Source organism: Escherichia sp. E4702 (assembly GCF_963883545.1).
Taxonomy (GTDB): Bacteria; Pseudomonadota; Gammaproteobacteria; order Enterobacterales; family Enterobacteriaceae; genus Escherichia.
Genome location: NZ_CAWORF010000014.1, coordinates 230,687 through 461,372, shown reverse-complemented (window position 1 = coordinate 461,372; position 230,686 = coordinate 230,687). Strand labels below are relative to the sequence as shown.

Annotated in this window: 224 protein-coding genes, 2 tRNA genes, 1 other RNA gene, 6 pseudogenes and 1 other annotated feature (1 of these 234 only partly in view); of the genes and pseudogenes, 106 read left to right on the top strand and 127 right to left on the bottom strand. The window is 49.9% G+C overall.

The genetic code is table 11. The features are described from left to right. Positions 1–85 precede the first annotated feature (85 nt). Both dtpA and gstA read left to right on the top strand, forming a co-directional pair. The gene (gene dtpA / locus AACU94_RS08325; RefSeq protein WP_064530078.1) at positions 86–1,588 is read left to right on the top strand and encodes a dipeptide/tripeptide permease DtpA; all 1,503 of its coding nucleotides are present in this window, start codon (positions 86–88) and stop codon (positions 1,586–1,588) included. A 105-nt stretch (positions 1,589–1,693) separates the two neighbouring features. Then, complete coding sequence (gene gstA / locus AACU94_RS08320) at positions 1,694–2,299, top strand: glutathione transferase GstA (RefSeq protein ID WP_130224742.1); 606 nt, start codon at positions 1,694–1,696, stop codon at positions 2,297–2,299. A gap of 44 nt (positions 2,300–2,343) precedes the next feature. Here gstA and pdxY read toward each other — a convergent pair whose 3' ends face one another. The 5 genes from pdxY to anmK form a co-directional block, all read right to left on the bottom strand. Then, positions 2,344–3,204, bottom strand: a complete 861-nt coding sequence (gene pdxY / locus AACU94_RS08315; protein WP_130219000.1) for a pyridoxal kinase PdxY — start codon at positions 3,202–3,204, stop codon at positions 2,344–2,346. A gap of 61 nt (positions 3,205–3,265) precedes the next feature. After that, the gene (gene tyrS / locus AACU94_RS08310; protein ID WP_053264059.1) at positions 3,266–4,540 is read right to left on the bottom strand and encodes a tyrosine--tRNA ligase; all 1,275 of its coding nucleotides are present in this window, start codon (positions 4,538–4,540) and stop codon (positions 3,266–3,268) included. A gap of 128 nt (positions 4,541–4,668) precedes the next feature. After that, positions 4,669–5,325, bottom strand: coding sequence for a pyridoxamine 5'-phosphate oxidase (gene pdxH, locus AACU94_RS08305; RefSeq protein WP_064530026.1), 657 nt, complete (start codon positions 5,323–5,325; stop codon positions 4,669–4,671). A gap of 58 nt (positions 5,326–5,383) precedes the next feature. Next, positions 5,384–5,713, bottom strand: coding sequence for a C-type lysozyme inhibitor (gene mliC, locus AACU94_RS08300; protein ID WP_130208174.1), 330 nt, complete (start codon positions 5,711–5,713; stop codon positions 5,384–5,386). 85 nt (positions 5,714–5,798) lie between these two features. Beyond that, positions 5,799–6,920, bottom strand: coding sequence for an anhydro-N-acetylmuramic acid kinase (gene anmK, locus AACU94_RS08295; protein WP_135385929.1), 1,122 nt, complete (start codon positions 6,918–6,920; stop codon positions 5,799–5,801). Positions 6,921–7,194: 274 nt separating this feature from the next. On the opposite strand from anmK, the gene slyB reads away from it, so the two are divergent. After that, on the top strand, positions 7,195–7,662 hold the full coding sequence (slyB, locus tag AACU94_RS08290) for an outer membrane lipoprotein SlyB (protein ID WP_064530029.1): 468 nt from the start codon (positions 7,195–7,197) through the stop codon (positions 7,660–7,662). Positions 7,663–7,708: 46 nt separating this feature from the next. Here slyB and slyA read toward each other — a convergent pair whose 3' ends face one another. Further along, on the bottom strand, positions 7,709–8,143 hold the full coding sequence (gene slyA / locus AACU94_RS08285; protein ID WP_135489244.1) for a transcriptional regulator SlyA: 435 nt from the start codon (positions 8,141–8,143) through the stop codon (positions 7,709–7,711). Between the two features lie 200 nt (positions 8,144–8,343). Here slyA and AACU94_RS08280 point away from each other — a divergent pair, with 200 nt between their 5' ends. From AACU94_RS08280 to AACU94_RS08270, 3 genes are read left to right on the top strand one after another with little or no spacing between them, the layout of a single operon-like run. Continuing rightward, complete coding sequence (locus AACU94_RS08280; protein ID WP_130208178.1) at positions 8,344–8,580, top strand: DUF1656 domain-containing protein; 237 nt, start codon at positions 8,344–8,346, stop codon at positions 8,578–8,580. A 2-nt stretch (positions 8,581–8,582) separates the two neighbouring features. Next, positions 8,583–9,440 carry an efflux RND transporter periplasmic adaptor subunit gene (locus tag AACU94_RS08275; RefSeq protein WP_135489243.1) on the top strand — a complete coding sequence of 286 codons (858 nt, stop codon included), beginning with the start codon at positions 8,583–8,585 and terminating at the stop codon, positions 9,438–9,440. Then, positions 9,440–11,452: an FUSC family protein gene (locus tag AACU94_RS08270; protein ID WP_135489242.1), complete on the top strand. Its 2,013-nt coding sequence runs from the start codon at positions 9,440–9,442 to the stop codon at positions 11,450–11,452. Before AACU94_RS08275 ends, AACU94_RS08270 begins: the two co-directional genes overlap by 1 nt. On the opposite strand, the gene sodC is transcribed toward AACU94_RS08270, so the two are convergent. The 3 genes from sodC to AACU94_RS08255 form a co-directional block, all read right to left on the bottom strand. Then, positions 11,453–11,974 carry a superoxide dismutase [Cu-Zn] SodC gene (gene sodC, locus AACU94_RS08265; RefSeq protein ID WP_135405856.1) on the bottom strand — a complete coding sequence of 174 codons (522 nt, stop codon included), beginning with the start codon at positions 11,972–11,974 and terminating at the stop codon, positions 11,453–11,455. Positions 11,975–12,053: 79 nt separating this feature from the next. Further along, positions 12,054–12,950 carry an aldo/keto reductase gene (locus AACU94_RS08260; RefSeq protein ID WP_130218984.1) on the bottom strand — a complete coding sequence of 299 codons (897 nt, stop codon included), beginning with the start codon at positions 12,948–12,950 and terminating at the stop codon, positions 12,054–12,056. A 48-nt stretch (positions 12,951–12,998) separates the two neighbouring features. Continuing rightward, positions 12,999–13,238, bottom strand: coding sequence for a DUF1289 domain-containing protein (locus AACU94_RS08255; protein ID WP_000840482.1), 240 nt, complete (start codon positions 13,236–13,238; stop codon positions 12,999–13,001). Positions 13,239–13,340: 102 nt separating this feature from the next. Here AACU94_RS08255 and nemR point away from each other — a divergent pair, with 102 nt between their 5' ends. From nemR to AACU94_RS08230, 5 genes are all read left to right on the top strand, one after another. Beyond that, positions 13,341–13,940 carry a DNA-binding transcriptional regulator NemR gene (gene nemR / locus AACU94_RS08250; protein ID WP_135489241.1) on the top strand — a complete coding sequence of 200 codons (600 nt, stop codon included), beginning with the start codon at positions 13,341–13,343 and terminating at the stop codon, positions 13,938–13,940. Positions 13,941–13,975: 35 nt separating this feature from the next. Continuing rightward, positions 13,976–15,073, top strand: coding sequence for an N-ethylmaleimide reductase (gene nemA, locus AACU94_RS08245; RefSeq protein ID WP_135489240.1), 1,098 nt, complete (start codon positions 13,976–13,978; stop codon positions 15,071–15,073). Positions 15,074–15,153: 80 nt separating this feature from the next. Next, the gene (gloA, locus tag AACU94_RS08240) at positions 15,154–15,561 is read left to right on the top strand and encodes a lactoylglutathione lyase (RefSeq protein ID WP_001237796.1); all 408 of its coding nucleotides are present in this window, start codon (positions 15,154–15,156) and stop codon (positions 15,559–15,561) included. 102 nt (positions 15,562–15,663) lie between these two features. Further along, positions 15,664–16,311, top strand: a complete 648-nt coding sequence (rnt, locus tag AACU94_RS08235; protein ID WP_001282281.1) for a ribonuclease T — start codon at positions 15,664–15,666, stop codon at positions 16,309–16,311. 92 nt (positions 16,312–16,403) lie between these two features. Then, positions 16,404–21,020 (top strand): ATP-dependent helicase, encoded by a 4,617-nt coding sequence (locus AACU94_RS08230; protein ID WP_135489239.1) that lies wholly within the window; start codon positions 16,404–16,406, stop codon positions 21,018–21,020. Positions 21,021–21,068: 48 nt separating this feature from the next. On the opposite strand, the gene grxD is transcribed toward AACU94_RS08230, so the two are convergent. Next, positions 21,069–21,416: a monothiol glutaredoxin 4 gene (gene grxD, locus AACU94_RS08225; protein ID WP_000108172.1), complete on the bottom strand. Its 348-nt coding sequence runs from the start codon at positions 21,414–21,416 to the stop codon at positions 21,069–21,071. A gap of 334 nt (positions 21,417–21,750) precedes the next feature. Here grxD and mepH point away from each other — a divergent pair, with 334 nt between their 5' ends. Both mepH and sodB read left to right on the top strand, forming a co-directional pair. Beyond that, complete coding sequence (gene mepH / locus AACU94_RS08220) at positions 21,751–22,581, top strand: peptidoglycan DD-endopeptidase MepH (protein ID WP_130208194.1); 831 nt, start codon at positions 21,751–21,753, stop codon at positions 22,579–22,581. 127 nt (positions 22,582–22,708) lie between these two features. Next, positions 22,709–23,290 carry a superoxide dismutase [Fe] gene (sodB, locus tag AACU94_RS08215; protein WP_130237140.1) on the top strand — a complete coding sequence of 194 codons (582 nt, stop codon included), beginning with the start codon at positions 22,709–22,711 and terminating at the stop codon, positions 23,288–23,290. A 163-nt stretch (positions 23,291–23,453) separates the two neighbouring features. On the opposite strand, the gene AACU94_RS08210 is transcribed toward sodB, so the two are convergent. Then, a complete protein-coding gene (locus tag AACU94_RS08210) occupies positions 23,454–24,623 on the bottom strand; it encodes an MFS transporter (RefSeq protein WP_130224720.1) in 1,170 nt (389 codons plus the stop codon). Between the two features lie 165 nt (positions 24,624–24,788). Next, a complete protein-coding gene (gene cydH, locus AACU94_RS08205; RefSeq protein ID WP_000102278.1) occupies positions 24,789–24,878 on the bottom strand; it encodes a cytochrome bd-I accessory subunit CydH in 90 nt (29 codons plus the stop codon). Between the two features lie 298 nt (positions 24,879–25,176). Between cydH and purR the strand changes: the two genes are divergently transcribed. After that, positions 25,177–26,202 (top strand): HTH-type transcriptional repressor PurR, encoded by a 1,026-nt coding sequence (gene purR / locus AACU94_RS08200; protein WP_000190978.1) that lies wholly within the window; start codon positions 25,177–25,179, stop codon positions 26,200–26,202. On the opposite strand, the gene punR is transcribed toward purR, so the two are convergent. Further along, complete coding sequence (gene punR / locus AACU94_RS08195; protein WP_135489238.1) at positions 26,199–27,131, bottom strand: DNA-binding transcriptional activator PunR; 933 nt, start codon at positions 27,129–27,131, stop codon at positions 26,199–26,201. The two genes, purR and punR, sit on opposite strands and share 4 nt — an antisense overlap. A gap of 112 nt (positions 27,132–27,243) precedes the next feature. Between punR and punC the strand changes: the two are divergent. Further along, positions 27,244–28,454: pseudogene (gene punC / locus AACU94_RS08190) on the top strand (purine nucleoside transporter PunC). Between the two features lie 288 nt (positions 28,455–28,742). Further along, entirely contained in the window at positions 28,743–29,891 is a 1,149-nt protein-coding gene (gene cfa / locus AACU94_RS08185) for a cyclopropane fatty acyl phospholipid synthase (RefSeq protein WP_130208204.1), read from the top strand. A 51-nt stretch (positions 29,892–29,942) separates the two neighbouring features. Here the strand turns inward: cfa and AACU94_RS08180 are convergent, their stop codons facing one another. Next, complete coding sequence (locus tag AACU94_RS08180; RefSeq protein WP_064530047.1) at positions 29,943–30,560, bottom strand: riboflavin synthase; 618 nt, start codon at positions 30,558–30,560, stop codon at positions 29,943–29,945. A gap of 215 nt (positions 30,561–30,775) precedes the next feature. Here AACU94_RS08180 and mdtK point away from each other — a divergent pair, with 215 nt between their 5' ends. Then, positions 30,776–32,149, top strand: coding sequence for a multidrug efflux MATE transporter MdtK (gene mdtK / locus AACU94_RS08175; protein ID WP_130218963.1), 1,374 nt, complete (start codon positions 30,776–30,778; stop codon positions 32,147–32,149). A gap of 39 nt (positions 32,150–32,188) precedes the next feature. On the opposite strand, the pseudogene AACU94_RS08170 reads toward mdtK, so the two are convergent. Next, positions 32,189–33,442: pseudogene (locus AACU94_RS08170) on the bottom strand (AIDA repeat-containing protein); the annotation flags it as partial. Between the two features lie 308 nt (positions 33,443–33,750). On the opposite strand from AACU94_RS08170, the gene AACU94_RS08165 reads away from it, so the two are divergent. From AACU94_RS08165 to AACU94_RS08150, 4 genes are all read left to right on the top strand, one after another. Beyond that, positions 33,751–33,827, top strand: a tRNA-Val gene (locus tag AACU94_RS08165). A 4-nt stretch (positions 33,828–33,831) separates the two neighbouring features. Continuing rightward, positions 33,832–33,908, top strand: a tRNA-Val gene (locus AACU94_RS08160). Positions 33,909–34,021: 113 nt separating this feature from the next. Continuing rightward, complete coding sequence (locus tag AACU94_RS08155) at positions 34,022–34,327, top strand: monooxygenase (RefSeq protein WP_130218959.1); 306 nt, start codon at positions 34,022–34,024, stop codon at positions 34,325–34,327. Positions 34,328–34,452: 125 nt separating this feature from the next. Next, entirely contained in the window at positions 34,453–36,057 is a 1,605-nt protein-coding gene (locus AACU94_RS08150) for an FAD-NAD(P)-binding protein (RefSeq protein WP_135489236.1), read from the top strand. Positions 36,058–36,067: 10 nt separating this feature from the next. Here AACU94_RS08150 and ydhT read toward each other — a convergent pair whose 3' ends face one another. From ydhT to fumD, 7 genes are all read right to left on the bottom strand, one after another. Further along, positions 36,068–36,880 (bottom strand): protein YdhT, encoded by an 813-nt coding sequence (gene ydhT / locus AACU94_RS08145; RefSeq protein ID WP_135489235.1) that lies wholly within the window; start codon positions 36,878–36,880, stop codon positions 36,068–36,070. Between the two features lie 3 nt (positions 36,881–36,883). Then, positions 36,884–37,669, bottom strand: coding sequence for a thiosulfate reductase cytochrome B subunit (gene phsC / locus AACU94_RS08140; protein ID WP_135489234.1), 786 nt, complete (start codon positions 37,667–37,669; stop codon positions 36,884–36,886). Beyond that, positions 37,666–38,334 (bottom strand): 4Fe-4S dicluster domain-containing protein, encoded by a 669-nt coding sequence (locus tag AACU94_RS08135; RefSeq protein ID WP_130208218.1) that lies wholly within the window; start codon positions 38,332–38,334, stop codon positions 37,666–37,668. The genes phsC and AACU94_RS08135 overlap by 4 nt, the downstream gene beginning before the upstream one ends. 63 nt (positions 38,335–38,397) lie before the next feature. Next, on the bottom strand, positions 38,398–39,048 hold the full coding sequence (locus tag AACU94_RS08130; protein ID WP_135489233.1) for a YdhW family putative oxidoreductase system protein: 651 nt from the start codon (positions 39,046–39,048) through the stop codon (positions 38,398–38,400). A gap of 12 nt (positions 39,049–39,060) precedes the next feature. Further along, a complete protein-coding gene (locus AACU94_RS08125; RefSeq protein ID WP_130224705.1) occupies positions 39,061–41,163 on the bottom strand; it encodes an aldehyde ferredoxin oxidoreductase in 2,103 nt (700 codons plus the stop codon). 20 nt (positions 41,164–41,183) lie between these two features. Continuing rightward, on the bottom strand, positions 41,184–41,810 hold the full coding sequence (locus AACU94_RS08120; RefSeq protein ID WP_130208224.1) for a ferredoxin-like protein: 627 nt from the start codon (positions 41,808–41,810) through the stop codon (positions 41,184–41,186). Between the two features lie 459 nt (positions 41,811–42,269). Then, positions 42,270–42,479 (bottom strand): fumarate hydratase FumD, encoded by a 210-nt coding sequence (fumD, locus tag AACU94_RS08115; RefSeq protein WP_000528337.1) that lies wholly within the window; start codon positions 42,477–42,479, stop codon positions 42,270–42,272. A gap of 350 nt (positions 42,480–42,829) precedes the next feature. Here fumD and ynhH point away from each other — a divergent pair, with 350 nt between their 5' ends. The 3 genes from ynhH (at position 42,830) to lpp (ending at position 44,990) form a co-directional block, all read left to right on the top strand. Then, entirely contained in the window at positions 42,830–43,024 is a 195-nt protein-coding gene (gene ynhH / locus AACU94_RS08110) for a protein YnhH (protein WP_242664678.1), read from the top strand. Positions 43,025–43,031: 7 nt separating this feature from the next. Further along, positions 43,032–44,444, top strand: coding sequence for a pyruvate kinase PykF (gene pykF, locus AACU94_RS08105; protein WP_064530058.1), 1,413 nt, complete (start codon positions 43,032–43,034; stop codon positions 44,442–44,444). Positions 44,445–44,753: 309 nt separating this feature from the next. Further along, positions 44,754–44,990, top strand: a complete 237-nt coding sequence (gene lpp, locus AACU94_RS08100) for a murein lipoprotein Lpp (RefSeq protein ID WP_000648420.1) — start codon at positions 44,754–44,756, stop codon at positions 44,988–44,990. Between the two features lie 63 nt (positions 44,991–45,053). Here lpp and ldtE read toward each other — a convergent pair whose 3' ends face one another. The 10 genes from ldtE to ydiJ form a co-directional block, all read right to left on the bottom strand. After that, on the bottom strand, positions 45,054–46,058 hold the full coding sequence (gene ldtE, locus AACU94_RS08095; protein ID WP_135489232.1) for a L,D-transpeptidase LdtE: 1,005 nt from the start codon (positions 46,056–46,058) through the stop codon (positions 45,054–45,056). Positions 46,059–46,206: 148 nt separating this feature from the next. After that, complete coding sequence (gene sufE, locus AACU94_RS08090) at positions 46,207–46,623, bottom strand: cysteine desulfuration protein SufE (protein ID WP_135489231.1); 417 nt, start codon at positions 46,621–46,623, stop codon at positions 46,207–46,209. A 12-nt stretch (positions 46,624–46,635) separates the two neighbouring features. Continuing rightward, positions 46,636–47,856 carry a cysteine desulfurase SufS gene (sufS, locus tag AACU94_RS08085; protein WP_135489230.1) on the bottom strand — a complete coding sequence of 407 codons (1,221 nt, stop codon included), beginning with the start codon at positions 47,854–47,856 and terminating at the stop codon, positions 46,636–46,638. Further along, entirely contained in the window at positions 47,853–49,124 is a 1,272-nt protein-coding gene (gene sufD, locus AACU94_RS08080) for a Fe-S cluster assembly protein SufD (protein ID WP_135489229.1), read from the bottom strand. The genes sufS and sufD overlap by 4 nt, the downstream gene beginning before the upstream one ends. Next, positions 49,099–49,845, bottom strand: a complete 747-nt coding sequence (sufC, locus tag AACU94_RS08075; protein ID WP_135489228.1) for a Fe-S cluster assembly ATPase SufC — start codon at positions 49,843–49,845, stop codon at positions 49,099–49,101. The genes sufD and sufC overlap by 26 nt, the downstream gene beginning before the upstream one ends. A 9-nt stretch (positions 49,846–49,854) precedes the next feature. Then, positions 49,855–51,342 carry a Fe-S cluster assembly protein SufB gene (gene sufB, locus AACU94_RS08070; RefSeq protein ID WP_135489227.1) on the bottom strand — a complete coding sequence of 496 codons (1,488 nt, stop codon included), beginning with the start codon at positions 51,340–51,342 and terminating at the stop codon, positions 49,855–49,857. 8 nt (positions 51,343–51,350) lie between these two features. Next, positions 51,351–51,719, bottom strand: coding sequence for a Fe-S cluster assembly scaffold SufA (gene sufA, locus AACU94_RS08065; protein WP_135489226.1), 369 nt, complete (start codon positions 51,717–51,719; stop codon positions 51,351–51,353). Positions 51,720–52,272: 553 nt separating this feature from the next. Next, positions 52,273–52,461 (bottom strand): YdiH family protein, encoded by a 189-nt coding sequence (locus AACU94_RS08060; protein ID WP_088376204.1) that lies wholly within the window; start codon positions 52,459–52,461, stop codon positions 52,273–52,275. A gap of 98 nt (positions 52,462–52,559) precedes the next feature. Then, on the bottom strand, positions 52,560–52,970 hold the full coding sequence (menI, locus tag AACU94_RS08055) for a 1,4-dihydroxy-2-naphthoyl-CoA hydrolase (RefSeq protein WP_130224689.1): 411 nt from the start codon (positions 52,968–52,970) through the stop codon (positions 52,560–52,562). Then, positions 52,967–56,023: a D-2-hydroxyglutarate dehydrogenase YdiJ gene (ydiJ, locus tag AACU94_RS08050; RefSeq protein WP_135489225.1), complete on the bottom strand. Its 3,057-nt coding sequence runs from the start codon at positions 56,021–56,023 to the stop codon at positions 52,967–52,969. The genes menI and ydiJ overlap by 4 nt, the downstream gene beginning before the upstream one ends. 388 nt (positions 56,024–56,411) lie before the next feature. Here ydiJ and ydiK point away from each other — a divergent pair, with 388 nt between their 5' ends. The 9 genes and pseudogenes from ydiK to AACU94_RS08005 all read left to right on the top strand — a co-directional run bounded on the left by ydiK (position 56,412) and on the right by AACU94_RS08005 (position 65,686). Continuing rightward, on the top strand, positions 56,412–57,524 hold the full coding sequence (gene ydiK / locus AACU94_RS08045) for an AI-2E family transporter YdiK (protein ID WP_135489224.1): 1,113 nt from the start codon (positions 56,412–56,414) through the stop codon (positions 57,522–57,524). A gap of 185 nt (positions 57,525–57,709) precedes the next feature. Beyond that, positions 57,710–57,817, top strand: an RNA gene (rprA, locus tag AACU94_RS08040) — antisense sRNA RprA. 134 nt (positions 57,818–57,951) lie between these two features. Further along, positions 57,952–58,308 carry a YdiL family protein gene (locus AACU94_RS08035; protein ID WP_130218933.1) on the top strand — a complete coding sequence of 119 codons (357 nt, stop codon included), beginning with the start codon at positions 57,952–57,954 and terminating at the stop codon, positions 58,306–58,308. Positions 58,309–58,405: 97 nt separating this feature from the next. Next, positions 58,406–59,620 (top strand): MFS transporter, encoded by a 1,215-nt coding sequence (locus AACU94_RS08030; RefSeq protein WP_130224685.1) that lies wholly within the window; start codon positions 58,406–58,408, stop codon positions 59,618–59,620. 226 nt (positions 59,621–59,846) lie between these two features. Next, a pseudogene (locus AACU94_RS08025) lies at positions 59,847–61,113 on the top strand (MFS transporter). Between the two features lie 11 nt (positions 61,114–61,124). After that, positions 61,125–61,991 (top strand): quinate/shikimate dehydrogenase, encoded by an 867-nt coding sequence (ydiB, locus tag AACU94_RS08020; RefSeq protein WP_135489223.1) that lies wholly within the window; start codon positions 61,125–61,127, stop codon positions 61,989–61,991. Positions 61,992–62,021: 30 nt separating this feature from the next. Continuing rightward, positions 62,022–62,780, top strand: coding sequence for a type I 3-dehydroquinate dehydratase (aroD, locus tag AACU94_RS08015; protein ID WP_135489222.1), 759 nt, complete (start codon positions 62,022–62,024; stop codon positions 62,778–62,780). A 145-nt stretch (positions 62,781–62,925) separates the two neighbouring features. Then, positions 62,926–64,521, top strand: coding sequence for an acyl CoA:acetate/3-ketoacid CoA transferase (locus tag AACU94_RS08010; protein ID WP_135489221.1), 1,596 nt, complete (start codon positions 62,926–62,928; stop codon positions 64,519–64,521). A gap of 13 nt (positions 64,522–64,534) precedes the next feature. Further along, positions 64,535–65,686 (top strand): acyl-CoA dehydrogenase, encoded by a 1,152-nt coding sequence (locus AACU94_RS08005; RefSeq protein WP_000347861.1) that lies wholly within the window; start codon positions 64,535–64,537, stop codon positions 65,684–65,686. A gap of 43 nt (positions 65,687–65,729) precedes the next feature. Here the strand turns inward: AACU94_RS08005 and AACU94_RS08000 are convergent, their stop codons facing one another. Further along, positions 65,730–66,641, bottom strand: a complete 912-nt coding sequence (locus AACU94_RS08000; protein ID WP_130218923.1) for an AraC family transcriptional regulator — start codon at positions 66,639–66,641, stop codon at positions 65,730–65,732. Between the two features lie 315 nt (positions 66,642–66,956). Between AACU94_RS08000 and AACU94_RS07995 the strand changes: the two genes are divergently transcribed. The 5 genes from AACU94_RS07995 to fadK are packed head-to-tail and all read left to right on the top strand — an operon-like array spanning position 66,957 to position 72,010. Further along, positions 66,957–67,721 carry an electron transfer flavoprotein gene (locus AACU94_RS07995; RefSeq protein ID WP_135385926.1) on the top strand — a complete coding sequence of 255 codons (765 nt, stop codon included), beginning with the start codon at positions 66,957–66,959 and terminating at the stop codon, positions 67,719–67,721. Positions 67,722–67,740: 19 nt separating this feature from the next. Then, positions 67,741–68,679, top strand: a complete 939-nt coding sequence (locus tag AACU94_RS07990) for an electron transfer flavoprotein subunit alpha (RefSeq protein WP_130218919.1) — start codon at positions 67,741–67,743, stop codon at positions 68,677–68,679. A 54-nt stretch (positions 68,680–68,733) separates the two neighbouring features. Then, the gene (locus tag AACU94_RS07985) at positions 68,734–70,023 is read left to right on the top strand and encodes an FAD-dependent oxidoreductase (RefSeq protein ID WP_135489220.1); all 1,290 of its coding nucleotides are present in this window, start codon (positions 68,734–68,736) and stop codon (positions 70,021–70,023) included. After that, a complete protein-coding gene (locus AACU94_RS07980; protein WP_135489219.1) occupies positions 70,020–70,313 on the top strand; it encodes a ferredoxin family protein in 294 nt (97 codons plus the stop codon). The genes AACU94_RS07985 and AACU94_RS07980 overlap by 4 nt, the downstream gene beginning before the upstream one ends. Positions 70,314–70,369: 56 nt before the next feature. Next, a complete protein-coding gene (fadK, locus tag AACU94_RS07975) occupies positions 70,370–72,010 on the top strand; it encodes a medium-chain fatty-acid--CoA ligase (protein WP_135489218.1) in 1,641 nt (546 codons plus the stop codon). Between the two features lie 50 nt (positions 72,011–72,060). Here the strand turns inward: fadK and AACU94_RS07970 are convergent, their stop codons facing one another. From AACU94_RS07970 to ppsA, 5 genes are all read right to left on the bottom strand, one after another. Next, a complete protein-coding gene (locus AACU94_RS07970; RefSeq protein ID WP_130218913.1) occupies positions 72,061–72,804 on the bottom strand; it encodes an SDR family oxidoreductase in 744 nt (247 codons plus the stop codon). A 12-nt stretch (positions 72,805–72,816) separates the two neighbouring features. Beyond that, a complete protein-coding gene (locus AACU94_RS07965) occupies positions 72,817–73,296 on the bottom strand; it encodes a YhcH/YjgK/YiaL family protein (protein ID WP_130218911.1) in 480 nt (159 codons plus the stop codon). Positions 73,297–73,306: 10 nt separating this feature from the next. Beyond that, on the bottom strand, positions 73,307–74,266 hold the full coding sequence (locus AACU94_RS07960; protein WP_130218909.1) for a 2-hydroxyacid dehydrogenase: 960 nt from the start codon (positions 74,264–74,266) through the stop codon (positions 73,307–73,309). Between the two features lie 35 nt (positions 74,267–74,301). Continuing rightward, positions 74,302–75,702 (bottom strand): anion permease, encoded by a 1,401-nt coding sequence (locus tag AACU94_RS07955; protein WP_130218907.1) that lies wholly within the window; start codon positions 75,700–75,702, stop codon positions 74,302–74,304. Between the two features lie 489 nt (positions 75,703–76,191). Next, positions 76,192–78,570, bottom strand: coding sequence for a phosphoenolpyruvate synthase (gene ppsA, locus AACU94_RS07950; protein WP_130208268.1), 2,379 nt, complete (start codon positions 78,568–78,570; stop codon positions 76,192–76,194). 332 nt (positions 78,571–78,902) lie between these two features. On the opposite strand from ppsA, the gene ppsR reads away from it, so the two are divergent. From ppsR to hemP, 3 genes and pseudogenes are all read left to right on the top strand, one after another. After that, positions 78,903–79,736, top strand: coding sequence for a posphoenolpyruvate synthetase regulatory kinase/phosphorylase PpsR (gene ppsR, locus AACU94_RS07945; protein WP_000368046.1), 834 nt, complete (start codon positions 78,903–78,905; stop codon positions 79,734–79,736). 155 nt (positions 79,737–79,891) lie between these two features. Next, a pseudogene (aroH, locus tag AACU94_RS07940) lies at positions 79,892–80,937 on the top strand (3-deoxy-7-phosphoheptulonate synthase AroH). A gap of 130 nt (positions 80,938–81,067) precedes the next feature. Then, positions 81,068–81,259 (top strand): hemin uptake protein HemP, encoded by a 192-nt coding sequence (gene hemP / locus AACU94_RS07935; RefSeq protein ID WP_001270810.1) that lies wholly within the window; start codon positions 81,068–81,070, stop codon positions 81,257–81,259. A gap of 3 nt (positions 81,260–81,262) precedes the next feature. On the opposite strand, the gene selO is transcribed toward hemP, so the two are convergent. From selO to thrS, 14 genes are all read right to left on the bottom strand, one after another. Continuing rightward, positions 81,263–82,699 (bottom strand): protein adenylyltransferase SelO, encoded by a 1,437-nt coding sequence (gene selO, locus AACU94_RS07930; protein ID WP_135489217.1) that lies wholly within the window; start codon positions 82,697–82,699, stop codon positions 81,263–81,265. Between the two features lie 62 nt (positions 82,700–82,761). Continuing rightward, positions 82,762–83,475, bottom strand: a complete 714-nt coding sequence (locus AACU94_RS07925; protein ID WP_135489216.1) for an EAL domain-containing protein — start codon at positions 83,473–83,475, stop codon at positions 82,762–82,764. A gap of 246 nt (positions 83,476–83,721) precedes the next feature. Then, positions 83,722–84,186 carry a C40 family peptidase gene (locus tag AACU94_RS07920; protein WP_130208276.1) on the bottom strand — a complete coding sequence of 155 codons (465 nt, stop codon included), beginning with the start codon at positions 84,184–84,186 and terminating at the stop codon, positions 83,722–83,724. Positions 84,187–84,263: 77 nt separating this feature from the next. Next, positions 84,264–85,013 carry a vitamin B12 ABC transporter ATP-binding protein BtuD gene (btuD, locus tag AACU94_RS07915; protein ID WP_135489215.1) on the bottom strand — a complete coding sequence of 250 codons (750 nt, stop codon included), beginning with the start codon at positions 85,011–85,013 and terminating at the stop codon, positions 84,264–84,266. Further along, on the bottom strand, positions 85,013–85,564 hold the full coding sequence (gene btuE, locus AACU94_RS07910) for a bifunctional thioredoxin/glutathione peroxidase (RefSeq protein ID WP_130208280.1): 552 nt from the start codon (positions 85,562–85,564) through the stop codon (positions 85,013–85,015). The genes btuD and btuE overlap by 1 nt, the downstream gene beginning before the upstream one ends. Before the next feature lie 62 nt (positions 85,565–85,626). Next, on the bottom strand, positions 85,627–86,607 hold the full coding sequence (btuC, locus tag AACU94_RS07905) for a vitamin B12 ABC transporter permease BtuC (RefSeq protein WP_130224659.1): 981 nt from the start codon (positions 86,605–86,607) through the stop codon (positions 85,627–85,629). 100 nt (positions 86,608–86,707) lie between these two features. Beyond that, positions 86,708–87,007 carry an integration host factor subunit alpha gene (ihfA, locus tag AACU94_RS07900; RefSeq protein WP_002440155.1) on the bottom strand — a complete coding sequence of 100 codons (300 nt, stop codon included), beginning with the start codon at positions 87,005–87,007 and terminating at the stop codon, positions 86,708–86,710. A gap of 4 nt (positions 87,008–87,011) precedes the next feature. Next, on the bottom strand, positions 87,012–89,399 hold the full coding sequence (gene pheT, locus AACU94_RS07895; protein ID WP_001524772.1) for a phenylalanine--tRNA ligase subunit beta: 2,388 nt from the start codon (positions 89,397–89,399) through the stop codon (positions 87,012–87,014). A gap of 14 nt (positions 89,400–89,413) precedes the next feature. Further along, the gene (gene pheS / locus AACU94_RS07890) at positions 89,414–90,397 is read right to left on the bottom strand and encodes a phenylalanine--tRNA ligase subunit alpha (protein WP_000018588.1); all 984 of its coding nucleotides are present in this window, start codon (positions 90,395–90,397) and stop codon (positions 89,414–89,416) included. A gap of 208 nt (positions 90,398–90,605) precedes the next feature. Further along, positions 90,606–90,730 (bottom strand) — a sequence feature (Phe leader region). Then, entirely contained in the window at positions 90,680–90,724 is a 45-nt protein-coding gene (gene pheM, locus AACU94_RS07885) for a pheST operon leader peptide PheM (RefSeq protein WP_001386830.1), read from the bottom strand. It overlaps the preceding feature by 45 nt. Positions 90,731–90,846: 116 nt before the next feature. After that, entirely contained in the window at positions 90,847–91,203 is a 357-nt protein-coding gene (gene rplT / locus AACU94_RS07880; protein ID WP_000124850.1) for a 50S ribosomal protein L20, read from the bottom strand. Positions 91,204–91,256: 53 nt separating this feature from the next. Then, positions 91,257–91,454 (bottom strand): 50S ribosomal protein L35, encoded by a 198-nt coding sequence (gene rpmI / locus AACU94_RS07875; RefSeq protein WP_001124225.1) that lies wholly within the window; start codon positions 91,452–91,454, stop codon positions 91,257–91,259. Positions 91,455–91,546: 92 nt separating this feature from the next. After that, the gene (gene infC / locus AACU94_RS07870) at positions 91,547–92,089 is read right to left on the bottom strand and encodes a translation initiation factor IF-3 (RefSeq protein WP_001700733.1); all 543 of its coding nucleotides are present in this window, start codon (positions 92,087–92,089) and stop codon (positions 91,547–91,549) included. Positions 92,090–92,092: 3 nt separating this feature from the next. Continuing rightward, on the bottom strand, positions 92,093–94,021 hold the full coding sequence (gene thrS, locus AACU94_RS07865) for a threonine--tRNA ligase (protein WP_135489214.1): 1,929 nt from the start codon (positions 94,019–94,021) through the stop codon (positions 92,093–92,095). Between the two features lie 301 nt (positions 94,022–94,322). Between thrS and yniD the strand changes: the two genes are divergently transcribed. Continuing rightward, positions 94,323–94,430, top strand: coding sequence for a small membrane protein YniD (gene yniD / locus AACU94_RS07860; protein ID WP_064529152.1), 108 nt, complete (start codon positions 94,323–94,325; stop codon positions 94,428–94,430). Positions 94,431–94,490: 60 nt separating this feature from the next. On the opposite strand, the gene AACU94_RS07855 is transcribed toward yniD, so the two are convergent. Beyond that, the gene (locus AACU94_RS07855) at positions 94,491–95,249 is read right to left on the bottom strand and encodes a DUF481 domain-containing protein (protein ID WP_135489213.1); all 759 of its coding nucleotides are present in this window, start codon (positions 95,247–95,249) and stop codon (positions 94,491–94,493) included. A 286-nt stretch (positions 95,250–95,535) separates the two neighbouring features. Between AACU94_RS07855 and pfkB the strand changes: the two genes are divergently transcribed. The 3 genes from pfkB to AACU94_RS07840 all read left to right on the top strand — a co-directional run bounded on the left by pfkB (position 95,536) and on the right by AACU94_RS07840 (position 97,819). Further along, complete coding sequence (gene pfkB, locus AACU94_RS07850; RefSeq protein WP_130219020.1) at positions 95,536–96,465, top strand: 6-phosphofructokinase II; 930 nt, start codon at positions 95,536–95,538, stop codon at positions 96,463–96,465. Between the two features lie 101 nt (positions 96,466–96,566). After that, the gene (gene ghoS / locus AACU94_RS07845) at positions 96,567–96,854 is read left to right on the top strand and encodes a type V toxin-antitoxin system endoribonuclease antitoxin GhoS (protein WP_130218889.1); all 288 of its coding nucleotides are present in this window, start codon (positions 96,567–96,569) and stop codon (positions 96,852–96,854) included. Positions 96,855–96,958: 104 nt separating this feature from the next. Beyond that, positions 96,959–97,819 (top strand): fructosamine kinase family protein, encoded by an 861-nt coding sequence (locus tag AACU94_RS07840; RefSeq protein ID WP_130218887.1) that lies wholly within the window; start codon positions 96,959–96,961, stop codon positions 97,817–97,819. Positions 97,820–97,859: 40 nt separating this feature from the next. On the opposite strand, the gene AACU94_RS07835 is transcribed toward AACU94_RS07840, so the two are convergent. Beyond that, positions 97,860–98,396, bottom strand: a complete 537-nt coding sequence (locus AACU94_RS07835) for a YniB family protein (RefSeq protein WP_135489212.1) — start codon at positions 98,394–98,396, stop codon at positions 97,860–97,862. A 146-nt stretch (positions 98,397–98,542) separates the two neighbouring features. On the opposite strand from AACU94_RS07835, the gene hxpB reads away from it, so the two are divergent. From hxpB to tcyP, 3 genes are all read left to right on the top strand, one after another. Beyond that, positions 98,543–99,211 carry a hexitol phosphatase HxpB gene (hxpB, locus tag AACU94_RS07830; RefSeq protein WP_130218883.1) on the top strand — a complete coding sequence of 223 codons (669 nt, stop codon included), beginning with the start codon at positions 98,543–98,545 and terminating at the stop codon, positions 99,209–99,211. A 161-nt stretch (positions 99,212–99,372) separates the two neighbouring features. Continuing rightward, positions 99,373–99,963, top strand: a complete 591-nt coding sequence (locus AACU94_RS07825; protein WP_064529159.1) for a metal-dependent hydrolase — start codon at positions 99,373–99,375, stop codon at positions 99,961–99,963. A gap of 132 nt (positions 99,964–100,095) precedes the next feature. Next, positions 100,096–101,487 carry a cystine/sulfocysteine:cation symporter gene (gene tcyP, locus AACU94_RS07820; RefSeq protein WP_064529160.1) on the top strand — a complete coding sequence of 464 codons (1,392 nt, stop codon included), beginning with the start codon at positions 100,096–100,098 and terminating at the stop codon, positions 101,485–101,487. Positions 101,488–101,533: 46 nt separating this feature from the next. Here tcyP and cedA read toward each other — a convergent pair whose 3' ends face one another. After that, entirely contained in the window at positions 101,534–101,797 is a 264-nt protein-coding gene (gene cedA, locus AACU94_RS07815; RefSeq protein WP_130236587.1) for a cell division activator CedA, read from the bottom strand. 182 nt (positions 101,798–101,979) lie between these two features. Here cedA and katE point away from each other — a divergent pair, with 182 nt between their 5' ends. After that, a complete protein-coding gene (katE, locus tag AACU94_RS07810) occupies positions 101,980–104,241 on the top strand; it encodes a catalase HPII (RefSeq protein WP_135489211.1) in 2,262 nt (753 codons plus the stop codon). Positions 104,242–104,380: 139 nt separating this feature from the next. Here katE and chbG read toward each other — a convergent pair whose 3' ends face one another. From chbG to osmE, 7 genes are all read right to left on the bottom strand, one after another. Beyond that, positions 104,381–105,139 (bottom strand): chitin disaccharide deacetylase, encoded by a 759-nt coding sequence (gene chbG / locus AACU94_RS07805; RefSeq protein ID WP_130218875.1) that lies wholly within the window; start codon positions 105,137–105,139, stop codon positions 104,381–104,383. Between the two features lie 12 nt (positions 105,140–105,151). Beyond that, a complete protein-coding gene (gene celF, locus AACU94_RS07800; RefSeq protein ID WP_135405825.1) occupies positions 105,152–106,504 on the bottom strand; it encodes a 6-phospho-beta-glucosidase in 1,353 nt (450 codons plus the stop codon). Between the two features lie 119 nt (positions 106,505–106,623). After that, positions 106,624–107,466, bottom strand: coding sequence for a transcriptional regulator ChbR (gene chbR / locus AACU94_RS07795; protein ID WP_205713093.1), 843 nt, complete (start codon positions 107,464–107,466; stop codon positions 106,624–106,626). Positions 107,467–107,473: 7 nt separating this feature from the next. Then, the gene (chbA, locus tag AACU94_RS07790) at positions 107,474–107,824 is read right to left on the bottom strand and encodes a PTS N,N'-diacetylchitobiose transporter subunit IIA (RefSeq protein WP_064529165.1); all 351 of its coding nucleotides are present in this window, start codon (positions 107,822–107,824) and stop codon (positions 107,474–107,476) included. Between the two features lie 53 nt (positions 107,825–107,877). Next, positions 107,878–109,236, bottom strand: coding sequence for a PTS N,N'-diacetylchitobiose transporter subunit IIC (chbC, locus tag AACU94_RS07785; protein WP_130208308.1), 1,359 nt, complete (start codon positions 109,234–109,236; stop codon positions 107,878–107,880). An 81-nt stretch (positions 109,237–109,317) separates the two neighbouring features. Beyond that, positions 109,318–109,638 carry a PTS N,N'-diacetylchitobiose transporter subunit IIB gene (chbB, locus tag AACU94_RS07780; RefSeq protein ID WP_000412160.1) on the bottom strand — a complete coding sequence of 107 codons (321 nt, stop codon included), beginning with the start codon at positions 109,636–109,638 and terminating at the stop codon, positions 109,318–109,320. Between the two features lie 299 nt (positions 109,639–109,937). After that, a complete protein-coding gene (gene osmE, locus AACU94_RS07775; RefSeq protein WP_064529167.1) occupies positions 109,938–110,276 on the bottom strand; it encodes an osmotically-inducible lipoprotein OsmE in 339 nt (112 codons plus the stop codon). 200 nt (positions 110,277–110,476) lie between these two features. On the opposite strand from osmE, the gene nadE reads away from it, so the two are divergent. Beyond that, positions 110,477–111,304, top strand: coding sequence for an ammonia-dependent NAD(+) synthetase (gene nadE, locus AACU94_RS07770; protein WP_064529168.1), 828 nt, complete (start codon positions 110,477–110,479; stop codon positions 111,302–111,304). Positions 111,305–111,539: 235 nt separating this feature from the next. Next, positions 111,540–112,427, top strand: coding sequence for an excinuclease Cho (gene cho, locus AACU94_RS07765; RefSeq protein WP_130208310.1), 888 nt, complete (start codon positions 111,540–111,542; stop codon positions 112,425–112,427). Here the strand turns inward: cho and ves are convergent. The 7 genes from ves to astC form a co-directional block, all read right to left on the bottom strand. Further along, positions 112,387–112,962: an environmental stress-induced protein Ves gene (gene ves, locus AACU94_RS07760; RefSeq protein ID WP_130218867.1), complete on the bottom strand. Its 576-nt coding sequence runs from the start codon at positions 112,960–112,962 to the stop codon at positions 112,387–112,389. The two genes, cho and ves, sit on opposite strands and share 41 nt — an antisense overlap. Before the next feature lie 197 nt (positions 112,963–113,159). Beyond that, positions 113,160–113,645 carry an ATP-independent periplasmic protein-refolding chaperone Spy gene (spy, locus tag AACU94_RS07755; protein WP_130208314.1) on the bottom strand — a complete coding sequence of 162 codons (486 nt, stop codon included), beginning with the start codon at positions 113,643–113,645 and terminating at the stop codon, positions 113,160–113,162. A gap of 328 nt (positions 113,646–113,973) precedes the next feature. Further along, entirely contained in the window at positions 113,974–114,942 is a 969-nt protein-coding gene (astE, locus tag AACU94_RS07750) for a succinylglutamate desuccinylase (RefSeq protein ID WP_135489210.1), read from the bottom strand. Then, the gene (gene astB / locus AACU94_RS07745) at positions 114,935–116,278 is read right to left on the bottom strand and encodes an N-succinylarginine dihydrolase (protein WP_135489209.1); all 1,344 of its coding nucleotides are present in this window, start codon (positions 116,276–116,278) and stop codon (positions 114,935–114,937) included. The genes astE and astB overlap by 8 nt, the downstream gene beginning before the upstream one ends. Next, a complete protein-coding gene (gene astD / locus AACU94_RS07740) occupies positions 116,275–117,753 on the bottom strand; it encodes a succinylglutamate-semialdehyde dehydrogenase (RefSeq protein WP_135489208.1) in 1,479 nt (492 codons plus the stop codon). The genes astB and astD overlap by 4 nt, the downstream gene beginning before the upstream one ends. Further along, positions 117,750–118,784: an arginine N-succinyltransferase gene (gene astA, locus AACU94_RS07735; RefSeq protein WP_130208322.1), complete on the bottom strand. Its 1,035-nt coding sequence runs from the start codon at positions 118,782–118,784 to the stop codon at positions 117,750–117,752. Before astA ends, astD begins: the two co-directional genes overlap by 4 nt. Next, complete coding sequence (gene astC / locus AACU94_RS07730) at positions 118,781–120,001, bottom strand: succinylornithine/acetylornithine transaminase (RefSeq protein ID WP_135405819.1); 1,221 nt, start codon at positions 119,999–120,001, stop codon at positions 118,781–118,783. Before astC ends, astA begins: the two co-directional genes overlap by 4 nt. Positions 120,002–120,446: 445 nt before the next feature. On the opposite strand from astC, the gene xthA reads away from it, so the two are divergent. From xthA to ynjE, 9 genes are all read left to right on the top strand, one after another. Next, on the top strand, positions 120,447–121,253 hold the full coding sequence (gene xthA, locus AACU94_RS07725; protein WP_130257710.1) for an exodeoxyribonuclease III: 807 nt from the start codon (positions 120,447–120,449) through the stop codon (positions 121,251–121,253). A 167-nt stretch (positions 121,254–121,420) separates the two neighbouring features. Further along, on the top strand, positions 121,421–122,131 hold the full coding sequence (locus tag AACU94_RS07720) for a TVP38/TMEM64 family protein (RefSeq protein ID WP_130224641.1): 711 nt from the start codon (positions 121,421–121,423) through the stop codon (positions 122,129–122,131). A gap of 4 nt (positions 122,132–122,135) precedes the next feature. Beyond that, the gene (ydjY, locus tag AACU94_RS07715; protein ID WP_135489206.1) at positions 122,136–122,813 is read left to right on the top strand and encodes a lipoprotein YdjY; all 678 of its coding nucleotides are present in this window, start codon (positions 122,136–122,138) and stop codon (positions 122,811–122,813) included. Positions 122,814–122,827: 14 nt separating this feature from the next. Then, the gene (locus AACU94_RS07710; protein WP_135405816.1) at positions 122,828–123,535 is read left to right on the top strand and encodes a TVP38/TMEM64 family protein; all 708 of its coding nucleotides are present in this window, start codon (positions 122,828–122,830) and stop codon (positions 123,533–123,535) included. After that, positions 123,535–124,083, top strand: coding sequence for a carboxymuconolactone decarboxylase family protein (locus AACU94_RS07705; protein ID WP_135489205.1), 549 nt, complete (start codon positions 123,535–123,537; stop codon positions 124,081–124,083). The genes AACU94_RS07710 and AACU94_RS07705 overlap by 1 nt, the downstream gene beginning before the upstream one ends. Before the next feature lie 9 nt (positions 124,084–124,092). Then, the gene (locus tag AACU94_RS07700; protein ID WP_135489259.1) at positions 124,093–125,259 is read left to right on the top strand and encodes an ABC transporter substrate-binding protein; all 1,167 of its coding nucleotides are present in this window, start codon (positions 124,093–124,095) and stop codon (positions 125,257–125,259) included. Continuing rightward, on the top strand, positions 125,232–126,767 hold the full coding sequence (locus AACU94_RS07695) for a thiamine ABC transporter permease (RefSeq protein ID WP_135489204.1): 1,536 nt from the start codon (positions 125,232–125,234) through the stop codon (positions 126,765–126,767). Before AACU94_RS07700 ends, AACU94_RS07695 begins: the two co-directional genes overlap by 28 nt. Then, positions 126,767–127,420: an ATP-binding cassette domain-containing protein gene (locus AACU94_RS07690; protein WP_135489203.1), complete on the top strand. Its 654-nt coding sequence runs from the start codon at positions 126,767–126,769 to the stop codon at positions 127,418–127,420. Before AACU94_RS07695 ends, AACU94_RS07690 begins: the two co-directional genes overlap by 1 nt. A 66-nt stretch (positions 127,421–127,486) precedes the next feature. Next, a complete protein-coding gene (gene ynjE, locus AACU94_RS07685) occupies positions 127,487–128,794 on the top strand; it encodes a thiosulfate sulfurtransferase YnjE (protein ID WP_135489202.1) in 1,308 nt (435 codons plus the stop codon). Positions 128,795–128,802: 8 nt separating this feature from the next. On the opposite strand, the gene AACU94_RS07680 is transcribed toward ynjE, so the two are convergent. Then, on the bottom strand, positions 128,803–129,423 hold the full coding sequence (locus tag AACU94_RS07680; protein ID WP_135489201.1) for a CDP-alcohol phosphatidyltransferase family protein: 621 nt from the start codon (positions 129,421–129,423) through the stop codon (positions 128,803–128,805). Between the two features lie 87 nt (positions 129,424–129,510). On the opposite strand from AACU94_RS07680, the gene AACU94_RS07675 reads away from it, so the two are divergent. Then, a complete protein-coding gene (locus AACU94_RS07675) occupies positions 129,511–129,918 on the top strand; it encodes a pyrimidine (deoxy)nucleoside triphosphate diphosphatase (RefSeq protein ID WP_135489200.1) in 408 nt (135 codons plus the stop codon). On the opposite strand, the gene AACU94_RS07670 is transcribed toward AACU94_RS07675, so the two are convergent. Beyond that, on the bottom strand, positions 129,884–130,156 hold the full coding sequence (locus AACU94_RS07670) for a YnjH family protein (RefSeq protein WP_130218835.1): 273 nt from the start codon (positions 130,154–130,156) through the stop codon (positions 129,884–129,886). The two genes, AACU94_RS07675 and AACU94_RS07670, sit on opposite strands and share 35 nt — an antisense overlap. A 296-nt stretch (positions 130,157–130,452) precedes the next feature. On the opposite strand from AACU94_RS07670, the gene gdhA reads away from it, so the two are divergent. Beyond that, the gene (gene gdhA / locus AACU94_RS07665) at positions 130,453–131,796 is read left to right on the top strand and encodes an NADP-specific glutamate dehydrogenase (RefSeq protein ID WP_135489199.1); all 1,344 of its coding nucleotides are present in this window, start codon (positions 130,453–130,455) and stop codon (positions 131,794–131,796) included. 55 nt (positions 131,797–131,851) lie between these two features. On the opposite strand, the gene AACU94_RS07660 is transcribed toward gdhA, so the two are convergent. The 5 genes and pseudogenes from AACU94_RS07660 to AACU94_RS07640 all read right to left on the bottom strand — a co-directional run bounded on the left by AACU94_RS07660 (position 131,852) and on the right by AACU94_RS07640 (position 139,410). Then, entirely contained in the window at positions 131,852–133,810 is a 1,959-nt protein-coding gene (locus AACU94_RS07660; protein ID WP_135489198.1) for a J domain-containing protein, read from the bottom strand. Continuing rightward, positions 133,807–135,507, bottom strand: coding sequence for an Hsp70 family protein (locus AACU94_RS07655; protein ID WP_135489197.1), 1,701 nt, complete (start codon positions 135,505–135,507; stop codon positions 133,807–133,809). Before AACU94_RS07655 ends, AACU94_RS07660 begins: the two co-directional genes overlap by 4 nt. Positions 135,508–135,748: 241 nt before the next feature. Continuing rightward, positions 135,749–137,694: pseudogene (gene topB / locus AACU94_RS07650) on the bottom strand (DNA topoisomerase III). Positions 137,695–137,698: 4 nt separating this feature from the next. Next, entirely contained in the window at positions 137,699–138,742 is a 1,044-nt protein-coding gene (selD, locus tag AACU94_RS07645; RefSeq protein WP_001295485.1) for a selenide, water dikinase SelD, read from the bottom strand. Positions 138,743–138,858: 116 nt separating this feature from the next. Beyond that, a complete protein-coding gene (locus AACU94_RS07640) occupies positions 138,859–139,410 on the bottom strand; it encodes an NAD(P)H nitroreductase (protein ID WP_130218825.1) in 552 nt (183 codons plus the stop codon). Between the two features lie 161 nt (positions 139,411–139,571). Here AACU94_RS07640 and sppA point away from each other — a divergent pair, with 161 nt between their 5' ends. The 4 genes from sppA (at position 139,572) to pncA (ending at position 144,054) form a co-directional block, all read left to right on the top strand. Then, positions 139,572–141,428 carry a signal peptide peptidase SppA gene (gene sppA, locus AACU94_RS07635; protein ID WP_135489196.1) on the top strand — a complete coding sequence of 619 codons (1,857 nt, stop codon included), beginning with the start codon at positions 139,572–139,574 and terminating at the stop codon, positions 141,426–141,428. A 115-nt stretch (positions 141,429–141,543) separates the two neighbouring features. Beyond that, entirely contained in the window at positions 141,544–142,254 is a 711-nt protein-coding gene (locus AACU94_RS07630) for an SIMPL domain-containing protein (RefSeq protein ID WP_130218821.1), read from the top strand. A 131-nt stretch (positions 142,255–142,385) separates the two neighbouring features. Then, positions 142,386–143,402: an asparaginase gene (gene ansA / locus AACU94_RS07625; protein WP_130208360.1), complete on the top strand. Its 1,017-nt coding sequence runs from the start codon at positions 142,386–142,388 to the stop codon at positions 143,400–143,402. A gap of 10 nt (positions 143,403–143,412) precedes the next feature. After that, positions 143,413–144,054, top strand: coding sequence for a bifunctional nicotinamidase/pyrazinamidase (pncA, locus tag AACU94_RS07620; RefSeq protein WP_130218817.1), 642 nt, complete (start codon positions 143,413–143,415; stop codon positions 144,052–144,054). A 101-nt stretch (positions 144,055–144,155) separates the two neighbouring features. Here the strand turns inward: pncA and AACU94_RS07615 are convergent, their stop codons facing one another. The 10 genes from AACU94_RS07615 to msrB all read right to left on the bottom strand — a co-directional run bounded on the left by AACU94_RS07615 (position 144,156) and on the right by msrB (position 153,956). Next, on the bottom strand, positions 144,156–145,514 hold the full coding sequence (locus tag AACU94_RS07615) for an MFS transporter (protein WP_135489195.1): 1,359 nt from the start codon (positions 145,512–145,514) through the stop codon (positions 144,156–144,158). Positions 145,515–145,633: 119 nt separating this feature from the next. After that, positions 145,634–146,392, bottom strand: coding sequence for a DeoR/GlpR family DNA-binding transcription regulator (locus AACU94_RS07610; RefSeq protein WP_130218813.1), 759 nt, complete (start codon positions 146,390–146,392; stop codon positions 145,634–145,636). 135 nt (positions 146,393–146,527) lie between these two features. Beyond that, the gene (gene ydjG, locus AACU94_RS07605) at positions 146,528–147,508 is read right to left on the bottom strand and encodes an NADH-dependent methylglyoxal reductase (RefSeq protein ID WP_135489194.1); all 981 of its coding nucleotides are present in this window, start codon (positions 147,506–147,508) and stop codon (positions 146,528–146,530) included. 9 nt (positions 147,509–147,517) lie between these two features. Then, on the bottom strand, positions 147,518–148,465 hold the full coding sequence (locus AACU94_RS07600) for a sugar kinase (protein ID WP_135489193.1): 948 nt from the start codon (positions 148,463–148,465) through the stop codon (positions 147,518–147,520). A 4-nt stretch (positions 148,466–148,469) separates the two neighbouring features. Next, a complete protein-coding gene (locus tag AACU94_RS07595) occupies positions 148,470–149,306 on the bottom strand; it encodes a ketose-bisphosphate aldolase (RefSeq protein ID WP_130223455.1) in 837 nt (278 codons plus the stop codon). A gap of 20 nt (positions 149,307–149,326) precedes the next feature. Further along, positions 149,327–150,370, bottom strand: a complete 1,044-nt coding sequence (locus tag AACU94_RS07590) for an NAD(P)-dependent alcohol dehydrogenase (protein ID WP_130223457.1) — start codon at positions 150,368–150,370, stop codon at positions 149,327–149,329. 15 nt (positions 150,371–150,385) lie between these two features. Beyond that, positions 150,386–151,765 carry an MFS transporter gene (locus AACU94_RS07585; protein ID WP_135489192.1) on the bottom strand — a complete coding sequence of 460 codons (1,380 nt, stop codon included), beginning with the start codon at positions 151,763–151,765 and terminating at the stop codon, positions 150,386–150,388. A gap of 26 nt (positions 151,766–151,791) precedes the next feature. Beyond that, positions 151,792–152,868 carry a zinc-binding dehydrogenase gene (locus AACU94_RS07580; protein WP_135489191.1) on the bottom strand — a complete coding sequence of 359 codons (1,077 nt, stop codon included), beginning with the start codon at positions 152,866–152,868 and terminating at the stop codon, positions 151,792–151,794. 359 nt (positions 152,869–153,227) lie between these two features. Then, a complete protein-coding gene (locus AACU94_RS07575) occupies positions 153,228–153,500 on the bottom strand; it encodes a YeaC family protein (protein ID WP_130208380.1) in 273 nt (90 codons plus the stop codon). Positions 153,501–153,542: 42 nt separating this feature from the next. Continuing rightward, positions 153,543–153,956, bottom strand: coding sequence for a peptide-methionine (R)-S-oxide reductase MsrB (gene msrB, locus AACU94_RS07570; RefSeq protein ID WP_130218799.1), 414 nt, complete (start codon positions 153,954–153,956; stop codon positions 153,543–153,545). A 341-nt stretch (positions 153,957–154,297) separates the two neighbouring features. Between msrB and gapA the strand changes: the two genes are divergently transcribed. After that, positions 154,298–155,293: a glyceraldehyde-3-phosphate dehydrogenase gene (gene gapA / locus AACU94_RS07565; RefSeq protein ID WP_000153502.1), complete on the top strand. Its 996-nt coding sequence runs from the start codon at positions 154,298–154,300 to the stop codon at positions 155,291–155,293. A gap of 83 nt (positions 155,294–155,376) precedes the next feature. Next, the gene (locus AACU94_RS07560; protein WP_135489190.1) at positions 155,377–156,261 is read left to right on the top strand and encodes a D-hexose-6-phosphate mutarotase; all 885 of its coding nucleotides are present in this window, start codon (positions 155,377–155,379) and stop codon (positions 156,259–156,261) included. A 48-nt stretch (positions 156,262–156,309) separates the two neighbouring features. Here the strand turns inward: AACU94_RS07560 and AACU94_RS07555 are convergent, their stop codons facing one another. Continuing rightward, complete coding sequence (locus AACU94_RS07555; RefSeq protein WP_130218795.1) at positions 156,310–157,164, bottom strand: aldo/keto reductase; 855 nt, start codon at positions 157,162–157,164, stop codon at positions 156,310–156,312. Between the two features lie 89 nt (positions 157,165–157,253). Next, positions 157,254–158,000, bottom strand: coding sequence for a scaffolding protein MipA (mipA, locus tag AACU94_RS07550; protein WP_130223469.1), 747 nt, complete (start codon positions 157,998–158,000; stop codon positions 157,254–157,256). Positions 158,001–158,435: 435 nt separating this feature from the next. On the opposite strand from mipA, the gene yeaG reads away from it, so the two are divergent. The 5 genes from yeaG to yeaK all read left to right on the top strand — a co-directional run bounded on the left by yeaG (position 158,436) and on the right by yeaK (position 165,603). After that, entirely contained in the window at positions 158,436–160,370 is a 1,935-nt protein-coding gene (yeaG, locus tag AACU94_RS07545) for a protein kinase YeaG (protein ID WP_064529211.1), read from the top strand. A 111-nt stretch (positions 160,371–160,481) separates the two neighbouring features. Next, positions 160,482–161,765, top strand: a complete 1,284-nt coding sequence (locus tag AACU94_RS07540; protein WP_064529212.1) for a YeaH/YhbH family protein — start codon at positions 160,482–160,484, stop codon at positions 161,763–161,765. Positions 161,766–162,042: 277 nt separating this feature from the next. After that, positions 162,043–163,386 (top strand): sensor domain-containing diguanylate cyclase, encoded by a 1,344-nt coding sequence (locus AACU94_RS07535; protein WP_135489189.1) that lies wholly within the window; start codon positions 162,043–162,045, stop codon positions 163,384–163,386. Positions 163,387–163,566: 180 nt separating this feature from the next. Further along, positions 163,567–165,057: a diguanylate cyclase DgcJ gene (gene dgcJ, locus AACU94_RS07530; RefSeq protein WP_130219014.1), complete on the top strand. Its 1,491-nt coding sequence runs from the start codon at positions 163,567–163,569 to the stop codon at positions 165,055–165,057. A 42-nt stretch (positions 165,058–165,099) separates the two neighbouring features. Continuing rightward, the gene (gene yeaK, locus AACU94_RS07525) at positions 165,100–165,603 is read left to right on the top strand and encodes a mischarged aminoacyl-tRNA deacylase (protein WP_130218791.1); all 504 of its coding nucleotides are present in this window, start codon (positions 165,100–165,102) and stop codon (positions 165,601–165,603) included. Here the strand turns inward: yeaK and yoaI are convergent, their stop codons facing one another. Continuing rightward, the gene (yoaI, locus tag AACU94_RS07520; RefSeq protein WP_130218789.1) at positions 165,604–165,708 is read right to left on the bottom strand and encodes a small membrane protein YoaI; all 105 of its coding nucleotides are present in this window, start codon (positions 165,706–165,708) and stop codon (positions 165,604–165,606) included. Positions 165,709–165,877: 169 nt separating this feature from the next. Between yoaI and AACU94_RS07515 the strand changes: the two genes are divergently transcribed. Both AACU94_RS07515 and AACU94_RS07510 read left to right on the top strand, forming a co-directional pair. Next, positions 165,878–166,324, top strand: a complete 447-nt coding sequence (locus AACU94_RS07515; RefSeq protein WP_130208396.1) for a DUF441 domain-containing protein — start codon at positions 165,878–165,880, stop codon at positions 166,322–166,324. A gap of 81 nt (positions 166,325–166,405) precedes the next feature. Continuing rightward, complete coding sequence (locus AACU94_RS07510) at positions 166,406–166,753, top strand: DUF488 domain-containing protein (protein WP_130257685.1); 348 nt, start codon at positions 166,406–166,408, stop codon at positions 166,751–166,753. A gap of 21 nt (positions 166,754–166,774) precedes the next feature. Here the strand turns inward: AACU94_RS07510 and AACU94_RS07505 are convergent, their stop codons facing one another. After that, the gene (locus AACU94_RS07505) at positions 166,775–167,029 is read right to left on the bottom strand and encodes a putative hemolysin (protein WP_130218784.1); all 255 of its coding nucleotides are present in this window, start codon (positions 167,027–167,029) and stop codon (positions 166,775–166,777) included. A 183-nt stretch (positions 167,030–167,212) separates the two neighbouring features. Between AACU94_RS07505 and AACU94_RS07500 the strand changes: the two genes are divergently transcribed. The 3 genes from AACU94_RS07500 to yoaJ are packed head-to-tail and all read left to right on the top strand — an operon-like array spanning position 167,213 to position 168,446. Beyond that, a complete protein-coding gene (locus tag AACU94_RS07500) occupies positions 167,213–168,238 on the top strand; it encodes a sensor domain-containing diguanylate cyclase (RefSeq protein ID WP_130208400.1) in 1,026 nt (341 codons plus the stop codon). 32 nt (positions 168,239–168,270) lie between these two features. Beyond that, on the top strand, positions 168,271–168,369 hold the full coding sequence (locus AACU94_RS07495; protein ID WP_001219350.1) for a YoaK family small membrane protein: 99 nt from the start codon (positions 168,271–168,273) through the stop codon (positions 168,367–168,369). A 2-nt stretch (positions 168,370–168,371) separates the two neighbouring features. Next, positions 168,372–168,446 (top strand): protein YoaJ, encoded by a 75-nt coding sequence (yoaJ, locus tag AACU94_RS07490; protein ID WP_001386836.1) that lies wholly within the window; start codon positions 168,372–168,374, stop codon positions 168,444–168,446. 59 nt (positions 168,447–168,505) lie between these two features. Here the strand turns inward: yoaJ and AACU94_RS07485 are convergent, their stop codons facing one another. The 5 genes from AACU94_RS07485 to dmlR form a co-directional block, all read right to left on the bottom strand. Continuing rightward, entirely contained in the window at positions 168,506–168,754 is a 249-nt protein-coding gene (locus AACU94_RS07485) for a GlsB/YeaQ/YmgE family stress response membrane protein (RefSeq protein WP_064529219.1), read from the bottom strand. A 149-nt stretch (positions 168,755–168,903) separates the two neighbouring features. Further along, on the bottom strand, positions 168,904–169,086 hold the full coding sequence (locus AACU94_RS07480) for a DUF1869 domain-containing protein (protein ID WP_064529220.1): 183 nt from the start codon (positions 169,084–169,086) through the stop codon (positions 168,904–168,906). 3 nt (positions 169,087–169,089) lie between these two features. Further along, entirely contained in the window at positions 169,090–169,440 is a 351-nt protein-coding gene (yeaR, locus tag AACU94_RS07475; protein WP_240725503.1) for a DUF1971 domain-containing protein YeaR, read from the bottom strand. 181 nt (positions 169,441–169,621) lie between these two features. Continuing rightward, positions 169,622–170,260, bottom strand: a complete 639-nt coding sequence (gene leuE / locus AACU94_RS07470; protein WP_130208404.1) for a leucine efflux protein LeuE — start codon at positions 170,258–170,260, stop codon at positions 169,622–169,624. A gap of 125 nt (positions 170,261–170,385) precedes the next feature. Continuing rightward, positions 170,386–171,309 carry a DNA-binding transcriptional regulator DmlR gene (gene dmlR, locus AACU94_RS07465; RefSeq protein WP_130257682.1) on the bottom strand — a complete coding sequence of 308 codons (924 nt, stop codon included), beginning with the start codon at positions 171,307–171,309 and terminating at the stop codon, positions 170,386–170,388. A 102-nt stretch (positions 171,310–171,411) separates the two neighbouring features. Between dmlR and dmlA the strand changes: the two genes are divergently transcribed. The 4 genes from dmlA to yeaX all read left to right on the top strand — a co-directional run bounded on the left by dmlA (position 171,412) and on the right by yeaX (position 176,535). Further along, a complete protein-coding gene (gene dmlA / locus AACU94_RS07460) occupies positions 171,412–172,497 on the top strand; it encodes a multifunctional D-malate/3-isopropylmalate/tartarate dehydrogenase (protein ID WP_135489188.1) in 1,086 nt (361 codons plus the stop codon). 250 nt (positions 172,498–172,747) lie between these two features. Continuing rightward, entirely contained in the window at positions 172,748–174,358 is a 1,611-nt protein-coding gene (yeaV, locus tag AACU94_RS07455) for a BCCT family transporter YeaV (protein WP_130218778.1), read from the top strand. Positions 174,359–174,389: 31 nt separating this feature from the next. After that, complete coding sequence (yeaW, locus tag AACU94_RS07450) at positions 174,390–175,514, top strand: carnitine monooxygenase, oxygenase subunit YeaW (RefSeq protein WP_000067822.1); 1,125 nt, start codon at positions 174,390–174,392, stop codon at positions 175,512–175,514. A gap of 55 nt (positions 175,515–175,569) precedes the next feature. Then, positions 175,570–176,535: a carnitine monooxygenase reductase subunit YeaX gene (yeaX, locus tag AACU94_RS07445; protein WP_135489187.1), complete on the top strand. Its 966-nt coding sequence runs from the start codon at positions 175,570–175,572 to the stop codon at positions 176,533–176,535. 41 nt (positions 176,536–176,576) lie between these two features. Here yeaX and rnd read toward each other — a convergent pair whose 3' ends face one another. The 5 genes from rnd to AACU94_RS07420 form a co-directional block, all read right to left on the bottom strand. Further along, positions 176,577–177,692, bottom strand: coding sequence for a ribonuclease D (gene rnd / locus AACU94_RS07440; protein WP_135489186.1), 1,116 nt, complete (start codon positions 177,690–177,692; stop codon positions 176,577–176,579). An 81-nt stretch (positions 177,693–177,773) separates the two neighbouring features. Further along, the gene (fadD, locus tag AACU94_RS07435; protein ID WP_135489185.1) at positions 177,774–179,459 is read right to left on the bottom strand and encodes a long-chain-fatty-acid--CoA ligase FadD; all 1,686 of its coding nucleotides are present in this window, start codon (positions 179,457–179,459) and stop codon (positions 177,774–177,776) included. A gap of 204 nt (positions 179,460–179,663) precedes the next feature. Next, positions 179,664–180,245, bottom strand: coding sequence for a Slp family lipoprotein YeaY (gene yeaY / locus AACU94_RS07430; protein WP_130218769.1), 582 nt, complete (start codon positions 180,243–180,245; stop codon positions 179,664–179,666). Positions 180,246–180,283: 38 nt separating this feature from the next. Further along, complete coding sequence (gene tsaB, locus AACU94_RS07425) at positions 180,284–180,979, bottom strand: tRNA (adenosine(37)-N6)-threonylcarbamoyltransferase complex dimerization subunit type 1 TsaB (protein ID WP_130218767.1); 696 nt, start codon at positions 180,977–180,979, stop codon at positions 180,284–180,286. Between the two features lie 57 nt (positions 180,980–181,036). Then, positions 181,037–182,947 (bottom strand): ATP-dependent DNA helicase, encoded by a 1,911-nt coding sequence (locus AACU94_RS07420; protein ID WP_130223495.1) that lies wholly within the window; start codon positions 182,945–182,947, stop codon positions 181,037–181,039. A 131-nt stretch (positions 182,948–183,078) separates the two neighbouring features. Here AACU94_RS07420 and AACU94_RS07415 point away from each other — a divergent pair, with 131 nt between their 5' ends. Both AACU94_RS07415 and AACU94_RS07410 read left to right on the top strand, forming a co-directional pair. Then, positions 183,079–183,423, top strand: coding sequence for a RidA family protein (locus tag AACU94_RS07415; protein WP_135489258.1), 345 nt, complete (start codon positions 183,079–183,081; stop codon positions 183,421–183,423). Between the two features lie 433 nt (positions 183,424–183,856). Then, positions 183,857–184,156 (top strand): DUF1889 family protein, encoded by a 300-nt coding sequence (locus tag AACU94_RS07410; protein ID WP_130208426.1) that lies wholly within the window; start codon positions 183,857–183,859, stop codon positions 184,154–184,156. A gap of 124 nt (positions 184,157–184,280) precedes the next feature. Here AACU94_RS07410 and AACU94_RS07405 read toward each other — a convergent pair whose 3' ends face one another. Together AACU94_RS07405 and AACU94_RS07400 are read right to left on the bottom strand one after the other, a co-directional pair. After that, a complete protein-coding gene (locus AACU94_RS07405) occupies positions 184,281–184,433 on the bottom strand; it encodes a hypothetical protein (RefSeq protein WP_240726443.1) in 153 nt (50 codons plus the stop codon). Positions 184,434–184,439: 6 nt separating this feature from the next. Next, positions 184,440–184,619 carry a YoaH family protein gene (locus AACU94_RS07400; RefSeq protein ID WP_130218763.1) on the bottom strand — a complete coding sequence of 60 codons (180 nt, stop codon included), beginning with the start codon at positions 184,617–184,619 and terminating at the stop codon, positions 184,440–184,442. Positions 184,620–184,692: 73 nt separating this feature from the next. On the opposite strand from AACU94_RS07400, the gene pabB reads away from it, so the two are divergent. The 4 genes from pabB to AACU94_RS07380 all read left to right on the top strand — a co-directional run bounded on the left by pabB (position 184,693) and on the right by AACU94_RS07380 (position 189,913). Next, the gene (gene pabB, locus AACU94_RS07395; RefSeq protein WP_135489184.1) at positions 184,693–186,054 is read left to right on the top strand and encodes an aminodeoxychorismate synthase component 1; all 1,362 of its coding nucleotides are present in this window, start codon (positions 184,693–184,695) and stop codon (positions 186,052–186,054) included. A gap of 3 nt (positions 186,055–186,057) precedes the next feature. After that, a complete protein-coding gene (locus AACU94_RS07390) occupies positions 186,058–186,636 on the top strand; it encodes a CoA pyrophosphatase (RefSeq protein ID WP_000456725.1) in 579 nt (192 codons plus the stop codon). Between the two features lie 183 nt (positions 186,637–186,819). After that, a complete protein-coding gene (gene sdaA, locus AACU94_RS07385; protein ID WP_135489183.1) occupies positions 186,820–188,184 on the top strand; it encodes an L-serine ammonia-lyase in 1,365 nt (454 codons plus the stop codon). A 130-nt stretch (positions 188,185–188,314) separates the two neighbouring features. Next, positions 188,315–189,913 (top strand): EAL domain-containing protein, encoded by a 1,599-nt coding sequence (locus tag AACU94_RS07380; RefSeq protein ID WP_130257674.1) that lies wholly within the window; start codon positions 188,315–188,317, stop codon positions 189,911–189,913. Between the two features lie 2 nt (positions 189,914–189,915). On the opposite strand, the gene yoaE is transcribed toward AACU94_RS07380, so the two are convergent. Beyond that, entirely contained in the window at positions 189,916–191,472 is a 1,557-nt protein-coding gene (gene yoaE, locus AACU94_RS07375) for a CNNM family cation transport protein YoaE (protein ID WP_130223507.1), read from the bottom strand. Then, positions 191,460–191,618 carry a protein YoaL gene (locus AACU94_RS07370; RefSeq protein WP_276319693.1) on the bottom strand — a complete coding sequence of 53 codons (159 nt, stop codon included), beginning with the start codon at positions 191,616–191,618 and terminating at the stop codon, positions 191,460–191,462. Before AACU94_RS07370 ends, yoaE begins: the two co-directional genes overlap by 13 nt. A gap of 315 nt (positions 191,619–191,933) precedes the next feature. On the opposite strand from AACU94_RS07370, the gene manX reads away from it, so the two are divergent. The 5 genes from manX to mntP all read left to right on the top strand — a co-directional run bounded on the left by manX (position 191,934) and on the right by mntP (position 196,128). Beyond that, positions 191,934–192,905 carry a PTS mannose transporter subunit IIAB gene (manX, locus tag AACU94_RS07365; protein ID WP_130223509.1) on the top strand — a complete coding sequence of 324 codons (972 nt, stop codon included), beginning with the start codon at positions 191,934–191,936 and terminating at the stop codon, positions 192,903–192,905. Positions 192,906–192,967: 62 nt separating this feature from the next. Beyond that, positions 192,968–193,768 (top strand): PTS mannose transporter subunit IIC, encoded by an 801-nt coding sequence (gene manY, locus AACU94_RS07360; protein WP_064529241.1) that lies wholly within the window; start codon positions 192,968–192,970, stop codon positions 193,766–193,768. A gap of 12 nt (positions 193,769–193,780) precedes the next feature. Beyond that, positions 193,781–194,632: a PTS mannose transporter subunit IID gene (manZ, locus tag AACU94_RS07355; protein WP_130208438.1), complete on the top strand. Its 852-nt coding sequence runs from the start codon at positions 193,781–193,783 to the stop codon at positions 194,630–194,632. A 54-nt stretch (positions 194,633–194,686) separates the two neighbouring features. Beyond that, positions 194,687–195,145, top strand: a complete 459-nt coding sequence (locus tag AACU94_RS07350; RefSeq protein WP_130208443.1) for a DUF986 family protein — start codon at positions 194,687–194,689, stop codon at positions 195,143–195,145. Between the two features lie 416 nt (positions 195,146–195,561). After that, positions 195,562–196,128, top strand: a complete 567-nt coding sequence (mntP, locus tag AACU94_RS07345) for a manganese efflux pump MntP (RefSeq protein WP_001353153.1) — start codon at positions 195,562–195,564, stop codon at positions 196,126–196,128. On the opposite strand, the gene rlmA is transcribed toward mntP, so the two are convergent. From rlmA to mgrB, 5 genes are all read right to left on the bottom strand, one after another. After that, on the bottom strand, positions 196,125–196,934 hold the full coding sequence (gene rlmA, locus AACU94_RS07340) for a 23S rRNA (guanine(745)-N(1))-methyltransferase (RefSeq protein WP_131161136.1): 810 nt from the start codon (positions 196,932–196,934) through the stop codon (positions 196,125–196,127). The genes mntP and rlmA overlap by 4 nt on opposite strands. Before the next feature lie 166 nt (positions 196,935–197,100). Continuing rightward, positions 197,101–197,310, bottom strand: coding sequence for a transcription antiterminator/RNA stability regulator CspE (cspE, locus tag AACU94_RS07335; protein ID WP_001062678.1), 210 nt, complete (start codon positions 197,308–197,310; stop codon positions 197,101–197,103). A 39-nt stretch (positions 197,311–197,349) separates the two neighbouring features. Continuing rightward, positions 197,350–197,466 (bottom strand): DUF2627 domain-containing protein, encoded by a 117-nt coding sequence (locus AACU94_RS07330; RefSeq protein WP_064529246.1) that lies wholly within the window; start codon positions 197,464–197,466, stop codon positions 197,350–197,352. A gap of 664 nt (positions 197,467–198,130) precedes the next feature. Then, positions 198,131–198,418 (bottom strand): YebO family protein, encoded by a 288-nt coding sequence (locus AACU94_RS07325; protein ID WP_130218745.1) that lies wholly within the window; start codon positions 198,416–198,418, stop codon positions 198,131–198,133. 74 nt (positions 198,419–198,492) lie between these two features. Further along, on the bottom strand, positions 198,493–198,636 hold the full coding sequence (mgrB, locus tag AACU94_RS07320; RefSeq protein WP_130208449.1) for a PhoP/PhoQ regulator MgrB: 144 nt from the start codon (positions 198,634–198,636) through the stop codon (positions 198,493–198,495). A gap of 156 nt (positions 198,637–198,792) precedes the next feature. Here mgrB and AACU94_RS07315 point away from each other — a divergent pair, with 156 nt between their 5' ends. Continuing rightward, positions 198,793–199,032 (top strand): YobH family protein, encoded by a 240-nt coding sequence (locus AACU94_RS07315; RefSeq protein WP_130208729.1) that lies wholly within the window; start codon positions 198,793–198,795, stop codon positions 199,030–199,032. A gap of 146 nt (positions 199,033–199,178) precedes the next feature. Here the strand turns inward: AACU94_RS07315 and kdgR are convergent, their stop codons facing one another. Continuing rightward, positions 199,179–199,970 (bottom strand): DNA-binding transcriptional regulator KdgR, encoded by a 792-nt coding sequence (gene kdgR / locus AACU94_RS07310; protein ID WP_135489182.1) that lies wholly within the window; start codon positions 199,968–199,970, stop codon positions 199,179–199,181. 176 nt (positions 199,971–200,146) lie between these two features. On the opposite strand from kdgR, the gene AACU94_RS07305 reads away from it, so the two are divergent. Beyond that, complete coding sequence (locus AACU94_RS07305; protein WP_130208451.1) at positions 200,147–201,520, top strand: MFS transporter; 1,374 nt, start codon at positions 200,147–200,149, stop codon at positions 201,518–201,520. Between the two features lie 47 nt (positions 201,521–201,567). Here AACU94_RS07305 and htpX read toward each other — a convergent pair whose 3' ends face one another. The 4 genes from htpX to msrC form a co-directional block, all read right to left on the bottom strand. Further along, positions 201,568–202,449 carry a protease HtpX gene (htpX, locus tag AACU94_RS07300; protein WP_000984517.1) on the bottom strand — a complete coding sequence of 294 codons (882 nt, stop codon included), beginning with the start codon at positions 202,447–202,449 and terminating at the stop codon, positions 201,568–201,570. 219 nt (positions 202,450–202,668) lie between these two features. Next, positions 202,669–204,717, bottom strand: a complete 2,049-nt coding sequence (prc, locus tag AACU94_RS07295) for a carboxy terminal-processing peptidase (protein ID WP_130208453.1) — start codon at positions 204,715–204,717, stop codon at positions 202,669–202,671. 19 nt (positions 204,718–204,736) lie between these two features. Beyond that, positions 204,737–205,435 carry an RNA chaperone ProQ gene (gene proQ / locus AACU94_RS07290; RefSeq protein ID WP_000431365.1) on the bottom strand — a complete coding sequence of 233 codons (699 nt, stop codon included), beginning with the start codon at positions 205,433–205,435 and terminating at the stop codon, positions 204,737–204,739. A 96-nt stretch (positions 205,436–205,531) separates the two neighbouring features. Further along, positions 205,532–206,029: an L-methionine (R)-S-oxide reductase gene (msrC, locus tag AACU94_RS07285; RefSeq protein ID WP_130208455.1), complete on the bottom strand. Its 498-nt coding sequence runs from the start codon at positions 206,027–206,029 to the stop codon at positions 205,532–205,534. A gap of 129 nt (positions 206,030–206,158) precedes the next feature. On the opposite strand from msrC, the gene yebS reads away from it, so the two are divergent. From yebS to AACU94_RS07260, 5 genes are all read left to right on the top strand, one after another. Beyond that, the gene (yebS, locus tag AACU94_RS07280; RefSeq protein ID WP_135489181.1) at positions 206,159–207,442 is read left to right on the top strand and encodes a membrane integrity lipid transport subunit YebS; all 1,284 of its coding nucleotides are present in this window, start codon (positions 206,159–206,161) and stop codon (positions 207,440–207,442) included. Next, positions 207,411–210,044, top strand: a complete 2,634-nt coding sequence (yebT, locus tag AACU94_RS07275; RefSeq protein WP_135489180.1) for a lipid-binding membrane homeostasis protein YebT — start codon at positions 207,411–207,413, stop codon at positions 210,042–210,044. The genes yebS and yebT overlap by 32 nt, the downstream gene beginning before the upstream one ends. Positions 210,045–210,124: 80 nt before the next feature. Further along, positions 210,125–211,564, top strand: coding sequence for a 16S rRNA (cytosine(1407)-C(5))-methyltransferase RsmF (gene rsmF, locus AACU94_RS07270; protein ID WP_135489257.1), 1,440 nt, complete (start codon positions 210,125–210,127; stop codon positions 211,562–211,564). Between the two features lie 117 nt (positions 211,565–211,681). Continuing rightward, a complete protein-coding gene (locus AACU94_RS07265; protein WP_002431586.1) occupies positions 211,682–211,918 on the top strand; it encodes a YebV family protein in 237 nt (78 codons plus the stop codon). Positions 211,919–212,023: 105 nt separating this feature from the next. Continuing rightward, positions 212,024–212,215 (top strand): YdfD/YebW family protein, encoded by a 192-nt coding sequence (locus AACU94_RS07260; protein ID WP_130208463.1) that lies wholly within the window; start codon positions 212,024–212,026, stop codon positions 212,213–212,215. Here AACU94_RS07260 and pphA read toward each other — a convergent pair whose 3' ends face one another. From pphA to yobA, 4 genes are all read right to left on the bottom strand, one after another. Beyond that, positions 212,216–212,872 carry a protein-serine/threonine phosphatase gene (gene pphA, locus AACU94_RS07255; RefSeq protein WP_135489179.1) on the bottom strand — a complete coding sequence of 219 codons (657 nt, stop codon included), beginning with the start codon at positions 212,870–212,872 and terminating at the stop codon, positions 212,216–212,218. A gap of 407 nt (positions 212,873–213,279) precedes the next feature. After that, positions 213,280–213,621, bottom strand: coding sequence for a YebY family protein (locus tag AACU94_RS07250; RefSeq protein ID WP_130208467.1), 342 nt, complete (start codon positions 213,619–213,621; stop codon positions 213,280–213,282). 13 nt (positions 213,622–213,634) lie between these two features. Beyond that, a complete protein-coding gene (gene copD, locus AACU94_RS07245) occupies positions 213,635–214,507 on the bottom strand; it encodes a copper homeostasis membrane protein CopD (RefSeq protein WP_135489178.1) in 873 nt (290 codons plus the stop codon). A 3-nt stretch (positions 214,508–214,510) separates the two neighbouring features. After that, complete coding sequence (gene yobA / locus AACU94_RS07240; RefSeq protein ID WP_130218726.1) at positions 214,511–214,885, bottom strand: CopC domain-containing protein YobA; 375 nt, start codon at positions 214,883–214,885, stop codon at positions 214,511–214,513. A gap of 138 nt (positions 214,886–215,023) precedes the next feature. On the opposite strand from yobA, the gene holE reads away from it, so the two are divergent. The 3 genes from holE to exoX all read left to right on the top strand — a co-directional run bounded on the left by holE (position 215,024) and on the right by exoX (position 216,698). After that, positions 215,024–215,254 carry a DNA polymerase III subunit theta gene (gene holE / locus AACU94_RS07235; RefSeq protein WP_000916758.1) on the top strand — a complete coding sequence of 77 codons (231 nt, stop codon included), beginning with the start codon at positions 215,024–215,026 and terminating at the stop codon, positions 215,252–215,254. Positions 215,255–215,354: 100 nt separating this feature from the next. After that, complete coding sequence (yobB, locus tag AACU94_RS07230; protein WP_130218724.1) at positions 215,355–216,011, top strand: carbon-nitrogen hydrolase family protein YobB; 657 nt, start codon at positions 215,355–215,357, stop codon at positions 216,009–216,011. 24 nt (positions 216,012–216,035) lie between these two features. After that, positions 216,036–216,698: an exodeoxyribonuclease X gene (gene exoX, locus AACU94_RS07225; RefSeq protein WP_130208475.1), complete on the top strand. Its 663-nt coding sequence runs from the start codon at positions 216,036–216,038 to the stop codon at positions 216,696–216,698. On the opposite strand, the gene ptrB is transcribed toward exoX, so the two are convergent. The 4 genes from ptrB to yebG form a co-directional block, all read right to left on the bottom strand. Further along, positions 216,695–218,755, bottom strand: coding sequence for an oligopeptidase B (ptrB, locus tag AACU94_RS07220; RefSeq protein WP_135489177.1), 2,061 nt, complete (start codon positions 218,753–218,755; stop codon positions 216,695–216,697). The genes exoX and ptrB overlap by 4 nt on opposite strands. Before the next feature lie 208 nt (positions 218,756–218,963). Continuing rightward, entirely contained in the window at positions 218,964–219,620 is a 657-nt protein-coding gene (locus AACU94_RS07215; RefSeq protein ID WP_130218718.1) for a tellurite resistance TerB family protein, read from the bottom strand. A 295-nt stretch (positions 219,621–219,915) separates the two neighbouring features. After that, a complete protein-coding gene (yebF, locus tag AACU94_RS07210) occupies positions 219,916–220,272 on the bottom strand; it encodes a protein YebF (RefSeq protein WP_135487656.1) in 357 nt (118 codons plus the stop codon). Between the two features lie 66 nt (positions 220,273–220,338). Beyond that, a complete protein-coding gene (gene yebG / locus AACU94_RS07205; RefSeq protein WP_130208483.1) occupies positions 220,339–220,629 on the bottom strand; it encodes a DNA damage-inducible protein YebG in 291 nt (96 codons plus the stop codon). Between the two features lie 141 nt (positions 220,630–220,770). On the opposite strand from yebG, the gene purT reads away from it, so the two are divergent. Then, entirely contained in the window at positions 220,771–221,949 is a 1,179-nt protein-coding gene (gene purT, locus AACU94_RS07200; protein WP_135489175.1) for a formate-dependent phosphoribosylglycinamide formyltransferase, read from the top strand. A 53-nt stretch (positions 221,950–222,002) separates the two neighbouring features. On the opposite strand, the gene kdgA is transcribed toward purT, so the two are convergent. The 3 genes and pseudogenes from kdgA to zwf all read right to left on the bottom strand — a co-directional run bounded on the left by kdgA (position 222,003) and on the right by zwf (position 226,204). Continuing rightward, positions 222,003–222,644 carry a bifunctional 4-hydroxy-2-oxoglutarate aldolase/2-dehydro-3-deoxy-phosphogluconate aldolase gene (kdgA, locus tag AACU94_RS07195; protein WP_130257657.1) on the bottom strand — a complete coding sequence of 214 codons (642 nt, stop codon included), beginning with the start codon at positions 222,642–222,644 and terminating at the stop codon, positions 222,003–222,005. A gap of 37 nt (positions 222,645–222,681) precedes the next feature. Continuing rightward, positions 222,682–224,493 carry a phosphogluconate dehydratase gene (gene edd, locus AACU94_RS07190; protein ID WP_130208487.1) on the bottom strand — a complete coding sequence of 604 codons (1,812 nt, stop codon included), beginning with the start codon at positions 224,491–224,493 and terminating at the stop codon, positions 222,682–222,684. A gap of 234 nt (positions 224,494–224,727) precedes the next feature. Continuing rightward, a pseudogene (gene zwf, locus AACU94_RS07185) lies at positions 224,728–226,204 on the bottom strand (glucose-6-phosphate dehydrogenase). A gap of 336 nt (positions 226,205–226,540) precedes the next feature. Here zwf and hexR point away from each other — a divergent pair. Together hexR and pyk are read left to right on the top strand one after the other, a co-directional pair. Continuing rightward, positions 226,541–227,410: a DNA-binding transcriptional regulator HexR gene (gene hexR / locus AACU94_RS07180; RefSeq protein ID WP_130218708.1), complete on the top strand. Its 870-nt coding sequence runs from the start codon at positions 226,541–226,543 to the stop codon at positions 227,408–227,410. Positions 227,411–227,535: 125 nt separating this feature from the next. Beyond that, positions 227,536–228,978, top strand: a complete 1,443-nt coding sequence (gene pyk, locus AACU94_RS07175) for a pyruvate kinase (RefSeq protein WP_130218706.1) — start codon at positions 227,536–227,538, stop codon at positions 228,976–228,978. A gap of 131 nt (positions 228,979–229,109) precedes the next feature. Here pyk and lpxM read toward each other — a convergent pair whose 3' ends face one another. Together lpxM and mepM are read right to left on the bottom strand one after the other, a co-directional pair. Continuing rightward, entirely contained in the window at positions 229,110–230,081 is a 972-nt protein-coding gene (lpxM, locus tag AACU94_RS07170) for a lauroyl-Kdo(2)-lipid IV(A) myristoyltransferase (RefSeq protein WP_130208491.1), read from the bottom strand. A 118-nt stretch (positions 230,082–230,199) separates the two neighbouring features. After that, positions 230,200–230,686: the final stretch of a murein DD-endopeptidase MepM gene (gene mepM, locus AACU94_RS07165; protein ID WP_130223543.1), read on the bottom strand. The gene runs 836 nt beyond the window's last position; only the last 487 of its 1,323 coding nucleotides appear in the window; its start codon lies off the right edge, out of view; it ends in the stop codon at positions 230,200–230,202.

Here is a 230,686-nt window from a genome sequence, read left to right as displayed (position 1 = left end):
CCACTATAACAATTGCGCGTATGTTTATTAGACATCACGCGAGAAAGCACCCCCGTTAATATGGGATGTAAAAAAAGAGGTAAAAGTGTCCACTGCAAACCAAAAACCAACAGAAAGCGTTAGTTTGAACGCTTTCAAACAACCGAAGGCGTTCTATCTCATCTTCTCGATCGAGTTATGGGAACGCTTTGGTTATTACGGCCTACAAGGAATTATGGCTGTTTACCTGGTTAAACAACTGGGTATGTCCGAAGCGGATTCAATCACACTTTTCTCTTCCTTTAGCGCCCTGGTTTATGGTCTTGTCGCTATTGGTGGTTGGTTAGGCGATAAAGTACTGGGTACAAAACGCGTCATTATGCTTGGTGCTATTGTGCTGGCTATTGGCTATGCGCTGGTTGCCTGGTCTGGTCACGATGCCGGTATCGTCTATATGGGTATGGCGGCAATTGCGGTCGGTAACGGCCTGTTTAAAGCCAACCCGTCTTCACTGCTGTCAACTTGCTACGAGAAAAACGATCCACGCCTGGACGGTGCATTCACCATGTACTACATGTCCGTCAACATCGGTTCATTCTTCTCTATGATTGCAACGCCGTGGTTAGCAGCCAAGTATGGCTGGAGCGTCGCATTCGCCCTTAGCGTAGTTGGTCTGTTGATCACCATCGTTAACTTCGCCTTTTGCCAACGCTGGGTTAAGCAGTACGGTTCAAAACCTGACTTCGAGCCGATCAACTACCGCAATCTGCTGTTAACCATTATTGGTGTTGTCGCGCTGATTGCTATTGCCACCTGGCTGCTGCACAACCAGGACGTTGCGCGTATGGCGCTGGGCGTTGTTGCCTTCGGTATCGTGGTTATCTTCGGTAAAGAAGCCTTTGCAATGAAAGGTGCTGCACGTCGTAAAATGATCGTTGCTTTCATCCTGATGCTTGAAGCAATCATCTTCTTCGTGCTGTACAGCCAGATGCCGACGTCTCTGAACTTCTTTGCAATCCGTAACGTTGAGCACACCATTCTGGGCCTGGCAGTAGAACCTGAACAGTATCAGGCACTGAACCCGTTCTGGATCATCATTGGTAGCCCGATTCTCGCCGCTATCTATAACAAGATGGGCGATACCCTGCCGATGCCGACTAAGTTTGCTATCGGTATGGTGATGTGTTCTGGCGCGTTCCTGATCCTGCCACTGGGCGCGAAATTCGCCTCTGACGCCGGTATCGTGTCTGTAAGCTGGCTGGTCGCAAGCTATGGCCTGCAGAGTATCGGTGAACTGATGATCTCCGGTCTGGGTCTGGCAATGGTTGCGCAGCTCGTTCCACAGCGTCTGATGGGCTTTATTATGGGTAGCTGGTTCCTGACCACTGCCGGTGCAAACCTGATTGGTGGTTATGTTGCGGGTATGATGGCTGTACCGGATAACGTAACCGATCCGCTGATGTCGCTGGAAGTATATGGCCGCGTATTCTTACAGATTGGTGTTGCTACTGCTGTTATTGCAGTGCTGATGCTGCTGACCGCGCCGAAACTGCATCGTATGACTCAGGACGATGCTGCTGATAAAGCGGCGAAAGCTGCCGTAGCGTAAATTTCAGGGAAACTCTTTTACAAGCCGCTAACTTTTCGTTAGCGGCTTTTTTTTTGTTCAGCAACGCACTACCATACTTTAAACCACAGCCAAAAGGAGTTACCGATGAAACTGTTCTACAAACCGGGCGCCTGCTCTCTTGCTTCCCATATCATCCTGCGTGAGAGCGGAAAGGACTTTACGCTCACCAGTGTGGATTTAATGAAAAAACGTCTGGAAAACGGCGATGATTACTTTGCGATTAATCCTAAAGGGCAGGTTCCTGCTCTGCTGCTGGACGATGGCACTCTGCTCACGGAAGGCGTGGCCATTATGCAGTATCTTGCCGACAGCGTCCCCGACCGCCAGTTACTGGCTCCGGTAAACAGTATTTCTCGCTATAAAACCATCGAATGGCTGAACTATATCGCCACTGAGTTGCATAAAGGCTTTACTCCGCTGTTTCACCCGGCTACACCGGAAGAGTTCAAGCCGACTGCACGCGCACAGCTGGAGAAAAAACTGCAGTACGTTAACGATGCGCTGAAAGAGGATCACTGGATTTGCGGGCAACGTTTTACTATTGCTGACGCCTATCTGTTTACTGTACTGCGCTGGGCATATGGGGTGAAATTGAATCTGGAAGGTTTAGCGCATATTGCCGCCTATATGCAGCGTATGGCTGAACGTCCGACGGTAAAAGCCGCGCTAACAGCAGAAGGCTTGCAGTAATGGTTTATCGGCCCGCAGGATACTGTGGGCCGACAAGACACTTTTCAGAGCTTCGTCGCACTGAAGTAGTGTTCTGGTTTAGCAATACGATCCTGTGCAGCTACAACTTGCAGCTCATATTCCTGCATCGCTTTGGTGGTTACCATAATTTCGTATACCGCCGCGGTCACATGCTCCAGCGCCTGCTGCAACGTTGCGCCCTGTAGTAGTTTCACCAGCAGTAACCCGCTCGTCACATCACCAACACCTACTGGCTGACGCGTGCCAAAATCTACCAGAGGACGGTCGATATGCCATGCTTCATCGGCAGTGACCAGCAGCATTTCAAAACGTTCTGTGCTGTAACCGGCACGCGCCAGATGTTTCACCAGTACGATTTCAGGCCCCTGAGCAATAAGTTCGCGCGCAGCTTTAACCGCATCTTCGACGTTATGTACCGGATGCTCGCAGAGGATTTCCAGCTCAACCAGATTTGGCGCGATGATATCGCTGGCAGGAAGACCGTGACGCACGTGGAACTCCGCCACACCTGGCGCAACGATACAGCCTTTTTCGGGGTGTCCCATTACCGGATCGCAAAAATATTTCGCCTGCGGGTTCGCCGCTTTAACCTGACGGACAATACCGAGGATATGCTCGCCCTGCTCCGCCGACCCCAGATAGCCGCTTAATACAGCATCACAAGTGTGCAACTTATCGATGGCAGCAATGCCTTGCACAATTTCGGTTAAATGGCTGGGCGGCATAACACAGCCGGTCCATTTGCCGTATTGAGTGTGATTAGAAAATTGAACGGTGTTGAGCGGCCAGACATTCGCGCCCAGGCGGCGCATTGGAAACTCTGCCGCGCTGTTACCCGCATGACCATAGACAACGTGAGACTGGATAGCGAGAATATTTTTCATCGTGTTCCCTGTATAAAAATCAGGGGGAGTGATTTCTCACCCCCCCTTTCCACTTAATGCATTATTTCCAGCAAATCAGACAGTAATTCTTTTTGCCGCGACGAAGTAAGGTATAACGACCAAACAGACGATCTTCTTCTTTAAAGAAGTATTCTGGATCGGACTGTTTTTCACCATTAATGGTGATGGCATTAGAGGCGATAGTTTTACGCGCCTGACCACGGGAAGGTTGCAGTTCAGAATCAACCAACGCCTGCATCAGATCAGCGCCTTTTTCCATTTCTACCATCGGTACGCCGTCCTGCGCCAGTTGTTCGAAGTCCGCTTCACTCAGCGCACTCAGAGAACCGCTGAACAGGCACTCGGTAATACGTTTCGCAGCTTGCAAACCTTCTTCACCGTGAACCAGACGCGTCACCTGCTCCGCAAGCACATACTGAGCGCGTGGCGCTTTACCGCTGTTTTTGTCTTCTTCTTCGAGGGCATTGATCTCTTCAATGCTCATAAAGGTAAAGAACTTCAGGAAGCGGTAAACGTCAGCATCAGCAGTATTGATCCAGAACTGGTAGAACTTGTACGGACTGGTTTTCTTCGGATCCAGCCATACTGCACCACCTTCAGTTTTACCGAACTTAGTGCCGTCTGCTTTGGTGATCAGCGGAACGGTCAGGCCAAACACCTGGTTCTGATGCAGACGACGGGTCAGATCGATACCAGAGGTGATGTTACCCCACTGGTCAGAACCGCCGATTTGCAGCACCACACCGTACTGTTTGTTCAGGCAGGCAAAGTCATAGCCCTGCAACAGGTTGTAGGAAAACTCGGTAAACGAAATCCCCTGATCTTCACGGTTGAGACGCTGTTTAACCGCTTCTTTGTTGATCATCTGGTTAACGGAGAAGTGCTTGCCGATATCGCGCAGGAAGGTCAGCACATTCATATTGCCGAACCAGTCATAGTTGTTCGCTGCGATAGCAGAGTTTTCTCCGCAGTCGAAATCGAGGAACGGGGCAACCTGCTTGCGGATTTTGTCCACCCACTCCTGAACAGTTTCTTCAGTGTTCAGCTTACGCTCGGCAGCTTTGAAGCTCGGGTCGCCAATCAGACCCGTGGCGCCGCCTACCAGCGCAACCGGCTTGTGGCCCGCCTGCTGGAAGCGTTTCAGGCATAACAATGGAACAAGATGCCCCAAATGCAAGCTGTCAGCGGTAGGATCGAAGCCGCAATAGAGCGCGATCGGGCCTTGCGCCAGTCGCTCTGCTAACGCTTCTTCGTCCGTCACCTGGGCCACCAGCCCCCGCTCTTGCAATTGTTTAATCAAGTTACTGCTTGCCATCAAAATCTCCATGTATATAACGACTGCACCTTTGCCGGTACACGACTTTTCGCCAGATGCGAAAGAGACATAGAATAAAGTGCCGGAATCAGGAGTACCAGCGATTAAAGCAAGATTTTTGCATCTTTTCAGGGTGCGAGGCGATCGATTTTCCACGCCTCGTTTTCACGCTGGTACAAAAAGCGGTCATGCAGCCGATGCTCACCGCCCTGCCAGAACTCAATCTGTTCAAGGCTGACGCGAAAACCGCCCCAAAAACTCGGCAACGGCACTTCGCCCTGCTGAAACTTCTGCTTCAATTCCAGGAATTTGCTTTCAAGGATCCCACGCGCAGAAATACGGCTGGATTGCTTCGATACCCACGCGCCAATCTGGCTATCACGCGGGCGGCTATGAAAATATTTCATCACTTCGAGAGTCGAAAGACGTTCCGCTTTACCGATAACCATCACCTGCCGTTCCAGGGTATGCCATGGGAAAAGCAGGCTAACGCGCGGATTATTTTCGATTTGGTGTGCTTTACGGCTGCCGAGGTTGGTGTAAAACACCATCCCTTTTTCATCGTAATGTTTTAGTAAAACAATGCGCTGATAGGGTTGGCCATGTTCATCAACGGTGGCGACGACCATCGCAGTAGGATCGGCCAGTTTGGCTTCACAGGCCTGAGAAAGCCAGCGTTCAAAAAGGGTTAAAGGATCGGCGGGAAGATCGCGGCGGCGTAAACCGCCTTTAGTGTATTCACGGCGCAGATGCGCGATTTGCTGCAATTCGTCGTTATCAGCCATGGTTTTCTTTACAAATTGTCAGTGGGTGACGCTATTGTGCGCCGCCCCTGGAAAAATCTCAACGCTGTGGATTTTGTAACTGACAGTTATTCAAGACGATGCGGTCACGTTTATAGACCGTCGCCTCATCACCTTTTGACCAGAAAACGTAGATACCGTCGGTATAACGTGCGCCAGAAGCTGAAATACCCTGTTTAAGGTGCAGCAGTTGATTATCGTAAACAAAACTAACTTCCTGACGCGGATTATTCAGTTTGACCGTCAACGGTTTTTCATCACACTGGTATTCCAGCGTATCAGTTTGCATGCGCTCAACCAGTTGATTAAACGCGCCACAGCCGGTAAGAAATAGCGGCAGACAAAGTAGTAACAGTTTTTTCATAAACATATCCCGAAGACTTTCCTGGTCCGGAGGGCAAAAACGCCCTCCTCAACTTCCAAGTGTAACGGCAGACGCAGTAAGAAAAATTCAGTTAACTCTGATATCGCGGGTTGGCAGGGAAAATAGCGCCCAGCACCGTCTCCTCGCTTGCGCCGGTAACGGAAGGTAGATTGCCGGGCAGCCCAGCCAGCGTTCGCCAGGCAAGCCATGCGAAGGCTAACGCTTCCATATCATCGCCACTAATGCCAACGGCATCGGTGGAGGTCACTTCAGTACCTGGCAGTAATGCAGCCAGACGCGCCATAAGCAGCGGATTGCGACTTCCGCCACCACATACCATCAATCGATCGCAGCCACCGCTCAACAAGACTTGTTCAGAAATGGTCACGGCGGTGAGTTCCGCCAGTGTTGCCTGGACATCTCGCGCATCCAGGCCAGGGAAATCGCGTAGATGACGCTCCAGCCAGGCATAGTTAAAGTATTCGCGCCCGGTGCTTTTGGGTGCTGGCTGGGAAAAATAGGGATCGCTAAGCATTTTTTGCAGCAGCGGCAGAATAACCTTGCCCGCCCGCGCCCACTCAGCGTCTTTATCGTAAGGTTTACCGACCTGACGGCAGATCCATGCGTCCATTAGCATGTTGCCCGGTCCGGTATCGTAGCCACCTACCGGCATTCCTGGAATGAGTAGTGACAGATTGGCAATACCACCAATATTAAGCACCATTCGCCGCTCAGTTGGATGGGCCAGCAATGCGTGATGAAAAGCAGGTACCAGCGGTGCGCCCTGGCCACCTAAGGCGATATCGCGACGGCGAAAATCCCCGACGACGGTAATTCCAGTCCGCGCAACAATTTGATTGTTATCACCAATCTGTAGCGTATGTGGCGCGACGCCCGTGGGTTCGTGCCAGACGGTCTGGCCATGACAACCGATAGCTACGATATCTTTCGGCTGTAAATTTTCTGCTTTTAATAGTGCATTAACGGCATCCGCAAACAAGCAGCCAAGTCGGGTATCCAGTTGACCAAACTGGGAGAGCGTAAGCTGTTGCCCCTGGCAAATATCCAGCACCGCCTGTTTGATTGATGGGGGAATCGGCCAGCTCAAACTCGCCAGCTGCGCCACCCGGTGTTCATCGATCGTCGCTAACACAACATCGACACCATCCAGGCTAGTACCTGACATAACACCAATAAAGCGGCCTGATTTCATAGTTCATCCTTTTTCAACCTGATGTTTGCGTTCCACTCAAACACAAACCTTTCGCGAATTCCATGCATAAGAGCCGATTTTTATCGTTGGTAGTAAAAGATTATATTCACATCAATAACTAATATGAATGTTTTGTTTATACTTGGTTAACCCTACTCTAATTATGATTTAATCATGTCTTAGTGGAACATGTAATCATGGTTATACTAATGCGAATAACTTTGACCATTAGGGATGCTTGTGAGGCGTTTCATGGTAATCAGGAGATTTTTCAATGATTAAACGCGTACTGGTTGTATCAATGGTAGGTCTTTCTCTTGTTGGTTGTGTTAACAACGATACCCTATCTGGTGATGTTTATACTGCCTCTGAAGCGAAGCAAGTGCAGAATGTCAGCTACGGCACAATCGTTAACGTACGGCAGGTACAAATTCAGGGCGGTGATGATTCCAACGTCATCGGCGCAATTGGCGGTGCAGTTCTCGGTGGTTTTCTTGGTAATACCGTTGGTGGTGGTACGGGACGCTCTTTGGCTACCGCAGCAGGTGCCGTCGCGGGTGGCGTAGCCGGTCAGGGCGTACAGAGCGCAATGAACAAAACACAGGGTGTGGAGCTGGAAATTCGTAAAGATGATGGCAACACCATCATGGTGGTACAGAAACAGGGCAATACCCATTTCTCTCCGGGACAACGTGTCGTTCTGGCCAGCAACGGCAGCCAGGTGACGGTTTCCCCGCGCTAAACAAGTTGACGTGTGGTCAGCTACCTGGCCACACGCCCCCTTTATTTCACCCTTTGGCCTGTAACTCAGTAATATTATGCTCAAGTTTTGCAATGAGCCTAATCAGTTGTTCCAGTTCCTCTGTTGAAATCCCATCCAAAATTTCCGCCCGGGTCTTGTTAATAACAGCTTCCATTTCGCTAATCAGCGGCTCCGCCTTTTCCGTCAGTTTAATACGTTTGGCCCGCCGATCGCTGGGACAAGTTTGACGCGAAATTAACCCTTTTTCTTCCAGTTGGTCCAACGTACGAACCAGTGATGGCTGCTCAATGCCGATCGCTTTTGCCAGTTGAATTTGCGACTGGTCTGGAGGTAACTGATGTATATTGTGCAACGTCACCCAATGGGTTTGCGTTAACTCCAGGGGTTTCAGGCGATGGTCTATCAGAGCACGCCATATGCGCACCAACCGTGCCAGATCAGAACCTAGTGGCGATTCCAATTTCATCTCCTTATAATTAGCTTGCTAAGATATTATACGGCTTTTAGAATAGTGTGCAGCAATTGTATTGCTAAAACAAATGGATTGCTGCATTTGCTTACCGTCAGACATGCTTTTCAGAAATAGCGAGTAATTTTCTCTCACATAAACAATATTTATTAATCTAAAGCAATAAACTCAGCCTCAAAGGAATCTATTTTGTGAAGTTTATGCATAGTGCAACAGGATTACCCCTACAAGATCTGGTGTTCGGTGCATCCGTCTACTTTCCTCCGTTTTTCAAAGCCTTCGCGCTTGGATTCGTCGTCTGGCTTGTCCTGCACCGCCTGCTTCGCGACTGGATCTACGCAGGCGACATCTGGCATCCCTTGTTAATGGATTTGTCGCTGTTTGCGATCTGCGTATGCTCCGCCCTGGCAATATTGATTGCGTGGTAACTATGTCAATTAAAACCATTAAATATTTCTCAACAATAATTGTAGCAGTAGTTGCCGTTCTCGCCGGGTGGTGGCTCTGGAACTATTACATGCAGTCACCGTGGACGCGGGATGGCAAAATACGCGCGGAACAGGTCGCTATCACCCCACAAGTGTCCGGACGTATTGTTGAGATGAATATAAAAGACAACCAGTTGGTTAACGCTGGCGATATTCTGTTCACTATCGATAAAACACCCTTCCAGATTGCCGAACTGAATGCCCAGGCCCAACTGGCGAAAGCGCAATCGGATCTTGCCAGAGCCAATAATGAGGCCAATCGCCGCCGTCATCTCTCGCAAAATTTTATCTCTGCCGAAGAACTGGATACGGCAAACCTCAATGTTAAAGCGATGCAGGCCAGTGTCGATGCTGCACAAGCAACGCTGAAACAGGCACAATGGCAACTGGCACAAACGGAAATTCGCGCCCCGGTCAGCGGATGGGTCACCAACCTCACTACCCGCATCGGCGACTACGCCGACACAGGAAAACCGCTGTTTGCCCTGGTGGACAGTCACTCGTTTTACGTCATTGGTTATTTTGAAGAAACCAAATTGCGGCATATCCGCGACGGTGCGCCAGCACAAATTACGCTCTATAGCGACAACAAAACGTTACAGGGTCACGTCTCCAGTATCGGTCGGGCAATTTATGATCAGAGTGTGGAAAACGATTCCAGCCTGATTCCAGACGTTAAACCTAACGTTCCCTGGGTTCGTCTCGCCCAGCGCGTCCCGGTTCGCTTTGCCCTTGATAATGTTCCCGGCGATGTCACGCTAGTATCCGGCACAACTTGTAGTATCGCAGTAGGTCAGTAATGAACGCCTGGTCATGGTCTCTGCGCAATCTGCCCTGGTTTAAGGCCACGCTGGCACAATGGCGCTATGCGTTGCGCAATACCCTTGCCATGTGTCTGGCGCTGACTGTTGCTTATTATTTAAATCTGGACGAACCCTATTGGGCGATGACATCAGCTGCGGTAGTGAGCTTTCCGACAGTTGGCGGTGTCATCAGCAAAAGCCTGGGGCGCATCGCTGGCAGTTTGCTGGGGGCTATCGCGGCGCTAATCCTTGCCGGGCATACTCTCAACGAGCCGTGGTTCTTCCTGTTGAGCATGTCGGCATGGCTTGGTTTTTGTACCTGGGCCTGCGCGCATTTCACGAATAACGTGGCCTATGCGTTTCAACTGGCGGGTTACACAGCCGCGATTATCGCCTTCCCGATGGTCAATATCACTGAAGCAAGCCAGTTGTGGGACATCGCCCAGGCGCGCGTTTGCGAAGTGATCGTCGGTATTCTCTGCGGTGGGATGATGATGATGATTCTGCCGAGCACTTCCGATGCCACTGCCCTTTTAACCGCATTGAAAAACATGCACGCCCGTTTACTGGAACATGCCAGTTTACTCTGGCAGCCTGAAACAACCGATGCCATTCGTACCGCACATGAAGGGGTGATTGGGCAGATACTGACCATGAATTTGCTGCGTATCCAGGCTTTCTGGAGCCACTATCGCTTCCGCCAGCAAAACGCGCGCCTCAATGCGTTACTCCACCAGCAATTACGCATGACCAGCGTAATTTCGAGCTTGCGGCGTATGTTGCTCAACTGGCCATCACCCCCTGGTGCTATACGGGAAATTCTTGAACAGTTGCTAACGACCCTCGCCAGCGGGCAAACGGATTTTTACACCGTCGCACGCATTATTGCCCCGCTACGCCCGACGAACTCAGCTGACTACCGGCACGTCGCCTTCTGGTATCGACTACGTTATTTTTGCCGCCTTTATCTGCAAAGTAGTCAGGAATTACATCGTCTGCAAAGCGGCGTAGATGATCAAACCAGACTCCCTCGCGCGTCCGGGCTGGCACGTCATACCGATAATGCAGAAGCCATGTGGAGCGGGCTGCGGACATTTTCTACGTTGATGATGATTGGTGCGTGGAGTATTGCCTCGCAATGGGATGCCGGAGCCAATGCATTAACCCTGGCTGCAATTAGCTGCGTCCTTTACTCCGCCGTCGCAGCACCGTTTAAGTCATTGTCGCTGCTGATGCGCACGCTGGTATTGCTTTCGTTCTTTAGCTTTGTGGTTAAATTTGGCCTGATGGTCCAAATTAGCGAGCTGTGGCAATTTTTGCTGTTTCTTTTCCCCCTGCTGGCAACGATGCAGCTACTCAAAATACAATTGCCAAAACAAGCTGCATTATGGGGGCAACTGATTGTTTTTATGGGATCATTTATCGCTGTCACTAATCCCCCGGTGTATGATTTTGCTGATTTTCTTAACGATAATCTGGCAAAAATCGTTGGCGTGGCGTTGGCGTGGTTAGCGTTCGCCATTCTGCGTCCAGGATCAGATGCTCGTAAAAGCCGTCGTCATATTCGCGCGCTGCGCCGGGATTTTGTCGATCAACTAAGCCGCCATCCAACACTGAGTGAAAGCGAATTTGAATCGCTCACTTATCATCACGTCAGTCAGTTGAGCAACAGCCAGGATGCGCTGGCGCGCCGCTGGTTATTACGTTGGGGGGTGGTGCTACTGAACTGTTCGCATGTTGTCTGGCAATTACGCGAGTGGGAGTCACGTTCTGATCCGTTATCACAAGTGCGGGATAACTGTATTTCGCTGTTGCGGGGAGTGATGAGTGAGCGTGGCGTTCAGCAAAAATCGCTGGCAGCCACACTTGAAGAATTACAGCGGATTTGCGACAGCCTTGCCCGGCATCATCAGCCTGCTGCCCGTGAGCTGGCGGCAATTGTCTGGCGGCTGTACTGCTCGCTTTCGCAACTTGAGCAAGCACCGCCGCAAGGTACGCTGGCCTCTTAACTACTTAATAACACCACAGGCATAGCGTTCACCGCCACCGCCCAGCGGTTTAGGCTGATCGGACATATTATCGCCGCCAACGTGGATCATCAGCGCCTTGTCTTTGATTTCATCGAGTGATTTCAGACGAGGCGCAATAACGGCATCGGTCGCCTTGCCGTCATTATTGACCACCAGCGCAGGCAGATCGCCTAAATGTCCCGCACCTTCCGGCCCTTCATGCTTGTTGGTTTTTTGTGGATCAAGATGCCCGCCTGCAGATTCCGCGGCGCTGGCTTTGCCATCTTTGGTGGCTGGCTGGCAGCTTCCTTTAGCATGAATATGGAAGCCATGTTCACCGGGGGGTAATGCTTTCAGATCGGGTGAAAACTCCAGACCTTTATCGGTTTCAGTAATAGTTACGCTACCTATTGACTGCCCAACCCCTTGCGACGTAACGAGGTTCATCTCGACTTTTTCACTGGCCGCTTGTGCGCCGGTCGCAACAACCAGCGCCAGAATAGCCAGACTAAAACGCTTCATAGGACCTCCGTTCATTGTGCATACCCGTTAAGTGTAAACCAGTGACACATATTTGAACGGCGGCTATTCCTAAAAGTGTTTATGGTACGTCGTAACCCAGTGCCGCTTTACGGATACGGAACCATTGTTGGCGGGTCATTTTCAATGCTTCCGCTTCGACAGCTGCCCGCACGCGCTCAATTTTACCGGAGCCGATAATCGGCAGCGGCTGCGATGGCAGACGTAATATCCAGGCGTAAACAACCTGCTCAATAGTGGCCGCGTTTAATTCCTGGGCTATCACAGCGAGTTCATCACGCAGCGGCTGGAAAAAATCATCATTGAACAGACGTCCACCACCAAGGCACGACCACGCCATCGGACGAACACGCAGTTGTTGCAGTTGGTCGAGCGTGCCATCCAGCAGCAACGGCTGATGCACCGGGGATATTTCCACCTGATTAGTGGCAAGGGTAAATGGCAGGCGTGATTGCAACAGGGCAAATTGCGCAGGCGTGAAGTTGGAGACGCCAAAATGGCGCACTTTGCCGCTCTGATGCAGATGTTTAAACGCATCCGCCACTTCATCGGCATCCATTAACGGGTCGGGACGGTGGATTAACAGCAGATCCAGATGATCGGTCGCGAGATTAATCAGCGACTGTTCGGCGCTTTTAATAATATGGTCGCGGTCAGTGATGTAATGACCAATGACGTTTTCTTCACGCGCGGTCGTTGCGATGCCACATTTGCTGACGATTTCCATCCGTTCACGCAGATGAGGCGCCAGCTTCAGCGCCTCGCCAAACGCCGCTTCACACTGATAGCCGCCATATATATCAGCATGGTCCACGGTGGTAATGCCGAGATCCAGATGCTCCTCAATAAAGCTAACCAACTGACGGGCAGACATATTCCAGTCCATCAGTCGCCAGTAGCCCATCACAAAACGGGAAAACTCCGGGCCTTGCGGCGCAATAGTAATACGCTGAACCATAATCGCTTCCTCTTATCAGATATGAGAGGAGTATACGCAAGATTATGCTCAAAAGAGTGATGGTTGCTCCGGTTCATCTGATGACGTTGGCTTATTCGCGCGTAATTTACGCATCAGCCGCTGGCGACAAAGGCGCAGCACCTCTTGTTTTTCGCCATCGCTCATTTTATTCCAGTTAAAACGCTCATCCCGGCTACGAAAACAGCCGCGACAAAATCCGCGCTCATCAGACTGGCAAATTCCCCGGCACGGGCTCTGGACGGGAAAGAACTCTAGTTGCTCCGCCACTTCGCCCTCCTGAAATGAGATTATTACCACTATTGAAGCTCTTAATGCCCAAAGTAGCAACTTTGCTTGCACTAGACCGACTGGTCTACTACACTCGAACGCATGAACAAACACACCGAACATGATACTCGCGAACACCTCCTGGCGACGGGTGAGCAACTTTGCCTGCAACGTGGATTCACCGGGATGGGATTAAGCGAATTACTGAAGACCGCTGAAGTGCCGAAAGGATCCTTCTATCACTACTTTCGCTCTAAAGAAGCGTTTGGCGTTGCCATGCTTGAACGTCATTACGCAGCATACCACCAGCGACTAACAGAGTTACTGCAATCCGGCGAAGGTAATTACCGCGACCGCATACTGGCTTATTACCAGCAGACGCTGAACCAGTTTTGCCAACACGGAACCATCAGTGGTTGCCTGACAGTAAAACTCTCTGCCGAAGTATGCGATCTGTCAGAAGATATGCGCAGCGCGATGGATAAAGGCGCTAGCGGCGTGATCGCCCTGCTCTCGCAGGCGCTGGAAAATGGCCGTGATAGCCATTGTTTAACCTTTTGTGGCGAACCGCTGCAACAGGCGCAAGTGCTTTACGCACTATGGCTGGGTGCGAATCTGCAGGCCAAAATTTCGCGCAATTCCGAACCACTGGAAAACGCGCTAGCACATGTAAACACCATTATTGCGACGCCTGCCGTTTAGTAGGCTTTTTTATCACCAGACGACCGGGAGCCTTTATGTCATCTGAAAAACTGTATTCCCCACTGAAAGTGGGCGCGATCACGGCGGCAAACCGTATTTTTATGGCACCACTAACGCGTCTGCGCAGTATTGAACCGGGTGACATCCCTACCCCGTTGATGGCGGAATACTATCGCCAACGTGCCAGTGCTGGTTTAATTATTAGCGAAGCCACGCAAATTTCCGCTCAGGCAAAAGGATATGCAGGCGCGCCAGGCATCCATAGCCCGGAGCAAATTGCCGCATGGAAAAAAATCACCGCTGGCGTTCATGCTGAAAATGGTCATATGGCCGTACAGCTGTGGCACACCGGACGCATTTCTCACGCCAGCCTGCAACCTGGCGGTCAGGCACCGGTAGCGCCTTCAGCACTTAGCGCGGGAACACGTACTTCCCTGCGCGATGAAAATGGTCAGGCGATCCGTGTTGAAACATCCATGCCGCGGGCACTGGAACTGGAAGAAATTCCGGGTATCGTCAATGATTTCCGTCAGGCCATTGCTAACGCGCGTGAAGCCGGGTTTGATCTGGTGGAGCTCCACTCCGCTCACGGTTATTTGCTGCATCAGTTCCTTTCCCCTTCTTCAAACCATCGTACCGATCAGTACGGCGGCAGCGTGGAAAATCGCGCACGTCTGGTGCTGGAAGTCGTTGATGCCGGGATTGAAGAATGGGGAGCCGATCGCATTGGCATTCGCGTTTCGCCAATCGGTACGTTCCAGAATACGGATAACGGCCCGAATGAAGAAGCCGATGCGCTGTATCTGATTGAACAACTGGGCAAACGCGGCATTGCTTACCTGCATATGTCAGAACCAGACTGGGCAGGCGGCAAACCGTATACCGAGGCGTTTCGCGAAAAAGTACGCGCCCGTTTCCACGGTCCGATTATCGGCGCAGGTGCATACACGGTAGAAAAAGCCGAAACGCTGATTGGCAAAGGGTTAATTGATGCGGTGGCATTTGGTCGTGACTGGATTGCGAACCCGGATCTGGTCGCCCGCTTGCAGCGCAGAGCTGAGCTTAACCCACAACGTGCCGAAAGTTTCTACGGTGGCGGCGCGGAAGGCTATACCGATTACCCGACGTTGTAATCCAACATTGCGAGCGGCGTAAAGCCGCCGCTATACTAAAACAACATTTTGAATCTGTTAGCCATTTTGAGGATATAAAGATGCGTCTTCTTCATACCATGCTGCGCGTTGGTGATCTGCAACGCTCCATCGATTTTTATACCAAAGTGCTGGGCATGAAACTGCTGCGTACCAGCGAAAACCCGGAATACAAATACTCACTGGCGTTTGTTGGCTACGGCCCGGAAACCGAAGAAGCGGTGATTGAACTGACCTACAACTGGGGCGTGGATAAATACGAACTCGGCACTGCTTATGGTCACATCGCGCTTAGCGTAGATAACGCCGCTGAAGCGTGCGAAAAAATCCGTCAGAACGGGGGTAACGTCACCCGTGAAGCGGGTCCGGTAAAAGGCGGTACTACGGTTATCGCGTTTGTGGAAGATCCGGATGGTTACAAAATTGAATTAATCGAAGAGAAAGACGCCGGTCGCGGTCTGGGCAACTAATCTCCTGCCGGGCGCGAACTCATCGCGCCCGCATCTTTACTGCATCGACAAGTAATATTTGTCATAATGCGCGCTGCAATTTATCCGTATTAAGAGAATCAGATGTCCGATAACGCTCAACTTACCGGTCTGTGCGACCGTTTTCGTGGTTTTTATCCTGTTGTGATCGATGTTGAAACAGCCGGATTTAACGCCAAAACCGATGCGCTGCTTGAGATTGCCGCCATCACCCTGAAAATGGATGAACAAGGCTGGCTGATGCCGGACACCACATTACATTTCCACGTCGAACCATTTGTCGGCGCAAATTTGCAGCCAGAGGCCCTCGCCTTCAACGGCATTGACCCGAACGATCCCGATCGCGGCGCGGTCAGCGAATACGAGGCGCTGCACGAAATTTTTAAAGTTGTACGTAAAGGCATTAAAGCGAGCGGCTGTAACCGGGCCATTATGGTGGCGCACAACGCCAATTTTGATCACAGCTTTATGATGGCCGCCGCAGAACGCGCCTCACTGAAACGTAACCCATTCCACCCTTTCGCCACTTTTGACACCGCGGCACTGGCCGGGCTGGCACTCGGACAAACCGTATTATCAAAAGCCTGCCAGACCGCGGGTATGGACTTCGACAGCACCCAGGCGCACTCCGCGCTGTACGACACCGAACGCACTGCTGTGCTGTTTTGTGAAATCGTCAATCGCTGGAAACGTCTGGGAGGCTGGCCGCTGCCTGCCGCCGAAGAGGTGTAATCGAGTCGATGCCTGATGACATGCAATGATTCAGGCATCTATAGTGAGGCTATTCCACGCATCATGCATGATATTCACGGGGAATAGCGTTAATGGCAGATAATCCAACCCCTTCATCGCCCCTGCCGGACGTGTTTTCACTGGCGACCCGCGACTGGTTTCTTCGCGCCTTTAAACAGCCGACCGCTGTCCAGTCGCAAACCTGGCATGTGGCGGCACGAGGTGAACATGCGCTGGTGATTGCACCGACTGGCTCAGGGAAAACGCTGGCCGCTTTTCTCTATGCCCTCGATCAGCTCTTCCGCGAAGGCGGAGACAACGCCAGCGAGGCGCATAAGCGTAAAACCTCGCGCATCCTCTATATTTCACCGATTAAAGCCTTAGGCACCGACGTTCAGCGCAATTTGCAGATCCCGTTACAAAGCATTGCAGTGGAACGGCGGCGGCGCGGCGAAATGGAAGTCAACCTCCGCGTGGGCATCCGGACTGGCGATACGCCCGCGCAGGAACGCAGCAAACTGACCCGCAATCCGCCGGATATTCTGATAACCACGCCCGAATCACTCTATCTGATGCTGACCTCCCGCGCACGCGAGACGCTGCGCGGCGTCGAAACGGTGATTATTGATGAAGTCCACGCGGTCGCGGGAAGCAAACGCGGTGCGCATCTGGCGTTAAGCCTGGAACGGCTCGATGCGCTGCTACACACCTCAGCACAGCGAATTGGCCTTTCCGCGACTGTACGCTCAGCCAGCGATGTGGCAGCATTTCTTGGTGGCGATCGTCCGGTTACTGTTGTCAACCCGCCCGCAATGCGCCATCCGCAGATACGGATTGTCGTCCCAGTCGCCAATATGGATGATGTCTCATCGGTCGCCAGCGGCACTGGCGAAGACAGCCATGCGGGCAGAGAAGGCTCAATCTGGCCGTATATTGAAACCGGCATTCTTGATGAAGTGTTGCGCCATCGCTCGACCATCGTCTTTACAAATTCACGCGGCCTGGCGGAAAAACTGACGGCACGGCTGAATGAGCTTTACGCCGCACGATTGCAGCGCTCCCCGGCCATCGCCATAGACGCCACTCATTTCGAGTCGACCTCCGGCGCAACCTCAAACCGCGTACAACGTAGCGACGTTTTCATTGCCCGCTCGCACCACGGTTCCGTCTCTAAAGAACAACGGGCGATAACCGAACAAGCCCTGAAATCAGGCGAATTGCGCTGTGTGGTCGCGACTTCCAGTCTCGAACTGGGGATTGATATGGGCGCGGTGGATCTGGTGATTCAGGTGGCGACGCCGCTTTCTGTCGCCAGCGGGCTACAGCGCATTGGTCGCGCCGGACATCAGGTTGGCGGTGTATCTAAAGGGCTATTTTTCCCCCGTACCCGGCGTGATTTAGTCGATTCCGCCGTCATTGTCGAGTGTATGTTTGCAGGCAGGCTGGAAAACCTGACGCCACCGCATAATCCACTCGACGTCCTTGCGCAGCAAACCGTTGCCGCCGCGGCGATGGATGAATTACAGGTAGACGAATGGTACTCCCGCGTACGCCGTGCTGCACCGTGGAAAGATCTGCCAAGACGCGTTTTTGACGCCACGCTGGATATGCTTTCCGGGCGCTATCCCTCAGGCGATTTTTCTGCTTTTCGACCAAAACTGGTCTGGAACAGGGAGACGGGGATATTGACCGCCCGACCTGGCGCTCAGCTGTTGGCTGTTACCAGCGGTGGCACCATTCCGGATCGTGGCATGTACAGTGTGTTATTACCCGAAGGTGAAGAGCAGACAGGCTCGCGGCGGGTGGGCGAACTGGATGAAGAGATGGTGTATGAATCGCGAGTGAATGACATCATCACTCTCGGCGCTACCTCATGGCGGATCCAACAAATCACCCGCGATCAGGTCATTGTGACACCTGCACCAGGTCGCTCTGCCCGACTTCCCTTCTGGCGTGGCGAAGGTAATGGACGCCCCGCTGAATTGGGGGAAATGATCGGCGATTTTCTCCATCTGCTGGCGGATGGCGCGTTCTTTTCCGGAAATATCCCGCCGTGGCTGGCAGAAGAAAATACACTCGCCAATATTCAGGGACTGATTGACGAACAACGTAGCGCTACGGGCGTTGTTCCTGGAAGCCGCCACCTGGTTCTCGAACGCTGCCGTGATGAGATTGGCGACTGGCGCATTATTTTACACTCTCCCTATGGAAGACGAGTGCATGAACCGTGGGCGCTGGCGATTGCCGGGCGACTGCATGCGCTATGGGGCGCTGATGCCTCGGTAGTCGCCAGCGATGACGGTATTGTCGCCCGTATTCCTGACGCCGATGGTAAATTGCCTGACGCCGCGGTTTTTTTGTTTGAACCAGAAAAGTTGCTGCAAATTGTCCGCGAGGCGGTGGGCAACTCGGCACTTTTCGCCGCCCGTTTTCGCGAATGCGCCGCGCGGGCATTATTAATGCCTGGCCGAACACCGGGGCATCGCACCCCGCTCTGGCAACAACGGCTGCGTGCCAGCCAGTTACTGGAAATCGCCCAGGGATATCCGGATTTTCCTGTCATTCTCGAAACCCTACGCGAATGTCTGCAAGATGTTTATGATCTTCCCGCGCTGGAACGTTTGATGCGTCGCCTTAACAGTGGCGAAATTCAAATTTCCGATGTCACCACCGCGACGCCCTCACCTTTTGCCGCCAGTTTATTGTTCGGTTATGTGGCGGAATTTATGTATCAGAGCGACGCCCCGCTGGCAGAACGCCGGGCATCCGTACTGTCGCTGGACAGCGAGTTACTGCGCAATCTACTCGGTCAGGTTGATCCGGGGGAATTACTCGACCCGCAGATCATTCGTCAGGTGGAAGAAGAGTTACAGCGGCTGGCCCCCGGCAGAAGAGCGAAAGGTGAAGAAGGTCTTTTCGACCTACTGCGCGAACTGGGGCCAATGACCGTTGAAGACCTGGCGCAACGGCATACAGGCAGCAGTGAAGAGGTTGCGTCGTATCTGGAAAATCTTCTTGCAGTAAAACGAATCTTCCCGGCGATGATTAGCGGACAGGAGCGTCTGGCCTGTATGGACGACGCTGCTAAATTACGCGATGCTCTCGGAGTGCAACTGCCGGACTCGCTGCCTGATATTTACTTGCACCGTGTCAATTACCCGCTTCGCGATCTCTTTCTGCGCTATCTCCGGGCTCATGCTCTGGTCACGGCTGAACAACTGGCTCATGAGTTTAGCCTCGGTATTGCCATTGTCGAAGAGCAACTTCATCATTTGCGCGAACAGGGGCTGGTGATGAATTTGCAACAAGACATCTGGGTGAGCGATGAAGTTTTTCGTCGCTTGCGTTTACGTTCCCTGCAGGCTGCCAGAGAAGCTACGCGTCCGGTACCAGCCATTGCCTATGCACGATTGCTGCTGGAACGTCAGGGCGTGCTCCCCGCCACCGATGGTAGCCCGGCGCTCTTTGCCTCAACATCGCCAGGCGTTTATGAAGGCGTGGATGGCGTCATGCGGGTTATTGAACAGCTTGCTGGTTTCGGTTTACCCGCCTCGCTGTGGGAAAGCCAGATCCTGCCCGCCCGCGTACGCGATTACTCGCCAGAAATGCTCGATGAACTGCTGGCAACAGGTACGGTTATCTGGTCGGGGCAAAAAAAGCTCGGCGAGGATGACGGTCTGGTGGCACTGCATTTACAGGAATATGCCGCCGAATCGTATATTCCTGCAGAAAATGATCACGCGAAACGTTCAGCGCTTCAGCAAGCAATTATCGCGGTTCTGACTGACGGGGGCGCCTGGTTTGCGCAACAAATCAGCCAACGAACAGGCGAGAAAATCGGCGAGCCAGTAGATCCTTCAGCCCTGCAAGAGGCGCTTTGGGAACTGGTCTGGCAAGGCGTCATCACCTGTGACATTTGGGCACCGTTGCGCGCCCTTACCCGCAGTAGTACCAGCGCACGCCCTTCAACTCGCCGTAGTAGCCGGACTCGTCGTGGACGTCCGGTTTATGCACCGCCAGCTATGCCGTTGGTATCTTACAACACACCAAAGCTGGCTGGACGCTGGTCGTTATTGCAGGTGGAGTCACTAAACGATACCGAAAGGATGCTGGCGCTGGCGGAAAATATGCTCGACCGCTACGGAATCATCAGCCGTCAGGCGGTGATTGCTGAAAATATTCCTGGCGGATTTCCGTCGATGCAAACGCTTTGTCGAAGTATGGAAGACTCCGGGCGAATTATGCGGGGTCGATTTGTTGAAGGTTTGGGTGGTGCACAATTTGCTGATCGCCAGACCATTGACCGTCTGCGCGACCTGGCGCCCCATGCCACGCAGACGCGACAATATATGCCCGTGGCCCTTAGTGCCAACGATCCGGCCAATTTGTGGGGGAATCTGCTACCCTGGCCTGCACATCCGGCGACGCTGGTTCCGACTCGTCGGGCAGGTGCGCTGGTGGTCATTTCTGGCGGCAAATTATTGATTTATCTGGCGCAAGGTGGCAAAAAAATGCTGGTCTGGCAGGAAAAAGATGAATTATTACCACCGGAGGTTTTCCTGGCGCTAACCACCGCGTTGCGGCGAGAACCACGGCTACGGTTTACGTTGACAGAAGTGAATGACCAACCGGTCCGGCAAACGCCGATGTTTACGCTGCTGCGTGAGGCGGGATTTTCAAGTTCGCCACAAGGGCTGGATTGGGGATAAAAAGCACTGACGGATGCCGGTTAGCATCCGTCAGTATTGCGAAACGGATTATTCAGCATCCGGCTCTTCAGACTTGTATTTAGCAGCAGTTTCTTTGATCAGCTGCTGCAGTTCGCCACGCTGATACATTTCAATCACGATATCACAACCGCCTACCAGCTCGCCGTCAACCCACAGTTGCGGGAAAGTCGGCCAGTTCGCATATTTCGGCAGTTCCGCACGAATGTCCGGGTTCTGCAGGATATCAACGTAGGCAAAACGTTCGCCACAAGCGGCAAGCGCCTGGACTGCCTGGGCAGAGAAACCGCAGCTCGGCAGTTTCGGTGAACCTTTCATGTACAGCAGGATCGGGTTTTCAGCAATCTGGCGTTGGATTTTTTCGATAGTGGTGCTCATTGTCTTGCTTCCTCAAACTTCTTTACGGCAGTAATCTGACATTGTAGCGGGTCAGTGCGGCATCGGAAAATAACATTTTCATCACGCTTTTGCTATTTTATCCCTTTGCTCTATTTGTTGCATTTCAAATATTCGTTTCTTCTCTGCCACGCTGCAAGCTGGCGTATTTGTGACCATTTTTAGCTTTCACTGCTGCTTTTTTTTGCGCTCGCCAACGAAACGTATTTTTTAACAATAAAAGCTATTAACTTTCCCTTCTTCTATGCATTAGAATCATCAAGTTTTGTAAATCAGACGCAGGCATGATAGACCTGCCTTAACAGAGGGACGCTCAGTGGCGCGGATAAACCGTATTTCGATCACGCTCTGTGCTTTACTTTTTACCACCCTGCCTTTAATGCCTATGGCCTATGCTTCCAAGCAAGCCAGGGAGAGTTCTGCTACCACTCATATCACCAAAAAAGCAGATAAAAAGAAAAGCACGGCAACCACCAAAAAGACCAATAATAAAGCCAGTCAGAAAACCGCCAAAAAAGTCGCCAGTAAAAGTACGACCAAAAGCAAAACCGCTTCTTCCGTTAAAAAATCCTCCATTACCGCTTCTAAAAACGCGAAAACTCGCAGCAAAAATGTTGTCACTAAAACGGCGTCTGCCAGCTTTACGGAAAAGTGCACCAAACGTAAGGGCAATAAGTCACATTGCGTGAAAGTCAAAAATGCCGCCCCTGGCACTATTGCCGACGCGCACAAAGCCAAAGTTCAGAAAGCCACTAAAGTGGCGATGAATAAACTGATGCAGCAAATTGGCAAGCCATATCGTTGGGGCGGGAGTTCACCGCGTACCGGTTTTGATTGCAGTGGACTGGTTTATTACGCTTATAAAGACTTGGTTAAGATCCGTATTCCGCGCACGGCAAACGAAATGTATCACCTGCGCGATGCGGCACCTATCGATCGCAGTGAACTGAAAAACGGCGACCTGGTCTTTTTCCGCACGCAAGGGCGTGGGACTGCCGATCACGTAGGCGTGTACGTTGGCAATGGTAAATTTATTCAGTCACCGCGCAGTGGCCAGGAAATTCAAATCACGTCGTTAAGTGAAGATTACTGGCAACGTCACTATGTTGGCGCTCGTCGGGTAATGACCCCAAAAACACTTCGCTAAAACTTTACCCTGTTGTTACAACAACAGGGTAAGTTCATCTTTTGTATCACCTTTTAATTTGCTACCCTATCCGTACTCACAATAAGGCTATTGTGCGTATACCAATGAATAATAAAGGAGAGTAGCAATGTCATTTGAATTACCTGCACTACCATATGCTAAAGACGCTCTGGTCCCGCACATTTCTGCGGAAACTATCGAGTATCACTACGGCAAACATCATCAGACTTATGTCACTAACCTGAACAACCTGATTAAAGGCACCGAGTTTGAAGGTAAATCACTGGAAGAGATTATTCGCAGCTCTGAAGGTGGCGTATTCAACAACGCAGCTCAGGTCTGGAACCACACTTTCTACTGGAACTGCCTGGCACCGAACGCTGGTGGCGAACCGACTGGCGAAGTCGCTGAAGCTATCGCCGCATCTTTCGGTAGCTTTGCCGATTTCAAAGCACAGTTTACTGACGCTGCGATCAAAAACTTTGGTTCTGGCTGGACCTGGCTGGTGAAAAACAGCGATGGCAAACTGGCTATCGTTTCTACCTCTAATGCTGGTACTCCGCTGACCACCGATGCGACCCCGCTGCTGACCGTTGATGTCTGGGAACACGCTTATTACATCGACTATCGCAATGCGCGTCCTGGCTATCTGGAGCACTTCTGGGCGCTGGTGAACTGGGAATTCGTAGCGAAAAATCTCGCCGCATAATAACTGATGACAAATGCAACATTGCCTGACGCGCTACGCTTATCTTGCCTACGCGGATCATCAATGTAGGTCGGTTAAGGCGCTTGCGGCGCATCCGGCAAGATAAACGCAATTTGCCTGCAAACTGTAACGCAGAAGGTATCCCCTTCTGCGTTTTGTTTTATTAGCTGTTGGCAACGCAAACTGCTTCAGGTTGTTTTCTGGCTGACATAAACACCAGCAACAATGCCAGGCCTGCGACAATTGCCCCCATCACCGGCACAAAACTGTACCCCAGACCACCCGAAATCACTGCGCCACCTGCCGCGGCACCCAGAGCATTACCCAGGTTAAAGGCACCGATATTCACTGAGGAAGACAGCCCTGGCGCTTCGCTGGCAACTCGCATCACACGCATCTGTAACGGCGGTACCACCGCAAAGGTTGCTGCGCCCCACACCACCATGCTGATAGCCGCACCAAACTCATTACGCGCCAGGAACGGGATCGCCAGCATAATCACCATCAGCAGCAGCAAAAAGCCTTTCAGCGTGCCGTTGACCGAACGATCTGCCAGTTTACCGCCTAAATAGTTACCGATGGAAAACCCGACGCCAATCAGCACCAGCATGGCTGTTACGAACACCGGCGTTGCATGGGTGATACTTTGCAGTACTGGTGAAATATAGGTGTAGAGGGTAAACATTGCGCCAGCCCCCAGTACCGTCGTCAGCAAGGCTGATAACACCTGCGGACGCATCAATACCGCCAGCTCTTTTTTCACATCCGGTCGCGCTCCTGCGCCGCCTTTCGGTAACGAGAAGAACAGGCTAACCATTGAAATCACGCCCAGCCCCGCCGTTGCCAGAAACGACATCCGCCAGCCAATAGTTTCGCCAAGCCAGGTCGCCGCAGGAACACCGCCAATATTTGCCAGAGTTAAGCCCATAAACATAGTGGCGACGGCGCTGGCCTGTTTGTGTTTAGGCACAACGCTTGCGGCCACGACTGAACCCAAACCAAAGAATGCCCCGTGATTCAGACTGGTCAGAATGCGTGAAAGCATCAACGTCATATAATCCGGCGCGATGGCGGAAAGCACGTTGCCAAGAGTGAAAATGGCCATCAGGAAAATAAGCGCACTGCGCCGGGCGCGATGAGACAGCAGTAATGTCATCAGCGGCGCGCCAACCATCACGCCAACCGCATAGGCGCTGATTAACATGCCCGCAGCAGGAATCGAGACATCCACACCGCGCGCAATGACGGGTAACAGGCCCATTGGCGAGAACTCCGTTGTCCCGATACCAAACGCGCCAACGGCCAGCGCCAACAACGGATAGTTAATTTTCATGCCTAATCTCCACCTCTTCGCGTCATTACACGATATTCATCAAAGTGGCCAAAGCATGACAGCAATCACAAAAAATTGAAAATAACAAAAAGAGAAAACACTTTTGCCATTTTGCTAACAAAAGGGAAGAGAGTGCGAGGGAGGATGCGCTCCCTCGAAGGGAAATCAGTGCAGCGCGGCAGTCAAACCTACGGCCACGATCAAACCGAGGACAATAATGGTTGTTACCAGTGAAAATTTAAGGTCGGTACTCATCAAGTTTTCTCCTTTTTTATTACCCTACAAAAAGTGATATTACGCATTTTTACACACTGTGAAGAAAAAATCTCCCGCCATTTATAATGATAAGTGTTTTTACCACTTCCCCTTTTCATCAAGATCGGCCAAAATTCCACGCTTACACTATTTGCGTACTGGCCATTGACCCCTTCCTGACGCTCTGTGTCGTTTTTCCGGCGTACCGCAACACTTTTGTTGCGCGTAAGGTGTGTAAAGGCAAACGTTTACCTTGCGATTTTGCAGGAGCTGAAGTTAGGGTCTGGAGTGAAATGGAATGGCAACAATAAAAGATGTAGCGAAGCGAGCAAACGTTTCCACTACAACTGTGTCACACGTTATAAACAAAACGCGTTTCGTCGCTGAAGAAACGCGCAACGCCGTGTGGGCAGCGATTAAAGAATTACACTACTCCCCTAGCGCGGTAGCGCGTAGCCTGAAGGTTAACCATACCAAGTCTATCGGCTTGCTGGCGACCAGCAGCGAAGCAGCCTATTTCGCGGAGATCATCGAAGCGGTTGAAAAAAATTGCTTCCAGAAAGGTTACACGCTGATCCTCGGCAACGCGTGGAACAATCTGGAGAAACAGAGAGCCTATCTGTCGATGATGGCGCAAAAACGCGTCGATGGCCTGCTGGTCATGTGTTCTGAGTATCCGGAACCGTTGCTGGCGATGCTTGAAGAGTATCGCCATATCCCGATGGTGGTAATGGACTGGGGCGAAGCAAAAGCCGACTTTACCGATGCAGTCATCGATAACGCGTTTGAAGGCGGCTACATGGCCGGACGCTATCTGATTGAACGCGGTCATCGCGAAATTGGTGTCATCCCTGGGCCTCTGGAACGTAATACCGGCGCGGGTCGTCTGGCAGGGTTTATGAAGGCGATGGAAGAAGCGATGATCAAGGTGCCGGAAAACTGGATTGTGCAGGGTGACTTTGAACCTGAATCGGGCTATCGCGCCATGCAACAAATCCTGTCGCAGCCACACCGCCCTACTGCGGTCTTCTGTGGTGGCGATATCATGGCAATGGGCGCACTTTGCGCTGCCGATGAAATGGGTCTGCGCGTACCGCAGGATGTTTCGCTGATCGGTTATGATAACGTGCGCAACGCCCGCTACTTTACCCCGGCGCTGACCACTATCCATCAGCCAAAAGATTCGCTGGGCGAAACGGCGTTCAACATGCTGTTGGACCGTATCGTCAACAAACGCGAAGAACCGCAGTCTATCGAAGTTCATCCGCGGCTTATTGAACGCCGCTCCGTGGCTGACGGTCCGTTCCGCGACTATCGTCGTTAATCATCCGTTGCGGGAGTGTCTTCCGGCTCCCGCAGCCACTCCTTATTCAGCGTCTCACTATCGCCGAGATACTCCAGCAGCCAGGTTAACGCTGGCGACATATCATTCTGCTGCCATGTCAGGCAACATGCCGAATCAGGGAATGGATTTTCCAGTTCTAACGCCACCCATTTTCCCTCATTAAGCCACGGTTTGGCGAAATGCGTCGGCACCATGCCAATGCATAAACCGGCCGAGATACAGGTTGCCGATGATTCCCAGTCAGGTACGACAAGCCTTTTTTGGTTATCCAGCAGCCAGGTAATTCGTTTGGGTAACGTCCGCGACGTGTCTTCGCGCACCAGCGACGGCCAGTTGCGCAACGTGTCATCGCTGAGCGGCCCATTCATCGACGCAAGCGGATGGTGGCGGGCAACAACACAACTCCAGCTCAACATCCCCATATCACGGAAGGCGTAACGGCCACCGACCGGAATCGCTCGTGTCGCGCCAATCGCCAGTTCCACGCGCCCATCGGAAAGCGCATCCCAGACGCCGTTGAACACTTCCTGAAAAACCAGAAGTTCGACGTCATCAAAATGGCGATAGAAATCAACGATCATCTGCCGCGTGCGTTCTGGCCTGACAATATTATCTACCGCGATGGCTAACTGACCGCGCCAGCCGTTCGCTATCTGCTGACATTGTTGGCGAGTGATCTGCATTTTTTTGACAACAGATCGCCCTTCTTTGAGAAACCACGCCCCGGCAGCGGTCAGTTCCACGTCACGATGACGCCGTTCAAAAAGCGGCACCGCCAGCCACTCTTCCAGCTGACGCACGGTATAGCTGACCGCAGAAGGAACACGATGCAACTCCTGGGCTGCAGCGCTGAAGCTGCCATTTCGCGCCACTGCATCAACCACTTCGAGAGAATACTCTGACCACATAGTTTGCCTGCAAAATTTTTGAAACCAGTCATCAAATATTACCGTTTCACAACAGGAATTTCACTCCCTACACTTTGCGACGGTGTTTAATTGAGGAATTTAGAGAATATACATGCAACCTGGGAAAAGATTTTTAGTCTGGCTGGCGGGTTTGAGCGTACTCGGTTTTCTGGCAACCGATATGTATCTGCCCGCTTTCGCCGCCATTCAGGCCGACCTGCAAACGCCTGCGTCTGCTGTCAGTGCCAGCCTTAGTCTGTTCCTTGCCGGTTTTGCCGCTGCCCAGCTCCTGTGGGGGCCGCTCTCCGATCGTTATGGTCGTAAACCTGTGTTATTGATCGGCCTGACAATTTTTGCGCTGGGTAGTCTGGGGATGTTATGGGTGGAAAACGCTGCCACGCTGCTGGTATTGCGTTTTGTGCAAGCTGTTGGTGTCTGTGCCGCGGCCGTTATCTGGCAGGCATTGGTGACGGATTACTATCCTTCACAAAAGTTAACCGTATTTTCGCGACCATTATGCCTTTAGTGGGGCTTTCTCCGGCGCTTGCTCCGCTGTTAGGTAGCTGGCTGCTGGTCCATTTTTCCTGGCAGGCGATTTTCGCCACTCTGTTTGCCATTGCCGTAGTGCTGATTCTGCCCATTTTCTGGCTTAAACCCACCACGAAAGCACGCAATAATAGTCAGGATGGACTGACCTTTACCGATCTGCTGCGTTCAAAAACCTATCGCGGAAATGTGCTGATTTATGCGGCCTGTTCAGCCAGTTTCTTTGCCTGGCTAACCGGTTCACCGTTTATCCTCAGCGAAATGGGCTACAGTCCGGCAGTAATCGGATTAAGTTATGTTCCGCAAACCATCGCGTTTCTTATTGGTGGTTACGGCTGTCGAGCCGCATTGCAGAAATGGCAGGGTAAGCAGTTGTTACCGTGGCTGCTGGCGCTGTTTGCCGTCAGCGTGGTAGCAACCTGGGCTGCGGGCTTCATTAGCCATGTGTCGCTGGCCGAAATTCTGATCCCATTCTGTGTGATGGCCATTGCCAACGGGGCAATCTACCCGATTGTGGTCGCCCAGGCGCTACGCCCCTTCCCGCATGCGACTGGCCGCGCTGCTGCATTGCAGAATACCCTGCAATTGGGTCTGTGCTTCCTCGCAAGCCTGGGGGTTTCCTGGCTCATCAGCGTCAGCACGCCGCTGTTCACCACCACCAGCGTGATGTTATCGACCGTGGTGCTGGTTGCCATCGGCTATAAGATGCAACATCAACCTGAATCTCACTGCCAGAATCATGGCGAGACGGAAGTCGCACATAGTGAATCACATTGATCTATAGCGATATCGCTATACTTAGGCTGCTAACAAAATTTTGTTGTATGATTGAGATTAGCAGCCTATACTGAGTTCCAGTTGTTAATATTACGATAAATATTATGTTTTTACGGGGACAGGAGCGTTCCCGGGTCACTATGGATGGTCATTTCGGCAAGGGTTCCTCCTTTCCTCTGTTCTACGTCGGATTATAGACTCGCGGTTTTCCTGCGAGATTTCTCACAAAGCCCAAAAAGCGTCTACGCTGTTTTAAGGTTCTGATCACCGACCAGTGATGGAGAAACTATGAGTTCATCGTGTATAGAAGAAGTCAGCGTACCGGATGACAACTGGTACCGTATCGCCAACGAATTACTTAGCCGTGCAGGCATCGCCATTAATGGCTCTGCCCCGGCAGATATTCGAGTTAAAAACCCCGATTTTTTTAAACGCGTTCTACAGGAAGGATCATTGGGGTTAGGCGAAAGTTATATGGATGGCTGGTGGGAATGTGACCGACTGGATATGTTTTTTAGCAAAGTCTTACGCGCTGGGCTTGAAAACCAACTCCCCCATCATTTCAAAGACACACTACGCATTGCTGGAGCACGGCTCTTCAATCTGCAAAGTAAAAAGCGTGCCTGGATAGTAGGTAAAGAGCATTACGACCTTGGTAATGACCTGTTCAGCCGTATGCTGGATCCCTTCATGCAGTATTCCTGCGCTTACTGGAAAGATGCCTATAATCTGGAATCTGCCCAACAAGCGAAGCTCAAAATGATTTGTGAAAAATTGCAGTTAAAACCGGGAATGCGGGTTCTGGATATCGGCTGCGGTTGGGGCGGACTGGCGCATTACATGGCGTCTAATTATGACGTAAGTGTGGTTGGTGTCACGATTTCTGCCGAACAACAGAAAATGGCCCAGGAACGCTGCGCAGGTTTGGATGTCACCATTTTGCTACAGGATTACCGTGACCTGAACGACCAGTTTGACCGTATTGTTTCGGTTGGTATGTTCGAGCACGTCGGACCGAAAAATTACGATACCTATTTTGAGGTGGTGGATCGTAATCTGAAGCCAGAAGGGATTTTCCTGCTACATACTATCGGCTCGAAAAAAACCGATCTGAATGTTGACCCGTGGATTAACAAATATATTTTCCCGAATGGTTGCCTGCCTTCTGTACGCCAGATTGCGCAGTCCAGCGAACCACACTTTGTGATGGAAGACTGGCATAACTTTGGCGCTGACTATGACACGACGTTGATGGCCTGGTATGAACGATTCCTCGCCGCCTGGCCGGAAATTGCCGATAACTACAGTGAACGCTTTAAACGGATGTTTACGTATTATCTGAATGCTTGCGCTGGTGCCTTCCGCGCCCGTGATATCCAGCTCTGGCAAGTGGTGTTCTCACGTGGGGTCGAAAGCGGCCTTCGCGTGGCGCGTTAAGTGTTATTTCATCGCCCCCATTTTGGGGGCGATGTCATTTCAAACGCAGCTTTATTTCTTTTCCCGTGCCGCCAACACACGTTCAACAGTATCTACCACGGCCTGAGTTTGCGGATCGATTTCGATATTGACGCGTGCGCCGAGTTTTTTCTTCCCGAGAGTGGTACGTTCCAGCGTTTCCGGAATTAAATGCACACAAAAGCGGGTCGCTGTCACTTCACCAACCGTCAGGCTGATACCATCAATACCAATAAACCCTTTATACAGGATATATTTCATTAACTGCTCATCCTGTACTTTGAACCAGATCTGGTGGTTATTTTCTGATGTTATTATTTTCGATACTTCTGCGGTGGTCATAATATGACCTGACATTAAATGTCCGCCGATTTCATCGCTGAATTTAGCAGCTCGTTCTACGTTTACCCAATCCCCAACGTTTAAATCGCCAAGGTTTGTTATTCGTAACGTTTCTTTCATCAGATCAAAACTGATACGGTTGCCGTTAATTTCCGTTACAGTCAGGCAGCAACCGTTATGCGCGACAGAAGCGCCTGTCTCCAGACCATCCAACATGTAATCAGGTAATTCCACTACATGGGTTCGAAAATTTGCTTTCTCGTCAATCGACACCAACTTCGCGGTGCCCTGCACTATCCCCGTAAACATACTTACAACTCCTGAAATCAGTTAGGACATTCTGTTCAGCACAATAGCAGGTGGGAAACGTCCTTACCAGTAAAGGGGGTTGAGTGGTTATTTTTTCACTGGAGAATTAATAAATCCTCGCTACAATAGACTGAATTTCCCCTGCTTCTTCTTTTTGCTGCCCATTCAGGCGGTTTTTTAGTCTCTCATATAACAACAATATAAAAGGTGTTCACGTGCAGAAATACATTAGTGAAGCGCGTCTGTTATTAGCATTAGCAATCCCGGTGATTCTCGCGCAAATCGCCCAAACAGCGATGGGTTTTGTCGATACCGTCATGGCGGGCGGCTATAGCGCCACCGACATGGCGGCAGTCGCCATTGGTACTTCTATCTGGCTCCCGGCGATTCTTTTCGGTCACGGACTGCTGCTGGCAATGACGCCAGTCATCGCGCAATTGAATGGTTCCGGTCGCCGTGAACGTATTGCGCATCAGGTGCGACAAGGTTTCTGGCTGGCCGGTTTCGTCTCCGTGCTTATTATGCTGGTGCTGTGGAATGCGGGTTATATCATCCGCTCCATGCAAAATATCGATCCGGCCCTCGCCGATAAAGCAGTAGGTTATCTGCGTGCACTATTGTGGGGGGCTCCGGGCTATCTGTTCTTCCAGGTCGCTCGTAACCAGTGTGAAGGTTTGGCAAAAACCAAGCCGGGCATGGTAATGGGCTTTATTGGCCTGCTGGTGAACATTCCGGTTAACTATATCTTTATTTATGGTCACTTCGGTATGCCTGAACTCGGTGGCGTCGGCTGTGGTGTGGCGACTGCGGCGGTGTACTGGGTAATGTTCTTTGCTATGGTTTCTTATATTAAACATGCTCGTTCTATGCGCGATATCCGCAACGAAAAAGGCACCGCGAAACCAGACCCGGCAGTAATGAAAAGACTTGTGCAACTGGGTTTACCTATCGCGCTGGCACTGTTCTTTGAAGTAACACTGTTTGCGGTGGTTGCGCTGTTGGTATCTCCGCTCGGTATTGTCGATGTGGCAGGCCACCAGATTGCCCTGAACTTTAGTTCGCTAATGTTCGTTCTTCCGATGTCACTGGCAGCGGCTGTGACTATCCGTGTGGGTTATCGTCTGGGTCAGGGGTCCACGCTGGATGCGCAAACTGCCGCACGAACCGGGCTTATGGTTGGCGTCTGTATGGCCACGATGACGGCAATTTTTACAATCTCACTGCGGGAACAGATCGCTCTTCTGTATAACGATAATCCAGAAGTTGTGACACTGGCTGCACACCTGATGTTGCTGGCGGCGGTGTATCAGATTTCTGACTCGATACAGGTAATCGGTAGCGGAATTTTGCGTGGTTATAAAGATACGCGATCTATTTTTTATATTACCTTTATCGCGTATTGGGTGTTGGGTTTACCAAGTGGTTATATCCTGGCATTGACCAATCTGGTAGTTGAGCCGATGGGGCCGGCAGGTTTCTGGATAGGCTTTATTATCGGTCTGACTTCTGCTGCCATTATGATGATGCTACGTATGCGTTTCTTGCAACGTCTACCATCGGCTATCATTTTGCAACGAGCATCTCGATAAAAAATGAGGCGCAATCCGCAAAGATTGCGCCTTAATTTTAGCTGACTGGAGCGTTGCGCCAATGCCATCTTCGTCCGGCTGCAATTTAAGTGTGCTGCAAATAGGCTGCCGACTGGCATCCGTTATCTCAACGTGAATATCACCGCTGACTTCCCCTTTCACACTGATGAATTCTGGAGAAATTTCTTTCGCACTGGTTTGCAGGCAAATCGTTCCTTCTCCTCGCAGACGTTTCACCTTCAACTGCACAGACGTTGCTGTTGACGTTATCAGCCACACTTTTCCGCCATCGAGATTCAGGTTGCCAACATAGAAAGTGACGTTGTCACCTTTAACCGTGCTGCCATCGAGGATCAACACGCCTTCCTGCTGGACTGTAATCGTTGATTGTTTCAGATCAGCGCCATAGCCAACAATCATAGAAGCGCCGTCCTGTAAGGCAACGCTCCCCGTAAGTTCAACCGGTGCGCAGTCTTCTTCTACGACAAATTTTTCGTCCGCACTGGTGGGAGACATCACAATCACTGTCCCACTTTGTACCACTGCGTTTTCCAGCGTACCGGCATGCACTTCAGCCCGCCCACCGGTTTTAACTGTCAGGTTTTTAGTCTTACCAGAACTGTAGAGTTGCAGACCGTCTGTCCCCAGGCGATAAACGGCGCCATTCTCAACGATGGTATGAATGTCTTCACCGCCGAGATTATTCATGGTGCCACCCGCAATCAGCGTATCACTGGCTTTACCTGCCAGCATAAAAACGCCGCCGTGGTTTATCTCACCATTGATGGCTTCTCCACCAGGGTAAACCAACAGTTCACCACCTTCATCTACAACAACTGCTGATGCTGTTCCGTTGACCAACAAACCACCATCCTGATCCAGAATGATTTTTTCCGCGCGATGGCCCTCCAGTACCCGCAGATTACCGCCATTCTCCAGCAATAAACCGCAGGCATAGCCCTGATCAACGCTAAATTCACCTTCGGGATGGCGGCCATTAACAGTCGCGAGCGTTGAGAGGCTAATCGCTCCACCGTCTGACTGAACAATGTCAGTGGCTATTGCGCCGTCACCGACTGATAACGTGCCATTGTTGCTGTACTGTGTACATTTGGCGATTCCACCAGTTTCAACTTTCAGCCAGCCAGTGTCTGTGACCACGGTATTTTCTGCTCTTCCGCCTGCCTCAACAATCAACTCGCCATCAGTAAGTTGAGTCGCACCGATAACGTCTCCAGCATGAACAATTTGCACTTTCCCGTCGCTAATCAAGTTTTTTGCATCAGATCCCATGACTTATTCCTTTGCTGCATCTGTGTGCCTTTATCGCTACCTAAGTGTAAAGGCTACGAAGGATTTATCCACGATAGAATTGATATGGTGGCAAAGTCTCTGTTTTACATTGTGAGTCGAAGGATAATCGGCTGTATCAGATCTGAATATGATCTCTGGCCAAAAATCGCCCTTGCAAATCAACAAAATATCGCCAATTTGCTTAAAAGCTCTGCAAACGATAGAAATACCGCAGAAAATTACGATTTGCCTCTTGCCACCTTCACGCTCTGCCGCTAATATTCGTCCCCGTTGTCACCTACAACGTTGCGTTCATAGCTCAGTTGGTTAGAGCACCACCTTGACATGGTGGGGGTCGTTGGTTCGAGTCCAATTGAACGCACCATCCTGCGTCCGTAGCTCAGTTGGTTAGAGCACCACCTTGACATGGTGGGGGTCGGTGGTTCGAGTCCACTCGGACGCACCAGATTTTCTTAATCTGGTCTTCTCTTCCCTTTTGTTTCTCCTGTTTCTTCTCTGTATCCAATACGTTAAAAGATTTACACTATCCTCTTATGCGTTATCAGAAGGAGAATAGCTATGGCAACTTTATTACAACTTCATTTTGCTTTTAATGGCCCGTTTGGCGACGAAATGGCTGAGCAACTTAAACCGCTTGCCGAGTCGATTAATCAGGAACCCGGTTTTCTGTGGAAGGTGTGGACAGAAAGTGAAAAGAACCATGAAGCCGGTGGGATCTACCTTTTTACCGATGAAAAAAGCGCCCTGGCTTATCTGGACAAACATACTGCCCGCCTGAAAAATCTTGGTGTCGCAGAAGTTATTGCCAAAGTTTTCGATGTCAATGAGCCACTGAGTCAAATCAATCAGGCAAAACTCGCCTGACAGAGATTAATGAAGGGCGATACGCGCCCTTTTCGTCCCCGTCTGAAATTTCTCCTTTTCCTAATATTTCCACCACACTTATCTGATAACACCAAATTCAAAAAAATGCATACAGGTAAGTAACAATGAAAAAAATTGCCATTGTGGGTGCCGGACCAACAGGGATCTACACTTTCCTCTCTCTTTTGCAGCAACATACGCCACTCTCCATTTCTCTCTTCGAGCAAGCCGACGAGGCTGGTGTCGGTATGCCGTACAATGATGAAGAAAACTCTAAAATGATGCTGGCAAATATTGCCAGCATTGAAATACCGCCGATTTATTGTACTTATCTGGAATGGTTGCAAGAGCAAGAGGCCAGCCATCTGCAACGTTATGGCGTTAAAAAGGAAAGCTTGCACGAACGCCAGTTTTTGCCGAGGATTTTGTTAGGAGAATATTTCCGTGATCGCTTTTTACGGTTGGTAGAGCAAGCACGGCTGCAGCAATTTGAAATCAACGTTTATGAATCTTGTCAGGTGACCGATCTGCAAGTCACAGACTCTGGCGTGCTTATCTTCACAGATCGGGATTTGCCAGTTGAGACGTTTGATTTAGCCGTAATAGCCACCGGTCACGTCTGGCCTGACGAAGAACAGGCAAGCCGAACATATTTCCCCAGCCCGTGGTCAGGGTTAATGGAAGCGAAAATTGAAGCCTGTCGCGTGGGCATTATGGGAACATCCTTGAGCGGACTGGATGCCGCAATGGCGGTTGCTATCCAGCATGGTTCCTTTATTGAAAAAGATAATCAACGCATTCTGTTTCAGCGCGATAGCGACAGTGAAAAACTCAGTATTACATTGATGTCACGCACAGGTATTTTGCCAGAAGCCGATTTCTATTGCCCAATTCCCTACGAACCTCTATGCATTGTCACTGAACAGGCCCTGAACGCGGAAATTGAAAAAGGTGCACAGGGCCTTCTGGAACGGGTATTTAAACTTATAGTGCGAGAGATTACTTCGGCTGATCCTGACTGGAGCCGACATATTGCGATAGAGATTCTGAATGTCGATACCTTCGCGCAAGCCTGGTTTGCCGACCGTAAACAGCATGATCCATTTGCCTGGGCAGAAAAAAACTTAGCAGAAGTCGAGCGAAATAAACGTGAAAAACATGCCGTTCCCTGGCGTTATGTCATTCTTCGCCTGCATGAAGCCGTACAGGAAATTGTTCCGCATCTGAATGAGCACGACCATAAACGGTTCAGTAAAGGCCTTGCCAGAGTATTTATCGACAATTATGCGGCTATTCCTTCTGAATCTATAAAGCGCTTACTGGCTTTGCGCGAGGCGGGAATTATCCATATTCTCGCTCTCGGTGAGGACTACGATATGGAAATCGACAAAACGCACACAATGCTGAAAACAGCGGACAACAGCTACTCGTTTGACGTTTTTATTGATGCTCGTGGGCAACGCCCGCTCAAAGTGCAAGACATTCCTTTCCCTGGACTACGTGCACAGCTACAGAAGACAGGCGATGAAATCCCTGATGTCGGTGAAGATTATACGCTACAGCAACCGGAAGAAGTTCGTGGTCGCGTGGCGTTCGGCGCGTTGCCCTGGCTAATGCACGATCGGCCTTTCGTTCAGGGGCTTACGGCTTGTGCTGAAATTGGTGAGGCTATGGCGCGAGCCGTCGTGAAGCCAGCATCCCGCGCACGCCGACGTCTGTCGTTTGATTAAGGTAAAAGAGTCAGCATTCCACAAATTGATGTTGCTCATTCAGACGATAGCGAACTCCGGCGCGAATATTATTTTCACCTTCAACGGCTACGGCAAAGCGCACTCTTTCGCCGTCATGATAAGCCAGCGCGGCGCTGCCTCCTGGCCCGAGAATAATTGAATCCACCACGCCCGTACTCACTACCGTTGAATTTTCACCGCTGGCGATGATATGAACGTTATCGCCACTGTTGGCAATTCTGGCGTTTGCGCCAAAGCTGGCGATTTGCACCAGATCGCCATTACTGGCGACATGACACCGTTCACCCAATGTACAAACGCGTACTCGCATTCCGGTATTCGCAATACGACTGCTGTCTCCGGCGCTGCTTATCCGCGAGGAATTACCGGTTACAGCAACACGAGCACGTTCACCAGAGCTACCGATATGGCTGTTAAAGCCGACACTGCCAATCCGCACGCTATAACCCATGCTGGCAATTTGCGCAGCATACCCCACGGTAGCGATTCTGGCGTTATCCTCACAACAGCCGACGCGTGCGTGATCGTCGGCCCGGGCGAACTGACTGCAAAAGGGTATCTCTACGGGGTCCCTGGCCAGTTTTTGCATTGAGGAAACTTCCTGACGGGCGAAATTTTCGTCTGCCAGCCATTTTTTCCAGGCGTACTCAACCAGACTTTCCGCCCAGTCAGTAAATCCCTCGCTCATCAGGGCGTGATGAATATCGGCATAAATTCCACCTTGCGGAAAACGGCGCAGAAACCAGCGGTACATAACCGCTCCTACACGCCACTCTCGCAGGTCAGCTCGTGTAATGATCATTCGTTAATGCCGGTGATAGCCATCGACCATACATTTAAAGGTTTCGTGCGGAGTACGCCCCGTGGTGCAAAGATAGAGATGGCCGAAGATAAAAAAGAGGCTTATAGCTGCCAGAGCAAAATGCGCCTGCAATAACCAGTATCTTACGCCAGGGAACACGTCCCCCACGGTTTGCGGGTAAAGGCATAGCAGCCCCGTCAACAATAACAGCGGCAGCAATCCATACATCACAGCAACATAAGCTGCCTGCTGCAATGGATTGAATTTAGACTGTGTTGTTGCAGAAAATGGATGATCTTCCCCTTGCATAATTCCAAGCAGATAAAACCGCGTTTGTTTAGCCGCTCGCCCCAGCCAGCCCTGACGACGGATAATGTAGTGATGACCATTACCCCCAACGGCATTAATGAGAATAAAGCCAAGCCAGCATGCCAGTAGCAGGAATCCACAAACTTCATGTACGGCAACCAGACTTTTGACTGCAGCAACGCCCACCAGCGCAAAGTGATTGATTAGCCCACTTGCCAGCAACAAGACAAAGAGTAACGCATTCGACCAGTGCCATAATCTCACCGCCCTGCTGTAGAGATAAACCTTCTCGCCATGACCAGTGGAGGATTTCTTTTTACCACGAGCGCGAAGTAAGGCGTGAAGCCCCAACACTAACCACATCCCGACCAGCAGCAGCCCGGCAATGACCAACCACACAGGCCAAAATTCGGGAGAAAACTGCGGTACATAGTTTGCCAACTGGTTATGAAATTGTTCAGCATTTTGCGACGGGTTCATACATTTTCCTTTTTAATCAAATGTTGACCGAACCGGCGATACAGATGCGGTTTCCCGGCACCAGGCAGCTGATATTGATAGTATTTATTTTCCTGTAACCACGCCTGAATTTCTGGGCTATCTTCGCGACCAAAGATCAACGCATGTTCCGGACAGGCGCTAACGCAGATGGGCGGAAAACCTTTTGCCAGCCGAGACTCGGCACAGAAATCACATTTATCCGCCACTTTGGTCAGTGGATTAAGGTAACGAACCTGATACGGGCATGCGCCGATGCAGTAGCTACAGCCAATGCATTGTGATTTTTCTACCCGCACGATCCCCTGTTCATCACGCCACGATGCCCCTGTGGGGCAAACGTCGATGCAAGGAGCATCTTCACAGTGCTGGCATGACTGGCGAAAAAAGTGATACAGCGTTTCGTTATTGTTATCGGTGACCGGGATATGCGCGATAGACAAACGACTTCCCTGTGCCGGTACATGGTTAGTTTTACGGCATGCTCTGGCGCAAATATTACAGCCATTGCACCGTGATTCATCGTGAATCATGGCATATCGAACTTCCTTTCCTTGTCTGGTGTTCGCTAACAAAGAAGGTGCTGAACCGGTAAAAAAGATTACCGTTCCCATCCCCAGAACAAATTTGCGTCGAGTGAAGGACATCTTATTATCCTCTAATGCTGTGGCTGCGACTGTCCACCCTATCCATGATATCTCCCTGAAACTTCAGGGATTCTGAAACTGCTCAACTTCGAACCATTCACATAAGCCATAAGCTTTGCCATAGCTCATAAAACGCTCGCTAAACAGGTACAACACAGCCGTCGATGACGTCACCTGGCGTATATCGGCATACTCAGGAGCGATATCCATCGCGGCGAGCGCGGCTTCAATCTGCGCTTCCTGGTAGTAATATGGCGCTTGCGTCAGCATGGCGAACTTATAAGGCCGGGGATACGTCTGGCATTCGAAGCGAACGGCGTGTGCAATGGCCCGACAGATGTCCTGCTCAACAACCTGCAAAGACATAGCGGCATAGTTTTCGCTCATGGTTTGCGTTGAGTAGTAATAATCATCTTTACTGCCCGTCATACAGGCGATATCTGCGAAGTCTGAACTCTGCCGTATGCTTTCCAGCAATGCAGAAAGATCCTCTTCAGCAACCGTATATGGCGGCAACAGGAACACGGCGCGTGCAACCAGTTGACCCGCCGTCGAATGCTGGCGGATAAACTCCGCCAGAATTTCAGCCGGTTCAGGCCCTGTAACCGCATCGTTCGCAGTGTCATCGGGCTGACGCATACTGTGCAACCAGTGACGCTTAGTCACGTCAATATCAGGCGCTTCCAGTTGTGTCATTTCCTCCTGCTGGCTCATTACGCCGGTTCCTTATGCTGGTAGCAGGTTATGTGTCGCCAGATCGGCGGCAATATCTTCCAGCCCGAGTCGATGAAGCGTTTCTCGCGTTGGACAACCAAGCTGTGGGTCCCAGCCCATTTCCTTGTAGAAAAGCGTGAGTGACTGGTGCATATCATCGCGGTCCATTTTGTCAGTACCTTCACTGAAGACCGGAATCTGCGGATCTTTATCAAATACCCAGGAGCAGATCAGGTCATGCTCATTACGCATATCTTTGGTTTGCATCAGTTTTACCGTGTAGGCACGATGTAACGTAAAGATACGCTCAGCAGCTAAATCTAATTTTTCCTGCGTCATATCTTCGCCAGTTATTGCTTTAAAGAATTTGGCTTCTAGCGCAAGGTCGCCACGATAATTGCGGCTTTTCAGTGGCGAAACGGTCATTGGCCAGACCCAGTTGCACAGGGTGACGGCGTTATGCAAACAAACCCGCAACAGCGACCATTTGGCATATTTAATTTTTGCGTCATTGATCGGCGTGTAGTTTTTGGTTTCATCGTAAGCATCTTCAGAGCCAAAAAGCTCTTTTGCCACTTCCCGCTGCAGTTTCAACGGCAAACCGGAGCCGATAAAGTTGATGTGCGTATGCGTCATACAGTCACGGTTGAACATGCAGTTAACAATAGAACCGACCTGCGCCGACGCTTCATTGGCATGGTGAACCGGATAACCAAACGGCGACCAGAGTTTATTTTTTGCGTAGCCCCAGTACTCTTCACCCAAATTCCAGCGTTCAGCAATGGCATACGAGCCATCAGCCAGATGACTCAACTCACCCACGCGGTGCGCCAGACGGTAGTAAAAATCTTTAATGAAATTAACGTCGCCAGCTTCCAGTTGATCCCAACGAATTTCCGCATACTCTTCAGCAGGCAGAACGCGCTTAAACACACCTTTGCTGTAACAATAGGTAAAGTCGCGATGCAACTGCCCGTAGTTACACCACAGCCCGTAGTCATCGAACAGATTCAGACCGACCAGATTACCAATTACCCGGCCATCATCTTTATCTTCAAAATCTTTCGGCCCGTTCGGGAAGATGGTGGTATGGACAAAGTTAGCGACACAGGTGTTACCACCTGTACTGGGTACACCAAACTCTTTAACCCGAGGAATGTTCATCTGGGTCATACAACGAATTGGGCATGAGTGGCAGCCACTCATTTTGACGGTGTATTTTTCTGCTGCCGGACCTAAGTCAAAGACGGATTTATAGGTGCGGAAACCGACCGTGTTCTGATTGCCTGGCGGGATTTCTCCTGTTTCAATCGGGCCGCCTTCCGCTGCCCCCCAAAACAGCCCTTTACGTGCCGTCCAGCGTGATTTGGGATCAGAGTACTCTGCCCACGATTGCGGCGTACTTGGCACGACATGATTGTTATTAGCGCCAATAAGTTCGGTCATCATATAGTCATTGAGCCGTTTCATCTCCTGGCGATCGGCAATGTTGACTCCTTTTGTCCCTTCAACCGCAATCGCTTTCAGGTTTTTGGAGCCCATTATTGCGCCAGTTCCCGCGCCGCCACTGTGGTTACGACTATTCAGCATGCCAGAGAGAGGCACAAGATTTTCACCCGCCTGACCAATAGCCGCTACACAGGTTTCAGGGCTGGTTAAACGGCAAATTTCTTCCGTGGTTGCACGCGTCCCTTTTCCCCACAAGAAATCGGCTTTCTCCAGGCTAACTTTGTCATCTTTTATATTTAGCCAGACCGGTGATTTCGCTTTACCCTCGATAATAATGACGTCGTATCCGGCGAATTTCATTTGTGCAGCAAAAAAGCCGCCCATATGGGCGTCGACGACTAAATTTCCTTTGGTAAATGTGGAAAGTGATGTGATATTTACGCGAGAACTACAGGGTGCACCAGACCCTGTCAATGGCCCCGTAGCAAAAACTAATTTATTTGCTTCATCGAAAGGTTTGGTGCCTGGAGGTACTTCGTCATACATAATTTTGTAGCCAAAGCCCATACCACCGACAAAATCTTTAAACTTACTGGAATCTTCGAGGGTAATATTTCCTGTCGTAAGATTGACTCTTAATATATTACCAGTCCAACCGTTAGCCATGATTTTTTCCTTTGCAAGATTCACACAGTAATATCTTTCCACTCGATAATTTTTAACGCCCCTGTCGGGCAGGCGTTTGCGCATTCACCGCACAACACACATTTCGAGGATTTTTTCGTTTCAGTATTTACGGTGGCCATCATCCACGGACACGCAGTGGTACAGGCGCTACAACCAATGCAACGTTTATGATCGACGGTTATACATCCCTCTTCCTGCTGCCAGGTAATCGCGCCAATCGGGCAGACCTTCAGGCATTGAGGATCTTTACACTGGCGGCAGGTGTCGGCGGTATAATTCAGATCGCCGTATAAGCCGCCACCGGAACCTACGCCCTTGTCGCCAAAGAAATAATTACGATGGATTTTGATGCGGGAAAAAAAAGTACCAACGGCGCCATCGTTATAGTTGGTACAGGAGATTTCACAGCGGTGGCAGCCGGTGCAACGCGCACGCTGGGTAACTAACACGCCTTTGGGGGTGTTTATCAGCCCCACCGTGCCGCTATCGACATCTTCCTGTTTACAGCCCAAAAGTGACAATAACGCAGGGGCTATTGTTAAACCAGCAAGACCTTTTCCTGATATACGCAAGAACTCTAATCGCGTTAAGCCAATATCTAATAGTGGACGTTCAACCGGGTTCATTTATTTCGCATCCTCTTCGCAAACACAGTGCTGACAATTCAGCAGCCTGATATTAAGCATTCAACTAATACGCTGCTGACTATGCCTCCAACACCAGATATTTTTGTCCTAACCCGATAGCGTATGAGACATGATTTAACGCAAGCAAACTAATCCTTTATGGTTAGGAGAAAAAATAATGTGATTATTCTTAGCCCTTAACATTGATCGTTATCAATTAAAAATGGAAAGCAGAAGATTAAAAGTGGAGTGATATTTGTTATCATTTGAAATGAATTTCATTTACTCCACAATAATTTGTGATATACATTCCAGAATATAGAAATAGTTAATTCGCTATAAAGTTAAATACATATCGCAATTAATATAGTTGCCTTACATCCATTTATAAAAATAAACTTACATGTGACGATATAATAAAACAGAGGGGATAAGGCGTTACGCGCTATCCCCGAACAATTATTTCACCAGTGCATTAATGACTGTTTCCATCGCCTGCTTTTCTAATTCGCTTCGTTGGATGCGTTTATTTGCTAATGCTGTACGCAGCACACCAGCGATGACGATGTGTTTTGGCTCCTGGCCCAGGTCACGCATCTCCAACACCACTTTCCCTACCACTCTGCACATTTCGCGGTACAGCTCATCATCTTTTGTCCGGTTGCCCATTATTCACACCCATTTATCATGCCAGTTATCAGCATATATCAATCTCATTACTTAAACAAAAAACAAACAAAATCAAACAAATAACTCGATAAATTATTATAATTGCATCTGTTGTGTCACGAGGGTATGCACTCTGTCTTTACTCCAGTCATCCTCTATCTTCCAACCATCGCCTTCCCTTTGCGCAAACAGCGATGATTTTGCGTAATCTGCTATCGAGGACGTTAAATCTTTGATAACAGTTTATTGTGTATATGCATGAATGTTTTTGAAACGCTGTTTTTGTTTTCCTTTTTGATTAAATTCAGCGTATAATCCGCGCCAATTGACTCTTGAATGGTTTCAGCACTTTGGACTGTAGAACTCAACGACTCAAAAACAGGCACTCACGTTGGGCTGAGACACAAGCACACATTCCTCTGCACGCTTTTTCGATGTCACCTATCCTTAGAGCGAGGCACCATCACTTTCGTAATACCGGATTCGCTTTCCGGCAGTGCGCCCAGAAAGCAAGTTTCTCCTATCCTTCTCAACTTAAAGACTAAGACTGTCATGAAAAAGACCAAAATTGTTTGCACCATCGGCCCAAAAACCGAATCTGAAGAGATGTTAGCTAAAATGCTGGACGCGGGCATGAACGTCATGCGTCTGAACTTCTCTCATGGTGACTATGCAGAACACGGTCAGCGCATTCAGAACCTGCGCAACGTGATGAGCAAAACCGGTAAAACTGCCGCTATCCTGCTCGATACCAAAGGTCCGGAAATCCGCACCATGAAACTGGAAGGCGGTAACGACGTTTCTCTGAAAGCAGGCCAGACCTTTACTTTCACCACTGACAAATCTGTTATCGGCAACAGCGAAATGGTTGCGGTAACTTATGAAGGTTTCACCACCGACCTGTCCGTAGGCAACACCGTACTGGTTGACGATGGTCTGATCGGTATGGAAGTTACCGCTATCGAAGGTAACAAAGTTATCTGTAAAGTACTGAACAACGGTGACCTGGGCGAGAACAAAGGTGTGAACCTGCCAGGTGTTTCCATCGCCCTGCCGGCACTGGCAGAAAAAGACAAACAGGACCTGATCTTCGGTTGCGAACAAGGCGTAGACTTTGTTGCTGCTTCCTTTATCCGTAAACGTTCTGACGTTGTCGAAATCCGTGAGCACCTGAAAGCGCACGGCGGCGAAAACATCCAAATCATCTCCAAAATCGAAAACCAGGAAGGCCTCAATAACTTCGACGAAATCCTCGAAGCATCTGACGGCATCATGGTTGCACGTGGCGACCTGGGTGTAGAAATTCCGGTTGAAGAAGTTATCTTCGCCCAGAAGATGATGATCGAAAAATGTATCCGTGCACGTAAAGTCGTTATCACTGCGACCCAGATGCTGGATTCCATGATCAAAAACCCACGTCCGACTCGCGCAGAAGCCGGTGACGTAGCCAACGCCATCCTCGACGGCACCGACGCAGTAATGCTGTCTGGTGAATCCGCAAAAGGTAAATATCCGCTGGAAGCTGTTTCTATCATGGCGACCATCTGCGAACGTACCGACCGCGTGATGAACAGCCGTCTCGAGTTCAACAACGACAACCGTAAACTGCGTATCACCGAAGCGGTTTGCCGTGGCGCAGTTGAAACTGCTGAAAAACTGGATGCTCCGCTGATCGTCGTAGCGACCCAGGGTGGTAAATCTGCTCGTGCAGTACGTAAATACTTCCCGGATGCAACCATTCTGGCGCTGACCACCAACGAAAAAACGGCTCATCAGCTGGTACTGAGCAAAGGCGTTGTACCGCAGCTGGTTAAAGAAATTACCTCTACTGATGATTTCTACCGTCTGGGTAAAGAACTGGCGCTGCAGAGCGGTCTGGCGCACAAAGGCGACGTTGTAGTTATGGTTTCTGGCGCGCTGGTACCGAGCGGTACTACCAACACCGCATCTGTTCACGTCCTGTAATATTGCTTTTGTGAATTAATTTGTATATCGAAGCGCCCTGATGGGCGCTTTTTTTATTTAATCGATAACCAGAAGCAATAAAAATCAAATCGGATTTCACTATATAATCTCACTTTATCTAAGATGAATCCGATGGAACCATCCTGTTTTCTCTCAATTTTTTTATCTAAAACCAAGCGTTCGATGTTTCTTTGAGCGAACGATCAAAAATAAGTGCCTTCCCATCAAAAAAATATTCTCAACATAAAAAACTTTGTGTAATACTTGTAACGCTACATGGAGATTAACTCAATCTAGAGGGTATTAATAATGAAAGCTACTAAACTGGTACTGGGCGCGGTAATCCTGGGTTCTACTCTGCTGGCAGGTTGCTCCAGCAACGCTAAAATCGATCAGCTGTCTTCTGACGTTCAGACTCTGAACGCTAAAGTTGACCAGCTGAGCAACGACGTGAACGCAATGCGTTCCGACGTTCAGGCTGCTAAAGATGACGCAGCTCGTGCTAACCAGCGTCTGGACAACATGGCTACTAAATACCGCAAGTAATAGTACCTGTGAAGTGAAAAATGGCGCACATTGTGCGCCATTTTTTTTGCCTGCTCATTACGCCTATTGCGTCGCGCGTAACATATTTCCTTGCTCTGGTTCACCATTCTGCGCTGACTCTACTGCAGACGCATTGCTGGCTACTGGAGTTGCTCCACTGCTTACCGCAACCGGATACCCTGCCCGACGATACAATGCTTTATCGACTAACTTCTGATCTACAGCCTTATTGTCTTTAAATTGCGAGAAGCCTGCAGGCAGTGCGTACGGCATTGTCTGAACGTTCTGCTGTTCTTCTGCCGATAGCGGTCGATGCACTTCAACATAACGCATCCCGTTCGGTTCTACAGAGTATTTTACCGGTTCGTTGATCACTCTTACCGGCGTTCCCGTTCTCACACTGGAGAACAGTGCTTTAATGTCCGGCGCGTTCATACGCATACAGCCTGAACTGACGCGCAAACCGACGCTGTCCGGCGCACTGGTGCCATGAATGAGGTATTCGCCGTTGCCGTGCGCCAGGCGCAGTGCGTAGCGTCCCAGAGGGTTATTCGGCCCGGCTGGAACAACTGGCGGTAATTTGATGCCTCGCTCCAGTGAACGCTGACGAATACCCGCCGTGGGCGTCCAGGTAGGATTGGGGATTTTCTGCCCTACCCGTGTTTCCATCACTGGCGTTTCCAGCCCCTGCAAGCCAATACCTATTGGGTAGACCTGCACGATATTTTCTCCCGGCGGATAATAATAAAGACGCAGCTCCGCAAGGTTCACAATTATCCCCTGGCGCGGTGCATCAGGTAATAACAGTTGCGAAGGAATGGTTATTGTCGTGCCTGGTTTTGGCACCGGAGCAATTGTGTTATTGGCTTCAAGAATCAACATTGCCGCAGTATCAAAACGACGGGCAATAGCCTGAAGGTTTTTATCCCCCTCTTGCACCGTATAGGTTTGATTTTGCCCAACCAGTCGGCTTCCGGTTGGTGGGAGCGGGTAATCTACCGCCCAGGCTGCCTGAATGGCGCTGAAAGCGCCGATAAGAGTCAGTGTTAGTAAAGACGCGCGTTTCATTGTAAACCTCCTGTATTTGCCGGTGGCTCACGCTGAAACGACGGATGGCGCTTATGTTTACCTGAAGCCGAAACACTCCTGTGCAGGCCAGTGTAAACATCGACCACCCGGCAAAGTGAGCCTACCGGATGAAAGCTGTTCCTTTAGTTTAGCTAAGTGCAGCGGCTTTGGCGCGAATTGCGCGAATCATCGCTTCCAGACCTTGTGAACGAGATGGGGTGAGATGTTGGGTGAGCGCCGTTTTTTCAAACCACGGACGCACATCGAAATTGACAATATCCTGCGGCGTCATTTGATCGTAGAGAATAAAAACGACCGCAATAAGCCCTTTCACAATGGCCGCATCGCTGTCGCCCTGCAATTCAATAATTCCCTGCGCATTCTGACGCATCACAATCCACACCTGACTCTGACAGCCCTGAATGCTATTTTGCGGGCTTCTGTCTTCGTCGCCTAATTCCGGCAGACGCTGTCCCAGTTCAATAATGTAGAGATATTTCTCTTCCCAGTTGGTACAGCGTAAAAAGTTACGCAGCAATTTTTCTTTATCCGGCAATACAGCCATAGAGCCTCCCTTTTACCCCAATAGACGATGAATACGTTGCAATCCAGTTACCAGACGATCCACTTCTTCATGGGTGTTGTACATTGCCAGCGACGCCCGACACATCGCGGGGACGTTGTAATAGGCCATTAATGGCATTGCGCAGTGATGTCCGGTACGCACAGCAATACCGTAGTTATCAAGAAAACTGCCGACGTCATAGGCGTGGTGTTTACCGAGATTAAAGGCAATAACGCCAAGTCTGTCCGGCGGACCATAGAGCGTAAGATCCGGCACCGCAGCCAACTGCGACAATGCGTAATGCATCAGATTCTGTTCATACTCGGCTATGTTATTAAGCCCAAGCGCCGAAACATACTCCAGCGCCGCGCCAAGGCCAATAATACCTCCGGTATTGGGCGTACCGGCTTCAAACCGCCACGGCGCTTTGTTCCAGGTAGTGCCTTCACTCAGGCTGACGGTGGCGATCATTGAACCGCCACCTTCCCACGGCGGCATCTCCTGCAACAAGGCTTCTTTGACATACAGCACGCCAATGCCGGTGGGGCCATACAGTTTATGCCCGGAGAAAACGTAGAAATCGCAATCCAGTGCCTGAACATCCACCGGATGATGCATCACCGCCTGAGCGCCATCCACCAGCACTTTTGCGCCATGTTGGTGCGCAAGCGTGATCATCTCCGCCAGCGGATTTTCCGTTCCCAGCACGTTGGAAACATGAGTAATTGCCAGCAGTCGGGTTTTCTCATCGAACAGATTGGGCAGTGTATCCAGTTGCAGCGTGCCGTCCGGGTTAAGCGGGATCACACGCAACTCTGCGCCAACACGCGCGCAAAGCATTTGCCAGGGAACAATATTGGCATGATGTTCCATTTGACTAATGATGATATTGTCGCCCGTCCGCACATTGCTGTTGCCCCAGCTATTGGCGACCAGGTTAATCCCTTCCGTCGTGCCGCGGACAAACACCAGCTCTTCCGCCGAACGGGCATTAATAAACAGCGACGCACGCTTGCGCACGTTCTCCATTTTCTCGGTCGCCTGGGCGCTTAAGGTATGAATACCGCGATGCACCGCGGCGTAGCCGTGACGATAAAACTCGGCCTCGGCGTCAATCACCTGGCTCGGTTTCTGCGCACTGGCGGCGCTGTCGAGATAAGCCAGTGGCAGACCGTTCACCTCACGCGAAAGCACCGGAAAGTCGGCCCGCACTTTGTCGACGGAAAAAGTCATCTTGCACCTCCCGGCAGCCGTTGACCGATTCGGGCCAACACCTGCTGTTTGAGCCCATCATCACGCAATGCTTCCGTCAGTTCGGCGGCAAAGGCGTAGATAATCATCTGCTGGGCATCCTGTTGATTGATCCCGCGCGAGCGCAGATAGAACATCTGTTCGTTATCAATACGCCCCACCGTCGCACCGTGGCTGCATTTCACATCATCAGCATAGATTTCCAGCTGTGGTTTGGTATCCACTTCCGCCAGTTTACCCATCAGCAGATTATTGTTGGTCATCTGGCCGTCAGTCTTGATGGCGTGCTGCGCGACGTTGATCAAACCGTTAAACACCGCGCGACCTTTGTCGCTGACGATAGTTTTGTGCAGCTGGCGGCTATTGCAAAAACCTTTATTGTGTTCCAGCCAGGTGCGGGTATCACACACTTCGTTTTTCACCGGCATCGCCAGGCTATTGATGCGCAGCGTGCTGTTTTCGCCATTGAGTTGCGTACTGGTGTTGTGTCGTAACACGGCGCCGCCAAGCAGGAAACTGTGGCTAAATGCCGTGGCATCGTCTGCCAGCAGCAAGTCATTATGCGCAAAGTGGTGGCTGACCGGGTTTTCAAACGCCAGCTTGATATGCTGCAAGTGGGCGTTCGCTGCGACGTTGATAGTGAACCGTGCGCCGGTGAAATGACGAGCATCATTAAGACTGACAAAATGTTCAATCACCGTTGCTTCGGCACCTTCCGCCAGATCCAGATGATGCCGGTAATGGGCAGTGTTTACCTCTTCACCTGCCACGCCCTGGGTAATATGCATTAACAGCAATGGCTTTGCAGGCCGTTGACCGCGCTTCACGGCAATATGCGTTACGCTTTGCGCCAGGCTTTCCGTCAGATGCAGAAACACTTCCGCCTGAATAGCGTCGGGCAATCCCTGACGGTCGTCGTTAACGCTTACATCATACCCGCTGCCTTCAGTTGCATCGCTCAGCGCTGGCATGTAACGCCCATCGACAAACACCAACCGCACGGCGTCTAACGTTAACGCTAAGGCATCGCGTTGTTGCGGGGATATCTCACCCGCAATGCTGACAAACTGGCTATTGGTCAGCCCTTCCAGCGGCGTATATTTCCAGTGCTCATGTTTACGTGTCGGCAGGCCGGTACGCAGCAATTGTTGTAAATGCTGCTGTGCTTCTGGAGAACGTTTCGTCCCTTCAGCTTCAAACAAATGATGCCACTGTTGCAGCGCGTTACTGCTGTTCGGTAAGCCAGCCATAACCCTGCTCCTCCAGTTGTTTGACCAACGTGAAATCACCGGATTTCACAATTCGCCCCTGATACAGAACATGGACGTAATCAGGCTTGATGTAGTCAAGAATGCGTTGGTAGTGCGTAACAATGATGAATGAACGCTTGTCGTCACGCAGCGAGTTCACGCCATCGGCGACCACCTTTAATGCGTCGATATCGAGCCCGGAGTCCGACTCATCAAGAATGCACAGTTCCGGTTCCAGCACCGCCATTTGCAAAATATCGTTGCGCTTTTTCTCACCACCAGAAAAACCAACGTTGACCGAACGCGTGAGTAAATCTTCCGGCATCTTCAGGAGAGCAATTTTTTCTTCCATCAAATCCTGAAAATCAAAGCGGTCGAGCGTTTCCTGGCCGCGATAGCTGCGCACCGCATTAAGTGCCGTTTGCAGGAAAAACTGGTTACTGACGCCGGGAATTTCCACCGGATACTGGAAGGCCATAAAAATGCCTTCACCTGCACGATCTTCCGGCGACAGCGCAAGCAAATCTTTGCCTTTAAACTCAACCGTGCCGCCCGTCACTTCATAATCTTCGCGCCCGGCAAGCGTTGCCGATAAGGTACTTTTACCCGAACCGTTTGGCCCCATAATGGCGTGAACTTCGCCGGGACGAACGTCGAGGCTTAATCCGCGCAGGATAGCTTTATCTTCCACGCTGACGTGTAAATCTTTAATACTTAACATGTTTATTCCTTATCCGACGCTGTGTTCAAGACTGATGGCGAGGAGTTTTTGTGCTTCAACGGCAAATTCCAGCGGCAGTTCCGAGAACACGTCTTTGCAGAAACCGTTAACAATCATCGAGATGGCGTCTTCTTCGCTGATCCCGCGTTGCAGGCAGTAAAACAGTTGATCTTCACCAATACGTGATGTCGTTGCCTCGTGCTCCAGTTGTGCGCTGTTATTGCGACATTCGACATACGGGAAGGTATGCGCCCCACAATTAGCGCCAATCAGCATTGAGTCGCACTGAGTGAAATTGCGCGCATTGGTCGCCGTCGGCATGATTTTCACTAATCCGCGATAACTGTTCTGACTATGTCCGGCAGAGATCCCTTTCGAGATAATGGTCGATTTGGTGTTTTTACCGATATGGATCATCTTGGTGCCGGTATCCGCTTGCTGATGACCGCTGGTCAGCGCTACTGAGTAAAACTCACCAATGGAGTTATCGCCGCGCAAAATGCAGCTGGGATATTTCCACGTAATCGCTGACCCGGTTTCTGATTGCGTCCATGACATTTTGCTGTTTTCGCCTTCGCACAAAGCACGCTTGGTGACGAAGTTGAGAATACCGCCGGTGTTGTTATCGCCAGGGAACCAGTTTTGTACCGTGGAATATTTCACCTCGGCGTTTTTATGGATGATGACTTCTACCACCGCAGCGTGTAGCTGATAGCTGTCACGCACCGGAGCGGAACAGCCTTCAATGTAGCTGACGTAGCTGTCTTTATCGGCCACCAGAATGGTGCGCTCAAACTGCCCGGTTTTTTCCGCGTTAATGCGGAAATAGGTGGAAAGCTCCATCGGGCAGCGCACACCTTTAGGCACATAAATAAATGTACCGTCAGAGGCCACTGCCGCATTAAGCGCGGCAAAGAAGTTGTCATTCCCCGGCACCACGGTGCCGAGATATTTACGCACCAGTTCCGGGTGATCGTGAATCGCCTCGCCAAAGGAACAGAAGATAATTCCCTGCTCCGCCAGTTTTTCGCGATAAGTGGTGGCAACCGAAACAGAGTCGAAAATGGCATCTACCGCCACCTCTTTGCCTTCCCGCACGGGAACGCCTAGCTGCTCAAACGCCGCCTCCACCTCTTTACTTAAAAAGGCGTTCGCGCCAGTTTGCTGCACCGCGCCGGGTTCAGACGCGCAGTTGTCGTCACAATTACCGCACGATGGTGCCGAGTAGTAGCTGTAATCCTGATAATTCAGCTTGTCGTAGTGCGCTTTCAGCCAGTGCGGCTCTTCCATCTCCAGCCATGCGCGGTAGGCGTTGAGACGAAACTCCAGCATCCACTCCGGCTCATTACGCTTCGCCGAAATTGCGCGCACCACCTCTTCGTTTATCCCCTTTGCCAGCTCATCGGTGGCTAACTGGGTGAAGAATCCTTCTTTATAATTCAGCGGGCCGCCGGTCCAGGTTTTGACATCGTCAGTTGCTTCAGTATTACGAGACATAGTACCGCCTATACCCCAAAGCTTTCGCCACAGCCACATTCATTCTGGGCTTTCGGGTTGTGAAATTTGAATATCTGATTGAGTCCTTCGCGAACGAAATCGACTTCCGTGCCATCAATAAACGGCATCGCTTGCAGCGGGACGAACAGCTTCGCGCCGTCACGTTCAAACAGCAGATCATCTTTCTCTGGCTCGCTGACGCTATCGAGCACATAGCCAAAGCCCGCGCAGCCTGTTTGTTTGACGCCTAAACGCACGCCAACCATGCCCGACTGCTTCGCGACTAACTCACGTATATGCGTCGCGGCTGCGGATGTTAACGTTAAGCCTTGCCAGGCGAAATCCTGTGGATTAAACGTTCCTGAATGCATGTCCATCGATTTACCTCACTTCATCGCTTTCAGCGGATAACAGCATGTTAGTGATAATGATTATCAGTTCAACCCAGCAAACGCAGGGGCTTTAGCGTAAAACATGCTTTTTGCCTGTATTTAATAAGCATAGACCCTGATGAGAGGGTTAACAGACATGCTAAGAATTAGGTATCTCATTGTTAGATAATGATTATTATCGAACTGGCGTTAAGGCTGTGATGGAAAAGAAAAAGTTGTATCGAAAATGACTATTTAAGAGATAGGTAAAAAAGTGGCGAGTTCAGAAATAAGAAAACCCTTAAGTCTGTGCATCACAGGCTTAAGGGCTTCTACCCCATCCGGCGCTTATCTCCGGCACTCATAGTGGCTTAGCTCTTGAAGGGGCGATAAGAATAATCTCATAAGACTACGTCGCCGTTTTAACACAAACTGCGATTTGTATTATTTTTGAACAATATCAGGCAGGTAACAACGGGAGGGCGGTCAGAAAATAATCGTCAGACCTGGACAGATGTTAATCCAGGTCGATGGGCGTTCAGACTATGTTCAGTAGGGATTAATGCACGCCCAGACGCCAGGCGAAGTAGATTTCTTCTTTCAGTTCCGTAGACGAAAGAGTAAGCAGATCAGCAAATTCAAGTTCTAGTTGTTTCAGACGCTTGAGATATTGAGCGGGTGAAAGATTGCTTTGGTCACGGCGTAAAAATTCGATAGCCAGCTGGGTGGGATTAAGTTGAGTAGACATAGCATCCTCGCTTTAGACAAGACCTGCACAGTATACCACCGTTTACTGCGCAGATAATGACCAAAAGCAATATGCATCACACTTTTCTGGTGACAACGTCACAAAATGGCGGTCGTCAATCGTGATGAACAACACAAACGCCCTTTCTCATCGAAGATTTCGATCTGCCAGACCTGATGCCGTGAACCGAGATGCAGCGGTTTACAAACGCCGCGTACCCGCCCTTCTCGTGCTGAGCGAACATGGTTAGCATTGACTTCCAGGCCAACCACTTTTTGCTCGCCTTCGGTACATAAATAACCGGCAACGGAGCCTATACTCTCAGCCAATACTACGGACGCCCCGCCATGTAGCAGCCCAAAAGGCTGCTTTGTCCGCGAGTCTACTGGCATTGTCGCTTCAAGGGTGTCATCACCAATATGTTCAAAGCGAATATCCAGCAACCCCACCATGTTTCCTTCACCCATAGCATTCAGTGCTTCCAGGGTGATTTTACGTTTCCATATCATTTAATAATCTCCAGTAATGCCTGCACGGGATGGCGTACCCCCGTCCCTTCAACCCGTTTAACCTGGCTGCGGCAAGAATACCCGGTTGCCAGACAGCGATTACGCGGTAGACGCTGCATTGCCTGATGCCAGGATAACTCATAGATCCCGAGCGAGTTTTTATGGTTTTTCGCCTCATGTCCGTAAGTCCCTGCCATGCCGCAGCAACCCACGCTGACATTTTCCAGTTTCGCGCCAAAACGGGCAAATATCGCGGCCCATTGTGCTGGCGCGCCCGGCAGAGCAGTGACCTCAGTACAGTGACCAAAGAAATACCATGATTCACCGCTGACTGATGTCACTGGCTGTGACTGAAGCGCGCTTGCCAGCCATTCATTCGCCAGTAAGACGTTAAACTCGCCACGCGCCTCGCCCAGAGCCAGTTTATATTCATCGCGATAACAAAGTACCAGCGCCGGATCGACACCCACCATTGGCATCCCCAGTTTCGCCATGCGGTTAAGGAAATCCGCCGTTTTTTTCGCCGTCTTCGCAAAACGATTAAGAAAGCCTTTGATATGCTGCGCTTTACCATTCGGTGAGAATGGCAACAGCACTGGCTGGAAACCTAATTTTTCGACCAGACGAACAAAATCCGCCACCACCTGCGCATCGTAATAACTGGTAAAAGGATCCTGCACTACCAGCACCGTGCGTGCTTTCTGTTCTGAACTGAGCGCTTCAAGCTGTTCCAGCGTCATGTTTGCCGAGCGATGCCCCACCATTTGTTGTTGCAGCGACGGCACTGAAAGCAGCGGCAAATCGACCATACCGATGTGTTTTTCCGAGAGTTTGCGCACCAGCGGCTGGTTAATGAAGAAGTTAAAAGTCTTTGGCGCACGCGCCATCAGCGGTGCGTAACTTTCGACCGTTGCCACCAGATGATCGCGCAATGGGCGTAGATAGCGCGTGTGATAGAGTTGCAAGAAACGAGAGCGAAACTCCGGTACGTCAATTTTGATCGGACACTGAGTCGAACACGCTTTACAGGCCAGGCAGCCCGACATCGCCTCTTTCACTTCGTGCGAGAAGTCATATTCGCCTTTATTTGCATGCCAGCTATTGCGCATACGGGCAATTAACGTGCGCAAGCTGACGCCAGACTCTGGTAGCTCTTGCTCCAGTTTTAGAGGGTCAACGCCGCGATCCGCCAGCAAACGTAACCATTCACGCACCAGTGTTGCACGCCCTTTCGGTGAATGAATGCGGTTCTGAGTTATCTTCATTGACGGACACATCGGGCTGCGGGCATCAAAGTTGAAGCACAAACCGTTGCCATTGCATTCCATAGCGCCGCGCCACTGCTGGCGTACCGCGATGGGGATTTGTCGGTCATACGTGCCACGCTTTACCGCGTCCACTTTCATCATTGGCGCGTCAATACCTTCTGGTGGGCAGATTTTCCCTGGATTTAGTCGGTTATGCGGATCAAACGCCGCTTTAACCTTGCGTAGCTCTGCGAAAAGCTCTTCACCGAAAAACGCCGGACTGTATTCGGCACGAAAACCTTTACCGTGCTCGCCCCACAACAAGCCACCGTATTTTGCAGTCAGCGCCACCACGTCATCAGAGATTTGCTTCATCAACATCTCTTGTTGCGGATCGCACATATCCAGCGCCGGACGGACGTGCAAAACACCAGCGTCGACGTGGCCAAACATACCGTAGCTTAAACCGTGGCTGTCGAGCAGTGCGCGAAATTCAGCAATATAATCTGCCAGATGTTCCGGCGGCACGCAGGTATCTTCGGCAAATGGAATCGGTTTGGCTGCTCCTTTGGCATTGCCGAGCAGGCCGACGGCTTTTTTTCGCATTGCATAAATACGCTCAACACCTGCCAGCTCACTGCACACCTGCCAGCCGATCACCCCTGCCTGCTGGCTGGCAATCAGTTCATCCAGCCGCGCACAGAGTGAATTTACCCGCTCGTCAATCAGCGCCTCATCATCTCCGGCAAATTCAACAATGTTCAGCCCGAGCATCTCTTTGTCTGGCACATTGGTAATCAGTTCGCTGACGGAATGCCAGACAATATCTTCCCGCGCCAGATTCAGCACTTTTGAGTCTACCGTCTCTACCGAAAGCGCACGCGCCTCAACCATAAACGGCGCATTACGCAGCGCGGAGTCAAAAGAGTCATATTTGACGTTCACCAGACGGCGCACTTTAGGCAAGCGCGTAATATCCAGCCGCGCTTCGGTAATAAAGGCCAGCGTCCCTTCTGATCCGGTCAGAATGCGCGTCAGGTCGAACTCGGTCATCTCATCGTTAAAGACATGACGCAGATCGTAACCGGTAAGAAAACGGTTAAGTTTGGGGAATTTGTCGATGATTAACTGGCGTTGCTGACGGCAACGTTGATAGACAGTGTTGTAGATCCGCCCAATCGTGGTATTGGTTTTACCCAACATTTCAGCAAGTTCGACAGGTAAAGGTTGCGTATCGAGAATATCGCCCCCCAACAACACCGCCCGCACGCCCAACACGTGATCTGACGTTTTGCCATAGACCAGCGATCCCTGGCCGGAAGCATCGGTATTGATCATCCCGCCGAGCGTTGCCCGGTTGCTGGTCGAAAGTTCTGGTGCAAAAAAGTAGCCGAACGGTTTCAGGTACTGATTGAGTTGGTCTTTTATCACCCCGGCCTCAACGCGCACCCAGCCCTCTTCAGGGTTAATTTCGATGATGCGGTTCATATGGCGGGACATATCAACAATAATCCCCTGGTTGAGCGCCTGACCGTTAGTGCCGGTGCCGCCGCCGCGGGGGGTAAAGATCAGCGATGTATAGCGTTCCTGCGCGGCCAGACGAGCAATTAACGCCACATCTGCGGTTGAACGCGGAAATACCACCGCATCGGGGAGAAGTTGGTAAATACTGTTGTCGGTCGACATTGTCAGACGATCGGCATAACTTGTCGCCGTATCGCCGGTAAAACCTTGTTGCTCCAGCTCTTGCAAAAAATTAAGCACCAGTTGAACGACGCCGGGTGCCTGGGAAATCTGTGGAATCATTATATTGACCCTTTCCTGCGGTCTGTGATGTAGGTCGATACACTGTTCTTTCAGGCTGCTGCAATAGCGCACTGAAAGGTGATGTTTGTTTACTCTATGGATTTCGAGTTGCAGGAAGGCGGCAAGCGAGTGAACTCCAGGAGCTTACAAAAGTAAGTGACTGGGGTGAACGAACGTAGCCGCAGCACATGCCACTTGAAATACGACGAGTAAATCGTTTGCGTGTTACCTGAGTTGTTGTACCACATTTTTTTCTAACACGCCCATCAGAATTAAGGGCAGAATCGGCCTGTTAAAAACCGCTGAAATTGCTCATCATTATGCAGGTGAGTTTCGCGTGTTCACGTCGCGTCGACGATTTGACGCACAAAAAAGGTGAAAAGTAGTTATGGTAAATGTTCGTCAGCCCAGGGATGTCGCACAAATTCTGCTTTCGGTGCTGTTTTTAGCCATCATGATTGTGGCATGTCTGTGGATCGTTCAACCCTTTGTTCTCGGCTTCGCATGGGCCGGTACGGTGGTTATCGCCACCTGGCCGGTATTGTTACGTTTGCAAAAGATCATGTTTGGCCGTCGCTCTCTCGCCGTTCTGGTAATGACGTTGCTCCTGGTGATGGTGTTTATCATCCCTATTGCTTTGCTGGTTAACAGTATCGTCGACGGCAGTGGCCCGTTAATTAAGGCCATCTCCAGTGGCGATATGACATTACCGGATTTAGCGTGGCTTAATACCATTCCGGTAATTGGCGCGAAGCTGTACGCAGGCTGGCATAACTTGCTTGATATGGGCGGCACGGCAATTATGGCGAAAGTCCGTCCTTATATTGGCACCACCACCACCTGGTTCGTCGGTCAAGCCGCGCATATCGGGCGCTTTATGGTGCATTGTACCTTGATGCTGCTCTTCAGCGCCCTGTTGTACTGGCGCGGTGAACAGGTGGCGCAAGGCATCCGACATTTTGCGACCCGTCTGGCGGGCGTTCGTGGTGATGCGGCAGTTCTGCTGGCGGCACAAGCTATCCGCGCAGTGGCGCTGGGCGTTGTGGTCACTGCTTTAGTACAGGCTGTACTTGGCGGTATCGGTCTGGCCGTTTCTGGTGTGCCTTACGCCACGCTGCTAACGGTATTAATGATCCTCTCCTGCCTTGTTCAGCTAGGCCCGCTGCCAGTGTTGATTCCGGCGATTATCTGGCTCTACTGGACCGGCGATACCACCTGGGGAACGGTATTGTTAGTGTGGAGCGGTGTGGTTGGCACTCTGGATAACGTCATCCGCCCAATGCTAATTCGCATGGGCGCAGATTTACCGCTGATTCTGATCCTCTCCGGGGTTATTGGTGGTTTGATTGCTTTCGGTATGATCGGTCTGTTTATTGGTCCGGTACTACTGGCTGTTTCCTGGCGTCTGTTTGCTGCGTGGGTTGAAGAAGTCCCGCCGCCGACTGACCAACCAGAGGAAATTCTCGAAGAGCTGGGCGAAATCGAGAAACCGAATAAGTAATTTCTCATCAGGCGGCTCTGCCGCCTGATTGTTAATCACTGCTAATTGATATTTCATTCCTCCAGTCCGTATTTTCCTGCTTACCGCCATTCAGCTGGTAGTACCTGTCGCAAATCCTTTACAGTTTTTAAACTAATGAGATGAATCTGATCGACGCAAAAAGTCCGTATGCCTACTATTAGCACACGGTTATAAATCAACATATTGATTTATAAGCATGGAAATCCCCTGAGTGAAACAACGAATTGCTGTGTGTAGTCTTTGCCCATCTCCCACGATGGGCTTTTTTTTAACATTTTTTGCTTCATTACCCCGCCTCTCGTTCTTTCCAATAATGTTGCACAAGATACTGTGACTCTCTTCAAGCCGTAAGCAGGCTGATAATGTTATTTATATTTTATTCTTTTTTTCATGCAGCCATTACACGATGAACGCTTATGAACTCCAGGCACTACGCCATATTTTTGCCATGACCATTGATGAATGCGCGACCTGGATTGCCCTGACGGGCGACAGTGAAAGCTGGCAACAATGGGAGAAAGGAAAAACGGATATTCCTGACGAGATAGTTGAAAAACTGCTGGCAATGCGCCAGCAAAGAAAAAGGCATCTTCACGCCATCATAGAAAAAATAAACAACCGCATCGGCAACAATACCATGCGTTTTTTCCCCAATTTAACCGCATTTCAACGTATCTACCCAGAAGGTAATTTTATTGACTGGAAGATTTACCAGTCGGTCGCAGCTGAATTATATGCGCACGATCTTGAACGCCTTTGTTGATATTTTAACGAGGATCAACAGTCATCATGACAAAAATAATAAACGGATGCTGACATAACAACAGCAACTTTTTAAGCAATATTGCTAAGTAGATCTTATGAAAAATCCCTACCTCCCTACCGCGCTTGGGTTGTATCTCAATTACCTGGTGCATGGTATGGGTGTCATTTTGATGACTTTAAATATGGCCTCGCTGGAGACGCTCTGGCAGACCAATGCCGCAGGCGTTTCGATTGTTATTTCATCATTAGGTATAGGACGATTGAGTGTCTTGCTTTTTGCAGGATTATTATCCGATCGTTTTGGTCGCCGCCCTTTTATTATTCTGGGTATGTGCTGCTATATGGCCTTCTTTTTTGGCATCCTGCACACCAATAACATCATTATTGCTTATGCTTTTGGTTTCCTGGCGGGCATGGCGAACAGTTTTCTCGATGCTGGTACCTATCCCAGTTTGATGGAAGCCTTTCCTCATTCACCGGGTACAGCCAATATTTTAATTAAAGCCTTTGTCTCCAGCGGGCAATTTTTATTGCCGCTAATTATCAGCCTGTTAGTGTGGGCTGAACTGTGGTTCGGTTGGTCTTTTATGATTGCCGCGGCGATTATGATCGTTAACGGTCTGTTTTTATATCGCTGTACCTTTCCACCACATCCGGGCCGTCGCTTGCCTGTGGTAAAGAAAGCGACCACTTCCGCGGGGCATCGCTGCTCAATTATTGATTTAGCCAGTTACACCCTCTATGGCTATATTTCAATGGCAACCTTTTATCTGGTTAGCCAGTGGCTGGCACAATACGGGCAATTTGTCGCTGGCATGTCATACACCATGTCGATCAAATTACTCAGTATCTATACCGTGGGTTCGCTGCTGTGTGTATTTATTACTGCTCCACTCATTCGTAAAACCGTTCACTCAACAACATTGTTGATGCTGTACACTTTTATCTCATTTATCGCCCTGCTCACCGTCTGCCTGCATCCCACATTTTATGTGGTGATAATATTTGCTTTCGTCATCGGTTTTACCTCCGCAGGTGGTGTTGTACAAATTGGCCTGACGTTAATGGCGGAACGTTTTCCCCATGCCAAAGGAAAAGCAACGGGGATCTATTACAGTGCGGGCAGCATTGCAACATTTACCATTCCGTTGATTACGGCTCATCTTTCGCAAAGAAGTATTGCCGATATTATGTGGTTCGATACCGCCATCGCTGCTATCGGCTTTTTACTGGCGCTGTTTATTGGCGTACGCAGTCGAAAAGAAGCACAACATCCATCATTAAAGGAGAATGTTGCTACGGGCGGGTAATGCAATATTCTTTTCAGGTCATGCAAGATCTTACGGATAAATTACTCTTTCTGCGCTAATTAAGGAAAATCGCGATCAAAAACAAACTATCACATGCAATATTCCTGGAAACATAAACTTTATGCCATGTACCCAGAGAAAATCATCTTCAGTATAGTGATTATGAAAACCGTCGAAATACAACACGGACGGTAACAAAATTATCTTTCAGCAAGGAGCTGTGAAAATGTCTCAAAATAAGGCTTTCAGCACGCCATTTATCCTGGCTGTCCTTTGTGTATACTTCAGCTATTTCCTACATGGCATTAGTGTTATTACGCTTGCACAAAACATGTCATCTCTGGCAGAAAAGTTTTCTACCGATAACGCCGGTATCGCCTATTTAATTTCTGGTATCGGTCTGGGCCGTCTGATAAGTATTTTATTCTTCGGTGTAATCTCCGATAAATTTGGTCGACGAGCAGTAATATTCATGGCCGTTGCCATGTATATGCTGTTTTTCTTTGGTATTCCGGCCTGCCCAAGTTTAGCTCTCGCTTACGGTCTGGCAGTGTGCGTTGGTATCGCCAACTCAGCCCTGGATACCGGTGGATATCCGGCGTTGATGGAATGCTTCCCGAAAGCCTCGGGGTCAGCCGTAATATTGGTTAAGGCGATGATATCGTTCGGGCAAATGCTCTATCCGATGCTGGTGAGTTATATGCTGTTGAATAACATCTGGTACGGTTATGGGCTGATTATCCCAGGCATCGTATTTGTGCTGATCACGCTGATGCTATTGAAAAGTAAATTCCCAGGCCAGTTGGTGGATGCCAGCGTAGCTGGTGAACTACCGCAAATGAACAGTAAGCCGTTAGTCTGGCTGGAAGGTGTTTCATCAGTACTGTTCGGTGTTGCCGCGTTCTCGACCTTTTATGTAATTGTCGTGTGGATGCCCAAATATGCGATGGCGTTTGCCGGTATGTCGGAAGCTGAGGCATTAAAAACCATCTCTTATTACAGTATGGGTTCGCTGGTCTGTGTCTTTATTTTTGCCGCACTATTGAAAAAAATGGTGCGTCCCATCTGGGCTAACGTGTTTAACTCAGCACTGGCAACGGTAACCGCCGCTATCATTTACCTGTACCCTTCTCCACTGGTCTGTAACGCTGGGGCTTTTGTTATCGGTTTCTCTGCTGCTGGCGGTATTTTACAGCTTGGCGTTTCAGTCATGTCTGAGTTTTTCCCCAAAAGCAAAGCCAAAGTCACCAGTATTTATATGATGATGGGTGGTCTGGCCAACTTTGTTATTCCGTTGATTACCGGTTATCTGTCGAATATCGGCCTGCAATACATCATCGTTCTCGATTTTACTTTCGCGCTTCTGGCCCTGATTACCGCAATTATTGTTTTCATCCGCTATTACCGCGTTTTCATTATTCCTGAAAATGATGTCCGGTTTGGCGAACGCAATCTTAGCACCCCGGTTAAACACAATTAAGCAAAGAAATTAGAGGAGTTAATTATGGATGTTACCGCTAAATACGAATTGATTGGCCTGATGGCCTATCCTATCCGCCACAGTTTATCGCCTGAAATGCAAAACAAAGCCTTAGAAAAAGCGGGATTGCCATTTACCTATATGGCCTTTGAAGTGGATAACGATAGCTTTGCCGGTGCAATTGAAGGCTTAAAAGCCTTAAAAATGCGCGGAACCGGTGTGTCGATGCCTAACAAACAACTGGCGTGTGAATATGTTGATGAATTAACACCAGCGGCCAAACTGGTTGGCGCTATCAATACCATCGTCAATGATGACGGCTACCTGCGCGGCTATAACACCGACGGCACGGGCCATATTCGCGCCATTAAAGAGAGCGGTTTTGATATCAAAGGCAAAACGATGGTGCTGCTAGGTGCCGGTGGCGCATCAACAGCGATTGGCGCACAGGGGGCAATTGAAGGTTTAAAAGAGATTAAAATCTTCAACCGTCGGGATGAATTCTTCGATAAAGCCCTCGCCTTCGCGCAGCGGGTCAACGAAAACACCGATTGTGTCGTCACCGTTACCGATCTCGCCGATCAGCAAGCCTTTGCTGAAGCCCTGGCTTCCGCCGACATTTTAACCAACGGCACAAAAGTGGGTATGAAGCCTCTTGAAAATGAATCATTAGTTAACGATGTCAGTATGTTACACCCAGGGCTGATGGTCACTGAATGCGTGTATAACCCGCATATGACGAAGTTATTGCAGCAGGCGCAACAAGCAGGTTGCAAAACGATTGATGGATACGGCATGTTGTTGTGGCAAGGGGCTGAACAGTTCACGTTATGGACTGGCAAAGATTTCCCTCTGGAATACGTTAAACAGGTCATGGGGTTCGGCGCCTGACAGGCTGACCGCGTGCAGAAAGGGTAAAAAATGAAAACCGTAACAGTAAAAGATCTCGTCATTGGCACGGGCGCACCAAAAATCATCGTCTCGCTGATGGCAAAGGATATCGCCAGCGTGAAATCTGAAGCTCTCGCCTATCGTGAAGCGGACTTTGATATTCTGGAATGGCGTGTGGACCACTTTGCCGACCTCTCCAGCGTGGAGTCTGTCATGGCCGCGGCAAAAATTCTCCGTGAATCCATGCCAGAAAAACCGCTGCTGTTTACCTTCCGCAGTGCTAAAGAAGGCGGCGAGCAGGCGATTTCCACTGAGGCTTATATTGCACTCAATCGCGCAGCCATCGACAGCGGTCTGGTCGATATGATCGATCTGGAGTTATTTACCGGCGATGATCAGGTTAAAGAAACCGTCGCCTATGCACATGCGCATGATGTGAAGGTTGTCATGTCCAACCATGACTTCCATAAAACGCCGGAAGCCGAAGAGATTATTGCCCGTTTGCGTAAAATGCAGTCCTTCGACGCCGATATTCCTAAAATTGCGTTGATGCCGCAAAGCACCAGCGATGTCCTGACGTTGCTTGCCGCTACCCTGGAGATGCAGGAGCAGTATGCCGATCGTCCAATCATCACGATGTCGATGGCAAAAACTGGCGTAATTTCCCGTCTGGCTGGTGAAGTATTTGGTTCGGCGGCAACCTTTGGCGCAGTAAAAAAAGCCTCTGCGCCTGGGCAAATATCGGTGAATGATTTGCGCACAGTATTAACTATTTTGCACCAGGCGTAATAAATAACGTACCGGCGGGAGTAACCTTCCCCGCCGTATTAAAAAAATATTTTTAAAGAGTATTTGATAAAAATATTCTGTGGGTATCTGTGCGCTATTTTTAATTCTCGCACAGATAAATCCATACCTGAATCAGGAAAAAATAATGAAACCTGTAAAACCACCTCGTATTAATGGACGCGTGCCGGTCCTGTCGGCACAGGAAGCGGTAAGTTATATTCCCGACGAAGCAACACTTTGTGTATTAGGTGCAGGTGGCGGTATTCTGGAAGCCACCACATTAATTACCGCACTTGCTGATAAATATAAACAAACCCAGACGCCACGTAATTTATCGATTATTAGCCCTACAGGGCTTGGCGATCGCGCCGATCGGGGTATTAGTCCGCTGGCGCAAGAAGGCCTGGTGAAATGGGCATTATGCGGCCATTGGGGACAATCACCGCGTATTTCTGAACTCGCAGAACAAAATAAAATTGTTGCCTATAACTATCCACAAGGTGTGCTCACTCAAACATTGCGCGCTGCTGCTGCCCACCAGCCAGGAATTATTAGCGATATTGGTATCGGAACGTTTGTCGACCCTCGCCAGCAAGGCGGCAAACTGAATGAAGTGACTAAAGAAGATCTGATTAAACTGGTCGAGTTTGATAATAAAGAATATCTCTATTACAAAGCGATCGCGCCAGATATTGCCTTTATTCGTGCCACCACCTGCGACAGCGAAGGCTACGCCACCTTTGAAGATGAAGTGATGTATCTCGACGCATTGGTTATTGCCCAAGCGGTGCACAATAACGGTGGTATCGTGATGATGCAGGTGCAGAAGATGGTTAAGAAAGCCACGCTGCATCCTAAAGCTGTCCGTATTCCAGGTTATCTGGTGGATATTGTGGTGGTCGATCCGGACCAAACCCAACTGTATGGCGGTGCGCCAGTTAATCGTTTTATTTCTGGTGACTTCACCCTGGATGACAGTACCCAACTTAGCTTGCCTCTTAATCAGCGTAAATTAGTCGCGCGGCGCGCATTGTTTGAAATGCGCAAAGGTGCTGTGGGGAATGTTGGTGTCGGTATTGCCGACGGTATTGGCCTGGTCGCCCGGGAAGAAGGTTGTGCTGATGACTTTATTCTGACGGTGGAAACAGGCCCAATTGGCGGTATTACTTCGCAAGGTATCGCCTTTGGCGCGAACGTGAATACCCGCGCCATTCTGGATATGACTTCCCAGTTCGATTTTTACCACGGCGGTGGTCTGGATGTCTGTTATTTGAGTTTTGCCGAAGTCGACCAGCACGGTAACGTCGGTGTGCATAAATTCAATGGCAAAATCATGGGTACAGGTGGATTTATTGATATCAGTGCCACCTCGAAGAAAATCATTTTCTGCGGCACGTTAACTGCGGGCAGCTTAAAAACAGAAATTGCCGATGGTAAATTAAATATCGTCCAGGAAGGACGGGTAAATAAATTTATCCGTGAACTACCGGAAATTACTTTTAGCGGAAAAATCGCGCTCGAACGGGGACTGGATGTTCGTTACATCACCGAACGTGCTGTATTCACCCTGAAAGAAGACGGCCTGCATTTAATCGAAATCGCGCCTGGCGTCGATTTACAAAAAGATATTCTCGACAAAATGGATTTCACCCCAGTGATTTCGCCAGAACTGAAAATGATGGACGAAAGATTATTTATCGATGCGGCGATGGGTTTTATCCTGCCTGAAGCGGCTCATTAACAGGAGTATCACGATGGATTTTTCTTTAACTGAAGAACAAGAACTGCTGCTGGCCAGTATTCGCGAACTGATTACAACTAACTTTCCGGAAGAGTATTTCCGCACCTGCGATCAAAACGGTACATATCCGCGTGAGTTTATGCGGGCGCTGGCGGATAACGGCATTTCTATGCTTGGCGTGCCGGAAGAGTTCGGCGGCATCCCTGCGGATTACGTCACCCAGATGCTGGCGCTGATGGAAGTGTCAAAATGCGGTGCTCCGGCGTTTTTGATTACCAACGGTCAGTGTATTCACAGCATGCGCCGTTTCGGTTCTGAGGAGCAGCTACGTAAAACGGCAGAAAGCACCCTGGAAACCGGCGACCCCGCCTATGCCCTGGCGTTGACGGAACCAGGCGCTGGCTCAGATAACAACAGCGCCACCACCACTTACACGCGTAAAAATGGCAAGGTTTACATCAACGGACAGAAAACCTTCATCACTGGCGCGAAAGAGTACCCGTATATGCTGGTGTTGGCGCGCGATCCAGAACCGAAAGATCCGAAAAAAGCCTTCACCCTGTGGTGGGTTGAGTCCAGTAAGCCCGGCATTAAGATCAATCCGCTGCATAAAATCGGCTGGCATATGCTTAGCACCTGCGAAGTTTATCTCGACAACGTGGAAGTTGAAGAGAGCGACATGGTAGGCGAAGAAGGAATGGGTTTCCTCAATGTGATGTACAACTTTGAGATGGAGCGCCTGATCAACGCCGCGCGCAGCACTGGCTTTGCCGAATGCGCATTCGAAGATGCCGCCCGCTATGCCAACCAGCGTATCGCTTTTGGTAAGCCAATTGGTCATAACCAGATGATCCAGGAAAAACTGGCGCTGATGGCGATTAAGATCGACAACATGCGCAACATGGTGTTGAAAGTGGCATGGCAAGCCGATCAGCATCAGTCACTGCGCACCAGCGCGGCGCTGGCAAAACTGTACTGCGCACGCACTGCAATGGAAGTCATTGACGATGCGATTCAAATCATGGGCGGTCTGGGCTACACCGATGAGGCGCGCGTCTCCCGCTTCTGGCGTGATGTGCGCTGTGAACGGATTGGCGGTGGTACTGACGAGATTATGATTTACGTTGCAGGTCGGCAGATCCTGAAAGATTACCAGAATAAATAATCTTCAGGCGGCGCAGCTTCTGACAAAAACTGCGCCGTCAGATTTATCCGGCAAGACTTACAGGTTCAGAAAATTCAGATAAGATTTCTTGTTCAGCAAAACAATTTTTAAATTGTTTGCGGTAATCACTGGGAGAACAGCCAACATGGCGCAAAAACAGTTTGGCAAAATGATCGACATTTTCATAACCCACGCGCCAGGAGATTTCTGCCTGCGACAAATCGGTATTGGTCAGCAACCATTTCGCTTCCGTCATACGCCGTTGAATGACGTAGTTAATGGGAGAAATTCGATACTCTTTAGTAAATTCATGACAAATATAACTGACGCTGGCACGAAATTTTTTCGATAACTGTTCTAAAGTGATTTTTTCGCGGTAATTATTATTAAGATAAAAGAGAATATCTTTTATCAGGACATCTTTTTTAATATACCCCTGCTCCGAACGATAGGCATTTTTAAAGTTTTCGTAATAGAGAATCGCTAACGTATAGGAAAATGCATCCCACACTGAAGATGTGTTGCCATTTTTACTTTGCGGTAAAATCACACTTAATTCATTAAAAAGCGTTTTGATGACCTCTTTTCCCTGCCCTGCGGCAATTACCGGGCAAGAATGCGGTTGCAGTAACTGATTTTCTTCTGCGCCCTGAAACTGAAAACCGTATAGCGCACAGGTACAGGTCGTTGCCGGGTCGTTAGCATCTGAAGCTACCGCGTGCAGTCTGCCACGTTCTATCACCACAATGTCATCGGCATGTGCCACATAGAGCGAAGAATCAATGGTAAATCTTGCCACTCCTTTCTTAACATAAATCAGCTCGGTTTCATTATCATGAACGTGATGTCCCGACTCCCATTTAGGATCGTCACTAAACGCAAAGCGCGAAAGTCGTGGCGTTTTACCGGCGACAAACAGCACTTCGCTGGCATTATCAAAACAGCGTTGATACATGACAACCTCCCTATTCCATGAGCAAGCAAAAACAATATATGCCGGATAAAATACGGCGTGTATTGCGGTTATACAACCGCGTTTAGCGAGAGCTAAACAAGATTATTTACATTGAATGCAAGATAGTACGCCCAGCACAGAAGAATATTTCTGTACATTTCGCTTTTGTTTTAGCGATCGCATTTTTTTTGCAAGATTGTTGGCAAGGAAAACAGATTGCTCCGTCGAAAACCCCGCCCTGCTATCGCACACTATTTTCAGGCCATTTTTACCTTCCATCGGAGATGGTTCCGTATGCGACCCACAGGAGAAATCATGAAAATAATAACCTGCTTTAAGCTGGTGCCTGAAGAACAGGACATTGTTGTCACTCCCGAGTACACCCTCAATTTCGACAATGCCGACGCCAAAATTAGCCAGTTCGATCTCAATGCCATTGAAGCCGCAAGCCAGCTTGCAACGGATGATGATGAGATAGCCGCGCTGACCGTTGGCGGTTCATTGTTGCAGAACTCAAAAGTGCGTAAAGACGTGTTATCCCGCGGACCGCACTGTCTGTATATGATGCAGGATGCCCAGCTTGAGCATGCACTCCCCCTTGATACGGCTAAGGCCCTGGCCGCGGCGGCAGAAAAGATCGGCTTCGATTTACTGATCTTCGGTGAAGGTTCTGGCGATCTCTATGCCCAACAGGTTGGCCTGCTGGTGGGAGAAATGTTGCAACTTCCGGTGATCAACGCGGTGAGTGCCATTCAGCGTCAGGGGAATACGCTGATCGTTGAACGCACTCTTGAAGATGAAGTTGAAGTGATCGAACTCGCTGTTCCAGCCGTGCTGTGCGTCACGTCAGATATTAACGTGCCACGCATTCCATCGATGAAAGCCATTCTCGGCGCGGGCAAAAAAACGGTACATCAGTGGCAGGCGAGTGATATCGGCTGGAGCCAGGCCACGCCGCTTGCTGAACTGATCGGCGTTCGCGTACCGCCGCAAACAGAACGCAAACACATCATTCTCGATAACGATTCGCCGGAAGCCATTGCCGAGCTGGCGGAACATCTGAAGAAAGCCCTGAACTAAAGCCAACGGAGAAGAAACGATGAGTCAATTAAACAACGTCTGGGTCTTTAGCGATAATCCTGAACGTTATGCCGAACTGTTTGGCGGTGCGCAGCAATGGGGCCAACAGGTGTATGCCATTGTACAAAATACCGACCAGGCACAGGCTGTTATGCCTTATGGTCCAAAATGTATTTATGTTCTTGAGCAAAACGATGCACTGCAACGCACTGAAAATTACGCTGAAAGCATTGCTGCCCTGCTGAAAGATAAACACACCTCTATGTTGCTGCTGGCCGCGACAAAACGCGGTAAAGCGCTGGCTGCACGGTTAAGTGTGCAACTGAATGCGGCGCTGGTGAACGATGCCACTGCGGTTGATGTGGTCGATGGTCACGTTTACGCCGAGCACCGTATGTATGGCGGGCTGGCGTTCGCCCAGGAAAAGATCAATAGCCCGCTGGCGATCATTACCCTTGCGCCCGGTGTTCAGGAACCTTGCACCAGTGACGCCTCGCATCAGTGTCCGATTGAAACTGTGCCTTACGTTGCTCCGCGTCATGAAATTCTTAGTCGCGAACGCCGTGCGAAAGCGGCAAGCAGCGTGGACCTGAGCAAAGCAAAACGCGTGGTTGGCGTCGGTCGTGGTCTGGCAGCGCAGGATGACCTGAAAATGATTCACGAACTGGCAGCGGCACTCAATGCTGAAGTCGGTTGTTCACGCCCGATTGCCGAAGGCGAGAACTGGATGGAGCGTGAACGTTATATCGGTGTCTCCGGCGTGTTGCTGAAATCCGACCTCTACCTGACGCTGGGGATCTCCGGGCAGATCCAACATATGGTTGGCGGCAATGGCGCAAAAGTGATTGTCGCCATCAATAAAGATAAAAACGCGCCAATCTTCAACTATGCCGACTACGGTCTGGTGGGCGATATCTACAAAGTCGTCCCTGCCCTGATTAGCCAGTTGAGTCGCTAATTCCCTTTCAACCACATCTCCCGCTGTAAACGCAGCGGGAAGGGAGCATAACGCATGTCGGATGACAAATTTGATGCCATTGTGGTCGGTGCGGGCGTTGCCGGTAGCGTTGCCGCATTGGTCATGGCGCGAGCCGGACTGGATGTCCTGGTGATAGAACGCGGCGACAGTGCCGGATGTAAAAACATGACCGGCGGGCGTCTTTATGCCCACACGCTTGAAGCGATCATTCCAGGCTTTGCTGCATCAGCGCCGGTAGAACGCAAAGTCACACGCGAGAAAATCTCCTTCTTAACCGAAGAGAGCGCCGTTACCCTCGATTTTCACCGCGAGCAGCCAGATGTTCCGCAACACGCTTCTTATACCGTATTGCGCAATCGTCTCGACCCGTGGTTGATGGAACAAGCCGAACAAGCGGGCGCGCAGTTTATCCCGGGCGTTCGCGTTGATGCGCTGGTTCGTGAAGGTAACAAGGTCACTGGCGTCCAGGCCGGGGATGATATTCTCGAAGCCAATGTGGTGATTCTGGCTGATGGCGTTAATTCAATGCTTGGCCGTTCGCTGGGAATGGTTCCCGCCTCCGATCCGCATCATTACGCTGTTGGCGTTAAAGAAGTCATTGGCCTCACGCCGGAGCAAATCAACGATCGCTTTAACGTCACTGGCGATGAAGGTGCCGCCTGGCTGTTTGCCGGTTCCCCTTCTGACGGCCTGATGGGCGGGGGATTTCTCTATACCAACAAGGATTCCGTATCGTTGGGTCTGGTTTGTGGATTGGGTGATATCGCCCATGCGCAAAAAAGCGTGCCGCAAATGCTGGAGGATTTTAAACAGCACCCCGCCATTCGCCCACTGATTAGCGGTGGCAAACTGCTTGAATATTCCGCGCATATGGTGCCGGAAGGCGGTCTGGCAATGGTACCGCAGCTGGTTAACGATGGTGTGATGATCGTCGGAGACGCTGCAGGCTTCTGCCTCAATCTGGGCTTTACGGTTCGCGGAATGGATTTAGCCATCGCATCGGCCCAGGCGGCTGCCACAACGGCGATTGCCGCCAAAGAACGCGCGGATTTCTCCACCAGCAGTCTGGCGCAATACAAGCACGAGCTGGAACAAAGCTGTGTCATGCGTGATATGCAGCATTTTCGCAAGATCCCGGCGCTGATGGAAAACCCGCGCCTGTTTAGTCAGTATCCGCGCATGGTCGCCGATATCATGAACGATATGTTCACTATTGACGGCAAACCAAACCAGCCGGTACGAAAAATGATTCTCGGACATGCGAAGAAAATCGGACTGATTAATCTGCTGAAAGATGGCATTAAGGGGGCAACCGCGCTATGAACCAGAACGCTACGGTCAACGTTGACATCAAATTAGGCGTCAATAAATTCCATGTTGATGAGGGCCACCCGCATATCATTCTGGCGGCAAATCCCGACATCAATGAATTTCAAAAATTAATGAAAGCCTGCCCTGCCGGACTGTATAAGCAGGATGACGCGGGAAACATTCATTTTGATTCCGCCGGTTGTCTGGAGTGCGGCACCTGTCGGGTGCTGTGTGGCAACACTATTCTCGAACAATGGCAATACCCCGCAGGCACCTTCGGTATTGATTTCCGTTACGGCTAATTACGCTTCCCACAGGCCCGCACCTCGGGCCTGACGTTCTGTTTCGAGAGTTCAAAATGAAAGTGACATTAACGTTTAACGCGCAGCGTCGTGCAGCCTATCGACAACAAGGATTGTGGGGCGATGCTTCGCTGGCCGACTACTGGCGGCAGACTGCATGCGCGATGCCAGACAAAATAGCCGTTGTCGATAATCATGGCGAATCGTACACCTATAGCGCACTCGATCACGCTGCGAACTGTCTGGCAAGCTGGTTACTGGCTAACGGTATTGAATCGGGCGATCGTATCGCTTTTCAATTGCCTGGCTGGTGTGAATTTACCGTTATCTATCTTGCCTGCCTGAAAATCGGTGCGGTTTCCGTACCACTGTTGCCTTCCTGGCGGGAAGCTGAACTGGTATGGGTGCTCAATAAGTGTCAGGCAAAAATGTTTTTTGCACCGACATTGTTTAAACAAACGCGTCCGGTAGATTTAATCCTGCCACTGCAAAATCAGCTTCCACAACTACAACAGATCGTCGGCGTGGATAAGCTGGCCTCCGCCACCTCGTCTCTCTCGTTAAGTCAGATTATTGCCGACAATCCCCCGCTGGCCGTCGCAACATCGGTCCACGGCGATGAATTAGCGGCGGTGCTATTTACCTCCGGAACTGAGGGCATGCCAAAGGGTGTGATGCTAACGCATAATAATATTCTCGCCAGCGAACGGGCTTATTGTGCACGGCTGAATCTGACCTGGCTGGATGTCTTTATGATGCCTGCACCACTCGGTCACGCGACGGGGTTTCTGCATGGCGTAACAGCGCCGTTTTTGATTGGCGCCCGCAGCGTGTTGTTAGATATTTTTACCCCGGAAGCCTGTCTCTCGCTACTTGAGCAACAACGTTGCACCTGTATGCTCGGAGCAACGCCGTTTGTTTATGACCTTTTGAATCTACTAGAGAAACAGCCTGCCGACCTTTCTGCGCTGCGTTTCTTTCTTTGCGGCGGCACCACGATCCCCAAAAAAGTGGCGCGTGAATGCCAGCAGCGCGGCATTAAATTATTAAGCGTTTATGGTTCCACAGAAAGCTCGCCACATGCAGTGGTGAATCTCGACGATCCTTTGTCGCGCTTTATGCACACCGATGGTTACGCTGCCGCAGGCGTGGAAATTAAAGTGGTCGATGACGCACGCAAGACCTTACCGCCTGGTTGCGAAGGTGAAGAAGCCTCGCGTGGCCCTAATGTGTTTATGGGTTATTTTGATGAACCTGAATTAACCGCTCGCGCGCTGGATGAAGAGGGCTGGTATTACAGTGGCGATCTCTGCCGCATGGATGAAGCTGGCTATATAAAAATAACCGGACGCAAGAAAGATATTATTGTCCGCGGCGGCGAAAATATTAGCAGCCGTGAAGTGGAAGATATTCTATTGCAGCATCCTAAAATTCACGATGCTTGTGTGGTTGCAATGCCCGATGAACGCTTAGGTGAACGTTCATGTGCCTATGTCGTGCTGAAAGCACCGCATCATTCATTATCGCTGGAAGACGTGGTGGCTTTTTTTAGCCGTAAGCGGGTCGCGAAATATAAATACCCTGAACATATCGTGGTGATCGAAAAACTGCCGCGCACGGCCTCCGGTAAAATACAAAAATTTTTGTTACGCAAAGATATTCTTCAACGGCTGGAACAAACATGCGTTGAGGCATAATTCATAAATAATAAAGCACCTTATACGCAAGGTGCTTTATTCAATCCCGATTAACCACGTCCGACATATGGCATATTATTTGCCATAATCGTTATTTCCAGCACATTCGTGGTTACTGGCAACTGGGCCATCATCTGAATGGCTGCTGCAACATCAGCAACATTCATCATATCTTCCGCTTTAATAGCGCCATCTGCCTGATAAACGCCCTTACGCATCCGATTCGATAATGTCGTTTCCGCATTGCCGATATTAATTTGCCCGCAAGCGATATTAAATTTGCGACAATCAAGGGAAATGGCCTTGGTCAACCCGGTAACAGCATGTTTCGACGCCGTGTATGCCGCAGTATAAAGGCGCGGTGTCAGTGCGGAAATCGACGCATTGTTAATAATACGTCCTCCCATTGGCTGCTGCGCTTTCATGATTTTAATCGCTTCTTTCGAACACAAAAATGTCGAGTGAATATTGGCGTTAAACACGCGTGTCCACTCAGTAAACTCAACCTCTTCAATACTTTTTGCCGGACTATTATTGCCCGCATTATTGAACAAGAGATCCAGTCGACCAAAACGAACCTTAATCTCGGCAAATAGTGCAACGACAGCGGACTCATCCGTGACATCAGCAACCAGAGGAATAAAGCGTTCCTTGGCTAAACCTTGTGCACATTGCTGTAAGGTTTCTTCGTTACGCGCGGCAACAATAACAGTATATCCAATGTCATAGAGTGCCTTTGCTGCCGCGTAGCCGATACCTTTACTTCCCCCTGTCACCAGGGCAATTTTTGTCATAGCCAGCTCCGCCTATAATAAACTCATGTCGATTTTCACGACTGTTTTTTTGATTTTCTCCACGTTATCGACTTTATAACATGCCCGATGTACCTCTTCCGGGAAGACCACCACAAACTGTCCTGGTGTCAACGTGATTATCCGATCATTAATACGTTCATCAGCATAAAAAATAACGTCACGGTCGCCCAGGTGGCTTTCTACAACCGAGTTTTCTCCATCATCAAAATCCACACAAATCCGCTCTTCTCCGGCAATTAAGAAATGGACATCAAGATATTTACGATGAACTTCTGGTCGGCATTCATGTAGTGGTTTAGTCATCGGTTCAACCACGGTATAAAATATTGAGTCATCCTGAATAAAAACCTTTTCCCCCACAGGAACACTATTCAGCTCATGCTGTGAAAGATACTCAATGACACGAGCAATGACAGGATGAAATGTCCGCTTTTGTTGTTCACTAAGATACGCGATATCACCATAAATCATATTTCCCGCCTTATTGAGTAACAGGGGTAATAACTGGCTGTCCGCTAAAGAAAGCCTGTAAGTTATCAAAAACCAAATCTGCCATTGCATTAAACGTTTCGCTCGTACCACTGGCGATATGTGGCGTCAGGACAACGTTATCCAGCGACATTAATTGTTCTGGCACATGTGGTTCGTTGGCATAAACGTCCAGTGCCGCACCAGCAATGATGTTATTTTGCAGAGCATCAATCAGATCGGTTTCGTTCACCACTGATCCCCGGGAAATACTGATCAAATGTCCGGTTTTCCCCAGAGCCTGCAGCACAGTTTTGTCGATAACGCCGCGTGTACTTACCCCGCCTGGCAGCGTCAGAACGAGGAAGTCCACCGCTTGCGCCAGAGAAACCAGCGAATCATGCGCCGTCCATTCAGGTTTGTTATGCGGTTTTGGGTCGAAATAGTGAATTTCCATTTCAAATGCTGCTGCACGGCGGGCTACAGCATTACCAATGTTCCCCAGACCAACAATTCCGCAACGTTTACCACTCACTTTCGTCGCCATCGGGAAACGCCCTTCGTTTGGCCAACGACCGCCACGAACATAACGATCGGCAATGTTAATACGTCGGGCAACATTGAGTAACAACGCCATGCCAATGTCTGCAACACAGTCATTAAGCACGCCAGGGGTGTTGGTGACGATAACGCCATGCTCCCTGGCTGCCACGATATCAATAGGGTCATAGCCCACACCATTACTGGCAATAATCTTCAGATTCGGAAATTTTTCAATTAGCGCCCGAGAAGCTCCCATTACCGGATTACCACTGGTCACCAGCGCCTTAATATCCGGCGCGATCTGCGTGTAAAAAGCGTCTGCGTCGGTCAGTTCCCACAGGCGATATGCGGTGAAGGTAGATTCAACTTTAGCCATTAAGCGGTCGCTTAATTTGCCGACGATCGCCACCTGAATATCTTTTAAGTTCATACACTATTCCTTGATTGATGTTTGCCGCAGGCCACTTACCATAGGCCAAGAATTTTCCACCACACCGCCCCCAGTCCGAACCAGATGACAATGTTCAACAACATGACGATAAAGCCCAGCCGCCACCATTCTCGTTGCGAGACATAGCCAGCGCCGTAATAGATGACTGCGGGTCCGTTGCCATAATGCGAAATGCCGCTCATCAGGTTAGTGACGAACGCCAGTGACAGAGCAGCCATCATCGGCGGCGCGCCTGCAGCAACCGAGACGCTGCCAAAAGCGGCATACATCGCCACTACATGCGGCGTACTTCCGGCAAAGAAATAGTGGGAATAGCAGTAAACTATCAGCAACACCGTCAACGTTATCTCCCACGGAATGCCGGTGAACAGAGCCGAGGTTGTGACAGCAAACCATTTGAACAGGCCAAGCTGATTGAGCTTATCAGCCATACAGATCATGACGCCCAGCCAGACCAGAATGTCCCAGGCCCCCTTCTCTGACTGCACATCCTGCCAGGTGATAATCCGGGTCATCAACATTAAACAGACGCCGGAAAGCGCGACAGCGGTCGCATCCAGACCAGTCCATTTCGATGTACTCCAGGCCAATAATGAAAGCAGGAAAATGCCAATCGTCACGCGCTCATCTCGGGTTACCGGCCCCATTTTGATAAGTTCTTCCTGTGCCAACGCTTTGGCTTCTGGCGTCTTTTTGATCTCTGGCGGGTAGAGTTTGTAAATGACCAACGGCATAGTGATAAAAGCGATAATGCCCGGCACCAGTGCGCTTAGCGTCCACATCCCCCATGAGATATCGACAAATAAGGTGCTGGCCGCCAGAGATACAATGAGTGCATTTGGCGCGCTGGCCGTCATAAACATCGAGGATGAGAGACAGTTGGAATGGAACACCGTCTGCATCAGATAAGCGCCAATTTTACGCGGCCCTTGATCCGGTTCAGATCCAAAGCTGTTAGAGACACTGCGAACAATCGGGAACAAAATTCCCCCTGCTCGCGCTGTGTTTGATGGCGTTGCGGGCGCGATAATCATATCGCTTAGCGCCAATGTATAACCCAGACGTAACGAGCTGCCGCCAAATCCGCGAATCAGCAAAAAGGCGATACGCCGCCCCAACCCCGTTTTGATGAATCCTTTCGCGTACAGGAATGCGGCGACAATAAGCCATACCGTGGTGCTGCTGAAACCTTTTAAGGCTTCGCTGGTTTTCATCATGCCGGTCAGCATAATAAAACTGATGGCTATTAACGCGATAGCGCCTACCGGCAACGGTTGCAGAATAAACGCCACCACAGTGGTGATGAATATGGCCAGAATGTGCCAGGTTAAGGGTGTTAATCCGTCAGGGACGGGGGAAAACCATATAGCGAGTGCGACAATCGCACAAATCAGGACTTTCAAATAGCAACTCATATGCAATCCCTGTAGCTGTTTCCCTCCGCTCGCGGAGGGAATTTATCCTGTTTTCTGTACAGCCAGACAAATCAGAAAATCGGTTTTAGTTCGAATAAATTCTCTGAATTACATAATCTGCGCTTATGTCTGAATAACGGTGCGGTAATTTTTCATATCCATATCCCTTTTTATTCTGTGGTTGAAGACAGTATAAAAACGGGACTCGCCAGTGACTTCGTGCAATCCAACGAACTCTGGACGAAAAAATTACGCATATGCTTAAGGAAATTGACGAGTGGTCACATTCGGCTTTGAGAAAAAACAGTATCGAGAATTATTCTGTGGAGAGGATCGCAAACGAATTAAAATCAGAAAGAACACCAGCCAATTATTCAGATGATGCCCGGAAGCTTTTTATATTGCACGAGCGCGTTTGCCCGAAGTAGGTTGATAAAAGGTGGGGATATAGAAATGGACCCGGCGACAAAACGCCGCCGGGTATTTATTTTATTTCTTCAGTTCCGCCAGGCTTAACCAGGTTTGCACCACGGTGTCCGGGTTCAGAGACAAGCTATCGATCCCCTCTTCCATCAGCCATGCAGCAAAGTCTTCGTGGTCAGACGGTCCCTGACCGCAAATGCCGACATATTTGCCCTGTTTCTTCGCAGCACGGATCGCCATCGACAGCAGTGCTTTCACGGCGTCGTTGCGCTCATCGAACAGTTCAGACACCACGCCGGAGTCGCGGTCCAGACCGAGCGCCAGCTGTGTCATGTCGTTTGAGCCGATAGAGAAACCGTCGAAATATTCGAGGAACTGTTCAGCCAGCAAGGCGTTGGACGGAATTTCGCACATCATGATGATTTTCAGCCCGTTCTCGCCACGTTTCAGCCCCTGACGTGCCAGCTCTTCAACCACTGCTTTCGCCTGGTCTACGGTACGCACGAACGGGATCATGATCTCTACGTTGGTCAGTCCCATGTCGTTGCGCACACGTTTCACCGCTTCACACTCCAGTGCGAAGCAGTCGCGGAAGCTGTCAGAAACGTAGCGGCCCGCGCCACGGAAGCCCAGCATCGGGTTCTCTTCATGCGGCTCGTAACGCTCACCACCCACCAGATTGGCGTATTCGTTGGATTTAAAATCAGAAAGACGGACAATCACGCGTTTCGGATAAAACGCGGCGCCCAGCGTCGCGATCCCTTCGGTCAGACGGCCAACGTAAAATTCGCGCGGAGAATCAAAGCCTTTCATCATCTCGCGAATTTCATTTTGTAACTGTGGTTCCTGGTCATCAAACTCAAGCAGTGCGCGGGGGTGAACGCCAATCATGCGGTTGATGATAAATTCCAGACGCGCAAGGCCCACACCTTCGTTCGGCAGGCAGGCAAAGTCAAACGCCCGATCCGGGTTACCAACGTTCATCATCACTTTCAGTGGCAGGTCCGGCATGGTTTCCACGCTGGAGCTTTTCACACTGAATTCAAGCAACTCCGCATAGACGTAACCGGTATCGCCTTCGGCACAAGAAACGGTGACGTTCTCACCGTCTTTCATACGTTCGGTCGCATCACCGCAGCCCACTACCGCCGGAATACCCAGTTCACGAGCGATAATTGCCGCGTGGCAGGTACGACCGCCACGGTTGGTGACGATGGCGGACGCTTTCTTCATGATCGGTTCCCAGTCCGGGTCGGTCATGTCAGTAACCAGCACGTCGCCAGGTTCGATGCGGTTCATTTCGCTGATGTCATGAATGACTTTCACCGGACCCGCGCCGATACGATGACCGATAGCGCGGCCTTCGGCGATAATCTTGCCCTGTGAATGCAACGTATAACGTTCCATCACCTGACCGCGAGAACGTACAGTTTCTGGACGCGCCTGCACGATAAACAATTTACCGGTGTGGCCATCTTTCGCCCACTCAATATCCATCGGGCGACCGTAGTGTTTCTCAATTTGTACGGCCTGTTTTGCCAGTTCCTGCACTTCTTCGTTGGTCAGCGAGAAGATGTCACGCTGTTCCTGCGGTACGTCTTCGATTTTAACCTGCTTGCCGTGCTCCTGGGTCGGCGCGTAGACCATGCGGATTTTTTTCGACCCCATGGTGCGGCGCACGATAGCCGGGCGATTCGCTGCCAGTGTCGGTTTATGCACGTAAAACTCATCCGGGTTAACCGCGCCCTGCACAACCATTTCACCCAGGCCCCATGCGGAAGTGATAAACACCACCTGGTCAAAGCCGGATTCGGTATCAATGGAGAACATCACCCCAGAAGATGCGAGGTCGGAGCGCACCATCCGCTGAACACCGGCGGAGAGTGCCACGCCACGGTGATCGTAACCCTGGTGAACGCGATAAGAGATGGCGCGATCGTTAAACAGAGAAGCAAAGACATGTTTCACTGCCACGAGAACAGCGTCAAAACCCTGAACGTTGAGGAAGGTTTCCTGCTGACCGGCAAAAGAGGCGTCCGGCATATCTTCTGCGGTGGCGGAGGAACGCACCGCAAAAGAGGCATTTTCATCATCGGCGGAAAGCTGTGCATAGGCTTCGCGGATGGCGTTTTCCAGCTCAGGCTGGAAGGGAGTGTCGATAATCCACTGGCGGATTTGCGCGCCCGCTTTCGCAAGCTGGGTAACATCGTCAATATCCGTTTTATCCAGCAGTTCATAAATGCGCTGGTTTACGCCGCTTTGGTCCAGAAACTGGTTAAACGCGTCGGCGGTTGTGGCGAAACCATTCGGAACGGAAACACCCATTCCTGAAAGGTTAGTAATCATTTCACCCAGGGAGGCATTTTTGCCCCCAACCCTGTCTACATCATTCATGCCGAGTTGGTTATACCAAAGCACCAGCGGTGACGAGCCATTGTTGGACATCGAACAATCCTTTTGTGATAAATGAACGGTTTGAGAAACACATTTCTGCGCATTTATCTTTGCATATTTAACCGGATGAAAAAAACGGTGAATCGTTCAAGCAAATATATTTTTTTACTTTTTAAGACTGATCCCAGCGTTGCGCAAATCCGCTATCTTCAGTAATTTCCACATAAACCATCGGTATAAACGAAAGCGTAAAAATGAAATACTGTTTTCATAAAATATAAAATTGAAGGTTCATTTTATAAACCAGGCATAACCTTCTACGCTTCTGTACGTTTTTAATTTATGCTTTCATAGAATTATGTCTGCATCACGGGAAGAACAAAATGGATAATGCTGTTGATCGCCACGTTTTTTATATTTCTGATGGTACGGCTATAACTGCGGAGGTATTAGGACACGCAGTGATGTCACAATTTCCCGTTACTATCAGCAGCATTACGCTGCCGTTTGTCGAAAATGAAAGCCGTGCACGGGCGGTGAAGGATCAGATTGACGCAATTTATCACCAGACAGGTGTGCGCCCGCTGGTTTTTTACTCCATTGTGCTACCGGAAATCCGCGCCATCATTTTGCAAAGCGAAGGTTTTTGCCAGGATATCGTTCAGGCGCTGGTTGCCCCGCTACAACAAGAGATGAAACTGGATCCAACGCCGATTGCTCATCGTACCCATGGCCTTAACCCTAATAATCTCAATAAATATGATGCGCGCATTGCGGCGATTGATTACACCCTCGCCCACGATGACGGCATTTCGTTGCGCAATCTGGATCAGGCTCAGGTGATCCTGCTCGGTGTCTCTCGTTGTGGTAAAACCCCCACCAGCCTGTATCTGGCGATGCAGTTTGGTATCCGTGCGGCAAACTACCCCTTTATTGCCGACGATATGGATAATCTGGTGCTACCCGCGTCGCTCAAGCCGCTTCAGCATAAATTGTTCGGACTGACTATCGACCCGGAGCGTCTGGCGGCGATTCGCGAAGAGCGTCGGGAGAACAGTCGCTATGCCTCGCTTCGCCAGTGCCGGATGGAGGTTGCGGAAGTGGAAGCGTTGTACCGTAAAAATCAGATCCCATGGATTAACAGTACCAATTATTCGGTAGAAGAGATTGCCACCAAGATCCTCGATATCATGGGCCTTAGCCGTCGAATGTACTAGAGAACTAGTGCATTATCTTGTTTTTTGTTATCATGCTAACCACCTGGCGAGGTGTGACACACCTCGCACTTGAAATCAGCTGCGATTGGTTTATCGTGATGCGCATCACTTCCCGGTAGTCCTGCCGTTGAAGCAACAAATTTCTGAGACTTGTAATGAACAGAACTGACGAACTCCGTACTGCGCGTATCGAGAGCCTGGTACGCCCGCCGAACTCGCGCTACGGTATCCCGTAACGCCTGGCGTCGCCAACCATGTCATTGATTCCCGCCGCAGAATTGAAAAAATACTGAATGGTGAAGATAAGCGACTGTTGGTCATTATTGGCCCCTGTTCGATCCACGATCTGACCGCTGCCATGGAGTATGCCACCCGTCTGCAGGCGTTGCGCAACCAGTACCAGTCACGACTGGAAATTGTAATGCGTACCTATTTTGAAAAACCGCGTACCGTTGTCGGCTGGAAAGGACTCATCTCCGATCCGGATTTAAACGGCAGCTATCGCGTTAATCACGGCCTTGAAATGGCGCGTAAATTGCTGTTGCAGGTAAATGAACTGGGCGTTCCCACCGCAACCGAGTTTCTCGATATGGTGACCGGTCAGTTTATTGCTGACTTAATTAGCTGGGGCGCAATTGGCGCACGGACTACCGAAAGTCAGATCCACCGCGAAATGGCTTCGGCACTCTCTTGTCCGGTAGGTTTTAAAAACGGTACCGATGGCAACACGCGGATTGCCGTGGATGCTATCCGCGCAGCCCGTGCCAGCCATATGTTCCTCTCGCCAGACAAAAACGGTCAGATGACCATCTATCAGACCAGCGGCAACCCGTATGGCCACATTATTATGCGTGGCGGCAAAAAACCGAACTACCATGCCGATGATATCGCCGCAGCCTGCGATACGCTGCACGAGTTTGATTTACCTGAACATCTGGTGGTGGATTTCAGCCACGGTAACTGCCAGAAGCAGCACCGTCGCCAGTTAGAAGTTTGTGAGGATATTTGTCAGCAAATCCGCAATGGCTCCACGGCGATTGCCGGAATTATGGCAGAAAGTTTCCTGCGCGAAGGTACACAAAAAATCGCCAGCAGTCAGCCGCTCACCTACGGTCAGTCGATTACCGATCCTTGTTTAGGTTGGGAAGATACTGAACGCCTGGTCGAAAAACTCGCCTCTGCGGTAGATTCCCGCTTCTGAATGCGTGCCCATTCCTGACGGAATGGGCATTTCTGCGCAACTTGTTGTCTTCTCAACACATTACTGCTTGCTCTGGCTCGCCATAATATTGATAATAAGAATCATTGTTATATAATTATTATTAATTTCTATGCGTTATACGGATAGCAGAAAACTCACGCCTGAAACGGATGCCAATCACAAGACCGCTTCCCCGCAGCCCATTCGGCGAATTACCAGCCAGACACTGTTAGGTCCGGATGGCAAACTGATTATCGATCATGACGGGCAAGAATACCTGCTCCGTAAAACTCAGGCTGGCAAGCTGCTGTTGACCAAGTAGCCTTTAACTCGAGCAGCTGACTTCAAGCCGTTTACCCCAGTCAGGTGGACGACTGACATAGTCATCATCCCTGTCGCTGAAAGGATTTCGCAACGCTTCATGCAGACGTTGTAATTCTGTCATATCGCCCTTTTCTGCCGCCTCAATAGCGCGTTGTGCCAGCCAGTTTCGCAATACCAGCGCAGGATTGACGCTCTGCATCAGTTGCTGACGTTCACTATCGGCAACTCCGTCTTGTTGCAAGCGCGCTCGATAACGCGTAAACCAGTCATCAAACGCCGCGCGGTCAATAAACTCATCGCGCAGCGGTGAAGCCGCACTGTGCTGCTCGGTCAGACTTAACATGCGGAATGTGCGAGTATAATCACTGCGCTCTTGCGCCATCAGACTGAATAATTCATTCAGTAGCGCATTATCCTCTTTTTGCTCCGTCATAAAGCCCAGCTTCTGCCGCATACGTTTTCCATAATGCGTCAACAAAACCTGTTGATAGCTTTCCAGCGCCTCGTTTAACGCGTCGACAGTGATAAACGGCGACAATGTCTGCGCCAGACGCTGTAAATTCCACAACGCAACGGCAGGTTGATTATCAAAGCTGTAACGTCCCTGATGATCAGAGTGATTACAAATAAAGCCCGGTTCATAATCATCGAGGAAAGCAAATGGACCATAATCCAGCGTCAGCCCGAGAATCGACATGTTATCCGTGTTCATCACCCCGTGAGCAAAACCGACTGTCTGCCAGCTGGCGATTAACGAAGCCGTTCGTGCGACAATATCGGTAAACCAGAGGCGGTATTTATCCTCTTCATCCTGAAGATGCGGCCAGTAATAGCGAATGGCGAAGTCAGCCAGCTGGCGAACTTTTTCCGGTTCCCGACGATAGTAAAAGTGTTCAAAATGGCCAAATCGCAAATGACTCTGCGCTACGCGCATCAGCATCGCTCCTGATTCGACCGTCTCCCGGTAAACCGGCGTATCGCTGGTAACAATGCTTAAGGCGCGCGTCGTCGGAATGCCAAGGTGATGCATTGCCTCACTGGCAAGACTTTCGCGAATTGTTGAACGTAAAACCGCACGGCCGTCGCCCATCCGCGAATAAGGCGTCAGCCCCGCACCTTTCAGATGCCAGTCCATGGTGGTGCCGTCGGCAAACTGTTGCTCGCCGAGTAAAATACCGCGCCCGTCACCAAGCTGACCTGCCCAGACACCAAACTGGTGGCCACTGTAGACCTGGGCCAGTGGCGACATGCCCGACAGTAAAGTTTCGCCGCCCCAGACACCCGCGCCACTTTCAAACAGCGACGATGGAACACCCAGCGTTTTAGCCAGTTCGGCGTTATACCAAATCAACCGGGCATTATTTAAAGGCGTAGGGGAAAGCGATGTATATGTTGCCGGCAATTCATCACGCCAGCGGGTAATAAAAGACAGGGTCATAGATCCTCCTGTTTGATAGTGTAGACGGTTACTCTCGTCTTAAACACCAGCAAACAAGAGGGTTATCGCTGGACCAGCGTTGTTATCTGGCTTACGGGAACTGCGGGCCACAAGCATCCCTGAAAAGCATGGAAACCAAACGGCACCATCTGCGCCAACATCTCCGATGTATTAATACCAGCAGCAATAATACAATTGCAACAAGGTGAAATTTGCGCATGGAGCGCACGAATAAAAGGAGCGAAAGATTTATGGACTATTTGTTGCTGAATAAAACCTTTATCCAGCATGACGCGAGTGAAAAGCCCATCAAAAACAGCCTTCATTGTACTGTTGCCCGCACCCAAATTTCCCAAAACCAATGGGAAAATTTGCGATAAGCGCAAAAGTTCATAATTATCTTTTCCCTCATTAAGATGAGGATAATTTTCATTAATCATCAATTCAGCAAAAGGAATTTTTAATAGTTTGCTTGCGTAATTATCCCTATCTAATAATAACTTTGCTACTTGTGGCGTTAAATTAATCCAGGCAAAGAGTTTGTGTTGAATAAAAAAATGTTGGCATGATTTTAGTAATTCCAACTTTTCGGCAAATAATTGCCAATGCTGCTCCTCTGAAAGTTGTGCAATAACCCGTGTCGTCGGGATGCGAACCGTACCGTCGTCACTGGAGAAATGGGTTATTAACTCAACCCCAACAAGATTTTGTTGGCTGTCTCTTATCGGTAGAAAATAGTAATCAGAATGATAAAGATTCTCCAGTAAGACCTTCATGGTAACAGCCCCTCTCTACGGATTTTTTTCAACATCCAGATAAAAAGTTTGAGGCCATAAGGCATAACAAATACAGAAGGAATAACTTTCATTTGTTCCATGTTAACCACTTTTTCAGGGGTCCTTTTTTTAGATTATCCTGAGTATAAACGAATATTCCATTTGCGGTATTTTTGTCTGCAAAATACTACTGTATTCAGGAGTTAACAGACGGTGCGGTATCATCACCGTCCATTTATTGAGATACTAGATTCGTCTCGCCTGCCAGAAGTTTTTCTGCCAGTAGACATTATCGAGGGAAGAACGCATCACCCCCTTGCTGGTAGAGGCGTGAATGAATTGATTGTTGGTATCGTAAATACCCACGTGTAAACCATTTTGCCCGGAACCTGTTTTGAAAAAGACCAGATCGCCTGGCAGCAATTCTTCTTTATCAATTTGGGTACCGATAGCGGCCTGTTGTTTTGTTTCGCGTGGCAACTGCAAGTCGAAACGGTCGCGCATCGTCACAACCACGAAACCCGAACAGTCCACTCCACGTCGAGTCATGCCGCCATAACGATACGGCGTACCATGCCAGCTCTGTAGTTGATCGTTCAAACCAGCAATGACAGTAATGGAGTCAGAAAGCCTGGCGTTTGGCGGCGGCGCTTTATGATGGCTACACCCGGCCAGAAACAGTGCTGTAATTAAAATTAGGCAGAAACGCATTCCGTACGAATCCTCTGTTTTTTATTCTTGCATTAATTTAGCGTCGAAATTACCCGTTTTTCAAGATGCTAATGAAATCAGGTGGTCGAAATCAGCATTCGGTGACCTTCAATGTCCAGACGACGGAAGCTCATGCCATAAGCCTGGGCCAGATTCGGCGGCGTTAGTACTTCATCTCTCCGCCCACTGGCAAGCAGTTTTCCTTGTTTAAGCAACCACGCCCGATGCGCGTGACGCAATGTGTGGTTAAGATCGTGACTGCTCATCACAATCGCCACGCCTTGCTGACATAGCGCGCTCAAAATTTTATCTAACGCGCTTTGCTGGGCAACATCAAGGCTGTTCATGGGTTCATCAAGGAGAAGTAATTGACCTGCCGGATTCGCTTGCGGCGTGATTTGTAGCACCACAGCAGCAAGACGGACACGTTGCCATTCACCACCGGATAGTTGATTGGTGCTACGGCCAAGTTTGTCATCAAGGGCCAGCGCCCCTGCGACATCATTTAGCAGATCGGTTCGCGTTTTATCGTGCTGATGCATGGTCAGGTAATGCCAGACCGGCATAGCAAACGGCGGCGTCTGCTGCTGTGCAAGATAAGCGCGATGCAGGGCGAGTTTTGTTGCGGGCCAGGTATCCAGTGGTTTACCTGCAAACTGAATGCTTCCCTGACCACTGGTCATCCCCGCCATTCGGGCCAGCAAGGTGCTCTTGCCCGCGCCGTTCGGCCCCACCAGATGCAGGATCTCCCCTGCCCGGATCTCCCCAGAAAGTGGCCCCAGGCGGGTTGATTCCGCTACATCCTGTAACTGCATCACAATAGACATTATTTTGCCAACGCCAGTTTAATGCTTTCCATTACAATAGGATCTTCCGGCGTCATATCCGGGGAAAAACGCTGGATGACCTTTCCGTCTCTACCCACCAGAAACTTTTCAAAATTCCACAAAATATCATCAGGATACAGCGGTGCGCGGCCTTTACTGGCCATTCGCGCGTAGAAACCGCTCTCTTCCGGTGCCACCGCCGTGGGCGCTGCGGCAATCAATTTTTGATATAGCGGATGACGCCCTTCGCCATTGACCTCAATCTTACTGAACATTGGGAACGTCACGCCCCAGGTGGTGGTGCAATAAGTTTTAATTTCTTCATCACTACCAGGTTCTTGTTCAAGGAACTGGTTGCACGGAAATCCCAGCACGACAAAACCACGATCGGCCCAGGCTTTCTGGATATTCTCCAACTGTTCATATTGCGGCGTTAAGCCACACTTTGAAGCGACATTGACAATCAGCAGCACATTACCGGCATATTTCTCCAGCGTGGTCACTTCCCCGTCAATCGTCTTCACTACGGTGGTCAGAATGGGATCTTGCATCGTGTCTCCTGGATAAGGTCAGTAAAAATCTTAGCTTTTAATCATAGACCGTCTTTATGCGGCTAACGTCCTGCTTTTAACAATAACCAGATAAACACCGGCGCGCCCAAGGTGGCGGTGACCACACCAATCGGTAACTCTGCGGAAGCCAGCGCCAGTCGAGCAACAATATCGGCAAGCAGCAACGCAGTAGCACCTGCCAGCGCGCAGCCGGGAAGTAATACCCGGTGATCGGTTAATCCGCACAGCCGCAGAATATGTGGGATAACCAGGCCAATAAACCCAATAGCGCCAGCCAACGCCACACTGACACCGACCATCCAACCGGTAGCCGCGACCAGCACATTGCGCCAGAGCCACAGTGGTAACCCCAGTTGTCGCGCCGAAATTTCACCCAGCGCTAACATATTCATTGGGCGGGACTGACAGCAAATCCACAACAACACCGGAATCAAGGCCACCATCAGCCAACTTTGCCGCCAGTCTACACCACCAAAGCCGCCCATCATCCAGTACATCAGTTGGCGTAAATCAACAGACGTGGAAAAGTAGATGGCCCACGTCATTAACGCGCTACAGATGATACCCAGCGCAACACCAGCCAGCAGTAATCGGCTGGTTGAAAGATGACGGCGGGCAAAACGCAAGAGAATTAAGGTGATAATAAGCGCGCCAGCAATCGCACACAGCCCCAGCGCCCAGTTCGGTAACTGCCCTTGTCCGAGCAATACAGCGGCGATAAGCCCCACTCCAGCGCCGTTAGAGACGCCAAGCAGCCCCGGCTCCGCAAGAGGGTTTTCAAACAGCGCCTGCATGACCGCGCCTGATAACGCCAGCGCCGCGCCAACCAGCAATACAGCCAGGGTACGTGGCAGGCGAATTTGCCAGACGAACAGTTCGCCACGAGGAGTGAACCAGTCGGCAGGTGAAATCCATTGTTCACCAGCGCAAAGGCTTAAGAGAAGCGCCAGCAGCATCAAAACTGACAGGCATAATAACCAGCGAATATTTTGTCGCTGTTGGTGGCGGGCAAGTGTCAGCATGGTATCCGTTCTGCTGAAGTGTCATTCCGTTGATTTTACGGTGACTCTTCGACAGTGAAAAGAAAAAAGGCCGCAGAGCGGCCTTTTTAGTTAGATCAGATTACTCGTCTTTGGGTGTGGCGTTTTCGACCCGGCTTTTTAACTTCTGCCCGGGTCTGAAGGTCACCACGCGCCGTGCTGTAATGGGAATATCCTCGCCCGTTTTCGGGTTACGTCCCGGGCGTTGATTCTTATCACGCAGATCGAAGTTACCAAAACCAGAGAGTTTCACCTGCTCGCCGTTTTCCAGAGCGCGACGGATCTCTTCGAAAAACAGTTCAACCAGTTCTTTGGCATCCCGCTTGCTAAGCCCAAGCTTATCAAACAGATATTCTGACATTTCAGCTTTTGTAAGCGCCATAGGTTCAATCCCTCAATGATGCCTGGAATCGCTCTTTTAATGCCTCTACACATTTGGCGACGGTAGCGGCAATCTCCTCTTCTTCGAGTGTACGGCTGGTATCTTGCAGGATCAGGCTTATGGCGAGGCTCTTATACCCCTCCGCAACACCCTTACCGCGGTACACGTCAAATAAGTTTACGCCAACTACCTGATTTACGCCAACTTTCTTACATTCGGATAAAATATCCGCTGCGGGAACGTTTTCTGCAACCACAACCGCGATGTCACGACGGTTCGCCGGGAAGCGCGAAATCTCGCGCGCTTGAGGCACCACGCGGTCTGCGAGCTTGTTCCACTCCAGTTCAAACACCAGAGTGCGACCGTTAAGATCCAGTTTACGTTCCAGTTCAGGATGAACAACCCCAACAAAACCAATACGTTCACCTTTCAGATAAATCGCTGCGGATTGCCCCGGATGCAGTGCCGGATTCGCTTCTGCACGGAACTCAACCTCATTCAGTTTACCGGTCAGGTCGAGAACGGATTCAAGATCGCCTTTCAAATCATAGAAATCAACGGTCTCTTTTGCCAGGTTCCAGTGCTCTTCGTAACGGTTACCGCAAATCACACCGGCTAACATCAGATCCTGACGAATGCCCAATGGCGCCTGGGTATCTGGCACGAAGCGCAGACCGCTTTCAAAAATGCGCACACGGTTTTGCTGACGGTTCTGGTTGTACACTACAGTTGCCAGCAGACCTGTCCACAGAGAAAGACGCATTGCCGACATTTCAACGGAAATCGGGCTTGGCAGCAGTAAGGCTTCAACGCCCGGGTGGATCATCTGCTGCACTTTCGGATCAACGAAGCTATAGGTGATCACTTCCTGATAGCCTTTGTCGTTGAGCAGCGTTTTCACGCGCTTGAGCGACAGGTCAGCTTCACGGTGAGTCCCCATAATCAGGCTCGCCTGTACCGGTTCATCCGGGATGTTGTTGTAGCCGTAAACACGCGCCACTTCTTCGACCAGATCTTCTTCAATCTCCATGTCGAAACGCCAGCTCGGCGCAACAGCCTGCCACTCGTCCTTGCCTTCGGTAACTTCACAGCCGAGACGACGCAGAATGTCAGTGACCTGCTCATCGGCAATATGATGGCCGATCAGACGATCCAGTTTGCTACGACGCAGAGTGATGGTCGCACGCTTCGGCAGCGTTGCTTCGTTAGTGATATCGATAACCGGGCCAGCTTCACCGCCGCAGATATCGATCAGCAGACGGGTCGCACGTTCCATTGCTTTGTGCTGCAGTGCCGGATCAACACCACGCTCATAACGGTGAGACGCATCAGTATGCAGGCCATGACGACGAGCACGACCGGTGATAGACAGCGGGCTGAAGAAAGCGCATTCCAGCAGGACGTTTTGCGTTTCGTCATTCACGCCAGAGTGTTCGCCACCGAAGATACCGCCCATCGCCAGCGCCTTGTTGTGGTCGGCGATGACCAGGGTGTCAGCGTTCAGCTTCGCTTCGGTACCGTCGAGCAGTACCAGCGTTTCGCCCTCTTTCGCCATCCGCACCACAATGCCGCCTTCAATGCGATCTTTGTCGAAAGCGTGCATCGGCTGGCCCAGTTCAAGCAGCACATAGTTGGTGACGTCAACGACTGCATCGATAGAACGAATCCCGCAACGACGCAGTTTTTCTTTCATCCACAGCGGAGTTGGCGCTTTAACGTTAATGCCTTTTACTACGCGGCCAAGATAACGTGGGCAGGCTTCCGGTGCTTCTACCGCAATCGGCAGCGTGTCATCGATGGTTGCACCAACCGGGACAATTTCCGGTTCAACCAGTGGAAGCTGGTTCAGCACGGCAACATCACGCGCTACGCCGATAATGCCTAAGCAGTCTGCACGGTTTGGCGTCACACTGATTTCGATGGTGTTGTCATCAAGTTTCAGGTATTCACGGATGTCGGTGCCAATTGGCGCATCTGCAGGCAGTTCGATAATACCGTTATGATCGTCAGAAATACCCAGCTCAGAGAAGGAGCACAGCATCCCTTCAGACGGTTCACCGCGCAGTTTCGCGGCTTTAATTTTGAAATCGCCCGGCAGTACAGCACCAATCGTTGCTACCGCCACACGCAGGCCCTGACGACAGTTTGGCGCGCCGCAGACGATGTCCAGCAGGCGATCGCCACCGACATTGACTTTGGTCACTCGCAGTTTGTCAGCATTCGGATGCTGCGCACATTCAACCACTTCACCAACGACCACGCCGTGGAAGCTACCGGCAACCGGTTCTACACCGTCAACTTCCAGGCCCGCCATCGTGATTTGATTCGCCAGCGCATCACTATCGATCGCCGGGTTCACCCATTCGCGTAACCACAGTTCACTGAATTTCATAATCTATTCCTGCCTTATTTAAACTGTTTGAGGAAACGCAGATCGTTTTCGAAGAATGAACGCAGGTCGGTGACGCCGTAACGCAACATGGTCAGACGCTCCATCCCCATACCGAAGGCGAAACCGGAGTAAACTTCCGGATCGATGCCAACATTACGCAGCACGTTCGGATGCACCATCCCGCAGCCCAGTACTTCCAGCCATTTACCGTTTTTACCCATGACGTCCACTTCTGCAGAAGGTTCGGTAAACGGGAAGTAGGAAGGACGGAAGCGAATCTGCAAATCTTCTTCAAAGAAGTTACGCAGGAAGTCGTGCAGCGTGCCTTTCAGGTTGGTAAAGCTGATGTTGGTATCAACAATCAGACCTTCCATCTGATGGAACATCGGCGTGTGAGTCTGGTCGTAGTCGTTACGGTAAACGCGGCCAGGCGCGATAATACGAATCGGCGGCTGCTGGGCTTTCATGGTGCGGATCTGTACGCCAGAGGTCTGGGTACGCAGCAGGCGGGTAGCGTCAAACCAGAAAGTGTCGTGGTCAGCGCGCGCCGGGTGGTGGCCAGGAATGTTCAGAGCATCGAAGTTATGATAATCGTCTTCGATTTCCGGCCCGGTTGCCACGGTAAAGCCAAGCTCACCGAAGAAACTTTCGATACGGTCGATGGTACGGGTAACCGGATGCAGACCACCGTTTTCGATACGACGACCTGGCAGGGAAACATCGATAGTTTCTGCAGCCAGACGCGCATTCAGCGCTGCGCTTTCCAGTTCGGCTTTACGCGCATTCAGCGCCTGCTGAACTTGCTCTTTCGCTTCGTTGATAACCGCACCAGCTGCCGGACGCTCTTCTGGCGGCAGCTCACGCAGGGTCGTCATCTGAAGGGTTAAGTGCCCTTTTTTACCCAAATATTCGACGCGCACATTGTCTAACGCGGCAACATCTGACGCCTGGCTAATGGCCGCCTTCGCACTGGCAACCAGTTCTGCGAGATGTGACATGGTTTTCCTCATTGTGTCAGTGGTGACACTGGTTCGTTGGACTTAGAGCCTATCCCATCAGGCTATTTTACTTGCCATTTTGGTCCCGGCAGTGCTCGAAATCCTCACGTACTTAAGTACGCTCCGGTTTCTCCACGCTGACCGTGTCCAGACTGGCTGCGACAATTACGCCTGATGAGACAGGCTTTTTATTTTTCAAAACGCGCATACAAAAAAAGCCTCCACTGGGAGGCTTTCAGGCGCTGTTTTCCGTTTCTCTTCTCACGCGCTAGCCTCCTGGAGTCAGGTGCTAAAGTAAAAAAAGAAGCGGAAAATAGCAGCATTCATTGCTTGCGTTACCTTTTGGTACTTTTCAAAAGACCTTTATTGAAAAGGCTACAGCGATAAAAGTCAATGTTTTGATGGCGTTGAAACGAAAAGAGGGAGACTAGCTCCCTCTTTCAACTGGCTTATGCCAGAGCTGCTTTCGCTTTTTCAACCAGAGCGGTGAACGCTACTTTGTCGAATACTGCGATATCAGCCAGGATCTTACGGTCGATTTCAACAGAGGCTTTTTTCAGGCCATTGATGAATTTGCTGTAAGAAATACCGTTCTGACGTGCTGCTGCGTTGATACGCGCAATCCACAGTTGACGGAACTGACGCTTACGTTGACGACGGTCACGGTAAGCATACTGACCAGCTTTGATAACAGCCTGGAAGGCAACGCGGTATACGCGAGAACGCGCACCGTAGTAGCCTTTAGCTTGTTTCAAAATTTTCTTGTGACGTGCGCGTGCAATAACACCACGTTTTACGCGAGCCATATGTGCTCTCCTGTATCTATATTCTAATTAAAAAGTTAAAAAACGTTAACGGCTTATGCGTACGGCAGGCACGCGATTACCAGGCCCAGATCGCCTTTGGAAACCATGGCTTTCGGACGCAGGTGACGTTTACGTTTGGTCGCTTTTTTGGTCAGAATGTGACGCAGGTTAGCGTGCTTGTGCTTAAAACCACCTTTACCGGTTTTTTTGAAGCGCTTAGCAGCACCGCGTACGGTCTTAATTTTTGGCATTTTAATAACTTCCACTTCGCATTGTTGATAAACAGAAACAAAGGCGAATCACCCTGTGAGCCGAGGCCCACAGGAATGATTACTTGATGGCCTTACTGTTTCTTCTTAGGAGCGAGCACCATGATCATCTGGCGGCCTTCGATCTTCGTTGGGAAGGATTCGACCACTGCCAGTTCTTGCAAATCGTCTTTCACGCGATTAAGCACTTCCATACCGATTTGCTGGTGCGCCATCTCACGACCGCGGAAACGCAGCGTGATTTTGGCTTTATCACCCTCTTCGAGAAAGCGAATCAGGCTGCGGAGTTTTACCTGATAGTCGCCTTCATCTGTACCAGGACGGAATTTAATTTCCTTAACCTGGATAACTTTTTGCTTTTTCTTCTGTTCCTTAGAAGACTTGCTCTTTTCATAGAGGAATTTGCCGTAATCCATTATACGACAAACCGGCGGCTCGGCGTTAGGGCTGATCTCGACTAAGTCTACTCCGGCTTCTTCAGCTTTCTCCAGAGCTTCTCTCAGACTCACAATACCAAGCTGCTCGCCTTCCAAACCTGTTAAGCGAACTTCCTGGGCGCGAATTTCGCCATTGATACGGTTAGGACGCGCCGTTTGAACTCGTTTTCCGCCTTTAATACCTTATTCCTCCAATTGTTTAAGACTGCGGCTGCGAATCTCTTGTTGCAGCTTCTCGATCACTTCATTTACGTCCATGCTTCCCAGGTCTTTACCACGGCGGGTGCGAACGGCAACTTTGCCAGATTCCACCTCTTTATCACCACAGACCAGCATATATGGGACGCGACGCAAAGTGTGCTCGCGGATTTTAAAGCCAATCTTCTCATTTCTCAAGTCTGCTTTAACACGAATGCCCGCATTTGATAGTTTTTGCGTCAATTCGTTAACGTATTCAGACTGTGAATCCGTAATATTCATGATAACAACCTGAACCGGCGCAAGCCAGGTCGGGAAGAAACCAGCGAACTCTTCGGTCAGGATACCGATGAAACGTTCCATCGACCCAAGAATTGCACGGTGAATCATTACCGGAACCTTACGCTCGTTGTCTTCGCCTACATAGGAAGCGCTCAGACGAGACGGTAAGGAGAAGTCCAGCTGTACTGTACCGCACTGCCATGCACGATCGAGGCAGTCATACAGGGTAAATTCAATTTTCGGACCGTAGAACGCGCCTTCACCCAGTTGATACTCAAACGGGATGTTGTTTTCTTCCAGCGCAACTGCCAGGTCCGCCTCAGCACGATCCCACATTTCGTCACTGCCAATACGTTTTTCAGGACGAGTGGAAAGCTTGACCACGATCTTCTCGAAGCCAAAAGTGCTGTACATATCATAGACTAAACGGATACATCCGTTAACTTCATCGCGAATTTGTTCTTCAGTACAGAAGATATGCGCGTCATCCTGGGTAAAACCACGCACGCGCATCAGGCCGTGAAGGGATCCTGACGGCTCGTTACGGTGGCAGCTACCGAACTCGGCCATACGCAGCGGCAGATCGCGATACGACTTCAGCCCCTGGTTAAAGATTTGTACGTGACCCGGACAGTTCATCGGCTTAATGCAGTATTCACGGTTCTCAGAAGAGGTGGTGAACATTGCATCTTTATAGTTTTCCCAGTGACCGGTTTTTTCCCACAGGACGCGGTCCATCATAAACGGGCCTTTAACTTCCTGATACTGGTACTCTTTCAGTTTAGAGCGAACGAACACTTCCAGTTCACGGAAGATGGTCCAGCCGTCATTGTGCCAGAACACCATACCCGGCGCTTCTTCCTGCATATGGTACAGGTCGAGCTGTTTACCGATTTTACGGTGGTCGCGTTTAGCGGCTTCTTCCAGACGCTGCAGATATGCGTTGAGGGCTTTTTTATCTGCCCACGCAGTACCATAAATACGTTGCAACATTTTATTGTTGCTGTCGCCGCGCCAGTAGGCCCCTGCCGTTTTCATCAGTTTGAAATGGTGGCAGAAACGCATATTCGGTACGTGCGGACCGCGGCACATATCGACATATTCTTCGTGGAAATAGAGGTCTGGCTGGTCATCATGGGCGATGTTTTCGTCCAGGATGGAGACTTTATAGCTCTCGCCGCGTTTAACGAAAGTTTCACGCGCTTCGTGCCAGCTGACTTTCTTCTTAATGACGTCGTAGTTTTTCTCAGCAAGCTCATGCATCCGCTTCTCGAGTGCTTCGACATCTTCCTGGGTTAACGTGCGGTCAAGATCAACGTCGTAATAGAAACCGTTGTCAATAACCGGGCCGATTGCCATTTTGGTATGCGGCCAAAGTTGTTTAATTGCGTGCCCTAACAGGTGCGCACAGGAGTGACGAATGATCTCCAGACCTTCTTCGTCTTTAGCGGTAATGATCGCCAGTTTAGCGTCGTTTTCAATCAAATCGCACGCATCTACCAGTTCGCCATTAACGCGCCCTGCGATACAGGCTTTCGCCAGACCTGGACCAATGTCCAGCGCAACATCCATGGGGCTTACAGCGTGGTCGTAATGGCGTTGGCTGCCATCAGGAAGAGTAATAACAGGCATGTTATATCCTTATTTGCAGTGGTGACCCACACGAAAGATCACATACAAAGATTCATATGAAATTTATCAAAAAGGTTTGGGCTGATTCCCGCTTCACTCTGCGAAATATGTCACAGCATGCTGATTGGCGATGCCAGACCTACACCCACTTTCTGATAATACCGCTTGGCAGTTTACACGGTAATTGTTATCGGGCAAAGCGACAATCATCATCTTCGATATGATATAAATCAATACAGGCAACACCTGACCCTTTTGTTACACTCGATCATTGAAGACTGGAAATCCCCTGGAAAAACGCATGCCGACAAAACGTTTCAACAAAAAACACTGGAAGATGGTGGTAGTCCTGCTGTCTATTTGCGGCGCGATGCTGTTGCTACGCTGGGCAGCGATGATTTGGGGCTGAATGGTGATGCGCTATCAACAAACAATGCAGCCAGACCGCATAACACGGTCCGGCACATTATTACATCCTGTAGCCCAGCGATAACGTGGTGCGGCGATCGGTATGTTCCGGCGCAGACTCAGGCGGTTCAGAGTTCCATGTAACGTTGTAGGCCACCTTCAGACCAAAATGTTCATTGATGGCAACATTTAATGCGCTTTCCGAGTTCAGCGTAGTGTCTTCAGCACCAAAAACGGATACCCCTTGGGTAAATTTAGCGTTGTCGGTCAACTGCCATGTATAAGCTCCGGAGGCATACCCCAGCGGCTGCGTTTTACTGGCATTATCGGTATATTTGTCGTAACGCACGCCAGGGCCGAATTCAAAACGGAAGCTGTGTACCGGGCCATTTAAAAACTGGCGACCATAACCCGCAGTCAATACATCTCGTTCCCGATAACCGTTATAACGGTCTGTCAGCCAACTTGCCTGACCAAACAGATAATCATAATCAGTTAAATTAAAACGGCTACGACCACCTACTGCATATTTTTCCGAAGAACGCTCATCATTAGAAGAAGTATTGCTGGCATTTCCCCACAGCGACCAGGCAGTCGTCTGCCCATACCAAGTCATGGTGGTATCAGCCGTCAGTGAGGAACTTTTCGTGTTGCCTGATTGTGCAAGATAACCTGCGTTCAGATTACCTTCGAAAGGTTTTTTTGCGCTGGCAGGATCGTCCATGACAGTAAAAACGGAATCATCGGCAGTTGCAGTCAGAGACGCAAACATACCCCCCGCCAACATAACGATGGCAGGAACTGTCTTCAAAAGCTTCATTTATTAAAAGTCCGTACAACAAAAAAAGAGACCATCGCGGTCCCGGAAACTTTCTTAAGGATCAAAGAGTAGCGTCCCTGGAAAGGTGACAAATTATAAAAAGGAGTGAAAAACTTAGCAATGACTTCTTATTTCATTTTTTGAATAAGCGCGTTGCGAAAACAGATATTTATTTATATATCTTTACCTTATTAATTTTATATAAATATCTAATAAATCATATTGTTAATTCCTTCACTTTCCACTGATTCAGTGCCAGACTGAAATCAGCCTATAGGAGGAAATGATGGTACGTATCTATACGTTGACACTTGCGCCCTCTCTCGATAGCGCAACAATAACCCCGCAAATTTACCCCGAAGGAAAACTGCGCTGTACTGCCCCCGTGTTTGAACCAGGTGGTGGCGGTATTAATGTCGCTCGTGCCATTGCTCATCTGGGCGGGAGCGCGACGGCTATATTCCCGGCCGGCGGCGCGACCGGGGAACATCTCGTCGCTCTGCTGGCCGATGAAAATGTCCCTGTTGCCACTGTCGAAGCGAAGGACTGGACCCGCCAGAATCTGCATGTACATGTGGAATCCAGCGGTGAGCAGTATCGCTTTGTCATGCCCGGCGCAGCTTTAAGCGAAGATGAATTTCGTCAACTTGAAGAACAAGTTCTGGAAATCGAGTCAGGGGCTATTCTGGTTATTAGTGGAAGCCTGCCACCAGGCGTGAAACTGGAAAAGTTAACGCAGCTTATTTCTGCTGCGCAAAAACAAGGAATACGCTGCATCGTCGACAGTTCCGGCGAAGCCTTAAGCGCAGCACTGGCGATTGGCAACATCGAGTTAGTTAAACCTAACCAAAAAGAACTCAGCGCACTGGTAGGTCGCGAACTCACTCAACCCGATGATGTGCGCAAAGCCGCGCAGGAAATTGTTAATAGTGGTAAGGCCAAACGGGTCGTCGTTTCCCTTGGACCACAAGGAGCGTTGGGGGTAGATAGCGAAAACTGCATTCAGGTTGTGCCACCACCGCTAAAAAGCCAAAGTACCGTCGGTGCTGGCGACAGCATGGTAGGGGCTATGACGCTGAAGCTGGCAGAAAATGCCTCGCTTGATGAAATGGTTCGTTTTGGCGTCGCTGCCGGTAGTGCCGCAACACTCAATCAGGGAACACGCCTGTGCTCCCATGACGATACACAAAAAATTTACGCTTACCTTTCCCACTAATCGAGACATTCCCCCATCGGTTGGGGGAATCACCACAAACCTGTCGGCAACGCGTTTCTGCGACTATGCTAAAAAATCACGTGATAACAAAGAGGTGAATTATGGCTGGTGGCGATCTTGTCCGTTATGTCATTACCGTCATGTTGCATGAAGATACATTAACTGAAATTAATGAGTTAAATAACTTTCTGACACGCGATGGCTTTTCACTGACCATGACAGACGATGATGGGAACATCCATGAACTAGGGACGAATACCTTTGGACTTATCAGTACGCAAAACGAAGATGAGATAAGAGAACTCGTTGCCGGGCTCGCCCAGAGCGCTACAGGCAAAGACCCCGAGATAAGGATCACCACCTGGGAGGAATGGAATAGCAACAAATAAAGATTTTTGGGCAATAATCAGTCTGTGGTGTGCGTTAGCTCGTGTTTTTACACCTTATTCTTGCGCTAACCTTATGATCTGGCAGACAGCATGGGAGAGACATCATGTGGCAGGTAATCAGTCGTCTTTTGAGCGAGCAGTTAGGTGAAGGCGAAATCGAACTGCGTAATGAACTGCCTGGCGGGGAAGTCCATGCCGCATGGCATTTGCGCTATGCAGGACGCGACTTTTTCGTCAAATGTGATGAAAGAGAATTGCTTCCCGGTTTTACCGCCGAAGCCGACCAACTGGAGTTATTGTCTCGTAGTAAAACCGTCACCGTACCCCGGGTGTGGGCAGTTGGCGCTGACCGTGACTACAGTTTTCTGGTGATGGATTATCTCCCTCCTCGGCCGTTGGATGCACATAACGCCTTTATTTTAGGGCAGCAAATTGCGCATCTACATCAATGGAGCGACCAGCCACAATTTGGCCTCGATTTCGATAACGCCCTTTCTACTACCCCTCAACCCAATACCTGGCAACGCCGCTGGTCAACGTTTTTTGCTGAACAACGGATTGGCTGGCAACTGGAGCTGGCAGCAGAAAAAGGGATCGCCTTCGGCAATATCGACGCCATCGTCGAGCATATCCAGCAGCGCCTGGCTTCACATCAGCCGCAACCATCACTGTTACACGGCGATCTATGGTCAGGGAATTGTGCGCTAGGTCCGAATGGTCCGTATATTTTCGACCCTGCTTGTTACTGGGGCGACAGAGAGTGCGATCTGGCCATGTTGCCGCTACATACCGAACAGCCTCCGCAAATCTATGATGGTTATCAATCAGTTTCACCGCTCCCGATCGATTTCCTCGAACGCCAACCGATTTACCAGCTTTACACTTTGCTAAACCGCGCAAGGTTGTTTGGTGGTCAACATCTGGTTATTGCTCAACAATCATTGGATAGAGTGTTAGCCGCGTGACGGGAGTCGATGATAATGGCCGCACCGCGCGGCCTTTGTATTAAATGAAACCGAGCAGAGAAAAGAACACGTATCCCGCAGCAATACAAATGACCGGCAGGATATAGAGTGAAAAAAACTGCGTGAAGATAGTATGGCGTGGAACGACAATGCGCGACTCGATCTGTTCACGCGTTAACCCCTCTTCCCCTTTAGCCTTCTCCAGAATGAGTTGATCTTCAACGCCTTCGCGCAAGAAGCGCGCCTGACGACTCATGCGTGCTCCAGAGTCTTGCAACGCCAGCCCGACAAAAATCAGGATAAAGATCACCCAGAACATAACGTTCACACCACCATTAAAATTGGGCGTCGGCGAGTTATACCAGAACAGATTCAAAAAAGGCGTATTCGCCTGCATCATATCGATCATGACATGGGCAAAGTCGAGCATTACCGCATTAATGCCTTCCTGGGTTTCTTGCCGGGTATTCATAAACTTCAGCAAGGAAATCAACGTGGAAACAAGTGTTGGTATAAAAATCACCCAACCGAAAATCCTTTTCAAAATAGCAATGCGTCCAGCTTGTTGATACGTCATGAGTTCTCCTTGATTAAGACGCGTCGATTCACTTAGTTTACCTGTAGATATCTGTTTTCGCCCATTCTTTAAAGGCGATATGATAGGCGCTTAATCATAAGCACAGCTTAATACCTTACACATAATGCTCTAAAGGAGAGGTTGTAATGTCAACCCCACGACAGATTCTTGCTGCAATTTTTGATATGGATGGATTACTTATCGATTCCGAACCATTATGGGATCGGGCCGAACTGGATGTGATGGCAAGCCTGGGGGTGGACATCTCCCGTCGTAATGAGCTACCGGACACCTTAGGTTTACGCATCGATATGGTGGTTGATCTGTGGTATGCCCGGCAACCGTGGAATGGACCGAGTCGTCAGGAAGTGGTCGATCGGGTAATTGCCCGTGCCATTTCGCTGGTTGAAGAGACGCGTCCATTACTGCCTGGCGTGCGTGAAGCCGTTGCTTTATGTAAAGCGCAGGGCTTATTGGTCGGCCTGGCCTCAGCGTCACCGCTGCATATGCTTGAAAAAGTGCTGGCCATGTTTGACCTACGTGACAGTTTCGATGCCCTCGCCTCCGCCGAAAAATTGCCTTATAGCAAGCCACATCCGCAGGTTTATCTCGACTGCGCAGCAAAACTGGGCGTTGACCCAATCGCCTGCGTGGCGCTGGAGGACTCTGTTAATGGCATGATCGCCTCGAAGGCAGCACGAATGCGCTCCATCGTCGTTCCAGCACCAGAAGCGCAAAATGATCCACGTTTTGTGTTGGCGAATGTAAAACTTTCATCCTTGACCGAACTCACCGCGAAAGACCTCCTCGGTTAATAAAAAGGGGCGTGGTGACACGGCCCCTGGTTGCTTATCTGAAATCACGTTCAACTGATGATTTTATCATCAAATTATGATGAAGAGTTACACCGTCACCACTTCCGCGCACTGTATAAAAACCCTATACTGTACGTATCGACAGTTTAGTGAGTTTTATCATGACGGCGGAAGGTCACCTCCTCTTTTCTATTGCTTGTGCGGTGTTTGCTAAAAATGCCGAGCTTACACCCGTGCTGGCACAGGGTGACTGGTGGCATATTGTCCCTTCCGCAATATTAACTTGTCTGTTACCGGATATTGACCATCCAAAGTCGTTTCTTGGGCAGCGATTAAAGTGGATATCAAAACCCATTGCCCGCGCTTTTGGTCACCGTGGCTTTACCCACAGTCTGCTGGCGGTGTTTGCTCTACTGGCGACCTTTTATCTGAAAGTTCCGGAAAGCTGGTTTATTCCGGCTGATGCTCTGCAAGGTATGGTTCTCGGTTATTTGAGTCATATTCTTGCTGATATGTTGACCCCCGCTGGCGTTCCCCTACTCTGGCCGTGCCGATGGCGTTTCCGTCTGCCAATTCTGGTTCCACAAAAAGGCAACCAGTTAGAACGTTTTCTCTGCATGGCGTTGTTTGTCTGGTCAGTGTGGATGCCCCATTCACTGCCCGAAAACAGTGCCGTGCGTTGGTCATCGCAAATGATTAATACCTTGCAGATCGAGTTTCATCGCCTTATTAAGCATCAGGTTGAATACTAAAAAAACAAAAAACGCTTTTCTGGAATAAGCCATTCCATTTGAATATAAGAGCCAGCTCACAGTTCTGTTAATCTTGCTTCAACACTATGGCTACTGCGTAGCGATAGAAATAATAAGATCAGGAGAACGGGGATGAACTTTCCATTAATTGCGAACATCATAGTGTTCGTTGTGCTGCTGTTTGCGCTGGCCCAAACCCGCCACAAACAGTGGAGTCTGGCCAAAAAAGTGCTGGTAGGTCTGGTGATGGGTGTGGTTTTTGGCCTTGCCCTGCATACCATTTATGGTTCTGACAGCCAGGTACTCAAAGATTCTGTGCAGTGGTTTAACATTGTCGGTAACGGCTATGTTCAGCTACTGCAAATGATCGTCATGCCGCTGGTATTTGCCTCCATTTTAAGTGCGGTTGCCCGTCTGCATAACGCGTCTCAACTAGGAAAAATCAGTTTTCTGACTATTGGTACGCTACTGTTTACCACGCTGATTGCGGCGCTGGTCGGTGTACTGGTCACTAATCTGTTTGGTCTGACAGCTGAAGGGCTGGTTCAGGGTGGCGCTGAAACTGCACGTCTGAACGCTATCGAAAGCAACTATGTCGGTAAAGTCTCTGACCTGAGCGTTCCGCAGCTTGTCTTGTCCTTTATCCCGAAAAACCCGTTTGCCGATCTGACCGGTGCCAATCCGACGTCAATTATCAGCGTGGTAATTTTTGCGGCTTTCCTGGGCGTTGCAGCACTGAAACTGCTGAAAGATGATGCTCCGAAAGGTGAACGAGTCTTAACCGCTATCGATACGCTACAAAGCTGGGTGATGAAACTGGTTCGCCTGGTCATGCAACTGACGCCATACGGCGTTCTGGCACTGATGACCAAAGTCGTTGCTGGCTCCAACCTGCAAGACATCATTAAACTGGGTAGCTTCGTTGTCGCATCCTACCTCGGTCTTATCATTATGTTTGCAGTGCATGGCATTCTGCTGGGCATTAATGGCGTAAGCCCGCTGAAATACTTCCGTAAAGTATGGCCAGTGCTGACGTTTGCCTTCACCAGTCGCTCCAGTGCTGCGTCTATTCCGCTGAATGTAGAAGCACAAACGCGTCGTCTGGGTGTTCCTGAATCCATCGCCAGTTTCGCCGCCTCTTTCGGCGCGACCATTGGTCAAAACGGCTGTGCCGGGCTGTATCCGGCAATGCTGGCAGTGATGGTTGCGCCTACGGTTGGCATTAATCCGCTGGACCCAATGTGGATTGCGACACTCGTTGGTATCGTCACTGTGAGTTCAGCAGGTGTTGCAGGCGTTGGTGGCGGTGCAACATTCGCCGCACTGATTGTACTCCCTGCGATGGGCTTGCCGGTAACGCTGGTGGCATTGTTAATTTCCGTTGAGCCACTTATCGATATGGGCCGTACGGCACTGAACGTCAGCGGTTCTATGACCGCAGGTACACTGACCAGCCAGTGGCTGAAGCAGACCGATAAATCCATTCTGGATAGCGAAGATGACGCCGAACTGGCTCACCGTTAACCCTGGCTTATAACGCAAAACGCCTGTCATCCCGACAGGCGTTTTTTTACTCTTCGACCTCATTCTCTTGTCGAATCTGATTCGCCCAGCGCTGGGCCGCCTCCGGCACACTAAACGCCGGTGAGCGCAAGAATGATTCCCCCACCAGAACAAACGCCACATATTTGCTACGTAGTATCCAGACATCACGAAACGAATCCATTTTAATCGCATGCTCCGGCGGCGCAGGTTCCGTACGCGGGACATAGCTAATAATCGGGCGGTTTTGCTGACGTAGCGGTTTCTTCATTACTGGCTTCACTAAACGCATATTAAAAATCAGAAAAAATGTAGTTTAGCCGATTTAGCCCACGTCCGTCCTGCTTTGCGTACATCTTCAAATACTTTCGCCGACACCACTTCCAGAGCGAGACATCCCCGATGGTCTATAGTTAGAGGGTTTTTTGACCAAAAAAGCGGCCCTTTCAGCAATGAAATAAGGAGACGAGTTCAATGTCGCAACATAACGCAAAGAACCCACATCAGCACCAGTCCCCCCTGCACGACTCGAACGAAGCGAAACCAGGAATGGACTCACTGGCACCTGAGGACGGCTCTCATCGTCCAGCGGCTGAACCGACCCCGCCTGGCGCGCAGCCTACCGCGCCAGGCAGTCTGAAAGCCCCTGATACGCGTAACGAAAAACTTAATTCCCTGCAAGATGTACGTAAAGGCAGTGAAAATTATGCACTTACCACCAACCAGGGCGTGCGCATCGCTGACGATCAAAACTCACTGCGTGCCGGTAGCCGTGGTCCAACGCTGCTGGAAGATTTTATTCTGCGCGAGAAGATCACTCACTTTGACCATGAGCGTATCCCGGAACGTATTGTTCATGCGCGAGGATCTGCGGCTCATGGTTATTTCCAGCCGTATAAAAACTTAAGCGATATTACCAAAGCCGACTTCCTGTCTGACCCGAACAAAATCACCCCAGTGTTTGTCCGTTTCTCTACCGTTCAGGGTGGCGCTGGCTCTGCCGATACCGTGCGTGATATCCGCGGTTTTGCCACCAAATTCTATACTGAAGAGGGTATTTTTGACCTTGTCGGCAACAACACGCCGATCTTCTTTATTCAGGATGCGCATAAATTCCCCGATTTTGTTCATGCGGTAAAACCGGAACCGCACTGGGCGATCCCACAGGGAGGTAGCGCCCACGACACATTCTGGGATTATGTTTCCCTGCAACCGGAAACGCTGCATAACGTGATATGGGCGATGTCGGATCGCGGGATCCCGCGCAGCTACCGTACGATGGAAGGTTTCGGCATCCACACTTTCCGCCTGATTAACGCCGAAGGGAAAGCGACGTTTGTGCGTTTTCACTGGAAACCACTGGCAGGTAAAGCCTCGCTGGTATGGGATGAAGCGCAGAAACTCACCGGACGTGACCCGGACTTCCACCGCCGTGAGCTGTGGGAAGCCATTGAAGCAGGCGATTTCCCGGAATACGAACTGGGCTTCCAGTTAATCCCGGAAGAAGACGAATTCAAGTTTGATTTCGACCTTCTCGATCCAACCAAACTTATCCCGGAAGAACTGGTGCCGGTACAGCGCGTCGGCAAAATGGTGCTTAACCGCAACCCGGATAACTTCTTTGCCGAAAACGAACAGGTAGCTTTCCATCCAGGGCATATTGTTCCCGGTCTGGATTTCACCAACGACCCGTTATTGCAGGGACGTTTGTTCTCTTATACCGATACACAAATCAGTCGTCTTGGTGGGCCGAATTTCCATGAAATTCCTATTAACCGCCCGACCTGCCCTTACCATAATTTCCAGCGTGACGGCATGCACCGCATGGGAATCGACACCAATCCGGCAAACTACGAACCAAACTCCATCAACGACAACTGGCCGCGCGAAACACCGCCGGGGCCGAAACGCGGCGGTTTTGAATCATACCAGGAACGTGTAGAAGGAAATAAAGTTCGCGAACGTAGCCCGTCATTTGGCGAATATTATTCTCATCCGCGCCTGTTCTGGCTAAGCCAGACGCCGTTTGAACAGCGCCACATTATCGACGCTTTCAGCTTTGAATTGGGCAAAGTTGCTCGTCCGTATATTCGTGAACGCGTCGTTGATCAACTGGCACATATCGATGTCACTCTGGCGCAGGCTGTGGCGGAAAATCTCGGTATCGAACTGACTGATGAACAACTGAATATTACCCCGCCACCGGACATCAACGGTCTGAAAAATGCCCCAACATTAAGCCTGTATGCCATTCCTGACGGTGATGTCAAAGGCCGTGTGGCAGCGATTTTGCTTAATGATGAAGTGAGATCGGCAGACCTGCTGGCCATTCTCAAGGCGCTGAAAGCCAAAGGCGTTCATGCCAAACTGCTTTATTCACGAATGGGCGAAGTAACCGCCGATGACGGCACGGTATTGCCAATTGCTGCTACCTTTGCCGGAGCGCCTTCGCTGACGGTGGATGCGGTCATTGTCCCTTGCGGTAATATTGCGGATATCGCAGACAATGGCGATGCGAACTATTACCTGATGGAAGCCTACAAACACCTTAAACCGATTGCGCTGGCGGGAGACGCCCGCAAGTTCAAAGCGACAATTAAGGTGGATGACAAAGGTGAACAAGGGGTTGTGGAAGCCGACAGCGCTGACGGTAGTTTTATGGATGAACTGTTAACGCTAATGGCGGCGCACCGCGTCTGGTCACGTATGCCTAAGATTGACAAAATTCCGGCGTAAATATGGGTGGCGCAATTGCGCCACCTTTGCCTGATGCGCTGCGCTTATCAGGCCTACCGGATGTTCATAATGCTTTGAAATTTCAATGTATTGCATGCCGAATAAGGCATTTACGCCGCATCCGGCAAAACAGCCTTACCTACACATCCAGATAACTACCCAACCGATAACCACGCTCGGCAATGGCATACTTCAACGACGCCGACGTTAACACATCCAGTTCCGCTAACCGCGGGAAACAGTAAGCACTCTGGCGAATTGTATTATCGACAAACGCAGGATGGCACATCACTTCCAGTGAGCGTTCACCGCGATGACTGGAATCATCCAACACTTGCAGGAACAGTGATTCACTAATCTCTTCACCATAGAATGCACTACTGAAGCCCTGTGAACTGCGCAGATTTGCGGGTAAATCACCGTCGTTAAATACTGGCTGGCGATCAATACGCAACGCAATCCCCTCTTCAGCCGCAAACTTCGCCACAATCGGGAAAATCTGCGGGAACATATGCACATGATGATGACTATCAAGATGTGTTGGTTTGCGGCCAAACAATTCAATGAATCGCAGATACTGGCGGGCGAGTTCCTGGGAAATTTCTTCCAGTGGTAAGGCATCGTCTTCTGCCAGCTGCCAGATCCATTTCCCCAGCACACCTTGCCGGGTCAGCCCAGGCATCTCAGTCAGCGGCTTGCCCAGTGTAAGGACAAAGTGCATCCCAACTGCCAGACTCGGTTCATCACGACTTAACCGCACCGCATGGTCGATAGCTTCCCCATTCACCAGCGCCGTCGTTGAGGTGACAATACCATTACGACAGGCCTCGATAATGCCGTAGTTCTGGCCTTTACTTAAGCCAAAGTCATCAGCATTAACAATCAGTAAGCGTTCCATAATCAGCCTCAGTTAATGTGCTTTTTTGAGTTCTGCAATGCAGTCAGCAAAGTTTGGCAACCACTTCTCATGCGCCAGAATCATCTCTCTTGCCAGCAGTTCCGCGTCACGATCGGAATGCACCAGCGGGCTAAGGTTGAGCGCCAGTAACACATCGTTAAATTCACCGCTAAGGGCTGCGTGGCTGGCGGCAATCTCAAAACCTTTGATGGTATGAATCAAGCCCATCACTTTGTCATCGAAGTGTGTAATACGTGGATGTGGCGTCGCGCCATCGCGCCCCAGTGTACAGGTCATTTCTACCGCCCAGTCTGCCGGAATATTATCAATATGCCCATGATGCGGGATATTAACGTAATGTTCTGCTTGCTTGTCGTTGTAGATAGCATTAATCACTTCACACGCCGCATCTGAGTAATATGCCCCGCCGCGCTGTTCCAGTTCTTTCGGCTTAACTTTCAGGTCCGGATTTTTATACAGGTCAAAGAGTTGTTTCTCGACTTTCTGTACCACCTGTGCACGTGCGCCGCCTTTATAATACTCACCCATTTCAATCGCCAGCATCTCTTTTTGCTTGAAGTAATAAAGCAGATACGAGCACGGCAACAGATTCAGTGAGCGAATTAAGCCTTCGCTAAACGGCAGATCGAAAATATTTTTTACGCCAGACGCTTTTAACTGCCCGGATGCCACACCATCAAGCAATTCGGCAAAGCGAGACTTGCCATTTACCAGCACATCTTTAATAAACACCATGTGGTTTAGCCCGAACAGATCGATAGATAAATCATCGTTCTCATTCAACGCTAAAACATCGCTGATAAACATCTTCATGCCAATCGGAATATTACACACGCCGATAAAGCGTTTAAATCCGGTATGACGATAAACGGCTTCGGTGACCATTCCCGCTGGGTTCGTAAAGTTAATCACCCAGGCATTGGGGCAGAATTCTTCAACATCTTTGACTATGTCAAAAATCACCGGAATAGTACGCAGACCTTTAAACAGGCCACCTGCACCGTTGGTTTCCTGGCCGAGATAACCATGACTTAACGGAATACGTTCATCGAGTTCGCGTGCTGGTAATTGACCTACGCGCAACTGGGTAGTGACGAAATCGGCATCTTTCAATGCTTCGCAGCGATCGAGCGTTTTATAAAGCTTCATTGGTACACCAGCGTTATCAATCATCCGCTGGCAGAGATCGAAAATAATATCCAGCTTCGCTTTACCCTCTTCGACGTCCACCAGCCATAATTCACTCACCGGCAATTCGTGATAACGTTTAATAAACCCTTCCAGTAATTCCGGGGTATAGCTGCTCCCGCCACCAATAGTGACGACTTTTAATTTCTGGCTCATAATTTCTCCCTTCACTAGGAAATACTGATATTCGTCGTGCCTGCCGCTAAGTCAGGAATAACCCGGAAATACCAGGTTATACAGAGCAAGCATGTAAATTTAGTGTTCTGACACAATGGCTACTGATTAAATTCAGTCAATTTTTTACGATAGCTATTGGGTGTAAACGAGGTCAGTTTCTTAAACGTTTTAATAAACAAGCTTGGGCTACTATAACCGGCTTCAAATGCAATATCCGTTACCGAATAGTTGGTCATTTCCAGTTGTTTTTTGGCAAAATTAATGCGAATTTCATTAATAATCTGCATTGGCGTTTTGCCATAATATCGCTGGGTTGCACGCGTCAAATATTCCTGCGATTTCGCCGACAGTATCACCATATTTTCCAGCGCATTTTCACTAAACTGCTCTTTATCATGCATCTTTTCAACCGTGCCTTTCAGCCACTGCGGCACATCATCAATTACCTGTTCTTCACGGTAATGACGTAAGCGGTTGATAACATAAAAAGTCACTGTCTCAACAAACTCTTCCAGCCCGGTTTCACGGAAATTCAGTGAAGAGATGACCGTTTCCACATAGGTGAGAAAAGCGTTATTGGTCCGGTATACCTGTGATGCGACGAAGCAATAAGGTAACAACGGCAGATAATGTTGCTCAAAAAAACGTTTGCTGATCCCAACATTTAATATACGCGTGGCGCCAAACTCATAAAAACTTTGATGGTGCGAGCCCAACGGAATAAAGACAAAATCGCCCCGCTCGAGCAACACGCGTTTACCGTTTATCTCCTGGTAATAACGACCCGTTAACACCAGGGTGAATTCATAATAGTCGTGTTGATGCAGCCCACTGATACTCTCAGTTTTGTTGTAGATAAACACATGGAAGTTTTTGCCATTAAACAGTTGTTGTTCACGGGCTGTGGCAATTTCCGGCGCGTTAATCACTTGCTGCATCATCAACTCCTTATGCCTTCAATTTTTCATGAAGCTCAATTAATTCGCTAATCAGTTCACGTGCAAGCATTGAGGTCATTAAATGATCCTGGGCGTGGACCAGCACCAGACTCACTTTCATCTTACCTTCGCCCGCGTCGCCTTCAATCAGTTTCGTCTGTACCAGATGCGCTTCATTCAACGCCATTCGTGACTGATCCATCATCGCTTTTGCTGCCGCAAAATCGCCCTGCTTTGCCTGTTTCAGCGCCGCATACGCCAGACTGCGCGCCTGCCCGGAGTTGATGATAAGCCCCATCACCACTTCTTCCAGTTCTTCGGCTTCGGTTTGCGTATCCGGGATATTGTCGAGATCCATCATACTCAGTTCCTCACTTTCCTTACCCGGCACAGCGTTACTTGTGCCGATATCGATTAAAATTTCAGCGCGTTAGCAATATCTTCTTCACTCTCTTCTTTATCAATCACGTTTTGTGCTTTGTTAGCCACCACAACAAATGGCAGATAAATCAGCGTGGCGATACCGAGGTTAAAGAGTGCGACCAGTAAGGCGGCAACGCTACCGTTGGTGTTAAAGAAGGCCCCCAGACCGGTTGGCATGGTCCACGGCGCAATGTTGGTCACTGGTGGAATAATGCCCATGTAATATGCCGCCAGGGTGATTGCCGCCAGAATCGGTTGTACCAGCACAAACGGGATAAACATCACCGGGTTCATAATAATCGGCAGACCAAACAGAATCGGTTCGTTAATCTGGAAGATGCCGGACGGCAGCGCCAGTTTTGCCACTTGACGATAATCAGCACGGCGAGAAGCAATAAAGATTGCCAGAATCAGGCCCAGGGTCGCGCCACTGCCACCGAGGAAAATAAAGGAGTCCAGCATCGGCTTGGCCCAGATATGGAAGGTCTTACCGGCAGCTAATGCCGCTTCGACGGAACCATATTGCTGGTAGGTCGCGATGTTTTCCAACGCCCACGGCGTCATGATGCCGTTGTCCAGTGCAGTCAGCGCCAGCGCGCCGTGAATACCGAAGAACCACAGCAGTGGAACAAAAATCACATACGCCCAGCCGACCACACTGCCCAACGATGCCAGCGGCGTCGAGATAGTATCCATAATGATCTGATGGAAGTTTGTACCCCAGGTCGTCAGCGCCCAGGCAATAATCCCCATCACGGAAAGAATAATAAAGCCGGGAATCAATGCAGAGAAAGAACGCGATACCGACGCAGGTACGCTATCGGGCAGTCTAATTACCCAGTTGCGGCGGACAATAAAGGTAAACATTTCTGCCACCACCAGGCCGATAATAATCCCGGAGATGATATTCGCGCCGCCTAACCAATTAGCGCCGACGGCATAAGCCTCGCCGACGCTATAAGGCGTGACGGTCATAAACGCCGCAACGGATAACAATCCCGCTGCCAGCGCATCGACTTTACGCTCTTCTGCCAGCGCCATGCCGATAAAGAACGGTGCCATTAAAGACATAATCCCCAATGTTCCGTTATAAACATTTCCGCCAATACCTTTCAGACCATTGAGTGTTTCAATGGTCGAGGCGTCGAGGCGAATACCTAAGGAATAAAAAAATGACCCCTCCCCAAAGCTAAGGAAAACGTTATTAATTAATACAAACATAGCCCCTGCGAGGGTTAACGGCATTAAGCGAATAAAACCGTTTTTGATTGCATTAACGTGCGGTTGCTTTCCTATTTTAACTGCAAAAGGGAGGAGTACCTTTTCAAGCGATGCAATAACATTACTCATAGAAAAATACCCTTAAAAACCGCAATTCAAATATTGCGGTATAGATTTATGAAATAACTCTTTGACGGGAAAATTTAAAAATTAATTTGCTGCGGCTTTTTTAATTGCTGCAACTGCAGCCTTAAGCACGCCTAAACCATCGACTTTGCCATATAACAACGAGTCAATTACTTCCACCGGTTTGTTGGGTAACAAACGCTGAATTTCGGGCAACATATAAGCAATCTGCGGCCCTAATAAAACGACATCGGCATTCAGCCCTTTTTCACCAGCCAGCGTTTCTGGAAATGCTTCAATAATGACCGGAACTTCATATTTTTCTGCCTGAGCGCGCATTTTTGATACCAGTAAAGAGGTAGACATGCCCGCAGAACAAAACAGATAAATGTGTTTCTTTTCCATAAAACTGCCCTCATCAACGATTATCTGTCAGCCAGACACTCCGCAAGCCTTCACCTGCTTCCATGCTCTGGGTAACTTGCGAAACCAACATGACTTTTTTTGGTGGCTGAAAAGAGTATACGGTATTGACCTGAGCAATAGTATTTCTTTGACTATACAAATTGTCTCTCCTTGACCTGCTGTTATGACCACCTTCACATTTCGGTTAAATAATTCGCGTCAACAAATAAGAACACGCGCATAAAAAAACCGGCACAATGGCCGGTTTTCGTTGTGACTCAAGCTTTCAGATGAAGGAATTACTTCGCAGCCTGCGGATCAGTGTCGTATTCGGCACAGGTCTGATAGCCGGTGTTGATCACATGCCCGGTATCATCTAACGCGACAAAATAGGTTTCTGCTTTACCATCACGTTGACCCAGAATGTAGGTCTGGCAAGTACCACGAGCATGGATCATGCTCACTTCAGACGAAGGTTTACCCGCAATTTGTGCAACCTGCGCCCGGCTCATGCCTTTTTTGACGTCTTTCACCACAGGCTGTACAAACTGGTCTTTGGTACGATCATACGCCGTACAACCTGCCAGCATGGTTAATACCGCCGCTGCACCCAGAATTCCTGCCATATTCTTGTTCATATTCCGTCCTCTTGTTTATCAGCGTGTTAGATAAGCCTGGAATACATCGGGGTCTTTTTCAAGCCTGAGAGCGAAACGGTTTCGCTTTCAGAGGATTCCTGTATGACGTTTTAACCACCATTCAACCTGCTGTCGCTTGTCGTTTCTGTAGCAACGGGTTAGCTTTAAGGAAGTTTTATTTTTTTGTCTGGAGGGGTTCAATGACATTGCAGCAACAAATAATAAAGGCGCTGGGCGCCAAACCGCAGATTAATGCTGAAGAGGAAATTCGTCGCAGCGTCGATTTTCTGAAAAGCTATCTACAAACCTACCCGTTCATTAAATCACTGGTACTCGGCATTAGCGGTGGTCAGGACTCTACCCTTGCCGGTAAGTTGTGTCAGATGGCAATTAATGAACTGCGCCAGGAAACCGGTAATGAATCACTGCAATTTATCGCCGTGCGCCTTCCCTACGGTGTTCAGGCCGACGAACAAGATTGCCAGGACGCCATTGCCTTTATTCAGCCGGATCGCGTATTAACCGTCAATATCAAGGGCGCGGTACTCGCCAGTGAACAGGCATTGCGGGAAGCAGGTATCGAACTGAGCGATTTTGTGCGTGGCAATGAAAAAGCACGTGAGCGGATGAAAGCGCAATACAGCATTGCGGGTATGACTAATGGCGTCGTAGTTGGCACCGATCATGCGGCAGAAGCCATTACTGGATTCTTCACTAAATATGGTGATGGTGGCACAGACATTAACCCTCTGTATCGTCTGAACAAACGTCAGGGTAAACAGTTACTGGCGGCGTTAGGTTGCCCTGAGCATCTCTATAAGAAGGCACCCACAGCCGACCTGGAAGATGACCGCCCGTCACTGCCAGATGAAGTCGCGCTCGGCGTAACGTATGAAAATATTGATGACTATCTGGAAGGGAAAAATGTCCCGGAACAGGTCGCCAGAACGATTGAGAACTGGTATCTGAAAACCGAGCATAAACGCCGCCCACCCATTACGGTTTTCGATGATTTCTGGAAAAAATAAACAGTGCGGCCTCCCCGCCTGAGATTGTCGACACCAAACACTTTATACATGCCGGATATGGCGTAAGCGTCTTATCCGGCATGTAAAACTTTGCAAATTCAATACATTGCAGGAGTCGAGTAGGCCTGATAAGCGTAGCGCATCAGGCAGTGTTAGCTTTGTCATCGGCCTTGCCTCTTTTTTAATCGCCACCCACCCGCTATACTGGATAAATGACCAGCATTCGGAGTAAACAGTGGTACGGCGTTTAACTTCCCCGCGGCTCGAATTTGAAGCGGCGGCAATTTATGAATATCCCGAACATTTACGTTCATTTCTTACTGACTTACCCACCCGACCCGGTGTGTATCTGTTTCATGGTGAAAGTAACACTATGCCGCTCTATATCGGCAAAAGCGTTAACATCCGCAGCCGCGTCCTTTCCCATTTACGTACCCCGGATGAAGCGGCCATGCTGCGACAATCCCGACGCATTAGCTGGATATGTACCGCGGGCGAAATCGGCGCTCTGCTCCTTGAAGCGCGTCTAATCAAAGAGCAACAGCCTTTGTTTAATAAACGGTTGCGCCGCAATCGTCAGCTCTGCGCCCTGCAACTGAATGAAAAACGCGTGGATGTGGTGTACGCCAAAGACGTGGATTTTTCTACTGCGCCAAACCTGTTTGGCCTGTTTGCCAACCGCCGCTCGGCATTACAGGCATTACAGACAATCGCCGATGAACAAAAGCTCTGTTATGGCCTGCTCGGGCTGGAACCGCTAAGCCGCGGTCGTGCTTGCTTTCGTTCAGCGCTAAAACGTTGCGCCGGAGCGTGCTGCGGAAAAGAGAGCCATGAAGATCATGCTCAACGTCTGCTCCAGTCGCTGGAACGTTTGCGGGTGATCTGCTGGCCGTGGCAAGGTGCGGTGGCGTTGAAAGAACAGCACCCGGAAATGACCCAATACCATATTATTCATAACTGGCTGTGGCTGGGGGCGGTTAATTCGCTGGAAGAGGCGGCAACGTTGATCCGTACGCCTGCCGGATTCGATCACGATGGTTATAAAATTCTTTGTAAACCACTACTTTCCGGTCGCTATGAAATTACTGAACTTGATCCGGTGAATGGCCTGCAAGCCAGTTAATTTCACTGAACAGCAGTTTGCCTTGCGGTTGCAAAAGCCGCAGGGTGTGTTTGCCATCGTACCAGCACGCGCCCTGGTCGGTAGTTAACAATTTTTCGCCCAGTTGCCATGCCCCGCTAATCACAAACACCACCCCGCCGCGTGAGCCAAAAGTGGTGAACGTGCGATCGGCAATTCTGACTTTCGCCTTACAGGCATCCAGGCGCGTCATAATGTTGAAATCCATCGACATCTGCCCTTCCGTCAGTTTCGCTTTTACCACCTGGTCCGCCGCAAAAGCAAAAGGCTGTAACGGCTTTAAGGTATGACTAAAACGGTCTGCGCTTTCAAGAAGCATCTCGCCGCCTTCCAGCAGCGTCACACTTCTTTCCATCCCAGGAAATAAAGAAAATTCACCATTGGCCGCAATGGACGCAATGCTGGCACGCCAGTAAAAATCACGTTTCGCAGGGGGAAAACTACAGATCTCACGAGTTTCACCGGCAGCGTTTCGCCACAGGTTCACCGACATTTTACGCATATCAAAGTATTCCATACTCGCTCCGGGCATGCTCTTTTCATTGTTATCGCTCAGGCAACCGTGGATTGTTATCGGCAACTCGTATGATTTACCTTAGCGTTTTTGCAAAAATGACAGGCACAGGCGCATAAAAGAAAACCGCCGATCCTGTCCACCGCCTTACTGCAAGGTAGTGGACAAGACCGGCGGTCTTAAGTTTTTTGGCTGAAAGATTATTCAGCAGTTGCAGGCATTTTACCTTTTCCCGCTGGGCGTTCTGTCAGACGCTTCTCAAAATTAGCATTAAATTGCTTTTTCTGCTCCGGCGTCAGGATGTTGTAAATCTTGTTCTGGGTTTCCATATGCGCCAGCATGTTAGCTTTGCGCTGTTCTTCCATTTTAGCAATCTGCGCTTCAGCTTTTGCTTTGTCGAAAGTATCGCTGGCGATGATGTCATGCATTGCGCGGCGTTCTTCCAGCGGCGGACGTTTCATCTGGTCACGCTGGCCTTTCATGATTTCACGAATCTGCTGTTTCTGCGCGTCGGTCAGGTTCAGGTCTTTGAACATCATGTCCTGATGCGGACCGAACTTGCCTTTATGATGCATCATCGGCTTCGCGTCAGCCGGTGCTGCGGTAGTGGTGTCAGCGGCGTGGGCCAGGTTAGCCGCGCCAAGAGCCAGGGTAGAGGCAACAAACAGTGCAGTTAATTTACGCATATTCTATATCCTTCCTTTCAGTTATTTGTTACGGCTTTCTTAAGTAACGTGCCGTGTTGACGAGATTAACTTTACTGAGTTTAGCGTCAATTAATCAGAGCAACGGTAAATCAATGAAAGTATAAAAAACATTTTTTCGCCAATTATGGAGAAAAAAAGAAAAATTGAAGGAAAGTGATGAATAAATATTACAAGACAATGATTTTGCAGAAATTATGAAGGACTATACCTGATAAATGGCGATAAATAAAGCAAACACCCAGGATTAATCCGTATTATTCCGAAAGCCGTTATTAAATACCCGCAGAAACCTTTCTGCGGGCAAGTGCTAGGTTATTTTTTCCAGCATTAATCCCGCGCGTAATCCCAACGCCACCAGTGGATTGGGGAATAACACATATTCAATATCATGAGTCACGGTAAAACGTTCCTCACCATCCTGCGCCAATAACGTTCCTTTCTTAAACGGCGTGAAATTCAGCGTCTCGCTCGCCATATGCAACTCGAAAGCAGCAGTGTGACGGGTAATCTGCGAAACCACCCGGTAACGCTGGGGCAGTTTTCTCTCTATACCGACACTTGCCCCTGCTAACAGCGTAGCAATTGCATTGGTGGTTGGCGCAAACTGACGAAGCTCGTTTTGCCCAAACGGCAGTGCTTTGCCTAGCTCCAGCGTACACGCCAGTGCGCCAAAATGTTTGCAGCTGAAATGGGTAAACGTGCCGCCTGGCGCCTGATGAAACACCAACGCCTCCAGCCCTGCCGCGCCCAGCCATGTCAGAAAACTTTCGTCCCAGGGAAGTTCTCGTTGCGGTAAAACGCCAAACCGCTGGTGGTACGAACCGCGGATGGCAGTATGCAGATCAAGATGCCAGCGCACAGACTCATTCCCCCGCTGATAAAAATCTTCCAGGCACTGTTCCAGCTCGCGGGCGCGGCAGGTTTCGCCGCTTTCGGCAAATAGCTGCCAGCGTCCGCCAAACATCCGGTTCATATCGCTATGGCAATAGCGCTTTCCTTGCTTGAGCGCTGGGGGATTTCCGAGGATTGCCAACAAGCGCCAGCGTAACTTAATTTCACCGTGATAAATTGCGCCAAGTAAGGCGTCCAGCATTTCTACAGGCGCCGTTTCATTACCGTGGATCCCCGCCGAAATTACCAACGCGCCTTGCGGTGGGGTTAATGGCGTCAGTTCCAGCACGCCATCCCCCAGCCAGCGCCAGCGAATACCGTTGATTTCTCTCTCGGTGATGACAGGTTTTTTACCCTCTAATGTCAGAGTGAGAAAATTATCCATTACCCCCTCCCTCGCGCTGGAACGGGTAAACCGAACCGAGATTCAGTAATTGAGTCAACGCATCCAGCGCTTCCCGCCCTTCACGCAGCAATTGCGGGTCGGCCAGATCGGCAGCAGTAAGACGATCGCGGTAGTAACGATCCACCCAGTCATTGAGCGCATTAAACAACGTATCGTTCATCATCACCGCCGGATTCACCGCCTGACGTTCTTCATCCGTCAACACCACGCGCAACCGCAGGCACGCAGGGCCTCCGCCGTTCGCCATACTTTCGCGCAAATCAAAAACTTTTAGTGAGCTTATCGGGTTGTCAGCAGTAAGGAGTTCATTGAGATAACGCCATACTCCTGCATGTTCCCGACACTCCTGTGGCAGCACCAGCATCATCGAACCATCATCGCGACTCAGCAGTTGGCTGTTAAACAGATACGTAGACACCGCATCAGACACAGAAACCTGCGACGCCGGAACTTCTATCGCCATAAAACCATTGACCCGCGCACGCAGGTTTGCCAGTAATTGCGCCTGGCGAGCAAATGCCTGCTGATGGCAAAACAGTACCTGGCGGTTGCTCACGGCAATCACGTCATTATGAAAAACGCCCTGGTCGATAACGTCCGGGTTTTGCTGGGCGAAAATCACCTGCTGCGGATTAACCTGATTCAGCCTGGCTACCGCCTCGCTGGCTTCGCGGGTCTGCCGCGCCGGATAGCGGGAAGGCCGCGTACCGTTACCCTCTTCTCGCCCGTAAACAAAAATCTGCACACCGGGTTCGCCGTAATGACCGCCGAGGCGATTGTGGTTTGCCGCCCCTTCATCACCGAGTAATGCCACCTGCGGCAACGCCGAATGGAGGGTGAATTTCTCTTTATCGTTAAAAATGGCGTTTAACAGCGATTCGGTGACGGGGGCTTCCAGCGAACGGTGAAATTTATTGTTCAGGTTGGCGACCGTGAAATGTACTTTGCCATCCAGCGTATCGGCGGATGGCGCTACCGTGGCCGCATTAGCTACCCACATTGGCGATGCTGAGCTGACGCTGGAAAGCCAGTGTGGTGCCTGGCGGGCAACCTTTTCCAGTATCTGCTCATCGCTGCCGCTGAATCCCAACTGACGCAGCACCGGAATAAACGGACGCTCGTGCGGCGGGATCACCGCCTGGGGAAATCCCGCATCGGCAAGGGCTTTCATTTTCAGTAAGCCTTGCTTCGCCGCCAGTCGTGGATTCGATACCTGAAAACGATGACTGGTGGAGGCTTCATTACCAAACGACAGACCAGCGTAATGGTGCGTCAGCCCCACCAATCCATCGAAATTGACTTCCCAGGCATTCATCGCGCCACCTCATCAGAAAAATCAAGCCCGGGGTTAAGCATTGCGGGCAACGTTAACGAGTCCGACTCCAGGCTTGCCATCGGCCAGGCACAATAATCTGCGGCATACCAGGCGCTGGGGCGATGGTTGCCGGAAGCGCCAATGCCGCCGAATGGTGCGGTACTGGCGGCTCCGGTAAGCGGTTTGTTCCAGTTAACAATCCCTGCCCGCGCTTCCAGTAACAGTTGCTCGAACTTTTCCCGTTTTGGGGAAACCAGCCCACAAGAGAGGCCAAAGCGGGTGTTATTCGCCATCTTTATCGCCCCATCAAAAGTGTCATAACGCCATACGCGAAGTAGCGGCCCAAACACTTCTTCATCCGGCACGCCTGAAACGCCCGTCATTTCAACGATCCCTGGCGTCAGCAGCGATGTTCCCGCTTGTAGCAAACGTGGCGCAAGCAGCGTTTGCCCGCCCAATGCTTCCAGTTCCTGCCAGGCAGTAACCACCTGCTGTGCGGCCTGTTCAGAAATCAGCCCGCCAATAAACGGCTGCGGTTCGTCATCCCATTTCCCCGGCGTTAACCGCTGGCTGACGGCAACAAGGCGAGCAAGAAACGCATCGCCCTGCGCCCCGCTTTTCACCAATAAACGGCGGGCGCAGGTGCAGCGTTGCCCGGCAGTGACAAATGCCGACTGGATAGTCAGATGGACAGCGGCGTCGATATCCACCACGTCATCAATAATCAGCGGGTTATTGCCGCCCATTTCGAGGGCAAGAATTTTTTCCGGCTGACCGGAAAGCTGGCGATGTAACTGGTAGCCGGTATTGGCGCTGCCGGTAAACAGCAAGCCGTCGAGATCCTCCAGTGCACTGAGTGCCTGACCGGTTTCGCGCCCACCTTGCACCAGGTTCAGCACGCCCGACGGCAAACCTGCCTGCTGCCATAAACGCATGACTGCCTCGCCGCTCCAGGGGGTTAGTTCGCTGGGTTTAAAGATTATCGTGTTACCTGCCAGCAGCGCCGGAACGATATGCCCGTTAGGCAGATGTCCGGGGAAATTGTACGGTCCAAACACTGCCAGCACGCCGTGTGGACGATGGCGCAAGCTCGCTGCTCCATCGGGCATTTCACTGCGCTGCTCTCCCGTACGAGCGTGATACGCCTTGATTGATATCGCGATCTTATTGATCATCGCCGTCACTTCGGTTGCCGCTTCCCAACGCGGTTTGCCGGTTTCTCTGGCAATAATCGCGGTTAATTCGGCTTTGTTGCTTTCCAGCAGTGCGGCAAATCGTTCAACTCTTACCTGACGATCGCCAAAGGAGAGCCGCGCCCAACGCGGAAACGCTGCACGAGCAGCCCGACAAGCCTGCTCAACCTGAGCAGCATCGGCATCATTGCCCTGCCATAACACCTCGCCCGATACCGGATTACGCTTCACGCGCTGTGCGCCCTGGCCCGTCACCCAGTCACCGTTGATCCATAAAGTCATGCTGTTTTCTCCTCTGCGCACAGGCGCACCAGACGAACGCGATCCCCGGCGTGGCATTTGAGGGCATCCAGTTGTGCGGCGGTTAAAATCAAACGTTCGGTCGCCGGATCGGCTCGCACCAGCAACACGCGGAAATGGTGATAATTTTCATTGGCGACCAGGCAAGCCGGAAAATCGCCCTGTGCAGGTTGTCCTTCCGCTACTTCCACCAGCCGACTTTTGCGGATAGCGCGAACGCGGTCAATGTCACACTCCAGCGTCGGCCCGCCGTCGAAAATGTCGATATAGTTGCGGTAGCGAAAGCCCTCTTTTTCCAGCACCGCCCGCGCGGGCGCGGTTTGCGGATGTACCTGACCGATGACGTCCTGTGCTTCCTGGGATAAAAAGTCCGTATAGATCGGATGTTTCGGCATCAGTTCTGCAATAAATGCCTTTTGCCCGGTGCCGCAGAGAAAATCGGCGCGGCTAAAATCCATCGAAAAGAAACGTTTACCGAGGCTTTGCCAGAACGGTGAATAGCCGTGTTCGTCAATCACCCCGCGCATTTCGGCGACCACTTTGTCATTAAACTTGTCGCGAAAGGCCGCCATAAACATAAAGCGCGATTTCGACAGCAAATAGCCGTTGCCCTCTTTGCGCCAGTCCGGGTCGAGAAACAGCGTGCACAGCTCGCTGCTGCCAGTGTGATCGTTACTGAGAAACAGCGTCGGCAACGCGTTATAGACATTCAGCTCTTTCGAAGCGTGAACCAGCGTGCCGACGCGATAGTTGTACCAGGGATCGTTCAGCCCAACCGCTACCTCTATGGCGCAAATCCCCGCCACAGTGCCTGTCTCGCTCTCTTCCAGCACAAACACATAGCCCTGCTCGCTTTTGGGCAGTTCGCCCTGCCAGGTTTTGATTGCCCTTTCGATACGCGCCGAAAGCGTGGCTTCATTGGCGGGAAGCGACGTCAGGCCGCCGCCCGTTTTGCTGGCAAGCTGCATCAGCGCTGAGACATCTGATCGCTCAACGGGACGGATGACCATCATGATGAACCTCGGCTCACAAAGTGTTCGCAAGCAGCTGCAAAGCGATCCAGTCCGGTCGTCACCTCTTCTTCGCTGACATTCAGTGCCGGAGCAAAACGCACCACATTGCCGCCCGCAATCAGCACCATCACGCCCGCTTTCGCCGCTTCCTGAGAAATTTGTTTCGCTTGCCCGGCGTAATCCGCATTCAGCACACAGCCAATCAGCAGACCTAAGCCGCGAATTTCACTGAACAAACCGCAGCGGTGATTAATGGTATTAAGACGTTCAACAAACCAGTCGTGACGCTGCTTAACACCGTTAAGCATTTCTGGCGTGTTGATAAGTTCGAGCACTTTACCCGCCACCGCCGAGGCCAGCGGATTACCTCCATAGGTGGTGCCATGAGTGCCAACGGTCATCACGCTGGCGCATTCTTCGGTTGCCAACAGAGCGCCAACGGGGAAACCGCCGCCCAGCGCTTTGGCGGTAGTTAACAGATCTGGCGTCACGCCGTAGTGCATATAGGCATACAGTTCCCCGGTGCGCCCGACGCCGGTTTGTACTTCATCAAAAATCAGCAAAGCATTGTGGCGGTCACACAATTCACGCAGACCTTGTAAAAACGCGTTGCTGGCTGGTACCACACCGCCTTCCCCCTGGATGGGCTCGACAATCACCGCACAGGTGGAGTCATCAATCAGCGCGCTGGCAGAGTTAATATCGTTATATGCGGCATGACGGATATCCGGCGGCAGTGGCGCAAAATCCTGTGAATAGGCTGGCTGCCCGCCTGCGCTGACGGTAAACAGCGTGCGCCCGTGAAACGCATTTTTGAACGCCACGATACCGCTCTTATGGCTGCCGTAGCGGTCGTGAGCGAATTTACGCGCCAGTTTTAGCGCCGCTTCGTTGGCTTCCGCACCGGAGTTACAAAAGAAAATGCGATCGGCAAACGTGGCGTCGATCAATTTTTTCGCCAGTCGCAGTACCGGCTCGTTGGTGTAACCGTTGCCGGTATGCCAGAACTTACTCGCCTGTTCGTTCAGCGCCTCGCGCAGTTCGGGATGCGCATGGCCCAATGCGTTTACCGCGATGCCACCCGCGAAGTCGATATACTCTTTCCCCTGCTGATCCCACAAGCGCGAACCTTCGCCACGTACCGGTATAAACGGTGCCGGAGCGTAAACAGGTATCATCCATTCATCAAAGTTTTCACGCGTAATTGGCTGAGACATAGCGACCTCTACAGTAAATAATTCGTTATTTATATGTTAATTATAAGTAATGTTTGCGCTGTAAATGTAGATTGCAGGGTTCATGCCAGCCAGGGGGAAAAGTGCATAAATGACGGTCACTAACTGGAAATCAATGTGTTACAACCGAACGATATGCACCTTAAGTGCATATAAAGTGAATGTGTTTGCCATGTGGATGAATAAATAGAATAAAAAACGCAATGTTATGCAGAAGTAAAATATAATTCTGGAATTGTGATCTTTGACGAAATTTACTGGAAATTACTGCGCCATTCTGATGCAACTCGCACCAAAAGCGGGCATTTTCTGCGCCATCGTTGACATCATTAACAACCATCGATCAAATCACTTAACAACAGGCAGTAAGTCAGACGAATTTCTGCTAACATCCACGCACTCATTATCAGAATAAATGGCAGCGACTATGAAATTTGTCTCTTTTAATATCAACGGCCTGCGCGCCAGACCACACCAGCTTGAAGCTATCGTCGACAAGCACCAGCCTGATGTGATTGGCCTGCAGGAGACAAAAGTTCATGATGATATGTTTCCGCTCGAAGAAGTGGCAAAGCTTGGCTACAACGTGTTTTATCACGGGCAGAAAGGCCATTACGGCGTGGCGCTGTTGACCAAAGAGACGCCGATTGCTGTGCGTCGTGGCTTCCCAGGCGACGGTGAAGAGGCACAACGGCGGATTATTATGGCGGAAATCCCCTCACCGCTGGGCAATGTCACCGTGATCAACGGCTACTTCCCGCAGGGCGAAAGCCGCGACCACCCCATAAAATTCCCGGCTAAAGCACAGTTTTACCAGAACCTGCAAAACTACCTGGAAACCGAACTCAAACGTGATAATCCGGTGCTGATTATGGGCGATATGAATATCAGCCCCACCGACCTGGATATCGGCATTGGCGAAGAGAACCGCAAACGCTGGCTGCGTACTGGTAAATGTTCTTTCCTGCCGGAAGAACGCGAATGGATGGACAGGCTGATAAGTTGGGGGCTGGTCGATACCTTCCGCCATGCGAATCCGCAAACAGCAGATCGTTTCTCGTGGTTTGATTACCGCTCAAAAGGTTTTGACGATAACCGGGGTCTGCGTATCGACCTGCTGCTTGCCAGCCAGCCACTGGCCGAATGCTGCGTAGAAACCGGCATCGACTATGAAATCCGCAGTATGGAAAAACCGTCAGATCACGCACCTGTCTGGGCCACCTTCCGCCGCTAATTTCTCCGTTCTCCTGGCTCGCACTGGGTCAGGAGAATTAACCTTGAGAAAAATCAACAAACTGTCAGTAATGATTTGTTGCCCGCCGTCCTTTGTTATACCGTCACTGCGTTTTTTAGTTGTCTGACCACTTCTCTATTATCAAGTTTGATATAGGAAACTCCACGATGAACGCTGAGCGTAAATTTCTTTTTGCCTGTCTATTTTTTGCGCTGGTCATTTACGCTATCCATGCTTTCGGTTTATTCGATCTACTCACCGATTTACCCCACTTACAGACACTCATTCGCCAGAGCGGATTGTTCGGTTATAGCCTCTATATTCTGTTATTCATCATCGCCACCCTCTTTCTGCTACCGGGTAGCGTACTGGTGATCGCCGGTGGAATAGTTTTTGGTCCGCTAACAGGAACGCTACTTTCGTTAATTGCCGCCACGCTGGCCTCGTCGTGCTCATTCCTGTTGGCGCGCTTTCTGGGGCGTGATTTACTGCTGAAATACGTTGGCCATAGCCACACTTTTCAGGCTATTGAAAAAGGCATTACGCGTAACGGTATCGATTTTCTTATTCTGACCCGCTTAATCCCGCTATTTCCATACAATATTCAAAATTACGCTTACGGATTAACCGCCATCGCCTTCTGGCCTTATACCCTTATTTCGGCATTAACCACTCTGCCTGGAATAGTGATTTATACCGTGATGGCCAGCGATCTTGCCAGTGAAGGCATTACGCTGCGCTTTATTTTACAACTCTGTCTGGCGGGCCTGGCGCTGTTTATTCTCGTCCAGCTCGCCAAACTCTACGCTCGTCACAAACACGTGGATCTGTCTGCTTCGCGCCACAGCCCACTTACTCACCCTAAAAATGAAGGATAGAACGATGTTGCAACATTATTCAGTGTCATGGAAAAAAGGACTGGCTGCACTGTGTTTACTGGCCGTTGCGGGGCTTAGTGGCTGCGATCAAAAAGAGAATACGGCGGCAAAAGTGGAATACGACGGGCTTTCGGACAGCCAGCCGCTGCGTGTCGATGCCAATAACCATACGGTAACCATGCTGGTGCAAATTAATGGGCGTTTCCTCACCGACGATACCCGCCACGGTATTGTGTTTAAAGATGGCTCCAACGGACATAAATCGCTGTTTATGGGTTATGCCACGCCGAAAGCATTTTATGACGCCCTGAAAGAGGCCGGTGGTACGCCGGGCGAAAACATGACGATGGATAATAAAGAAACGACTCATGTCACAGGCAGCAAACTGGATATTTCAGTTAACTGGCAAGGAGCGGCAAAAGCGTATTCCTTTGATGAAGTGATTGTTGACAGTAATGGCAAGAAACTGGATATGCGCTTTGGCGGTAATTTAACGGCAGCTGAAGAGAAAAAAACGGGCTGCCTGGTATGTCTGGATAGTTGCCCGGTCGGTATCGTCAGCAATGCGACATACACTTATGGTGCGGTGGAAAAACGCAGCGAAGTGAAATTCAAAGGCAATGCCTCGGTTCTCCCGGCAGATAACACGCTGGCAACGGTTACCTTTAAAATCGCCGAATAAAACCAGGATAAAGGATGATGAAGATGCAATCGCGTAAAATTTGGTACTACCGCATAACCCTCATCATCCTGTTGTTCGCTATGCTGCTGGCATGGGCGCTGCTTCCCGGCGTCCATGAGTTTATCAATCGCAGCGTTGCGGCGTTTGCCGCCGTGGATCAACAGGGTATAGAACGCTTTATTCAGTCTTACGGCGCACTGGCGGCAGTTGTTTCGTTCTTGTTGATGATTCTACAGGCCATTGCTGCACCGCTACCTGCGTTTTTGATCACCTTTGCCAATGCGTCGCTGTTTGGCGCGTTCTGGGGCGGCTTGCTGTCGTGGACCAGTTCGATGGCCGGCGCGGCGCTGTGCTTTTTTATCGCCAGAGTGATGGGCCGCGAAGTGGTGGAAAAATTAACCGGCAAAACCGTGCTTGACAGTATGGACGGCTTTTTCACTCGCTACGGCAAACACACCATTCTGGTCTGTCGGTTATTGCCTTTTGTCCCTTTCGATCCAATCAGCTATGCTGCCGGTTTGACTTCAATACGTTTTCGCTCGTTTTTTATCGCCACCGGGCTTGGTCAGTTACCGGCGACTATTGTTTATTCCTGGGCGGGCAGCATGTTAACAGGCGGTACTTTCTGGTTTGTCTCCGGACTGTTTATTTTGTTTGCCCTGACCGTGGTGATTTTTATGGCGAAGAAAATATGGCTTGAGCGCCAGAAGAGGAATGCCTGATGGGTTTACCGCCGCTTAGCAAAATTCCTTTCATTTTACGTCCGCAGGCGTGGCTGCACAGTCGCCATTACGGCGAGGTGCTAAGCCCCATTCGCTGGTGGGGGCGGATCCCGTTTATCTTTTATCTGGTGTCGATGTTTGTTGGCTGGCTGGAGCGCAAACGCTCACCGCTCGATCCAGTGGTACGATCGCTTGTCAGCGCGCGTATCGCGCAAATGTGTCTGTGTGAGTTTTGCGTGGATATCACCAGTATGAAAGTCGCCGAGCGTACCGGCAGCACCGATAAATTGCTGGCGGTAGCTAACTGGCGACAAAGCCCGCTCTTCAGCGACGAAGAGCGGCTGGCGCTGGAGTACGCCGAAGCCGCAAGCGTAACGCCGCCAACGGTCGATGATGCCCTGCGCACCCGACTGACTACGCATTTTGACGCCCAGGCGCTCACCGAGCTGACGGCATTGATCGGCTTGCAAAATCTGTCAGCTCGTTTTAATTCTGCCCTGGCGATCCCCGCTCAGGGGCTGTGCCGTATTCCTGAAAAACGTTCTTAAGGAGAGATGATGCGCCATTGTGGGTGGTTGCTGGGATTGTTATCGCTGTTTTCTTTGGCAACCCATGCCAGTGACTGGCAGGAAATTAAAAATGAGGCCAAAGGGCAAACCGTCTGGTTTAACGCCTGGGGCGGCGATACCGCAATTAACCGTTATCTCGACTGGGTTAGCGGCGAGATGAAAACCTATTACGCCATCAACCTGAAGATTGTTCGTCTGGCGGATGCCGCAGACGCGGTGAAGCGCATTCAGACCGAAGCTGCTGCCGGACGCAAAACGGGCGGCTCGGTGGATCTGCTCTGGGTGAACGGCGAAAACTTTCGTACCTTAAAAGAGGCTAATTTACTGCAAACTGACTGGGCGGAGACTCTGCCCAACTGGCGCTATGTCGACACACAGCAGCCGGTGCGGGAAGATTTTTCAGTGCCTACAGAAGGTGCAGAATCGCCCTGGGGCGGCGCGCAATTGACATTTATCGCCCGACGCGATCAGACACCACAGCCACCGAAAACGCCACAATCCTTGCTGGAATTTGCCAAAGCCAACCCTGGTACGGTTACCTATCCGCGCCCACCGGACTTTACCGGCACCGCGTTTCTTGAACAGCTGCTGATTATGCTGACGCCCGATCCCGCTGCATTAAAAAAAGCGCCGGACGATGCCACTTTCGCCCGTGTCACTGCGCCCTTGTGGCAATATCTTGATGCACTGCATCCGTATTTGTGGCGCGAAGGAAAGGATTTCCCGCCTTCGCCCGCGCGGATGGATGCTCTGCTGAAAGCCGGCACATTGCGCCTGTCGCTGACTTTTAATCCTGCTCATGCGCAGCAAAAAATCGCCAGCGGCGATTTACCCACCAGCAGTTACAGCTTTGGCTTTAGCGAGGGAATGATTGGCAACGTGCATTTCGTCACCATTCCAGCCAACGCAACTGCCAGTGCTGCGGCAAAAGTCGTCGCCAACTTCCTGTTGTCACCTGAAGCACAACTGCGTAAAGCGGATCCCGCTGTCTGGGGCGATCCTTCGGTTCTCGATCCGCAAAAACTACCTGCCGGGCAGCGTGAAACATTGCAATCAAGAATGCCGCAGGATCTGCCGCCGGTACTGGCGGAACCGCATGCTGGTTGGGTAAATGCGCTGGAACAAGAATGGCTACGCCGTTACGGTACGCATTAATTTCTTTGCTGTGGGTGGTGATGGCGGTGATTTACGCACCGCTGGTACCGTCGGCTTTCACGCTGATAACACCTGCCATGTCGCTGACGCACTGGCAGGCGTTATTTGCCGATCCGCAGCTACCGCAGGCATTACTGGCAACACTGGTGTCGACAACCATCGCGGCGGTCGGCGCTTTGTTTATTGCCCTGCTGGTGATAGTAGCGCTATGGCCTGGGCCGAAATGGCAGCATCTGTGCGCCCGTATGCCGTGGCTACTCGCCATCCCCCACGTGGCTTTTGCCACCAGCGCCCTGCTGCTCTTTGCTGACGGAGGGCTGCTTTATGACTATTTCCCATATTTCACTCCGCCAATGGACAAATTGGGTATTGGGCTGGGCTTCACGCTGGCGGTGAAAGAAAGCGCATTTCTGCTGTGGATCTTATTGGCAGCACTGAGTGAAAAACGCCTGGTACAGCAAGTTATTGTACTGGATTCGCTGGGCTACAGCCGCTGGCAATGCCTGAACTGGTTGTTATTGCCCTCCGTCGCACCTGCACTGGCAATGGCGATGCTGGCGATTGTCGCCTGGTCGCTTTCGGTCGTGGATGTAGCGATTATTCTTGGGCCAGGTAATCCACCGACGCTGGCGGTAATTAGCTGGCAGTGGTTAACCCAGGGCGACATTGACCAACAAACAAAAGGCGCGCTTGCCAGCCTGCTGCTGATGCTGTTACTCGCCGCCTACGTTTTGCTTGGTTATCTATTATGGCGCGCCTGGCGATGTACGATCCCCCGGGAAGATGGCATTCGCATGCCAGCCACGCCTTTATTGCCAGGGAAGATGCTGGCGAAGTTGTTACCCTTAACTGGCGTGCTCTGTGTGATTCTGCTGGCGATCCTCGCGAATCAGTCGACGATCAATAACGAGGCGCTGCTCAATAGCCTGACGATGGGACTGGTGGCGACATTCATCGCTTTGGTTCTGTTGCTGCTGTGGCTGGAATGGGGGCCACAGCGTCGCCAGTTGTGGCTATGGTTGCCCATATTATTACCCGCCTTGCCGCTGGTGGCGGGCCAGTACACGCTGGCGCTATGGCTCAACCTGGATGGTAGCTGGACGGCGGTGGTGTGGGGGCATCTGCTGTGGGTGATGCCGTGGATGTTGTTTATCCTGCAACCGGCCTGGCGGCGCATCGATTCACGATTAATATTGATTGCGCAGACGCTGGGTTGGTCACGGGCCAAAACCTTCTTTTACGTGAAATGTCCGCTAATGCTGCGCCCTGCGCTGATTGCCTTCGCTGTCGGATTTTCAGTGAGTATTGCGCAGTATATGCCAACGCTGTGGCTGGGAGCCGGACGTTTCTCGACGCTCACCACCGAAGCGGTAGCGTTAAGTAGCGGCGGTAGTAACAGCATTCTCGCCACCCAGGCCCTATGGCAACTGCTTTTGCCACTTATTATTTTTGCCCTGACCGCGTTAGTCGCAAAATGGGTAGGTTTTATCAGACAAGGACTCCGCTAATGCTCTGCGTGAAAGATGTTTCGCTGCGTTTGCCTGAAACCTGTTTACTGGAAGACGTTAACTTTACAGTCAATAAAGGTGACATTGTCACGTTAATGGGCCCGTCTGGTTGCGGTAAATCTTCTCTGTTTTCATGGATGATTGGTGCGCTGGCCGGGCAATTTTCTTGTACAGGCGAGCTATGGCTCAATGATCAACGTATCGATACCCTGCCTACCGCACAGCGTCAGATTGGCATTCTTTTCCAGGATGCGCTGTTATTTGACCAGTTCAGCGTCGGACAAAATTTACTGCTGGCGCTACCGTCGACGCTCAAGGGGACAGCCAGGCGCAATGCCGTGAAAGACGCGCTTGAGCGAGCGGGACTGGCTGAAACTTATCACCAGGACCCTGCGACATTATCAGGCGGTCAGCGAGCGCGGGTGGCCCTGCTGCGCGCCCTTCTCGCACAGCCAAAGGCATTATTGCTTGATGAACCGTTCAGCCGTCTTGACGTTGCTCTGCGCGATAATTTTCGTCAGTGGGTATTCAATGAAGTTCGCGACCTGGCGATCCCCGTCGTTCAGGTAACCCACGATCTTCAGGATGTTCCTGCCGATAGTCCCGTTATGGATATGACGCAGTGGTCAGAAAATTACAACAAACTGCGATAACGCAAAGTTTTTCCAAATGCGTCAGTTCAGAATGGCGCACTCAAAACTACAATGTCGGGATTTTCGATGAAACGTGTTTCTCAAATGACCGCGCTGGCAATGGCTTTAGGGCTGGCTTGCGCTTCTTCGTGGGCCGCTGAACTGGCGAAGCCTCTTACACTTGACCAGCTTCAACAACAAAATGGCAAAGCGATTGATACTCGCCCCAGCGCGTTTTATAACGGCTGGCCACAAACCTTAAATGGCCCTTCCGGTCATGAACCTGCCGCCTTAAACCTTTCTGCTAGCTGGCTCGACAAAATGAGCACCGAGCAGCTCAGCGAGTGGATCAAGCTGCATAACCTGAAAACGGATACCCCGGTGGCGCTGTACGGTAATGACAAAGATGTCGATGCCGTCAAAACGCGACTACAAAAAGCAGGCTTTACACATATCTCTATCTTGAGTGATGCACTGAGCGAACCTTCCCGACTGCAAAAACTGCCTCACTTTGAGCAGCTGGTTTATCCGCAATGGCTGCATGACCTGCAACAAGGTAAAGAAGTTACGGCGAAACCTGCGGGTGACTGGAAAGTCATTGAAGCGGCCTGGGGCGCTCCTAAGCTTTACCTTATCAGCCATATTCCCGGCGCTGACTACATCGATACCAACGAAGTGGAAAGCGAACCACTGTGGAATAAAGTCTCTGACGAACAGCTTAAAGCAATGCTGGCGAAGCACGGCATTCGTCACGACACCACGGTCATTCTGTACGGGCGTGATGTTTACGCCGCAGCGCGCGTGGCGCAAATTATGCTCTACGCTGGCGTGAAAGATGTGCGACTGTTGGATGGCGGCTGGCAAACCTGGTCCGACGCAGGTCTGCCCGTTGAGCGCGGTACGCCACCGAAAGTGAAACCGGAACCGGATTTCGGCGCGAAGATCCCGGCACAACCGCAACTGATGCTCGATATGGAACAGGCGCGTGGACTGCTACATCGCCAGGATGCCTCACTGGTCAGCGTACGTTCCTGGGCGGAATTTATCGGCACCACCAGCGGCTATGACTACATCAAGCCAAAAGGTGACATTCCAGGCGCACGTTGGGGCCATGCAGGCAGCGATTCAACGCATATGGAAGATTTCCATAACCCAGACGGCACCATGCGTACTGCCGATGACGTCGCGGCAATGTGGAAAGAATGGAATATCCTGCCGGATCAACAAGTCTCGTTCTACTGCGGCACCGGCTGGCGCGCGTCCGAAACCTTTATGTACGCACGCGCCATGGGCTGGAATAACGTCTCCGTTTATGACGGTGGCTGGTACGAATGGAGCAGCGATCCAAAAAATCCGGTAGCAACTGGTGAACGCGGCCCGGACAGTAGCCAATAACACGGCAATTACTGACGCTGAAGCGACTTCAGCGTCAGATACCCACTCCAAATCCGCGTTAATGTCGTCATCCAACAAAGCGCGCCAAATATCCATGCAAACCACGGGAAATATTCCGGAAAGAGACAACTTAAAACAAACAGCAAAATCGTCTCGCTGCCTTCTGTTAACCCGCCCAGATAGTAAAACGATTTGTGCGCATAACCGGGATTATCAATCTGATGTTTCGCCGCCAACGCAGCAAATGCGAGAAAACTGCTGCCCGTGCCGATAAACGCAAACAGCAGCCAGCCGCCCGCCAGCGCATTTTGTTCCGGTGCGGCGAGAATAAACCCGAACGGTACCAGCGCGTAAAAAAGAAAATCCAACGAAATATCGAGAAAGCCCCCCGCGTCGGTTAACCCTCTGCGCCGCGCCAGCGCACCGTCCAGACCATCAAGCAACCTGTTCAGTAAAATGGCAATCAGCGCCGCCAGATACCAGCCCAGTGCCAGAAACGGCAGTGTCAGCACGCCGATGGCAAATCCCACTAACGTTAAACCATCTGGTGTAATGCCTGGTTTATCCAGAACCCGCACGCACTGATGCAACAAAGGCTTAATTCGGGGATGAAGATGGCGGTCTAACACGGATACTCCTTAAGAAATAAAACCCTTCAGCTCGGGCAACACTGCGGATATTATGGCATTTTTCCTGTATTCGACCGTGTGTAATTTATGAAAGTGATTGATGTTGTTGCCGCCATTATCGAACGGGATGGCAAAATTTTAATCGCGCAACGCCCTGCGCATAGCGATCAAGCGGGATTATGGGAATTTGCTGGCGGTAAAGTCGAACCTGGAGAAAGCCAGCAACAGGCGCTGATACGCGAGCTGCGTGAAGAGCTCGGTATCGATGCTATCATCGGGAAATATGTTGCCAGCCACCAGCGGGAAGTTTCAGGGCGGATTATCCATCTTCATGCCTGGCACGTATCCGATTTCCACGGGACGTTACAGGCACATGAACATCAGGCGTTGGTCTGGTGTGCACCAGAGGAGGCAATGCAATATCCGCTGGCCCCTGCTGACATTCCGCTTTTACAGGCGTTTATGGCTTTACGCGCCGCCAGACCAACGGATTAGTGCTAATGGTTTTATCATCCCGCTGGCATTGCAACAGTATTCCCTCTGCTTTAATCACTGCCCCTTCAGAATAGTTTTGATCCTGATAAACGCAGCACTGGCTACAGGGCTGCGCCGACTGTCCGCCAGAATTAAACACTTCCGGCGGCACATTCACTTCCACATCCGGACGATAATGCTGATTAGCCAGCGCAAAAAACGGGAATACCAACGCTACGGCGAACAATGCTCGACTCACTGGAAACTCCTTATATTTCGTTGTCTCTGCTACTGATAACGGTAACCTGGCGGGAAAACTTTAGCGTCTGGTTGCCGGACGCGGCGTGAATGCCTTATCCACCAAATGTCCCCATTTTGGTAGGCCGAAGAAGATGTATCCGACATTAGGCGGCGTTTATAAATTCCTCACATTATTAATTTGCTTTCCGGTGTCATTTTTTACTTGCTTACCGTCACATTCTTGATGGTATAGTCGAAAACTGCAAAACAAACAACATACGCACAATCGTCTTAATATATAAGGGTTTTATATCTATGGATCAGACATATTCTCTGGAGTCATTCCTCAACCATGTACAAAAGCGCGACCCGAATCAAACCGAGTTCGCGCAAGCCGTTCGTGAAGTAATGACCACACTCTGGCCTTTTCTTGAACAAAATCCCAAATATCGCCAGATGTCATTACTGGAGCGTCTGGTTGAACCGGAGCGCGTGATCCAGTTTCGCGTGGTATGGGTTGACGATCGCAACCAGGTGCAGGTCAACCGAGCATGGCGCGTGCAGTTCAGCTCTGCCATCGGCCCGTACAAAGGCGGTATGCGATTCCATCCGTCAGTTAACCTCTCCATTCTCAAATTCCTCGGCTTCGAGCAAACCTTCAAAAATGCCCTGACTACCCTGCCGATGGGCGGTGGTAAAGGCGGCAGCGATTTCGACCCGAAAGGGAAAAGCGAAGGCGAAGTGATGCGTTTCTGCCAGGCACTAATGACTGAACTGTATCGCCACCTGGGCGCGGATACCGACGTTCCGGCAGGTGATATCGGCGTTGGTGGTCGTGAAGTCGGCTTTATGGCGGGGATGATGAAAAAGCTCTCCAACAATACCGCCTGCGTCTTCACCGGTAAGGGTCTTTCTTTTGGCGGCAGTCTTATTCGCCCGGAAGCTACCGGCTACGGTCTGGTCTATTTCACAGAAGCGATGCTTAAACGCCACGGTATGGGTTTTGAAGGGATGCGCGTTTCCGTTTCTGGCTCCGGCAACGTTGCCCAGTATGCTATCGAAAAAGCGATGGAATTTGGTGCCCGCGTGGTCACTGCGTCAGACTCCAGCGGCACTGTCGTTGATGAAAGCGGATTCACGAAAGAGAAACTGGCGCGTCTTATCGAAATCAAAGCCAGCCGCGATGGTCGAGTGGCAGATTACGCCAAAGAATTTGGCCTGGTCTATCTCGAAGGCCAACAGCCGTGGTCCGTACCGGTTGATATCGCCCTGCCTTGCGCCACCCAGAACGAACTGGATGTAGATGCCGCGCATCAGCTTATCGCCAATGGCGTTAAAGCCGTCGCCGAAGGGGCAAATATGCCAACCACCATCGAAGCGACTGAACTGTTCCAGCAGGCAGGCGTACTGTTTGCTCCGGGTAAAGCGGCTAATGCTGGCGGTGTAGCAACATCGGGCCTGGAAATGGCGCAAAACGCTGCGCGCCTGGGCTGGAAAGCCGAGAAAGTTGACGCACGTTTGCATCACATCATGCTGGATATCCACCATGCCTGTGTTGAACATGGTGGTGAAGGTGAGCAAACCAACTACGTGCAGGGCGCGAACATTGCGGGCTTTGTGAAGGTTGCGGATGCGATGTTAAGCCAGGGCGTGATTTAATCGTTATTACAATCGTCTGGTTTTCCTTATAACCAGACGATTTTCCCTGAGTTAATTAAATCCTTAGCAGACGTTTGCAATTTGCAGCCGTTTGTTCTGCATCCTGAATATCCTGTTCCGACATTAAGCATCGCAACGCATCTTTTTCAATCCAGGGGTTGTTATTTCCGGCAATTGTTAGCCACATCCATGCTTGTTTATTATCAATTTTAGTGCCTGTCCCCTGAGCATACATTGCCGCAGTCTGGTGTTGCGCTTCGGTCGACCCTAAACGCGCCGCTTTTTCGTACCAGTGCAGCGCATGATTTTCATCTTTTGCGACATCTTTTGTACCGTAGAGATACATTTCGGCTAACAAAAATATCGCCTCTATTCGCCCACGCTGCGCTGCACCAGTAAGCCATTGAATAGCCTCAGCGTTATTTTCAGGATCATCATTGTTGGTTAAATAATATTTTCCCAATTCATACATGGCATTCCCGGAACCATTTTTTGCAGATCGGGTAAACCAGTACAATGCTTTTTCCGGATCCTGAGGAATTTTTTCGCTTTCACTATACAACCTGGCTGTATGATATTGTGCGTCAGGATGGTCCTGTTCCGCCGATTGCAAAAACCAACGATGGGCCTGCACCTCATCACGCGCCACACCAATACCTTGTATATACATTTGTCCCAATTCATATTGGGCCAGTTCATGTCCTTGTGTAGCGGCAGATAAATACCACCGTAATGCTTCTTCATAATTTCGTAATGGCTCAACAGCAAAGCGAGAGATACAGGCAAGTTCATATTGCGCAGATGTTTTGCCATTTTCGGCTGCAAGTAAAAACCATTTTCTTGCCTCACTAATGTTCTTGTCCGTCCCCTTTCCATCGTTATACATAACGCCCAACGCATACTGAGCATCGATAACATTATGCTGCGCGGCGCGGGTAAACCAGTTAAAGGCTAATTTTAGATCCTGTGAAACCTCATCACCTTCGTAATACATTTTGCCAAGAGAATACCAGGCAAGTGAATAGCCTTGCTCTGCAGCATGTAAGCAAGACTGGAATACAGAAGATGGATAATAATAAAGACCTTTTAATTTTATAGCATTTAACAACTTTTCATATCCACTATGATGTTGCATCGCTAAATTATTGAAGCGTTCTGTTAATTTCCACTTGCGAATCATTTTTTCTTTTCGCCAGGAATATGATAAGCGCTCTATTAACAATGCCATATAATTGTCTGACAGTTCAAATTCAGCAACTTTATTTAATACTGCGATATCAAACCATTTCAGGCTCTCTTCATTATCCTTTAATGATTGATAAATCGTAGCCATTTCCTTCCCGTTTTCCATTTCTTCCAGTGGAGACAAGTTACTGGCAAAGAAAGGGGTAATTTGTTTTTCGATGCGATAATAAAGAAGACAACTTTCGTTAATTTCTGTCTGGATTACGGGTTGACGACTGCCTGCAACTAAATGCCATCTGAACGTTTGTGATGCAGCGAGAGTTAATAGTGGCCGGAATACCCGATGAAGATGCAGTAATAACGCTTCTTCAAAGCACATTCGTGAGCTGAGATCTTTATGCTCAAGGAAAGATAACGCCTTAGCAAGTTGCATGGGGGCGTGTTCGGGAATAGCTTCATTCTCCTCAAAGAGCATATCCAGCACGGCTTGCCAGGTGAGCTCCCCTTCTGATTTAACAGCGATGTCTGGAAGTGGATGACCAGAAAAGGTGTTGGGTGCGCGAAATGTCATCACAGGACGAGGATGAACAATACCCCTGGACATATTGATCGGTTGCTCTTCTTCCTCTTCTTGCCACTGTTCTTCTTCATCTTCTTGCCACAGCTCTTCGTCGTCATAACGTAAAGCCTGTTCATAAGCATCGTGCAATTGTTGCCAGGCTTCGGGAGAATCTTCCGGGCGGCAATTTTTTACCAGTTGCGCATAACGACGCTTAATATCTCGTTCTTCCACGCCAGGTTGTAAACCTAATATTTCCCAGCAGTTCATTGCAGACGCTCCCATTCCAGAGAGTCTAATGTAGGTTCAACTTTAGCCCGAAAATCAGCAAGTTGATCAGGATCCTGCTTCTCGAGTAGATAACTGAATTGACGAGAGCAATTGCTTATCCAGTCTCGTGTTTCCGCAAGCGTAAGTTGATAGAGGTTATCAAGACGGGCAATAAAGGCCTGGTTTATCTGTTCATCGCGTGGGTGAATTTTTAACAGGCTTAATTTGGACAACGACTGCTGTATTTGTTCTTCCGTTAATGCCCCTGGATTCTGTTCAATAACCAGACTATTTTTAGCCCCTGTCAGTGGCACGCTGATATCGACATCAAGAATACCGTTAATGTCGTACGTAAAACGAACATCAATACGCACAACACCGGCCGGTTTTGGGGGAACATTCACTGACAACTCCGCAAGGAAAATATTATCAGCCACCATCCTGCTTTCACCCTGGTAGATTTTAAAATTAACCTCTGTTTGTTGATCATGTGCCGTGTAAAAGGCACGAACGCGACTACAAGGAATACTCCTGTTACGCTCAATAACGGGTGCAAAATAGCCCGATTCGCGGGTATGCCCCAGCGATTTAGAGGTATCAACGCCCAGCGTATAAGGGCAAACATCGGTCACTACTACATCTTGTAATTCGCTGTGGCGCGCTTTAAGTGCGGCCTGAATAGCCGCGCCCTGAGCAATGACTTCATCAGGGTTTAAATGCATTGCCGGTATACGACCAAAAAGTCGTGTCACAAGTTTGCGAATCAGCGGCATACGTGTAGTGCCACCCACAAGAACGACCTGGTCTAATTGGCTAATATTAATTTTGGCATCGCGAATTGCCCGTTCCAGTGGCATACGGATTTGCTCGAAAAAGGTCTGTAATAAAAATTCAAATTTTTCTGTGGTCAGATGCCAGTAATATCGCCTTCCTTCAATCTCCATACTGAAAGTAGCTTCGTCGCGCATACTAAGCACGCGTTTCACACGCTCCGCTTCAATGCGTAAATGGCGCTGGAGTGTCGGTTCACGCCATTCAATATTTTCAGGAAGATCCATACGTGAGCAATATGCATCGATCAGGATATCGACAATATCTTCACCACCTAAAAAGTTATCCCCGGCACTGGCACGTACTTCCATAATGTTGTCAAACAACTCCAGTATGGAGACATCGAATGTACCACCACCTAAATCGAATACCAGAAACTGATGTTCATCATCTTTATTATGCAAACCATACGCCAGTGCAGCAGCGGTTGGTTCGTTAATTAAACGTTCGACGTTTAAGCCTGCCATTGAAGCTGCCAATTTTGTTGCTTTGCGTTGTACATCACCAAAATAAGCAGGTACGCTAATTACTGCTTCTGTTATCTTTTCACCTAAATAGCTTTCAGCATCTTCTTTTAGCTGACGTAATATCAGCGATGAGAGTTCTTCTGCCCGAAATTCACGTCCGCCCAATTTAAACGTCTTTGATGTGCCCATCATGCGTTTAAAATTGGCTGCGCAGTTTTGTGGTTTGATGAGTTGCAGGTCACGAGCTGCCTCCCCAGTCAAAACTATACCATCTTCATCAACACAAACTACGCTGGGCGTTAAAAACTTGCCTAACGCATTGGGGATCAGTTCACTTTGTCCATTTCGCCAGACTGCTGCCAGACTGTTAGTCGTCCCGAGATCGATACCGATAATCATAATTATCCTCTTCAAATAAATGAACTGTTTCTTTTATAGAGCAGTTATATATATTCGTTTTGTGAATAATGTTCACAACCCCTGCGTTTTAAAATAATTTATAATGATGCAGCCCATGACATTAATCACGTGAATATAAAGATATTCCGTTAATAATTTTAGCTGTGGATATTTATATCATAATAAATAAAGCCAATGGCAGAATATCTACCACTGGCTTTGTTTAAGAGTGGAAACCGAATTAATTAGCAGAATCCGTATTATCTTTTTGGGGCTTTGCCACTTTTTTCACACGTTTATTGGGTGCTTTTTTAACTGACTCCCCACCTGGTGCCACAATTCCCCTGAACTGCCTGACTGGAGTGCTGCGAGCCTGATCAATCAGTTGGTAAAGCGTCCCCACCAGCGGCTGCATAAAGTCCTGGTAGCGACACTGCTTTTCGCTGATTTGCGTCAGCACCGATTCCCAGTGTGCGGTCATGTCCGGTCGCGTAGCCATTTCTGGCAGCGAATGGAATAACGCTTTTCCGGCGTCGGTGGAGTGGATATAGCGCCCTTTTTTGGTCAGGAAACCACGCTTGAACAGCAGTTCAATAATCCCGGCTCGGGTCGCTTCTGTTCCCAGACCATCGGTCGCACGGAGGATCTTTTTCAGATCTTTATCCTGAACAAAGCGCGCGATCCCGGTCATCGCCGAAAGCAGTGTTGCATCGGTAAAATGGCGTGGCGGCTGGGTTTGCCGCTCTACCACTTCGCCCTTCTCGCACAGCAACTCATCACCTTTCGCCACCACAGGCAGCGGCGTACCGTCGTTTTCTTCATCGCGCTCTTTGCTGCCTAACAGCGTGCGCCAGCCTGCTTCGGCAAGAAAACGGGCTTTAGCGACAAATTTACCTTTGGCTATTTCCAGTTCGATAACACACTTGCGGAACACCGCATCCGGGCAGAACTGCATCAGGTATTGACGAGCAATCAGGTTATAGACCTTCGATTCGTTCTCCGTCAGGTTGATGGCAGAACTACGCGAGGTCGGGATAATGGCGTGGTGAGCATCGACCTTTTTGTCATCCCAGCAGCGGTTGCGTAAATTCGGGTCAACCACCGGCTGCGGCAATAGTCCCGGCGCATGAACGCTGATGGCATTCATCACCGCATGACGTCCGGCAAAATGTTCTTCTGGCAAATAACGACAATCGGAACGCGGATAAGTGATTAGCTTGTGTGTTTCGTACAGCTTCTGGCAGATATCAAGCACGTTCTGCGCGCTCAGACCAAAGCGTTTTGCCGCTTCAATCTGCAACGCCGAAAGCGAAAACGGCAGCGGCGCGGATTCTGATTCCCGTTTATCGTTATAGCTGGTGACAATAGCCGGTTGACCACTAATGCGGTTAACCACATGCTCCGCCAGTGGACGATGTAACAAGCGCCCTTCTTCATCCTGGTACGGTTCACACGCTTCGCTCGGTTGCCAGATAGCGGTAAACCGCTCATCGGCAGGTGTCACGATATGTGCTTTGACTTCAAAGAAGTCTTTCGCCACGAAGTTTTCAATCTCTTCATCGCGGCGCACCACCAGCCCAAGCACGGGCGTCTGCACGCGTCCCACGGAAAGTACGCCCTGATAACCGGCATTGCGACCGAGAATGGTATACGCGCGGGTCATATTGATACCGTACAGCCAGTCGGCACGCGCTCGCGCCAGTGCAGAAACGCATAACGGTACAAACTCGCTATTGGAGCGAAGACGATCGATCGCCCGCTCAACCGCCTGCGGGTTCAGGTCGTTGATCAAGCAACGCTGAACTTGCTGGCGTTTTTCTGGTGCCAGTTGCAGGTAGTCCAGCACTTCATCCACCAGCAATTGCCCTTCACGATCCGGGTCACCGGCATGAACAATTTCGCTGGCTTCATGCAGAAAGCGTTTAATGACGTTAAGTTGTTTGGTTACGGAGGGGCGCGGTTGCAGTTGCCACTTTTCCGGGACAATCGGCAAATCCGCCAGATTCCAGCGCGCATAGCGGCTGTCGTAGACGTCTGGCTGCGCCTGCTCAAGCAGGTGACCGATACACCAGGTCACCACCTGACCATTGCCGCACTCGATAAAGCCATCGCCTTTGCGGTGCGGTTTGGGCAGGACATCAGCAATAGCGCGTGCCAGACTCGGTTTTCGGCTATAAACAACCGCATTGAATTAACGGATCTCAACCATGGCACGACCGCCACGCGCAGGCACCAGTTCGCCAATCGCCGTCAGTTCAATGCCAAACTCGGCTGCGGTAGCTTTGACTTCATTTTCAGCTTCCGGCATCACCGCCAGCAGCAGACCACCGGAAGTTTGCGGATCGCACAACAGATCGCGTACTTCACGCGGCATTTCGCCCATCAAATGGCCGTAGCTGGCAAAGTTGCGTTCGGTGCCACCCGGCACTGCGCCCAGTTTAATGTACTCTTCCACGCCCGGCAGTTTCGGGATCGCTTCATAGTCAACGCGCGCCTGCACACCTGCGCCCTGACACATTTCGCTCAAGTGGCCCAGCAGACCAAAACCGGTGACGTCGGTCATCGCTTTTACGCCTTCAATGTTGGCAAATGACGCACCTGCGATATTCATGCGGCACATCACTTCCGTCGCCAGCCCCTGATGCTCTGGTTTGAGCAGTGATTTTTTCTCAGCCGTGGTAAGAACGCCAATTCCCAGCGGTTTCGTCAGGAACAGTTTGCATCCGGCTTGTGCGGTACTGTTTTTCTTCACTCGCTCGGTCGGTACGATCCCCGTCACCGCCAGACCAAAAATCGGCTCCGGCGCATCGATGGAGTGACCGCCAGCCAGCGCAATACCCGCCTGACGACATGCATAGCGTCCACCTTCAGTCACTTCGCGGGCAATTTCCGGGGAAAGTTTGTTAATCGGCCAGCCGAGGATCGCAATGGCCATGATCGGTTTGCCGCCCATCGCGAAGATATCGCTGATAGCATTAGTCGCCGCAATGCGGCCAAAATCGAAAGGATTATCAACGATCGGCATAAAGAAATCGGTGGTGCTGATGACACTGGTGCCATTACCAAGATCGTATACTGCCGCATCGTCGCGGGTTTCGTTACCCACGAGCAAATTCGGATCAACAAACTTCGCCTGCTCGCTGTGCAGAATGGTTTCCAACACTTTTGGGGAAATTTTACAGCCGCAACCTGCTCCGTGGCTGTATTGGGTCAAACGAATCGAGTTCTCGCTCATGGACATCTCCTGTCAATGCAATCCGGGTATGGTAACCTTCATTCCGTGAAGTGATAAGTGAGAGTGTCTGAATTCCTGCGCCTTTGCTCATAATCCAGACAGTTTTGCGAAAATTATCAAAAATAAGTCACAAACGGCGTCGGATCCGGAACGTTAATCGACGTTGACGCTTTCAATTGCGGCGTGCCGAGATAGAGAAAGCCGACAATTTTATCCTGCTCCCGACAACCGAACGCCTCGCGCACCACCGGACTTTCGGTTAACCCACCACTACGCCAGATGCCGCCAAAGCCCTGGGCAACCGCCGCCATTTGCATCGCCATAACCGCGCAACCCGCAGACATCTCCTGTTCCCAACGCGGGACTTTATGATTTTCTTCGCATTTCGCCACCACGGTGATGATGAGCGGCGCACGGAACGGGGCATTACGGGCTTTGTCGATAGCTTTATCATCACTACCCGCAGCAATTGCACCCTGTTGCAGCACGGTACTGAAACGTTCGCGGCCTTCCCCTTCGATCACAAAAAAATGCCACGGTTGCATGGACTTATGGTCCGGTGCACGCATTCCGGCACGCAGGATATTTTGCAGTTGTTCGCCAGTCGGAGCAGGTTCAGCCAGACGTGAGGCGCTGCGGCGGTTGATCAATAGTTCGAGTGCATCCATTTGATTAACTCCTGTCATGATATTTATTCACAAAATTAACACGAGAGTGGATTTTGTTACAGCACAGTCCGCGATTCCTGCTGACAAGTGCCGGTTGGGTCATTACGATAACCACATCTATTGCACCTGCAACAGGTGTGACCTTTAGTCTGGGAGAATACATGCGAACCCTTTGGCGATTTATTGCCGGATTTTTTAAATGGACGTGGCGTCTGCTCAATTTTGTCCGTGAAATGGTACTTAACCTGTTCTTTATTTTCCTCGTGCTGGTTGGCGTGGGGATCTGGATGCAGGTCAGTAGTAGCGATACCAAAGAAACCGCCGGTCGTGGCGCATTACTGCTCGATATTTCAGGCGTGATCGTCGATAAGCCCGACAGTTCGCAGCGGTTTAGTAAGTTAAGCCGCCAGCTGCTTGGCGCCAGTTCCGATCGTCTGCAGGAAAATTCACTGTTTGATATCGTGAACACGATTCGCCAGGCTAAAGATGACCGGAATATCACCGGTATCGTGATGGATTTGAAAGATTTTGCGGGCGGCGACCAACCGTCTATGCAGTACATCGGCAAAGCCCTGAAAGAGTTTCGTGACAGCGGTAAACCGGTTTATGCCATTGGCGAGAACTACAGCCAGGGGCAATATTATCTCGCAAGTTTCGCCAACAAAATTTGGCTGTCCCCGCAAGGCGCGGTTGATCTGCACGGTTTTGCCACCAACGGTCTGTACTACAAATCGTTGCTGGATAAGCTGAAAGTTTCCACCCATGTGTTCCGCGTGGGTACGTATAAATCTGCCGTTGAACCGTTTATTCGTGATGATATGTCCCCGGCGGCTCGCGAAGCCGATAGCCGTTGGATTGGCGAACTGTGGCAAAACTATCTCAACACCGTTGCCGCTAACCGCCAGATCCCTGCCCAGCAGGTATTCCCTGGGGCGCAAGGGCTACTTGCTGGCTTAACCAAAACGGGCGGCGATACTGCGAAGTACGCGCTGGACAACAAACTGGTCGACGCGCTGGCAACGAATGCCGAAATTGAAAAAGCCCTGACCAAAGAGTTTGGCTGGAGCAAGGCTGATAAAAATTATCGCGCCATCAGTTATTACGATTACGCACTGAAAACTCCGGCAGATACCGGCGACAGCATCGGTGTCGTCTTCGCTAATGGCGCGATTATGGATGGCGAAGAAACTCAGGGGAATGTTGGCGGCGATACGACTGCGGCACAAATCCGTGACGCTCGCCTTGATCCGAAAGTGAAAGCGATCGTTCTGCGCGTAAACAGCCCTGGCGGAAGCGTAACGGCTTCTGAAGTGATTCGCGCTGAACTGGCAGCCGCCAGAGCCGCTGGCAAGCCTGTGGTTGTGTCAATGGGCGGTATGGCGGCATCCGGTGGTTACTGGATCTCCACGCCGGCCAATTACATTGTGGCTAACCCGAGCACCCTGACCGGTTCTATCGGTATCTTCGGCGTGATCACCACGGTAGAAAACAGTCTCGATTCGATTGGTGTACATACCGATGGCGTGTCTACATCACCATTGGCAGATGTTTCCATCACTAAATCACTGCCGCCAGAAGTGCAGCAGATGATGCAATTGAGCATTGAGAACGGCTATAAACGCTTTATCACGCTGGTTGCTGATTCGCGTAATTCGACGCCAGAGCAGATTGATAAAATCGCCCAGGGCCATGTCTGGACCGGTCAGGATGCAAAAGCGAATGGGCTGGTCGATAGTCTCGGTGATTTCGATGATGCAGTTGCCAAAGCGGCTGAACTGGCAAAACTGAAACAATGGCATCTGGAATATTACGTCGATGAACCGACCTTCTTCGACAAAGTGATGGACAACATGTCTGGTTCTGTCCGGGCAATGCTGCCAGATGCGTTCCAGGCCATGCTGCCTGCGCCGCTGGCCTCGGTCGCTTCAACCGTTAAAAGCGAAAGCGACAAGCTGGCGGCCTTTAACGATCCGCAAAACCGTTACGCGTTTTGCCTGACCTGCGCCAACGTGCGTTAATTCCTGCAAATATGTGGCCGATATGCTGTCGGCCACACTCCTGAACCGGACTGTCTTTCACTCCCTCTCTCCACTACATTCCCTTGCTCATTTAGCATCTGATATGGAGTCATCAGTGAATAAGGCACCCTCTTTAATTGCCGCTATTGTCCTCGGACTGGGGATCAGCGCCTGTGGTTATTTTGTTGGCGATGGTGTTAAACATCTAAAAACCAACAACCGTTATGTGAACGTGCGGGGGCTTTCAGAAAAAGAAGTTCGCGCAGATACGGCTGAATTAACAATTGCTATCAACTTTAAGGGTAATGTTCCTGGCGAACTGTTCCCGAAACTTGAAGATGCGCAGAAAAAGATTGTTGCCGAATTCCACGCTCAGGGGATTAACGACAAAGAGATCAACGTGGGTCAATGGACAAGTAAGCGAACGGATGCCTTTTACCTCAAAGATGATCCGACGATGCCACGCTATAACGCTGACGGGTCTGTTACGATAAAAACGCATAACGTTGCTGCCGTCGAAAAAATCGTCGCTAAATTAAACGACCTGCAAATCGCCACAGATGGCGCGATCGCTGATAGCAAAATCGCCTACCGCTTTAATGGTATTGGCGCAGTTCGCGCGGAGATGATTGCTGCCGCAACGAAAGATGCACGCAACGCAGCATTACAGTTTGCGACGGATTCAGGTAGTCAGGTGGGGTCCATTAGCGATGCGTCACAAGGCGTATTCCAGATCTTCGCCAGTGGCAGTGACGAAGATGATCCCTCGGCGATTAACAAAACGGTGCGCGTAGTCACGACTGTAACCTATGCGTTGCAGGATTAACCATTTTTCTCCGGCGGAACGCTAATCCCTCTGTTCCGCCGGGCTTTTCTCATATCCACAGAGTATCCAGGTGCGCTCGCTGCCCCTCACGTATATACTTTTGCTCTTTCGGTATCATTCATATCAATATCATGCAAAAGAAATCAATTTACGTTGCCTACACGGGCGGGACCATCGGGATGCAGCGTTCCGAGCAGGGATATATTCCGGTGTCGGGCCATCTACAACGCCAGCTGGCGCTGATGCCAGAGTTCCATCGCCCAGAGATGCCGGATTTCACCATTCATGAATACACGCCGCTGATGGATTCTTCTGATATGACGCCAGAGGACTGGCAGCATATTGCTGAAGATATTAAAGCGCACTATGACGAGTACGATGGTTTTGTCATTCTGCACGGCACCGACACGATGGCGTATACCGCCTCTGCGCTGTCGTTCATGCTGGAGAACCTCGGAAAACCGGTTATTGTGACAGGGTCACAAATCCCATTAGCCGAGTTACGCTCTGACGGTCAAATCAATTTGCTGAATGCGTTGTACGTTGCGGCGAACTATCCCATCAACGAAGTCACACTCTTTTTTAATAATCGCCTGTATCGCGGCAACCGCACCACCAAAGCCCATGCCGATGGTTTTGATGCCTTCGCGTCACCAAATCTTCCGCCGTTACTGGAAGCGGGTATTCATATTCGCCGTTTAAATACACCGCCCGCCCCACACGGCACTGGTGAGCTGATCGTTCATCCGATTACACCACAGCCGATCGGCGTAGTGACGATTTATCCAGGGATTTCTGCTGACGTCGTACGTAACTTCCTGCGTCAACCGGTTAAGGCGTTGATTCTGCGCTCTTATGGCGTGGGTAATGCGCCGCAAAACAAAGCATTCCTGCAAGAATTACAAGAAGCCAGCGATCGCGGAATTGTGGTGGTTAACCTGACACAATGCATGTCCGGTAAAGTGAATATGGGCGGTTATGCCACCGGTAACGCCCTCGCCCATGCCGGTGTTATTGGCGGTGCGGATATGACCGTAGAAGCCACGCTAACCAAACTGCACTACCTGCTCAGCCAGGGACTGGATACCGAAACCATTCGCAAGGCCATGAGCCAAAACCTGCGCGGCGAACTGACGCCGGATGATTAAGGAGACTGTAATGCCCCAACGCGCTCTGTTACTGGTCGATTTACAAAATGATTTCTGCGCTGGCGGTGCGCTGGCTGTTGCCGAAGGCGATAGCACGGTTGATGTTGCTAATGCCCTGATAAGCTGGTGCAAAGCGCGCGGTGAAGCGGTCGTCGCCAGTCAGGACTGGCATCCGGCCAATCACGGCAGCTTCGCCAGCCAGCAAGGTGTAGAGCCTTATACACAGGGTCAGCTTGATGGCCTACCGCAAACCTTCTGGCCCGATCACTGTGTGCAACACAGCGAAGGTGCAGCGTTGCATCCTCTGCTGGCGCAAAAGTCGATAGATGCCGTGTTTCACAAAGGCGAAAATTCTTTAGTCGACAGTTACAGTGCCTTTTTTGATAACGGGCGGCGGCAGAAAACCGAGCTCGATGGTTGGTTGCGCGACCATGAAATCAATGAATTGATCGTTATGGGGCTGGCTACGGACTATTGCGTGAAGTTTACCGTCCTGGACGCGTTGCAGTTAGGTTATAAGGTGAACGTGATTACCGATGGCTGTCGTGGCGTGAATATCCAGCCGCAGGACAGTGCGCACGCGTTTATGGAGATGTCAGTTGCCGGAGCAACATTGTACACGCTGGCAGACTGGGAAGAGACGCAGGGATAAAATTAGTCAGATCCATCTCTGGCCTACAATTCCTTAATTACATCGTAGGCCAGATAAACACGCCAGCGTTGCATCTGGCAATTGACACAATCAGCGAAAATTCAATTCACACCAGAAATTCGTTCCAGCGACACCTTCCGCGTTTCGATGCCAAAAATGGAGAGGACCAGCGCACATAACACCAACATGACACCAAGCACCATAAAGACCGTTATCGAACCATAATGCGTTAATAACGCCGCGACGCCATAAGGAGTGAAGACCGCGACGATTCGTCCTACTGCATTAACAAATCCCGAGCCGCGCAGGCGTAAATGGGTTGGCCAAAGTTCCGGGATATACACCGCAGACGCGAAACAAACATACATATAAAGAAAGAAGATCATTACCAGACCATAGCCTAAAATAGCCCATTCTGTAGTTTGTATCGAATATATATATCCCAACACAGCAATAATTATAAGCAAAGACGAGCCAAATAATCGGCGAGGAAAGTGATCAATAACTAACGCAGCAATGAATATTCCCACCGGAGCACCAATCATAATAACAGCGGTCATTAATATCGATTTATCAACATCAATACCAGAGTTAACAAATATGGTCGGTATCCATACGGTGATAGTATAAAGCGAAATATTCATTGCAATTAAAACCGTAATCGCGACTAACGTGCGCCGCAACATCTCGCCTTTAAATAGCAACCAAAAAGTACCACTGATTTCATAACTCCGACTTTCGCTTTGCCTCAAAGCAAGTGGTGGTAGATGAATACCCTTCTCTTTTTCGATTTGCTGCTCTACTTCACGAAGTTGTCTTTCTGCTCCCGGTAATTGTCCAATACCCGCCAGCCAACGAGGCGACTCAATAAAATATTTACCAGAAAGTAACCATGCTAATATTATCCCAACGCCGCCCAGTAGAAACATTATGCGCCAACTGAAGAAAGCGATAACGACAACGCCAATCGCCGCTGACAACATGGGCGACCAGTTGCCGACAAATGAGAGTCGCGCGGACCATTTTCCACGAACCAGAGCGGGAATAAACTCAGTAAATGAAGCATAGCCAACCATAATCAGCGCCCCCATTCCTGTCCCCATCAGGAAGCGAAAGAAGATGAGCCAGTACATATCAGGGACGAAAGAAGCGCCTGTCGCCGCAATACCGACAATCAGAAGGTTTATGCGGAATGCCCGGCGCCGTCCACAGTAATCACCAATGAATCCACCGGCAAGCGAACCGATGAAATAACCAAACATCAATGCCGACGTAAAAGCAGCATTGAGGAAATTATTTGACCATCCATTGCTTACCAGCTTTGCTAAAACAACATTGCCTGAATAACTTAAAAACCCCGTTAATAACAGACTAAAACTTATAATGCCAAATATACGATAATGAAACCGGGCCAAAGGCAAGCGGTCCAGTCTTGCGCCAATTTGATCATATTGTTCCATTTGGTGCCTCGAATTTTGCTAAAAAAGGTAGCAATTGCGGCAAATTTACTTGCCGCATTTTTATCATCATTTTATTTCACAGGCGCTGGAACAAATAACATTGACAACGTGTGTTTAAGCTACCACACCAGCTGGATATTATTGTCTTTGCAAAATTCTTCCCATTCTGCACCCGGTGATTTATCAGTTATTATGTAATTAATATGACTAAAGTCAGCTAACTGGACAAAAGCTTTGCGATCAAACTTGGAGTGATCGACTAATAACGCGACTTCTGCCGCCTGGCGGATCATTGTCTTTTTGATTTCAGCTTCAGCTTCGTTCGAATCCAGCGCGCCACTGTTAATATCAAGACCTTTACAACTCATCACCATAATATCGACGTGATAGCGGCTGATGATCTCTTTAGTAATTCGCCCTTGCAGAGAAAGTGTATTTTTGTTTAGTTCCCCACCGGTTGAAACAACTTTAATTTCTGACTGAGCCAGAACATGAATGGCTTCCGCCGAGTTTGTCAGCAACGTCAGGTCACTACGGTCCTGTAACAATTTGAGCAATTCCATAACGGTACTACTGGAATCGGCTGCCATCGTCGTTTTATTGTCGATAAAGGGTAATGCTTTGCGAGCAATAAGCTGCTTCTCTTCATAAAACGACGAAGCGCGCTTATAAAAATGAATATTTTCCGTCAGCATCGCTGTATTTAAAACAGCGCCACCATAAGTTCTGGTCAAAAAACCTTCATCTTCCAGCTTCTCAAGATCGCGGCGAATGGTTTCTTCGGTTACCTGAAAAATCGAGCTCAAATTCGAAACCGTTACTTTTTTATCGTTGGCAACCATCTGTTTAATTGCCTGAATCCTGTCTTTTGCCGCCACGATTACACCCCTGTCTCTTTTACATCACATTAGCGCGATTATCGCATAAGCGATGTTTACTTTCAAAATAACCTGTTTGAATCACAGATTTTAATCACAGTTTTCAAAGAAACAGAGGTGGATCGTGTGGAGTAGTTAACGCCCCAGAGCCTCTGCCATTCCCCTCATCAATATTGCATCAGCATCCGATAAGTTGATATTCAGTGCCGCCACGTTTTCGCGTACCTGTTCCGGCGCGGTTGCTCCACTAAGAATGGAGATTAAATCACTCTGTTTTAATATCCACGCCAGCGCCAGAGTAGGAATTGTGCACTGATAACGCGCACAAAGTGGCCGCCACTGTTCAAGCATATCAATCACTTTGAGCATATTTTCACGCTGGAACCAAACTTTATTTGCCCGTGCTCCGCCCGGAATATAATCGCGAGTGATGGTACCTGTCAGCAGTCCCTGCTCTAACGGTGAATAGACCTGAACCACAATGCCGTTATCCTGACATAGCGGCAGCAGTTCGTTTTCCATTGCCCGATCGAGGATGCTATATTTCGCCTGAATAATATCCAGCTCACCATATCGCAGATATTCGCGTATATGGTCAGCTTCGACATTAGCAGCGCCTATCGAACGAATCTTCCCCTCAGTCTTCAGTTCATTAAGTACTGCTACGGTTTCTGCAATCGGCGTAAAACAAGGCGGCACCGACTGCCAGTGCGTCATGTAAATATCGATGTAGTCAATGCCGAGACGTTGCAAGCTGGCATCGACTTCTTCGCGGATAGATTCAGGAGAGAGGTTTTTGTACAACTGACGATCGCCGACTTTGTTGAATAAACTGCCTTCTCGTTCCCAGACAATACCGCATTTCGTTTCGACGACAATTTGTTCGCGAGGCAATTGTTTTAACGCCTGCCCGACAATAACTTCACTGTTGCCAAAGTTATATCCTGGCGCAGTATCAATCAGGTTAATACCGCAACGATGAGCTTCAATAATTGTATCAATACAAATTTGCCGATCGAGATCACCATTCCATGCAGGGCCACCGCCAATGGCCCATGTCCCCAACCCCATCCGAGAAAGCGTTATATCCGTTGTGCCTAAAGGTATCATTTTCATTTGCCTTCATTACCCTTCATATTCATCCAGCAATTGTTCGACCAGCTTTCTGTTTTTCACACCGGTGGTGGCACCAACACTCAGTACCGATATAGCTGCCGTTGCATTGGCAAAGCGCGCGCATTCACGCAGTTCTTTACCTTCCAGCAGTGCCGCAATAAAACCTGAAGCAAAGTTATCGCCCGCGCCAATGGTGTCGATGGCCGTAATTCCCGCTACTGCTGGTACCGTCATCGTCATTTCACCACGCTTGATGTAACAGCCGTTTTTACCCGTCTTAATTACTACCGTTTTTACACCGCACTCAAGAAAGCAGTCAGCAATTTCATCCAACGTATCTTTCCCTGTGAGTAATTTTGCCTCGGCAAAATTTGGAAACAGATAATCGACATAACTCAATGCTTCGCAAATATCATCCAGCGTTTCATTCAACCGCGGTTTGATCATATCGGCACAAATGATCATCTGCCGGGCTTTCGCTTGCGTAAAAATTTCTGTTAGCGCTTTACCATCCAATAGAGGACTGTTGAAAATACTGGCCAGTGATAATAATTTCGCCTGAGGAAACCGCGCAAAATCAACATCGTCAATATTTAATTTCCACAAACTGCCGTTACGGTTCGTGACAAACGTCCGCTCGCCATCCTCCGTCACCAGTCCAACGTTAATAGAGGTATCTATGCTGACATCCTGTTTCAGGCTTTGAATATCAATATTCTCTTTGCGACAATGGTCGAGAATAAATTGCCCTGCGGCATCTTTACCAATGCGGCTCATTAATGCGGTACGATGCCCCAGACGAGAAATAATTGTTGCTTCATTTATTGCATCGCCCCCGGTGGTCATTGCGATTCTTTCAAGAGGATAAGAATCTACATCAAAGATATTTTTACTGACCGGTTGTAATGGAATATCAACAATAGCGGCACCTATACAAATAACATCGAGATTATCCATATCATCATTCCGCTTTGCCATCAGAACCAAACAGTTTAATTTTTTCCAACGCCCGTTCTTTTACGGCTTTACGCACTTCACGCTCTAAATGCAGGAAAGGCTGGTCCTGGTTTTCTTTCACTGCCACCATTGCGGCCTGACACAGTTCCGTATGAATGTTGATTTTCGCGATACCCAACGAAATTGCAGTTTTAATGTCAGCATCACTGATCCCCGATGCGCCATGTAAAACCAGCGGAACAGAAACGGCATCGCGTACGCGTTTGACGACCTCAAAGTTCAATTGTGGCTCTGACGTATAAACCCCATGCTGGTTGCCAATGGCGACAGCCAATGAGTCACAGCCCGTGCGTTCAACAAATTCTGCGGCCTGGTCAGGATCGGTATAGTGATAGCCCGCCAGCGCTTCCTCATAAACGGTTTCATTACCGACATGCCCTAATTCCGCCTCTACCGGAATACCCAGCGGATGGAAGAAATCAACAGCCTCTTTGGTTAAACGAATATTTTCTTCGAAATCAAACGCGGATGCATCGCGCATTAAGGAGTTCATTCCATGAGTCCAGGCGTTATGGATAATTTCCATACTCCGGCCATGATCCCAGTGGGTAATTACCGGTACCGTTGCTTTTTGTGCCATCGATACCATCATATGCGAGAAATCTTCGAATGAGGTATTTCCGACAAATCCCGTACCAAAGGAAATAATAACCGGTGATTTTGCTTCTTCTGCTGCGTCGATAACACCCATTAACATTTCAGCATTCCATACGTTAAAATGGGCAATTGCATAATGTTTATTGGTGGCATCGTTTTCCCAAAATCTGATATCTGCTAGCATATTCCGTTCTCCCGTAGTAATTAATCGCTAAGTTTAATAACGCCTTTAATAATGTCGCGTTTGTTGTTAACCGACTCTTCAAATGCCTGTTGTACATCCTGGTAATCGTAAATATGCGTTACCATCGATTTCACATCGAATCGCCCTGATGAAATAGCTTCAATCGTGACCGGATAACGGTTGGCATAGCGGAAAACCGTCTGGATGGTGACTTCCCGATTGATTTTGAGAAAGTTGATGGCCGAATCGCCGGGTACTGTGCCGACAATCATAATTTTTCCACCGCGCATCACCAGATAGGGAGCTTGTTTTACCGTTACCGCAGAACCCGCTGTTTCAAAAACAATATCTGCACCCATGTCTTCGGTAAATTGCTGACAGCACGCAATAGTGTCTTGTTTAGCGCCATTGATGACCATTGCCGCACCAAGCTGTTCCGCCATTGCCAGACGTTTTTCCAGCACATCGACCACGGCAATTTCCGTTGCCCCGAGGCACTTGCAGGCTTGCAAAGTCATTAAACCAATACATCCCGCGCCCAGAATGACAATCTTTTTGCCAGGTTTAACATCTGCCAGCATGGCGGCGTGCATCCCGACCGCCGCAGGCTCCACCAGCGCCCCTTCCATCGTGTCCATGTTGTCGGGCAGTTTGTAAGTAAAGCTCGCCGGATGACACAGATAGTGCGTTAATGCACCACGGTAGTTCGGTTGCGTCGCCATAAAATCGACATCCGGGCAAATGTTGTATTTGCCTTCCAGGCAGTAACGGCAGTGGCCACAAGGAACGCCAGGTTCGATATTTACCCGATCCCCTGGTTTAAATTTACGCACGCGGCTTCCCACAGCCACAATCGTCCCCGCACATTCATGGCCCAGGCCAATTTCCTGATTTGGGTCTTTAGGTGGAATAAACGGCCCTGATTCAAAACCATGTACATCTGAACCGCAAATACCGACATATTCCACTTTAATCAGCACTTCATCTTCTTTGGGTACGGGTATATCTGCAGCAATAATTTTCATGGTGCCAGGTACTTGTAATATTGCTTTTGAATTTTTCATTTATCCCCCTAAAAATTATTTATTAGTCACAGCTTCAATACTTAGACTTTCAACCGAGACACCTTTGGTTTCAATTCCAATGGTGGCGATAGCAATTGCAACAATAATTGAAACAGCGCCAAGCAGGATAAATACCCCAGTAACACCATAGCTGCTTAGTAACACTGCGACGGCATAAGGTGCGGCAATACCACTGATCCGCCCTACTGCATTCGCCAGGCCCGAGCCACGCAATTTGGCTTCTGTCGGCCAGATTTCAGGTACATACACTGCCGAGGCATAGCAAACGTACATATAGACGAAAGTAATCAGGAAGAAACCAATCAACGTTATGAGCAACATACTGGTTTGCAGTGAATAGATATATCCGAGCACCGCAATCAGAATTAACAGCCCAACCCCCATTGTTTTGCGCGGAATTTTATCCATCACCAGCATGGCAATAAAAATGCCAAACGGCGCGCCAAACATACTCATAGTATTTAAGACAATGGAGTCTTTTAAATTAATTCCCTGGGTCATGAATATCGTTGGCAACCAGTTAATTAACGTGTACTGCACAACGTTCATGGCAATAAGTACACAAGAGCCTAAAATAACCCGTCTCAGTAATACTCCCGTCAGTAAGGCAGAATAAGGCACCACTTGTGGCGCTTTACCGTCATCAGCAATAACCACTGGCGGTAAGGGTTTACCCGTCTGGCGAATGACCCCTTCTTCAATGTTCCGCATGACTTGCTCTGCTTCCTGATACCGTCCGCGCGATTCCAGCCAGCGCGGTGATTCAGGAAAGTAACGCCAGGCCAGCGCGGTAGCGATAAGCGACAATATTGCGGGAATGAGCAGTTGTACTCGCCAGTTCCACTCGGCACTAATTAGCGGTGTAAGTCCCATCGCAATCAATGAACAGAGCGGATATGACCAGTTGCCAATAAATGAAACCCGACTGGACCACGTTCCACGATTTCTACCGGGCATATATTCGGTGAAGCCGGCAAACAGAGTAACCAGTAATGCCCCCAGCCCGACCCCCATCACAAAGCGGCAGGCAATCAAGAAATCCATATTTGGCGAGAAAGCGCCAATAACCATAGAGACAATATGAATGGCCTCATAGAGGATGAACGCGTTTCTGCGTCCGGTTTTGTCTCCGATAATGCCGCCCACCAGCGCACCGAGAAACATTCCGGCGGTCGTAATTGCCGAGAAGGTGGCGGTGGTGGAGTTATCTGTCCAGCCCAACGCTTTTAACTGCGCGAGAATCAAGCCTCCTACGGCATTACTCCAGCAGACAAGCAAGCCAAAAGCGACGACGGCAAACATTGATGAATGCCAGCGACAATCCGGTAAACGATCCAGCCGGGCGCCGCAATGCGGTTTTGTTATCTGTTCCATGCGATAACGTTCCTTCAGGAGAGTAGTTATTCATCAAAGTCGTAAGTCATAATCACTTTGATTGCGGTTTTATCGACCATCGCATCAAACCCTTCGCGCCATTGCGAAAGGCCGATACGATGCGTGATCATCGGTTTGACGTTGATAGCGCCGCTGGCTAATAGCCGGATAGCGTTACGCCAGGAGGTGGAGTCATAGGCCATATGCCCAATGATGCTTTTGTTCCATGCGGTAATGTCATTAATCGAGAAATCAAGAGGTTTGAGGCCCATTCCAACGCGTACCACTTCCCCATTCGGGCGCAGCATTTCGATGGCTTGTTTCAGTGCGATATTGGCACCGGAGCATTCAATCACCAGTCCGAGATTGTCTTTGCCACAAATTTGCTGGCAGCGCGCCACCACATCTTCGGTAGAACCATTTATTACTGCCGTCGCCCCCAGTTCTTTTGCAACCGGGAAGCGGACCGCTACATCTTCTTGCAGACCAACGACGACGATATTTACCGCCCCCATAATCCGCGCCATTTGTACAGAGAACAGCCCGAGCGGGCCAGTGCCAATGACAACCACATCCTGACCAGGAAGGAATTTCGATTGCTGCGCGATGGATTTGTAGGCATTACAGATAGGGTCAAGTACGGCTGCGTCCTCATAATCGACGCCTTCGGGAATTTCCCACAGCGCATGGCGATGAATTTTGAGGATTTCGCCAGGGACCAGACAATATTTGGAAAAGCCACCGCCCCAGGTATTGTTATCCAGACCAAGATTCACTTTTTCTGTACAACACAGAAAATCACCTTGTTCACAGGCAGGACAAACGCCGCAAACATGACCACTGTTATCAGAGACGACGCGCTGCCCCACTTTCCAGTCTTTGACTTTTTCGCCAACCTGCGCAATTCGGCCTGCAAATTCATGGCCACGAATCGAGTTAAACTCATCTGAACCGCTATCAACGTTGTAGTGTTTCATGTCTGCACCACAGATAGCTGCGGCTTTAATTTCAATCACCACATCTTCCGGGCCACAAACGGGCCGTGGGACATCAATCATCTTGTAGCCGCCAAAGGCCTTGCCAAACCGAGCCAGTGCTTTCATTGCGTCATCCTCTGTGTTTTGTTTTGCTTAGATGACCATCATACTTACCCACATAATTTTTGAGGTCAACATTAAATCTTTAAAACACAGATAATGACCTGCGATTTACAACTTAGATCACAAATACGCAGAAAACCTGAGAACGGGTTACAGATTGATGGAAGGCGGTACGCAAAAGAGGGAAATTCAGCAGTGATCCCTCTTAACGAAAGAAAGGATTCAGGGATGAAAAATTCAGGGAGTTAATACAGACGAGAAGCTCCGGAAAGGTTTAAAGCTACAAACGAAATCGACGAGGGATTGGACAATTAATTTCAGGCAATCCCCTTTATTAATTACCTGTAAAGGGGATAACTCCATCACTTAAACATAGCAATTGGCTTCGCCGTAATACCAAAATCTTCTTTCAGCTGCTGCTTGCTCTTCATCACCATCTGACCGTTGGTGTCGATGGTCATATGCTGCGCGTCGGTATTGTTTCGTGCTTGCCACAGCATAACCAGTTGCAGGCAGTTCTCTTTTTGTTGTTCGGTCAGCGCAACGCCATCTGGCCATTTTCCCAGTTCAACAGCGGTCGATAAACGCTGGTAAACCTCAGGCGTCATGCTGTTGATCATTTCATCAAGATTCATGATTTTTTCCGCTCCTGTGGAATAAGTTGCTGAATCGTTTTTTCAACCGTTGATTTCTTCGCCATTTTCACCATCAGTGAAACGTAAAGAGGCTGAGTTAACACAATAACGTTCGCCTGTGGGCTGCGGCCCATCAGGAAAGACATGTCCAAGATGGGCATCACAGTTACCGCAACGAATCTCGATGCGCTGCATTCCATGTGACAAGTCTTTGATATAACGAATTGAATCTTCACTCACCGGTTCGTAGAAGCTCGGCCAGCCACAACCTGAATCATATTTAGACTGGGAGTGAAACAGAGGGGCATCGCAGATCAAACAGTGGTAAACGCCGTCACGCTTATTGTGCAGTAAACGGCCAGTAAATGGCGGCTCCGTCCCGTGATTCTGTGTCACGTAAAACTGCATCTCGGACAATTTGTTTTTCAGTTCGTCTGCCGAAGGTTTGTTAGCCATTTGCTCACATCTCACTTTAATCACACTCACATTACGCGACCAATTCTAACAAAACATTAACACCAACTGGCAAAAATTTGTCCTAAACTTGATCTCAGCGAAATGGCAGCGCCTGAATCGTGATGAAAATCACATTTTTATCATAATTGCCCTTTAAAATTCTCGGCGCCGCCCTCATGTGGTTTCAGGCACAAAGGAAGAGTGAGGCAAGTCAGTCGCGTAATGCTTAGGCAGAGGATTGATTTGTCGCAATGATTGACACGATTCCGCTTGACGCTGCGTAAGGTTTTTGTAATTTTACAGGCAACCTTTTATTCACTAACAAATAGCTGGTGGAATATATGACTATCAAAGTAGGTATCAACGGTTTTGGCCGTATCGGTCGCATTGTTTTCCGTGCTGCTCAGAAACGTTCTGACATCGAGATCGTTGCAATCAACGACCTGTTAGACGCTGATTACATGGCATACATGCTGAAATATGACTCCACTCACGGCCGTTTCGACGGTACCGTTGAAGTGAAAGACGGTCATCTGATCGTTAACGGTAAAAAAATCCGTGTTACCGCTGAACGTGATCCGGCTAACCTGAAATGGGACGAAGTTGGTGTTGACGTTGTCGCTGAAGCAACTGGTCTGTTCCTGACTGACGAAACTGCTCGTAAACACATCACCGCTGGTGCGAAAAAAGTGGTTATGACTGGTCCGTCTAAAGACAACACTCCTATGTTCGTTAAAGGCGCTAACTTCGACAAATATGCTGGCCAGGACATCGTTTCCAACGCTTCCTGCACCACCAACTGCCTGGCTCCGCTGGCTAAAGTTATCAACGATAACTTCGGTATCATCGAAGGTCTGATGACCACCGTTCACGCTACCACCGCTACTCAGAAAACCGTTGACGGCCCGTCTCACAAAGACTGGCGCGGCGGCCGTGGCGCTTCCCAGAACATCATCCCGTCCTCTACCGGTGCTGCTAAAGCTGTAGGTAAAGTACTGCCAGAACTGAATGGCAAACTGACTGGTATGGCGTTCCGCGTTCCGACTCCGAACGTATCCGTAGTTGACCTGACCGTTCGTCTGGAAAAAGCTGCAACTTACGAGCAGATCAAAGCTGCCGTTAAAGCTGCTGCTGAAGGCGAAATGAAAGGCGTTCTGGGCTACACCGAAGATGACGTAGTATCTACCGATTTCAACGGCGAAGTTTGCACTTCCGTGTTCGATGCTAAAGCTGGTATCGCTCTGAACGACAACTTCGTGAAACTGGTATCCTGGTACGACAACGAAACCGGTTACTCCAACAAAGTTCTGGACCTGATCGCTCACATCTCCAAATAAGTTGAGATGATACTGTGATCTATAAAGAGCGACTTCGGTCGCTCTTTTTTTTACCTGATGAAATGAAGTTAAAGGACTGCGTCATGATTAAGAAAATTTTTGCCCTTCCGGTCATCGAACAAATTACCCCTGTCCTCTCCCGTCGTAAGCTGGATGAACTGGACCTTATTGTGGTCGATCATCCCCAGGTAAAAGCCTCTTTTGCATTACAGGGCGCTCATCTTCTCTCGTGGAAACCTGCGGGTGAGGAAGAAGTTCTGTGGTTGAGCAACAATACCCCGTTTAAAAATGGTGTCGCCATTCGCGGTGGCGTACCGGTTTGCTGGCCGTGGTTTGGTCCGGCTGCACAACAAGGTCTGCCTGCGCACGGTTTTGCCCGTAACCTGCCGTGGACGCTGAAATCACATAGTGAAGATACCGATGGCGTGGCGCTGACTTTCGAACTGACACAAAGCGAAGAGACGAAAAAATTCTGGCCGCACGACTTTACGCTGTTAGCGCATTTCCGCGTGGGTAAAACCTGTGAAATCGATCTTGAATCACATGGCGAATTTGAAACCACCTCTGCCCTGCATACCTACTTTAACGTGGGTGATATTGCTAAGGTAAGCGTCAGCGGACTGGGCGATCGCTTCATTGATAAAGTAAATGACGCAAAAGAAGATGTACTGACCGACGGTATTCAGACCTTCCCTGATCGTACCGATCGCGTGTATCTGAATGCGCAAGATTGCAGTGTGATTAATGACGAAGCGTTGAATCGTATTGTCACCGTAGGCCACCAGCATCATCTGAACGTCGTTGGCTGGAACCCAGGACCGGCGCTTTCAGTCAGCATGGGCGATATGCCGGATGATGGCTACAAAACATTTGTTTGTGTAGAAACAGCTTACGCCTCAGAAACTCAAAAAGTCACCAAAGAGAAACCTTCACATCTGGCGCAATCCATTCGCGTTGCCAAACGTTAATTTGCGTGAGTTACTGTGCCGGATGCATGCATCCGGCCTTGCAGCAAATCACACCATATCCAGTGCAGTTTTTCCTTTTGGTGCCGGGTACGCTTTTTCCAGCATCGTCAGTTCTTCCCCTGAAAGCGTCAATTCCAACACTGCCGCATTTTGTTGGACATGTGCGACAGTTGCCGCTTTCGGAATCGCCATCACGCCCTGATGGCTGATCACCCACGCCAGCAAAACTTGCGCGGCAGTGGCATTGTGAGCATGAGCTATTTCGTTGACCACTGCGTTTTTTAGCAAGCCATTACGTAAGCGCCCGGCCTGCGCCAACGGACTGTATGCCATCACTGGCATATGTTGTTGCTGACACCAGGGTAGCAGATCATATTCAATACCGCGCGAACCGAGATGATAAAGCACCTGATTGGTAGCGCACTGATTTCCCCCTGGCACCTGCCAGAGTTCCTGCATGTCGGCATAATCAAGATTAGAAACGCCCCAGCGACGAATTTTGCCCTGGGCGATCAGTTTTTCCATTGCCGCAACAGTCTCTTCAAAAGCGAAACTGCCAGACCAGTGCAATAAGTAGAGATCGAGATAATCGGTATTGAGACGACGTAAACTGGCTTCGCAAGCGTTAATGGCTTTTTGCCCGCCGGCATTCCACGGATAGACTTTGGAAACGAGGAAAACCTTATCACGCAGGCCGGATAATGCTTCACCAACCACCTTTTCGGCACCGCCATCGGCATACATTTCGGCGGTATCAATGAGAGTTAAACCAAGATCAATGCCCGCACGCAGTGCATCAACTTCGGTTTTACGCTGACTGACCTCTTCGCCCATATACCATGTTCCCTGCCCTATGGCTGGCAGTGAGACATCGCCACTAAATTGAATCGTTTTCTGTTGCATCGCTTCCTCCCAGTTTTTGCACCACCGTAATGCAAAACAGGGCATTACGCCCTGTTTTTATGCACAAAATGCCCTGGAAAGATGCATTATCAGAATTTGTAGGTGATTCCGGTAGAAATCAGGCCAGTCCAGGATTTATCCACCATCGGGCTGTCAGTAACTTCGTCAGACAGACGGGTATAGCGCGCGGAGCCATAAACGTTCCAGTCGCCGAGGAAGTTGTAGCTGGCACTCAGCTCCAGATACGGGCTCCAGCTGTCATTCGGGTTATAGCCACGCAGACCGCTGCGAGCGGACTCTTTACGCGATACGCCATAATAGTATTCGTTCTGGTTTTCGCTGTTCCACTGCACACCGATACCCGGGGTCACGGTCAGGCCGCCGTTGGTGTAACGATACAACCAGGCCATATCCCAGACAATGCCGTTGCTGTTATCCAGGGTATCGCCAGCCAGGGTGGTACGCAGGTAACCATACTGGGTAAAGTGAGCGTAAGACAGACCAGCCATCATGGTGCTCTTACGGTCATCCAGGTGACGCATTTGGTGATCGCCACTGTCTTTGGCTTTGAAGTAGAGCGGCGACCAGTAAGCGGTAATTGAGAGTTTATCCGTTGCATCATTCCACAGGTAGTAACCACCACCTAAGCCACGGAACCAGAAGTTATCGCCTTCGTAGTTGATTACCGGTACTGGGTAAACATCGGTATCGTAATCTTTATAAGGGTGTTCAACGACACCTACGCCTGCGCCCAGGGAAAAATTACCTTCAGCGTGTGCTACGCCTGCAGACGTTGCGATAAGCACTCCAAGTGCCAGAAGTTTGAGTTTGGTCACAATTAATCATTCCTTAAACAAATGTTTAGCGGGCGACAAAGTTTACCCGTCAATACAACGAAACCCAAACTTTTTACGTTTTCATTTCCAAAGGTAACTGTTTAATTTTCCTGACGCAGATGACGCAGTGCTTACAGCTGAATGAATTCTGCATTAATGGCGGCATTATTCTTTACATTAGTTATGCAATTTTTATGGATGAGTTGTTGATATGCCATTGAAATTCAGAAAGCCATGCAGGCAAGTTTCTCAATTGCCATCTACGCTTAATTTTGAAGGTGTATCACCGGGCACGTTGTTCTCATGGTCGGCAGGATGGCATGAGAGTTGCTGTGTTTTAGCAAGAGACGTCGTTCAGTTTACCTCTTCCGGGAGCCTCTACTATTCATATGAACGGCTCTTAACCTGTGCTAAAAAACGAAAGGACGGCATACCATGAATATATTCGATCACTATCGCCAGCGATATGAAGCTGCCAAGGACGAAGAGTTCACACTGCAGGAGTTTCTTACCATTTGTCGGCAAGATCGCAGTGCTTATGCCAACGCGGCAGAGCGGCTATTGATGGCTATTGGTGAGCCTGTCATGGTCGATACAGCCCAGGAGCCCAGACTTTCTCGACTCTTTTCTAACCGGGTCATCGCACGTTATCCGGCATTTGAAGAGTTTTACGGCATGGAAGACGCGATTGAACAGATTGTCTCTTATCTGAAACACGCGGCTCAGGGGCTGGAAGAGAAGAAACAAATCCTGTATCTGCTGGGGCCTGTGGGTGGGGGTAAGTCGTCACTTGCTGAACGACTGAAATCATTAATGCAACGCGTGCCTATTTATGTATTGAGCGCCAACGGTGAGCGAAGCCCGGTTAACGATCATCCGTTCTGTCTGTTCAATCCACAGGAAGATGCGCAGATCCTTGAAAAAGAGTACGGCATTCCACGCCGCTACCTTGGCACCATTATGTCGCCGTGGGCGGCAAAACGTCTGCATGAATTTGGTGGCGACATCACTAAATTCCGCGTGGTCAAAGTGTGGCCGTCTATTCTGCAACAGATTGCCATTGCCAAAACGGAACCGGGCGATGAGAACAACCAGGATATTTCCGCGCTGGTGGGGAAAGTGGATATTCGTAAACTCGAACACCACGCCCAGAACGATCCGGATGCCTACGGCTATTCCGGTGCGCTGTGCCGCGCCAACCAGGGGATCATGGAATTTGTTGAGATGTTCAAAGCACCGATTAAAGTGCTGCATCCCCTGTTAACCGCTACTCAGGAAGGTAACTACAACGGGACGGAAGGTATCTCCGCCCTGCCGTTCAACGGGATTATTCTCGCCCACTCGAACGAATCTGAATGGGTGACTTTCCGTAATAATAAAAACAACGAAGCCTTCCTCGACCGTGTCTATATCGTGAAGGTGCCGTATTGCTTGCGTATTTCCGAAGAGATCAAAATCTACGAGAAATTACTTAATCATAGTGAATTGACCCACGCGCCATGCGCGCCAGGCACGCTGGAAACATTGTCACGTTTTTCCATTCTTTCGCGCCTGAAAGAGCCAGAAAACTCCAGCATTTATTCGAAGATGCGCGTTTATGATGGCGAAAGCCTGAAAGATACCGATCCGAAAGCCAAGTCATATCAGGAATATCGTGATTACGCCGGTGTCGATGAAGGGATGAACGGTCTGTCGACGCGTTTTGCGTTTAAGATCCTCTCCCGCGTGTTCAACTTCGATCATGTAGAAGTGGCAGCAAACCCGGTCCATCTGTTCTACGTCCTGGAACAGCAGATCGAGCGCGAGCAGTTCCCGCAAGAGCAGGCAGAACGCTATCTGGAGTTTCTGAAAGGTTATCTGATCCCGAAATATGCCGAGTTTATCGGCAAAGAGATCCAGACGGCCTACCTTGAATCCTATTCTGAATATGGGCAGAACATTTTCGACCGTTATGTCACCTATGCGGATTTCTGGATTCAGGACCAGGAGTATCGCGACCCGGATACTGGTCAATTGTTTGATCGCGAGTCGCTGAACGCCGAGCTGGAGAAAATAGAAAAACCGGCGGGGATCAGCAATCCGAAAGATTTCCGTAACGAGATCGTCAACTTTGTACTGCGTGCCAGAGCGAATAACAGCGGACGCAATCCGAACTGGACCAGTTACGAAAAACTGCGCACGGTCATTGAGAAGAAAATGTTCTCCAATACCGAAGAGTTGTTGCCGGTCATTTCGTTTAACGCCAAAACCTCAACCGACGAGCAGAAGAAACACGACGATTTTGTCGACCGTATGATGGAAAAAGGCTACACACGTAAACAGGTGCGTTTACTGTGCGAATGGTATTTGCGCGTACGTAAATCGTCTTAACAACAACGGCCCGGTGCGCATGCGCCGGGCCTACAACGACAGCGAACCGTGGGCCAGACAGGCGGCAACACAGGCGTAGCATACAGTTGGCAAATGCAGTACGGGGGGCATATGACCTGGTTTATTGACCGGCGTCTGAACGGCAAAAATAAAAGCATGGTGAATCGCCAGCGTTTTTTACGCCGTTATAAAGCGCAAATTAAACAGTCGATCTCCGAGGCCATTAATAAGCGTTCGGTGACCGATGTCGACAGCGGCGAGTCTGTTTCCATTCCAACGGAAGATATCAGCGAACCAATGTTTCATCAGGGGCGTGGCGGCTTGCGCCATCGCGTTCATCCGGGCAACGACCATTTCGTACAGAACGACCGTATTGAGCGGCCTCAAGGCGGCGGCGGTGGTTCTGGTAGCGGTCAGGGCCAGGCCAGCCAGGACGGTGAAGGTCAGGATGAATTCGTCTTTCAGATTTCGAAAGATGAGTATCTCGATCTGCTGTTTGAAGATTTGGCTTTACCAAATCTGAAACAAAACCAGCAACGCCAGTTGACCGAATTTAAAACGCATCGCGCGGGTTATACCGCTAACGGCGTTCCGGCCAATATTAGCGTGGTACGCTCATTGCAAAATTCGCTGGCACGACGTACCGCGATGACCGCGGGCAAGCGGCGGGAACTGCACGCGCTGGAAGAAGATTTAGCGATAATCAGCAATACTGAACCTGCGCAACTGCTGGAAGAGGAACGCTTGCGCAAAGAAATTGCTGAACTACGAGCTAAAATTGAACGTGTTCCTTTCATCGACACTTTCGATTTACGCTACAAAAATTACGAGAAACGGCCCGATCCCTCCAGCCAGGCAGTAATGTTCTGCCTGATGGACGTTTCTGGCTCGATGGATCAATCCACCAAAGATATGGCCAAACGTTTTTATATACTTCTGTATCTGTTCCTGAGCAGAACATACAAGAACGTGGAAGTCGTTTACATTCGCCATCATACCCAGGCAAAAGAAGTTGATGAACATGAGTTTTTCTACTCACAGGAAACGGGCGGCACCATTGTTTCCAGCGCGCTGAAACTGATGGATGATGTGGTAAAAGAGCGTTATAACCCGGCGCAGTGGAATATCTATGCTGCACAAGCATCGGACGGCGACAACTGGGCTGATGATTCTCCGCTGTGCCATGAGATTCTGGCGAAGAAATTACTGCCAGTTGTTCGTTATTACAGCTATATCGAAATTACCCGTCGCGCTCATCAGACATTGTGGCGAGAATATGAGCATCTGCAATCTACTTTCGAAAACTTTGCGATGCAGCATATCCGCGATCAGGATGATATTTATCCGGTATTCCGTGAACTGTTTCATAAGCAAAACGCAACTGCTAAAGACTAGTACCATCAGCCAGGTCATTATTACCTGGCTGATTTTTAGCTTACTGTAAATTATTTAATTTATTACATACGTTAGCTTACAATTGCTTTAAATATAACAGCGCAACCTTTACACAATTTAGTTCCAGAAAACAATCATTCGGAAAAATGATTTGATTAACTCGTTTTTTTCCGGGGTTATTCTTTAATTATTTTTTAGCAATAACGAAAATTGATCATGATCAAAACCACATATCTCGACCATCAATAAAATCAGCACTCACACTGCTCTCCTTTTTATGATTTCTATGTGTACACAAAAGCTAAAAGCACAAAGCTTTTTTATTTTCAGTTTGCTACTGACATTGATTTTATTTTGCATCACCACCTTATATAACGAAAACACCAATGTAAAACTCATCCCGCAGATGAATTACCTGATGGTTGTTGTGGCTTTGTTTTTCCTTAACGCCGTCATTTTTCTATTCATGCTAATGAAATATTTCACTAACCGTGAAATTTTTCCAACACTCATTTTAAGCCTTGCTTTTTTAAGTGGTATTTTCTATTTAACTGAAACCATTGTCATTATTCATAAACCTATCAGTGACAGCACACTTATTCAGGCTAAATCAAATGATGTTTCCATATTATATCTGTTTCGCCAGCTAAGTTTCATTTGCTTAACAGCGTTAGCTCTCTTCTGTTATGACCGAAACAGTATTCTAACGAACAACAAGAAAAAAACCTGCATCCTGTTGTTGGCACTGATACCTTTCATGTTGTTTCCCTTACTGGCACACAACCTGAGCAGTTATAATCCTGACTATTCCTTATACGTCGTAGATTACTGTCCGGATAGCCATTCTGCGAGCTGGGGAATTAACTACACAAAAATTTTGGTTTGTCTGTGGGCATGTTTACTGTTCTTTATTATCATGCGCACACGATTAACCAGCGAACTTTGGCCGTCAATAGCGTTATTATGTCTGGCATCGCTCTGCTGTAACTTACTTTTGCTGACTCTGGATGAATATAACTACACCATCTGGTACATCAGTCGTGGTATTGAAGTTTCCAGCAAACTGTTTGTTGTTGCTTTTCTGATTTATAACATTTTTCAGGAACTGCAACTCTCCAGCAAACTGGCGGTTCATGATGTGTTGACCAATATTTATAATCGCCGTTACTTTTTCAACAGCGTAGAGTCATTATTGTCGCAACCTGTTGTGAAGGATTTTTGTATCATGCTGGTAGATATTAACCAGTTCAAACGCATCAATGACCTATGGGGACATCATGTGGGCGATAAAGTGCTGGTTTCAATTGTCGATATTATCCAGCAAAGTATCCGCCCCGATGACATTTTAGCCCGTCTTGAGGGGGAAGTATTTGGGCTGCTATTTACCGAACTCAATGCTGCCCAGGCAAAAATTATTGCTGAACGTGTGCGTAAAAATGTCGAACTCCTGACCGGCTTTAGTAACAGGTATGCTGTTCCTGAACCAATGACTATCAGCATTGGCAGTGTTTTTTCCACCGGAGATACGCACAATCTTTCACTTGTCATGACAGAAGCAGATAAAGCCTTACGTGAGGCGAAAAACGAGGGAGGCAACAAAGTGATTATTCATCGTCTTTGAGTGCAAAAATATTCACAGCCATGCTTTTTGCGTGGCTTTTGCATACAATTAATATCTAATACCACTAAATTTCTCCTCCCCAACGGCACAGAGATGAGTATAATTAGCGCCCCTGTGCCAGGCCGCAATCGAACTTTAACTGGTTTTCTCATTTCACTAACCGAAGGAGTGCCATTTATCATGAAATTGCACCATAGAATGCTCCGGCATTTTATCGCCGCAAGTGTCATTGTGCTGACATCTTCCTTCCTTATTTTTGAACTTGTCGCCAGCGACAGAGCGATGAGCGCCTACTTGCGCTATATCGTCCAGAAAGCGGATTCCTCCTTTCTCTATGATAAGTATCAAAATCAGAGTATTGCCGCACATGTCATGCGCGCACTTGCTGCTGAGCAGTCAGAGGTGTCGCCAGAACAGCGACGTGCTATCTGCGAGGCTTTTGAAACGGCCAATAATACTCATGGATTAAATCTGACGGCCCATACTTATTCTGGCTTGCGCGGGACATTACAGAGCGCATCCGATGACTGTGACACAATTGTGGAAGCAGCGGCGCTATTACCCGCATTTGATCAAGCGGTGGAAGGCAATCGCCATCAAGATGAATATGGTTCCGGTCTTGGGATGGCTGAAGAGAAATTTCACTATTATCTCGATCTCAATGACCGCTATGTCTATTTTTATGAGCCGGTCAATGTTGAATACTTCGCCATGAATAACTGGTCGTTTTTGCAATCAGGAAGCATTGGCATTAACCGTAAAGATATTGAAAAGGTGTTTACCGGTCGCACCGTGTTATCGAGCATTTACCAGGATCAGCGTACCAAACAGAATGTGATGAGCTTGCTGACGCCGGTTTATCTCGCGGGTGAACTTAAAGGGATTGTGCTGCTGGATATCAATAAAAACAATCTGCGGAATATCTTTTACACTCATGACCGCCCTCTCCTCTGGCGTTTTCTCAATGTAACGCTTACCGATGTAGACTCGGGCCGAGACATTATTATCAACCAGAGTGAAGACAATCTGTTTCAGTATGTCAGTTATGTCCATGACTTGCCTGGTGGAATTCGCGTCACATTATCCATTGATATTCTTTACTTTATTACTTCTTCATGGAAAAGCGTTGTCTTCTGGCTGCTGACGGCATTGATATTACTGAATATGGTACGCATGCACTTCCGCTTGTACCAAAACGTGACTCGCGAAAATATTAGCGATGCGATGACCGGATTGTATAACCGCAAAATATTGACTCCTGAGTTGCAGCAACGCTTGCAACGCCTGGTTCAGGCAGGTTCTGCAGTCATGTTCATTGCTATTGACATGGACAAGTTAAAACAAATTAACGACACACTGGGTCATCAGGAAGGTGATTTAGCGATTACTTTATTAGCACAGGCGATTAAACAGTCGATTCGTAAAAGTGATTACGCTATCCGTCTTGGCGGTGATGAATTTTGCATCATCCTGGTCGATTCGACGCCACAAATTGCTGCGCAATTGCCTGAACGTATTGAAAAACGCCTGCAACACATCGCGCCGCAGAAAGAGATCGGCTTCTCTTCCGGTATTTACGCGATGAAAGAAACCGATACGATCCATGATGCTTATAAAGCTTCCGATGAACGTCTGTATGTCAATAAACAGAACAAAAACAGCAGTTCATGATAATCTTCTGTGGTTGTTTAGTTATAAATCCAGGAGCGTGAAATGACTGAAGTGGCTAAAGGAAGCGTGACGCATCAGCGCTTAATCGCTTTATTATCACAAGAAGGCGCTAACTTCCGCATCGTCACCCACGAAGCTGTGGGCAAATGTGAAGCGGTGTCAGAAATTCGCGGCACCGCTTTGGGCCAGGGCGCCAAGGCGCTGGTGTGTAAAGTCAAAGGTAATGGCGTTAATCAACATGTATTAGCGATACTCCCTGCCGATCAACAGGCCGATCTGAGCCAACTCGCCAGTCACATTGGCGGGTTACGCGCCTCGCTTGCCAGCCCGGCGGAGGTCGATGAACTCACTGGCTGCGTTTTTGGCGCCATCCCACCTTTCAGCTTTCACCCCAAACTCAAACTGGTCGCCGACCCACTACTCTTCGAGCGATTCGATGAAATTGCCTTCAATGCGGGCATGCTGGATAAATCAGTTATTCTTAACACCGCAGATTATTTACGTATTGCGCAACCAGAGCTGGTCCATTTCCGCCGTACTGTATAACTAGCTGGTCCGTTCAAGTAGCAAAACTGACAGTACCAGCACAACCGCAATGGCAAAAAACGATGACGTGATAATCAGTGTCTCAATGAACATTTGATCGTTCATGGTTTTACCCCTGGAGATAACTGTTTTCACGTTATTGTTAGCGTACGCAAATGGCAGTTTGATGACAATTCGCCCTATTTTTTATGCAAAAAGGGTAATTAATGTCTGATTCCTGCCCTCAGCAAGCGTAAAGTACGGGGGATAATTATTTTTTGGCAAGGAAACCACGATGTTTGATGTCACTTTGTTAATCCTCCTCGGATTAGCTGCGCTGGGCTTTGTCAGCCACAACACCACTGTCGCAGTTTCAATTCTGGTGTTGATCATTGTCCGCGTCACACCGTTGAGCACCTTTTTCCCCTGGATTGAAAAACAAGGGTTGAGTATCGGGATAATTATTCTCACCATCGGTGTTATGGCCCCAATCGCCAGCGGGACGCTGCCACCGTCGACACTTGTTCACTCGTTTCTGAACTGGAAATCATTAGTCGCGATTGCCGTAGGCGTGATTGTTTCCTGGCTTGGCGGACGCGGCGTCACGTTAATGGGTAGTCAGCCACAACTGGTAGCCGGATTGCTGATGGGTACGGTTTTGGGCGTAGCGCTTTTTCGCGGTGTGCCCGTCGGCCCGCTTATTGCTGCTGGCCTGGTTTCGCTGATTATTGGTAAGCAGTAGTTTTTGCCGCAGCCGCCATAACCATAAAAACAAAGTGCTATAGTGGCGTGGCAATGTTGCGTGAAAGGGAGAACAAACACGATGAATATTCAGTGTAAACGCGTCTATGATGCGGCTGAACAAGGCGATGGTTATCGCGTACTGGTCGATCGTCTCTGGCCGCGTGGTATCAAGAAAACAGATTTAGCACTTGATGAATGGGACAAAACCATCACGCCTTCAACAGAACTACGCAAAGCCTTTCACGGCGAAGTGATCGATTTTGAAACCTTTCGCGAACAATATCTTGCAGAACTGGCGCAGCATGAGCAAGAAGGGAAACGACTGGCGGATATTGCCCGCCAGCAGACACTAACCCTACTCTATTCGGCAAAAAATACCACGCAAAACCATGCACTGGTGCTGGCCGATTGGCTACGCAGTTTGTGATTCCAGCCCGGCATCCGGTTGTTATTTTCTATCAGCCGGATGATCCCTCCGCCATAATGCCCATTCATCAATCGTTTCACCGCCCGGTAATTTGCAATTGTTGCTGACCCCTTGCGCTGTTTGCACCGGAATGAGCGCACCTCCCTTTTGCTGGCAGTAGACCGATGCAGGATTAGCCATTCCAACATGTGGCGGTTTAGGTGCATCGGGTTGAGAAGCGGTTGAACACCCCGCCAGGACTAACAGGCAAGGCAGAGCAAAACGGATAACTTTCATATAGTGATCTCTCTCGTTTATCTACACTTTAGAGTATCGCGGTATCGTTATGTTTTGCAGCACTATTTCTTTTACATTCATTCGAAATATATTACGTCTGGTTTCATCTTTGTTGATGATGTTTTATCATGCCTGTAAAGATTAAATATTCAGCATTTACCTACCACCTCCTGGAGTTCTTTCGTGTCAGATCAGATCATTGCCCGCGTCTCGCAGTCACTCGCCTCGGAACAGTCTCTGGAAAGTCTGGTCCGGCAACTTCTGGAGATGCTAGAAATGGTTACCGACATGGAGTCGACGTATCTGACAAAAGTGGATATTGACGCGCGCCTGCAACACATTTTGTATGCCCGTAATAGCCAGAAAATGCACATCCCGGAGAATTTTACCGTTTCCTGGGATCACTCATTGTGCAAACGCGCAATTGATGAGAACTGTTTTTTCAGCGATGAAGTCCCTGACCGTTGGGGCGACTGCATTGCGGCACGCAATCTTGGGATCACGACATTTCTGAGCACGCCGATTCACTTACCGGATGGCTCATTCTACGGCACGCTTTGCGCCGCCAGCAGCGAGAAACGCCCGTGGAGCGAACGCGCGGAGCAAGTTTTGCAGTTATTCGCCGGGCTTATTACACAATACATCCAAAAAGAGGCGCTGGTTGAGCAATTGCGTGAAGCTAATGCGGCGTTGATTGCGCAATCTTATACTGACTCTTTGACGGGACTGCCGAATCGAAGGGCAATTTTTGATAATCTGACGACACTGTTTTCTCTCGCGCGGCATCTGAAGCGTAAAGCAATTATTGCCTTTATCGATCTGGATAACTTCAAATTAATCAATGACCGTTTTGGTCATAATAGCGGCGATCTGTTTCTTATTCAGGTTGGCCAGCGCCTTAACACACTACATCAGAATAGCGAGATTATTGGTCGTCTCGGCGGTGATGAATTTTTGGTCGCTTCGCTGGCCGATGAAAATGCCGATATCCCGTCATTGCGTGAGCGTATTCAGCAGCAAATACGCGGTGAATATCACTTAGGTGATGTTGACTTGTTTTATCCTGGCGCCAGTCTTGGCATTATTGAAGTGGATCCTGAAACAACCGATGCCGACAGCGCCCTGCATGCCGCCGATATTGCAATGTACCAGGAGAAAAAACACAAAGAGAAAAAGCCTTTTGTCGCGCATTCAGCTCTGGATTCCTGAGGCGTATTCACATCCTTTTGATTGGTGATAACATGCGAATCGGTATTATTTTCCCTGTCGTAATCTTTATTACGGCAGTCGTATTTTTAGCGTGGTTTTTTATTGGCGGCTATGCTGCCCCAGGAGCATAAAGATGAAAAAAACAACGATTATTATGATGGGTGTTGCGATTATTGTCGTCCTCGGTACCGAGCTAGGGTGGTGGTAACACTGCACCTGTAAAAATAGCAAAGGCTGCGAAAAAGCAGCCTTTGTTTTATTTCAGCGTTAGCTTTTGACTTTTCTGTAGATAAACAGCACGACAAGCGCACCGATCACCGCAACCACGAAGCTGCCAAAGTTGAAGCCATCGACTTTACCAAAACCAAACAGTGTACTGATCCATCCGCCGACCACGGCGCCGACAATCCCCAACAGGATAGTCATGAAGAATCCACCACCATCTTTACCTGGCATAATCCACTTAGCCAGAATACCAGCAATAAGCCCAAAAATAATCCATGACAGAATGCCCATTTTATCCTTCCTTATCTGTTTTGTATTAGCGAGTTGGTCGCTAATAAAAAGCATAGCACAACATCAAAGAAGTAAAAATTGTGATGAGCATCACGCATATTTTTTTTTGCGATGACGCATAAAATGGCGCAATTTTCTATCAGGTAAAATCACCAGCCACAAACATCATGTTCGTTTTCTGTGTCATAAGAGCGCACCGTGTTAACAAGATCTTTTAACACTTCCGCCGCAACTTCTGGCACCAGCAATGTCATCGGTGTCTCTGTTTCATAATCAACAGAGACACCATTACTGTTATTGGTGACGGTTACGGTATACGTTGCTTTGCCCATAATTCATCTCCCGGTATGAATGACTTTCCGTTGTTTTGCGCCTTCCATCAGGACTTCAGGGGCAACGAAGAAGTCGATGTTGAAATAAGTATCGTCAGTCATGGCTTCAATGTTGTGCCATTTTTCCGGCGGGAACACCGCAAATTGCCCTGCTTCGATAAGGATCACCTGATCAGGTTCTGTGCTGTGTTCATCAGCATAGCCGAGATATTTGACCGCCCCATGCATAACTGACAATCGAGGGTAAACCCCGGGACGAGTTCCTTTATCAAGATGACGTTCGAATATTCCGGCAGGTGCGGTTTGTTTATTCCAGAAAGGTGTTGAGCGTGTATGAATGTAATTCTGTGGGATTTGTAGCATCCTTCTCCCTCCTTCGGTAAATGCGCTGAAAACCGTTTATTCCAGCCGTTTCAGGGTACGCCTGATAATTTGCATTTTAAATACCATTTATTGGTTACTTTTTAGCACTGCGTCAACGTCCAGGCGCGGTAGCGTTCAGGAAGGAAGCCCGCGGCATCGCGGGCAGAAAGCATTAAGATTGCAGCGTCGCCAGTCGAGCGGCAAAACCGACAAACATCAAACCAATCAGAGAGTTGCCTAGTTTTGCCAGTTTCTTTTTAGTGCGAATGTACTGCGTGACAAAGGCGCCGGAAATAATCAGGAAGCTCAAATAACAGAAGCTGACTATCTCAAGTGTCATCGCCAGAATAAAGAACGAAATACCCGTATGTGGCGCATTAACGTCGATAAATTGCACGAAAAATGACACGTAGAATAAAATAGCTTTCGGGTTGGTCAGGCTCAATATTAAGGCGCGCTTGAAAATAGCGCCATATTGCGGTTCATCCGATTTGGCCTCGCTATTGTTGCCCTTCAGGGTGGCGTAAAGAATTTTACCCCCAAGATAGAGCAAATAAAACGCGCCAAGATAACGTACGATGTTGAATAATATCGGTGTGGTCTTAATCAACGTTGCCACACCTGCCCACGCCAGAAACATTAATACCGCATCACCAATAAATACGCCGCAGGCTGCAAGATAACCACCTTTCACTCCACTGCTGACGCTATTTTTAAGCACAAACAAAGTATTCGGCCCAGGCACCAGCACGATAAAAATGGCCCCAACCAGATAGGTCCAGTAATTCAGAACCCCATATTCAGCGAACACGTTAACCTCTTTAATTTTCTTTGGAAATGCGCGATTAAAGGTGAATATGCTAACCAATCTGTAGTGGCTTAGAAAGGAGAAAATCAGGTTTTAACCTGATAATAACCCGATGATTGAATCATTAATCAGGCGTGGTCCAGTGAAAAATTCGGGTAGTGCTCGGCAAAATACTGGCGTAAAAACTCTACCGTTATCCGCACCTTCGCTGATGTTGCCAGCCTGGATACATACACCGCCCAGACATTCGCGGGCTGATAATACTCCGGTAGTACCTGCACCAAATGGCCACTGGCAATATTTTCGCTGACATCCCACCAGGAGCGCAGCGCAATACCCTGACCATCGAGACACCATTGATGCACTATTTCACCATGATTAGACGACAGCGGGCCGGTGACTTTAATGGCGTGGTTTCCTTCTTTATTGCGCAATTGCCAGACGCCAAATGGATGATCGCGCTCTTTTATAACCAGACAGGGTAACGCTGAAAGGTCCGTGAAATGTTTCGGCGCACCATGTTGCGCAATAAATTCCGGCGACGCGCAGAGGATACGGTAATTGGTCGCCAGTTTGCGGGCGATTAAGTTAGGTGCAATGTCATCACCAATACGAATATCGAGATCGACGCCTTCATTAACCAGGTCGACCAGTCTGTCTTCCACGTCAAAGCGTAATTCCAGTTGCGGATAAGCCTTTGCCAGCGCCGATAATGCCGGAGCAACAACTCGCCGTCCAAACCCAAAACTACTGATAACACGCAACATCCCTTGTGGCACGAGGCGCACGTCGGAGAGTTCATCCATCATCTGCCCGACATCCTGCAATATGCGCTGCGCCCACTCATAAATCCGCTCACCTTCTTCGGTGATCGTCACGCGACGAGTGGTGCGGTGTAATAACACCACGTTCAGCGTTTGTTCCAGTAAGGCGATACGCTTGCTAACGAAAGCCGGAGAAACACCCATTTCTTCTGCAACAGCAGCAAAACCAGCCCGGCGAGCCACCAGCATAAAGACGCGCAAATCGTTCAGCAGCGGTAAATTATTCATGATTCGTGTTTTATGTTTCACCAGTTGCGGGGATTAATTCCTTTTCAGTCAATTATAGGATGAGGGTATTGTCAATTTTGATGGTCAGGAAGTGAGAACCCAATGATGAAAACGTTTCGGATCGCTGCAATACCCGGGGATGGAATCGGCAAAGAAGTCCTTCCTGAAGGGATTCGTGTGTTACAGGCTGCCGCTGAACGCTGGGGCTTCGCCTTAAGCTTTGAGCAGATGGAGTGGGCAAGTTGCGAATATTACAGCCATCACGGCAAAATGATGCCGGACGACTGGCATGAACAACTCAGCCGTTTCGACGCTATTTACTTTGGTGCCGTCGGCTGGCCGGATACCGTTCCGGACCATATTTCGTTATGGGGATCGCTGCTGAAATTTCGCCGTGAATTTGACCAATACGTTAACCTGCGTCCGGTCCGCCTTTTTCCTGGCGTACCTTGCCCACTGGCGGGGAAACAGCCTGGCGATATCGATTTTTACGTAGTGCGCGAGAACACAGAAGGCGAATACTCGTCTCTGGGTGGACGGTTAAACGAAGGAACGGAGCATGAGGTTGTCATCCAGGAATCGGTATTTACCCGCCGTGGCGTCGACCGTATTTTGCGTTATGCCTTTGAACTTGCACAAAGCCGCCCACGTAAGACGCTAACTTCTGCCACCAAATCTAACGGTTTAGCCATCAGCATGCCGTACTGGGATGAGCGCGTGGAAGCAATGGCAGAAAATTACCCGGCGATCCGCTGGGACAAGCAGCATATTGATATTCTCTGCGCGCGCTTTGTGATGCAACCAGAACGTTTTGACGTGGTGGTGGCATCCAATTTGTTTGGCGATATCCTTTCCGATCTTGGCCCGGCCTGCACCGGAACCATCGGCATTGCCCCATCCGCCAACCTGAATCCGGAACGTACTTTTCCGTCGCTCTTCGAGCCTGTCCACGGTTCCGCGCCGGATATCTACGGGAAAAATATTGCTAACCCTATCGCCACGATTTGGGCCGGTGCAATGATGCTCGATTTCCTCGGCAATGGCGATGAGCGTTTCCAGCAAGCGCATAACGGTATTCTGGCAGCGATTGAAGAAGTGATTGCTCACGGGCCGAAAACACCCGATATGAAAGGCAATGCCACCACACCACAGGTTGCCGACGCGATTTGCAATATTATTTTGCGTTAAGGTCAAACCAGTTTATTTGAACCGCGTCACTGACGCGGTTTTTTTATTCATTCTCTTCAGTAAATAACCTGCGTCATTTCACCTTTTATTGTTTCCGTTTCGTGTTTTATGGCTTTCCGTATTCTTAATTGTTTAATTTATGTAACATGCAAATAATCAATTTGTTAAACACAACATGCAATTCATTACCCTGCACATAATTACAACTGGCAAAAGCCAGAGACGGGCTTTTATGCCCAGGAGATGACTCATGATGAGCAATGTTAAGAAAAAAGATGTGCCGCTGATAAGCATCAGTCTGGTGGCCATTCTTTTCATCGCAGCTGCATTAAGCCTTTTCCCACAACAATCGGCCGACGCGGCCAACGCAATATTCACATTTGTCACGCGTACGTTAGGTTCCGCCGTACAGGTATTGGTTTTGCTGGCAATGGGACTGGTGATTTATTTAGCCACCAGTAAATACGGCAATATTCGTCTTGGCGAAGGAAAACCGGAATACAGCACGCTCTCCTGGCTGTTTATGTTTATTTGTGCCGGTTTAGGTTCTTCTACGCTTTATTGGGGGGTTGCTGAGTGGGCCTATTATTATCAAACGCCTGGTTTAAATATCGCGCCGCGTTCACAACAGGCACTCGAATTTAGCGTTCCCTACTCCTTCTTCCATTGGGGCATCAGCGCGTGGGCAACCTATACGCTGGCCTCATTAATCATGGCTTACCACTTCCATGTGCGGAAAAATAAGGGGCTGAGTCTTTCCGGCATTATTGCCGCCATTACCGGCGTTCGCCCGCAAGGTCCGTGGGGAAAACTGGTCGATTTGATGTTCCTGATCGCCACTGTCGGTGCACTGACCATTTCCCTGGTCGTCACCGCCGCAACCTTTACCCGTGGGCTTTCCGCGCTGACCGGTTTACCGGATAACTTCACCGTACAGGCTTTTGTTATCCTGCTTTCCGGCGGCATTTTTTGCCTTAGCTCGTGGATTGGTATCAACAACGGTTTGCAACGTCTGAGCAAAATGGTCGGCTGGGGCGCCTTCCTGCTGCCATTGCTGGTTCTGATTGTCGGCCCAACCGAATTTATTACCAACAGCATCATCAATGCCATCGGCCTGACCACGCAAAACTTCCTGCAAATGAGCTTATTTACCGATCCGCTTGGCGATGGTTCATTTACCCGCAACTGGACCGTTTTCTACTGGCTGTGGTGGATCTCATACACGCCCGGCGTAGCAATGTTTGTCACCCGCGTTTCGCGCGGCCGTAAGATTAAAGAAGTTATCTGGGGACTGATCCTCGGCAGCACCGTCGGTTGCTGGTTCTTCTTCGGTGTAATGGAAAGCTATGCCATTCATCAGTTTATCAATGGCGTAATCAACGTCCCACAGGTGCTGGAAACACTGGGCGGTGAAACTGCCGTTCAACAAGTTCTGATGTCGTTGCCTGCAGGTAAATTGTTCCTCGCTGCATACCTGGGCGTGATGATTATTTTCCTTGCCTCGCATATGGATGCGGTGGCCTACACCATGGCGGCGACCAGTACGCGAAATCTCCAGGAAGGTGACGATCCTGACCGTGGGCTGCGTCTTTTCTGGTGCGTGGTGATCACACTGATCCCGCTTTCAATTCTGTTCACCGGCGCGTCGCTGGAAACGATGAAAACCACCGTCGTGCTCACAGCCCTTCCCTTCCTTGTCATTTTACTGGTGAAAGTCGGCGGATTTCTTCGCTGGCTGAAACAGGATTACGCCGACATTCCGGCTCATCAAGTTGAACATTATCTCCCGCAGACACCGGTTGAAGCCCCGGAAAAAACGCCAGTGCTCCCTGCGGGAACCGTATTCAAAGGCGACAACTGAGCGCCATCATCCTAACGATAAAGGTATCCCTATGAGCAATCTGAGCCCTGACTTTGTACTACCCGAAAATTTTTGCGCTAACCCGCAAGAGGCGTGGACCATTCCTGCCCGTTTTTATACCGATCAGAACGCCTTTGAACACGAAAAAGAAAACGTCTTCGCTAAAAGCTGGATTTGCGTCGCCCACAGTAGCGAACTGGCGAATGCTAATGATTACGTGACGCGTGAGATCATTGGCGAAAGCATCGTGCTGGTACGCGGTCGTGATAAGGTTTTGCGCGCGTTCTATAACGTTTGTCCGCACCGTGGTCATCAGTTGTTGAGCGGTGAAGGAAAAGCAAAAAATGTGATTACCTGCCCATATCACGCATGGGCATTCAAACTCGATGGCAACCTGGCCCATGCACGTAACTGTGAAAACGTCGCCAATTTCGACAGCGACAAAGCACAACTGGTCCCGGTGCGTCTGGAAGAGTATGCCGGATTCGTCTTCATCAACATGGACCCCAACGCCACCAGCGTAGAAGATCAGTTACCCGGTCTGGGCGCAAAAGTGCTGGAAGCCTGCCCGGAAGTCCACGACCTGAAACTGGCGGCCCGTTTTACCACCCGCACGCCTGCCAACTGGAAGAACATTGTCGATAACTATCTCGAGTGCTATCACTGTGGTCCGGCGCACCCAGGCTTCTCCGACTCCGTGCAGGTTGATCGTTACTGGCACACCATGCACGGTAACTGGACGCTGCAATACGGTTTCGCCAAACCGTCCGAACAGTCGTTTAAATTTGAAGAGGGTACGGATGCGGCATTCCACGGTTTCTGGCTGTGGCCGTGCACTATGCTGAACGTCACGCCGATCAAAGGGATGATGACAGTCATTTATGAATTCCCGGTGGATTCTGAAACTACCCTGCAAAACTACGATATTTACTTCACCAATGAAGAGTTGACCGACGAGCAAAAATCGCTGATTGAGTGGTATCGCGATGTGTTCCGTCCGGAGGATTTACGTCTGGTTGAAAGCGTACAGAAAGGGCTGAAATCGCGTGGCTATCGTGGTCAGGGGCGCATCATGGCCGACAGTAGCGGTAGCGGAATTTCCGAACACGGTATCGCCCATTTCCATAATCTGCTGGCGCAGGTGTTTAAGGACTAATGACATCGGCGGCGGTATTTTCCGCCGCCGGGCTGATTTTTGATGGAGTACAGCAATGTCAGACTATCAAATGTTTGAAGTACAGGTAAGCCAGGTTGAACCGCTTACCGAACAGGTGAAACGCTTCACGCTGGTGACAACCGATGGCAAACCGCTGCCTGCGTTCACTGGCGGAAGTCACGTCATTGTGCAGATGTGCGATGGTGATAACCAGTACAGCAATGCGTATTCACTACTGAGTTCGCCGCTCGATACAACTCATTATCAGATTGCCGTTCGACTGGAAGAAAACTCGCGCGGCGGTTCACGCTTTTTACATCAGCAGGTAAAAGTGGGCGATCGGTTAACCATTTCAACGCCTAATAACCTGTTTGCGCTAATTCCCTCGGCCAGAAAGCATCTGTTCATCGCGGGCGGTATTGGTATCACCCCTTTCCTGTCGCACATGGCAGAGTTGCAACACAGCGACGTCGACTGGCAGCTACATTACTGCTCGCGAAATCCAGAAAGTTGCGCATTTCGTGATGAGCTAGTCCAACATCCGCAGGCTGAGAAAATCCATTTGCATCACTCATCGACCGGAACGCGACTTGAATTAGCGCGATTATTGGCGGATATCGAACCTGGCACACACGTTTATACCTGTGGCCCCGAGGCGCTAAATGAAGCGGTAAGAAGTGAAGCTGCCCGTCTGGACATCGCCGCCGATGCGCTGCACTTTGAGCAGTTTGCTATTGAAGACAAAACCGGCGATGCGTTTACACTGGTACTCGCCCGTTCCGGTAAAGAGTTTGTGGTGCCGGAAGAGATGACCATTTTGCAGGTTATTGAAAATAATAAAGCGGCAAAAGTGGAATGTTTATGTCGTGAAGGGGTATGTGGGACCTGCGAAACGGCGATTCTGGAAGGTGAAGCTGACCATCGGGACCAGTATTTTAGCGATGAAGAACGCGCCAGCCAGCAAAGTATGTTGATCTGTTGTTCACGCGCGAAGGGTAAACGCCTGGTGTTGGATTTGTAGTTTGCCTGAAGCCGGACGCACCTGTCCGGCTCAGGAAGGTTTTACTGCGGATATTCCTGCAATAAATTGTGCAATGCTTCTGCCATCAGCTCACCGCGCCAGCCGGAAATCAGCTCCGGCAAATTGTTCTGCGGTTTCAGTTTCCAGTGCCAGTTCAGCAGTTGGTTGATTTGCCGACGCGATGCCAGCAATTCGACGCTGATCTTGTGTGTTTCGCTCACGTCAGTGATCAGCGACTTAATCGCTTTAAACGCTTTGCGATAACCGGGCATATCCATCAGGTTAAGCATCGGCTGCGGTAAGGCCTCTTCCGGCAATGCCTGCGCTTTTTCCACCAGCGCCAGCAGCGTTTTACCGTGAAAGCGGATTTCGCTACCGGATAAACCCAGACTGCCCAGCTCGCCCAAACTCCCCGGCATATAACGCGCCACCGACCACAAATGCTCTTCACGCACGACAAAGTTAACCGCCAGATCGCGCTCCCGCGCTTTACGCAGGCGCCAGTCGGCTAACAGTTGCAGACAGGCCAGTTGGCGTGTGCGTAACTGCCAGGCATTGGTGATATCACGCCATGCATCTTCCGGCGCAACGACTTCCTGACGACGCATTTGCATCAGGCGGCATTCATCCAGCGCCGCAGGTAACCAGCCAGAGGCTTCCGTTTCTACCATTAGCTTTGCGGTGATCGGTAACAAATACCAGACGTCCGCTGCCGCGTATTCGCATTGACGTTCGGTTAGCGGTCTTGCCACCCAGTCGGTGCGCGATTCACTCTTGTCGAGCGTAACGCCGGTGTACTCTTCCACCATGGAAGCGAAACCCCACGACATCGGGCGTCCGCAGAAAGCAGCGAGGATTTGCGTGTCAATCAGGGGATGTGGCAATTCACCAAACGTGTTGAGGAACACTTCCAGATCTTCACTGCCCGCATGGAGAAATTTAGTGATGGACGGATCGCGCAGGATCGCTTTCAGCGGTGACCAGTCGGTGATCCCGAGTGGATCGATTAGCGCCAGATGCTCGCCATCGAAAAGTTGAATCAACCCCAGCTGCGGGTAATAAGTGCGCGTACGAACAAATTCAGTATCCAGGGCTATCGCCGGAAAGGCACGGACGGCTTCACACAAAGAAGCCAGCGCATCGTCCGTGGTAATCATTTGGTAATTCAAATTGTATTCTCTTTAGTGGGCGTCAAAAAAAACGCCGGATTAACCGGCGTCTGACGACTGACTTAACGCTCAGGCTTTATTGTCCACTTTGCCGCGCGCTTCGTCACGTAATTCTCGTCGCAAAATTTTTCCGACGTTAGATTTCGGTAACTCATCACGAAACTCCACCAGCTTCGGTACTTTGTAGCCCGTGAGCTGACGGCGACAAAAGGTCACCAGTGACTCTTCGGTAAGCGATGGATCTTTTTTCACTACGAAGATTTTCACCGCTTCACCACTGGAGCCGGAAGGCACGCCAACAGCCGCGACTTCCTGTACGCCAGGGTGCTGCATGACGACATCTTCAATCTCGTTGGGATAAACGTTAAAACCGGAAACCAGAATCATGTCTTTTTTGCGATCGACAATACGCAGGAATCCTTCTTCATCCATCACCGCGATGTCGCCAGTGTGTAACCAGCCATTTTTGATGATCTCATCGGTAGCATCCGGACGCTGCCAGTACCCCAGCATCACCTGCGGTCCTTTGACACAAAGCTCACCCGGTTGACCCGGTGGTACTTCGTTGTTGTCGTCATCCACCAGTTTGGCTTCCGTCGATGGCACCGGCAAACCGATGCTACCGCTATGATAATCAATATCATACGGGTTAACGCTGACCAGCGGCGCGCACTCGGTCAGGCCATAACCTTCAAGCAAATATTGTCCGGTCAGTTTCACCCAGCGTTCTGCCACCACTTGCTGAACAGGCATCCCACCGCCAGCGGAAAGATGCAGACTGGAGAAATCCAGCTGCTGGAACTCTTTATTGTTCAGCAACGCATTGAACAAGGTGTTTACGCCGGTGATAGCGGTAAACGGATATTTCGCCAGCTCTTTCACCAGCCCCGGAATATCACGTGGGTTAGTAATAAGCAGGTTCTGCCCGCCGAGTTCGATAAACAGCAGACAGTTAATGGTCAGTGCAAAAATGTGATAGAGCGGCAGTGCCGTTACTACCAGTTCTTTACCTGGATGCAGCAACGGCCCATAGGTGGCGTTGACCTGTTCCAGGTTCGCCAGCATATTGCGGTGAGTCAGCATCGCGCCTTTCGCCACGCCTGTGGTGCCGCCGGTATATTGCAGGAAGGCTAAATCTTCCGGCACCAGTTCGGGTTTGACGTACTGCATCCGGTAGCCGTTATGCAGGGCGCTACGAAATGAAATGGCATCTGGCAGATGGTATTTCGGCACCAGACGCTTGATGTATTTAACAACGAAGTTAACCAGTGTGCCTTTTGCCGTAGAAAGTTGATCGCCCATACGGGTCAGAATAACGTGCTGGACTGCAGTTTTATCAACCACTTTTTCCAGGGTGTGAGCAAAGTTAGACACGATAACAATCGCCGATGCGCCACTATCGTTAAGCTGATGCTCAAGCTCGCGCGGGGTATACAACGGGTTGACGTTTACGACAATCATCCCGGCGCGCAAAATGCCGAACAGCGCCACTGGATATTGCAATAAGTTGGGCATCATCAGCGCAACGCGATCGCCTTTCTTCAGCCCCAACCCTTGTTGCAAATAAGCGGCAAACGCGCGACTGCGCTCTTCCAGCTTGCGGAAGGTCATGACCTCCCCCATATTCATAAACGCGGGCTGATCGGCGTAGCGCGTGACCGACTGCTCAAACATATCTACCAGAGATTGATAACGGTCAGGGTTGATCTCCGTCGGAACGTCCGCGGGATAACGGTTAAGCCAAACCTTCTTCAATTCTTCACCTCTAAAATGCGTGTTCGTCGTCATCGCAACCCCAAGTGATAAACATGTTGTTAACATAATATTAACTCATCTTACCAGCTTGATAATTACCCAACGAAAAGGTTGCGAAGCGCGTCACTATTTATTTTTATCTTTACTGTAAGAATGCAGAAACAGCGGACCAGCCGCTGTTTCTTTTTCTTTAAAAACAAGCAATTATTCAGTTACAACTGTTTGTACTCTCGCGGGGCCGGGATTATACCAACCCCATCCGCCGTAGCCATAGGGCCAGCCTCGCCCACCATAAAACCAGGGATCAATCGGCTGTGGCGGCATAATCACCTGCTGGGTTAAATGCCAACGTTTGTAACCCGTTGCCTGCATTACCATAAATTTATAGGGCGTGTTGCCAATTTTTCCGTCAACCGTACCGGTGATTGGCCCGACAACCGTCACCAGCTGTCCACGGAAATCCACCGGGTCCAGAAAACCGTTCACATCGGCATAAATGCGACCGCGAGAAGGTTCTCCCAGCGTCGGTCTGGCACCGCTGTCGAGTGGTACAGTGGCAATTTCCAGGCGGGTTTTCCCTTGCTGGTTTTGCACCGCAACCACTTTACCGCCAAATCGCGCTTCCTGACCAACGTACAGCTGCGGCGCATTCATCACCCGAACTAAATCTTGTTGCGGCGTTGGGCTACTGCCTTTAATGGCGTCCGGCACAGTGACACAACCGCTCAGTATTAGCGCAAACGTACCTGCCAGTATGCCTTTGATAACATTGTTTTGAACCGCCATGATGCGACTCCTTTTTTCTCAGGGCATACTCTTAAGATTCATTCTTTGCCCGGAAGTTTCTTCCACGCGACGTTGTTACGCAAATAAACCGGCTCGGCATGTTCCACCGCCACCGTTTTACCCTCGGCAAACATCTGACAGGCAATCGGCAGCATATCTTCTGCAGCGGGCAGTAACACTTCGCCATCGCGCAAAACCAGCCCGCTTTCTTTACCGAGATCCGGCCAGGCTTGCCAGCCTGTACCCACGGTCGCCCATTCACCGGAAAGCTGTTGCATCCGTTCATGAACGAGTTCTGGTTTGAGTACGGCTTCGGTTTCTTCACCGTGCCAGACACCGTTTTCATCACGCTGATATTCGGCCCAGTAAACTTCGCCCATTCGCGCGTCAATGGCTGCCAGTACGCGAGTTGCGCCGTTTTTGCGCCACGCCCCTTGCGCCATTGTCATTAGCGTGGAGACGCCAATCATCGGGAGCTCCGCACCAAGTGCCAGCCCTTGCGCGATGCCAATACCAATGCGCACGCCAGTAAAGCTACCGGGGCCGCGCCCGTAAGCCAGAGCGTTTATGTCAGTCAGGGAAGTTCCGCTGGTGGTCAGGATATCCTGCACCATCGGTAAGATTCGTTGAGTATGTTCACGAGGGCAAAGCTCAAAATGAGCGTTGACAGTACCGTCGTTCCACAGGGCGACAGAGCAGGCCTCTGTCGCGGTATCGATAGCCAGAATTCGCATGGGTCTTCGTGCTTAGATCAATAAAAAGGCGCGCATCATACCATACTCCATCACAAATTACCTGGAGGATGGTATCGCAAGGAAACGAACCGCACGGGCAATATCACGGGTACGCGGCGCGGGCGGCAGGCTGGCAAGAAAAGTGGCGCCATAAGGGCGCATCACCAGCCGATTGTCGCAAATCACCAGCACGCCACGATCGTCGGCGTCGCGAATCAGTCGCCCTACTCCCTGTTTGAGAGTAATGACGGCATCTGGTAGTTGCACTTCATCGAACGGGTCGCCACCGCGCAAACGGCAATCTTCCATGCGCGCTTTTAACAGCGGGTCATCCGGCGAGGTAAACGGCAACTTGTCGATAATCACCAATGACAATGTATCGCCACGCACGTCCACCCCTTCCCAGAAACTGCTGGTCGCCACAAGAAGCGCGTTACCGGCACTGACAAATTGCTGCAACAGTTGCCCTTTGCTGGTTTCCCCCTGCAACAATACGGGAAGCGTCATGGTAGCGCGGAACTGCTCAGCCAGATCGCGCATCATGGCGTGCGAGGTACAAAGCATAAAACAACGACCGTTGTTAGCTTCGATAATCGGTCGCAGCATTGCCGCTAACTGGCGAGCAGAACCTGGCTGGTTGGTTTGCGGCAGATTGCGCGGCACACAGAGTAACGCCTGGCGGCTGTAATCAAAGGGGCTTGGCAACAGCAACGACTCGGCCTGTTCGATGCCAAGCCGCGAGGTGAAATGATGCAGATCGTCATTCACCGACAACGTTGCCGAGGTAAAGATCCAGCTTCCGGGCTTTTGCGCCATTAGCTCTTTGAATTTATCCGCCACGCTGAGCGGCGTGAGTGCCAGAGTAAAATGGCGCGAAGTGCATTCGTACCAGTAGCTGTAGCCTGGTTGGTTGATCTCTTTTAGCCGCTTCAGACGTGTACGATATAACGTGGCGCGTTCAAATGCCGCATCCAGCAAGGCGGAACGCCCCAGCGACAATTTCGCCACGTCGTAACAGAGTTCAAGGGTGTCATCGAGCAGTAAAAACGCCCGCTGAATTTGTGGGTTGGCTAACAGTTCGCGCAGATTACCGCGATAACCTGGCTCGCCGAGTTGCAGACGAAAATCCTGCGCGCTCTGGGCAAGACGGTCGGCGCATTTTTGTAACTGTTGAGTGTCTTTTAATTCGGTGCGATAGGCGATGGTGATGTCTTTTGCCAGATCGAGCAGTTGTCGGCTGGAGAGCGACTGCCCAAAGTACTGGCTGGCAATGTCCGGCAGCTGGTGGGCTTCGTCGAAGATCATCACGTCTGCTTCCGGGATCAACTCGCCAAATCCACTTTCTTTAACCACCATATCCGCCAGAAACAGATGATGGTTCACCACAACCACATCAGCATCCATCGCTTTTTTACGCGCTTTAACCACAAAGCAATCTTTATACATTGGGCAGTCGCTGCCAAGACAGTTGTCGTTGGTGCTGGTGACTAGCGGCCACGCCTGTGAATCTTCCGCCACGCTAACGCAGGTGCTGATATCGCCATCGACTGTTTGATTAGACCAGGAGCGCAGGAGGATCACATCGCTTAAGGTTTGTACTGGCAAATCTCCGCCCGCCAGCGCCTGCTGTTCAAGTCGTTCGAGGCAGAGGTAGTTTGAGCGCCCTTTCAGCAACGCCACATTGCCCGTGTATTTCAATGCCTTTGAGACCGTTGGCAAATCGCGGCTGTAGAGCTGATCCTGCAACGCTTTTGAGCCGGTCGAGATGATGACTTTCTTTTTCGCCCGCAGCGCAGGAGCCAGGTAAGCGTAGGTTTTGCCCGTACCGGTTCCTGCTTCCACCACCAGCGGCTGGCCTTTTTCTATCGCCTGGGTGACGGCTACCGCCATCTGTCGCTGTGGTTCTCGCGGCTTAAAGCCTGGTATCGCTTTCGCCAGTTGACCGTCTGGTGCAAAATCGTCCGTCACACTACCCCCTGTTGATTTGAACAGGGATTATGTCAGGCCAGGCTGGTTTTCGCTAGTTGAAGTGGTGACGGCAACCTCACATTGTGGCAGTCTTTGCAGCACAAAAATGGAAAGTTAATGAGGACATAATGATGACTATCGTTCGTATCGACGCTGAAGCCCGCTGGTCTGATGTGGTGATCCACAACAACACGCTCTACTACACTGGCGTACCAGAAAACCTCGATGCCGATGCTTTTGAACAAACCGCCAACACGCTGGCGCAAATTGACGCCGTGCTGGAAAAACAGGGCAGCAATAAATCGAGCATTCTGGATGCCACTATTTTCCTTGCCGATAAAAACGACTTTGCGGCAATGAATAAAGCATGGGATGCCTGGATTGTAGCGGGTCACGCGCCGGTGCGTTGCACGGTGCAGGCGGGGCTGATGAATCCGCAGTACAAGGTTGAAATTAAGATTATCGCTGCGGTTTAATTCCAGAAAAAGAATTCTATCAAAGTAAAAATCAGACGATAATTGTTCGAAAATACTGGTCGGTTATAAACAAATCGGCCAGTGTTTAAAAGGATACTTTAGATAAATAATGAAATCCGTCAGGTAACTTATTTTTATGATTTCAACTGCATCTATACAAAAATGATATTAATCACCCAAATTAAACCATTCTGTTAACTCCCCGAGCCGTTTACTCTGACTTTTCTGCCCTTAACAATCTGGCTGGAGCGCGGCGATTCACCGTTAATTTTTTGCCGTATCACTAGAAAACCCGCCATGACCTGCTACCTTTAAAATAACTGAATGTCAACAGGTTAACTACTGATATATCGTTATAATCCCTTTGATATTAGATGCAATTTAAGGTCATATATAGCCTTATCAAAAACGTGGTTAATTTAAGGACAAGAATATGCCTGCTGCAATAGATAAAGCCCTGGATTTCATTAGTGCCATGGATGTATCAGCATCAACACCAAGCTCGATGAATGAAAGTACGGCGAAAGGAATATTTAAATATTTGCATGACCTGGGAGTCCCCGCGAGTACCGCCGATATTACTGCGCGAGCTGAACAGGAAGGCTGGAATCCTGGATTCACGGAAAAAATGGTGGGATGGGCAAAAAAGATGGATTCTGGCGAACGCGTGGTGATTAAAAACCCTGAATACTTCTCGTCTTATATGCAGGAAGAACTTAAAGCCCTTGTGTGAGTTAAAACTCCAGCTTTAAAAATCAATCCGGACGCTTTCATTGACCTCAGAAAAGCGTCCTTTTTTCTCGTCATCATAAACACAGCCCAAATTAATCAACAGATATGGCCCCGTGATTTTTGTTTCAACGCGGTGGACCATTGTCATAACGCGCGCCGTCCAGGCACATACCGTCAAAAATGGCACGATGTAAGTTCATGCCGGAAAAATCCCAGCCGATGAGGCTATCCGTATCAAGATACAGGACGTCATCCATGACGAAATCGATACGGATCATTTTGTGTTACTCGTCTTCATCCTCAAAACGCGCCACTATTTGCTCGCCGGTATGGTTGGCGCGCAGCTCTTCTGCCACCAGCGCGATTGCCTGACCGCTGCTCATCCCCTGTGCCATCAGTTCCTGAATACGCTCAACGGCTTTTTGCTGCTGTTCATGGGTGAGTGAAGGTAAACCTGCAAACATTGTTAACTCCTGCTAAATTGTTGTCGCTAATTATTTCATGCTACCCGGCACATAGCCAGTAGAGTCAGGACTGATGAAGACGTTATCTCCCGCTGTGATTACTTTACCCTGGCGTCAGGACGCCGCTGAATTTTATTTTGCCCGCTTAAGCCACCTGCCGTGGGCGATGTTGTTGCACTCCGGCTACGCCGACCATCCGCATAGTCGCTTTGATATTGTGGTGGCTGACCCCGTTTGCACTTTAACCACTCACGATAATGAAACCCGGGTATGTGAAGGAGAAATCCGCACAACGACCACTGACGATCCGCTCAAAGTGCTCCAACAGGCACTGGACCGTGCAAACATTCACCCGTCGCATAGCAATAATTTGCCATTTCAGGGCGGCGCGCTTGGGCTGTTTGGCTACGATCTGGGTCGTCGGTTTGAGTCGCTGCCAGAAATTGCGCAACGAGATGTCGACTTGCCTGACATGGCGGTTGGTATCTATGACTGGGCGCTGATCGTCGACCACCAGCGTCAGCGTATTTCGCTACTCAGCCATCGTGATGTCAATGCGCGTCTGGCGTGGCTGGACAGCCAGCAAATGGCACCACAGCAAGATTTCAAGTTAACATCCGCCTGGCAATCCAATATGAACCGCGAGCAGTATGGCGAGAAATTTCGCCAGGTGCAGGAATATCTGCACAGCGGCGATTGCTATCAGGTGAATCTCGCCCAGCGTTTTCACGCGACCTATTCTGGCGATGAATGGCAGGCGTTCGTTCAGCTTAATCAGGCTAACCGCGCACCATTCAGTGCCTTCCTGCGTCTGGAACAAGGTGTGATTTTAAGCCTTTCACCAGAACGGTTTATTCTTTGTGATGGTGGTGAGATCCAGACCCGCCCGATTAAAGGCACGCTCCCACGCTTGTCCGATCCTCAGGAAGATAACAAACAAGCTGAAAAACTGGCGAACTCACCGAAAGATCGCGCCGAAAACCTGATGATTGTCGATTTAATGCGCAATGACATCGGCCGAGTTGCCGTACCAGGCTCAGTAAAAGTGCCTGAACTGTTTGTGGTAGAGCCCTTCCCTGCCGTGCATCATCTGGTCAGCACCATAACGGCACGCTTGCCAGAGCAGTTGCATGCCAGTGATCTGCTGCGCGCGGCTTTTCCTGGTGGTTCAATCACCGGCGCGCCGAAAGTGCGGGCAATGGAGATTATTGATGAACTGGAACCGCAGCGACGCAATGCCTGGTGCGGCAGCATTGGCTATTTAAGCTTCTGCGGCAATATGGATACCAGCATTACTATCCGCACTCTGACTGCCATTAACGGACAAATATACTGCTCTGCGGGCGGTGGAATTGTCGCCGATAGCCAGGAAGAAGCGGAATATCAGGAAACTTTTGATAAAGTTAATAAGATATTACGCCAACTGGAGAAGTAAGACGTGGAATACCGTAGCCTGACGCTTGATGATTTTTTATCGCGCTTTCAACTTTTGCGCCCGCAAATTAACCGGGAAACCTTAAATCATCGTCAGGCTGCCGTGTTAATCCCCATCGTCCGCCGACCGCAACCGGGCTTGCTGCTGACTCAGCGTTCCATTCATCTGCGCAAACATGCTGGACAAGTCGCATTCCCTGGGGGTGCAGTCGATGACACGGACGCGTCAGTTATCGCCGCTGCGCTGCGTGAAGCCGAAGAAGAGGTCGCCATACCGCCTTCAGCCGTTGAGGTTATCGGCGTGTTACCCCCTGTCGATAGCGTAACGGGCTACCAGGTCACTCCCGTGGTCGGCATTATCCCGCCTGATTTACCGTATCGCGCCAGTGAAGATGAAGTCTCCGCAGTATTTGAAATGCCGCTCGCCCAGGCGTTACATTTGGGCCGTTATCATCCTTTGGATATCTACCGCCGTGGCGATTCGCATCGGGTATGGCTTTCCTGGTACGAACAGTATTTTGTATGGGGAATGACCGCAGGCATAATTCGTGAACTGGCGCTACAAATTGGTGTGAAACCCTGACTATACTTATCTTTACATCTACAAAACACTACTTGAGACAATCATCGCAATATTAGTTAAATCGCGGTTTTTGATTAGTTTAATTCATGTGAATAGTTAAGCCTGTCGCCGCGTTCCCTCTTACACTATGCGCTGTTATTCGTTCGTTACTGGAAGTCCAGTCACCTTGTCAGGAGTATTATCGTGATTAGTCTATTCGACATGTTTAAGGTGGGGATTGGTCCCTCATCTTCCCATACTGTAGGGCCTATGAAGGCGGGTAAACAGTTCGTCGATGATCTGGTCGAAAAAGGCTTACTGGATAGCGTTACCCGCGTTGCCGTGGACGTTTATGGTTCACTGTCGCTGACGGGTAAAGGCCACCACACCGATATCGCCATTATTATGGGTCTTGCAGGTAACGAACCTGCCACCGTGGATATCGACAGTATTCCCGGTTTTATTCGCGACGTAGAAGAGCGCGAACGTCTGCTGCTGGCACAGGGACGGCATGAAGTGGATTTCCCACGCGACAACGGGATGCGTTTTCATAACGGTAACCTGCCGCTGCATGAAAACGGGATGCAGATCCACGCTTATAACGGCGATGAAGTCGTCTACAGCAAAACTTATTATTCCATCGGCGGCGGTTTTATCGTCGATGAAGAACATTTTGGTCACGATGCCGCCAACGAAGTCAGTGTGCCGTATCCGTTCAAATCCGCCACCGAGCTGCTTGCGTACTGTAATGAAACCGGTTATTCCCTTTCCGGTCTGGCAATGCAGAACGAACTGGCGTTGCACAGCAAGAAAGAGATCGACGAGTATTTCGCCCATGTCTGGCAAACCATGCAGGCATGTATCGATCGTGGGATGAACACCGAAGGCGTATTGCCTGGTCCGCTGCGTGTTCCGCGCCGTGCGTCTGCCCTGCGCCGTATGCTGGTTTCCAGCGATAAACTGTCTAACGATCCGATGAATGTCATCGACTGGGTAAACATGTTTGCGCTGGCAGTTAACGAAGAGAACGCCGCAGGTGGCCGCGTGGTGACTGCACCAACCAACGGTGCTTGTGGCATTGTTCCGGCGGTACTGGCTTACTATGACCACTTTATTGAATCGGTGAGCCCTGATATTTATACCCGCTATTTTATGGCGGCCGGAGCGATTGGCGCACTGTACAAAATGAACGCGTCTATTTCCGGTGCAGAAGTCGGTTGCCAGGGCGAAGTGGGCGTTGCCTGTTCAATGGCTGCGGCGGGTCTTGCAGAACTATTGGGCGGTAGCCCTGAACAGGTTTGCGTGGCGGCGGAAATTGGCATGGAGCACAACCTTGGTCTGACTTGCGACCCGGTTGCGGGTCAGGTTCAGGTTCCGTGCATTGAACGTAACGCTATTGCATCAGTGAAGGCGATTAACGCCGCGCGGATGGCTCTGCGTCGTACTAGTGCACCACGCGTCTCACTGGATAAAGTCATCGAAACGATGTACGAAACAGGAAAGGATATGAACGCTAAATATCGCGAAACCTCACGCGGTGGTCTGGCGATTAAAGTCCAGTGTGACTAATACTTTATCCTCGCCCATCTGCAACGGATGGGCGAATTTGCCCTCGCTTTCTCGTCTGCTGTAATTTTCCCCACTACACTTCCACTGTTGCGTCAGGCGTTTGTCGCCATACGCTTACCGGGTGGCCCGCATGCAAAAAGCACAACGGATCATTAAAACCTATCGCCGTAATCGAATGATTGTTTGTACGATTTGCGCACTCTTTACGTTTGTGGCAACACTGAGCGTGCGATTTATTTCACAGCGGAACTTAAATCAGCAGCGGGTAGTGCTCTTTGCCAATCACGCCGTTGAGGAATTAGACAAAGTCCTGCTTCCACTTCAGGCGGGTAACAACGTACTGCTTCCCCTGATTGGACTCCCCTGCTCAGTCGCCCATCTCCCCTTACGAAAACAGGCGGCAAAACTGCAAACTGTACGGTCAATTGGCCTGGTGCAAGACGGCACGCTTTATTGTTCCAGCATTTTTGGTTATCGCAATGTTCCTGCTGAAGATATCCAGGCTGATTTACCCGCGCCGCAGCCCCTTTTACGCTTAACTACCGACCGCGTATTAATTAAAGACAGCCCGGTATTGATTCAGTGGACGCCTTTACCGGGCAATGGTCGAGATGGCGTGATGGAGATGATCAACATCGACCTGTTGATGGCAATGTTGCTGGAGCCGCAATTGCCGCAAATAAGAACGGCCAGCCTGACGGTAGCCGATCGCCATTTACTCTATGATGATGGTCTGGTTGATTCTTTACCTCCGCTTAATGGCAATGAACGTTACCAGGTTTCATCGCAGAATTTTCCTTTTATCATCAGCGTTAGTGGACCTGGTGCGACAGCGCTGGCGTTGCAATATCTTCCCAGCCAGTTTCCACTAGCGGTACTGTTGAGTTTACTGGTGGGGTACATCGCATGGTTGGCCACGGCCCATAGAATGAGCTTTTCACGCGAGATAAATCTCGGGCTGGCACAGCGCGAATTTGAGTTATTTTGTCAGCCCCTGCTCAATGCACGCTCGCAGCAATGTATTGGTGTAGAGATATTGCTGCGCTGGAATAATCCGCGTCAGGGATGGATCTCGCCGGATGTTTTTATCCCCATTGCGGAAGAACATCACCTGATAGTGCCGCTTACCCGTTATGTGATGATGGAAACCATCCGTCAACTCCACGTTTTTCCAATGAGCAGCCAGTTCCACATCGGCATTAACGTCGCCCCCAGCCATTTTCGCCGTGGCGTATTGTTAAAAGATCTCAATCGTTACTGGTTTAGTGCTAACCCGATTCAGCCACTAATCCTCGAAATTACCGAGCGCGATGCCTTACTGGATGTTGATTATCGGATTGCCCGCGAACTGCATCGTAAAAACGTCAAGCTGGCGATTGATGACTTCGGCACCGGCAACAGTTCGTTTTCCTGGCTGGAAACGTTACGTCCTGACGTGCTGAAAATTGATAAGTCTTTCACTGCGGCGATTGGTTCAGATGCAGTTAACTCAACGGTGACCGATATCATCATCGCGCTGGGGCAAAGACTGAATATTGAACTGGTGGCGGAAGGCGTAGAAACGCAAGAACAAGCGAAGTATTTGCGCCGTCATGGCGTGCATATTTTACAAGGGTATTTGTACGCGCAGCCCATGCCGCTGCGTGATTTCCCGAAATGGCTGGCGGGCAGCCAACCGCCGCCCACCAGGCATAACAGACACGTTTCGCCCGTTATGCCATTGCGTTAGTGCTATTCGTCTTCATCGTGCGGCGGTTGCTCTTTAACAATGCGAACCAGATCAACACGATAATCATTGGCTTCTACGATGGTGATATGCAGCGGTCCAACATCGATCACGTCGCCTGCGCGAGGAATGTGACCATTTGCCGAAATTACCAGACCTGCAACCGTCGCAATATCATCATCATCGGTAAGGTGCTCAACATCAAGCGCCTGCTGTAAGGCATGTAAGTCTGTACCACCTTTTACCAGCCAACCGTCGCCATCGATAACAATTTCCGGCGTTTCATCTGCATCCGGGAACTCACCAGCAATAGCTTCCAGTACATCCAGCGGCGTAACCAGACCTTGCACCACACCAAACTCGTTGGTGACGATAACAAAACTACCACGAGCACGACGCAACACGCCCAGCAGGTTGATCGGGTCGAGGGTTTCCGGAACGATTATCGCCGGAGAAGCAGAAGCAATTGCCGTCACGTCGACACCGACTTCCAGCGCCACCAGCAGTTCTTTGGCACGCACGATACCGATGATTTCATCCAGTTCACCACGACATACCGGAAACAGGCTGTGCGGTGAAGAGAGCAGTTGCTGGCGGATTTCATCAACGCCAAGGTTAGCATCTACCCAACTGATCTCGCCGCGTGGCGTCATAATGCCGCGCAGAGAACGTGACGCCAAAGTCAGAACGCCGTTAATCATATAACGCTCTTCTTCGGCAAAGGCACCTTCTGGAACCGGAATTGGCACCGGGTTATCAGCATCGTGTTGAACATTTGCCTGACGTTTACCCCCCATCAAACGCAGAATGGCATCGGCGGTACGCGCACGCAGCGGTAAAGTCGACTGATGGCGAATAAAGTTACGGCGCGCAATCTGGTTAAACACTTCGATGATGATCGAGAAACCAATTGCTGCATACAGGTAGCCTTTTGGAATATGGAAACCAAAACCTTCAGCTACGAGGCTCAGACCAATCATCAACAGGAAGCTCAAACAGAGCACTACAACTGTTGGATGCTGGTTAACGAATCGCGTCAGCGGTTTCGATGCCAGCAACATAACTGCCATCGCAATCACTACCGCAGCCATCATTACCGGTAGATGGTTGACCATCCCTACGGCAGTAATTACTGCATCCAGCGAGAAGACAGCGTCAAGGATGACAATCTGTGTGACGACCACCCAGAAACTGGCATAACCTTTACCGTGACCAGAGTCATGATCGCGGTTTTCCAGCCGCTCATGCAACTCGGTTGTCGCTTTGAACAGCAAGAATATCCCCCCGAACAGCATAATCAGATCGCGCCCGGAGAAAGAAAAATCCATTACGGTAAATAGCGGTTTGGTCAGCGTGACCATCCATGAAATAAGCGATAACAGCCCCAGGCGCATAATCAACGCCAGTGACAGCCCCAACAAACGCGCTTTATCACGTTGTTTCGGCGGCAGTTTATCGGCAAGGATGGCGATAAAAACCAGGTTATCGATACCCAGCACGATTTCAAGGACGACAAGCGTGAGCAGCCCCGCCCAAATCGAGGGATCCATTAAGAATTCCATGACAAGCTCCTGCTTAAGGAATAGCTAATCGGCGCCAGAAATAATGCAGGCGAAACGAGAAAATACAAACAAAAGGTGCGGCAAAAAATGCCAGTAAGGCAGGCGCTATATGGCCTGATGCTGAAGTGACGTCGGTGACGATCCATACTGCGGGCTGCAGCCCTATACTCCTTGGTTGTTAAACGGGAGTTAAACATATCAGAGAGATCTCTGATTTGGCAAAGATTTACCTTCCTTTGCAAATGAATGTGACAACTTTTTTTACTCTTTCGGAATTTTGTCAATTCAAAGTTAATTTACGGATCTTCATCACATAAAATATTTTTTTCGATATCTAAAATAAATCGCGAGGCACAGGGGGTTTCCGGTTGTAGCCCTTATCTGAATCGATTCGATTGTGGACGACGATTCAAAAATACATCTGGCACGTTGAGATGTTAACAATAATAAGGAGGTAGCAAGTGACCATTGCTATTGTTATAGGCACACATGGTTGGGCTGCAGAGCAGTTGCTTAAAACGGCAGAGATGCTGTTAGGCGAGCAGGAAAACGTTGGCTGGATCGATTTTGTTCCTGGCGAAAATGCCGAAACGCTAATCGAAAAGTACAACGCTCAGTTGGCAAAACTCGACACCACTAAAGGCGTGCTGTTTCTCGTTGATACATGGGGAGGCAGTCCGTTCAATGCTGCCAGCCGCATTGTCGTCGACAAAGAGCATTATGAAGTGATCGCAGGCGTTAACATTCCAATGTTAGTGGAAACGTTAATGGCTCGTGATGATGACCCAAGCTTTGACGAACTGGTAGCACTGGCCGTAGAAACAGGCCGCGAAGGTGTGAAAGCTCTGAAAGCGAAACCCGTTGAAAAAGCAGCGCCAGCCCCCGCCGCAGCGGCACCGAAAGCGGCTCCTGCACCGGCAAAACCAATGGGACCAAACGACTATATGGTAATTGGCCTCGCGCGTATCGACGATCGTTTGATTCACGGTCAGGTTGCTACCCGCTGGACCAAAGAAACTAATGTCTCCCGTATCATCGTAGTTAGTGACGAAGTGGCTGCGGATACCGTTCGTAAGACACTGCTCACCCAGGTTGCACCTCCCGGCGTAACAGCGCATGTAGTTGATGTCGCCAAAATGATTCGCGTCTACAACAACCCGAAATATGCGGGCGAACGCGTGATGCTGTTATTTACCAACCCGACAGATGTTGAGCGTCTCGTTGAAGGCGGCGTGAAAATCACCTCAGTCAACGTCGGTGGTATGGCATTCCGTCAGGGCAAAACTCAGGTGAATAACGCAGTTTCGGTTGATGAAAAAGATATCGAAGCGTTCAAGAAACTGAATGCACGCGGCATCGAGCTGGAAGTCCGTAAGGTTTCCACCGACCAGAAACTGAAAATGATGGATCTGATCAGCAAAATCGATAAGTAACGTATTGTGTTGATTATCACTCAGTTTTCACACTTAAGTCTTACGTAAACAGGAGAAGTACAATGGAGATTACCGCTCTTCAAATTGTGCTGGTATTTATCGTAGCCTGTATCGCAGGTATGGGATCAATCCTCGATGAATTTCAGTTTCACCGTCCGCTAATCGCGTGTACCCTGGTGGGTATCGTTCTTGGGGATATGAAAACCGGTATTATTATCGGTGGTACCCTGGAAATGATCGCGCTGGGCTGGATGAACATCGGTGCCGCTGTTGCACCTGACGCCGCCCTGGCATCAATTATTTCTACCATTCTGGTTATTGCTGGTCATCAGAGCATCGGTGCCGGTATCGCGCTGGCAATCCCTCTGGCAGCAGCAGGCCAGGTTCTTACCATTATCGTTCGTACTATTACCGTTGCTTTCCAGCACGCTGCGGATAAGGCAGCTGAAAACGGTAACCTGACGGCGATTTCATGGATCCACGTTTCGTCTCTGTTCCTGCAAGCAATGCGTGTGGCTATTCCGGCCGTTATCGTTGCGCTTTCTGTTGGTACCAGCGAAGTTCAAAACATGCTGAACGCCATTCCGGAAGTGGTGACCAATGGTCTGAACATTGCCGGTGGCATGATCGTGGTAGTTGGTTATGCGATGGTTATCAACATGATGCGTGCTGGCTACCTGATGCCGTTCTTCTACCTCGGCTTCGTAACCGCAGCATTCACCAACTTTAACCTGGTTGCTCTGGGTGTCATCGGTACCGTTATGGCGGTGCTCTACATTCAGCTGAGCCCGAAATATAACCGTGTCGCCGGTGCGCCAGTTCAGGCTGCTGGTAACAACGATCTCGACAACGAACTGGACTAACAGGTGAGCGAAATGGTTGATACAACTCAAACTACCACTGAGAAAAAACTCACTAAGAGTGATATTCGTGGCGTCTTCCTGCGTTCTAACCTCTTCCAGGGTTCATGGAACTTCGAGCGTATGCAGGCGCTGGGCTTCTGCTTCTCTATGGTGCCGGCGATTCGTCGCCTCTACCCGGAAAACAACGATGCCCGTAAACAGGCGATTAAACGTCACCTCGAATTCTTTAACACCCAACCGTTCGTGGCGGCGCCAATTCTGGGCGTAACCCTGGCGCTGGAAGAACAGCGTGCTAACGGTGCAGAGATCGACGATGGCGCAATCAACGGTATCAAAGTAGGTCTGATGGGTCCGCTGGCAGGTGTAGGCGACCCAATCTTCTGGGGTACGGTACGTCCGGTATTCGCAGCGCTGGGCGCCGGTATCGCGATGAGCGGCAGCCTGTTAGGTCCGTTGCTGTTCTTTATCCTGTTTAACCTGGTACGTCTGGCAACGCGTTACTACGGCGTAGCATATGGTTACTCCAAGGGCATCGATATCGTTAAAGATATGGGCGGCGGCTTCCTGCAAAAACTGACGGAAGGGGCGTCTATTCTCGGCCTGTTTGTCATGGGGGCATTGGTTAACAAGTGGACACATGTCAATATCCCGCTGGTCGTCTCACGCATCACTGACCAGACGGGTAAAGAGCACGTTACCACTGTACAGACCATTCTTGACCAGTTAATGCCGGGCCTGGTACCGCTGCTGCTGACCTTCGCCTGTATGTGGCTGCTGCGCAAAAAAGTGAACCCGCTGTGGATCATCGTTGGCTTCTTCGTCATCGGTATCGCTGGTTACGCTTGCGGCCTGCTTGGACTGTAAGACTGTTGTACACTACCGGGGCCTTTTGGCCCCGTTTTTTTATCTGGAGGATTAATGACAATCACGGAACTGGTGCTGATTCTGTTCATCGCCGCACTGCTTGCCTTTGCGATATACGATCAGTTCATTATGCCCCGCCGCAATGGCCCCACCCTGCTGGCAATTCCTTTGCTGCGGCGCGGTCGCATCGACAGCGTTATCTTCGTCGGGCTGATTGTCATTCTTATCTACAATAATGTGACCAGTCATGGCGCACAAATTACCACCTGGTTATTAAGTGCTCTGGCGCTGATGGGTTTTTATATATTCTGGATCCGCGTTCCGAAGATCATCTTTAAACAGAAAGGTTTTTTCTTCGCCAATGTCTGGATTGAATATAGCCGAATCAAAGCGATGAACTTATCGGAAGATGGTGTCCTGGTTATGCAATTAGAACAGCGTCGGTTGTTAATCCGCGTTCGAAATATCGACGATCTGGAAAAGATTTATAAACTTCTTGTTTCAACTCAATGATTTACATCTTTAGCCAAAGCTATGTCAAGTGTATTTTTAATAACCAGACATAGCTTAGGCTATATTATCCCTTCGATCATTTGTTATTTATTTTAACGTTTCATTTATATATAAATCTAAATGAAAATCGTTATCAACGAAGTAATGAAATAATATATTCCAACAGTTGTTTTATATTCTCAAAATATGTTAAGGTTGCGCCCTCATTTGGGGAGTAGCCGATTTCCAGACTCCGGAAATGTACGTGTCAACATACTCGTTGCAAAACGTGGCACGTACGGACTGAACATTTTCAGTCAGGCGAGACCATATGCACATCAATCGCTATGCCTGCATGAGCGCGTCTTGTCGTTCATGTGTGCATGTTTGCGGGGGGCGAAGATGTGTTTTATGGATACCCCGGTCAGGACGTTGTCATGAATATCACTGCTACTGTTCTTCTTGCGTTTGGTATGTCGATGGATGCATTTGCTGCATCAATCGGTAAAGGTGCCACCCTCCATAAACCGAAATTTTCTGAAGCGTTGCGAACCGGCCTTATTTTTGGTGCCGTCGAAACCCTGACGCCGCTGATCGGCTGGGGAATGGGCATGTTAGCCAGCCGCTTTGTCCTCGAATGGAACCACTGGATTGCGTTTGTGCTGCTGATATTCCTCGGCGGGCGAATGATTATTGAGGGTTTTCGTGGCGCAGATGATGAAGATGAAGAACCGCGCCGTCGACACGGTTTCTGGCTACTGGTAACCACCGCGATTGCCACCAGCCTGGATGCCATGGCTGTGGGTGTAGGTCTTGCCTTCCTGCAGGTCAACATTATCGCGACCGCATTAGCCATTGGTTGTGCAACCTTGATTATGTCGACATTAGGGATGATGGTTGGTCGCTTTATCGGCTCAATTATTGGGAAAAAAGCGGAAATTCTCGGCGGGTTGGTACTGATCGGCATCGGCGTCCAGATCCTCTGGACGCACTACCACGGTTAATTTGTTCGCTGCCAGAGGTGAATATTAAAATCCGTCTGGCAGTCGAATACTTCTTTTGCCGCCAACGTTTGCCAGACATCAGGCTTCGCACGCCAGGCAAATGGCGTCATCTGCAACAATGCAACAGCTTCATCGCCGCGAAGACGCATCGGATACCGCAGTTCATCGCTCTGCTGTAATGCAAAACCTTCCAGTTGTTCAGTATGGGGGGCATGCAGAAGTACTTCGTCGTAAATCAGCCCTTTCAACTCCATTAAATGTCGTGGCCCTGGAGTAACGGTAATTACCCAGCCTCCCGGTTTGACGACACGCGCTAACTCTTCTGCTTTGCATGGCGCGTAGATGCGAATAATGGCATCCATACTGGCATCGGCAAAAGGCAGACGGTGGCTGGAAGCGACACAAAAGGTAACCTGCTTATAGCGTTTCGCCGCAGCTTTAATTGCGACCTTAGAGACATCAAGACCAAAGGTTGTCACTACTGGCAAGGCATCGGCAAAAGCATGAGTGTAATACCCTTCCCCGCAGCCAATATCCAGTACCGCTGTTGCGTGCTCATTAAGACATCCACGCAATTGAGCGACTATCGCATCACGAAGCGGCTGGTAATGACCGGCATCTAAAAACGCACGTCGCGCCTGCATCATTTCCGCGCTGTCTCCCGGATCGCGGGATCGTTTATATTGAACGGGCAGCAGATTGACATATCCCTCTTTCGCCATATCAAATTGATGCCGCTGCGGACAGATATAGCTATTTTGTTCAAGAGATAGAGGCTGGTGGCAAAGTGGACAGGAAAACGACATGAAAACTCCGGCGGGATACTAAATGCCGCAAGTGTAACGCGAATCGCGCTGCGGGCAAATATTCGAAGGTCGTAAGCGAGCATTAAACAAAGTAAAAAGCCTCGCTTTTCGACGAGGCTTTATAGCGAGATTGAAGTGCGTTAACACTTCAGATCAGTGAATTCGATCAGATAGCGGTTACGTTAACAGCTGCCGGACCTTTCTGGCCGTCCTGAATTTCGAACTCAACGTTCTGGCCTTCGGCCAGAGTTTTGAAGCCATTACCCTGGATAGCGGAGAAGTGTACGAACACATCTTTGCTGCCATCAGCCGGAGTAATGAAGCCAAAACCTTTAGACTCGTTGAACCACTTAACCTGACCTTTAATCTTTGCCATTTGAAAAATTCCTTAGATTGTTTTCTTCGCCCGCAGGCATTACAGAGATAAAACTGACACATTACTGCTTGAGGCACTAATATAAGGTTCGGCAGAGAAGCGGTATTCAACGACAACGTGTTTACTCAGGACTTCTTTACTGAAAATGCCACACATAAACAGAACTGTACCTCGTTTAACCCAAAGCTGTTATCACATACAACGTTAATTATGGCAAGCCATTTTTAAACATGTCTCGATCAGCTGCACAAATCTCGATGCGCCTTCCACTTTTTTTGCACATTTATGCAACGGAATGCGTGTCGATATATCGAGACACTAAAGCATACCAGTACAAACAGATGCCTGAACTGATGTGGTTTCTAACATAGTTCAATAAGTTCTAATCTTCCAGTTCAGAAATACAGTTTAATTACACAATGTGTGTGATATCACTTTTTATACTATGTAATGATAAAGTGTTATATAACTTTATCTCATAAAACAGTCAGTTAACAACATACACAGATGCAATGCCGATGCCATATTCAAAGCATGTTAATAATGTAAAATAAGAAAAAATGATGAATGATAAAAAATGAGAAGAGAAACGTTTCGCTTATAAACAATGCTGTAATTAATCAATATTCCGATGCAAACATCCCAATCAGCAAGTACAAAAAATAACTTTTTCTGATGTCAAAATAAATGAATTAATAACAGAGAAAATAATCAAAATTCAATAAAGGATTAATTTTAATCAATTGCATCATTATAGTGCATGTAAGAATGATGAGATGAGTAACCCATCAACACAGGGTTACTCAAATTGCAGGAAGGATTACCGTTCTGCTACCAGACGAATAATATCTTCATCTTCATCCGTTTTTTGGTTCTCAGTCACCTTTTCATCGGCTTTTTCAGGTGCGTTAGCTTCGCACAAGCGGCGTAACAGTACATTCTGCCGTTTCTGCTGATCCAGCAATGCCTCAAGCAGTTCAATCTGTTCGTTAGTCCGGGAACTGGCACGGTTGATGAAAAACCACAAGATGAGCCCAATAATAAGAACTACTACCGATACGACCAAAGACGCAATGTTCATCACGCCTGAATTTACAACTTCGTTCATTTAACCACCTCTAAGTAGAGGCGCCATTTTACCACTGCTACGCAGGAAGGAAATCTACTGATGAAAAAATGATATCACCATGGGATGAACTGATTGATGGCACAAATTCCGCTGAAAAATTGCACATCCTGATCGCACATTATGTTGAATACCTGCATCCATAACAGCAAGAAAGCCAGCACAGCGGCAACCAGAACGACCCATCGAAACTTTTTCACTCCAATCTCCGTTTAACCTCTCTTCTGCCTTTACACTATCATGCGTTAGTTAAACAACGTCTAACCATGTCGATATTCGTGCTTTTTCGGAATGATACGCTTGCTTCAGTCCATATTGCCGCTACGATTAAGCAAACAAAAAGAGAAGAGGTCGTAATGCGATTCATCATTCGCACAATTATCTTGATAGCACTGGTATGGACAGGATTATTACTCAGCGGATATGGCGTTCTGATTGGGAGCAAGGAAAATGCTGCCGGGTTAGGACTGCAATGCACATATCTCACCGCCCGAAGCACAAGCACGGTGCAATATCTGCATACTAAAAGTGGATTTTTGGGGATTACAGATTGCCCGCTGCTACGTAAAAGCAATATCGTCGTCGATAATGATTGATAGATAACGGTACAAATATCCACATCAAAACTAATGGATATAAAGTACTTTCATCTTCTGCTCGAACGATATCACTATTAACATTATTTAATCCACGCTGAATGAAGAACCTGTCTGAATTTTATGCAGACAGGTTCTTATTTTAATCAGAATGGATAGTCGTGATACCCCATTTGTGCGGATATTTTGCGCGCTGCCGTATGCAACATAGCCACATACTCCTGCAAACGTTCTTCAGAAAAACGCAGCGTCGGGAAGGAAATACTCAAGCCGGCAATCACCACACCAAAGCGGTCAAACACCGGAACGGCGATGCAACGCAGCCCTTCTTCCTGTTCTTCGTTATCTTCGCCGTATCCCTGCTCAAGGACCTGATCTAACACGGGTAATAACGCCTCTGTGCTGGTGATGGTCCGATTGGTGCTGCGTTTATATTCCACGCCCTCAAGGATTTGCTTCACTTCATCGCGATCGCGCCAGGCCAGCAGCACTTTACCAATCGCAGTGCTGTACAGAGGATTACGACGGCCAATCCGTGAATACATGCGCAAATTGTACATAGAGTCAATTTTGTGGATGTAAACGATACTGTCTTCATCCAGTGCGCCAAGATGAATGGTTTCTTTGGTCAAACGGGAGATCTCACGCATCTGGATATCTGCACTGCGAATAAGATCGACGTTTTGTAACGCACGAGCGCCCAGCTCAAATAATTTTAGAGTCAGAGAGTATTTCTCCGACTCCCCTTCCTGTGCGACATAGCCCAGGGTTTTCATGGTCTGTAAAAAGCGATAAACGGTGCTTTTTGACATCATGACACGCTGTGACAGCTCGGTTATCCCTATTTCGCGCTCTTCGCCCAGCGCCTGCAAAATGCCAAAAACCTTCAGTACGGAAGATACAGAATCAGGTTGTTTATCCAGATCTGCGTTAGCCATTTATCACCTCATTGCGAGTGTTTTATAAAAATCAGAACTGTTTTTTATTATAATTTCGCGCCAGGGTGGTCGCAATCCATCTTTTGCCGGTTAGTTACAATTCTGCGACATTCGCCGTGAATATCAGTGCTAAAATCATACCCCTGTTGATTATTACCAAAAGATATAAAATTCCTATGCCAAAAGTTCAGGCCGATGGCCTGCCGTTGCCTCAGCGGTACGGCGCAATATTAACCATTATTATTGGTATTTCGATGGCGGTTCTCGACGGCGCTATCGCTAATGTCGCCTTGCCAACCATTGCAACCGATCTCCACGCCACACCAGCCAGTTCCATCTGGGTGGTGAATGCCTACCAAATCGCGATTGTTATCTCCTTACTCTCGTTCTCTTTTTTGGGCGATATGTTTGGCTATCGACGAATTTATAAATTCGGTCTGGTGGTTTTTCTGCTCTCATCGTTGTTCTGCGCTCTTTCTGATTCACTGCAAATGCTAACCCTGGCGCGTGTAATACAAGGTTTTGGCGGCGCGGCGTTAATGAGCGTCAATACTGCACTCATCCGCTTAATCTACCCACAACGTTTTCTGGGGCGAGGGATGGGAATTAACTCTTTTATCGTCGCCGTCTCCTCCGCTGCCGGGCCGACGATCGCCGCCGCAATCCTTTCAATTGCGTCCTGGAAGTGGTTATTTTTAATTAACGTACCATTGGGTATTATCGCCCTACTCCTGGCGATGCGTTTTCTGCCGCCAAATGGTTCTCGTGCCAGTAAGCCGCGGTTTGATCTGCCCAGCGCCGTGATGAATGCGCTGACATTTGGCCTGCTTATTACCGCGTTGAGTGGTTTTGCTCAGGGGCAATCACTGACGCTGATCGGTGCAGAACTGGCGGTAATGATTATTGTTGGTATTTTCTTTATTCGCCGCCAGCTTTCCCTTCCTGTTCCACTGCTACCAGTGGATTTACTGCGTATTCCGCTGTTTACACTATCAATTTGTACCTCCATTTGTTCTTTCTGCGCGCAAATGCTGGCGATGGTTTCCCTGCCTTTTTATCTGCAAACCGTACTTGGGCGTAGTGAAGTTGAGACAGGTTTGCTACTGACCCCGTGGCCGTTGGCAACGATGGTAATGGCTCCGCTGGCAGGTTATTTGATAGAGCGCGTCCATGCAGGATTGCTTGGTGCTTTAGGGCTGTTCATCATGGCGGCGGGACTTTTTTCACTGGTCCTGTTGCCAGCTTCACCTGCCGATATCAATATCATCTGGCCGATGATCTTATGCGGTGCAGGCTTTGGGTTATTCCAGTCCCCCAATAATCACACCATTATTACCTCCGCCCCGCGTGAGCGTAGCGGTGGTGCCAGTGGAATGTTGGGTACAGCGCGTTTGCTTGGTCAGAGTAGCGGCGCAGCTCTGGTGGCGCTGATGTTGAATCAGTTTGGTGATAATGGTACGCACGTCTCGCTGACGGCTGCGGCTATTCTGGCAGTGATCGCCGCCTGTGTCAGTGGTTTACGCATTACCCAACCGCGCGCACAAGGCTAAAAAAAAGCGCGTCAACCAGGACGCGCTTTTTTATAATTTACTGCAAATTACTTCAGGTATTCACCGGTACGCAGGGCTTCAATACGTTTATCCAGCGGCGGGTGAGTCATGAACAGCTCACTCAGCGATTTGGACTTACCATTGATACAAAAAGCCATCATGCTGGTTGCTTCCTGCGGCTCATAGCTGGTTTTCAGACGCTGCAGCGCAGCAATCATTTTCTCACGACCAACCAGTTTGGCTGAACCTGCATCGGCATGGAATTCACGGTGACGCGAGAACCACATGGTGATAATGCTCGCCAGAATACCAAATACCAGCTCCAGAACCGTCGCAACCGCAAAGTAGATCAGCGGGTTACCGTTGCTCTCTTCACCTTCATCACGGTTACCGCCCATAAAGCCCGCGGCAAGCTGCGCCAGAATACGTGAAATAAAGATAACGAAGGTGTTTACCACGCCCTGAATCAGCGTCATGGTAACCATGTCACCATTCGCAATGTGGCTAATTTCGTGGGCAATTACCGCCTCGGCTTCATCCGGGCTCATGTTCTGCAGCAAACCGGTGCTGACAGCAACCAGAGAGGCATCACGACGAGCACCTGTCGCAAAGGCGTTGATATCCGGCGCATGGTAGATAGCTACTTGCGGCATAGCAATCCCCGCCTGACGGGCCTGGGTTGCTACAGTATTGACCAGCCAACGTTCCCTTTCGTTACGCGGTTGCTCGATCACTTCCCCGCCAACAGATCGTAATGCCATCCATTTGGACATCAGAAGCGAAACGAAGGAACCACCAAAACCGAACAGCAAGGCCATAATCATCAGCCCCTGAACGCTGCTCGACTGTATCCCTGTCAGGCTCAGTACCAGCCCGAAAACGACCATGACGGCCAGGTTCGTTAGCAGGAAGAGCGCGATTCGCATCATAATTTTCTTTTTACCTCAGTTTAACAAAACGCAATATGCGATATGCGATATGCGATATGCGATATGCGATACCCACATCGTATGGGTTACGCGACTATTTTCAAGTCTGGATAGAGCGTAAGTCACCAGAAAGACACAACTTTACATTTTGTAGCATCTGATTTACGGCATCTTGCCACTGTTAAAAAATCAGGCACAATTTCTTGTGCCTGATTGATGTTACTTGACGGGAGCGGGCTGTTCCGCTGGTCTGGATTTTTCCAGCTTCGCCAGATCGAGTGCGATATTCACTGTCTCGTCCAGATACGGATCTGGCTCCTTGTAATCTTTTGGCAAATCATCCAGTTTCTTCAACTCCGGTTTGCCTTCGCGTTTAAAGCGATCGTTCAATCGTGCCAGACGCATCGCATCATCTTCATTGTTCTCTTTCTCACGCACAGCGTAATTCAGAGAAACAATATTGCGTTTGTCCTTCATGGCATTGAAACGAGCAATATCCTTCATGATGTTCTGGAATTCAGGATCCTTCGCGATGCGCGCATTATGTTCCTTCAGCAATTCCGGCTCAAACGCCGATAAATCGCCTGATTTCACATAGGTTGCAGCATCAATGCTATCCCACGGCAGCGCGTTATCTTCGAATTTCTCTCCCGTTTCCGTCTCTTCATTGCCCGTTGGCATGATGATATCCGGCGTCACGCCCTTACGTTGGGTACTGCCACCGTTAACGCGATAGAATTTCTGGATTGTATACTGCACTGACCCCAGCGCCGGCCATTCAGGACGTAACATCTGATCGTAGATACGATTCAGAGAACGATACTGCTGGACAGTGCCTTTGCCGAATGTTGGTTCGCCCACAACCAGCGCGCGACCGTAATCCTGCATCGCGGCGGCAAAGATTTCTGAAGCCGAAGCACTGAATCGGTCAACCAATACCACCAGCGGGCCTTTATAGAACACCTGGCCGTCGGTATCACTGTCCTCGCGGACTTTACCATTGTTATCACGGACCTGAACAATCGGACCGGAAGGAATGAACAAACCAGAGAGCGATACTGCCTCGGTCAACGCCCCGCCGCCATTGCTACGCAGGTCGATGACGACGCTGCTGACATTCTGTTTTTCCAGCTTCTGCAACTGAACTTTGACATCGTCTGTCAAGCCAACATAGAAACCGGGAATATCCAGTACGCCCACTTTTTCTTTGCCGACGGTCTTCACGGACATTTTAACTGCGCGGTCTTCCAGACGAATGCGTTCACGCGTCAGTGTTACCGTACGAGTTTTAGTCCCTTTACCAGCAGGTAAAATTTCTAAACGAACTTTACTGCCTTTCGGCCCTTTGATTAAGGCAACGACATCATCAAGACGCCAGCCAATCACGTCAACCATCGGCTTGCCGGTTTGACCAACACCGACAATTTTGTCACCAACGCTGATAGCTTTACTCTTCGCTGCCGGGCCACCTGCCACCATCGAATTGATAACGGTGTAGTCATCATCCATTTGCAGCACCGCACCAATACCTTCCAACGACAAGCTCATTTCAGTATTGAACTGTTCGGTATTACGCGGGGAAAGGTAATTGGTATGCGGATCAATTTCGCGCGCAAACGCCGTCATTGCCAGCGAGAACACATCTTCGCTGTTAGTTTGCGCCAGACGGCGAATGGCAAATTTGTAGCGACGAGTCAGGGTTTCACGAATTTCTTTATCCGTTTTTCCTGTCAGCTTCAGACTTAACTCGTCGAATTTGACTTTGCTGTCCCACAGCGCGTTCAACTCGGCCTCGTTTTTCGGCCAGGGCGCTTTGCTGCGGTCCAGGTTATAAGTGTCGTTGCCGGTAAAATCCATCGGTTTTTCCAGTACCGATAAGGCGTACTGGTAACGTTCAAAACGGCGTTTTTGCGCCAGATTGTAAAGATCGTAGAAAACGTCAAGTTTACCGGAGCGCAGTTCATCGCCCAGCTCATTTTTCTTTTTCGCGAACTGTTCAACATCGCTTGCCAGCAGCACATTGTGGCTGTAATCAAGCAGGTTCAGGTAGCGGTCAAAGATTTTGGCCGAGAATGCCTGATCGAGGTCGAACTGGCGATAATGGGAGCGGGTAAAGCGCGACGTTACGCGCTCACTCACCGTCGCATGCTGCGTCTCTTCCTTTAATACCGGAATCTGATCAGCACGCGTAATATCTTCTACTGCGAAGGTCTGGCCTGCTATTGCAAGCAGGCCAGCTAACGCGGTAAGCCTAAAAAACATGTTCATGCCTGGCCCGGCCTCCGTTTCAGAACACCAGGTGTTCTGCGCGCACAATCAAAGACATACCCGAATTCAGCTGGACGCGGACGCCGTCTTTGGTGATTTCTAATACGGTGGCATCCATCGCATTTTGACCAGCTTTCACCTTCAGGGCTTGTCCGACAGTCAGAGCTGAAATGTCAGAAACTGGGGTGTGCTGTTCTTCGCGAGGTGCTTTTACTGTTTTTGGCGCTTTCTCAGCCGGTTTCTGCGCGCGAGGTTTGCGCTCGGCGCCTTCTTTACGGCGTTGCGCAGCAGGACGTGGCTTGCGTTCGCGGCGTGGTGCGTCTTCTTTCTCACCTGCAGCTGCGGCAGCTTCGCGTTTTTTCGCCTGCTGTTCGGCACGCTGCGCCTGGACGCGCGCTTTCGCTTCTTCAAGCTGCTTGCGAGCATGTTCTACATGCTGCTCGTCCAGCTCACCGCATGGGTTGCCGTCGAGATCGACACGCGTCGCGCCTGGTTTAACGCCATACAGATAGCGCCAGCTCGAAGTGTAGAGACGTAAAGCGGATCGCAGTTGCGTTTTGCTAAGGTTCATTTCCCCAGCAACGCGATCGACCAAATCCTGAAAAATACCGATTTTCAGCGGACGCGCTTCACCTTCCGCACTGAAACAGTGGGGAAAACGTTCGGCCAGAAACGCGATTACTTCTTTACTGCTATTCAACTTAGGTTGATTTTCCATGAAATTTCCTGATTACAACGGACGTAGCCAACAAGCGCAGGCATGAACAGGCGTCATTATAATGACGTCATCAGTAAATGCTACGTTATCCGTTGATTATCCTGCGACGCTCGCAAAGAATTTTTTGTAATCCGTCGTTGCAAGCACCTTTTCAAGCTGCGCCACAAGCTGACGTAAGCCTTGCTCGTCCTCGTCTGTAAAGCGACCGAAGACAGTACTGTCGATATCGAGAACGCCAATAATCTGATTTTTCACCACCAACGGCAGAACGATTTCAGAATTACTCGCCGCATCACAGGCGATATGCCCATCAAAGGCGTGAACATCCTCGATTCGCTGTACTTCATTGCGGGCAACTGCAGTGCCACACACGCCACGCCCTACCGGGATCCGTACGCAGGCAATTTTGCCCTGAAACGGCCCGAGTACCAGCGTATCGTCCTCAAGTAAATAAAACCCAGCCCAGTTTACGTCAGTCAGACGCTCGTATAACAAAGCACTGGTATTCGCCAGCGTTGCCAGAAAGCTGGTTTCTCCCGCCATCAACGCATTAAAGTCGCGGTTTAAGTCCGCGTAAAATTCTGTTTTGTTCATTATATAATCACTTAGTTGTCTTACCTGGAACTGCCAGCCTATTAAAATAAGCATTAAATGCGTTAATGCTCAAGATCATTCCCATCATGGGTTAAGATAAATGTTAATTCTTATCACATTTGGCATGTCATGGCTCTTAACACCCCACAAATTACGCCGACAAAAAAGATAACAGTGAGCGCAATTGGCGAGGAACTACCGCGTGGTGATTATCAACGTTGCCCGCAATGTGACATGCTGTTTAGCCTGCCCGAGATAAATTCTCACCAGAGTGCCTATTGCCCGCGCTGTCAGGCGAAAATTCGCGATGGGCGTGACTGGTCGCTCACAAGGCTGGCAGCAATGGCTTTTACTATGCTGTTGCTTATGCCTTTTGCCTGGGGCGAACCTCTATTACATATCTGGCTGTTAGGTATCCGTATCGACGCCAATGTAATGCAAGGCATCTGGCAGATGACCAAACAGGGCGATGCGATAACCGGCGCAATGGTGTTTTTCTGCGTTATAGGTGCACCTCTCATACTGGTGACTTCTATTGCGTATTTATGGTTTGGCAATCGACTGGGAATGAATTTACGCCCGGTGTTGCTGATGCTGGAGCGACTAAAAGAGTGGGTAATGCTGGATATCTATCTGGTCGGCATTGGCGTTGCTTCTATAAAGGTACAGGATTACGCCCATATCCAGGCGGGCGTCGGGCTATTCTCTTTTTTCGCGCTGGTGATTTTAACAACAGTGACATTGTCACATCTTAATGTTGAACAGCTGTGGGAGCGATTTTATCCGCAGCGCCCTGCCACGCGTAGGGATGAGAAATTACGCGTTTGCCTGGGTTGTCACTTTACCAGCTATCCCGATCCGCGCGGTCGTTGTCCGCGTTGCCATATCCCACTTCGCTTGCGTCGCCATCATAGTATTCAAAAATGCTGGGCTGCTCTTTTGGCTTCAATTGTCTTATTGTTACCTGCCAACCTGCTGCCTATTTCGATCATCTACCTGAACGGTGGACGACAAGAAGATACGATTCTTTCTGGAATTATGTCGCTGGCAAACAGCAATATTGCAGTTGCCGGCATTGTTTTTATCGCCAGTATCCTGGTGCCGTTCACCAAAGTCATCGTCATGTTTACTTTACTGGTAAGCATTCATTTTAAATGCCAGCAAGGCTTACGCACGCGGATTTTGCTATTGCGGATGGTGACCTGGATTGGCCGCTGGTCGATGCTCGATCTGTTTGTCATTTCATTAACCATGTCGCTGATTAATCGCGATCAGATCCTCGCTTTTACTATGGGACCCGCTGCGTTTTATTTCGGCGCAGCGGTTATTTTGACTATTCTTGCTGTGGAATGGCTGGACAGCCGCTTACTTTGGGATGCACATGAGTCAGGAAACGCCCGCTTCGACGACTGAAGCGCAAATTAAAACTAAACGCCGTATCTCACCTTTCTGGCTGTTGCCGTTCATCGCGCTAATGATTGCCGGTTGGCTGATTTGGGGTAGTTATCAGGATAGAGGCAATACCGTCACCATCGACTTTATGTCGGCAGACGGCATTGTTCCAGGTCGCACGCCTGTTCGTTATCAGGGCGTTGAAGTCGGCACGGTGCAGGATGTCAGCCTCAGCGACGATCTACGAAAGATTGAAGTGAAGGTCAGCATCAAGTCCGATATGAAAGATGCCCTGCGCGAAGAGACGCAGTTCTGGCTGGTGACGCCGAAAGCCTCACTGGCAGGTGTTTCCGGGCTTGATGCGCTGGTCGGCGGTAACTATATCGGCATGATGCCGGGCAAAGGCAAAGAGCAGGATCACTTTGTGGCGCTCGATACCCAGCCAAAGTATCGGCTGGATAATGGTGATCTGATGATCCACCTGCAAGCCCCCGATCTCGGTTCATTGAACAGCGGTTCGCTGGTCTATTTCCGCAAAATTCCGGTGGGACGCGTCTATGACTATGCGATCAATCCCAATAAGCAAGGCGTGGTGATTGATGTCCTGATTGAGCGGCGTTTCACCGATTTGGTGAAAAAAGGCAGCCGCTTCTGGAACGTTTCTGGTGTTGATGCCAATGTCAGTATCAGTGGCGCGAAGGTGAAACTGGAAAGTCTGGCTGCCCTGGTTAACGGTGCGATTGCCTTCGATTCACCAGAAGAGTCGAAACCTGCCGATCCGGAAGATACCTTTGGTCTGTATGAGGATCTCGCCCACAGCCAGCGTGGAGTGATCATAAAGCTGGATCTACCAGGTGGAGCCGGATTAAACGCCGATTCAACGCCGCTCATGTACCAGGGGCTGGAAGTCGGGCAACTGACCAAACTGAATTTAAACCCAGGTGGCAAAGTCACCGGGGAAATGACCGTTGATCCCAGCGTCGTCACCCTGCTTCGTGAAAATACCCGCATCGAATTACGTAACCCGAAGTTATCTCTCAACGACGCCAATCTCAGCGCCCTGTTGACCGGCAAAACGTTCGAACTGGTACCGGGTGATGGCGAGCCACGCAAAGAGTTTGTCGTTGTGCCTGGCGAGAAAGCTTTACTGCATGAACCCGATGTTCTGACGCTTACCCTGACTGCACCAGAAAGCTATGGAATTGATGCCGGTCAGCCGCTCATTCTTCACGGCGTACAGGTAGGTCAGGTTATCGACCGTAAACTCACCAGCAAAGGTGTGACATTTACCGTCGCTATCGAACCCCAGCATCGCGAACTGGTAAAAGGCGACAGCAAATTTGTCGTTAATAGTCGTGTCGACGTGAAAGTGGGTCTGGATGGTGTCGAGTTTCTCGGTGCCAGCGCCTCAGAATGGCTCAACGGCGGGATACGTATTCTGCCCGGCGACAAAGGCGAGATGAAAGCCAGCTATCCGCTGTATGCCAATCTGGAAAAAGCCCTCGAAAATAGTCTTAGTGATTTACCTACCACGACCGTGAGTTTAAGTGCGGAGACACTGCCGGATGTGCAGGCAGGGTCGGTAGTGCTGTACCGTAAATTTGAGGTCGGTGAAGTGATTACCGTACGTCCACGGGCCAATGCGTTCGATATCGATTTGCATATTAAACCGGAATATCGCAACCTGCTGACCAGCAACAGCGTGTTCTGGGCTGAAGGCGGCGCGAAAGTTCAACTTAACGGCAGCGGCCTGACCGTTCAGGCGTCACCGCTTTCGCGGGCGTTAAAGGGGGCCATCAGCTTCGATAATCTCAGCGGTGCCAGCGCCAGCCAACGTAAAGGCGATAAGCGGATTCTGTATGCTTCCGAAACAGCAGCTCGTGCGGTTGGCGGGCAGATTACGCTCCACGCTTTCGATGCCGGAAAACTGGCGGTCGGTATGCCAATTCGCTATCTCGGTATTGATATCGGGCAAATCCAGACTCTGGATCTGATCACCGCGCGCAATGAAGTACAGGCAAAGGCGGTGCTCTATCCGGAATATGTCCAGATCTTTGCGCGCGGTGGTACACGCTTCTCAGTGGTCACACCGCAAATTTCGGCAGCAGGCGTTGAGCATCTTGATACGATCCTCCAGCCGTATATCAACGTCGAACCAGGTCGGGGTAATCCTCGCCGTGACTTTGAATTGCAAGAAGCCACCATTACTGATTCGCGTTACCTTGATGGCTTAAGCATTATTGTTGAAGCGCCAGAAGCCGGTTCGTTAGGTGTTGGTACGCCAGTACTGTTCCGTGGTCTGGAAGTAGGTACAGTCACCGGAATGACGCTGGGGACATTGTCAGATCGCGTGATGATTGCGATGCGCATCAGTAAACGTTACCAGCACCTGGTACGTAACAATTCCGTCTTCTGGCTAGCTTCGGGCTACAGTCTGGACTTCGGTCTGACGGGCGGCGTGGTGAAAACCGGTACCTTTAACCAGTTTATCCGTGGCGGGATCGCCTTCGCCACGCCTCCAGGTACGCCGCTGGCGCCGAAAGCTCAGGAAGGCAAACACTTCCTGTTGCAGGAAAGTGAACCGAAAGAGTGGCGTGAATGGGGAACAGCACTCCCCCGATAAGCCACATTGCTCCGGCGTGCCTGCGCCGGAGCGTTTATGCTAAACTGCGCGCCTGTTTTTTTTGCCAGTGGTACATGCTCGTGGCCCAACACACCGTTTATTTCCCGGACGCCTTTCTGACACAAATGCGCGAAGCCATGCCTTCGACGCTCTCTTTTGATGATTTTCTCGCCGCCTGTCAGCGCCCGTTGCGCCGCAGCATTCGCGTAAATACCCTGAAAATCTCCGTTGCTGATTTCCTGCAATTAACCGCCCCTTACGGCTGGACGCTAACGCCGATTCCGTGGTGTGAAGAAGGTTTCTGGATTGAACGCGACGATGAAGATGCATTGCCGTTGGGCAGTACCGCCGAGCATTTAAGCGGCCTGTTTTATATTCAGGAAGCCAGTTCAATGTTGCCCGTTGCCGCATTGTTTGCCGACGATAATACCCCACAGCGGGTGATGGATGTCGCCGCCGCGCCAGGTTCAAAAACCACGCAAATTGCCGCTCGCATGAATAACGAAGGGGCGATTCTTGCCAATGAGTTTTCCGCCAGCCGGGTAAAAGTGTTACATGCCAATATCAGTCGCTGCGGTATCCGTAACGTGTCTCTGACTCATTTTGATGGCCGCGTCTTTGGTGCGGCGTTACCAGAAATGTTCGATGCCATTTTACTGGACGCCCCCTGCTCTGGCGAAGGCGTGGTGCGTAAAGATCCCGACGCACTGAAAAACTGGTCACCAGAAAGCAATCAGGAAATCGCTGCCACCCAGCGGGAACTGATCGACAGTGCCTTTCATGCATTACGCCCTGGCGGTACGCTGGTTTACTCGACCTGTACCTTAAACCTGGAAGAAAACGAAGCCGTTTGCCTGTGGCTGAAAGAGACTTACCCCGACGCAGTAGAGTTTTTACCGCTGGGCGATCTCTTCCCTGGCGCGGACAAGGCGCTCACCGAAGAAGGCTTTTTGCACGTTTTCCCACAAATTTACGACTGCGAAGGCTTCTTCGTTGCCCGGTTACGCAAAACACAGTCGATTCCCGCCTTACCCGCACCGAAATACAAAGTGGGTAATTTCCCGTTTAGCCCAATCAAAGATCGCGAAGCCGCACAAATTCGCCAGGCGGCGACTGCCGTTGGCTTACAGTGGGATGAAAATCTGCGCCTCTGGCAGCGCGATAAAGAACTCTGGCTGTTCCCGGCAGGCATTGAAGCCCTGATCGGTAAAGTCCGATTTTCCCGTCTGGGAATTAAGCTTGCTGAAACGCATAACAAAGGTTATCGCTGGCAGCATGAAGCGGTTATTGCCCTGGCATCCCCGAACCATACGAACGCTTTCGAACTGACGCCTCAGGAAGCGGAAGAGTGGTATCGCGGGCGCGATGTTTACCCGCAAACCGTGCCAACTACGGATGATGTGCTGGTAACCTTCCAGAATCAGCCAATAGGTTTAGCCAAACGTATTGGCTCGCGACTGAAAAACAGTTACCCACGTGAACTGGTGCGCGATGGGAAACTTTTTACCGGTAACGCCTGATAGCGCACAAAAAAAGCGCACTTTTTGACTGGCACATTCGCCTGCCTCAACTACGCTGAAAAATGGTGCGATCGGACTGGTCGTACCACAACCGGCAGATAAATGGAGAGCACGAAGATGAAAACCAGTGTGCGCATAGGCGCTTTTGAAATCGATGACGGCGAGTTACACGGCGAATCGCCAGGTGATCGAACATTAACAATTCCTTGTAAATCTGACCCCGATTTATGTATGCAACTGGATGCCTGGGACGCCGAAACCAGCATTCCAGCTCTACTAAACGGCGAACACTCTGTCCTGTACCGTACCCGCTACGATCAAAAGTCTGATGCCTGGATTATGCGTCTTGCATGATCCAAAAAGAACCCGTCGGCATGGCGGGTTATTTATTCTGGTTATTTCCCCGAAGTAAAATCCTCTCCTAAACTTAACGGTACGGCACCACACTTCGAGGATGAAATGTTCGCGCTGGTACTTTTTGTTTGCTATCTGGATGCTGGCTGTGAAGATATTGTTGTTGATGTTTACAACACGGAACAGCAGTGCGTCTACTCAATGGACGATCAACGGATCCGCCACGGCGGCTGCTTTCCTGTTGAGGATTTTATTGATGGGTTCTGGCGGCCCGCGCAGGAGTACAGTGACTTTTAATTACTGGAGTTGTTCCACGGTGAGTGTCCCTCCGAAGACGGCGCCGGTGTCTATATAATGCAAGTTTCCAATATCTACGCGATGAGGTAACGGCGTATGACCAAACCAGAAATGGTCAGCACCGGTAATTCCCTGCCCTTTTTGGCCTTCACGTAATCGCGAACGACTCCACAATACCTGGTGCAAATCGACGTCCTTTTGCCATTGATAAACATCGTCAGGATAATCAGCATGGGCAATAACGTGTTTGCCAGTGCGACTGTTTAATTCAAGAATAAAAGGCAAATGCTGGCATTTGCTGAGCGCCCTTTCTGCTTGCTTCTGTTGCTTATCTGCCAGTGCAGCAAACCAGTCGCCACCGTTCATATACCATAAAGACATCTGCTGCGCGGCCAGCGCATCTATCGCCATCTGCTCATGATTGCCTCTTACCGCTCTGACCCAGCGTTGCTCCAGTAGTTGAAGACAACGCAAACTCTCCGGACCACGATCAATAACATCACCTACCGAGATCAATAAGTCTTGCCACGGGTCAAAACGGCAATGCCATAATTTGATACGCAGTAGCCCAAAGCAGCCATGAATATCCCCCACCAACCAGATATGTCGCCAATGGCTGCCATCAATTTTCTGATAGGTGCGGCCTGCCTCTTTCATCAATTTTTTACTCCCGCGCAGAAGATCACATTATTTTAACATAAATGTTAAAAAAGGCTGGACTGAAGCAGTAGAGTGTGTGTTATGGTTGATTGTGAAGTCAGCACAGGGAAAACAGTGATGTATTCATCCGCTGGCTTAATAGATAAAAAGAGACCGAATACGATTCCTGTATTCGGTCCAGGGAAATGGCTCTTGGGAGAGAGCCGTGCGCTAAAAGTTGGCATTAATGCAGGCTTAGTTGCCTTGCCCTTTAAGAATAGATGACGACGCCAGGTTTTCCAGTCCACACGAAAAGTGGTCAGAAAAAAGCGTCTTTATCATCATTTTAAAAGTAAAAAAAACGCCCGATCTGATAAAAGATCCTGGGCGTTTTTTTTGGCAAATCAAAAAGCTAACTCAGGTAACTAGCAGAGTTTTTCAGCTCGTTCTATAAATGGCATCAAGCTCATTTTTTCACCGGGTTTGTTGGGATCTTCAATCTGGATCACCGAAATAGGCTGGGCCTTAGTCTTCCCACTGGAAACTTCTTTTTGCGCAACATCGTTCAAAGGGTATTGAACCAGGGTGCTGGGGTTGATGACATACAGCGCATTACCCGGTCGGCATGTCAACATCACTTCTTCGCGATTAAACGCCCATTTGTCTTTGCCAATTTCAAAACGGCTGACGGTAATCACCTGAGGAGCCGCCAGCGCCGCAGTGGAACTGGTGAGCAACAAAAACGCCAATATACTTTTTTTCATCATTTATCGTAATCCATCAAAACGGTTCCAGAGTCGCTAGCAGGCTGATAATCACCAGTACCACCGCGCCTATCGCCCATTCGAGTTGAGCCATCCATACAAACCAGGGAACAGCCCGGACTTCATCATGCCGCATTCTTGGGACCAGAACATAACGATTTGCCAGCGCGATAACCACCATAATCATAACCAGTATGACTTTGAGCAATAAGAGCTGGCCCCAGTAAGAGGCAAGCGTGGGGGGAAATCCCGTGATGAGTAATGCATTGAGCACACCACTCACTAGCACGCCAATGACAGCAAAATGTCCGCACCAGGAAAAACGCATCAGCGCATGAATGGCCGGGCGTTTCCAGCGCCCTTTCACCAGCCGCATACACCAGACAACCGGCAGTAGCCCTCCAAACCATGCGGCAGCACAGATAAGATGTACGGCGTGATTGGTCTGATGAATTTTTGCGGTTAATCCTTCATTTAATGTCGCGTGTCCCATACCCGCCATCAGGATAAATTGCGCGGTAGTCAGCATAAACAGTAACCGCAACATATTCCGTGGTTGCATCAGAACGACGGTCAACGTAACGAGAGCGAGAACGATTTGCCAAATCCAGACGCCTCCGAAGTGCGTTTGTAACACCGACTGCCAGATGCTCAGCGAAACGACATCTGGCCATCCCGCGCCCATCAACCCACCCTGAACGGCGAACATCGCTGCGGCACTGATCAAACTCCATGCGGCTGCGTGCTGTTGTAAACGCAAAAAACGCTTCGTCAATAATCGACGAATCGTCACTGGTGCCAACCATGCCCCGTACATCGCAAAGCCAAAAACCAGCATCAGAGAGATAAAATGGATAAATCGCAGTGTGACCCAGGTAAGCGCTAGCATGCTTTATTTCACAGTAAAGGTGTACTGCCCTTTGGTTTTATGCCCGTCCACCGAAACAACATGCCAGTCAACGGTATAACTTCCGGGATTCAGGGCGTCGGCAAGCGGAACGATCAATTGCTTTTTGTCTTGTTCATTACGCTTTGCGGGTAATGTTTTAACATTTTCATTCTTCGGGCCGATGATTTTGGCCCCACTGAATCCAGGTTCAATATCTTCAGAGAAATTTAAAGTAACGGCCTGTGGGGCAGCAGTGACCGCCGCATTCGCCGCAGGATACTGGTGAGTCAGGTGCGCATGAGCCCAGACGGAAGGGGCCGCCAGCAAACCGGCAATGATTGCCAGCGTATAACGAAGAGAACGCGCAGTTGAAACCATATTATCTATTCCTTTTTGTAATGAGTTTTTTACAGAGCATAACCTTGTCTAATGAGAGAGTCGAGGATCATCAATTCAGGCTTGCCATCCTGGCTGACTCTTAGTAACTTTTGCCCGCAATTAACGAGGAGACACCGTATGCTGAAGAATCTGGCCAAACTGGATCAAACTGAAATGGATAAAGTAAATGTCGATCTGGCCGCTGCCGGAGTGGCATTTAAAGAACGGTACAATATGCCGGTGATTGCTGAAGCGGTTGAACGTGAACAACCGGAACACTTGCGTGGCTGGTTTCGTGAGCGCCTTATCGCCCACCGTCTCGCCTCTGTAAATCTGTCACGTTTACCTTACGAGCCCAAACTTAAATAAACCTTATATTAAGTTACACTTTCTTACATGGCGCCTGCTAAATTATAAGTATTTTCTCATACACGCCATTATTCGCAGACACTATGAAAAGGAAGTCATCATGTCGTACTGGAAAGTTGCAGCAGCACAATATGAGCCTCGTAATGCTTCACTCACTGAACAGGTAGCCCATCATCTGGAGTTCGTGAGGGCTGCCGCCAGACACCAGTGCGAACTTTTGGTTTTTCCCTCACTTTCTCTACTAGGATGTGATTACAAACGACGTGCGCTTCCGTCTCCGCCCGATCTCTCGCTTTTAGACCCGCTTTGTTATGCAGCAACAACCTCGCGAATGACCATTATTGCTGGCCTTCCCGTTGAATATAATGAGCGTTTTATTCGCGGTATTGCCGTATTCGCCCCCTGGATGAAAACGCCAGGAATTTATCATCAAAGTCATGGTGCATGCCTGGGTCAACGTTCCGAAACCATCACTGTAGTGGATGGCCAACCGGAAGGTATTGATATGGACCCGACTTGTTCACTTTTTACAACCGGGCAATGCATCGGTGAACCTGACCTATTGGCTTCGACCCGACGCTTAGAGTTTTTCTCACATCAATACTCCATCGCTGTGCTAATGGCGAACGCCCGTGGTAACAGCGCACTGTGGGATGAACATGGCCGCCTTATTGTTCGCGCCGATCGCGGTTCGCTTTTGTTGGTTGGCCAGCGCTCTTCGCAGGGTTGGCAAGGCGATATCATTCCATTACGCTAGGCGTTTTCTTCCTGGAGCATGACCATGTTGCGCATTATCGATACAGAAACCTGCGGTTTGCAGGGAGGGATCGTTGAAATTGCCTCTGTTGATGTTGTTAACGGGAAAATCGTCAACCCGATGAGCCACCTGGTGCGTCCCGACCGTCCCATCAGTCCACAAGCCATGGCGATTCACCGTATCACAGAGTCCATGGTTGCCGACAAACCGTGGATTGAAGAAGTTATCCCGCACTATTACGGTAGCGAATGGTATGTCGCCCACAATGCCAGCTTTGACCGCCGGGTGTTGCCAGAAATGCCCGGTGAGTGGATTTGCACCATGAAACTGGCTCGTCGTTTGTGGCCAGGAATCAAGTACAGCAATATGGCACTGTATAAATCACGCAAGCTGAATGTCCAGACACCATCGGGTCTGCATCACCACCGCGCGCTGTATGATTGCTATATTACCGCAGCCCTGCTTATCGATATTATGAACACATCAGGCTGGACGGCGGAGCAGATGGCGGATATCACCGGGCGGCCGTCGTTGTTGACGACGTTCACGTTTGGCAAGTATCGCGGTAAAGCCGTATCAGACGTTGCAAAGCGCGATCCGGGCTATCTGCGCTGGTTGTTTAACAACCTTGACAGTATGAGCCCGGAGTTACGTTTAACCTTGAAGCATTATCTGGAGAGTGTTTAACCCGCTGATTGGCCTGGTAATGTCCCCTGCGCCAGGGCTATCAGAAAAGCATATTCCATCGCCACACCTTCGTAGGATTTAAAACGTCCGGATTTACCGCCATGCCCTGAATCCATGTCGGTACAAAGCAATAATAGATGGTTATCAGTTTTAAGCTCGCGCAGCTTAGCCACCCATTTTGCCGGTTCCCAGTATTGCACCTGTGAATCGTGTAATCCGGTCGTTACCAGCAGATGCGGATAAGCCTGCGCCGTGACATTGTCATACGGGCTGTAGCTTTTCATATACTCATAATATTGCGGATCCTGCGGATTTCCCCACTCTTCAAATTCGCCGGTAGTAAGAGGAATCGACTCATCAAGCATCGTTGTTACAACATCAACAAACGGTACCTGGGCAATCACGCCGTGGAATAACTCGGGGCGCTCATTAATTGCAACGCCCATCAACATACCGCCAGCACTGCCCCCCATCGCATAACAGAGTGAAGGTGAACCGTAGCCCAGTTTTAACAATGCGTCGCAGGCATCGAGATAGTCATTAAAGGTATTTTTCTTTTTCAGGAATTTACCGTCTTCGTACCATTGCTGCCCCAGCTCGCCGCCGCCACGGACATGGACAATGGCGTAGACAAAACCGCGATCCAACAAACTCAGGCGGCTAAAACTGAAATCGGCATCAATGCTTGCGCCGTAAGAGCCATATCCATATACCAGCAGCGGGTTGTGGCCTTTCTGGAAATGCTTGCGATGATAGACCAGCGAAACAGGCACTTCGACGCCATCACGGGCGGTGATCCACAAGTGTTCGCTGTGGTAATTCGCCGCATCGAAACCGGGGACTTCCGTTTGTTTTAATACCCGACGCTCTCCGGTATCCATATCCAGTTCAAACAATGTATCTGGCGTAGTCATGGAGGAATAGCCATAACGCAATCGTGAGGTTTCAGGTTCCGGGTTATAGGCAATCCAGGTAACGTAAGCCGGATCATCAAAGGCAATGCCGATAACCTCCCGCGTTTTGCGGTTGATTTGCCGCAGACTGGTTAACCCACGCTGACGCTCTTCAACCACCAACCAGTCAGTAAACAGCGTAAAGCCTTCGAGCATGATGTTATCGCGCGGTGGGATTAACTCTTCCCACGCTTGCTCATCACGCATACGGGTACGGTATAAGCCAAAATTTTTGCCGTTGCGGTTGGAGCGCAGATAAAACCGATGCTGGTAGTGATCAAGACTGTATTCGTGATCTTTGCGACGCGGTAAAAAGACAAACGGCTCGGCATCGGCCAGCTCTGCATCCATCAGCCGAACTTCACTGGTAGTTGCGCTGGCAAGGTGAATAACCACATAGTGTTTCGACGTCGTTTTATGTAGGCTGACGTAAAAGGTATCGTCTTTTTCTTCGTAAATCAGTTTGTCTTCAGATGCTGGAGTGCCAATGGCATGCCGCCAGACCTGATACGGCAACAACGTCACCGGATGCTTGCGAACATAATAAAATGTCCAGGAGTCATTCGCCCAGACAAAGCTGGGTTCCACGTTATCCAGCAGTTCGGGATACCAGTTGCCCGTTTCCAGATTGCGAAAACGGATACCGTACTGGCGTCGGGAAAGAAAATCTTCTGCAAGTGCCATAATCGTGTTATCGGGCGTAATCGCCATTCCGCCCATTGAATAAAATTCACTGTGCGCCGCCCGTTTGTTCGCATCGAGCAGAGTCTCCCATTCGTCCCACTCTTCACTGAACGCCGACTGACGCTGGTAGATTGCATATTCACAACCAGGTTCATAAATTTGCCGGTAGCGATAGCCATTTTTGACGTAAGGTGCAGAGACTTCTCTTTGCGGTATGCGGTCAATGATTTCTTTTAATATCCGATCCTGCAAAGCTTGTTGCGACGCCATGACCTGATGACCGTAGCTATTTTCTTGTTGCAGGTAATCCAGCACTTCCGGCTGCGAGCGTGTGTCGTCCCGCAGCCAGTAGTAATTATCGATGCGCGTGTCGCCATGAAGCGTCATGGCATGGGGGATGCGGGCGGCTTTTGGTAGCATGTTATTGTTCTTTCTGGTTGAAACATCTTATAAGGGTGGCAAAACTCACCCGGGATGCAAGCGAAACAGGGCGGTCATTGTATAGATGATGACAGGTAATGGCGTGAAAATCGAAAGGATGTCGCCAGCGAAAATTAATTCGCTCAAATAGCTGTGCGGTTTTGTATAGCCCGATAAACAGGCATATCAGGCTATACGGAGTGAGATATTATTCAGACAAAGTGCGTTTTTGCTGTTCGAGATCGCGTTCAATTCCTTCACGGACTTCCTGGGGAATTTTCAGCGCATCCCCCAGTGCATTCAGGTAACTGCGCTCCATAAAATGGTCAATATCAATAGCCGCACAGCTCAGGAAATAGATCTCCAGTGCCTCTTCTTCGTTGCGAATCCCCTGGGCCAGGCGCTGCGGATCCAATGGTTGCTCGATTGCCTGTTCGATAAGTTCACGCCCCTGCTCTTCAACACCAGCTTCACGCAATTGCTGGTCGATAGCCGCGCGTTCTTTACTATCGATATGACCATCGCTTTTGGCAGCAAAAACCAGGGCGAGGATTAAACGTTCTGTACGTTCATCCAGCGGCGTACTTTGAGTGCCGAATTGCGGTTCGTTCTGATGTGCCGCACGAATTTTATCTTTGTATTTGTTCCACAGTACTGTACCGGCGACCGCTCCGCCACCGACCAGCAACGCGTTTGTACCGTATTTCGTTAATAGTTTACGCGCTGATTTATTCGCAACCAGCAGCCCTGCCAACCCGCCTAATGCGCCGGGTACTAAAAGTTTTCCCAATCCCTGATCTGTAGACGAAGAGGAAGAACTGCTTTGCCCAAGAAGGGATTGCAGTTGATTTAACCAGTTAGCCATTTTTGCTCCTCAATTCACCATTTTAATGGCAATAGCATAGCGAATGAGGATGTCAGAAAGTGTATATAGAGACAAAAGATGCGCAAATAAGCGGGACGGGAGGCAGTCCTCACAGGAAATTCACGTCAGGTAAGGTGCCGGGTGATGTGATTAATTTGAGGCTTGTAGATTTGATTGTGATTGTCTTATGCGAACCTGGCGTTTCTTATCAGGATTCTGGGGAGTTAGTGCATTGTTGGGCGGATAAGGCGCTCGCGCCGCATCCGCCAACGGTAAACCGAATTACCAGAAGCCATTAGCGCCGCTGATATTCCGCCATTCCCGCTTTACAATCCACATTAACCAGATAATGAATATCGGCACTTTTACCACGCACGGTCAGCGGTACCGACCATTTATCATCTTTCCCCTGAATATCCTGCAAACTAACCCACGCCACCGGATCGGCCTGACCGACGATTTTTTGATCGTCGGCCCAGCGCGCCACGCGGTTTTGCTGATAATCACGTTTTACACTCGCAGCGATTCCGGCTGCATCTAAACCTTCACATTTCGGGAAAGTTACCGACTTGCTGGTTTCGTTATTGGCAGCGAAAACTGATGCACAGACGGATACCAACAACAGCCCCAACAACGCTCCTCTTTTTTTCATGTTTTTCTCCATAGCACAATGATTCAGGAGAAAGCATGGTACAAATTATCAGGAGCGCAAGTTGCTTCAGGCGGCGTGGGTTTCACCTTCCCCATCCGTGTCAGTATCGACCACCTGGGGAGAAGGTAATTTGCCGGTTTTCAGAATGGTACTAAGCACATCTTTTTGTTCCGCCAACCACAAAGAAAGCGCCTCACGCTGCTCGTCTTCCATTGTCACCGGAGAATTCGCCAACCATGTGTCGAGTAGATCCGCTGTATCGAGCATTTTGTCATAAGCATCGGCTTCCTTTTTGCTGGTAAACGACATCTTCTCTTCGCCCTCACGAATGACTACGTATTTAATTTCAACCGCCATTTGCAGCCTCTCATCATAACTGTAATTTTATACAGTGTATTTCTTTTCAGTCGAGAAATCAACGCAAGCAATCAAGCAATAAAGACACGCGCAAACGTTTTCGTTTATACTTCACGCGGAATTAATCAGGGGATATTCGTTATGACGTTATTAGGCACTGCGCTGCGTCCGGCAGCAACTCGCGTGATGTTATTGGGCTCCGGTGAACTGGGTAAAGAAGTGGCTATCGAATGCCAACGCCTCGGCGTAGAGGTGATTGCGGTCGATCGCTACGCCGACGCGCCCGCCATGCATGTCGCGCATCGCGCCCATGTCATTAATATGCTGGATGGCGACGCATTGCGCCGTGTTGTTGAACTGGAAAAACCACATTATATCGTGCCGGAGATCGAAGCTATTGCTACCGATATGCTGATCCAGCTTGAAGAGGAAGGGCTAAATGTTGTCCCCTGCGCGCGTGCAACACAATTGACGATGAACCGCGAAGGTATTCGTCGTCTGGCTGCGGAAGAGCTTCAGCTTCCCACTTCAACTTATCGTTTTGCTGATAGCGAAGACCTTTTCCGCGAGGCGGTCGCCGCCATTGGCTATCCCTGCATTGTTAAACCGGTGATGAGTTCTTCCGGCAAGGGGCAGACGTTTATTCGCTCTGCCGAACAACTGACTCAGGCATGGGAGTACGCCCAGCAAGGTGGTCGCGCCGGAGCGGGTCGCGTGATTGTTGAAGGCGTCGTTAAGTTTGATTTCGAAATTACCCTGCTGACCGTCAGCGCGGTAGATGGTGTTCATTTCTGTGCGCCTGTAGGTCATCGCCAGGAAGACGGTGACTATCGTGAATCCTGGCAACCGCAGCAAATGAGTCCACTGGCCCTCGAACGTGCGCAGGAGATTGCCCGCAAGGTGGTACTTGCACTGGGTGGTTATGGGCTGTTTGGTGTCGAATTGTTTGTCTGTGGTGATGAGGTGATTTTTAGTGAAGTCTCCCCTCGCCCGCATGACACCGGGATGGTGACGTTAATTTCTCAGGATCTTTCTGAGTTTGCCCTGCATGTGCGTGCTTTCCTGGGACTGCCGGTGGGCGGGATTCGCCAGTATGGTCCTGCCGCTTCAGCCGTTATCCTGCCGCAACTGACCAGCCAGAATGTCACGTTTGACAACGTGCAGAAGGCCGTTGGCGCAGGTTTGCAGATTCGTTTATTTGGTAAGCCGGAAATTGATGGTAGCCGTCGTCTGGGGGTTGCGCTGGCTACAGCAGAAAGTGTTGATGAAGCGATTGAACGCGCGAAGCACGCCGCCGCACAGGTAAAAGTACAAGGTTAAATCTGGCAAAAACGCGACAAAAATGCCCGATCCACGATCGGGCATTTTGACTGTTACAGCTTCGCGCCTTCTACTGCTTCACGCGCCAGCTTAGTAATGCGCTCGTAATCGCCCGCTTCCAGCGCATCTGCCGGAACCAGCCAGGAACCACCAATGCACAGTACGCTTTTCAGCGCCAGGTAATCACGGTAGTTAGCCGGAGAAATACCGCCAGTCGGGCAGAAACGAACCTGAGAGAACGGACCCGCAATTGCCTGCAGTGCTTTCACGCCGCCATTAGCTTCTGCCGGGAAGAATTTGAACTCTTTCAGGCCGTAGTCCATACCCAGCATCAGTTCGGAAACAGTGCTGATACCTGGAATCAGAGGAATAGTCCCTTCTGTCGCCGCTTTCAGCAGTGGTTCAGTCAGACCCGGGCTGATTGCGAACTGCGCGCCCGCTTCAGTTACTTCTGCCAGTTGCTGCGGATTCAGCACCGTACCGGCACCGACAATCGCTTCCGGCACTTCTTTGGCGATAGCGCGGATAGCATCAACTGCACACGCCGTACGCAGAGTCACTTCCAGAACGCGCACCCCACCAGCAACCAACGCTTTTGCCATTGGCACCGCGTGTTCCAGTTTATTTACCACGATAACCGGTACAACCGGGCCGGTGGTCAGGATTGATTCTGCACTTGTTTTCCAGTTTTTCATCAGAGTTTTCTCTCGCCTGATTACAAATTTTGTCGTCTTAAAAAGTGATACAGGTTGCGCCCTGTTCGGCACCGGACAGTTTTTCGCGCAAGGCGCTGAATAATTCACGTCCTGTTCCCACGCGTGACGCGCTCAGGTCAGGAATGTGCGGTTCGCGAGCAGCCAGTTCAGCTTCGTCTACCAGCAGCGTCAGTTCGCCTGTCTGTCCATTCACACGAATGATGTCCCCATCGCGCACTTTTGCCAGCAGCCCACCATCGTAGGCTTCTGGTGTTACGTGGATAGCTGACGGCACTTTACCTGAAGCACCAGAGAGTCGTCCATCGGTAACTAACGCAATTTTGAAACGCCGGTCCAATAATACACCAAGTGGCGGCATGAGTTTATGTAATTCTGGCATTCCGTTCGCTTTTGGCCCCTGATGGCGGACAACAACCACACAATCACGGTCCAGCATACCCGCTTCAAAAGCAGGCATAACGTCATGCTGGCTCTCAAAAACAACAGCAGGCGCTTCAATCACCTGGTTTTCAACCGGCACTGCAGAGGTTTTCATGACGGCACGGCCCAGGTTGCCGCTTAACACTTTTGTCCCGCCATGATGCGAGAAAGGTTGTTCAAAGGAAGCAATCACATTGCTGTCGAGCGATTTGTCTGCACCTTCGCGCCAGTCCAGCTCGCCGTTATTCAGCCACGGTTCGAGGGTATAGCGCGAAAGACCAAAGCCCGCCACCGTATTGACATCTTCATGCAACAGGCCCGCCTTGAGCAGCTCACGCACCAGAACCGGTACACCACCCGCCGCCTGGAAGTGGTTAATATCGGCCGGACCGTTTGGATACAAACGCGCCATCAGAGGTACGACATCAGAAAGGTCAGAGAAGTCATCCCAGTTAATCTGAATACCGGCTGCACGCGCCATCGCCACCAGGTGCATGGTGTGGTTAGTAGAACCACCGGTCGCCAGCAGTGCAACAATACCGTTCACCACCACTTTCTCGTCGATCATCTTACCGATCGGCATCCATTCATTGCCGTTGCCGGTCATGCGTGTAACCTGGCGCGCAGCGGCTGCGGTTAATGCATCACGTAACGGGGAGTCCGGATGAACAAAAGAAGAGCCCGGCAACTGCATCCCCATAAACTCCACCACCATCTGGTTGGTGTTGGCAGTACCGTAGAAAGTACATGTACCAGGGGCATGATAAGACGCAGCCTCTGACTCCAGCAGTGCCATTCGATCCACCTTCCCTTCGGCATAAAGCTGGCGAATACGCACTTTTTCTTTATTTGGCAACCCGCTTGCCATCGGACCTGACGGCACAAATACCGCAGGCAGATGACCGAACGACAGCGCTGCCATCGTCAGCCCTGGGACAATCTTATCGCACACGCCGAGGAACAGCGCGCCATCAAACATGTTATGGGACAGCCCCACAGCCGCAGACATCGCAATCACTTCGCGGCTTAACAGAGATAGTTCCATACCATCCTGCCCCTGGGTGACACCATCACACATCGCCGGAACACCACCCGCAACCTGGCCAACCGCATTAGCTTCATGCAGTGCTTTACGAATAATCTCTGGATAATGTTCATAAGGCTGGTGGGCGGAGAGCATGTCGTTGTAGGAGGTGATGATAGCGATATTGTTACGCAACATGCTTTTCAGGGAGGCTTTGTCTTCTGGCTGGCAAGCGGCGAAACCGTGAGCCAGGTTACCGCATGCCAACTGCGAACGATGAACGGTCGAAGTTTTCGCTTGTTCGATCCGGGCGAGGTAAGCAGAACGAGTCTCGCGCGAACGTTCAATGATTCGATTTGTTACGCGTAACAATTGTGGATTCATAAAGGCTCCTGAAATTGAGTTGTCAGAGCAGGATGATTCACAACGCGTTTCATACATGGGTATTATGATTGAAACGCCTGTAACCGGAGCTCATAGGGCAAAAACGTTTCAGTCAGTGTAATAAAAAAAGCCTCGTGGGTGAATCCGCACGAGGCCTGAAAGTGTAAAAATTGTTCTACAATCTGTGCAAGATCATGTTACCGGTAAAATAACCATAAAGGATGAGTGCAGATATTACTCAAACTCATTCCAGGAACGGCCATCACGGGTAATCATCGCCACCGAAGCAACCGGTCCCCAGGTTCCGGCCTGATACGGTTTCGGCGCATCGTTATCCATCGCCCATGCTTCAGTAATGGAGTCCACCCATTTCCAGGCTTCTTCCACTTCATCACGACGTACAAACAGCGCCTGAATACCGCGCATGGTTTCCAGCAGCAGACGTTCATAAGCATCTGCCAGATGCGTCTGATTAAAGGTTTCTGAATAGCTCAGATCCAGCTTGGTGATTTGCAGGTTATGTTTGTGATCAAGACCAGGAACCTTGTTCAACACTTGAATATCCACGCCTTCATCAGGTTGCAGACGGATAGTCAGTTTGTTCTGCGGCAGGTCCTGCCACGACTCTTTAAACAGATTGAGCTCTGGCGTTTTAAAATAGACCACCACTTCAGAGCATTTGGTCGGCAAACGTTTACCGGTACGCAGGTACGAACGGTACGCCAGCCCAGCGCCAGTTGTCGATATCGACACGGATAGCCACGAAGGTTTCCGTGTTACTGCTTTTGTTCGCGCCCTCTTCTTCCAGGTAACCCGGAACTTTTTTGCCCTGGGCGAAGCCCGCAGTGTATTGCCCGCGTACGGTTTTTTCGCGTACGTTGGAGCGGTCAATGCGGCGCAGAGACTTCAGTACTTTCACTTTTTCATCGCGGATGCTGTCTGCGCTCAGATCAGACGGCGGAGACATCGCAATCATGCAGAGAATTTGTAGCAGGTGGTTCTGGATCATGTCGCGCATCTGACCGGCTTTATCAAAATAGCCCCAGCGCCCTTCGATCCCCACTTCTTCTGCCACGGTAATCTCAACATGATCAATAGTGCGGTTGTCCCAGTTGTTCACAAACAGGGAGTTAGCAAAACGCAGCGCCAACAGGTTCAGCACCGTTTCTTTACCAAGGTAATGGTCGATACGGTATACCTGGCACTCCTCGAAGTATTCGCCAACCTGATCGTTGATTTCCTGCGAGGTCGCCAGCGACGTCCCCAGCGGTTTTTCCATCACCACACGCGCCGGTTTGCCGTTCAGTTTCGCCTCACCAAGCCCTTTGCAGATTGCGCCAAAAGTGCCTGGCGGCATGGCAAAGTAGTTAATGGTAATACGATTTTTTTGATCCAGCATCGCACCAAGACGGCTGAATGCAGCGGTGTCATTGACATCGAGATTACAAAAATCCAGACGTGCACTCAGGGTGTCCCATAAACCTTCATCAATAGTTTCTTTCATGAAGGTTTCCAGCGCTTCGCGGACTACTTTGGTATATGCCGCTTTATCCCAGTCAGCACGCCCTACGCCGATAATACGGGTATCCGGGTTGAGCTGACCGGCTTTTTCCAGTTGATACAGGGAAGGCAGCAATTTACGACGCGCAAGGTCGCCTTTCGCGCCGAAAATGACCAGGTCACAAGCCTGGGCTGTTTGCGTTACCGCCATGTCATTCTCCTTAAGTTAACTAACCCGGTACTTAAGCCTGGGTATACTTGTAATTTTCTTACGGTGCACTGTACTGCTTTTACGAGCTTGCGAAAACTGTAAACGCTTATCCACCCGTGCGATTACGGCAAAAGCGCGCAAAGTGCGGCAAAACTGATAAAAAAATCATCGTTTTCCATTGGGTAAAAATCTGACCCTGATCATGTTATGAAAAAAAATGACAACTTTTTTATCCGCTTTTGTCATTAATACGACACACAGGCGTAATATCAGACCAAACTGCATTTCGATTTCTTTCAGTGTGGAAATCGTCATTACCGTGAGTCTCTTTACATCATGAATATGCTGGAAAAAATCCAGTCTCAACTGGAACATTTGAGCAAATCAGAACGAAAAGTCGCCGAGGTCATTCTTGCTTCGCCTGACAACGCGATCCATTCGAGTATTGCTGCTCTGGCACTTGAGGCCAATGTTAGCGAACCAACGGTGAATCGTTTCTGTCGCAGCATGGACACCCGCGGTTTTCCTGATTTTAAACTCCATCTGGCACAAAGCCTGGCAAATGGCACGCCCTATGTTAATCGCAACGTTAATGAAGATGACAGCGTTGATTCATACACGGGGAAAATATTTGAGTCGGCAATGGCCACGCTCGATCACGTCCGTCACTCGCTGGACAAATCTGCCGTCAACCGTGCCGTCGATCTCCTGACTCAGGCCAAAAAAATCGCCTTTTTCGGTCTGGGCTCTTCTGCCGCCGTCGCCCACGATGCGATGAATAAGTTTTTTCGCTTTAATGTTCCAGTGGTTTACTCCGACGATATTGTGTTGCAACGCATGAGTTGTATGAATTGTAGCGACGGAGACGTGGTTGTGCTGATTTCTCACACCGGAAGAACCAAAAATCTGGTTGAACTGGCGCAGTTAGCACGGGAAAACGACGCGATGGTAATTGCCCTCACCTCCGCCGGTACGCCACTCGCCCGGGAAGCAACGCTGGCAATTACCCTCGACGTACCTGAAGATACTGACATTTATATGCCCATGGTGTCTCGACTTGCGCAGTTGACCGTGATAGATGTGCTGGCAACAGGATTTACTTTGCGACGCGGCACAAAATTCAGAGATAACTTGAAGCGGGTCAAGGAAGCGCTCAAGGAATCGCGCTTTGATAAGCAGTTACTTAAATTGAGTGACGATCGCTAAATCGATTATCACTGTTCTATCCTTATACGATATTCGCATGTGTTTAAATTACAACCATAATGGTTTTAGTTTATGCGAATTCATGTTCAAGCAACACCTGGTTGTTTCAGTCAACGGAGTATTACATGTCCAGAAGGCTTCGCAGAACCAAAATCGTTACCACGTTAGGCCCAGCTACCGATCGCGATAATAACCTTGAAAAGGTCATCGCAGCGGGTGCAAACGTCGTACGAATGAACTTTTCTCATGGCTCGCCTGAAGACCATAAAATGCGCGCGGATAAAGTTCGTGAAATTGCCGCAAAACTGGGTCGTCATGTGGCTATTCTCGGTGACCTTCAGGGGCCAAAGATTCGCGTATCAACTTTTAAAGAAGGTAAGGTTTTCCTCAATATTGGGGATAAATTCCTGCTGGATGCCAACCTGGGCAAAGGTGAAGGCGATAAAGAAAAAGTCGGTATCGACTATAAAGGTCTGCCTGCTGACGTCGTGCCTGGCGACATTCTGCTGCTGGACGACGGTCGCGTACAGTTAAAAGTACTGGAAGTTCAGGGCCTGAAAGTGTTCACCGAAGTGACCGTCGGCGGCCCTCTTTCCAATAATAAAGGTATCAACAAACTCGGTGGTGGTCTGTCTGCTGAAGCGCTGACAGAGAAAGACAAAGCAGACATTAAAACTGCGGCATTGATTGGCGTAGATTATTTGGCTGTCTCTTTCCCACGCTGCGGCGAAGATCTGAATTATGCTCGTCGTCTGGCGCGCGATGCAGGTTGTGATGCGAAAATTGTCGCCAAAGTTGAACGTGCGGAAGCCGTTTGCAGCCAGGATGCAATGGACGACATTATCCTCGCTTCTGACGTGGTGATGGTCGCACGTGGCGACCTCGGCGTAGAGATTGGCGATCCGGAACTGGTTGGGATTCAGAAAGCGCTGATTCGTCGCGCGCGTCAGCTGAACCGCGCAGTCATTACTGCTACCCAGATGATGGAGTCGATGATTACCAACCCAATGCCGACGCGTGCAGAAGTCATGGACGTGGCGAACGCCGTTCTGGATGGTACTGACGCCGTAATGTTGTCTGCGGAAACCGCCGCAGGTCAGTATCCATCTGAAACCGTTGCTGCAATGGCGCGTGTTTGCCTGGGTGCCGAAAAAATCCCGAGCATCAATGTGTCTAAACACCGCCTGGACGTTCAGTTCGACAATGTGGAAGAAGCTATCGCGATGTCCGCAATGTACGCGGCTAACCACCTGAAAGGCGTTACCGCGATCATCACCATGACCGAATCCGGTCGTACCGCGCTGATGACTTCCCGTATCAGCTCCGGTCTGCCGATTTTCGCCATGTCTCGTCATGAACGCACTCTGAACCTGACTGCGCTTTATCGTGGTGTTACGCCGGTCTATTTTGACAGTGCAAATGAAGGCGTGGTTGCTGCCAGCGAAGCAGTAAATCTGCTGCGCGATAAAGGCTACCTGATGTCTGGTGATCTGGTGATTGTCACCCAGGGCGACGTGATGAGTACCGTGGGTTCGACGAATACCACGCGTATTTTAACGGTAGAGTAAGTACGTTGCCGGATGTGGCGAAAACGCCTCATCCGGCCTACAGTTCAATGATAATTCAATAGATTTCTAATCTTCTGAAGCAAACTTGAACTTATCATCAGGCGAAGGCCTCTCCTCACGAGAGGCTTTTTTTATTTGATGGGATAAAGATCTTTACGCTTATACGGCTGGATTTCGCCCGGTTTGCGCGTTTTCAGCAATTTTAAAATCCAGGTGTACTGCTCTGGTCGCGGACCAACAAAAATCTCGACTTCTTCATTCATACGCCGCGCAATGGTAGCGTCATCCGCCTCTAACAGGTCATCCATCGGTGGACGAACCTGAATCGTCAGACGATGGGTCTTGCCATCATAGATTGGGAACAGCGGAACGACACGCGCGCGACATACTTTCATTAGGCGACCAATTGCTGGCAGCGTTGCTTTATACGTTGCGAAGAAATCAACAAATTCGCTGTGTTCAGGTCCATGATCCTGATCCGGTAAATAATAGCCCCAGTAGCCCTGACGAACCGACTGGATGAAAGGTTTAATACCATCATTTCTCGCGTGCAGACGACCACCAAAACGACGACGCACCGTGTTCCAGACATAATCAAAAACCGGGTTGCCCTGATTATGGAACATCGCTGCCATTTTCTGCCCTTGTGAGGCCATCAGCATAGCGGGGATATCAACTGCCCAGCCGTGCGGTACCAGAAAGATCACTTTCTCGTTGTTACGCCGCATCTCTTCGATGATCTCCAGCCCCTGCCAGTCGACGCGAGGCTGGATTTTCTCCGGCCCACGTATCGCCAGTTCAGCCATCATTGCCATCGCTTGCGGCGCGGTGGCAAACATCTCATCCACAATCGCTTCGCGTTCGGCTTCGCTACGTTCGGGAAAGCAGAGAGACAGATTGATCAACGCCCGACGACGTGAGCTTTTACCCAGTCTTCCGGCAAAACGCCCCAACCGCGCAAGAATTGGATCACGGAATTTCGCTGGTGTTAAGGCAATACCGGCCATTGCCGCCACGCCCAACCAGGCTCCCCAGTAACGAGGGTGACGAAAGGATTTATCAAACTCAGGAATATATTCGCTATTATTTTTTTTCGTTTCCATGCTTTTCCAGTTTCGGATAAGGCAATAATCAATCTGGTGGTAGTGTAACGGCGCAACTTGCCCCGCACCAAATAAAAAAGCCGGCACTGACTGCGTACCGGCTGCCAATGGGTATTAATCAATCAAACTGTAGCTGCGGTACAATCTCCTTGGCCTTCGCCAGGAAATCGGTACGATCTGAACCGGTCAGCCCTTCAGTACGCGGCAGTTTCGCTGTCAACGGGTTCACCGCCTGCTGGTTAATCCATACCTCATAATGCAGATGTGGCCCAGTTGAACGCCCGGTGTTACCGGAAAGCGCGATACGATCGCCACGCTTCACTTTCTGCCCCGGTTTAACCAGAATCTTACGCAGGTGCATATAACGCGTGGTGTAGCTGCGACCATGACGAATCGCGACATAATAACCCGCTGCGCCACTGCGTTTAGCAACTACCACTTCACCGTCTCCCACCGAAAGCACCGGCGTACCCTGCGGCATCGCAAAATCAACGCCTCTGTGCGGCGCAACGCGAGCGGTTACCGGGTTCAGACGACGCGGGTTAAAGTTAGACGAAATGCGGAACTGTTTTGCCGTCGGGAATCGTAAGAACCCTTTCGCCAGG

Excerpts from the sequence above, each read along its gene's own strand:
- sufB (WP_135489227.1), bottom strand. The coding sequence starts at position 51,342 with ATGTCTCGTAATACTGAAGCAACTGACGATGTCAAAACCTGGACCGGC.
- AACU94_RS07575 (WP_130208380.1), bottom strand. The coding sequence starts at position 153,500 with ATGAATCTTGATGAAATGATCAACAGCATGACGCCTGAGGTTTACCAG.
- cfa (WP_130208204.1), top strand. The coding sequence starts at position 28,743 with ATGAGTTCATCGTGTATAGAAGAAGTCAGCGTACCGGATGACAACTGG.
- AACU94_RS07970 (WP_130218913.1), bottom strand. The coding sequence starts at position 72,804 with ATGACAAAAATTGCCCTGGTGACAGGGGGAAGTAAAGGTATCGGCTAC.
- kdgR (WP_135489182.1), bottom strand. The coding sequence starts at position 199,970 with ATGGCTAACGCAGATCTGGATAAACAACCTGATTCTGTATCTTCCGTA.
- AACU94_RS07330 (WP_064529246.1), bottom strand. The coding sequence starts at position 197,466 with ATGTGTGGCATTTTCAGTAAAGAAGTCCTGAGTAAACACGTTGTCGTT.
- cedA (WP_130236587.1), bottom strand. The coding sequence starts at position 101,797 with ATGCGTTTAGTGAAGCCAGTAATGAAGAAACCGCTACGTCAGCAAAAC.
- cspE (WP_001062678.1), bottom strand. The coding sequence starts at position 197,310 with ATGGCAAAGATTAAAGGTCAGGTTAAGTGGTTCAACGAGTCTAAAGGT.
- sufE (WP_135489231.1), bottom strand. The coding sequence starts at position 46,623 with ATGGCTGTATTGCCGGATAAAGAAAAATTGCTGCGTAACTTTTTACGC.
- mntP (WP_001353153.1), top strand. The coding sequence starts at position 195,562 with ATGAATATCACTGCTACTGTTCTTCTTGCGTTTGGTATGTCGATGGAT.
- tsaB (WP_130218767.1), bottom strand. The coding sequence starts at position 180,979 with ATGCGAATTCTGGCTATCGATACCGCGACAGAGGCCTGCTCTGTCGCC.
- gapA (WP_000153502.1), top strand. The coding sequence starts at position 154,298 with ATGACTATCAAAGTAGGTATCAACGGTTTTGGCCGTATCGGTCGCATT.
- AACU94_RS08120 (WP_130208224.1), bottom strand. The coding sequence starts at position 41,810 with ATGAACCCGGTTGAACGTCCACTATTAGATATTGGCTTAACGCGATTA.
- AACU94_RS07595 (WP_130223455.1), bottom strand. The coding sequence starts at position 149,306 with ATGCTAGCAGATATCAGATTTTGGGAAAACGATGCCACCAATAAACAT.
- AACU94_RS07495 (WP_001219350.1), top strand. The coding sequence starts at position 168,271 with ATGCGAATCGGTATTATTTTCCCTGTCGTAATCTTTATTACGGCAGTC.
- AACU94_RS08155 (WP_130218959.1), top strand. The coding sequence starts at position 34,022 with ATGGCAACTTTATTACAACTTCATTTTGCTTTTAATGGCCCGTTTGGC.
- lpp (WP_000648420.1), top strand. The coding sequence starts at position 44,754 with ATGAAAGCTACTAAACTGGTACTGGGCGCGGTAATCCTGGGTTCTACT.
- gloA (WP_001237796.1), top strand. The coding sequence starts at position 15,154 with ATGCGTCTTCTTCATACCATGCTGCGCGTTGGTGATCTGCAACGCTCC.
- AACU94_RS07615 (WP_135489195.1), bottom strand. The coding sequence starts at position 145,514 with ATGGAACAATATGATCAAATTGGCGCAAGACTGGACCGCTTGCCTTTG.
- AACU94_RS08275 (WP_135489243.1), top strand. The coding sequence starts at position 8,583 with ATGTCAATTAAAACCATTAAATATTTCTCAACAATAATTGTAGCAGTA.
- AACU94_RS08210 (WP_130224720.1), bottom strand. The coding sequence starts at position 24,623 with ATGAAAATTAACTATCCGTTGTTGGCGCTGGCCGTTGGCGCGTTTGGT.
- AACU94_RS07315 (WP_130208729.1), top strand. The coding sequence starts at position 198,793 with ATGCGATTCATCATTCGCACAATTATCTTGATAGCACTGGTATGGACA.
- yeaG (WP_064529211.1), top strand. The coding sequence starts at position 158,436 with ATGAATATATTCGATCACTATCGCCAGCGATATGAAGCTGCCAAGGAC.
- ydhT (WP_135489235.1), bottom strand. The coding sequence starts at position 36,880 with ATGATCATTACACGAGCTGACCTGCGAGAGTGGCGTGTAGGAGCGGTT.
- AACU94_RS07990 (WP_130218919.1), top strand. The coding sequence starts at position 67,741 with ATGAGTCAATTAAACAACGTCTGGGTCTTTAGCGATAATCCTGAACGT.
- AACU94_RS07985 (WP_135489220.1), top strand. The coding sequence starts at position 68,734 with ATGTCGGATGACAAATTTGATGCCATTGTGGTCGGTGCGGGCGTTGCC.
- ydiB (WP_135489223.1), top strand. The coding sequence starts at position 61,125 with ATGGATGTTACCGCTAAATACGAATTGATTGGCCTGATGGCCTATCCT.
- sodB (WP_130237140.1), top strand. The coding sequence starts at position 22,709 with ATGTCATTTGAATTACCTGCACTACCATATGCTAAAGACGCTCTGGTC.
- AACU94_RS07980 (WP_135489219.1), top strand. The coding sequence starts at position 70,020 with ATGAACCAGAACGCTACGGTCAACGTTGACATCAAATTAGGCGTCAAT.
- msrB (WP_130218799.1), bottom strand. The coding sequence starts at position 153,956 with ATGGCTAACAAACCTTCGGCAGACGAACTGAAAAACAAATTGTCCGAG.
- phsC (WP_135489234.1), bottom strand. The coding sequence starts at position 37,669 with ATGAACCCGTCGCAAAATGCTGAACAATTTCATAACCAGTTGGCAAAC.
- yniD (WP_064529152.1), top strand. The coding sequence starts at position 94,323 with ATGCCGACAAAACGTTTCAACAAAAAACACTGGAAGATGGTGGTAGTC.
- AACU94_RS08030 (WP_130224685.1), top strand. The coding sequence starts at position 58,406 with ATGAAAAATCCCTACCTCCCTACCGCGCTTGGGTTGTATCTCAATTAC.
- hexR (WP_130218708.1), top strand. The coding sequence starts at position 226,541 with ATGAATATGCTGGAAAAAATCCAGTCTCAACTGGAACATTTGAGCAAA.
- AACU94_RS07700 (WP_135489259.1), top strand. The coding sequence starts at position 124,093 with ATGCGCCATTGTGGGTGGTTGCTGGGATTGTTATCGCTGTTTTCTTTG.
- AACU94_RS07920 (WP_130208276.1), bottom strand. The coding sequence starts at position 84,186 with ATGCGTTTCTGCCTAATTTTAATTACAGCACTGTTTCTGGCCGGGTGT.
- gdhA (WP_135489199.1), top strand. The coding sequence starts at position 130,453 with ATGGATCAGACATATTCTCTGGAGTCATTCCTCAACCATGTACAAAAG.
- selO (WP_135489217.1), bottom strand. The coding sequence starts at position 82,699 with ATGACCCTGTCTTTTATTACCCGCTGGCGTGATGAATTGCCGGCAACA.
- xthA (WP_130257710.1), top strand. The coding sequence starts at position 120,447 with ATGAAATTTGTCTCTTTTAATATCAACGGCCTGCGCGCCAGACCACAC.
- yobB (WP_130218724.1), top strand. The coding sequence starts at position 215,355 with ATGTCGTACTGGAAAGTTGCAGCAGCACAATATGAGCCTCGTAATGCT.
- AACU94_RS07560 (WP_135489190.1), top strand. The coding sequence starts at position 155,377 with ATGATTAAGAAAATTTTTGCCCTTCCGGTCATCGAACAAATTACCCCT.
- yeaK (WP_130218791.1), top strand. The coding sequence starts at position 165,100 with ATGACTGAAGTGGCTAAAGGAAGCGTGACGCATCAGCGCTTAATCGCT.
- hemP (WP_001270810.1), top strand. The coding sequence starts at position 81,068 with ATGCGTTATACGGATAGCAGAAAACTCACGCCTGAAACGGATGCCAAT.
- ppsA (WP_130208268.1), bottom strand. The coding sequence starts at position 78,570 with ATGTCCAACAATGGCTCGTCACCGCTGGTGCTTTGGTATAACCAACTC.
- ansA (WP_130208360.1), top strand. The coding sequence starts at position 142,386 with ATGCAAAAGAAATCAATTTACGTTGCCTACACGGGCGGGACCATCGGG.
- yebT (WP_135489180.1), top strand. The coding sequence starts at position 207,411 with ATGAGTCAGGAAACGCCCGCTTCGACGACTGAAGCGCAAATTAAAACT.
- pfkB (WP_130219020.1), top strand. The coding sequence starts at position 95,536 with ATGGTACGTATCTATACGTTGACACTTGCGCCCTCTCTCGATAGCGCA.
- chbR (WP_205713093.1), bottom strand. The coding sequence starts at position 107,466 with ATGATGCAGCAAGTGATTAACGCGCCGGAAATTGCCACAGCCCGTGAA.
- selD (WP_001295485.1), bottom strand. The coding sequence starts at position 138,742 with ATGAGCGAGAACTCGATTCGTTTGACCCAATACAGCCACGGAGCAGGT.
- dmlA (WP_135489188.1), top strand. The coding sequence starts at position 171,412 with ATGATGAAAACGTTTCGGATCGCTGCAATACCCGGGGATGGAATCGGC.
- ptrB (WP_135489177.1), bottom strand. The coding sequence starts at position 218,755 with ATGCTACCAAAAGCCGCCCGCATCCCCCATGCCATGACGCTTCATGGC.
- pyk (WP_130218706.1), top strand. The coding sequence starts at position 227,536 with ATGTCCAGAAGGCTTCGCAGAACCAAAATCGTTACCACGTTAGGCCCA.
- pheT (WP_001524772.1), bottom strand. The coding sequence starts at position 89,399 with ATGAAATTCAGTGAACTGTGGTTACGCGAATGGGTGAACCCGGCGATC.
- sufC (WP_135489228.1), bottom strand. The coding sequence starts at position 49,845 with ATGTTAAGTATTAAAGATTTACACGTCAGCGTGGAAGATAAAGCTATC.
- yoaI (WP_130218789.1), bottom strand. The coding sequence starts at position 165,708 with ATGAACGATCAAATGTTCATTGAGACACTGATTATCACGTCATCGTTT.
- AACU94_RS07640 (WP_130218825.1), bottom strand. The coding sequence starts at position 139,410 with ATGGATGCACTCGAACTATTGATCAACCGCCGCAGCGCCTCACGTCTG.
- sufS (WP_135489230.1), bottom strand. The coding sequence starts at position 47,856 with ATGACTTTTTCCGTCGACAAAGTGCGGGCCGACTTTCCGGTGCTTTCG.
- sufD (WP_135489229.1), bottom strand. The coding sequence starts at position 49,124 with ATGGCTGGCTTACCGAACAGCAGTAACGCGCTGCAACAGTGGCATCAT.
- AACU94_RS07660 (WP_135489198.1), bottom strand. The coding sequence starts at position 133,810 with ATGAACTGCTGGGAAATATTAGGTTTACAACCTGGCGTGGAAGAACGA.
- AACU94_RS07585 (WP_135489192.1), bottom strand. The coding sequence starts at position 151,765 with ATGGAACAGATAACAAAACCGCATTGCGGCGCCCGGCTGGATCGTTTA.
- manY (WP_064529241.1), top strand. The coding sequence starts at position 192,968 with ATGGAGATTACCGCTCTTCAAATTGTGCTGGTATTTATCGTAGCCTGT.
- AACU94_RS07505 (WP_130218784.1), bottom strand. The coding sequence starts at position 167,029 with ATGAAAGTTATCCGTTTTGCTCTGCCTTGCCTGTTAGTCCTGGCGGGG.
- copD (WP_135489178.1), bottom strand. The coding sequence starts at position 214,507 with ATGCTAGCGCTTACCTGGGTCACACTGCGATTTATCCATTTTATCTCT.
- katE (WP_135489211.1), top strand. The coding sequence starts at position 101,980 with ATGTCGCAACATAACGCAAAGAACCCACATCAGCACCAGTCCCCCCTG.
- AACU94_RS07855 (WP_135489213.1), bottom strand. The coding sequence starts at position 95,249 with ATGAAGCTTTTGAAGACAGTTCCTGCCATCGTTATGTTGGCGGGGGGT.
- AACU94_RS08230 (WP_135489239.1), top strand. The coding sequence starts at position 16,404 with ATGGCAGATAATCCAACCCCTTCATCGCCCCTGCCGGACGTGTTTTCA.
- kdgA (WP_130257657.1), bottom strand. The coding sequence starts at position 222,644 with ATGAAAAACTGGAAAACAAGTGCAGAATCAATCCTGACCACCGGCCCG.
- nemA (WP_135489240.1), top strand. The coding sequence starts at position 13,976 with ATGTCATCTGAAAAACTGTATTCCCCACTGAAAGTGGGCGCGATCACG.
- AACU94_RS07960 (WP_130218909.1), bottom strand. The coding sequence starts at position 74,266 with ATGAACTTAAAAGATATTCAGGTGGCGATCGTCGGCAAATTAAGCGAC.
- astC (WP_135405819.1), bottom strand. The coding sequence starts at position 120,001 with ATGTCTCAGCCAATTACGCGTGAAAACTTTGATGAATGGATGATACCT.
- ghoS (WP_130218889.1), top strand. The coding sequence starts at position 96,567 with ATGGCTGGTGGCGATCTTGTCCGTTATGTCATTACCGTCATGTTGCAT.
- ves (WP_130218867.1), bottom strand. The coding sequence starts at position 112,962 with ATGGAATACTTTGATATGCGTAAAATGTCGGTGAACCTGTGGCGAAAC.
- rpmI (WP_001124225.1), bottom strand. The coding sequence starts at position 91,454 with ATGCCAAAAATTAAGACCGTACGCGGTGCTGCTAAGCGCTTCAAAAAA.
- AACU94_RS07590 (WP_130223457.1), bottom strand. The coding sequence starts at position 150,370 with ATGAAAAATTCAAAAGCAATATTACAAGTACCTGGCACCATGAAAATT.
- pykF (WP_064530058.1), top strand. The coding sequence starts at position 43,032 with ATGAAAAAGACCAAAATTGTTTGCACCATCGGCCCAAAAACCGAATCT.
- AACU94_RS07380 (WP_130257674.1), top strand. The coding sequence starts at position 188,315 with ATGCAAAAAGCACAACGGATCATTAAAACCTATCGCCGTAATCGAATG.
- AACU94_RS08010 (WP_135489221.1), top strand. The coding sequence starts at position 62,926 with ATGAAACCTGTAAAACCACCTCGTATTAATGGACGCGTGCCGGTCCTG.
- AACU94_RS07480 (WP_064529220.1), bottom strand. The coding sequence starts at position 169,086 with ATGGGCAAAGCAACGTATACCGTAACCGTCACCAATAACAGTAATGGT.
- pheS (WP_000018588.1), bottom strand. The coding sequence starts at position 90,397 with ATGTCACATCTCGCAGAACTGGTTGCCAGTGCGAAGGCGGCCATTAGC.
- AACU94_RS08060 (WP_088376204.1), bottom strand. The coding sequence starts at position 52,461 with ATGTCTACTCAACTTAATCCCACCCAGCTGGCTATCGAATTTTTACGC.
- astD (WP_135489208.1), bottom strand. The coding sequence starts at position 117,753 with ATGACTTTATGGATCAACGGTGACTGGGTGACGGGCCAGGGCGCACAG.
- yebS (WP_135489181.1), top strand. The coding sequence starts at position 206,159 with ATGGCTCTTAACACCCCACAAATTACGCCGACAAAAAAGATAACAGTG.
- gstA (WP_130224742.1), top strand. The coding sequence starts at position 1,694 with ATGAAACTGTTCTACAAACCGGGCGCCTGCTCTCTTGCTTCCCATATC.
- AACU94_RS08180 (WP_064530047.1), bottom strand. The coding sequence starts at position 30,560 with ATGTTTACGGGGATAGTGCAGGGCACCGCGAAGTTGGTGTCGATTGAC.
- AACU94_RS07325 (WP_130218745.1), bottom strand. The coding sequence starts at position 198,418 with ATGAACGAAGTTGTAAATTCAGGCGTGATGAACATTGCGTCTTTGGTC.
- astE (WP_135489210.1), bottom strand. The coding sequence starts at position 114,942 with ATGGATAATTTTCTCACTCTGACATTAGAGGGTAAAAAACCTGTCATC.
- pncA (WP_130218817.1), top strand. The coding sequence starts at position 143,413 with ATGCCCCAACGCGCTCTGTTACTGGTCGATTTACAAAATGATTTCTGC.
- AACU94_RS08130 (WP_135489233.1), bottom strand. The coding sequence starts at position 39,048 with ATGAGCCAGCAGGAGGAAATGACACAACTGGAAGCGCCTGATATTGAC.
- purR (WP_000190978.1), top strand. The coding sequence starts at position 25,177 with ATGGCAACAATAAAAGATGTAGCGAAGCGAGCAAACGTTTCCACTACA.
- AACU94_RS07400 (WP_130218763.1), bottom strand. The coding sequence starts at position 184,619 with ATGTTTGCAGGTTTACCTTCACTCACCCATGAACAGCAGCAAAAAGCC.
- nemR (WP_135489241.1), top strand. The coding sequence starts at position 13,341 with ATGAACAAACACACCGAACATGATACTCGCGAACACCTCCTGGCGACG.
- pdxH (WP_064530026.1), bottom strand. The coding sequence starts at position 5,325 with ATGGCTGATAACGACGAATTGCAGCAAATCGCGCATCTGCGCCGTGAA.
- chbC (WP_130208308.1), bottom strand. The coding sequence starts at position 109,236 with ATGAGTAATGTTATTGCATCGCTTGAAAAGGTACTCCTCCCTTTTGCA.
- chbG (WP_130218875.1), bottom strand. The coding sequence starts at position 105,139 with ATGGAACGCTTACTGATTGTTAATGCTGATGACTTTGGCTTAAGTAAA.
- osmE (WP_064529167.1), bottom strand. The coding sequence starts at position 110,276 with ATGAACAAGAATATGGCAGGAATTCTGGGTGCAGCGGCGGTATTAACC.
- astA (WP_130208322.1), bottom strand. The coding sequence starts at position 118,784 with ATGATGGTCATCCGTCCCGTTGAGCGATCAGATGTCTCAGCGCTGATG.
- fadK (WP_135489218.1), top strand. The coding sequence starts at position 70,370 with ATGAAAGTGACATTAACGTTTAACGCGCAGCGTCGTGCAGCCTATCGA.
- yeaV (WP_130218778.1), top strand. The coding sequence starts at position 172,748 with ATGATGAGCAATGTTAAGAAAAAAGATGTGCCGCTGATAAGCATCAGT.
- AACU94_RS08000 (WP_130218923.1), bottom strand. The coding sequence starts at position 66,641 with ATGTATCAACGCTGTTTTGATAATGCCAGCGAAGTGCTGTTTGTCGCC.
- AACU94_RS08005 (WP_000347861.1), top strand. The coding sequence starts at position 64,535 with ATGGATTTTTCTTTAACTGAAGAACAAGAACTGCTGCTGGCCAGTATT.
- exoX (WP_130208475.1), top strand. The coding sequence starts at position 216,036 with ATGTTGCGCATTATCGATACAGAAACCTGCGGTTTGCAGGGAGGGATC.
- AACU94_RS08135 (WP_130208218.1), bottom strand. The coding sequence starts at position 38,334 with ATGTCCTTCACTCGACGCAAATTTGTTCTGGGGATGGGAACGGTAATC.
- AACU94_RS07485 (WP_064529219.1), bottom strand. The coding sequence starts at position 168,754 with ATGGGCATTCTGTCATGGATTATTTTTGGGCTTATTGCTGGTATTCTG.
- sodC (WP_135405856.1), bottom strand. The coding sequence starts at position 11,974 with ATGAAGCGTTTTAGTCTGGCTATTCTGGCGCTGGTTGTTGCGACCGGC.
- ynjE (WP_135489202.1), top strand. The coding sequence starts at position 127,487 with ATGAAACGTGTTTCTCAAATGACCGCGCTGGCAATGGCTTTAGGGCTG.
- AACU94_RS07350 (WP_130208443.1), top strand. The coding sequence starts at position 194,687 with ATGACAATCACGGAACTGGTGCTGATTCTGTTCATCGCCGCACTGCTT.
- AACU94_RS07540 (WP_064529212.1), top strand. The coding sequence starts at position 160,482 with ATGACCTGGTTTATTGACCGGCGTCTGAACGGCAAAAATAAAAGCATG.
- yeaW (WP_000067822.1), top strand. The coding sequence starts at position 174,390 with ATGAGCAATCTGAGCCCTGACTTTGTACTACCCGAAAATTTTTGCGCT.
- pdxY (WP_130219000.1), bottom strand. The coding sequence starts at position 3,204 with ATGAAAAATATTCTCGCTATCCAGTCTCACGTTGTCTATGGTCATGCG.
- AACU94_RS07515 (WP_130208396.1), top strand. The coding sequence starts at position 165,878 with ATGTTTGATGTCACTTTGTTAATCCTCCTCGGATTAGCTGCGCTGGGC.
- AACU94_RS07835 (WP_135489212.1), bottom strand. The coding sequence starts at position 98,396 with ATGACGTATCAACAAGCTGGACGCATTGCTATTTTGAAAAGGATTTTC.
- astB (WP_135489209.1), bottom strand. The coding sequence starts at position 116,278 with ATGAATGCCTGGGAAGTCAATTTCGATGGATTGGTGGGGCTGACGCAC.
- ydjY (WP_135489206.1), top strand. The coding sequence starts at position 122,136 with ATGTTGCAACATTATTCAGTGTCATGGAAAAAAGGACTGGCTGCACTG.
- rlmA (WP_131161136.1), bottom strand. The coding sequence starts at position 196,934 with ATGTCGTTTTCCTGTCCACTTTGCCACCAGCCTCTATCTCTTGAACAA.
- AACU94_RS07215 (WP_130218718.1), bottom strand. The coding sequence starts at position 219,620 with ATGGCTAACTGGTTAAATCAACTGCAATCCCTTCTTGGGCAAAGCAGT.
- msrC (WP_130208455.1), bottom strand. The coding sequence starts at position 206,029 with ATGAACAAAACAGAATTTTACGCGGACTTAAACCGCGACTTTAATGCG.
- spy (WP_130208314.1), bottom strand. The coding sequence starts at position 113,645 with ATGCGTAAATTAACTGCACTGTTTGTTGCCTCTACCCTGGCTCTTGGC.
- proQ (WP_000431365.1), bottom strand. The coding sequence starts at position 205,435 with ATGGAAAATCAACCTAAGTTGAATAGCAGTAAAGAAGTAATCGCGTTT.
- ppsR (WP_000368046.1), top strand. The coding sequence starts at position 78,903 with ATGGATAATGCTGTTGATCGCCACGTTTTTTATATTTCTGATGGTACG.
- yebF (WP_135487656.1), bottom strand. The coding sequence starts at position 220,272 with ATGAAAAAAAGAGGAGCGTTGTTGGGGCTGTTGTTGGTATCCGTCTGT.
- anmK (WP_135385929.1), bottom strand. The coding sequence starts at position 6,920 with ATGAAATCAGGCCGCTTTATTGGTGTTATGTCAGGTACTAGCCTGGAT.
- yebG (WP_130208483.1), bottom strand. The coding sequence starts at position 220,629 with ATGGCGGTTGAAATTAAATACGTAGTCATTCGTGAGGGCGAAGAGAAG.
- manZ (WP_130208438.1), top strand. The coding sequence starts at position 193,781 with ATGGTTGATACAACTCAAACTACCACTGAGAAAAAACTCACTAAGAGT.
- AACU94_RS07305 (WP_130208451.1), top strand. The coding sequence starts at position 200,147 with ATGCCAAAAGTTCAGGCCGATGGCCTGCCGTTGCCTCAGCGGTACGGC.
- AACU94_RS07415 (WP_135489258.1), top strand. The coding sequence starts at position 183,079 with ATGACTATCGTTCGTATCGACGCTGAAGCCCGCTGGTCTGATGTGGTG.
- ihfA (WP_002440155.1), bottom strand. The coding sequence starts at position 87,007 with ATGGCGCTTACAAAAGCTGAAATGTCAGAATATCTGTTTGATAAGCTT.
- chbA (WP_064529165.1), bottom strand. The coding sequence starts at position 107,824 with ATGATGGATCTCGACAATATCCCGGATACGCAAACCGAAGCCGAAGAA.
- AACU94_RS07925 (WP_135489216.1), bottom strand. The coding sequence starts at position 83,475 with ATGAAGGTCTTACTGGAGAATCTTTATCATTCTGATTACTATTTTCTA.
- AACU94_RS08125 (WP_130224705.1), bottom strand. The coding sequence starts at position 41,163 with ATGGCTAACGGTTGGACTGGTAATATATTAAGAGTCAATCTTACGACA.
- AACU94_RS07535 (WP_135489189.1), top strand. The coding sequence starts at position 162,043 with ATGATTTCTATGTGTACACAAAAGCTAAAAGCACAAAGCTTTTTTATT.
- dmlR (WP_130257682.1), bottom strand. The coding sequence starts at position 171,309 with ATGAATAATTTACCGCTGCTGAACGATTTGCGCGTCTTTATGCTGGTG.
- thrS (WP_135489214.1), bottom strand. The coding sequence starts at position 94,021 with ATGCCTGTTATTACTCTTCCTGATGGCAGCCAACGCCATTACGACCAC.
- lpxM (WP_130208491.1), bottom strand. The coding sequence starts at position 230,081 with ATGGAAACGAAAAAAAATAATAGCGAATATATTCCTGAGTTTGATAAA.
- rnt (WP_001282281.1), top strand. The coding sequence starts at position 15,664 with ATGTCCGATAACGCTCAACTTACCGGTCTGTGCGACCGTTTTCGTGGT.
- grxD (WP_000108172.1), bottom strand. The coding sequence starts at position 21,416 with ATGAGCACCACTATCGAAAAAATCCAACGCCAGATTGCTGAAAACCCG.
- AACU94_RS07655 (WP_135489197.1), bottom strand. The coding sequence starts at position 135,507 with ATGATTATCGGTATCGATCTCGGGACGACTAACAGTCTGGCAGCAGTC.
- tyrS (WP_053264059.1), bottom strand. The coding sequence starts at position 4,540 with ATGGCAAGCAGTAACTTGATTAAACAATTGCAAGAGCGGGGGCTGGTG.
- yeaY (WP_130218769.1), bottom strand. The coding sequence starts at position 180,245 with ATGGCGGTTCAAAACAATGTTATCAAAGGCATACTGGCAGGTACGTTT.
- AACU94_RS07265 (WP_002431586.1), top strand. The coding sequence starts at position 211,682 with ATGAAAACCAGTGTGCGCATAGGCGCTTTTGAAATCGATGACGGCGAG.
- AACU94_RS07705 (WP_135489205.1), top strand. The coding sequence starts at position 123,535 with ATGGGTTTACCGCCGCTTAGCAAAATTCCTTTCATTTTACGTCCGCAG.
- pabB (WP_135489184.1), top strand. The coding sequence starts at position 184,693 with ATGAAGACGTTATCTCCCGCTGTGATTACTTTACCCTGGCGTCAGGAC.
- dgcJ (WP_130219014.1), top strand. The coding sequence starts at position 163,567 with ATGAAATTGCACCATAGAATGCTCCGGCATTTTATCGCCGCAAGTGTC.
- punR (WP_135489238.1), bottom strand. The coding sequence starts at position 27,131 with ATGTGGTCAGAGTATTCTCTCGAAGTGGTTGATGCAGTGGCGCGAAAT.
- AACU94_RS07840 (WP_130218887.1), top strand. The coding sequence starts at position 96,959 with ATGTGGCAGGTAATCAGTCGTCTTTTGAGCGAGCAGTTAGGTGAAGGC.
- AACU94_RS07710 (WP_135405816.1), top strand. The coding sequence starts at position 122,828 with ATGATGAAGATGCAATCGCGTAAAATTTGGTACTACCGCATAACCCTC.
- AACU94_RS07965 (WP_130218911.1), bottom strand. The coding sequence starts at position 73,296 with ATGATTTATGGTGATATCGCGTATCTTAGTGAACAACAAAAGCGGACA.
- AACU94_RS07555 (WP_130218795.1), bottom strand. The coding sequence starts at position 157,164 with ATGCAACAGAAAACGATTCAATTTAGTGGCGATGTCTCACTGCCAGCC.
- yoaE (WP_130223507.1), bottom strand. The coding sequence starts at position 191,472 with ATGGAATTCTTAATGGATCCCTCGATTTGGGCGGGGCTGCTCACGCTT.
- pphA (WP_135489179.1), bottom strand. The coding sequence starts at position 212,872 with ATGAAAGAGGCAGGCCGCACCTATCAGAAAATTGATGGCAGCCATTGG.
- AACU94_RS07405 (WP_240726443.1), bottom strand. The coding sequence starts at position 184,433 with ATGATCCGTATCGATTTCGTCATGGATGACGTCCTGTATCTTGATACG.
- AACU94_RS07995 (WP_135385926.1), top strand. The coding sequence starts at position 66,957 with ATGAAAATAATAACCTGCTTTAAGCTGGTGCCTGAAGAACAGGACATT.
- htpX (WP_000984517.1), bottom strand. The coding sequence starts at position 202,449 with ATGATGCGAATCGCGCTCTTCCTGCTAACGAACCTGGCCGTCATGGTC.
- chbB (WP_000412160.1), bottom strand. The coding sequence starts at position 109,638 with ATGGAAAAGAAACACATTTATCTGTTTTGTTCTGCGGGCATGTCTACC.
- ldtE (WP_135489232.1), bottom strand. The coding sequence starts at position 46,058 with ATGAAACGCGCGTCTTTACTAACACTGACTCTTATCGGCGCTTTCAGC.
- hxpB (WP_130218883.1), top strand. The coding sequence starts at position 98,543 with ATGTCAACCCCACGACAGATTCTTGCTGCAATTTTTGATATGGATGGA.
- yeaX (WP_135489187.1), top strand. The coding sequence starts at position 175,570 with ATGTCAGACTATCAAATGTTTGAAGTACAGGTAAGCCAGGTTGAACCG.
- fumD (WP_000528337.1), bottom strand. The coding sequence starts at position 42,479 with ATGGGCAACCGGACAAAAGATGATGAGCTGTACCGCGAAATGTGCAGA.
- AACU94_RS07720 (WP_130224641.1), top strand. The coding sequence starts at position 121,421 with ATGAACGCTGAGCGTAAATTTCTTTTTGCCTGTCTATTTTTTGCGCTG.
- ydjG (WP_135489194.1), bottom strand. The coding sequence starts at position 147,508 with ATGAAAATGATACCTTTAGGCACAACGGATATAACGCTTTCTCGGATG.
- AACU94_RS07410 (WP_130208426.1), top strand. The coding sequence starts at position 183,857 with ATGCCTGCTGCAATAGATAAAGCCCTGGATTTCATTAGTGCCATGGAT.
- rplT (WP_000124850.1), bottom strand. The coding sequence starts at position 91,203 with ATGGCTCGCGTAAAACGTGGTGTTATTGCACGCGCACGTCACAAGAAA.
- menI (WP_130224689.1), bottom strand. The coding sequence starts at position 52,970 with ATGATATGGAAACGTAAAATCACCCTGGAAGCACTGAATGCTATGGGT.
- AACU94_RS07825 (WP_064529159.1), top strand. The coding sequence starts at position 99,373 with ATGACGGCGGAAGGTCACCTCCTCTTTTCTATTGCTTGTGCGGTGTTT.
- purT (WP_135489175.1), top strand. The coding sequence starts at position 220,771 with ATGACGTTATTAGGCACTGCGCTGCGTCCGGCAGCAACTCGCGTGATG.
- nadE (WP_064529168.1), top strand. The coding sequence starts at position 110,477 with ATGACATTGCAGCAACAAATAATAAAGGCGCTGGGCGCCAAACCGCAG.
- edd (WP_130208487.1), bottom strand. The coding sequence starts at position 224,493 with ATGAATCCACAATTGTTACGCGTAACAAATCGAATCATTGAACGTTCG.
- sufA (WP_135489226.1), bottom strand. The coding sequence starts at position 51,719 with ATGGACATGCATTCAGGAACGTTTAATCCACAGGATTTCGCCTGGCAA.
- rnd (WP_135489186.1), bottom strand. The coding sequence starts at position 177,692 with ATGATTACCACGGACGATGCGCTGGCTTCTTTGTGTGAAGCCGTCCGT.
- aroD (WP_135489222.1), top strand. The coding sequence starts at position 62,022 with ATGAAAACCGTAACAGTAAAAGATCTCGTCATTGGCACGGGCGCACCA.
- AACU94_RS08260 (WP_130218984.1), bottom strand. The coding sequence starts at position 12,950 with ATGGTTCAGCGTATTACTATTGCGCCGCAAGGCCCGGAGTTTTCCCGT.
- AACU94_RS07260 (WP_130208463.1), top strand. The coding sequence starts at position 212,024 with ATGTTCGCGCTGGTACTTTTTGTTTGCTATCTGGATGCTGGCTGTGAA.
- tcyP (WP_064529160.1), top strand. The coding sequence starts at position 100,096 with ATGAACTTTCCATTAATTGCGAACATCATAGTGTTCGTTGTGCTGCTG.
- btuC (WP_130224659.1), bottom strand. The coding sequence starts at position 86,607 with ATGCTGACACTTGCCCGCCACCAACAGCGACAAAATATTCGCTGGTTA.
- ydiK (WP_135489224.1), top strand. The coding sequence starts at position 56,412 with ATGGTAAATGTTCGTCAGCCCAGGGATGTCGCACAAATTCTGCTTTCG.
- AACU94_RS07695 (WP_135489204.1), top strand. The coding sequence starts at position 125,232 with ATGGCTACGCCGTTACGGTACGCATTAATTTCTTTGCTGTGGGTGGTG.
- AACU94_RS08150 (WP_135489236.1), top strand. The coding sequence starts at position 34,453 with ATGAAAAAAATTGCCATTGTGGGTGCCGGACCAACAGGGATCTACACT.
- prc (WP_130208453.1), bottom strand. The coding sequence starts at position 204,717 with ATGAACATGTTTTTTAGGCTTACCGCGTTAGCTGGCCTGCTTGCAATA.
- AACU94_RS07370 (WP_276319693.1), bottom strand. The coding sequence starts at position 191,618 with ATGGATCGTCACCGACGTCACTTCAGCATCAGGCCATATAGCGCCTGC.
- yobA (WP_130218726.1), bottom strand. The coding sequence starts at position 214,885 with ATGGTTTCAACTGCGCGTTCTCTTCGTTATACGCTGGCAATCATTGCC.
- mliC (WP_130208174.1), bottom strand. The coding sequence starts at position 5,713 with ATGTTTATGAAAAAACTGTTACTACTTTGTCTGCCGCTATTTCTTACC.
- celF (WP_135405825.1), bottom strand. The coding sequence starts at position 106,504 with ATGAGCCAGAAATTAAAAGTCGTCACTATTGGTGGCGGGAGCAGCTAT.
- AACU94_RS08035 (WP_130218933.1), top strand. The coding sequence starts at position 57,952 with ATGAACGCTTATGAACTCCAGGCACTACGCCATATTTTTGCCATGACC.
- cydH (WP_000102278.1), bottom strand. The coding sequence starts at position 24,878 with ATGAGTACCGACCTTAAATTTTCACTGGTAACAACCATTATTGTCCTC.
- AACU94_RS07675 (WP_135489200.1), top strand. The coding sequence starts at position 129,511 with ATGAAAGTGATTGATGTTGTTGCCGCCATTATCGAACGGGATGGCAAA.
- AACU94_RS08270 (WP_135489242.1), top strand. The coding sequence starts at position 9,440 with ATGAACGCCTGGTCATGGTCTCTGCGCAATCTGCCCTGGTTTAAGGCC.
- holE (WP_000916758.1), top strand. The coding sequence starts at position 215,024 with ATGCTGAAGAATCTGGCCAAACTGGATCAAACTGAAATGGATAAAGTA.
- btuD (WP_135489215.1), bottom strand. The coding sequence starts at position 85,013 with ATGTCTATTGTGATGCAGTTACAGGATGTAGCGGAATCAACCCGCCTG.
- btuE (WP_130208280.1), bottom strand. The coding sequence starts at position 85,564 with ATGCAAGATCCCATTCTGACCACCGTAGTGAAGACGATTGACGGGGAA.
- sppA (WP_135489196.1), top strand. The coding sequence starts at position 139,572 with ATGCGAACCCTTTGGCGATTTATTGCCGGATTTTTTAAATGGACGTGG.
- AACU94_RS07600 (WP_135489193.1), bottom strand. The coding sequence starts at position 148,465 with ATGGATAATCTCGATGTTATTTGTATAGGTGCCGCTATTGTTGATATT.
- AACU94_RS07955 (WP_130218907.1), bottom strand. The coding sequence starts at position 75,702 with ATGAGTTGCTATTTGAAAGTCCTGATTTGTGCGATTGTCGCACTCGCT.
- AACU94_RS07510 (WP_130257685.1), top strand. The coding sequence starts at position 166,406 with ATGAATATTCAGTGTAAACGCGTCTATGATGCGGCTGAACAAGGCGAT.
- AACU94_RS07250 (WP_130208467.1), bottom strand. The coding sequence starts at position 213,621 with ATGATGAAAAAAAGTATATTGGCGTTTTTGTTGCTCACCAGTTCCACT.
- slyB (WP_064530029.1), top strand. The coding sequence starts at position 7,195 with ATGATTAAACGCGTACTGGTTGTATCAATGGTAGGTCTTTCTCTTGTT.
- ydiJ (WP_135489225.1), bottom strand. The coding sequence starts at position 56,023 with ATGATTCCACAGATTTCCCAGGCACCCGGCGTCGTTCAACTGGTGCTT.
- AACU94_RS07580 (WP_135489191.1), bottom strand. The coding sequence starts at position 152,868 with ATGAAAGCACTGGCTCGGTTTGGCAAGGCCTTTGGCGGCTACAAGATG.
- AACU94_RS07690 (WP_135489203.1), top strand. The coding sequence starts at position 126,767 with ATGCTCTGCGTGAAAGATGTTTCGCTGCGTTTGCCTGAAACCTGTTTA.